This is a genomic window from Nocardioides luteus (assembly GCF_015752315.1).
Classification (GTDB): Bacteria; Actinomycetota; Actinomycetes; order Propionibacteriales; family Nocardioidaceae; genus Nocardioides.
The window spans coordinates 5,332,035-5,559,166 of the sequence record NZ_JADOVJ010000001.1; the positions used below are offsets into that span (position 1 = coordinate 5,332,035).

Below are 227,132 nucleotides of genomic sequence, written 5' to 3' on the forward strand. Positions count from 1 at the left end.
GGCGCATCAGTCCCGCGCAGGCGGGACAGTTGCGCCGACTCGGCGGGTCTTTCCGGGACAGTAGCGCCGGGTCAGCGGAGGGCGGCGGTGGCGGCCGCGAGCGCGGTGACGCGGTCCCAGTCGCCGGAGGCGAGCGCGTCGGCGGGGGTGAGCCAGGAGCCGCCGACGCAGCCGACGTTGCGGAGGCCGAGGTAGCTGGGCGCCGTCGCGAGCGAGATGCCGCCGGTGGGGCAGAAGCGTGCGTCGGGGAGCACCGAGGGCAGCGAGCCCAGGAACTTGGCGCCGCCCGAGGCCTCGGCCGGGAAGAACTTCATCGCGGTGTGGCCGGTCTCGAGGACCGCGAGGGCCTCGGAGACGGTGGCGGTGCCGGGCAGGAACGGCAGACCGGTGTCGCGCATCGCGCCGAGCAGGGTCGGGGTCGCTCCCGGCGAGACGAGGAACTGGGCCCCGGCCGCGGCGGCCTCCTTGGCGAGCAGCGGCGTGGTCACGGTGCCGGCGCCGATCAGGACCTCCGGCACCTCGGCCGCGATGGCCCGGATGGCGTCCAGCGCCACCGGCGTACGCAGCGTCAGCTCGACCACGGGCACGCCACCCTCGGCGAGGGCGCGAGCCACCGGCACCGCCTGGTCGACGGCGTCGACGACGACGACCGGGATCACCGGGGAGAGGTCGAGCAGGTCGGTGGACTTCAGGTCAGACATGGACGGGGCTCTCCTGGGACGATGCGGCGCTCTGCTGGATGGGAGCGAAGGGGAAAACGGAGGCGCCGGTGTCGGCAGAGCCGACGGTGGCACGGAAGGCAGCGAAGAGCTCACGGCCGGTGCCGCGCCACTCCGCGTCGAGCGGCGCGCGGCCGGTGGTCGGCCGGTGCGCGAACTCGTCGGGGTCGACCCCGATGCTCAGGGTGCCGGCGACGGCGTCGACGGTGATCAGGTCGCCGTCCTGCACGCGGGCGAGCGGTCCGCCGAGCGCGGCCTCGGGCGTGAGGTGGATGGCGGCGGGCACCTTGCCGGAAGCGCCGGACATCCGGCCGTCGGTGACGATGGCGACGTGCTGACCGCGGTCCTGCATCACGCCGAGCGCCGGGGTGAGCTTGTGCAGCTCGGGCATGCCGTTGGCCGCGGGGCCCTGGTAGCGGATCACCGCGACGAAGTCGCGACCGTCGAGGCGCTTCTCGGAGAAGGCGGTGAGGAAGTCGGCCTGGTCGTCGAAGACCACCGCCGGGGCGGAGACCACCCGGTGCTCGGGCGCCACCGCGGAGGTCTTGATGACAGCGGTGCCGAGGTCGCCGGTCAGGACCCGCAGGCCGCCGTCGGGGGAGAACGGGTCGTCGGCCGGGCGCAGCACGTCGAGGTCGCCGGAAGTGGGCGCACCCTCGACCAGCTCGATCTCACCGTCGCGGGTGAGCCGGGACTCCTGGGTGTAGGCCGACAGCCCCGGGCCGAGGATCGTGGTGACGTCCTCGTGAAGCAGCCCGGCCTCGAGCAGGGTGCGGATCAGGAAGCTCACGCCACCCGCGGCGTGGAAGTGGTTCACGTCGGCGGAGCCGTTGGGGTACATCCGGGTGAGCAGCGGCACGACCGGCGACAGGTCGGAGAGGTCGCCCCAGGTCAGCTGGATCCCGGCGGCGCGGGCGATCGCGACCAGGTGCATGGTGTGGTTGGTCGAGCCACCCGAGGCGAGCAGCGCGACGCAGGCGTTGATGATCGACTTCTCGTCGATCATCTCGCCGATGCCGGGACCACCCGTGAGCGCCAGCTCGGTGGCGCGCTCGGCGGCGGCGCGGTTGAGCGCGGCGCGCAGGAGAGTGTCCGGCGAGGCGAACGAGGAGCCCGGCAGGTGCAGGCCGAGCACCTCCATCAGCAGCTGGTTGGAGTTGGCGGTGCCGTAGAAGGTGCAGGTGCCGCGGGAGTGATAGCTGGCGGCCTCGGCCTCGAGCAGCTCCTCGCGGGTGGCCTCGCCGGCTGCGTACCGCTGGCGGACGCGGGCCTTCTCCTTGTTGGGGAGGCCGGAGGACATCGGGCCGGCCGGGACGAAGACGGTCGGCAGGTGGCCGAACGAGAGGGCGCCGATCAGCAGCCCCGGCACGATCTTGTCGCACACGCCCAGCATCAGCGCCGCGTCGAACATGTCGTGCGAGAGGGCGATCCCGGCCGACATCGCGATCACGTCGCGGGAGAAGAGGGAGACCTGCATGCCGTCGCGGCCCTGGGTGATGCCGTCGCACATGGCGGGTACGCCGCCCGCGACCTGCGCCAGCCCGCCGGCCCGCATGACCGCGGCCTTGAGGAGCGGCGGGTAGGTCTCGTAGGGCGCGTGCGCCGAGAGCATGTCGTTGTAGGAGGTCACGATCGCGACGTTGGGCTTGGCCGCGGGGGTGATCACCTTGAGCTCGGCCTTCGTCGGCGCGGTGGAGGCCGCGAAACCGTGGGCCAGGTTGCTGCACGCGAGCCGGCCGCGGGCGGGCCCGGCAACACGGGCTGCCGCGATGCGGGCCAGGTAGTCGGCCCGGGTGGCGGCGGAGCGCTCGATGAGGCGCGCGGTCACGTCGGCGACGGTGGGGGAAACGGCAGTCACGGGTCCTCCAAAGACAGTGTGCTTTGGCACACAATGACATGATCTTTGGATCGATACAAGTAAATCTTTGGTACGACGAAGACATAAGTAGCGTACGCTCACCTCATGCCCGAGATGACAACCGCCGCCGACGTACTCGATCTGGTGCGCTCCGGACGCGCCGTGACCCGCAGCGATCTGCAGAAGACGACCGGCCTGTCGCGTACGGCCGTGGTCTCCCGGGTCTCGGCCCTCGTCGACGCCGGGCTGATCCTCACCGGCGAGGAGCTCGCCTCCACCGGTGGCCGGCCGCCGGGATCGCTCACCTTCAACGCCGACGCCGGCGTCGTCCTGGCCGTCGCGATCGGGCGCTCCCGCAGCCAGCTCGCCGTCTTCGACCTCGACGGCCGAGAGCTCGCCGGCGACACCCGTGACCACGAGGTCGGCATCGCGGCCGACGACCTGATGCCCGACGTGACCGACCGGCTGGAGCGGCTCCTCGAGGGCATCGCCCCGCCGGTCCTGGGCGTCGGGATGAGCCTGCCGGGTGTCGTCGACCCCGTCCGCCTGGTCTCGGTCGACTCACCGGTGATGCGGGGCTGGGACGGCGTCGCGCTCGCCCCCTACTTCGAGCGGCTCACCGACGGGCCGTTGGTGCTCGTCAACGACACCGACGCACTGGCCACGGCCGAGCTCTTCGGGAGCGGGCTGCACCCGCGTGACGCGCTCGTCGTGAAGGCGTCGACCGGCCTCGGTCTGGCCGTCATCGCCGACGGCAAGGTGCTGCGCGGCCACGCCGGCGCCGTCGGCGAGATCGGGCACACCCGGGTCGAGTCCGCCGGCGAGCGCCCCTGCCGCTGCGGCGCGACCGGCTGCCTCGAGACCGTCGCCGCGGGCTGGGCGCTGACCCAGGGGCTGGTCGACTCCGGCGTCTCCGCCGGCCACATCCGCGACCTCGTCGCCGCCGCACTGGCCGGCGACGCCATCGCCCGGGGTCTGCTGCGCGAGGCCGGCCGCCAGCTCGGCGAGGTGCTGGCGATCGCGATCAACCTGCTCAACCCCGAGGTCGTGGTCATCGGCGGCGACATGGCCGCCGCGTTCGACCTGTTCACCGCGGGGGTACGCGAGACCGTCTACTCGCGCTCCACCGCCCTGGCCACCCGCGACCTGACCTTCGTGCCCTCCACCCACGCCGACTCGACCGGCATGGTCGGTTGCGCAGCGGTGGCGATCAACCACCTGCTCTCCCCCGAGCGCCTCGACGCCCACCTGGGCGCCGGCACCAGGTAGCCCTGGCCGGGTCGACCAAAGGTCAGGGCGTCGCGACCGTGAAGGCGGCCTCGACCTCGGCGTAGACGGTGATGTCGTCGGGGTCGAAGGCCAGGTCGGGGGCCGCCGACCCAGCGTCCGCGAACTTGGCGGCGGCCGGCATGGCCATGGCCGCCGACTCGTACGCCACCTCGCGGCTGACCCCGACGTCGTTGATGCTCCGGACCGCGACCGGGCCGAGGTCGAGGGCATCGGCGTAGTCCTGCGCACGCACCTTGGCCTGGCGCACCGCCTCCTGACGTACGTCCCGCTCGACCTTCAGCCGACTGTCCTTGGTGAGCCGCCAGGAGACCTCGTGGACCTGGAGGCCTTCGTCACCGGCCGAACCGCCGACCCAGGTCGCCAGGGCCGTGAAGTCGACGAACTCGACCGCGAGACCCACGGACGCACGGTGCACGAGCGGCAGCCGCTTGCCGTCCTGGTTCCAGGGCCGCTCGGCCGAGGTGCGCACCCGCTGGACCAGGAACCGCTCGACCGCGCCCTCCTGCTCGAGCCGCTCGAGCTCCATACGCACGCCGTGCAGCCCGCGCTGCAGCCGCTCCATCACCGGCTCGGGCGAGGCGCCCTCGAACCGGATCTCGGCCGAGACCACCCCACGCTCCGGAGCCACCTCGACACTGTGTGACCCACGCACCTTGATCAGGATCTCGCTCATGCCAGGAAACGTACGCCGTCAGGACCTATCCTCACCAGCGTGAATGAAACGAGCCGCCTGCGCCAGATGACAGGACGCGACCCGTACGAGGAGCATCGGGCCGCGACACCCTTGGAGCTGCTCTTCGATCTCACCTTCGTCGTGGCCTTCGGGGTGAGCGGCAACGAGCTGGCCCATCAGCTCGCGGAAGGCCACGTGGCGGCCGGGATCGTCGCGTTCTGCTTCGCGTCGTTCGCGATCTGCTGGGCGTGGATCAACTACTCCTGGATGGCCTCGGCCTACGACACCGACGACTGGGCGTTCCGGCTGCTCACGATGGTGCAGATGGTCGGCGTGATCATCATGGCGCTCGGCCTGCCGGAGATGTTCGAGAGCGTCTACGAGGGCGAGCGGCTCCACAACGAGATCCTCATCGCCGGGTACGTCGTGATGCGGGTCGCCCTCTGCGGCCAGTGGATGCGCGCCTGGCGCCAGGATCCCGCCCGGCGCGGCGCGCACCGGGTCTACCTGATCACGATCCTCACGGCTCAGGTGCTCTGGTGCGTCATCGCCGTCCTGCCGCTCGACGTGGCGACCGCCTTCGCCGCGGCAGCGGTGCCACTGGTCATCGAGCTGGTCGGCCCGTTCATCGCCGAGCGCCACTTCGGCGGCACGCCCTGGCACGCCCACCACATCGCCGAGCGCTACGGCCTGCTGACGATCATCACGCTGGGCGAGGGCGTGATCGGCACCGTCGCGGTGCTGTCGGTGATCGTCCACGACCCGGAGATCGGCTGGACCCTCGAAGCGATCCTCCTGCTCGCGGCCGGGATCGGCCTGACCTTCGGCCAGTGGTGGACCTACTTCATGATCCCCTGGGCCGAGGTGCTCCACCGCCGCCGCGACCGCTCGTTCCTGTGGGGCTACGGACACATCCTGATCTTCGCCTCGATCGCGGCCACCGGCGCCGGCCTCCACGTCGCCGCCTACCTGATGCAGGGCGAGTCCACGCTGGGTGAGGTCGGCACGGTCGCGTCGGTGACCATCCCGGTCGCGGCGTACGCCCTGCTCCTCTACGTCCTCTACAACTCGTTCCTGCACGTGATCGACCCGTTCCACATCCTCCTTGTCGCGCTCACCGGTGTCGTGCTGGTCGCGAGCGTGGTGATGGCGGCCGCAGGAGTGCCGGTGTCGTGGTGCCTCATCGTCGTCGCGCTGGCGCCCGTGGTGACCATCGTCGGCTACGAAGCCGTCGGGCACCGCCACCTGGCCGCCCACCTCGAGGCACTCTGACCCGGCCTGCGGATACCTGATGTGTGGGGATGCCGGTGGGCCAGCTGCTGTCCACAGGTTCCCCACGCTCCGGAGCGTGGGGAACCTACCTGCGGGTGGGGACCTCTCCCCACGGGTGGGTCATCAGGCCTTCGGCTCGGGGCCGGGGTCGCCGTCCTCCGTCTCCTCGGCATCGTCGATCTGCTCGGCGGTGACTGCCCCTTCACCAGGAACGGTCTCGTCGTCGCCGGCCGCGAGGAGGCCGTAGAGCTTGCGGCGGGTGTCGGCGAGGATGTCGGCCGCGGCCTGGCGCTGGGCGTCGGTGCCGGAGGTGGCGAGCTGCCAGACGGCGGGGAGCACCTGGGCGAGCTCGCCGCCGAGGATGCCGAAGCCGGCGAGGTCGCCAACGCCCTGTCCGCGGCCACCACGGCCACCGGCCCGGGCGTTGTCGACGGCCTTGTCGAACGGCTTCCACACCGCGGCCAGCTCGTCCTTGTGCTCGGCGGCGTAGGTCTTGCCGGCCTCGGTCAGCCGGATCGCGCGGCGGCCGTGCTCGTCGTCGGACTCCACGAGGCCCTCGTCCTCGAGCTGCTGGATGGTCGGGTAGACCGAGCCGGGGCTCGGCCGCCACTCACCCGAGCTGCGCTCGGAGATCTGCTGGATCACCTGGTAGCCGTTGATGACCTGGCCCTGCTCGGCCGCTTCGGCCATCACGTAGATGATCGCGGACCGTACGTCACCACGACGGACCCGGGGACCGGGCCGCTGCGGGGGCTGGTTGTCGAAGCCGAGCAGTGCCGCGATCCACGGTGGCGGACCGGCCGGTCCGCGACCGCGACCGTGGTGGCCGCCCTGCCAACCTGGGCCGCCGGGGCCGCCCCATCCGGGACCGCCCCAACCGGGACCACCCTGCCAGCCATGGGAGCGGCGCGGGCCGCCCTTGCCGAACTCTCGACCCATCTGGTCGATCCACTCACCCCAAGGGTTGTTGCTGTAGCTCATCAGTTTCTCTCTCATTCGGAAGACCGGATCGCGTTCCTTCGCGATATATCGTGATCGTACGCCGCTCACGATGCCCGTTCAAGCCAAATGAAGGGAGCCCCCGAAGATCCGGGGGCTCCCTGAGTCAGACCCTGAGGGTCGTCGCTCCGATCAGACGCCAGGCGTCGGCGGCGGAGTCGGGGTCTGCGCGGTCGGCGCGGCCGCACGCGAGGCAGCACTCTCGGCCTGGAGCCGCTCCAGCTGCCGGGCGGCAGCGTCGCGACCACCGAGGCCGAAGGCGAGCGCCGCGGCAGCGGCACCACCGACGACCACGGCACCGAAGCCGAGGTTGATGATCGAGTCGGCCAGACCCATGAACTTCAGCCCGATCGCGACGAACAGCACGATCGTGGCGTACTTCAGGATCTGCGAGGCCGACCCGGGCACCAGCTTGGCGATGACACCGGCGATCACGACACCGGCGGCGATGATCGCGCCACCGAAGATGACCTTGCCACCCAGCTCGAGCACCTCGCTGATGAACGCGGTGATCTGCGGGAACTCCAGCATCTGCGCCGCCATCACGGCGAAGAAGAGCACGATGCCGATCTGGATCACCTTGGTGATCGCCGGAGTCGCGCTCTGGCCGGCGGGCAGCACGTCCATCGAACGGAGCGCGTTGTCGAAGCCGAGCCCGTCGATGATCTGGCCCAGGATGTCGGCGGCGAAGCGGGCGATGAGCACCCCGATGCCGAGCAGGATCGCAGCGGCGATGAGCTTCGGGATCGCCGCCAGGATCATGTTGAGCATGCCCTCGGCAGGCTCCGAGATCGAGCTGATCCCGAGGATCTGCAGAGCGGCGATGGCCACCACGATCATGATGATGGCGTAGAGCACGAGACCAATGACCTTGACGATCTGCGCAGCAGTGCCCGCGGGCACAGCCGGTGCGTCGTACGGGTCGGCGGTGTCGTCGACACCCACCGTCGAGTCAACGCGGCCGGAGAGCTTGCTGCCACTGCCGATCCACTTGTCGAACGGGACCGCACCGAGCGCGGTCTCGACGAGCTGGCGGACGACCTTGGCGACGAGCGCGCCGACAATGAAGACGAAGACCGCGCCGATGAGGTTGGGCAGGAAGCCCAGCACCCCGTCGAGCAGGCCCTGGATCGGCGTCAGCACGTTGCTGAGCTCGAACAGGTCCAGCAGCGCGATCAGGCCGAAGAGCCACACCAGCAAGCCGGCTACAGAGCCGAGGCTCTTGCCGATGGTGTCCCCGTCATTTCCAGCCTTCTGGAGCACCGGGATCTTCGAGGTCAGCTTCGCGAACGCCCAGGCGACGATCTTCGCGATGATCCACGTGACCAGGATGATGACGATCGCGGCGAGCACTTTGCTCCCGAGAGCCACCCAGTCGATGTCCTTCACGGCATCCATTTGTCTCCCCCCTCAATAGGGTTCTTGAGAAGGTGCCTGAGATCGACGAGCAGCCCGAGTGATGCGCGCAACAGGCACCTCTGCTTCCAGAGACGTTCGTCCAGATGGAGCCATGAAGCAAGTTTGGCGCTCCAGCGGACGCAAATAAGCCAATGATTTACATTTCCGGGCTTACTGTCGCGAACGCGGCGAAACGTGCCCTAGGAGACCAACCAGGCCGCGTACGCATCGAAGGAGTAGGGCCGGCCGAGGAAGTCCGCCACCAGGTCGGCGGCGTCCTTCTCGCCTCCGCGGGCCAGCACGAGGTCGCGGTAGCGGCCGGCCACCTCGGGAGCGAACAGGTCGTCCCGGTCGAAGGCGCTGAACAGGTCCTTCGCGATGACCAGCGACCACATGTAGGTGTAGTAGGCCGAGGAGTAGCCGCCCAGGTGGCCGAAGTTGGCGAAGAAGTGGGTGCCGTCGAGGTAGGGATAGGGCGAGTACGCCGCCTGCAGCTCCTGCAGCCGCTTGGTGAGGTCCTCGGGCTGCTCCTTGTGGAACCAGTAGGAGATGGCGGCGTAGAACATCTGCTGCCGCGCGTGGTAGCCCTTGCCGAAGTCGTCCGCGGCCCGCATCCGCGCCACCAGGTCGGCCGGGATCGGCTCGCCGGCCTCGTTGGTGGCGAAGGTCTGCAGCACGTCGGCGTCCCAGGCCCACTCCTCGAGCATCTGACTGGGCGCCTCGACGAAGTCCCACTCCGTCGCGACACCGGAGAACCGCGCCCACTCGCCCTGTCCACCGAGCACGTGGTGGATCAGGTGGCCGAACTCGTGGAAGAGGGTCACCACGTGGTCGTGCTCCATCAGGCCTCGGGAGAAGTTGCAGACCAGCACGCCCTCGGGAAGCTGCCGGCCGGCCACGCCCGGGGCCAGATCGAACTGTGCGGCGTGCTTGTACTTGCCCTCGCGGGGGTGCAGGTCGAGATAGATGCGGCCGAGACGCTCGGCACCGTCGCGCGGGTAGACGTCGAAGACGCTCACGTCCTCGTGCCAGGTGACCACGTCGGCGACCGGCTCGTAGCGCAGCCCGAAGAGCCGCCCGGTGACGTCCAGCAGGCCCTGGTGCACCTTCGCGAAGTCGAAGTAGGTGCGCACCACCTGGCTGTCGACGTCGTACTTCTCCTGCCGCACCAGCTCCTCGTAGTAGAGCGCGTCGGCCGCGGACACCGCGCTGGCCCCCGGGACGTCGCGCTCGTAGCGGTCGAGGAGCACCTCGAGGTCGCGCTTCATCCGTCCTTCGGCGGCACCGGCGATCTTGTCGATGAACTCCGGGATCGCCGGCCCGTCGCCGATCATCTTCACCGCGGCGTCAAAGGCCGGCCAGTCCTCGTAGCCGACCAGGTTGGCCAGCTCGTGGCGCAGCGCGAACATCTCCTTGAGGACCGCGTCGTTGTGCGGCCAGCCGCGCTCGAGCCCGGCGACCGTGACGGCGCGACGGATCGCCGGGTCCTTCACGAACATCCGCGCGGGCAGCGCGTCGGGGTAGTCGGTGGTGATCTCGACGAGCCCCTTGTCGTTGACCGGGTGGGCCTCCAGCCAGTCGGCCGGCATCCCGTCCAGCTGCTCGGGCGTGGCCGTGGTGATGCGTACGTCGTCCCTGGTCACGCGGGAGAACTCGAGGTTGAGCTCGGTGAGCCGTTCGTTGATCTCGGTGAGCCGGGCCCGGGTGGCCTCGTCACGGTCGACACCGGCGCGGGTGAAGTCCTGCAGCGTCTTCTCCAGCAGCCGGGCGGCGAGCGGGTCGAGCGCCGCGGTCTGATCCTCCGGGAGCTCGGCGAAGACGCGGTAGAGCGCCTGGTCCTGGGTGAGCTCGGTGCGCAGCCGGTCGACCTCCACCTCGGTGTCCTCGCACGCAGTGCGGACCGCCTCGACGGGGTGGACGTTGGCGAGCAGGCCGGCCATCCCGCCGAGCGAGCCGAGCTCGAGCGAGAGCTGGTCCCAGGCCTTCAGCACCTCGATCGCCCGGCTCGGCGGCGCGGTCCGCAGCTGTTCGGCCAGCTCGCGCACGTGGGTCAGCGTCGCTGACGTACGCTCCTTGACCCAGCCCTCCGCGGCCTCGGTGTCGGGCAGGACGAGCGGCTCTGGCGTACTCATGCGGCAAGCCTGCCACGACCCTGTCAGTAGAGGATGTAGTTCCTCGTCATCTGCACCGGAGCCGTGGTCAGAGGTACCAGCCACAGCCGTCCGCAGGCAGTGGTGGTGCGACGGACGGAGACCCACTTCCAGCCGGTCGTGCTCGACCAGGCGTTGACCGTGCCGACCTTCGTCGAGCCGAGCAGGACGGTCATCTTGCCCTGGTGCGGTCCCTTGTGGACACGGAGCCGGGCACCCTTCGCGCAGAAGGCACCGTTGGATCGCTGCTTCCCGTAGCGTGTCGAGACGTAGACGACGTCCGGACCGTAGGAGTCACCCTCCAGGTTGAGCTTGGAGACCAGGTTGGGCTGGCAGCACCACGAGAACGTCTCGCCAGCGCGCATCGGACCGTGGGAGCAGTGCCAGCCGGACCACGCCGAGGTCAGCCCGGCGGCGTCCTTGGCGCGGACCCGGAAGCAGGCCACGCCGCCCGACTCCACGGTGGTGGTGACCGAGGTCCTCGACGGGTAGAGCCAGGTGCTGGAGCCGTCGGTGCGCCAGACATAGCTGGCCGCGCTCATCTTCGCGGGCGAGGATGCCGTGCTGCTCCGGGGTGCGGCCTTGACCTGCACCTGATAGCCGGCGATGCCGGCGTCGTCGCTCGCGGCGTACGTGAAGGCGGGATGCCACCAGATGATCCCGGTGGTCTTGACCGGCAGCCAGGTGCGGACGGTCGCCTTGGTGATCCGTGGCGCGGTGTTGGCCGCCGCAGGCTGGGACGTCAACAGCCCGGCACCGAGCAGTCCGGCGACGAGAAGGGTGAGGAGATGCGTCCGAAGACGGCGGTGGGGGATCAACGAAGCTCCTGCGAGAGACCGGCACCGAGGAGTGCCCGATAGAGGCGCTGCCAAGCGCAGCGGACGTACCCTAGCGGGCATCCTCCACGGTCGCCCCACCTGTCCCCCGGCGGGTCAGTCCTCCCAGGAATACTCGTTCGGGAAGCGGTGGACCTCCTGCGGCCAGTCGAGGCAGACCGCCACCCGGCCGGCCCAGTAGCGCGCCGCCTCGTCGTCGGCCACGTCGATGACCGTGAAGCCACCGATGTGCTCCTTGGTCTCGACGAAGGGGCCGTCGGTGAAGACGGCCTCGCCGTCCTTGGTCTCGACGCTGAAGAGCGCGGTCGAGGCGTCGATCCCTCCGTTGGCGTAGACGAAGACCCCGGCGGCCTTCATCTCGTCGAGCACGGCCTTCGAGGCGAAGCTCTTCTCGCGCAGCTGCTCCGTCGTGTGCTCGGCCACCCACTCGTCGTTGAACGCGATCATGTACTCAGGCATCCGTGTGATCTCCTCGTCTCCGGGGCGGTCCGGTGACCGCCACTCACTCTTCCTACGAACGCCCCTGCCCCGATCCGACAGCCTCGGGCGAAATTCTTTCAACTACCTCCGAGCTGGTCCCGGCGCCTGGTCAGCAGCGCGACCTCGGCAGCGTTCTCGGCGAGCTCGATGGCCCGGTCGTACGCCGCGCGGGACTCGCCGCTGCGGCCGAGCCGGCGCAGCAGGTCGGCCCGGGTGGCGTGGAAGGCGTGGTAGTCCTCCAGGTCGAGCCGGTCGATCTCGGCGAGCGCGACCTCGGGGCCGTCCAGCTCGGCGATGGCGATCGCACGGTTGAGCCGGACGATCGGTGAGGCGTCGACCCGGATCATCTGGTCGTAGAGCGCGACGATCTGGGACCAGTCGGTGTCACGGGCGTCCCGCACCGAGGTGTGGACGGCGTTGATGGCGGCCAGGATCTGGTAGCGCCCGGGCCGCGGGCCCCCGTTGGCGACGACGGCGAGCCGCTCGCGCACGAGCGCGTGGCCCTCGGCGATCAGGGCGAGATCCCAGGAGCCGCGGTCCTGCTCGTCGAGGCGGACCAGCTCGCCGTTCGCCGACACCCGGGCCGTACGCCGCGCCTCGATCAGCAGCATCAGGGCCAGCAGGCCGGCGACCTCGCCGTCGTCGGGGAGCAGGACCCGGACCAGCCGGGTCAGCCGGATCGCCTCGGCGGTCAGGTCGCTGCGTACTGCGTTCTCGTGGTCGCCGGAGGAGAGATAGCCCTCGTTGAAGACCAGGAAGAGGACCGCCAGGACGCCCGAGACCCGCTCGGGGAGGTCGGCCGTCTCGGGGACGCGGTAGGGGATGTGGGCGGCCTTGATCTTGTTCTTCGCCCGGGTGATCCGTTGACCCATGGTGGTCTCCTGGACCAGGAAGGCCTTGGCGATCTCGGGAACGGTCAGGCCGCCGACCATACGCAGCGTCAGCGCCACCCGGGCCTCGGGTGCGAGCGCGGGGTGGCAGCAGGTGAACAGCAGCCGGAGCCGGTCGTCCTCGATCGCTCCGAGAGGCTCGTGCGGGGTGTCATCGTGCATCGCGACGGCCTCCTTCTGCTTGTCGTCACGCTTGGACTCGCGGCGGATCCGGTCGATCGCGCGGCGGTTGGCGGTGGTGGTGAGCCAGGCGCCGGGGTTGGGAGGTACGCCGTCGAGCGGCCAGCGCTCGACTGCGATCGTGAACGCCTCGGCCGCGGCGTCCTCGGCGATGTCGAGGTCACCGAAGCGGCGGGTGAGGCTGGCGACCACCCGGGCCCACTCCTCCTGGTGGGCCCGGGTGATCGCCTCGTCGACCTCGATCAACGGCGGGTCACGCCTCGGGGCCGGTCTGCATCGGTCGCACCTCGACCTTGCCGAGGCACGCGGCCGACGCCTCCGCCGCAAGCTTGAGCGCGACGTCGAGGTCGGGGACGTCGATGATCCAGAAGCCCGCCATGTACTCCTTGGCCTCTGCATAGGGGCCATCCGTGATGATCGGCTTCTCGCCCTGGCCATCGACGACGGTCGCCGTCTTCGCGGCGTCGAGGCCGTCGGCGAAGACGAAGTAGCCCTCCTGCTGAAGCTTGTCGTTGAACTTCCCGGTGGCCTCGAACGAGGCCATCATCTCCTCCTCCGAGGCGTAGCCGTAGTGCTCCTTCTCGTAGTCCGAGTCGGGACCCCAGACGGACATCAGGTACTTGGCCATGGTGCTCACTCCTTCGTGTCGGACGGCCCCGGTGGCCGCCTCTCACCCCTGCTACGAACCTCTACACCCCGATCCGACACCTCTCATCGGAATTTCTCCAGGTAAATTCAAGTCCTTACCATGGGTAACCATGTTGGAGACCCTTCAGAAGTGAGCATCACCGCAAAGCTCAAGGGGGCCGTGGCCGACACCCGCCCCCTCCAGGAGCCGCACTTCCGGCGCCTGTGGACCGCCGGGATCGTCACCATGATCGGCGCGCAGCTGACCGTGGTCGCGGTGCCGGCCCAGATCTACGCGGACACCGGCTCGTCGGCGTACGTCGGGCTGACGGGCGTCTTCGGACTGGTCCCGCTGATCGTCTTCGGCCTCTACGGCGGTGCGCTCGCGGACCACTTCGACCGGCGTACGATCCTGATGGTCTCGACCACCGGGCTGATCGTCACCAGTGCGCTCTTCTGGCTGCAGTCGGCGCTCGGCAACACCAACGTGTGGGCGCTGCTGTGCCTCTTCTCGGTGCAGCAGGCCTTCTTCGCGGTCAACCAGCCGACCCGGAACTCGCTGCTCCCCAAGATCCTGCCCGCGCACCTGCTGCCGGCCGCCAACTCGCTCAACATGACGGTCTTCCAGGCCGGCGCGATCGCCGGTCCGCTGGTCGCCGGGGTGATGCTCCCGTTCACCGGGTTCACCTGGCTGTACGCCATCGACACGGTCACCCTCTTCGCGACGCTCTACGCGGTCGTGCTGCTGCCGCGGATCCCCGTCGAGGGCGCCGGCTCGAAGGTGCCCGGACTGCGGTCGGTGTGGGACGGCTTCGCCTACCTGCGCCACCAGCCGGTGCTGCTGATGAGCTTCGTGGTCGACCTGATCGCGATGGTCTTCGCGATGCCGCGGGCGCTGTTCCCGCAGATCGCGCACGAGTCCTTCGGCGGACCCTCCGAGGGCGGCATCGCCTTCGCGCTGCTCTTCGCCGCCATCCCGGCCGGCGCCGTGATCGGCGGCATCTTCTCCGGCTGGGTCTCCCGCATCGAGGCCCAGGGGCGCGTGGTCATCTGGTGCATCGCCGTGTGGGCCCTCGGGATCACCCTGTTCGGGCTCACCGTGACATTCGCCGACCACTTCACCGCTCTGATGCTGGGGCTCGGCGTGCTCTTCATGATGGTAGCCGGCGCCGCCGACGTGGCCTCGGCGGCCATCCGGATGTCGATCCTGCAGTCGGCGGCCGACGACAACGTACGCGGCCGGCTGCAGGGGGTCTTCACGGTCGTCGTCGCGGGCGGCCCGCGCGTGGCCGACGTCCTGCACGGAGGCGCGGCGGCCGTGGTCGGCACCGCGATCGCGACCACCGGCGGTGGCCTGCTCAACCTCCTCGGGATCGCGCTGTGCGCGCTACTCGTCCCGAGCTTCCTCGCCTACCGGGTCAACCGGACCGCGCCCGCCCAGGACGAACTCGCGAAGTAGCCCGGCGAGCAGCTCGGGCTGGTCGATCGGCACCAGCGTCGAGGAGTCCTTGACGATCTCCAGGCGCGCGTCGGGATAGTGCGCGGCCAGGCGCGGACCGTGCTCGGCGGGCATCAGGGTGTCCTGGTCGGCCCAGACCACGAGCACCGGCTTGGTGAACTTCTGCTGCCCCTCGGCCAGCTCGAGCAGCTCGTCGCGCCCGGGCGCGCCGCCGGCGAACTTGATGAAGTCGCGGCGGATGGCCTTGTCGGTCAGCGCCGGGGCGAACCAGCCGTGCACGAGGTCGTCGTAGAGGTGATAGTCCTTGTCGACCGACATCCCGCCGTAGCCCGAGCGCGCCTGCCGGAAGCTCTGCATGCGGAACAGCTGCAGCCCGGCGGTGAACAGCGGCGGCACCTTGGAGAGCACCGCCAGCGGCCTGGCCGCCTTGGGCGGGTAGTTGTCGAAGGCCTCGCACGCCACCAGCGCCAGCCGCCCGATGCGGTCGGTGCGGCCCTCGTTGATGAGGAACTGGCCGCCGCCCCAGTCGTTGAGGACGAGGGTGACGTCGTGGAGGTCGAGCGCGTCGAGGAAGTCACCGAGGATGTTGGCCACGCCGAGCTGGCTGAGGTCGGCGTCGGGGTTCATCGGCTTGCGGTGGCCGCCGAGCGGCAGGGTCGGCCGGATCACCCGGAACCCACTCAGGTAGGGCATCGAACGACGCCACAGACGGCCGTCCATCGGCACTCCGTGGAGGAGTACGAGGACAGGGCCGTCACCGCCGGTATCGTCGAAATCGATCGGACCGGCCGACAGCTGGACGCTGGGCATTCAGTGGGCTCCTCGAAGCAATGACGTGGGGTGCCCACACCTTGCCCCCCGGGGAACCCCCGTGCAACGGGAATCGCCCATTTCCCCACGCATCTGGGTATATCGCGGGTCTTAAGTCCCTGAGCCTCTAGGGCCATGTGATACACCCATGGGTTTCGGACGGGCCCGGTCCGCTCAGAGCCCTTCGGGCAGGTCCTCGGCGGCGGCGAACGCCTCGATCGCCTTGGCCGGACCGCGCTCGTCGATCATCGCGATGAGGTCGGCGAGGTCGTCACGACGGTCCTGCGCGACCAGCCAGGCCATCAGGCGCTGGCCGCGCGGGACGGTGGTCTCCTCGAACGGGACACCGGCGTCGTACCAGAGCTCGAGGACGACCTCGCGCAGCAGCGACCAGTAGCGGTCGGGGTCCTCGGTGGCGGGGTTGACGGCCGCACGGAAGTGCTCCCACATGTCGATCGGGAGGATCTCGGTGCGCAGCGTCCGCATCAGCTTCTCCGAGCCCGAGGCCGCCACGAGCTCGACGGTCTGCCGCTTGGTGGTGATCCGCTCGGTCAGGTTGGCGATCTGGGCGCGCTTCTGGGTGGCGGAGGAGAGGTCGGAGCGGACGCGCCAGTCGTAGACGACGTCGGTGAGCACGTCGAAGTTCCGGGCGGCCAGGAACGCCTTCGTCAGGGCCACCTGGTCCTGGTAGCGGGTGCGCTCGGGGAAGGTGATGTCGTTGTCGGTCCAGAAGGAACGCCGGAAGATCTTGTTCCACACGAACACGTCCGCGAGCATCAGCGGCGCGTCCTCGATCCGGCACCTGAGGCGCGTGCGGGTGTGGTTGCGGCGCATCAGCGGGGTGACGTACCTCCGCTCCTCGCCGTTCACGACGGTGATGCGCTCGGCGGAGCCGACCGCGAAGTCGGAGCCCGTACGCCGCAGCGTCTTGATCATCGAGCTCCACGCGTCGCGGGGCAGGATGTCATCGGGGTCGACGAAGGTGAGCAGGTCGCCGGAGGTGGCCTCGACGCCGGTGTGGCGGGCGATGGAGACCCCGGAGTTGGGCTGGGTGATCAGAGTGACCCGAGGGTCCTTCGCGGCGATGTCCTTGACGATCTCGGCCGAGCCGTCGGTCGAACCGTCGTCGACGACGACGACCTCGATGGCGCAGACCTCACGCAGCGGCTGGCGCAGGATGCTGTCGAGGCTGTCGGCGACGTAGTCGGCCACGTTGTAGACCGGCACGACCACACTGAGCAGCCTCGGCTTCCTCCTCCTGAATCCCCCCACGCGCATAGACTCTAAATGGGTGCGCATCAACGCGACCTAGCGATACTGAGCGTGTCGACCTCAGACCCGTCCGTGGCGATGACTTCGAGGTCGAGCCGGGCCTTCCCGTGGGCGTCACGCGGGTGCGCGTCGAAGAACGCGACCGAGTGGGTGGCGTCGCCGACGGCACGGTAGGTCGTGGGCTCCGGGATCTTCAGGCCGTTCTTGTCCGTGTAGTAGGAGAGCACGGGCAGGACGTCGGGGTAGGTCGAGCCGCCACCGCCGCCGGCGGTGATGTAGATCGTGCCCTGGCCGGTGTCGACCGTGGACCCGCGCGGCGCCTCCTGGACCGGCTTGCCGCCGCGCATCAGGTGGGTGCGCTCGTAGCAGTGGTTGTGGCCGTTGATCACCACGTCGACCTGGTAGCGGTCGAAGAGCGCCTCCCAGCGGTCGCGGATGCCGCCGTCGGAGGCGTGCGCGATGTTGGTGCAGTAGGCGCACTGGTGGAAGCCGACGAGGATGAAGTCGATGTCGTCACGGGCCCGGAAGTCGGCCAGCCGCTGCTCGAGCCAGCTGTCCAGGGTCTCACCGAGGTAGCCCGCGTTCCGGGTGTACTCGTACGTCGCGTCGTTGCCGTCGAGGGCGATGAAGGCCACGTTGCCGCGGACGAAGGAGTAGGTCTCCTCACCGCCGCCGGCACCGTTTCCGGGGTGGCGGAAGCGGGCCCGGTAGCCGTCGTAGCCGAGCTCGCCGTTGCCGTTCTCCATCTCGTGGTTGCCGACGACCGTCATCCACGGGATGGCGTTGGCGCTGGGCTGGATCTGGGTCAGGAACTCGTCCCACACGCCGAAGTCCTGCTGCAGCTCCCCGCTCTTGCCCTGGCCGCCGGTGTCCGCGTAGGCGATGTCACCGACCACGAACGCGAACTCGGCGCCCTGCTGGCGGATCAGGTTCACGTTGCGGGCGGCGTCCTCGGCCACGCCCATGTCGCCGAAGGCGGCGAAGCGGAAGCTCTCCCTGCCCTTCGGGGCGGTGGTGAACGAGCCCCTGGTCGGCGTACCCCCGTCGTGGCTGAGGCGGTAGTAGTAGCGCGTGCCGGGCTTCAGGTCGCTGAGGTCGACGTGGTGGTAGATGCTGTCGACGCGGATCGAGGAGAGCGACTCGGGCCGGAGCGTGAGGCCGTAGTCGGGCGTGACACCGAGGTCGAGCCGCGGCGCCTTCACCGAACCGGCGGTCGACCAGGAGACGTTCATCTGCCGGACCGGGTTGGCACCGTAGGACAGATGTACGCCGGTGGCCGGTGCGGCCGACCTGGCAGCCTGGGTCCACAGCAGCGGGCCGGTGACGACACCGGCGCCGCCGATCAGACCGGTCTTGAGCAGGGTGCGCCTGGACGGGCCGACACGGGTGGGGCCGGAGTGGGGGCTGACGGTCACGGGAGGATCAACGCATAGGTAGACGAGACGTTAGGCCACGTCCGGTGTCTCCAGGGTGAACGAGTGGTGAGAAGTTAGACGCTCGCAGCATGCGATACGGCCATTTGCGCGCCGAAGGCTGCGTTGTCGCGTACGAGCGCGATGTTGGTCGCCAGCGAGTCGCCGCCGGTCAGCTCGACGATCCTGGCCAGCAGGAACGGGGTGATGTCCTTGCCGTGGATGTCGCGAGCCTCGGCGTCGGCGAGGGCCTGGTCGATGTGTTTCCCGATCACCTCGCCCGGGATCTCGTCGGCGACGGGGACCGGGTTGGCGATGACCAGGCCACTGGGGAGACCGAGGTCCCAGGTCGCCTTCATCACCGCGGCCGCCTCGTCGGGACCGTCGATGCGCAGCGGCGCCGCGAACCCGGAGCTGCGAGAGTAGAAGGCCGGGAACTCGTCGCTGCCGTTGACCAGGACGGGCACCCCGTAGGTCTCCAGCGTCTCGAGGGTCAGGCCGATGTCGAGGATCGACTTCACGCCGGCGCTCACCACCGCGACCTGGGTGCGGGCGAGCTCGGTCAGGTCCGCGGAGATGTCGAAGGACGTCGCCGCACCCCGGTGTACGCCACCGAGCCCACCGGTCACGAACGTCCTGATCCCGACCATGGCCGCCAGGCGCATGGTCGCCGCGACCGTGGTCGCACCGTGGAGGCCGCGGGCGACGACGTAGGGGAGGTCGCGGACGCTGACCTTCGTCACGTCGGGGTCGGAGGCGAGGAGCTCGAGGTCGTCGTGGGACAGCCCGGCGCGAGGGATGCCGCCGAGCAGCGCGATCGTGGCCGGGACGGCGCCGTTGTCGCGCACGATCTGCTCGACCTCGGTGGCCATCTTGACGTTGTCGGGGTAGGGCATGCCGTGGCTGATGATCGTCGACTCCAGCGCGACGACCGGGCGCCCCTCGGCGAGCGCGACCCCGACCTCCTCGGTGAGCCGGACCTTCATGCCAGCTCCCGCACGAGACTCTCGCTGAGGTCCATCCGGACGGTGTCGTGGGTGCCGCAGGTCAGCGCGGCCGCGGCGTGGCCGAACCGCGCCGCCTCGACCAGGTCGACGTCGCGGAGCAGCTCGTGGGTGAACGCCGCGAGCATCGCGTCGCCCGCACCGGTCACGTCGACGACCTCTGTCGGCACCGCGGGAAGCTCCTGGTAGATGTCGTTGTAGCTGATCACCGAACCGCGGGCGCCGAGACGCACCCAGACGACGCCGACACCACGGTCGTGCAGCGAGTGGACAGCCTTCTCGATCTCCGCGTCGGTGCCGGCGGGCAGGTCGGTCAGCGCGGCCAGCTCGGCTTGGTTGGGCGTGACCAGGTAGAGCTCGCGGTCGGCGCGGATCAGGTCCCGCGCGCGCCTCGCCTTCGGCACCGAGACCGGGTCGAACACGACCGGCACGTCGAACTCGTGGGCGAGGTCGATCGCCACCTCGGCCGTGCGGACCGGGATGTTGCCCTCGACGAGCACCCCGCGAGCGGTCCTGATCATGTCGCGCGCGGCCTCCACGACCAGCGGCGAGAACTCGTCGGTCGCGGCCATGTCGGCCACGGCGACCACCAGCTCACCGGAGGAGTCGAGCACGGCGTTGTAGGTGCCGGTGCGTACGTCTGCCCGGCGGCGGACATAGGTGCAGTCGACGCCGACGTCCTCGGTGTAGCTGATCACCTCGTCACCGATCGGGTCGTCCCCGACGACCGAGACCAGCGCCACCGAGTCACCCAGCCGGGCCAGGTTCTCGGCCACGTTCCGGCCGACGCCCCCGGGCGAGAGGCCGGCGGATCCGGACATGCTCGAACCCATCACCACCTGCTCGTGTGCCCGAGCGTGGAGATCCATGTTGGAGCCGCCGATCACGACGATATCTGGCGGTATGTGCGGGTTCATCACCTGCATCGTAAGTGGGGTTCACAGATAGCGCCCCCTCATAAAGTATGAACTTGGCGCCGCCCCGACGTGTCCCTGCTCTCAGCCGCGGTTCGTCACCTACCGCCGGACGGCGTCGCGCCGCGGATGCTAGATTCCGCCGGTCCGGCGCGAATACGCCTCAGGGGGTATGTGCTCAGGGTCGCCCGGCACCGTCCCCACCTCGGCAGCGCCGTCGCCGGCGCTGACTCGTCTCGAAGGCAGCACACATGTCTCTACATCGGCGCAGGATCGCGCTGATCTCCGCCTCGACGGCAGCCGCCGTCCTGAGCGCGGCTCTCACGTTCACCCCGGCACCGGCAACGGCCGAGACCTCCGCCGACGAACCCCGCCCCATCGTCCCGACGCTCGAGTACGCCACCAGCGGCACCGTCCACAACTCCGTCTCGGGTTCGACCACCTTCGACCCGTGGGACGACCGGACCTGGGTCGGCTTCTGCGACTCCGCCGAGGTCGACCCCGAGGAGGACTACGGCACGGTGATCATCGACGCCTGCGGTGAGACTCCCTCGAGCCAGCGCATGGTCTGGGACTTCGACCAGAGCGTGCTGGCGGAGCTGTCCCCGGAGGACATCGAGTCGGCGACGTTCCAGGTCAGGGCCGACCTCGCCTGGGTGGACAAGGAGACCTGCCGGCAGGGTGCGCTCGAGCTCTACCAGGACGCCGACTGGTCCCAGAGCCCCGTGGGCGTCAAGACGTACGCCGCCAGCGGCTGCGAAGGCGCGCAGGCATGGAACGGCTACTTCGGGTTCGACGCCACCGACCTCGCCAAGCAGGCCGCGGCCGGCGACGGTTCTCTGACGGTCGGCCTCAAGGCGGCCGACGAGACCTGCATGTCCTGCGGCTGGAACCAGGTCAAGAGCGGGACCCTGCAGATCGTCTTCAACCGCGCCCCCGAGGCCCCGGCGGACCTCCGGGTCGGCACGTTCTACCCGGGCACCCAGCCGTGCACCTCGACACCGCAGTGGCTGAACAGCGACATCTACGCCAGTGCGTACGTCGCCGACCCGGACACCTCGCACCACAACGGCTCCGAGAAGGTGACCGCGACGTTCCAGGTCTTCCCGGCCGGCCAGTCGCCGGAGGGCACGCCGCTCTTCGAGCTCACCGCCACCGAGCAGTACGCCGACGCCCGGATCGCCGTCAAGATCCCGCCCGAGCTGCTGGCGGACGGTGCCCTGTACGACCTCTGGGTCACCCCTCAGGACGGTTACGGCGCGGTGGGCGACGCCGCGCACTGCACCTTCGGCGTGGACCGCACCGACCCGGAGCCTCCGACGATCACCCCGGTCGTCGGTGGCGAGGCCGTCTACGTCGCGGACGAACCCCGCGGGGGCGCCGGGATCCCCGGCTACTTCTGGATCAGCGGTGGCGGCTCCGACGTCGACACCTACCGGATCTCCGGAGGCTCGAGCGCATCGTGCGGCACCGGGACCTCGTCACCCGCGACCGCGACGACCGGCTTCTCCTACACCCCCGACTCGCGCGCGGTGTACCTGGAGGGACGCGTCGTCGCCTGCGCGGTCGACAAGGCCGGGAACTGGAGTCAGACCTCGACCTACGTCTTCGACCTGGCGAGCAGCGACAGCGTCGTGGCGACACCGCCGGCGATCACGGTGAGCGGTGGCTCCTCCTACAGCTACGGCAGCAGCTACACCTCCGCCGTCACGCTCAGCACGGACGCGGCGACCCCGTACGGCGGGGTCATCGTGAGCGAGGGTTCCACCGTCCTCGGCGGCGCGACGTTCGACGCTCGCACGAAGTCGGTGACGATCCCGGCGAAGAAGCTCGCCGTCGGCTCGCACACGCTCACCTACGCCTACCAGGCCTTCCCGGGCGCGCCGAAGTGGTCGACGACGAAGGTCGTCAAGGTGGTCGGCACGTTCGTCGCGCCGACGCCGACGATCAGCGGCACCGCCAAGGTCGGCAAGACCCTGACCGCGTCGCGGGGCACGTGGACGCCGACGCCGAGCACGGTGACGTACGTCTGGAAGGCGGGCACCACGACGATCAAGTCGAGCACGTCCAACCAGCTGGTCGTCCCGGCCTCGGCCAAGGGGAAGCAGATCACGGTGAGCGTGGTCGGGGCCCGGTCGGGCTACACGACGAAGACGGTGACCAGCGCGAAGACCGCCACGGTCGCGGCGGGCACGTTCACCGCTCCACGTCCCTACCTCAAGGGCACCGTCGAGTACGGCCACACCGTGACCGCGGTGCGCGGCACCTGGTCGCCGTCTCCGTCGTCGGTCACGTACGTCTGGAAGATCAACGGGACGGTCGTGAAGCGCGGGACGTCGTCCTCGCTGTTCCTCAGCAAGGCCTGGAACGGCAAGCAGGTCACCGTGACCGTGATCGGCTCACGGGCGGGGTACACGTCCAAGACGGTCACGTCGTACGCGAAGACGATCTGACCCGCCGGCGGGGCCGGGAGCGCGAGTCGCGCTCCCGGCCCGGCTGGGCGTCAGCCGAGGAGCTCTCGGCCGACCTCGTCGACCGAGCGGCAGCCGACCAGGCCGAGGGAGAGGTCGAGCTCGGCGATCATGTGCTCCACGACGGCCTGGACACCAGCGGCGCCGGCCAGGGCGAGGCCGTAGACGTAGGGGCGGCCGAGGAGGACCGCGTCGGCTCCCAGGGCGAGCGCCTTGAGGACGTCGGCGCCGGAGCGGATGCCGGAGTCGAAGAGCACCGGGATGCGGCCGTCGACCTCGTCGACGATGCTCGGCAGGGCGTCGATGGAGGCGATGGCACCGTCGACCTGGCGGCCGCCGTGGTTGGACACGATGATCCCGTCGACTCCGTGCTCGAGCGCGCGGCGGGCGTCCTCGGGCGCCTGGAGCCCCTTCAGCACGATCGGCAGGTCGGTCATCTCGCGCAGCCTGTCCAGGTCGTCCCAGATCAGATCGGAGCGGGAGAAGACATCGAGGAAGGTCTCGACCGCGGCGCGGGCCTGGCCGGAGCGGAGGTTGTCCACGAGCTTGCCGGGGTGGTGCTGAGCCATCGAGGCGACCGCGCCGAGGGCCGCGGGGATCTCCCGGATCCCGGGCCGCACGCTCGTGCCGCCGCCACTCGTGATCCGCTCCTCGACGAGGGCGCGGAAGGCCGGGTCGGAGGTGTACTGCGCGATCCCGAGCCCCCTGGCGAAGGGCAGGTAGCCCAGATCCAGATCACGCGTACGCCACCCCAGCATGTGCGTGTCGAGCGTGACGACCAGCGCGTCGGAGCCGATGGCCTCGGCGCGGCGTACGAAGGACTCGACGATCGACTCGTCCTTCGACCAGTAGAGCTGGTAGAGCCGCGGGGTGTCGCCGAGGTCCTCGGCGACCTCCTCCATCGGGACGGACGCCTGGGTGGAGATCACCATCGGGATGCCCGTCGCGCGAGCCGCCGCGGCGACCTCGTGCTCCGCACGCGGGTGGGCGAGCTCGAGCACGCCGACCGGGGCGAGCATCAGCGGCGCCGGCATGTCGACCCCGAACAGCGTGATGCGCAGGTCGCGGTTCTCCACGTCGGCGAGCATGCGGGGCACGAGCCGGAAGTGGTCGAAGGCCGAGGTGTTGGCGGCGACGGTGCGCTGCTGGCCGGCTCCGCCGGCGACGTAGGCCCAGGCCTCCTTGCTCATCGCCCGACGGGCAGCCTCGGCCAGCGCCGACGGCTCGGTCGGCACCACGGGAAGCCGGCCGAACAGGCCCTTCCGGAAGATCGCGGACTGGAGGTCTCTGCCGATGCTCACGCGCCCACCTCCGTAGCGCAAGCGCCAGGATACGGACGCGGGCGCGTGATGATTCGATGGTTCACTCGCTGGTGCTCGCTCACGCGCGAAGGCTACTCGCGCCCGAAGCGATCTGGGCGGGAAGCGCGGCTCCGGAGAGCGCGGTGATCAGCCGATGGCACCGCTCGGTCATCTCGGCCGGGGTGACCCCGGGGTGGTCGAGCCACCAGGTGATCAGCGCATCGACCGCACTCATCCAGACCGCGGTCAGCGCAGAGGCGTCGAGGGGGTCGTCATCGCCCACGAGCCGCATCAGCTCACCGACGCCCTCGACGGCCAGACGGGTGATCCGGTCGGTGTAGACGGCGCGAGCGGCCGCCACCTCACCGTCGTCGGGCGCCGACGGGTCGAAGAGGAGCCGCCACACCCACGGCTGCGGCTCGAGCGTCCGGAAGAGGCCGTCGAGCGTGCGGAGACCACGCTCGAGACCGACGGAGTCGTCGGCGGCGACCCGCTCCATCTCGGCAGCGAGCGTCTCGGCGCCGTAGTTGAAGCTGGCCAGGAAGAGGCCCTCCTTGGAGCCGAAGTACTGGTAGACCAGCGGTTTCGAGATGCCGGCGTCGGCGGCGATCGCCGCGACCGACGCCTTGGCGAACCCGACGGTGCCGAAGGCCTGGCAGGCGGCCAGCACGATCTGCAGCTCGCGGTCGGCGCGCGGGACGCCCTTGGTTCCAGCGTTGGCCCGTGACATGCCCAAGAGTCTAGCGGTGGCATATGACCTTGAGGTAACTTACTCCAAGGTCATATCCCTGGGAGGTCCCCCATGAACGACATGCTCGACCCGCTCAAGAACCCGCTGACGTACGCGATCCCGTTCTTCGCGCTCTCGATCCTCATCGAGCTGGCAGCACTGAAATGGCTCGACCACGACGACAACCTGGCCGGCTACGTCTTCAAGGACGCGCGCACCTCGGTCCTGATGGGCCTCGGGTCGATCGTGTCGATGACCGTGTTCAAGGTGCTGACCTTCGCGGTCTACGCGGCGATCTTCGCCTACGCGTCGCTGTGGCAGATCCCGGAGACGTGGTGGGGCCTGGCGATCTCGGTCGTGGTCGTCGACCTCGCCTACTACTGGAACCACCGCTTCGTGCACCGGACGCGCGTCGGCTGGGCGGCCCACCAGGCGCACCACTCGAGCGAGTACATGACCTTCGCGACCGCGCTGCGGCAGAAGTGGAACCCGTGGTTCGAGTTCTTCTTCTTCCTGCCGCTGCCGTTCCTGGGCATCTCACCGGCGGCGATCTACATCGCCTTCTCGATCAACCTGATCTACCAGTTCTTCGTGCACACCGAGACGATCGGCCGACTCTGGCGGCCGCTGGAGCTCGTGCTCAACACCCCGTCGCACCACCGCGTCCACCACGGCTCCGACCCGGAGTACCTGGACAAGAACTACGCCGGCATCCTGATCGTCTGGGACCGCCTCTTCGGCACGTTCCAGCCCGAGGTCCAGCGCCCGACGTACGGCCTGACCTACAAGGTCGACACCTACAACCTGCTCCGCCTGGAGTACGGCGCGTTCCGCGAGCTCTGGAACGACGTACGCAGCGCCGACGGCTGGCGGCTCAAGCTGAGCTACCTCTTCCGGCCGCCGGGCTGGACGCCGGAGAAGGCTACGCCGCCCGCCGCCGTCCGAGAATCATCACGATGACCAGGCCGAGCAGACCCACGACGACGAGCACGACGCCGGGGGCGGCGACCTCGACGAGCTTCGCGCCCTCGGGGGACGTGGGCTCGCTGAAGCTCACCTGCTGAGGCTCGGGGGCGATCGCCTCGGGGAACTCCTTGGCGATCTCCGCCTGGAGCTTGTCGGTGTACTCCTCGACGCGCGGCGCGCTGCCGGCGGCGAGGATCGTGTCGCCCTTCTGCTGCACGAAGAAGTAGTAGTCCTCGTTGGCGGTCAGCGACTTGCGCTGGCACGGCCCGGTGTTAAGGGTGACCTGGAGGTTGCTGCCGCTGATGACGCCCTTGAGCGCCTTGACGACGGTCACGGGGTAGACGACCGGGCCGCCCTTCCGGGTGGCCTTGGCGGGGCCGGTCACCCGCGCGTGGAAGACCAGCGGCTCCTCGACGGCGTCGCTGAGCTTGAACGCGGGGCACTTCGCGGGAGCCGTCAGCGGCGAGGTGGCAGGGGCTGCCGAAGCAGGTGCGGGGCTCGTCATGATCATCGCGGTCGCGACAAGAGCAACGGCAGCGAGGAGCTGGGGGACGCGGCGCATGGCGAAGATCAAACCAGTCAGAGCCCGAAGACTCCAGCCAGCACCCGCGCGACACCGTCATCTTCGTGTCCGGGCGCGAGGTGGGACGCGCACGCGACCACGCTCGGGTGGGCGTCGGCCATGGCGTAGGACGTCCCGGCCCAGGTCAGCATCGGCAGGTCGTTGGGCATGTCGCCGAAGGCGATCACGTCCGTCGCGGAGATGCCGAGCTCGGTGCAGACGAGCTCCAGCGTGGAGGCCTTGGTGACCCCGGGAGCGCTGATCTCGAGCAGCGGGAACGAGGAGTGGGTGACGTTGACCCGGTCGCCGACGGCGGCCGTCGCGGCCGCGAGCAGATCGTCGGCGTCATCGTCGTCGTGGCGCCGGGCGAGCAGCTTGATCAGCGGCTCGTCGGCGAGCTCCTCGATCGCGGCGACCCGCCTGGCGGGCCGGCGGGCGTCGGAGGTGTGGGTCACGAAGTCCGGCTCGCACGACCAGCCTTCGAGCGACTCCGTCGCGAAGACCAGGCCGGGCAGGCTGGCCGTCAGCGTCGCCGCCACCTCGGCGGTCAGGGCGGGCTCGATCAGCCGGGTGAGCCGCGGCTGATCGGTCGCGACGTCCCAGACCAGCGCACCGTTGGAGACGATCGCCAGGCCGACGCTGCCGATGTGCTCGAAGAGCTCGCGGGTCCAGCGCAGCGGCCGACCGGTCACGAAGATGACCGGCACGCCGATCTCCTCGAGCTTCACGAGCACGTCACGGGTGAAGTCCGAGACCGAGCCGTCCGCTCTCACCAGAGTGCCGTCCAGGTCGGTGGCGACGAGCTTCGGCGTACTCATTCTTCCATTCTGCCACCGGGGACAGGCCTGGCCATCACCAGATGCCCGTCCTCGTCGGCGCCCCGGAGCTCGGTGAACCCGCACTTGGCGAGCACACGGAGGCTGGCCGCGTTGGTGGGTTCGACGGAGGCCCGGATGCGTACGCCCTCCGCGTCGGCGCACGCGAGCAGACCCTTGAGCGCCTCGGTGGCGAAGCCCCAGCCGCGTGCCTCTTCGACGAGGCCGTAGCCGACCTCGGTCTCCGGGGTGCCGTCAGAGGCGGCGTCGGGCGGCCCGAAGAAGCCGATCGAGCCGAGCACGGTCCCGTTGCGGATGATGTAGCGGGAGCTCCACGAGTCACCCTCGACCCACATCGTCGCCGCGTCGCGGTCGTCCTCACGCGGGAACTGCGGGTGCCAGCCCTGCTGCCGCCCGTTCCGGCCCTGCTGGTCGACGATGGCCTCGATGTCGGCCTGGGTCCACAGCGGCAGCGTCAGCCGCTCGGTGAGGATGGTGGTGGGAAGAGTCACGAGCGCCAAGACTCTCAGAACAGCACTCTCAGAACCAGCGGGAGAGTTCCAGCGCCGCGCCGTCGTCGGCGACGTGGGCGGTGACGGCGTCGGCGATCTCCTGCACGACCTCGGGAGCGTTGCCCATGGCGACACCGCGCCCGGCCCACTCGAGCATCTCGACGTCGTTGCGGCCGTCGCCGATGGCGAGTACGTCGGCGGGTTCGAGGTCGAGCTGGTCGCAGACGTAGGCGAGGCCCGATGCCTTGGAGACCCCGACCGGGGTGAGGTCGAGCCAGGCGGTGTAGCCGACGACGTAGTCGATGCCGTGCAGGCCGAGCTCGCGCCCGAGGGCGAGGAAGTCCTCCGGGGTCGCGTCGGGGTCGCGGATGATCACGCGCGAGACCGGCTCGGCGACCATCTCCTCGATCGGCGCGATCAGGTGGGCGCCGTCGAGCTCGCCCTCCGGGAACGGCCGGTTGAACCGGTAGCCCAGGCCGCGGTTCTCCACCGCGACCAGCACGTTCGGACGTCGTTCCAGGATCTTCTCGACGGCCGCGCGAGCGTCGAAGGTCTCCTCGTGCACCACGTCGACCGGCGGGTAGCGGAGCACCACCGCACCGTTGGACGCGACGATCCACAACCGCTCCGCACCCTCGTCCGGAAGCCCGAGCAGGTCGGCGATCCCGGTCATCGAGTGGGCTGAGCGGCCCGAGGAGAGCACCACGTGCGCCCCCGCGTCGTACGCCCGGCGGACCGCGTCACGCACCTTGTCCGAGAGCGCCTCGGAGGTCGTGCCGGTGCCCTCGATCCAGCGCAGCAGGGTGCCGTCGATGTCGAGCGCGACGAGCTTCGGGTGCCAGGCGGCCTCGCCCGGCCGCGCGGTGCTGCTCTCGGTCGTGCTCACTTCTGGACCGGCTCCAGGACCTCGCGCCCGAGCCACTTCTGCAGCGCCTTCGGCACCCGCACCGACCCGTCGGCCTGCTGGTGGGTCTCCAGGACGGCCACGATGGCGCGGGTGATCGCGGTCAGGGTGCCGTTGAGCGTGGCGACCGGGGTGGTGCCGCTCTCGGTGCGCTGCCGGATGTCGAGGCGGCGCGCCTGGAAGGTGGTGCAGTTGGACGCCGAGGTGAGCTCGCGGTACTTCCCCTGCGTGGGGATCCACGCCTCGCAGTCGAACTTCCGCAGCGCGCTCGGACCGAGGTCGCCCGCGGCGACGTCGATGACCTGGTAGGCCAGCTCGAGCTTGTCCAGGAACGCCTTCTCCCACTCGAGGAGACGCTGGTGCTCCGCGTACGACTCCTCGACGGTGGTGTAGACGAACATCTCCACCTTCTCGAACTGGTGGACCCGGATGATGCCCTTGGTGTCCTTGCCCGCCGAGCCGGCCTCCTTGCGGAAGCAGGACGAGAAGGCGGCGTAGCGGCGCGGCAGCGTCTCGGGGTCGAGGATCTCGTCGGCGTGGTAGGCCGCCATCGGCACCTCCGAGGTGCCGACGAGATAGAGGTCGTCGTCCTCGATCTTGTAGACGCCGTCGTCGACCTGGTCGAGGAAGCCGGTGCCCTCCATCGCCTCCGGGCGCACCAGCGCCGGCGCGATGACCTGGGTGAACCCGGCCTCGCGGGCCTGCTCCATCGCCAGGTTGATCAGCGCGAACTCCAGCTCGGCACCGACGCCGGTCAGGAAGTAGAAGCGGCTGCCCGAGACCTTGGCGCCGCGCTCGAGGTCGATCGCGCCGAGCATCTTGCCCAGCTCGACGTGGTCGCGCGGCTCGAAGCCCTCGGCCTCGAAGTCGCGCGGCTCGCCGACCTTCTCGATCAGGACGAAGTCGTCCTCACCGCCGGCCGGAGCGTCGTCGGCGAGGTTGGGGATGGCCTTGAGGGCCTTCTTCCACTCATCCTCGGCAGCGTTCTGCGCCGCCTCGGCCTCCTTGACGGCAGCCGCGAGCTCCTTCACCTCGGCCAGGAGCTGCTGCTTCTCCTCGCCCTTGGCCTGGGCGACCTTCTTGCCCATCTGCTTCTGCTCGGCCCGCTTGGCCTCGAAGTCCGCGATCGCCGCCCGCCGGGCACTGTCCGCGGACAGCGCCCGGTCCACCACGTCGGAGGACGCGCCGCGGCGCTCCTGCGAGGCACGTACGCGGTCGGGGTCTTCGCGGAGGATGCGCGGGTCGATCATGCGGCAAGGCTAGTCGACCGGGCCATCAGATCTCACTTCAGTAAGTGAGCGTCGCCCGCTCATCCCCTGCGAATGACTCCGGCCGCGAACTCGACGAGGTACGAAGCAGATCGGAGGGCCGCTTTGAGCGAGGTCCCCAAAAAGGCTGATGACCCCATACTGGGCGGCGTCCTTGATGACATGCATTGGAATCACTTGACGCAAATTTGTGTCAAGTGATTCCAATGATGATCGCGTACTAGGGAATGCGAACGCGCCGCTCGACCGACGAGCTCGTGTCGCTGCCCGTGCCACCGTCGCCGTAGTCGCGGCCGTAGCCACCGATGAGCCGGTCGCTGCCGGAGTCCCCGTAGAGGGAGTCATTGCCCGACCCGCCCTCGATCCTGTCCGATCCACCGAGGCCGACCAGCTTGTTCACTCCGCTGTTGCCCTTAAGGACGTCGGCGTAGTTCGTGCCGGTCAGTCGCTCGAAGGTCAGCAGGCGTTCCGCTCCTGCACCCGTCGACTGCACGGAGGTCGTGTTGAGCGCGACCTTCACCCCGTTGCGAACGTTTGAGTACGCGACGGTGTCGGTGCCCGAACCACCCTCCGCCCGGTCGTTGCCGAGGCCGGGAAAGATCGTGTCGCTGCCGCCTCCGCCGAGAAGTACGTTGGCGCCACCGTCACCGACGAGACGGTCGGGGTACGGGCTGCCTGTCAGGTTCTGCATCCCTGCGAGCGTGTCGGTGCCACCACCCCCGGTCGCACGAGACATGGTCGCCGAGACCGCGCCTGTCGCGGTGGCGTACGAAGCGGTGTCGGATCCAACGCCACCACTCAGGGAGTCGTTGCCGGCATTGCCGGCCAGGAGGTCGTTGCCGTCCGCCCCGTACAGCGTGTCGGCGCCGTCTCCACCCTCCAACGTGTCGTTGCCCGAGCCGGCCTCGAGGCGGTCGTTGCCGACCTCGCCCTTGAGCCGATCGCTCCCACCGCCACCAAGCAAGCGGTCTGACCCGGTGCCGCCGAGGACGTAGTCGTTCCCATCGCCGGCACTGACAGTGTCGTTGTCCGCATCGCCGTAGACCTTGTCGTCTCCGGAGCCGGCGTCGAGCGAGTCGTTCTCCGAGCCGCCGCGGATCTCGTCGCCACCACCGTTCCCGGTGATGGTGTCAGCCCCGGCGTCCCCGAAGAGCTTGTCGTAGCCCACGTCGCCGATCAGTTCGTCGTCCCCGTTCCCGCCATGCAGGATGCCAGCTTCCTCGACCGCACGCAGCGAGTCGTCGCCGTCGCCGCCGGAGGCGACGGCGGGATATCCCCGGACTTCGATCGTGTCGTTGCCGGCACCGCCGTTGACCGCGGCGCCGGCGTACCGCCCACCCACTAGGACGTCGTGACCGTCTCCGCCGTCGGCAATCCCCTCGTCCCCGTAGGACGAGGCGCGGATCGTGTCGTCGCCGGCGTCGCCGTACAGGCTGTTGCTCTCGATAGCGCTGCCGTGGCCTGTCGCGTCGATGACATCGTTGCCCGCGTCGCCGTGGACGACGTCGTATCCGGACCCGTCGTCGATCGTGTCGTTGCCGTCTCCGGCGTTGACCGCATCGGCCCCGTTTCCAGCGTTGATCCGGTCGTCGCCGCCACCACCGGCGATCCGGTCGTCCCCGGCCTCGCCCCAGATGGTGTCGTTGCCGTCACCCGCGGCGATGGTGTCGTTGCCGTCGCCCGCGTCGACCAGATCGGCGCCGCCACCGGCCTCGACGATGTCGTCGCCCTTGCCGACCTCGATCGTGTCAGCACCGCTCGTGCCGGTGATCGTGTCGTCGTGGTCCGTCGCCGACACTGACTCGAAACCGGCGAGGGTGGCTCCCCATCCGGTGTCACCCACAGCCATGTCGAACGTGATGCCGGCCGAACTCACGATGGAGATGCGGTCCGTCGCGGTGTCGTCCGAGCCACCGTTGACGACATCGTGGTCAGGGGCGACCGAGACCGACACCGCGTCGCTCCCGAGCCCACCGCGGACGACGTCGCTGCCCGCACCAGGCGCGATCAGGTCGTCGCCGCCTTCTCCGAAGATCTGGTCGTCGCCGTCGCCGCCGTACGCGGCATCGTCGCCTGCCCCGCCGTGGAAAGTATCGTTCCCGGCCTCGCCACGGAAGCCGCCGCCATTGCCGTCCGCGTAGTAGACATCGTCACCGTCGCCTCCATAGGCGCTCTCGATCTGCTTTCCACCGCGGATGAGGTCGTTGCCTGGCCCCGCACGGATGACCGAGCTGTCACCGATGATGGTGTCGTTCCCTTCACCGGCGTCCACACTGCTCCCATACACGGGATAGATGACGTCGTTGCCAAGACCGGCAGTGATCGTCGCCCTGCCTTCGCCTACGACACAGATGGTGTCGTCTCCGCCCAGCGCATCAACGGAGACGCCTGCGGGGACGGCGACGACGTCGTCACCCTCGGTCGGGGCCTGGCCCTCGACACTTAGATCCACGGTGATCGCCTTGCCGTCGCACTCGGTGATCGCCTCCTCGGCGGCAGCGGAGCCGGCGAGGAGGCCACCGACGCCGAGGGCGACGGCGGGGACGGACAAGAGCCCGAGAAGGGCGTACGAGGACACGCGAGAGCGCATGAGAGAGACCTCACAACGACGAGGGACCGAGGAATGCCGACGCCGACCCGAATCATGCGCGGAGAAGGAACAGTAACGCTCACAACCGTGCGCCGCCTCGGCTTTTGTCCAGGTCGTTCATTCACTGTGTGGAAGCCGTTTCGCGCATACTGACTCACCGTGCTTGACCTTTCGCGCCGTGCCCTGCTGCTCTGGGCGGCTTCGCTGTTCGCCCTGTGCGCCCTGATCGGGATCGCGGCGATCAACGCATGGCCGCCGGTCTCGACGTTCGACGAGCTCGGCCGCGAGGCAGCAGCGGTGACGGCGGAGCACGGCTGGATGCTCGACTTCTGGCACGTCGTCGAGGTGGTCACGGAGTGGTACCTCCCGGTCGGGGTCGCCTTCCTGGTCGCCGCCGGGCTGTTCCGCAAGTATCTGCGCGCCGCGGTCTACGTGTTCGGCGTCGTGGCGGTCACCCTGGTCGTACGCCGTGGCCTGGTGCTGCTGATCGACCGGGACCGCCCGGAGTGGCAGCTGTCGTCGTGGCTGCACGACTCGCCGGCGTACCCCTCCGGTCACGCGACCGGGATGGCGGTCCTGGCGGGTGTGATCGCGGTCGTCGTGACGATGTTCGTACGCCGCCGCGGCATCCGCCGCCTCGCCTACACGGGCCTCACGCTTCTGGTCGTGCTCGTCGCCGCGGACCGGGTCTTCCTCGGCCGCCACTACCCCTCCGACGTGCTCGGCGGGATCGCCTTCGCCGCCGGCGCGGTCTTCCTCGGCATGGCGCTCTACACGCCGCTGCCCACCTCGCACGCGCTGGGGCGGCGGCCGCTGGTGGACTCGGTGCGCGGCAACCGGAAGATCGCGGTCGTCCTCAACCCGATCAAGGTCGAGTCGGTCGACCAGTTCAAGACCATGGTCACCACGATGGCCAAGGAGTCCGGCTGGAAGACGCCGACCTGGCACCTGACCACGGTCGACGACCCCGGCCGAGGCATGGCGCGTGCCGCCCAGGAGGAGGGCGCCGACCTGGTGCTCGTCTGCGGCGGCGACGGCACCGTACGCGAGGTCTGCTCCGCCCTGGCCGGCACCGGCATCGCGGTGGGGATCGTCCCCGGCGGCACCGGCAACCTGCTCGCCCGCAACCTGTCGATCCCGCTCTACATCCGCGCCGCGATCGACGTCGCGCTCACCGGGCAGGACCAGGCGATCGACCTGGTCGAGGTCTCCGGCGACAACCTCGAGGACACCAACTTCCTGGTCATGGCCGGGATGGGCTTCGACGCCGCGATCATGAGCGGCGTCAACGAGGACATCAAGAAGAAGATCGGCTGGATGGCGTACGTCCTCTCCGCCTTCAAGAGCCTGATGTTCCCGGCGATGCGGCTGGAGATCTCCGTCGACGGCGGCGAGTTCACCAGGCACCGGGCGCGCACGGTCGTCGTCGGCAACGTCGGCTACCTCCAGGCCAACATGCCGCTGCTGCCGGCGGCCGCCCTCGACGACGGGCTCGTCGACGTGGTGCTGCTCTATCCGCAGCGGTTCTGGTCCTGGCTGCCGCTCGCGTTCCGGGTGCTGAGCAAGCGGCCGCGCACCGACAACCTGGTCAACCGGATGACCGGCGCCAGCGTCGTGATCCGGACCAACCACGACCAGCCCCGCCAGCTCGACGGCGACACCATCTCCGAGGGTCGGGAGCTGCGCATGACGTGCCTTCCGGGACGCCTGCTCGTCCGCGTGCCACGCTGAAACGCGGTCCCGATTCGGTCCCGAATCCAACGACACGCAGCCAAGCAGAAAGTCCCGGCAATCAGGGTCCAAGGTCCCGGATCAAGCGTATTTTCAGCGTGTTTGGGATCAATTTTCGTGCGACTCGATGGCGACTCGCGGGCACAGATGTCTTGTTGATCAGTAAATGTTCATAAGGTGTCTGACACGACTCGGCGTGAGCCGAGTCGGCGTCCCCGATCGGGCTCAGCCTGACTCCGGCCGGTGACGTGCAAGACCCACACACTGGTCGGAAATCCCCCGCGACCAGTGTTCGACTCCCGGGCCGTCCCACCCGCAGCCCGGGTTTGAAAACCGGCACGCTCGGAACGGTTCCCCCGCCACGCCCGAGCGTGCCGGCGTCGTTTTCGGCCCGATCCGGTCGCCTCGGATCAGCTCCTCGGCTTCGCCTGCTGGACCGCCTCGGTCTCCTCGGGCGACATCAGCTGGGACGACTCCCAGCCGCTGATGCTCTTCGCGTACGACCTCGCCTCGGTGCGGCCGTGGATCGAGGTGAGCACGACCCCGTCACCGTTGTCGTCGAGCAGGGCAAGGCACCAGCTCAGGTGGCCACCGGCGTCCCCGAACGCGTCGAAGCGCACCACCGCGAGGTGGCGCAGGTTCATGGCCGACTCCGCCCGCAGGGCCGCGACCTCAGCACGCAGACCGGCGACGTCGGTCGGCAGCGACTCGACGGCGGCGGGGTCGGGGCGGCGTACGTCCTTCGTCCTCTGCCAGGCCGCCCCGGCGAACACCAGGGAGGCGATTGCTGTCAGCAGACTGAGAATGGCAAGAGCGAGCACAACGGGCGAATCTAGACTGTCGCTGTGTCCGAGCCACATCGCATCGCCTATCAGGGCGAACCAGGGTCCAACTCACACATGGTCTGCCAACGGCACTACCCCGAGCTGGAGTCGGTGCCGTGCGCCTCGTTCGAGGACGTCTTTGCGACCGTCGAGGCAGGTGAGGCGTCGCTGGCGATGATCCCGATCGACAACTCCCTCGCCGGGCGGGTGGCCGACATCCACCACTTCCTCCCCGAGTCGAACCTGCACATCATCGCCGAGCACTACCTGCGGATCCGGTTCCACCTGCTCGGTCTTCCGGGCGCCCATCTCGACGACATCCGTACGGTCCACTCCCACGTCCACGCGCTGGGCCAGTGCCGCAACATCATCCGGGAGCACGGGTTCACGCCGGTCGTCTCCGGCGACACCGCCGGTGCCGCGCGCGAGGTCGTCGAGGCCGGTGACCCGACGATGGCGGCGATCTCCCCGCCGCTGGCCGCCTCGATCTACGGGCTCGACGTGCTCGCCACCGACATCGAGGACGCCGACCACAACACCACCCGCTTCGTGGTGCTCTCGCCCGACTTCATCCAGGCGCCCTCCGACCAGGGTCCGGTGGTGACCTCGTTCATCTTCAACGTACGCAACCTTCCGGCCGCTCTCTACAAGGCGCTCGGCGGCTTCGCGACCAACGGCGTCAACATGACCAAGCTGGAGTCCTACATGGTCGACGGGAAGTTCACCGCGACCCAGTTCCTCGCCGAGGTCGACGGCCACCCCGATCAGCCGGGGCTGAAGCGGGCCCTGGAGGAGCTGGCCTTCTTCACGACCGACGTGAAGCTGCTCGGGGTCTATCCCGCCGACCCGGCCCGGTTCTGAGGATGCCCGACCAGGAGACGACCGCGGACCTCGGGTTCGCCCGCGTCGACCTCGACCGTGAGCGGCGCACGGGTGACCCGGAGGTCGTGTACGCCGACGGCAAGACCCCCGAGCAGGTCGTCGCGATCTTGGCCCGGCTGCACCGTGCGCACCCCACGCGCGCCGTCCTGGCCACCCGGGTCTCCGCCGAGGCAGCCGCCCTCGTCGCCGCCGAGCTGCCCTCGGCGACCCACGACGCCGAGGCCCGGGCGATCACGCTCGGGCCGCTGCCGACCCAGCAGGGCCGGGTCTGCGTCGTGGCCGCCGGCACCTCCGACGGGCCGGTCGCGGCCGAGGCGGCACTGACCGCCCGGGTCCACGGCGCCGGCGTCGAGCGGATCACCGATGTGGGTGTCGCCGGGATCCACCGCCTGATGGCCGTACGCGACCGGCTCGACGACGCCGACTGCCTGATCGTCGTCGCCGGGATGGAGGGTGCGTTGCCCTCCGTGGTCGGCGGGCTGGTCGGGGTGCCGATGATCGGGGTGCCGACGTCCGTCGGCTACGGCGCCTCCTTCGGCGGGCTGGCCGCGCTGCTGGCGATGCTCAACTCGTGTGCTCCCGGCGTGACCGTGGTCAACATCGACAACGGCTACGGTGCCGGGGTCGCGGCGGCAAGGATCGCCAGGCGGGCTCGGGCTCGATGAGCATCGTCTGGGTCGACGCCTCCTCCGGGGCGTCGGGCGACATGCTGCTCGGCGCGCTCGTCGACGCCGGGGTGCCGCTGTCCGCGATCGCCTCCGCGGTGGATGCAGTGGCTCCCGAGCCGGTGGATCTCGCCGCTGAACAGGTGAGACGTGGCGCCCTGGCCGCGACCCGGTGCCATGTCTCGATCGCGGACTCGACCCACCACCGCACCTGGACCGACGTCCGGGAGCTGCTCGTCGGCGCCCCGCTGGACGGCGCGGTGCGCGACCCGGCGCTGCGGGTCTTCGAGCGCCTCGCCGTCGCCGAAGGGGCCGTCCACGGGATCTCCCCCGAGGAGGTCCACTTCCACGAGGTCGGGGCGCTGGACGCGATCGCCGACGTGGTCGGGGTCTGTGCCGGTTTCGTGCACCTGGGTGCCACCGACGTCGTGGTCTCCCCGGTCGCGGTCGGGTCGGGCTCGGTCCGGGCCGCTCACGGGACCCTGTCGGTGCCGCCGCCGGCCGTGGCACGGCTGCTCACCGGCGTACCTTCCTTCGCGGGGCCTCCCGGGCACCCGCCGATGGAGATGTGCACGCCGACCGGGGCCGCCCTGCTCACCACCCTCGCCACCTCGTGGGGCGATCAGCCGCCGATGGTGACCGGCGCCGTCGGGGTCGGGGCCGGGGGCAGGGATCCCGACGGCTGGTCGAACGCGATCCGGCTGCTGGTCGGGGAGGCGGCTGAGACGCCGGCGGCAGATCGTGCGGCCGCCGAGCTCGTCATCGAGGCGAACATCGACGATCTGGAGGGCCGACTGATCCCGGGCGCGCTCGACGCACTCCTCGCCGCCGGGGCTCACGACGCCTGGGTCACGCCGATCCTGATGAAGAAGGGCCGCCCCGCCTACACGCTCCACGCTCTCACCCGTCCCGACGCCGCCGAGGCGGTCCGGAGGGTGTTCTTCCAGGAGACCTCGACGATCGGCGTACGCGAGCACGAGGTGGTCAAGCACGCCCTGCCCCGCGAGATCCTGACCGTGACCGTCGACGGACACCCGATCGCCGTCAAGGCCGCCCGCCTCGACGGCGAGATCGTCAACCTGCAGCCCGAGTGGGACGACGTCGCCCGTGTCGCCGCCGCGCTCAACCGCCCCGCGATCGATGTCCTGGCGGCGGCCAAGGCGCTGGCGGTTCGTCTAGGTATGTAGCCGAGCATCCGCATCCCTCGTGGAGTTCCACCAGGGGAGCGACTGTTCGCCTGCATACCTAGCTGAACATCCCGCCCCGCCGAATGCGAGCATGACCCCGTGGACATCACCGTCATCGCGCTGGCCTTCGCCGCGATCTTCGTCGTCGAGCTGCCGGACAAGACGTTCCTGGCGACGCTGGTGCTGTCGACGAAGTACCGGCCGATCTTCGTCTGGCTCGGCGTGGGCGCCGCGTTCGCGATCCAGACGCTCATCGCCGTGGCCATCGGCGGCGTGGCGACACTCCTGCCGACCAGCCTGATCCACATCGTCGCCGCCCTGCTCTTCCTCGGCGGCGCGGTGCTCCTGCTCGTCGAGGGACGCCGCCACCACGGCACCGCGAGCGAGGAGGACGGCAGCGAGTTCGCCGAGAAGGCGAAGGACGTACGCGGCTTCCGCCAGGTCCTGGCCAGCTTCATGGTCCTCTTCGCGGCCGAGTGGGGCGACCTCTCCCAGCTGCTGAGCGTCTCGCTGGTGGCCCGCTACCACGAGCCGGTCTCGGTCTTCATCGGCTCCTGGGCGGCACTGCTGACGGTGTCGGGGCTCGCGGTGCTGCTGGGACGTACGCTGCTCCGGTTCATCAAGCTGCACGTCCTGCACTACGTCGGAGCTCTCGTATGCCTCGTCCTGGGCATCCTGACGCTGGTCGAGGTGTTCGCCTGAGCGACCGTCGCCTAGGCTGCCGACATGGTTGAACTTGGCGCCGACAGCGAGGTCGGACGGCTGCGTACGGTAATGCTCCACCGACCCGGTAGGGAGCTGACCCGGCTGACGCCGCGCAACAACGACAAGCTGCTCTTCGACGGCATTCCGTGGGTGAAGCGGGCACAGGACGAGCACGACGCCTTCGCGGCCGCGCTGCGGGATCGCGACGTCGAGGTGCTCTACCTGACCGACCTGCTCACCGAGACCCTCGAGGTGCCCGAGGCCCGCAAGCTGGCACTCGACAACGTCCTGGGCTCGCTCACCCTGGGCGACACCCTCCGCGACTACCTGAGCGGCGCCCTCGCCGACGCGGGTCCGGCCGAGCTGACCGACCACCTGACCGCGGGCATCCGCAACGACGAGGTGCGCGGCGGCCACGGCCTGGTCACCAGCCTCCTCGTCCACGACGACTTCCTGATCGACCCGCTCCCCAACCTGCTCTTCACCCGCGACTCGTCGGTGTGGATCCGCGACCGCGCGACCGTCACGAGCCTGGCGATGCCGGCCCGCAAGCGCGAGACCGCACTGACCGAGCTGATCTACCAGTTCCACCCGCGGTTCCGGTCCAGCCCCCGGCTGCACGGCTCCCACCTCGAGCACGTCGAGGGTGGCGACGTGCTCCTGCTCGCGCCCGGCGTCGTCGCCGTCGGTGTCGGCGAGCGTACGACCCCTGCCGGCGCCGAGCGGCTGGCGCGCCAGGTCTTCGCCGAGGACCTCGCTCACACCGTGCTCGCCGTGCCGATCGCGCAGGAGCGCGCGACGATGCACCTCGACACGATCGCCACGCTGGTGAACACCGACAAGATGGTCATCTACCCCAACGCGGTCGACTCGCTGGTGGCGTACGCCGTGACGCCGTCGGGCGAGTCCGACCAGGTGGACATCGCCGCTCCGCGTCCGTTCCTCGAGGTCGCGGCCGAGGCGATGGGCATCGACAAGCTCCACCACGTCGACACCGGGCTCGACCCGGTCGCCGCCGAGCGCGAGCAGTGGGACGACGGCAACAACACCCTGGCCCTGGCGCCGGGCGTGGTCGTCGGCTACGAGCGCAACACCCAGACCAACGAGGCGCTGGAGGCCGCCGGTATCGAGGTCATTGCGATCGCCGGCTCCGAGCTGGGCTCCGGCCGGGGTGGTCCGCGATGCATGAGCTGCCCGATCGCCCGGGACCCGCTGGGATAACTCGCCAGTAGGAAAGTCGTTGTCCTTGTGACCGTCCCCACAGCCGACCGAAGGAAAACCTCGTGACCGAGTCGTTCTTCTCCATGTTCACGCCCAAGGAGATCGCGCACATCAGCGCCACCGGCACCCGCGTGCATCTGCCGGAGGGCTGGTCGCCGATCTGGGAGGACACCCCGCCGGACAAGGCCTACATCATCCTCGACGGCACCGTCTCGGTCCGCCGGGACAAGGAGGAGATCGCCCAGTGCGGTCCCGGTGACATCATCGGTGAGGCGGCGATCATGCGGGGGTCGCTGCGGACGGCCTCCATCGTCGCCCTCACGCCGCTCGACCTGATCCACCTCAGCGCCGACAAGCTGCAGCAGCTCTCCGTGGAGATGCCGTCGTTCGCGAGGGCGCTGGACAAGGTCGCCAAGGACAGGTTCGGCTCCTGACGCTCGACGACCAGACCGACGAGGGCCTCGACCACGGCCGCAGCCGTGAGGCCGACATCGAGCTGGCCGAGGCGCTGGCCGTGGTCGAGTCCTTCGTCCTCGGACAGACGCCCACACTGACCCGCGCCGACGTCGCGGGCGCGGTCGGCGTGCCCATGGAGGTCGCCGAGGACCTCTGGCACCACCTCGGCTTCCCGCACGCGGGCGACGACGAGATAGCGTTCACCGAGGCCGATGTCGAGGCGCTGCGGATGACGCAGGAGCTCGTACGTCTCGGGGTGCTCAGCGAGGACCGGCAGGCCGCTCTCGTGCGGACCTGGGGGCGCTCCTACGCGCGCCTGGCCGAGTGGCAGACGTCGCTGCTCGCCGAGGTCGCCCGCGAGCGGGGTGGCGACGAGGTCGAGGACCTGGTCGCGCTGAGCGCGCAGGTGCTCCCGCTGGTCGAGTCGCTGCAGGACTACGTCTGGCGCCGCCACCTGGTCAGCGCGGCCCGCCGGATGCTCACCGTCGCGGACGCGTCCGCGGTGCCGCTGGCGGTCGGGTTCCTCGACATCGTCGGCTACACCGCCCGCTCCAAGCGGCTCAGCGACAAGGAGCTCGTCGACTGGGTCGAGGAGTTCGAGGACACCTGCTCCGACGTCGTCGTCGAGCACGGCGGCCGGGTGATCAAGTATCTCGGCGACGGGGTGTTCTTCACCTTCGAGGACGTCCCCTCCGCCGCCCGGACGGCGCTCGAGCTGGCCGCGCTGGGCGAAGACCGCGACAGCGCGTTTCCCCACGTCAGAGCCGGGATCTCCTACGGCGACGTGGTGCTCAGGCTCGGCGACGTCTTCGGCCCCACGGTCAACATCGCCGCCCGCCTCACGACCGTCGCACGGCCCTCGTCGGTGGTCATCGACGAGCACGCGGCGGCCGCGCTCGAGGGCGTCGACGGCTTCCAGGTCGAGAAGATGCGGCGGGCGAGCGTGAAGGGCTACTCCCGCCTGCAGGCGTTCCGGCTGCGATCCACATCGGATTGAACCCGCCCGACTGAACCGGGCCAGAAAAGTCGGGCCCGGAGGGGTGCTCCCGAGCCAGGCTTGACGGCGAAAGGAGGACCACATGATCGGCACGCTCAACACCCTGGTCGACCTGGTCGAGGCCGAGCTCGACGACGGGCTCACCGGCGAGGTGGACGTGGCTCGGGTCGCTCGCGACCACGGCACCACCGAGTACCACCTACGCCGGATGTTCTCGGCGCTCGCCGGGATGCCGCTGTCCGAGTACGTCCGCCGCCGGCGGATGACCCTGGCCGCGGCCGACCTCGTCGCCGGTGCCCCCGACCTCCTCGAGGTCGCGGTGCACTACGGCTACGGCTCGACCGAGGCGTTCGGGCGCGCGTTCCGTGCGGTGCACGGCTCGGCTCCCGCCGACGTACGCCGGTCCGGTGGTCCGCTACGCACACAACCCACGCTCAGGTTCCGCCTGAGCGTCGAAGGGAGCACCCCGATGGACGTCACCATCAACGACATGCCCGAGCTGCGCCTGGTCGGCCACGCCGCCAAGGTCCCGCTGATCTACGAGGGCGTGAATCCGCACATCCAGGCACACATCGCCTCGCTCGAGCCCTCGGAGCACGTCCGGCTCAAGGAGCTCAACGACACCGACCCGCGCGGCATCCTCGCGGTCACCGACTCCCCGTCGCCCGATGCACCGGAGGGGACGATGATCACGTACCTGCACGGGGTCGCGGTCACGCCGTCGGCCTCGGTGCCGGAGGAGCTGGATGCCATCACCGTGCCGGCCGGCTCCTGGGCGGTCTTCGCCGCCAGCGGCCCGCACCCGGAGACGCTGCAGCGTCTCTGGGCCGCGACCGCGACCGACTGGTTCCCGTCGAACCCGTGGCGGCTCCGCCCCGGACCGTCGGTCCTCCGCTACCTCGAGCTCACCGAGACGTACGCCTCGTGCGAGCTGTGGTTGCCGGTCGAGCGGTGACCACGCTGGTCGAGCCGGATTCGTGAGGAACGAACGAATCCGTGTCGAGACCAACACGGTCCCGTCGAGCGCGTCAGGACTGTGTTGGTCTCGACACGCCTCCGCCTAGCGGCTCCGAGGTCTGAACGAAGTGGCCTTCGACCAGCGAGGGTCAGCGAATGGTGACCTGCCGGTTCGCGAGCCCGGCGCGGGCCGAGCGGACCTCGGGGGTGATCTCGGAGTCGTCGGCGAGAGCCTCGTCGAGCAGCTTCTTGAACGCCACCGCCGGCTCCTCGAGCGCCTCGGCACCGGTGCCGACCGGCAGGTCCCAGACGGGGGCGAGCAGGCCGTGGGCGCGGAACATGCCGACGAAACGGGCGTCGGGGACGATCACGTCGTCGCCGGCCACGTGCAGCCGCGCGAGCGCGGTGAGCAGGGCGTCCTCGGGCTCGGGCATGACCCAGCGCAGGTGCTCCTTGGAGCCCACCGAGGTCCAGTACGCAGCCTCGACCGAGGTCAGCCGCTCGGTCGGCAGCACCGACTCGTTGGCGTGCTCGAGGGCGTGCTCGAAGTCGCCCTTGTGCTCGACGTCGGCGAGCCACCAGTCGAAGCCCTCGTGGACGGTGACGTCCAGGGACGAGTTGGTGACGATGTCCTGGAGCCGCGGGCCCTCGCCCGGCGCGGAGGTGAGGCCGAAGATGCCGGACTCGCCGGCGGCGCGGCTCTCCAGAGCCTGGAGCAGCGCCGCGGCGACGTCACGCGACACGTCGCCGTAGTTGTGCTGCACCTGCAGCCCGGCCCAGACCTCGCCCGAGTCGCGCGACATCGCCGGCGCGGCGCCCGGCAGCAGGGTGCCGAGCGTGACCGGGGTCGACTCGTAGCCCTTCACCTGCAGCGACACCGTCGCCGAGGGCACCAGCTCGCGCAGCGCGACCAGGTCGCACTCGCCGGGCAGGCCCTCGAAGGGGCGCCCCACGAACGCGCCGCCGGCGGCACCGTGGCACGCCTTGTAACGCTTGCCGGACCCGCACGGGCACGCCGCGCGCGGGTTGGGACCGTCCGTCGGGGCCGCAGCCGCCTGACGGTTCTTGACTCGGGACTTCTTGGCCACGTCCGAACCCTAACGGCCGAGCAGCTCCAACATGAACCCCGGACGATCCGTGATGACCGCGTTGACCCCGAGGTCGAGGCAGAGCTTGAGCTGCTCCTCGGTGTTGACGGTGTAGACGTGGAGGTTGCGGCCCTTCGACGCGAGCCGCCGGGCGAGCTTGGGGTGGGCGGTGAGCATCTCGATCCCGGCGCCGAGCCACCAGTCCTCGCCGATCGCGTGTCGCAGGAGCGACCAGTTGGCGGCACGGTCGATGAGCTGGACCAGAGGTACGCCGGGGGCCAGCCGCTCCACCCGCTGCAGCGCCGTGAAGGAGAAGCTCATCACCCGCACCGGGCTGCCCGGACCCGCCCAGCCGAAGTCGTTGAGCACGTCGACCAGCCGCCCCTCGGTCAGCCCGCCGTAGCGCGTCGGGTGCTTGGTCTCGATCGCCATCTCGACGTGCCGGGGATAGTCCCGCACGACCCGCAGCAGCCGGTGCAGCGTGAGCACGCCCCGCATGTCCCGGTCCGGCGGCTCGTCCTCACCCTCCCAGAACCCGTTCTTCCAGGCCGCGAAGTCGATCGCCTGCAGCTCGGCGAGGGTCATCTCCGAGACGAGCCCACGCGCGCCGATCCGGCGCAGGTGCCGGTCGTGGACGCAGACGAGGTGACCGTCCATCGTCAGGCGCACGTCGCACTCCAAGGCGTCAGCACCCGCATCCAGGGCTGCGACGTACGCAGCCAGGGTGTGCTCCGCGATCTCATGACTGGCGCCGCGATGCGCGACCACCTGGGGCCTCATGAGGAGATTGTGGGCCATCCGGCAAGCCCCGTCGCGCGACACGAGCGAGATGTAACCAAGGTCGCGATCAGTGGTCACATCCGCTCGTGCCCGCAGCGGAACTGCCTAGAACGGCACGACCTCGAGCCGACCGAACGCGACGAAGGCCGCCAGCCCCCAGAAGACGAGATCGCCGTAGAAGGCGCCCCACTCCCGGCGGATGATGCGGGTGGTCGCCGCGCCGGTCATCAGCAGCACCAGCCCGAGAGCGGCCAGCGGCACCAGCCAGGTGGCGGTGCCGGTCACCGCGGGCAGGATCAGCCCGGCGGCGGCCAGCACCTTCATCACGCCGATGACCTTGAGAAAGCCGTCCGGGAAGTCATCGGCGTAGCGCCAGCCGTCGAAGGCGTTGCGGAAGCGCTCCTTCGAGAGCACCAGCATCGCCACCCCACCGGCCAGGAACCCGGCTGCCAGAAAGATGGTCACGATCCACAAGATGATGTTCATGCCAACCAGGACGACGTACGCCGCCGTCCTGTGACATCACCGCCCGCCGGCCACCCGCAGCGTGGTCGCGGTGACGTAGGAGGCCTTGTCGCTCATCAGCCAGGCGACCGACTCGGCGACCTCGTCGGGCGAGGACGCGCGGCCGAGCGGGATCTGGGGAGCCATCCGCTCGATCCGGCCGGGGTCGCCGGTCGCGGCGTGCAGGTCGGTCTCGGTGAGTCCGGGAGCGACCGCGACGACCCGGATGCCGAGCGCGGCGACCTCGAGCCCGAGGCCCTTGGTGAGCGCGTCGATCCCGGCCTTCGCGGCGGCGTAGTGGACGTACTCTCCCGGCGATCCCAGCGTCGCCGCACCCGAGGAGATGTTGACGATCACGCCACCCTCGGCGAGCGAGGACACCGCCGCGCGGGCGACCAGCGTGGGGCCGACCAGGTTGACGTCGTACGTCCTCCGGATCTCGTCCGCAGGAGTGTCGACGAGAGGGGCGTAGCGGTAGGTCGCGCCAGCGTTGTTGACCACGCCCGTGATCGGCCCGGCGGCCTCGAAGAGCGAGGCGATCCCGGCGTCGGTGGTGATGTCCGCGGCCGCGATCTCGCAGGAGACCCCGAGGGCCCGGATCTCGTCGCGTGTCCCCGTGGCAGAAGCCTCGTCGGACAGATAGCCGAGCACGAGCGAGTGGCCGTCAGCGGCCAGTCGATGAGCGATGGCGGCGCCGATGCCGCGGGTGCCTCCGGTGATGAGCGTCCGTTTCACACCCGAAGGGTGTCACGCAGCCTCCACGCCACCAACGCCAGTGCCAGGACACCGGCGAGGGCCCATCCGGCGGGGTAGTGCACGGCGGGCTCGTTCCACCGCTCGTGGAAGTAGACCAGGTGCGAGGAGAGCAGCCCGGCGTCGACGGAGCGCCCCTCCTGGATGAGTACGCCGATGGCCACCAGCACCGTCAGCAGCGTCTGCATCGCCCAGCCCAGGATCCAGGCCGGCACCCAGGCGACGACGTCGACGGCGCGGCGTACGGAGGTCACCAGGACGGTCACCAGCGCGGCCGCCAGCAGTGCATCGATCACCGACGACGGCAGGTCACCGGGGAGCATGCCGTCCAGCCAGAGCGGTACGCAGACGGCCGGCGCGGCCAGCATCGGAGCCCGCAGCACGCACGGCCCGAGGCTCGCGGCGATCCCGGCGGTGAGGCCCGCGACCGTCGTGATCGCGGCGATGACGATCAGGTGGCTCAGCATCCTCGGGTTGGTCGCCGCCGGTCCCGCGGCGAGCGTCAGCCCCAGCAGCGCCGCACCCACGACGCCGGCGCCGGCCAGTGTCGCGCTGAGCAGCCGGCGGTCCGGGCGCAGGCCGGCGGCGAGCCCGCCGAGCGCGGCGGCGAGCAGCGTGAAGGAGACCAGCTCGGCGACCATCGGGGCGAGCAGGAGCGGCTGCGGCTGGACGAGCTGCGGGAGAAACCCGACGCCCCAGCCCGCGGCCGCGGCCGGCGGAACCATCCACAGACGCGTCCGTTCAGTCATGCCGTCCACGGTGACAGCCGCAAGGTGAGACCAGGCGGCGAGCCGGGGAACACCAGCCCAACGTCAGGTGGCCCGACCGTTGCGGTTCTTCACCGCGGAGGCCGGATTCCTTATTGCCGGGCGCCGAAGTGGGATACCTGGGTAGGCTCAGGAGACGTACACGTCCCCCACGCGTGGATGAGGTGAGACCGGCATGACCAAAGCACCCCGAAAGTTCTGGGCCAGAAGCATCAGCACAGCGGCGCTGACCAGCCTCGGGCCTCGGGCCGTGGCTGCCGTCGCGCTGACCGCTGCCTTCGCTTTCCTGGCCCCCGACGAGGGGAGCCTGGACACCGGTCACCAGCAGCCCGAACTGCCCGACCCGGGTGCTCTCCAGGACCCGCTGGGCATCGCCAACGGCCTGGGCGGCGTGAAGAACCTGACCCCGACCGACGCGGTGCGGCTCGCCTCCAACGCCGAGGAGCTGTCGATCCCGCCGGTCGCCCTGGCCGCCTACCAGCGCGCGGCCACCGTGCTCAACGACGCCGACGCCTCCTGCCGCATCGACTGGGCGCTGATCGCCGGGATCGGCATGGTCGAGAGCAACCACGGCCGCTTCGGCGGCAGCGAGCTCGACTCCAACGGCCTCGCCCTCCCCGCGATCATCGGCCCGCAGCTCAACGGCGCCGGCAACTACGCTGCGGTACGCGACACCGACAACGGTCTCTACGACCACGACACCGTCTACGACCACGCCGTCGGCCCGATGCAGTTCATCCCCTCCACGTGGACCTTCGCCGGCACCGACGGCGACGGCGACAACCGCCGCGACCCCCAGGACATCGACGATGCCGCCGTCGCCACGGCGGCATTCCTGTGCGCGGGCACCGAGGACGTCAGCACCGACTCCGGCGCCAACGCCGCGGTCTACCGCTACAACCAGAGCGACACGTACGTCGAGGCGGTGCTCAAGATCGCCGACCAGTACCGCAACGGGGAGTTCCCGGGATCACCGAGCGTGGACGGCGGAACCCCCTCCGCGGTGAGGCCCAACGCTTCCGCTCTCCCGCGCACCTCGAACACCGTCACGAAGCCCGACGCCGACACCAACGGCGCCGCCAAGACTCCGGTGCCGGCCGAGCCGGTGGAGTCCGACAGCGGCTCCGGCGACAACGAGCCCGACCCTTCGACGGAGCCCAGCACCGACCCCAGCACGGACCCCACCACCGAGCCCACCGACGGCACCGACCCCGGCGACGGCGAGACCAGCGAGCCGGTCGACCCCACGCCGACTCCGACTCCCACCCCGACGCCCACGCCGACCCCGACGCCCACCGACGCCGCGACGGCAGCGACCCTCGCCGAGCCCTGCGACGCGGCCGCGATCGCGGTCTACGGCGAGACCTTCGAGGTGGACGACAAGGCCACCTACGACGCGGTGATCGCCAACTGCATCGCGAAGTTCGAGCCCGAGACCACCCTGCCCACGGACCTCGCGATCAGGGAGCACCTCCGCACCCTCTACGGCAACCCGGACTTCCCCAACCTCAAGGAGCCTGCGCCGGAAGCGGCCGCCCCCGGCGAGACGGTCACGGAGGAGTCCCCGACCGCCTCGCCGACGGCCTGAGCTCGGTCAGACCTTGATCACCGTCTTGCCGAAGTTCTGACCGCGAAGCATCCGGTTGAACGCGGCGGGCGCGTTCTCGAGCCCTTCAGTGACGTCCTCGCGGTAGCGGAGCCTGCCCTCGGCCAGCCAGCCGGCGGCCTCGGTGAGGAACCGCTCCTCGTGGTCACGGACGAACTCGGTCTGGATGAAACCCCTGATCAGCAGCGACTTGTTGAGCACGTGCCGCATCAGCCCGGGCGCCCGGTCGGGCCCCTCGGGCGCGGAGGTGTCGTTGTAGTGGGCGATCAGACCGCAGACCGGTACCCGGGCGAACTTGTTGAGCCGCGGCAGCACCGCGTTCCACACGTGCCCGCCGACGTTCTCGAAGTAGACGTCGATCCCGTCTGGGACGGCGGCCTTCAGCTGGTCCTTGAAGTCGGGCGCACGGTGGTCCAGCGCGGCGTCGAAGCCGAGCTCGGTCAGGTGGGCGACCTTCTCCGGCCCGCCGGCGATCCCCACCGCGCGGCAGCCGAGGATCTTGGCGATCTGGCCGACCGTGGCGCCCACCGGACCGGTCGCGGCCGCGACCACGACGGTCTCGCCGGGTTTCGGCTGCCCGATCTGGGTCAGCCCCGCGTACGCCGTGAACCCCGGCATCCCCAGGACCCCCAGCGCGGTGGAGACCGGCGCGACGGACGGGTCGAGGCGGCGGGTGTGCCTGGCCGGCGCGATCGAGAACGACTGCCAGCCTCCGTACGCCAGCACCACGTCGCCCACCTGCCGCGACGGGTCCCGCGACTCGACCACCTCGGCGACCGTGGCGCCAGGCAGCACGTCGCCCAGCGCGGTCGGCTCGGCGTACGAGGGCGCATCGCTCATCCGTCCGCGCATGTAGGGGTCGAGCGAGAGGAATCTCGTACGCAGCAGCACCTCTCCCTCGGCCGGCGACGGCACCTCGGAGCTGACGATCGAGAAGTCCTCGGCGGTGGGCTCGCCGACCGGGCGGGCGCGGAGCAGGATCTGGGTGTTCGTGTCGGTCATCCCGCCATGGTGCCGTACGGGCGAGTGGGCTTGCTTAATCACAACTAATCTTATTGACTTAGCGCATGAAGCGCCCGGTCGACGTCCACCAGCACCTGTGGCCGCCGGCACTGGTCGAGGAGCTGCGCCGGCGGCGACAGCCTCCCTACCTCGACGGCTGGGTGCTCCATCTCGACGGGGAGCCGCCCTACCCCGTCGACCCCGCGGATCATGATCTCGCCGGTCGTGCGGCACGCGAGGACGGGCTGGTGCTGCTGTCGCTCTCCAGCCCGCTGGGGATCGAGTCGCTCGTCCCGGAACAGTCCCGCCCGCTGCTCGACGCCTGGCACAGCCTCTCCGACGAGCTCCCCGCCGACTACGGGCTCTGGGCGGCACCCGGCCTCGTCGAGCCCGACCTCGACGATCTCGCGACGCTCCTGAAGAACGACCGCATCCACGGCCTCCAGGTGCCGGCCACGGCGCTCGCGACGCCTTCCGCGCTCGAGGCCCTCGCTCCGGTGCTCGTGACGGCCGAGCAGGCCGACCTGTCCGTCCTGGTCCATCCCGGCCCCGCCGGTCCCACGACGGACCACGACGACCTGCCCGGCTGGTGGCCCGCCCTGACCTCGTACGTCGCCCAGCAGAGCGCCGCCTGGCACGCCTGGCACGTCGCCGGCAGGTCGCTGCTCCCGACGCTGCGGATCGCGTTCGTCGGGCTGGCCGGACTCGCGCCGCTCCACCACGAACGCCTCGCCCAGCGCGGCGGGAGCCTCGGCGCGATCGACCGGCACGTCTACTACGAGACCTCGTCCTACGGCACCCAGGCGATCGACGCGATGTCCCGCGTGGTCGGTGTCGACCCGCTGGTCAACGGCTCGGACCGGCCGTACGCCGAACCGACCGACCCCGGCCTCGGGGAGGCCCTGAGCCGGGCGATCTTCGTCGCCAACCCGCACCATCTGCTCACCGGAGGAGACCGATGACCATCACCGAACCGACCGTCACCGTGCCCACCGTCGACAGCGTCCTGAGCACCGCGGACCTGCCCGCTCTGCCCGGCCGCACCCTCACCCCCGGCGAGCTCCGCGCCTGGGTCGACGAGCTCGCCGCGCGCCCCGAGCTGTGGGCGCACCTGGCGCGCCACGACACCGGCGGGCGCCACTACGTCTCGCTCTACCGTGACAAGGACATCGACGTCTGGCTGCTGTGCTGGAACACCGTCGACGACACCGGCTGGCACGACCACGACATCTCCTCGGGTGCGGTCGCGGTGACCCACGGGGCGGTCGTCGAGCAGCAACCGCGGTTCGGCGGTGAGCCGGTGCAGCGGGAGGTCGGCGCGGGCCGCAGCTTCGGCTTCGGCCCCGACCACATCCACCGGATGAGCGGCGCCGTCGACGGCTCGGTCTCGATCCACGCCTACTCGCCTCCGCTGTGGCGGATGGGGCAGTACGCGATCAGCGACGACGGGGTCATGCGCCGCGTCTCGGTCTCCTACGCCGACGAGCTCCGCCCGCTGGAGGACTGACACGGCTCACCCGGTCGTTCGAGATCGTCCGGAATGAGGCGTACGTCGACGTCGTTGCCACCTGAAACGGCGACATCTCGGGCGCCGAGCCCCGGTTGACCGACAGAGCGGGGCAGATGTGGCAGATTTCAAGTATCGAGAACCGAAGTCCGGCAAACCCTAGTTTGACCATCCGTTTAATACCTTCTGTTCCTCACCCTGATCTGGCAGGCTGAGGATCTCGTGCAACGGCGTCCGCAGGTGGAGAACGAAAGACAGGAGCGGTGGCTGTGATCGAGTTCGACGGCGTCACCAAACGCTATCCGGACGGCACAGTGGCCGTGGACGACCTCTCCCTGAAGGTGGAGACCGGCCAGATCACCGTGTTCGTCGGTCCGTCGGGATGCGGCAAGACGACCGCGCTGCGGATGATCAACCGGATGATCGAGCCGACCTCCGGCCGGATCCTGATCAACGGTGACGACATCACCACCCGCCCGGAGGCACAGCTGCGGCGCGAGATCGGCTACGTGATCCAGGGCGCCGGGCTGTTCCCGCACCGCACCGTCCTCGACAACGTCGCCACCGTCCCGGTCCTCCAGGGCGTCTCGCGCCGGGAGGCACGCACCAGCGCCCTCGGACTGCTCGAGCGGGTCGGGCTCTCGCCCGACCTCGGCGAGCGCTACCCCGCCCAGCTCTCCGGCGGCCAGCAGCAGCGCGTCGGCGTAGCCCGGGCGCTCGCGGCCGACCCACCGGTGCTGCTCATGGACGAGCCGTTCTCGGCGGTCGACCCGGTCGTGCGCGACGACCTCCAGCAGGAGCTGCTCAGGCTTCAGGGCGACCTCGGCAAGACGATCGTGCTCGTCACCCACGACATCGACGAGGCGATCCGCCTCGGGGACGAGGTCGCGGTGTTCTCGAACGGCGCCCACCTCGCCCAGTTCGCTCCGCCGGCCGACCTCCTCGCCGCCCCCGCCAACGACTTCGTCGCCTCGCTCGTGGGTCGCGACCGCGGCTTCCGCGGCCTCTCCTTCGCCGACGGCAGCGAGATCGCGCTCAAGCCCGTCGACCACGACGTCGACGGGCTCACCCTCGAGGTCGACCGCGACGGCCGGCCCCTGGGCTGGCGCGGTCCCGACGGGCTGCTCCCGACCGAGGGCACCTTCCGCGACGGCGCGAACCTGCGTACGGTCACGGACCTGGTCATCCTCTCGCCCGCGGGCGCCGCGGTGCGGGTCGACGCCGAGGGTCGTGCCGACGGACTGGTCCTGCTCGAGGACCTGGCCGGCAGCGTACGTTCGCAGCAGCGGGAGCGGCTGGCTGCCCTGGCTTCCTCGGAGGAGGCAGGGTGAGTGACCTCTGGGGCTACCTCGAGACCAACATCGGCGACGTCCTCACCGCGCTCGTCCAGCACATCTGGCTCGCCCTGCTGCCGGTGGCGATCGCCTTCGTCCTCTCGCTGCCGCTGGGCGCGCTCGTCCACCGCTACGCCCCCGTACGCCACATCGCACTCACGACCGGCAGCGTGGTCTACACGATCCCGTCGCTGGCCCTGCTCCTCCTGCTCCCGGGAGTCCTCGGCACCAGCGTCCTCGACCCGCTCAACGTGGTCGTCGCGCTCACGCTCTACTCGCTCGCCCTGCTCGTCCGCACGACCGCCGACGGTCTCGACGCGGTCGACAGCACGGTCCTGCAGGCGGCCACCGCGATGGGCTATCGCCCCCTGCGCCGCTGGTTCGCCGTCCAGCTGCCGCTGGCGATGCCGGTGATCCTGACCGGTCTGCGGGTGGCCACCGTGGCCAACGTGAGCATGGTCAGCATCGCCGCCCTGGTCGGCATCGGTGGTCTGGGGCAGCTCTTCACCCGAGGGTTCCAGCTCGGCTTCTACCTCCCGCCGATCATCATCGGGCTGGTCCTCTCGGTCATGCTCGCGGTCGTCGCCGACGTCCTCATCGTCGCCGTCCAGCGCGGGCTCACCCCGTGGTCGAGAGCGGGTGCGCGATGAGCCTCGACTACCTGCTCGACGCGGCCAACTGGTCGCTGACCAGCCCCGACGGCTTCCCGCAGCGCATCCTGGAGCACCTCGGCTACACCTTCCTCTCGCTGGTGATCGCGGCCGTGATCGCCTTCCCGATCGGCCTCCTGATCGGCCACACCGGACGCGGCGCGCTGATCGCCATCAACCTCGGCAACGCCGGCCGCGCGCTGCCGACCCTCGGCGTACTCATGCTCGCGCTCGGCCTGGTGGGGATCGGTCTGGTGCCGGTCACGATCGCCCTGGTCGTGCTCGCCATCCCGCCCATCCTCGCCACCACGTACGCCGGGATCCGGGCCGTCGCCGACGAGACCGTCGACGCGGCGCGAGGCGTCGGCATGACCGAGTCCCAGATCGCCTGGCGGGTCGAGGTCCCGATCGCGCTGCCGATCATCATCGGCGGCCTGCGCAACGCGTCGCTCCAGGTCGTCTCGACCGCGACCATCGCCGCGTACGCAGGTCTCGGCGGCCTCGGCCGCTATCTCTTCGACGGCCTGGCGACGCTCCAATACGGCCAGGTGGTCGCCGGCGCCATCGTGCTCGCCGTGCTCGCGGTCCTGATCGACCTCGTGCTCGCGGGAGCACAGCGGCTCCTCGTCTCGCCCGGCGTCGACGGCCGTGGCGCCGGCAACCGCCCGACCACCGCCCGTCCCGAACCCAAGCTCGCCGGCTGACCCATCCAGCAACCCGAGAGGTATTTCAATGTCCCGCCGAATCCGCACCACCGCGTACCTGTTCGCGACGCTCGCCGTGGCAGGCACCCTGACCGCCTGCGGCGGTGACCCGCTCGACTCCGGGTCGGACTCCGACTCGGGCAGCGGCACGATCGTCGTCGGCTCGGCCAACTTCCCCGAGAGCGAGCTGCTCATGGAGATGTACGCCCAGGCTCTCGAGGCCGAGGGCGTCAAGGTCGAGACCAAGCCCAACATCGGTTCCCGCGAGGTCTACATGGAGGCCTTCAAGAGCGGCGACATCGACCTGCTGCCGGAGTACAACGGCGCCCTGCTGGCCTACCTGAAGCCGGACGGTGTCCCGGAGAACGTCTCCGCTCCCGAGGACGTCTACGAGGCGCTCCAGGACGTCCTGCCGGAGGGCAGCGAGACCCTGCCTCAGTCCGAGGCCGAGGACAAGGACACGCTCACCGTCTCCAAGGAGACGGCCGAGAAGTACTCCCTGACGAGCATCGAGGACCTCGCGCCGGTCGCGAAGGACCTCACGCTCGGCGGTGCCCCGGAGTTCAAGACGCGCCACCAGGGCCTGATCGGTCTCGACGAGGTCTACGGGGTCACGTTCAAGGAGTTCAAGCCGCTCGACGCCGGCGGCCCGCTGACGTCCAGCGCGCTGAAGAAGGGCGACATCGACGTCGCGAACGTCTTCTCCACCGATTCCCAGATCCCCACCAACGGCTGGGTCGTCCTGGAGGACCCGAAGAACCTCTTCCTCTCCCAGAACGTCGTCCCGCTGATCCGCTCCGAGGCGCTCAGCGACGACGCCGAGACCGCGCTCAACGCCGTCTCGGAGGCGCTGACCACCGACAACCTGACCGAGGCTCTCGCGAAGGTCCAGGTCGACAAGGCCGCCCCGGCCACGGTCGCCAAGGAGTTCCTCGCCGACAACGGCATCGAGTGACGCCGCTGGCTCGTCTACCGCAGTCCGCTGCGGTAGGCGAGCAGCCCCTCGAGGCCGCGTAAGAAGGTCTCGCAGACGGGCTCCGGATCGGTCAGGCATCCGGCGGCCATCGCGCCGTCGCGCAGCATCACGAAGTGGCGCCCGGCGAACTCCGAGTCGGGCTTCCCCGTCTGGGAGAAGAGCTCGGTGATCGTGGCCAGGAACCACTGCCGGTGCTCGAGCACCGCCTGATGGACCATGTGCGCCGGGTCCGGGTACTCGGCCGCGGCGTTGAGGAATGCGCAGCCCCTGAACCCCTCGCTCCGGATGTCGTCCGCGATCGACCGGCCGACGGTCCGGATGAGGTCGTCGGGGTCCGTCACCTCCGCACGGGCCGCGTCCACGCGCGCCCGGATCGCCTCGTCGGCCTGCGTCAGGTACGCCACGACGAGCTCGTCCTTGCTCCGGAAGTGGCGATAGAGCGTCGCCCGCGTGACGCTCGCCTCGGCGATCACGCGATCGACTCCGACCGAGTGCAGACCCTCGGTGTAGAAGAGCCGACTCGCCGTGCTCAGCAGTCGATCCCGGGCCTCAGACATCTGTCATCCCTCTCGTTCTCGTTGCCTCGACGGTAGCAGACAGAACGATCGGTCTTGCATTTTCCGATCGGGCCGTGTCAGACTCTCGAAACAGGTAGAACGACCGTTCTATCTCATGCTCTGGTCCGAGAAAGGGATCCGATGTCCACCTCCGTAGAGGCCGGCCGTTCCGGCACACTGAACACCCCGTCCGGCGGACTGCCGAAGCTCTACTTCGTCCGCTTCGGGTTCGCGATCGTGTGGGCGGTGCTGGTCGCCCTCACCGCGTCGACCCTCGGCCCGGTGAGCATCGCGCTCCTGGTGATCTATCCGCTCTTCGACGTGGTGGCCGCCGTGGTCGACTTCCGCACCTCGGGCGCCAGCGGTCCGCGCGTCCTGCTCTACGTCAACATGGCGCTCAGCCTGCTCACCGCCGTCGGTGTCGCCGTCGCCGCCAGCTCCGGCATCCCTGGCGTCCTGCGCGTCTGGGGCGCCTGGGCCATCACGGCCGGCCTGGTCCAGCTGTTCGTCGCGGTGCGGCGCTACCGGCTCGGCGGCCAGTGGGCGATGATCCTCAGCGGCGGCATCTCGACCTTCGCCGGGACCGGATTCATCCTGATGGCCGCCGGCCCGAAAGCGTCCCTCACCGGCCTCGCCGGATACGCGACGCTGGGCGGCATCTTCTTCCTCATCTCTGCCGTCCGCCTGCGCCAGCGCGCCGGTAAGGTCAACTGACATGACGAGCGCCAGCAGAGATCTCACCGTCGACGTCATCGTCGTCGGCGCCGGACCCACGGGCGAGAACGTCGCCGACCGCGTGGTGCAGGGCGGCCTGACCGCCGCCATCGTCGAGAGCGAGCTCGTCGGCGGCGAGTGCTCCTACTGGGCCTGCATGCCGACGAAGGCGCTGCTCCGGGACGCGGCGGCGCTGCGTGCCGCGCAGGCGCTTCCGGCCGCCGGCCGAGCGGTCACCGGCACGCTCGACCCCGCCGCCGTGTTCTCGCGGCGCGACGAGTTCGCAGCCCACTGGAACGACTCGGGCCAGGTCGAGTGGCTGACCGGCGCCGGGATCACCCTGGTCCGCGGGCACGGACGGATCACCGGCACCCGTGCCGTCACGGTCACCGCCGCCGACGGCACGACCACCGACATCCAGGCGCGGCACGCCGTGGTCATCGCCACCGGCACCTCCGCCCTGATCCCGCCGATCCCGGGCCTGGCCGACGCCTCACCCTGGACCAACCGCGAGGCCGCCGGCGCCACGTCCGTCCCCGGTCGCCTGGCGATCGTCGGCGGCGGCGTGGTCGGTGCCGAGATGGCGACCGCCTTCAGCGCGCTCGGGTCGCAGGTCACCCTCATCTCGCGCACCCGGCTGCTGCCGGGGGTCGAGCAGTTCGCGGGTGAGCAGGTGGCCGATGCGCTCCGGACGTACGGGGTCACGCTGCATCTCGACGTCGGCGCGGACGAGGTCCGTCGCGACGACGCCGGGGAGGTGCACCTGACGCTCTCCGACGGGACCGAGGTGACCGCCGACGAGGTCCTCGTCGCGACCGGTCGGGTCCCGAACACCAAGGACCTCGGTCTGGAGCACGTCGGCCTCGAGCCCGGCAGCTGGCTGCGCGTCGACGACGCCCTGGCCGTGGTCGACGACGGCGGCCGGCTCGAGGACGGCTGGCTCTACGCCGCCGGCGACGTCAACCACCGGGCGCTGCTGACCCACCACGGGAAGTACCAGGCCCGTGCCGTGGGCGACCTGATCGCGGCACGCGCCCGCGGCGAGGAGCCCGACCTGAGCACGTGGGGCCGTCACGCCGCCACGGCCGACGAGCGGGCCACCACGCAGGTGATCTTCACCGACCCCGAGGTCATCGCCGTCGGACACTCCGCCGAGTCGGCCGAGGCGGCCGGCATCGAGGTCGGCGTCGTCGACTACGACCTCGGCTCGGTCGCCGGCGCCTCGCTGCACGCCGACGGCTATCACGGCAAGGCGCGGATGGTCATCGACGAGCAGCGCAAGATCCTGGTCGGCTTCACCGCCGTCGGGCCCGACACCGCCGAGCTCCTGCACGCGGCCACGATCGCGGTCGTCGGCGAGGTCCCCCTCGACCGCCTCTGGCACGCCGTCCCCGCCTACCCGACGGTCAGCGAGATCTGGCTCCGCCTGCTCGAGACCGCGGGTCGCGATCGGTGACGACGAGACCTCGTCCGGGGCCATCCCCGGGACGTGCATGCCGGCCGGGACCGCGGGTACCGCCGTTGGCAGACCACGGACGATGGAGGAGCCATGCCCAGCAAGTCCGCCAACGTGAAGAACGAAGATCAGTACGAGGCGCTCAAGGACAAGGGGATGTCCAAGCAGCGCGCCGCCAAGATCGCCAACACTCCTGACGCCTCCAAGAAGGGCGGCAAGAAGAGCGGCAGCGGAAAGAAGAACAAGGACAGCAGCCAGGGCGGCACCACCGCCCAGAAGAAGAAGGCGGGCAGCAAGGGCGGCAAGGCGACCGCCAAGAAGAAGAGCTGACGTACGGGCCGCGGCCGTCGTCCTCGACGGCCGCGGCCCGCTCATCGGTCGGCTGCTCAGCCGCCCGGCTGGGTGACGCCGTCGACCGTCAGGGTGTAGCGCGCCGGATCGGACACGCTCTCCGTCGGGTCGTCGAACATCACGATCGCCGCCACGGTCTCGGCGGTGTCACCGATCACGGCGTCGAGCGCGGCCCCGCTGAGGCTGCCGTCGAACGATCCGTCCAGCGCGAGCGTGTGCACCCACGCGGGCGAGCCCGCCGGGCCGTACGCCACCAGCTGGACCGTCCAGCCCTCGACCGGAATCGGGTTGACCTGCGTCATCGACTGCCAGCCGTCCAGCGTGTTGCTGGGCAGCGCGGTGCCGCCCACGGCGATGTTGCGCACCCAGAAGCCGGACTCGTCGACCCCCGGGTCGGTGATGTAGCGGAACGCCACCAGCACGCTCTGCCCGCTGTACGCCGACAGGTCGGCGCTCTGCGGGCGCCAGCCTCCGGAGTCGCCGGAGAAACCGGGCAGGTTGTCGACCACGGTCGGGATGGCACCCGGGTCGTGCTCGCTGGTCGTGTCGGCCGTGGCCAGGCTCTGCCAGGTCTCACCGCCGTCGGTCGAGACCTGGACGTAGCCGAAGTCCCAGCCTGCCTCGGCGTCCCACAGGGCGTCGAAGGTCAGCGACCCACCACCGGCGGGCACGTCGACCGCTCGTACGACCGACCGGTCCAGGTTCGGCCCGCAACCGGAGTAGAGCGCGGCCGCTCCGGTGCCGTCGGCAGGCGGCGAGCCGCAGCTGCTGTCGGCCGCCGTGGCGTCCGGCGGGGTGGCGTCGACCACCCACTCGACCGGCTTCGGCTCCAGCTCCGTCGCGCCATCGAAGCTGATCGACTCGATCTCGCCCGCGGAGAGGTAGACCCCGGAACCGTCGCGCAGGCGTACGTAGTCCGAGCCGTTCGGCGGTGCGCCGTTCTCGTTCCACGCCTCGGCGTTGTCCCAGTTGATCTTCGCGGACAGCGAGTCGGCCTGGAACCTCGCCGCGTCACCGCCGTTCAGGTCGCCGCCGTTGGCGTCCAGGGCGGCGTCGAGAGCCATCGCGGCGGCCCAGTCGTGAATCGTCTGCTGGGCCGAGACCCCGGCACCGAACTGGTCGAGCACGATCTGGAGCCCCTCGAGACCACCGGCATCCTCACGATGCAGCACGCTGAGGAAGTCGGAGCCGTAGTGGCTGGCCAGATACTCCATGAACGAGTACGCCGCGCCGTAGTCGCACAACGTCTCCGGCCCGCCCTGGTCGCCCCAGAGGGTCAGCGAGTTCTCCGAGCCACCGAACGCCGGATCGAGATAGCCCATGAAGCACGCCAGATGGGAGTCCGCACCGGGGTCGTCGGGTGGGGTGCTCGGGTCGACGTAGCCGACCAGGGTCTGGGCGTAGTCGGACAGGCCCTCGTTGACCCAGGAGACCTCGTCGGCGTCCTCGTAGTACTCCAGCAGGTGCTGGTACTCGTGCGCGAACGTGCCCTCGTACAGCAGCGGCCGAGGCGCTCCGACCTGCCGGCCGGGAGCACTGTTCAGCTCCTGGTTGCAGGCGACGTACGCCGGATCGGTGCTGTCGTCGGGCGGGTTGGTCCCGGTGCGGTGGAGCCAGTCGAAGACGTCGATGCTCATCACGTTGCGGTCGAAGTACTCGTTGAAGACCGAGTAGAAGAAGCCCGCGATGTAGGTCTGCCCGTCAGGAGTGGCGGGCTCGTAGAAGTTGGCGTCCCGGACGTTGTCGACCAGCACCACGATGTTGTCGCCGTCGCCCTTGTACTCCGAGGAGGGCAGGTTGGGGATCAGCTCCGGCAGGACCGCCTGCTTGCCGTCCCGGTCCGGCGGCACCGAGAACTCCTCCGACTCGATCGGGTAGATCGTGTTGTCGAACTCCGCGATGAAGTTCGAGATCTGGGCGTCCGTCACCTCGGTCAGACCGAGCTCGTTGCGGCAGTCACCCTCTGGGAACGCCCGGTCGTCGGCGACCCACACCTCGATGTTGTCGCCGACACCGCGCAGCGTGTAGTCCTTGAGATAGAGGCTTCCCTGGGCGTCGTCGAGCCCGAGCCAGGTGCGGCTCTGGCCGACCTTCGCGGGACCCTTCGGCGGCTGACCGTGCACGTCGCCCCGGTGCCGCTCGATGCCGAGACGCTTGCCGTCGTTGTAGTCGGACCCGGTCTGCTTGAGCTCCTTGGCGGCCCGGCCGCGATCATCGTCCGAAGGTGGCGCGCTGCCGGCGGGTGCGCCGGGCAACGTCAGACCGAGGACGAGCGCTCCTGCGGCTCCGATGGTGAGGAGCCGTGTTCTTCTCCAACCCCGCATGCGTGGTTCTCCCTCCACTCGTTCTAGCTGCGCCCGAGATCGCTGCGGGAGTATGGCCTGATGTGATGTGCGTCACTGGCCATGCAGCAGTCAAGCACCGGCAGTACGCGAAGGGAAGACCGGATTTCGGCATGTTTGCGTGGAGTCGGCGCGGACGAGCCGGCCGACACAGATGTCGACAAATCGGTTAGACCGCATGTCGCCGACCGGCGAGCACGCGCGGAGGATGCCGCGCGCAGGTCACTCGCGGAACAGGCCGATCATGTTGCCGCTGGGGTCGCGGAACATGGCGAAGGAGCCGACGCCGGGGATCTCCATGGGCGGTACGACCGTCTCGCCGCCCAGCTCCCCGACGCGACGGAGGCCGGCCTCGAGGTCGTCGGTCGAGACGTACACGGTGACGTAGGAGGGCATGTCGTCACGGGTCTGCATCAGGCCGCCACCGATTCCGTCCTCTCCGGCCGTCGCGAGCCAGTAGTCGGGGCCGGCGCCCTGGATCTCCCAGCCGAACAGGTCTCGATAGAACGCGACGAGCGCCTCCCCGTCGGGGCCGGCGATCTCGAAGTGCACCACAGGATGTGCCATGACTGTCTCCTTCCGTCTCGGTCGAGCATCCGACGAGACGGCGGTGCGTACCCAGGGACGAAGTACCGCTAGGGCTGGTCCTTGGTCCCCGACCGTCGGGCGCTCGACCACCCCAGGCCGACCAAGGAGACCGCGACCGTCCCCATGACCGCCTGCAGGGGATCGAGGCCGACGAAGGGCACCTGGACCGCCAGCTCCACCAGGAGCAGCACGCCGGCACCGACCGCCGCCGGCCCCATCCATCGCGATCGGCGCCACGCCAGGACGGCCGTGCCCGCGCAGGGGATCGCGACGCTTCCGGCCAGCCACAGGCCGGGCAGCACCCACGACTCCAGCCCGAGCGGTCGCAGGTCGCTGACCGGCGGGGCGAAGGTGCCGGTGATCAGCTGGACCGACCCGACCGCCGCGGCCGCACCGGTCAACGCGGAGACGACCCCCACCGTACGCCGCCACGCGGGCACCGAGAGACTCACGTCGACGCCCGCGGCGCTCACCGTTCTCGCCTCGACGACACGGTTCCCGCGTGCGACCCGCCGAGATCCAGGGCGATCGCGAGGATCAGGGTGCCGGTCCAGACGTTGACCGGGTCCAGCTGGAGAGGCTCATGCGCTCCCACGATGTTCGCGATGAACCAGACGATGAACCAGATGATCGTCATGGCGATCCCACCTTTCCGGTACGTCCATCACTGCCCTTGCCGTCGACGCTAGGTGCACCCGCATCCCACCGTGGAGGGACGAACTTCCCGCACCCGGGGACGGTGGTCCCCGATCCGGAGGCGGATCGGGCGCGTCACAGGCCACCGGGTCCGAGGACTCACCGACGGGGGCCTTTGGACCGCTGCTCCCGGCATGGCCGGCTCCTAGCGTCGAGGACGAACGTGGGACAACCGACCGAAGGGGGACGTCACCATGGATGACCGGAACACCTCAGCCGAGGAGCGGACCGATCCGCCGGCGATCGCGTCCGAGGACGAACTGCGCCTCGCCGCCGTCAAGCGCCTGAAGAAGCGCCGGGACCTGGCTGGTCACTTTCTCGTGTACGTCCTCGTGAATGGGGCGCTCGCGGGAATCTGGGCGATCCTCACGCCGGACTCGTTCTTCTGGCCGCTGATCGTCCTGCTCCTGTGGGGGATCGGCCTCGTGATGAACGTCTGGGACGTGTACCTGGCAGGCGATCCGAGCGAGGCCAGCATCGCGCGCCAGATGAACCGGCTGCGCAAGCGCACCTGAAGAAGGATGGAGAGACCCACGATGATGTACGCAGCAGTCGGTGACCGGCTGGTGGTCCGTGGCCACAACGTCGGCGAGCCCGTGCGCGACGCCGAGATCCTCGAAGTCCGCCACGACGACGGCAGCCCGCCCTACGTCGTACGTTGGTCCGACAACGGCCATGAGGCGTTGGTGTTCCCGGGCTCGGACGCCTTCGTGGAGCATTTCGAGCACGAAGCCGGGCCGCAAGAGCACCGGTGAGACCGACCGGGCCTCACGAGCCCAGGAGCACTCGCTCACCCAGCCGGGGAACCACGGCCACGATCCCGAGCTCGTCCTGGATCCGGTCCGCGAGGGCGCGGGAGGCGGTGGGCTCGCCGTGCACGACGTAGACGGTCTGCGGGAGCTCGGGCGCGGAGGCGACCCACGCGACGAGCTCGTCGGCGTCGGCGTGAACGCTGAAGTCCGAGATCGCGACCACTTCTGCCCGGACCGGGACGTACCGGCCATGCATCTTCACCGCCCGGGCGCCCTCGACCAGCTGTCGTCCGCGGGTGCCCTGCGCCTGGTAGCCCGTGAGCACGACGCTGTTGCGGGCATCGGGGAGCTGGCGGAGCAGGTGGTGGACGACGCGGCCGCCGGTCGCCATGCCGGAGGCAGAGATGATGATGCACGGACTCTTGGGGCGATTGAGCTGCTCGGAGGCGGCGGCGTCCCGGATGCGGTGGACGTCGAGGCGGTCGAGGTCCTGCAGCGGCGCCGCGCGCTTGCTGTTGAGCTCGTCGCTGTGCGCACTCAGCGCCGCCCGGTAGACATCCAACGCGGCCAGGGCCATCGGGCTGTCCACGAAGATCGGGACCTGCGGGATCTGGCCGGCACGGCGAAGCCGGAGCAGCTCGAGCAGCACCAGTTCGGTCCGGTCCACCGCGAACGCCGGGATCAGCACGACACCACCTCGGTCCACCGTGCGGCGTACGGTGTCGGCGAGAGCATCGGGGTCGGCCGGTGGATGCCGTCGATCGCCGTAGGTCGACTCGAGCACCATCGCCGAGGCGGCGGGAGGTTTGGCGGGCGACCGCAGGATCGGGTGACCCGGGCGGCCAAGGTCACCGCTGAACACCACCCGCTCGCCACCGACGTCGACCACCGCCACCGACGAGCCCAGGATGTGGCCGGCGCGCTGCAGCGTCACGCTCATCCCGTCGACCGCCCGGGGCTCTCCGAACGCCACCGGGTGCAGGCGCTCCAGCATCCGCTCCACGTCTGCCGAGGTGTAGAGCGGCAGGGCCGGGTCGTGCTTCGTCCAGCCACCCTCGTTGGCATAGCGCGCATCCTCCTCCTGGAGGTGGGCACTGTCACGGAGCACGATGGTGGTGAGCGAGGCGGTGCCCGGCGTGCACAGCACCTCACCGCAGAAGCCGTCGCTCACCAGCCGTGGCAGGTAGCCGGTGTGGTCGAGGTGGGCGTGGGTGAGCACGACGGCGTCGATGTCCGCGGGCGGCACCGGGAACGGAGCCCAGTTGAGCCGCCGCAGCTCGCGCAGCCCCTGGTAGAGGCCGGCATCGACCAGCAGCCGATCGGATCCGTCTGTGACCAGGAACCGGCTTCCGGTCACCGTGCCGGATGCCCCGAGGAACACCAGCGCGGGATGCGTCGAACGGGATGCGCCGGGGTCGATGTCGCCGACGGCAAGGGTCTCGGAGTGCGCCATCGGACTTCCCTTCGCAGGTGATGGTGTCACCACGCTGCGGCATTTCGTCAGGGTGCGGGGAGGGTCCTACGGCCTTCGCGACCGTGACCGATGACCCCGATCGAGCTCAGCCCTGCTGACGGAGGTAACGGCCGAAGTGAGGGACCGTGAACGCGATCCGGCCGCGTTCACCCGAGTAGATCAGGCCCTTCTTCATCAGTGCGTCACGGGCAGGAGAGAGCGACTGCGGCTTCTTGTTGAGGAAGGCGGCGACATCCGCCGTCGCGACGGTGCCGATGTCGTCAGCGCCGAGCTCGACGGCGGCGTCGGCCATCGCGCGGAGGTAGTCCCGCTCGGCGGGCGTGGCGCGCTCGTAGCGCGAACCGAAGAAGCCGACCGCGAGCTCGCGCTCGGCCTCAGGGGCCGCGACCCTGACGTCCTCCGCCGTGATCGGCGAGCGGGGCGCCTGGTCCCACACGGTCTTGCCATAGGCCTGGATGAAGTAGGGATAACCGCCGGTGGCGGCGTACATCTCCGCGAGGGCGTCGGGCTCGAACTCGGCCTCCTCCTCGCCAGCAGGGGCGGCGAGGGCGCGGTCGGCCGCCTCGCGCTCGAGACGGTCGATGCGCTGGTAGGAGAAGAGCCGCTCGGAGTAGGACTTGCTCGCCGAGAGCACGGCCGGCAGATGCGGCAGGCCGGCGCCCACGACGATCACCGGGAGCCCCGACTGGCTGATCTCGTGGCAGGCCGCGCACATCGCGGAAACGTCGTCGGGACCGAGGTCCTGCATCTCGTCGATGAAGACACCGACGCCCTTGCCGACGTCGGCAGCGAGCCCACCGACGTCGGTGAGCAGCTCGACCAGGTCGATCTCTATGTCACCGGAGTCGGCCCGACCCCGCACCGCAGGCGCCTCGATGCCCGGCGACCACTGCTCACGCAGCTTGGCGTTGGGACCCGCCTCCCGCTGGGCGAAGCTCCGGATCACGCCGAGCACGTGGTCGACGTCGTCGGAGTTCGGATGGCCCAGCTCGCGCACCGCCTGGTGCAGCGCGCTCGACAACGGCCGCCGCAGCGACTGGTCGGGCCGGGCCTCCATCTTCCCGGTGCCCCAGCCCTTGCGGACCGCCGCGGAGCGCAGGGTGTTGAGCAGGACCGTCTTGCCGACGCCGCGGAGCCCGGTGAGCACGAGCGACCGCTCCGGGCGACCGCGTGCCACCCGCTCCAGCACCACGTCGAACTGCCCGAGCTGCTGGTTACGACCAGCGAGCTCCGGGGGCCGCTGACCGGCGCCGGGAGCGTACGGATTGCGGATGGGGTCCATGATCAGACGGTATCCACATATCTAGGGCGCGTCTTAGATTTCGCTAGCGAGGCACATCATTTGCGAGCGTAGGTCTCTATTCGCCTTTCTAGGATCAATCCTAGAAAGGCGCAGACTCCTGCATCGACCGCTGGCGTCGAACGTGTGTTCGATGATAGTCGGATTTCCTCCCCCTGCGCAAGCGTCACGATCTAGACTCGCGAACATGCCGGAACTCCCCGAGGTCGAAGCACTCGCCGAGGACCTGCGCGGGCGCTTGAAGGACCGTGCGATCACCACGGTGCACGTCGCGCAGTTCAGCGCGCTGAAGACCTACGACCCACCCCTGACCGCGGTCGAGGGCACGCTCGTCGACAACGTGACCCGTCACGGGAAGTTCATCGACATCGAGGCCAGCGGCATCCACCTGGTGCTCCATCTGGCCCGCGGGGGCTGGATCCGGTGGCGCGACGAGGTCCCGGCGACACCGCCGCGCCCGGGGTCGAAGTCGGGACTGGCGATCCGGGTCGTGCTCGACGACGACACCGGGCTGGACATCACCGAGGGCGGCACCAAGAAGCGGCTGGCGCTCTACGTCGTCCACCACCCGCAGGACGTCCCGGGAGTCGCCTCCCTCGGTCCCGACCCGCTCGCCGACGACTTCACCCTGGCCCGCTTCCGCGAGATCCTCGCAGGTCAGGGCCGCAAGCAGATCAAGGGCGTGCTGCGGATGCAGTCGATCATCGCGGGCATCGGCAACGCCTACTCCGACGAGATCCTGTGGGCCGCGAAGATGTCGCCCTTCAAGCCCGCCAAGATGACCGAGGAGGAGTCGGAGAGCCTCTACGACGCGCTGCGGACCACCCTGAAGGAGGCCGTCGAGCGCGACTCCGGTCTGGCGATGAGCGAGCTCAAGGGCGAGAAGAAGTCGAATCTCGCCGTTCACGGCAAGGCGGGCAAGAAGTGCCCAGTCTGCGGTTCCACGATCCTCGAGGTGAGCTTCGCCGACTCGAGCCTGCAGTACTGTCCCACCTGCCAGACCGGCGGCAAGCCGCTCGCCGATCGCCGGATGTCCCGCCTTCTCAAGTAGGATTTGAGCGTGACCATCCCCACCGTCGAGATCGCCGGAGTGCCCGATCCCCTGCCCGTGGCAGTCCTTGACGTCCGCGAGGACGACGAGTGGGCCGCGGGACACATCGAGGGCGCGACGCACATCCCGCTCCAGCAGCTCCCGGCGCGCCTCGGTGATCTTCCCGAGGGCCAGACCCTGGTGGTCTGCAAGGTCGGCGGGCGCAGCGCCCAGGCGGTCAACTACCTCGCCCAGCAGGGCTACGAGGTCGTCAACCTCGCCGGCGGGATGCTCGACTGGGCCGCCGCGGGGCGGCCGATGGTCAGCGAGACCGGCGCCGAGGCGTACGTCCTCTAACCCTCTGCCGAGGGACCGCCGAACGCCTCCGGGAGCGGCAGCCTGAGCGCCTTCTCCAGGCGGTCGAGGTAGTCGTTGCGATCGATCTCGACCACGCCGAGCGAGGCGAGATGGTCGGTGCGCCACTGCACGTCCAGGATCCGCTGGTCGATCGACCCCGCCTCGCGCAGCGCGGAGACCAGCCCGACCAGGGCGACCTTGGACGCGTCGCGCACCCGGTGGAACATCGACTCCCCGGCGAAGAGCCCGCCGATCGCGACCCCGTAGAGGCCGCCGACCAGACGACCGTCCTGCCAGGCCTCCACCGAGTGCGCCCAGCCGAGCCGGTGCAGGTTGCCGTAGGCCCGGCGGATCCGCTTGTCGATCCAGCCGTGCGGCCGGCGCGGGTCGGCGCACGAGGCCACCACCTCGTCGAAGCTGGTGTCGATCCTGATCTCGAAGTCGCGCACCGACCGGCGCAAGGACCGGGAGACCACCAGCCCGTCCAGCGGAAGCACGCCCCGCTTGACCGGCGAGAACCACATCATCGGATCGCGCGAGGACTCCCCTGGCATCGGGAAGATCCCGTGCCGGTACGCAGCCAGGAGTGTCCCGGGCGCGACGTCCGCGCCCATACCCACCAGATCGTCCAGATCAGCCCCACCGTGGCCGGCACCTGGGTCCCGAAGGTCGGCGAAGGCCCACGGCGACGGCTCCGGTTCGATCGGACCCCCAAGATTCGCCACGACGAAACGTTATCGCCCCGCACGGCCGCAACCACCACACACTTAAGATTTGCCACATGATCGGTCCCAAGTCAGTGCTCACCAGTGCGGCTGGCCGGCTCGCACCCAAGGTCATCCAGTCCGCGCCGGGCGTCACCACCAACGTGGTCCGACAGGCGCTGCACCACGCGATCGTGGGCATCGGCCCGCTCCCGGGGGCGGCCGCCACCGCCGAGAAGCACCTCGCCGACCACGACAACGACGTCGAGCTCGCGGTGAAGCACATCATCGACAACCACGTACGGCTGGCCGGCGTGGGCGGCTTCGCGACCAACATCGGCGGTCTGGTCACCCAGGCGCTCACCCTCCCGGCCAACATCACCGGGATGGCGATCATCCAGTGCCGCATGGTGGCCTCGATCGCGCACCTGCGGGGCTACGACTTGACCGACCCCCGCGTACGCAACGCCATCCTGCTCACCCTCCTCAGCGAGGAGAAGGTGAGCAAGCAGATCAAGGAGAAGAAGATCCCGGCTCCGCCGATGGCCGTCGCGACGGCTCCGGCCTACGACCGCGCGGTCGACGACCTCGTCGCCGCCGAGGTCGCCCAGGAGCTGATCGGCCGCGTCGCCGGCAAGCGGATGGTCTCGATGGTGGCCAAGCGGGTTCCTCTGGTCGGTGGTGTCGTCGGTGCCGGCACCGACGGCTGGATGACCTACCAGATCGGTCGCTACGCCTCGCGCGAGCTGCTGCCGCGTCGCAAGGACCAGCAGAACTAGCGTCGGACGAGGCGGTAGACCTTCAGCACCGCCCGGCCCCACCAGCGCCGCTGGAGACCCTCGCGGGCACGCTGCTTCGGCACCAGTGACCGGGTGTGGTCCAGCTCGGCGCGGAGCTCGGCGACCTCGTCCTCGAGCCGAGCCTCCGACTTGCGCAGCCGGATGGCCTCCTGGAGCAGCGCGTCGATCGTGGCGACGCCGGCGTCGAGGACCTCGCGCGGGGCGACGGTGTCGGGGTCGATGAACGGCTTGCCCGCGAGGTCGTCGGGGACGAGGAGCTCCTCGAGCCCACCGACCACGTCGTAGCCGCGTCCCGACAGCGCCTTGACCCAGCTCTCGGAGAGCGACTCGACCCACGGCAGGATCGAGGGGGAGAGCGCCAGACGGGCGGAGTCGCGGCGCTTGGCCAGCGTGCGGTGGGCCAGGAACTCGCGTACGAACGGCCTGTAGTCGGCCGGCTCGAGCACCGGCACGACCGCGAGGTTGATCTCGCGGAGCAGCGCCGCCTCGGGCACGCCGAGGGACGGGTTGCCGCGGTCGATGCCCTCGAAGTCGATGGTCAGGTCGTCGAGGCCGAAGGCGGTGGAGAACCGCTCCCACAGCAGCGTCGACGGCGACCCCGGCGGCGGGACGGTGATCAGGTGGACACGCTCGGGCGGGATGCCCTGCGTCCAGCGGTCGAGGATGTCGGGCAGCTCCTGGACACCCCAGAACCACGACCCGATGCGGCCCTCGCGGGCCGGGTCGCGGATCTCCTCGAGGAAGTCCGCGTAGCTCACGACCGAGCGGTGCTTGACGTTCTCCTGCCACTCGGCCGGGATCTGCCGGGCCAGGTCGCGCGCGGAGAGCATGATGTGGATCTCGGAGTCGCCCAGCGAGTCCAGCGCGTGCTTGGCCTGCTGCCAGGACGCGCTCGCCAGGATCTCGTGGGAGATGATCACGGTGCCGTTCTCGACCTCGCGCACCTTCGCGGCAAGTGCGTCCCAGGCGCCGGTGGCCTCCTCCTCGATGCCGCCCCAGGGCAGGTCCATCAGGTCGAGGGCCGCCAGGAAGTGGGCGTCGAAGCGGTCGGCGAAGTAGTGAACCCCCTGCTTGGCCAGGGACTCCCGATTGTGGAAGAGGACGTCTTGAAGATAGGAAGTGCCCGTCTTCGGGGTGCCGACATGAAGCAGCACGCGCCGCCCAGTCTCCAACGTTCTACTCCTCTAGGAACGCCCCGCCAGCAATGACAACGCGAGCGCCAGCGCCCGGCGCTCATCGGGACCCTGGGTCGCCCTCCCCGAGGGGAGGAGCCGGTCAGGGTCTCCGTGGAGAGCGTATCCGGCTTCCACCAATGCATCACGTTGGGCCCGCGCCTGTGTTTCGACCCAATCCAAACTTTCCGCGGGTACGCCGACCTTTCGGGCCCCCGGAAAGAGCGGTTCGAGCTTCTCCAACCGCGGTCGCAGCTGGTCGACCAGCAGCTTCCGCTGGGTCTCCAGATCGGTGCGTACGCTGAGAACCTGCCCGATCACGCGGGCGACCTCGTGGCCCTCGGCCGAGATCGACCAGGGACCGGGCAGTCTGTCGACGCCGAGCAGGCCGGGCAGCAGAGCAGGGTCGGTGACGATCTCGACGCGGTCCTTCCCGACCCGTCCGGCCCACCAGCGGGCGATCCGGGGCAGGTCGGCACGCGGGCCGAACCAGCCGCGCCACTGCGCGTCGCGCATCCAGATGTGCCAGGGGTTGACCCGGTTGGTGAAGGTGCGGAACCTCCACGCGGCGGCGGCGATCTCGTCCAGCGGCCCACCGAGGACGTAGACCGTGAAGCCGTCGCCGCCGGGCAGCCTCCCCTGTCGCTCCAGCTCCTCGCGGATCGGCAGCGTGAGCCACGGGGAGCCGACCAGACGGTAGGGGAATTTCTGCTGGTCGGGCTCCACCGTCGTGCGCCGGCGTCGCCACCTCCGCGGGCGCGGCACGGGCACGGTCTCCACCGTGTCCAGCAGGTCCTCGGCGAGCCGAACGCTCGCCGCTCGCAGCAGCTCCCTCGGCGACAGCGTCTCCGGATCCACCGGCAGCGGACCGTACGTCCTGGTCTCGGTGTCCCCGAGCAGCGGCAGGTCACGACGGCCGCGGCCCGGCGGGCTCGTACGCAGCAGGGCGTCGACCCGGGACAGCTCCGACGGTGCGGTCTCGTTGAGCTGCCGCAGCAGCTCGAGCATCTCGGCACCCGGCAGGTGGTCGGTCGTGAAGGGCACGGCGGGCTCGGACCAGGATGACCACGGAGTCGTCCCACCCTCGCGAAGGTGCGCGGCCCAACCCCAACCCCGCGTGGGTGTCGGCATCAGGAGCGTCGCCCCCGGACCCGGCGCATGGCCCGGGCGGCGCGCGACGCGACCGGGCGCTGGGGCGGGTCGGTGCGGGCGGCCTCGACGACGACCGCCACCAGGGCGTCGATCGCGGCGTCGGCGACGTCCTTGGTGCGCGGCGTGTCCGGGTCGACCCACTCGACGTCGGCCTCGGGTCGCTGCGGGCGCAGCTCGTCGAGGTCGCCAGCGATGTCGACCTTGGCCAGCTCGGCCCACTCGATCCACAGCTCGGCGACCTGGTCGGCCCAGTCGAACGCGGAAGGCGGCAGGGTGACCCGCTCGCGGCCGTCGCGGTGGGCGAGGGTGCGCTTGGCGATCACCTCGGTGACCAGGTGGCGGTAGTCCTCGCGGGGCAGCTCCTGCGACTCGAGCCGCGCGTTGAGCCGGCGCAGCAGCGTCGCCTCGGCGCGGCCGAGCGACTGGTTGTGGCGGTCGCTGTCGACCGGGGTCCAGGCCTCCTCGATGCCGACGACCTCGCAGAACCGGCGCCAGAGCACCTCGCTCGGCGCCCCGTCGTGCGGCACGGTGACCAGGTGCACCCGCTCCGGCGGCAGGTTGCGACCCCACCGGCTGAGCACGTCGGGCAGGCCGTGCGTACGCCAGAACCAGGCGGCCGAGCGCGACTGCTTCGCGGTCTGCATCCGCTCGAGGTAGCGCGCGAAGGTGACCTTCCGCTCGCGCTGCACCTGGTCCTGCCACTCCGCTGCCAGCACGCGCGCGACGTCACGGGCGGTGTAGACGATGTGCACCTCGGTGCGGCCGCCCTCACCGAGGTCGTTCATCGCCTTCTCGACCCGGTCCGGCCTGGCGCCGGCGAAGAGGTGGTGGCTGATCAGGATCGTCTCGGACTCGTGGCGGCGCACGCGCTTGACCAGCGCGTCCCACTCGCCGTGGACGGTCTTCCGCATCCCGCCCCACGGACGGTCGATCAGGTCGAGCGCCGGCCGGAAGAAGTCGGGCTGGCTGCCGACCGGGTAGAAGACGCCATGCTTCTCCAGGGACACCCGGTTGTGGAACAACCTGTCCTGGAGGTACGTCGTGCCCGTCTTCGGAGCGCCGACGTGGAGAAAGACTTTGCGCGCCATGGTCCCGCTATTCTGCACCAAGTTAGTAGAGATTGTCGCGGCGGACCGTCTTTTGTCACCCGGCCGTCACTCCTGGGTGCAGTCTAGGGCGTATGGCCAGCTACGAACGCAGGGCACGTACGACGGCCGAGGGACTCGGCCTGCCGAGGTGGCCGGCGAGCCAGCTGCTCGTGTCGGCGACCTTGTCGAGATCGACGCCGTGCTCGATCCCGAGCCCGTTGAGCATCCAGAGCAGATCCTCGGTGGCCAGGTTGCCGGTCGCGCTCTTGGCATAGGGGCAACCGCCCAGACCGCCGGCGCTGGCGTCGTAGGTGGTCACGCCGCACTGGAGCCCGGCGAGGGTGTTGGCCAGGGCCTGGCCGTACGTGTCGTGGAAGTGCAGCGCGAGGCGCTCGGTCGGGACGCCTTCGTGTTCGAACGCCTTGACCAGCGCCTTCACGTGGCCCGCGGTGGCGACGCCGATCGTGTCACCGAGGCTGAGCTCGTCGGCGCCCAGATCGAGGAGCCGCTTGCCCGCTTCGACCACCTTCGCGATCTCGACCTGACCCTCCCAGGGGTCGCCGAAGCACATGCTGAGGTAGCCGCGGACGGTCATGTTCGCGTCCTTGGCCCGGTTCATCGTCGGCTCGAACATCGCCCACTGGCCGTCGAAGGTCTGGTTGAGGTTCTTGTTGGCGAACGTCTCCGTCGCGCTGCCGAAGATCGCGACGTGCCGCAGCCCCAGCTCGAGCGCCCGGTCGAGACCCTTCTCGTTGGGGACAAGCACGGGGAGCTCTCGCGCCCTGTCGCCGATGCGGTCGACCAGCTCTTCCATGAGCTGTTTCGCGTCGGCCAGCTGCGGCACCCACTTCGGGTGCACGAAGCTCGTCGCCTCCACCGGGCTCAACCCTGCGTCGAGCAGCCGGGTGATCAGGTCCGCCTTGACGCCGGTGTCGATCGCCGTCTTTTCGTTCTGGAGGCCGTCACGCGCACCGACCTCGTAGATCGTGATCCTGCTGGGCAGGTCGTCGTGGCGTACGACGGCCGGGAGGTGTCCTGAGCCTGTCGACGGGTCACTCATGCTTGCCAACCTAGTCCTCGTGGGGAACCTGACAGATACGAGACAGAGATCTGAGAGCGCCCTCTGACACGGTCGATCCCGACGCTCGGACAACCGGGTCCGGGCCTGGTCGACAGGCAGGTCCTCACATGACGAACCCGACTCTCACCATGCTGCGGACGCACCGTCCGCATCGTTCCGCAGCCGTTCTTCTGGCCGCTGCGGTCACGACGATCATCACCGCCTTCGGGCTGATCGCAGGCTTCGCAACGCCTGCATCGGCCGCCACCGAGACCTACCGGAACCAGGCCACCGGCCTGTGCCTGGAAGACACCACGACCGAGCCGCGCACCGCGGCCTGCGCCGGAGTGTCCACGCAGCAGTGGATCGTGACGGCCTGGAACGACGGCACCCGTCGCTTCCAGAACGGCCGGACCGGGGAGTGCCTGCACGCCCAGCTCGGCACAGGCACGGGCGTCATCTTCCTGCGCAGCCTCCCCTGCAACGACAGCGAGGAGCAGAGCTGGTGGATCAAGCGCTGGGCCGACGGCACGATCCGGTTCCAGAACGAGGCCTACGGCTGGTGCATCCAGGATCCGTACGTCGGCGGCCTGGCCGAGTGCGACAGCAGCACGAACCAGAGCTGGTACTGACGGATCACTCCGCATCGGGCGACACCACGAACAGCTCCGCCCCGAGCGGAACCTGGGAGCCGGCACCCGCACCGACGACGGTGACGGTGCCGGCGACCGGCGCCTTGAGGGAGACCTCCATCTTCATCGCCTCCATGACGCCGAGGACCTGGCCCTCCTCGACGGTGTCGCCGACCGCGACGCGTACGTCGATGACGGTACCGGGCATCTTGGCCTCGACGGCTCCGTCGCTGTGGTGGGCGGCGGCGCCGGCGACGCGGTCGGGCGGGGAGAAGTCGAAGCGGTGTCCTTGGTGGACGATCTCGGCGAGACCGGGCTGTACGTTGATCGCCGCCCAGTGGCGTACGCCGTCGACGATGGCCACGAGGACGTGGTCGGCCGCGCTGATCTGCCGGACCAGGTGACCGGCGCCATCGCTGGCCACACGGCCGGAGGGACGGTCGACGGTGACGCTCCGGTCGAGGTCGACGATGGTCGGCGCCGGGGAGCCGGCGAGCCGCCAGCCGTCGGCACGGAACGGCGTCGTGGTGTCCGAGACCGCGGCGAGCATCGCGCTCACCCAGGCCACGAGCGTCCGCGGAACATCGGGATCCGGAACGGGCACCTCGTTGCGGTCGAGCCAGGCGGTGTCGATCTCGGCGTCGCGGAAGGCGTCGGAGGCGGCCAGCACGCGTAGGAAGCCGGTGTTGGTGGTCAGCCCGAGAACGGCGGTGGCGTCGAGTGCCTTCACCATCGCCGCCCGGGCCTCGTCGCGGCCGGAGCCGTGGACGATGATCTTGGCGAGCATCGGGTCGTAGGCGGTGCTGACCACCTGCTCGCTCTCCAGCGCGTGCTCGACGCGCGCGCCTTCGGGCCAGCGCACGATCGAGGTCCGGCCGGCCTGGGGAAGGAAGCCCTCGAAGGCGTCCTCCGCGTAGACCCGGACCTCGATGGCGTGGCCGTCGATGCGTACGTCGTCCTGGGCGATGCCCAGCGGCTCCCCGGCAGCGACGCGGAGCTGCAGGGCGACGAGATCGGCGGAGGCACCGTCGATGCGGACGGCCTCCTCGGTGACCGGGTGCTCGACCTGGAGACGGGTGTTCATCTCCAGGAAGTACGCCTCGCCGGAGGCCTCGTCGAGGAGAAACTCGACGGTCCCGGCACCGGTGTAGTCGACCTGGCGAGCGAGCGCGACGGCGCTGGTCAGGACCAGGTTCCGCTGCTCGTCGGTCAGTGTCGGGGCAGGGGCCTCCTCGATCACCTTCTGGTGGCGACGCTGCACGGAGCAGTCGCGCTCGAAGAGGTGGATGACGTTGCCGTGGGTGTCACCGAAGACCTGGACCTCGATGTGACGGCCACGCTCGACGTACTTCTCGATCAGGAGGGTCTCGTCGCCGAACGCGCTCAGCGCCTCGCGGGCGGCTGCCGCTCGGGCCTCGTCCAGCTCCTCCGGCGAGCGGACGATGCGCATGCCCTTGCCGCCACCGCCGGCCGCGGCCTTGACCAGCAGCGGGTAGGGGCTGTCCTCGCCCCGCGGAACCACGGGTACGCCGGCCGCGACCGCGATCTCCCGGGCCGCGTCCTTGCGACCCATCTGCTCGATGACCTCGGGTGTCGGGCCGACCCAGGTCAGCCCGGCCTTCGTCACCGCCCGCGCGAACTCGGCCCGCTCGGAGAGGAAGCCGTAGCCCGGGTGGACGGCCTCCGCCCCGGCCTCGGCGGCGGCGTTGACCACCGCGTCGGCATCGAGATAGGAGGCGACCTCGACGGCCTCGTCGGCGTCACGTACGTGGGGCGCGTCCGCGTCGAGCGCGGTGTAGATGGCGACCGTCCGGATGCCGAGCTCGCGGCAGGTCCGGAAGACGCGGCGCGCGATCTCGCCCCGGTTGGCGACCAGAACACTCTCGAACACGGCCATCACATCCTGAAGATTCCGTAGTTGGGCTCGGGCGTGGGCGCGTTGGCCGCGATCGCGAGCCCCATCGCCAGCACCCGGCGGGTGTCGGCGGGGTCGATGATGCCGTCGTCCCACAGCCGCGCGGTGGCGTAGTAGGGCGAGCCCTGGGTCTCGTACTGGTCGCGGATCGGCGCCTTGAGCTCCTCGTCGTCCGGCTTGCCGGCGACGGTCGCGAGGACCGAGGCGGCCTGCTCACCGCCCATGACCGAGATGCGCGCGTTGGGCCACATCCACAGGAACCGCGGGTCGTAGGCGCGGCCGCACATGCCGTAGTTGCCGGCACCGTAGGAACCACCGATGACGACGGTGAACTTCGGGACCACGGAGCAGGCCACGGCGGTGACGAGCTTGGCGCCGTCGCGGGCGATGCCCTTGTTCTCGTACTCCTTGCCGACCATGAACCCGGTGATGTTCTGCAGGAACACCAGCGGGATGCCGCGCTGGTTGCACAGCTCGACGAAGTGGGCGCCCTTGAGCGCCGACTCGGAAAAGAGGATGCCGTTGTTGGCGACGATGCCGACCGGCTGACCCTCGATGTGGGCGAAGCCGCAGACCAGCGTCTCGCCGTAGAGCTGCTTGAACTCCTGCAGCTTCGACCCGTCGACGATGCGGCGGATCACCTCGCGTACGTCATAGGGGGTCCTGGTGTCGGCGGGCACCACGTCGACGAGCGTCTCGGGGGACTCGACGGGCTCGTCGTAGCCGGTCCCGGTGGTCGAGCTTGTCGAGACCTCCTGCTCGGGGAGCGTCGAGACGATGCCACGGACGATCTCGAGGGCGTGCTTGTCGTCGTCCGCCAGGTGGTCGACCACGCCGGACTTCGTCGCGTGGACGAGCCCGCCACCGAGCTCCTCGGCGGTGACCTCCTCGCCCGTGGCCGCCTTCACCAGCGGCGGTCCGCCGAGGAAGATCGTGCCCTGGTCGCGCACGATCACGGTCTCGTCGCTCATCGCCGGCACGTAGGCACCGCCCGCGGTGCACGAGCCCATGACCGAGGCGATCTGCGGGATGCCCTTCGCGGACATGTTGGCCTGGTTGAAGAAGATCCGGCCGAAGTGCTCGCGGTCGGGGAAGACCTCGTCCTGCTTCGGCAGGAACGCGCCGCCGGAGTCGACCAGGTAGATGCACGGAAGGTTGTTCTCCGCCGCGATCGTCTGCGCCCGCAGGTGCTTCTTGACGGTCAGCGGGTAGTAGGTGCCGCCCTTCACCGTCGCGTCGTTGGCGACGATCATGCACTTGCGGCCGGCGACCAGCCCGATGCCGGCGATCACCCCCGCCGACGGCACCGCCCACTCGTCGCCGTCGTCGTACATCCCGTACGCCGCCAGCGGAGCCACCTCCAGGAACGGTGACCCGGGGTCGAGGAGACCATCCACCCGGTCCCGCGGGAGCAGCTTCCCGCGGTCGGTGTGCCGTTGCCGGGAGCGTTCGCTCCCTCCTTGCCGGACCCGCTCGAGCCGCTCACGCAGCTCGAGGGTCAGCTCGCGCAGATTCGACGCCATGGCACGAGGTTAACGTTCATTAACCTCGTGTGACAAGCCCCACTCCGAAGTCGGCCGCTACTCGGCGAGGGCGGCGCGGGCCATCTTGGTGAGCACGGCGCGCGTGGACTCCTCCGGGAGGACCCGGTTGTGCGGCGTGGAGTTGATCAGACCGAAGACGGCGTGGGCCATCGCGCGGGCGCTGTCGAGGGCCAGAGACGGGTTGCGGTCGCGGAGCTGGTCGGCCCAGAGGTCGACGTACTTCCGCTGCAGGGTGCGCACCTGATCCCGCGCCTCGTGCGGGAGCGACTGCCAGTCGCGTTCCTGGACGACGATCAGGGCCCGGTCGCGCAGCGCGAAGTCGACGTGCCAGTCGATCAGCGCCTCGATGGCCTCGGTGGTGCTCGAGGCACCCTTCACCCGGGCGCGGCCCTCGCGGAGCAGCTCCTGGGAGATCGAGACAAGCATCTCGGCAAGCATCGCGTCCTTGCTCGGGAAGTGCTTGTAGAGCGCCGGGCCGGAGATGCCGCAGGCTGCACCGAGCTCGGAGACGGACACTCCGTGGAAACCGCGGGCCGCGAAGAGCTCGGCCGCGGTGTCCAGGATCTGCTCGCGCCTGGTCTTCGTCGGAGCCGAAGTCATTCCGTCAGGTTAGCCGCTATTCACCCTTTCGAGTCACTCCTCCAGCATGTGACGCGCCCGAAGCACCGCGTCGAGCGCGATCTCGACGTCATCGACCTGGTCGCGCGTCGCCTCGCCGACCGGAGCCGCTCGGACGATCTCCGGTCCCGGACGCACACGCCCGATCAGCTCCTCGCGCTCCGCCCCACGTAGGTGAAGCAGCACGGTGGCGTCGCGGTCGACGGTCCAGCAGAGCTGGTGGAGCACCGCGAGCGAATGACCGCACACCGCATGCCAGTGGCCGCACGTGCAGGTCACCGCGAGCTCGTCGCCATAGGGCACCAGCTCGACCCCGGCCTCCTCGGCGTGCTCGGCCACATCCAGCGGAAGCTCGCCGACGAGGAGCGCCTCGGCCCGCTCGGCCGAGGCACCGAGGACCTCCGAGAGCGCGGCGACGTCGTCCGCGCTCAGCACCGGAACCGTGCCGGTCACCGTCCACAGGCCACGCTCGTCGTCGACCGCGGCGGCGAACCGGCCGGCCTCGACGACCAGCCCTCCGATCCGCCCCGAGCGGGCCAGCGACCGGGCACCGGAGAGCTGGTTGTCGTCGTAGGCCAGCTCCTCGATCGCCCGCAGGAACGCCCGCCCCCACCAGGAATCGACCCGCACCATCCCGCGCCGGTGCGGCTCGCGGGCGAAGGTCAGCGCCGGACTCATGACGCGATCCGGCGGCGTTTCCGGCGCTTCTGGGGACCGAGCTTGACGAGCTCACGGAGCTCGGCGTTGGACAGCTCGGTGAAGGCAGCCTCGCCGGCCCCGAGGACGGCGTCGGCGAGGACCCGCTTGCGCTGCAGCAGCTCGGCGACGCGCTCCTCGACGGTGCCCTGGGTGATGAGCCGGTGCACCTGGACCGTACGCGTCTGGCCGATGCGGTGGGCCCGGTCGGTCGCCTGGTCCTCGACCGCCGGGTTCCACCACCGGTCGACATGGATCACGTGGTCGGCACGGGTCAGGTTGAGCCCGACCCCGCCGGCCTTGAGCGAGAGCAGGAAGACCGGCACCTCGCCCTCCTGGAAGCGCTCGACCATCCGCGACCGCTCCGCCACCGGGGTGCCGCCGTGAAGGAACTGGTGCGCCACACCGGAGGCGGCCCAGTGGGCCTCGAGGAGGCGGGCCATCGCGACGTACTGCGTGAAGACGAGCACCGCCCCCGACTCCGCCAGCACGGTCGAGACCAGCTCGTCGAGGAGCTCGATCTTCTGCGACCTCCCCGTGATCCGGCCGGCCTCCTGCTTCAGGAACTGCGCCGGGTGGTTGCAGATCTGCTTGAGGCCGGTGAGCAGGCTCAGGACCAGGCCGCGCCGCTGCGGGTCGTCGGCGTCGAGCCGCTCGATCCTCTCCATGGCGTTTCGGACGAATGCCTCATACAACACGGCCTGCTCCCGGGTCAGCGAGAGCAGGTGGTCGGTCTCGGTCTTCGGTGGCAGCTCGGGCGCCACCCCGGGGTCCGACTTGCGGCGACGGAGCAGGAACGGGCCGACCAGCGCCGCGAACTCCTTCGCCTTCCCGACGTCCGCACCGGCCTCGATCTGGCTGGCCCAGGCCCTCCGGAAGGCGAGGCGACTGCCGAGCAGGCCCGGCACGCACCAGTCGAGCAGGGCCCACAGCTCGGTCAGGTTGTTCTCCACCGGGGTGCCGGTCAGTGCCACCCGGGCGTGCGACGGGATCTCGCGGAGCGCCTTCGCGGTCGCGGAGGCGGCGTTCTTCACGTGCTGCGCCTCGTCGGCGACGACGAGCCCCCACTGCACCGCGGAGAGCAGCTCGACGTCGCGCCGCATGGTCCCGTACGTCGTCAGCACGACACCCGTCGCACCGTCGAGGTCACGCTCGGACCCGTGATGGCGGCGCACCTCCACCTCGGGCGCGAACCGGGCGAGCTCGGCCTCCCAGTTGCCCAGCAGGCTCGCCGGGCACACCACCAACGTCGGCCCGGCGTGCTCCTTCTGGCGATGCAGGTGGAGCGCGATCGTCATCAGCGTCTTGCCGAGACCCATGTCGTCGGCGAGGCACCCGCCCAGGCCGAGCGAGGTGATCCCGGCCAGCCAGGTCAGCCCCTCGACCTGATAGCCCCGCAGCGTCGCCTGCAGCTCGGGTGGCACGTCGACAGCAGGACCCGAGGTCGCCGCGATCACCTCGTCACGCAGCCGTGCGATCGAGGCCCCGATGATCACCTTCTCGCCCGGCGCGGCCTCGGCAACCTCCGCCGGCACCTGACCGGTCAGGGCGACGGCCAGCGCCTCGCCGCCGGTGATCCGCTTGAGCAGCCGCTTGCGCGCACGGCGGAGCACCGAGGGATGGACGACCGCCCATGCCCCTCGCAATCGCAGGATCGGCCTTGCGGCCGCCGCCAGGGCGTCCATCTCGGCGGCATCGAGCGGCTCACCACCGAGCGCCACCTGCCACTGGAAGGCGAAGAGACCCTTCTCCCCGAGCGGCGACTCGCGCATCAGGTCCTCCCGCGCGCGGGAGGAGGTCGAAGGCGCCCGGTCCACGGCCACCGACGTGGTCAGGTCTCGCGACAGCGAGCGCGGCCAGAGCACGTCCACGCCGCGCTCCTTGAGCCACCCGGCCCCGTCCTCGAGCAGCCCCACGACCTCGTCGCTCGACAGAGTCAGCGACGTGGGCAACGGCAGGTCGAGCAGCCGGTCGAGCACCGGCCACGCCTCCGCGGCTCCGCGGAGAGCGACCTGCGCATGCGTACGCGCCCGCGGGCCGAAGCCGTGATCGTCGGCCTCGTCCCACAGCCTCTCGGCATCGGCCACGTGCAGCGGGTCGGCCTCGTCGTGCACCTGCGGCACCAGGGTCAGCGCCCCCGCGAGCAGGTCCTCCTCCGGAGCCTCGACCCGGAAGGACAGTCGCACCAACGACGGCAGCGCGGATGTCACCGGCCCCTCGTCGGTCCGATAGCGCGCCAGCCGGGTCTGCAGCGACTCCCGGAACACCCCCGAACCGGATGCCTTCGGCGCCGAGGTCGGCACCGCGTCCGCCACCGCGGCCACGATCTCCCGCACCAGCAGCTCGGCCGCCTCGCCGTCGAGATCCTCGTAGGCCCGCGACTCGGCCAGCAGCCGCACCCGCTCCTCGTCCTCCGGCGTGTAGCGGACCGCCCACGAACCGTCGACGGGCTCCAGCTGTCCCGCGGCCACGAACCGGAGCCCGAGATGTGCTGCCGACGCGACCAGAGCGACCGAGGGATGCAGGTCGGAGGCTGCGTACGCCTTCTTCAGGACCGGCAGCGCGGCCCGCATCGGCAACGACACCGACCGTCGGGCGTCCGTGAACTCCACGGCCGAGTCCCGCGGCGGCTGCGCGGGCCGGAAGACGGCGCGGCCGGTGACGGGTACGAAGGACATGGACACGACCGTAGCCGCCACCACCGACTGTTTCTCATCCTCGAGGATGAGGGGGTCGCCCCCAGAGGTTGAGGCGCCCGATGTCCGGGCTCTGCCACGGTGACTGACATGACCGAGACCACCCGCCCACGCGCCGCCCTCCCGCCCGGGCAGCGGGAGATCGACTTCTTCCCGCGCTTCGGCCGACGTGTCGACCAGCCCCCACCGACCGTGCCCGCCCACCCGACGGTGACCTTCGGTGGAGCGCTCACGGCGCCGCTCGAGATCCCCCTGGGCGAGCTGGTCGGCGCTGATCGTCGCGAGCTCGCTGCCGACTTCCACTGCGTCGCCGGCTGGTCGGTGACCGGCCTCCTCTGGGAGGGCGTCGCCTTCGCCGACGTCTACCAGCGGTACGTCGCACCGGCCGTCAGCCCGGGCACGACCGTCACCCACGTGATGGTCCGCGGCCTCGACGGCGAGCGCTTCGTGGCCCAGCTCGACGATCTCCTGGCCGACGGCGTACTGCTCGCCGATCGCCTCGGCGGCCGGCCGCTCGACGGCACTCACGGCGCACCGTTGCGCCTGGTCAACCCCGCGCAGTACGGCTACGCCAACATCAAGCACGTGTGCCGCATCGACGTGCTCGCCGGCGCCCCGGAAGCGGGCTCACCGGCGCTGCTCGACCGGCTGCTCCAGTCCCATCCGCGGGCGCGGGTCTGGGAGGAGGAGCGCCACGGCACGGTGCCAGGCTGGCTGATCCGGCCGATCTACCGAATGATCAAGGCCGTCATGCTCTCCGCGGCCGCTCGCCGCAGTGAGTCAGGTCACCATTCAAAAGTAAATATTGGCTAGGGGACCTATCAACCCACACGTAGGCTGTCAACCCGTGACAGACATTTCTGCCAAGCCTGAGAAGGCGCCGGACGACCACCTCGACAAGAGTGTGCTCATCGTCGCTGGCGTCGTCGTGCTCGGATCGATCATGTCGATCCTCGACATCACCGTTGTCTCCGTCGCACTGGAGACCTTCCAGCGCGAGTTCGACGCCACCTCTGCCGAGGTCGCCTGGACGATGACCGGCTACACCCTCGCCCTGGCGACGGTGATCCCGCTGACCGGTTGGGCCGCCGACCGGTTCGGCACCAAACGTCTCTACATGACCGCGATCGTGCTGTTCGCGCTCGGCTCGGCGCTGTGCGCCCTGGCCACCTCGCTGCCGATGCTGGTCGCGTTCCGCGTCATCCAGGGGCTCGGCGGCGGCATGCTGATGCCGCTCGGTATGACCATCCTGACCCGCGCAGCCGGGCCGGAGCGAGTCGGTCGCGTGATGGCGATCCTCGGCGTACCCATGCTCCTCGGCCCGATCCTCGGCCCCATCATCGGTGGCGCGCTGATCGACTCCGCCTCCTGGCACTGGATCTTCCTGATCAACATCCCGATCGGCGTCATCGCCATCATCTACGCCTGGCGCGCGCTGCCCAGGGACCACGTCGAGCCGTCGCAGTCCTTCGACTTCCTCGGCATGGTGCTGCTGTCCCCGGGTCTGGCGCTGTTCCTCTACGGCGTCTCCTCGATCCCCGAGGCCGGCACGATCCTGGACACCAAGGTGCTCTCCTTCATGGTCGCGGGCCTGGTGCTGATCGCCGCGTTCATCCCGTGGGCGCTGTCGGCTCGCAACGACCACCCGCTGATCGACGTACGCCTCTTCGGCAACAAGGAGCTCACCGTCGCGGTGATCACCCTGTCGATCTTCGCGATGGCGTTCTTCGGTGCCTCGCTGCTCTTCCCGCTCTACTACCAGCAGGTACGCGGCGAGGACGCCCTCCACGCCGGTCTGCTGCTGGCTCCGCAGGGTCTGGGCGCGATGGTCACGATGCCGCTCGCCGGCATGCTCGCCGACCGCACCGGCCCCGGCAAGATCGTCCTCAGCGGCCTCACCACGATCGCGGTGGGCATGTTCATGTTCTCGCGGCTCGACGACGCCACGCCCTACTGGTACCTCCTCGTGTCCCTGTTCATCATGGGCCTCGGCATGGGCGCGACGATGATGCCGACCTTCGCGGCCGCCCAGGCGACGCTGCGCGAGCACACCATCGCCCGCGGTACGACCCTGGTGAACATCGTCCAGCAGGTCGCCGCCTCCGCCGGCACCGCGCTCTTCTCGGTGCTGCTGACGAACGCCCTGTCCGGCAAGGAGTCGATCTCCGCCGCGGACGACCTCGCCGACAAGCTCGGTGTCCCGGCCGGCGGTCTGGAGAAGTTCCTGGCCGACCCGGCCAACCAGCAGAAGGTCGGTGAGGCCGCTGCTTCGCTGGGTCTCGACCCGGCCAAGCTGCCCGAGGTCTTCAAGGCCATCCCGGTCGAGATGGCCGAGGCCTTCTCGACCACCTTCGTGATCGCCGCGATCCTGGTCCTGGCCACGCTCATCCCCGCGTGGTTCCTGCCCAAGAGCAAGGCCGAGCACGGAGCCGCCGCTCCGACGGTCCTCCACTGATCCGCTCACGCGCACGTACGCAGGGCCGGGCTGCCATCGGCAGCCCGGCCCTCGTCGCACTTGTCGGATCGTTCGCCTTGGTGGCCTGCGGGTCCGCCGCGGCGCCGTCTGCCGACACGGCGCCCGCTCTCCCGCCCACCGACGGCGTCTTCGACTACCAGCTCGGCGGCACCGCCGACGAGCTGTCCGACGGCACCCCGATCGACGTCGTCGCCCGCGACGCCACCGCCGAGCCCCTCGAGGGCGCCTACAACGTCTGCTACGTCAACGGCTTCCAGACCCAGCCCGGCGCCGACTGGTCCGAGCACCCCTCAGCGCTGCTCCGCGACGCCTCCGGCGATCCCGTACGCGACCCCGACTGGCCCGACGAGATCATCCTCGACCCCTCCACCGCCTCCACGCGTTCGGCGATCGTCGAGGTTGTCGGCCCGGTCATCGAAGGCTGCGCAGACAAAGGCTTCGACGCCGTCGAGATCGACAACCTCGACACCTGGACCCGCTTCGACTCGATCTCCCGGGAAGGCGCCTTCGCCCTGGCCTCGGCATATGTGACCACCGCTCACGACCTCGGCCTGGCGATCGCCCAGAAGAACGCCGTCGAAGCCGCCCGCAGCGCCCACGACGACCTCGGCTTCGACTTCGTCGTCGTCGAAGAATGCGGCGCCTACGACGAGTGCGCCGCCTACACCGACGTCTACGGAGACCACGTGCTCCAGATCGAATACCCCGACTCCCTCGCCGAAGCCGACCTCTCCTTCGCCGCCATCTGCGTCGACCCTGCCCGCGCCGCGCTCACCATCCTCCGCGACCGCGACCTCGTCGGGCAGGACGATCCGGCGTACGTCTACGAGGCGTGCTAGGGCTCGACCGCCAACGGTCTACTACGCTGCATAATCAGCGGGCAAAGAGCTTCCCAAGCACGCTTCCGTGCTGCCATCCGTGAGACTCGAGCCACCTAAAGAGCGGCTCCTTGATCCGACTCGTCTCGAATGAGTACGCGACAGGTTGGAAACCAACCGTGTCATCACCGTCATTAGTCGTGGAGCGGTTGACGCCGCCGAACTCAAAATGCCACTTCTTCTTGACCATCTTCCCTGATGACCAACTCTGTTCCGCCCCGAAGCTGAACCCGTCGTCTGTGAAGCCTGCGTGAGCCTCGGTCTCCGAACTGTGATCCTGGTAGTCGAACGTGCCGTTTCGCTCATTCAGGGTGACTATCAGGCGATATGACTCGTCAATGTGAGTGACCTCAGTGGGATACAGACTGGTGGCTTTGGCAACGTCCCACCAGCCAAGGATCTGAGTGCCTTGGGCGAAGAAGCTGAAAGGTTGACTCTCGACATTCAGCGTCACGATCTCCGGCAACATTTGAGCGAGTGGCGTCGGCATGTCTACTTTCTACCTCGGAATGGACCGGTTGGCCAGCGACACGGGTGCTTGGGCGGCCCGTCGATCCCACGCAGCCACACACTGGTCTCCCAAACTTGGGTAGCTTCTGATCTAATGGGTCGCAGGTCCAGACTCGGACCAAAGTAGCGCCATCGTCGCCTAACTAACCTAAGGACCACCTATGCTCGGAAGAAGAGTGGCATCCTTCCCGCTGGCCATCATCGTGCTGTTTGGATCGTCCGCGTGCGGCGGCAGCATCCAGGAACGCAGCTTGGAGAAGAACGTAGCTGATCAACTTGAAGAAATGGCGGGGCAACGGCCGGATGAAGTTGATTGTCCCGGCGACCTGAAGGCTGAAGTGGGCGCCGACATCCGGTGCACACTCACTGCCGGCGGAGAAGAGATCGGCCTCACCGTAACCGTCACATCCGTAGACGGAACCGACGCGAAGTACGAGATCCAGGTTGACGAGAAGTAGCCCTGGTCAGTCTCGCGCCGCAGCGAGCATCTCCTCGGCGCCCGGGACAATCCTTGCCTCCGCCAAAAAGTCGCGGAACTCGGATCCGACGACCGGCCATTGCGCAAACTTGCAGGTGACAGCGAATACCAAAATGATCCGCTTCCATGGGAACTCGCTGTCCACGATCGCCTGAAAAACCTGCGCCTGATACAGGTCAAACCGAGATCCATCTATCGTTGCGTCCATTTCGATCAACTGCACAATCGCAGGCGCGCCATCCGATTCAATTTCAGTACGCTTCACCAAGTCAACGGCCAACAAAGTCTGGCGCATCGACTGCAAAGTCTCGTCCGCGACCATGCCGAGCGTAGAGGCATCGACTCGAAAGGATCCTCTGACGCTCAGAACGGGTGTGTAACCCAGGTCGTTCGGATCCACACGGACAGCCGTGAAAGCCGCGTCACCTGCACCAACCTCTTTCGAATCCACCGAGTGCCATCGCTTATTCGGCAGCGCAACGTCTATAGGTATCGGCAATCCCACCCCCATCAGAGAAGCCCTCCGATCGCCTTTACAACCGACTTTCCAGTATCGACCATTTCTATCGGGTCATATTGCAACTTATCCACGACGCGCAAGAGGCCTTCTGGGTCGCGCGCAATATCGAGATACTCTCCCGAGTCCAGAGTGACCTTGTCGTAGATGTCGCTGGGGTTTTGAATCATATCCTTTCCTGTCGCGGCGATCTCCGGAAAGTCGACGACGATGTTCGGCTTCACGGTTCCCCCGAGCCCGAGCGCGAAGCCCGCCTCCGGCTCCAACGAGAATCGACCTCCATCCCAAGACATGTTCAGGTCGGCCACGTATCCCGCACCAGCCCATGCCTCGGCGTCTAGACCGAGTCCAAAACCACCAAAGGTGACGTCACCCCCTCCACCCGCTTTGCCGCCAGCAAAAGCCTCGACCCCCGCATCGACGCCGCCGTTATCGACCGACAGGGAGTTGTTGAACTCCGTTCCGATCGACCCCTGGGCGTTGCCACTCCCATTCCAGTATCCATGTTCAACGTTGAACTCACGCTCACCCTGCGCAATTTGAATATGCGCGTTGGCTTCTAGCTTGATTCCATCCTTGCTAAAGGTTCCTACGACTTCGCCGCCAACACCGTAGAGCGTATATTTTCCCTCTCCGGCGACCTTGACTTCCCCGACGCCTTCTTCCCACTTTTCTTCAAGTTGGAAGGCGTAGATCTCCCCGTTGGCGTTGATCAACTGGAGAGTATCGCCGTCGACCTTATACCCTTGTATCTCGCCATTGCCGCCGAGAAGGTCGCCAGGAATGCCTGCCTCCTTGAACTTTTTGCGGAGGTCGTCCCTCAGGCTTCGGAAGCCTCGACGTTTTAGATCCGCCTTGGCTTGTGCGGTCTCCGTCGCAGACGCGCCTGCCCGATCGAGAGCTTCTCGTGCATCCTCAAGAATCTCTTTAGCATCCTTTCGAAGAGGCTCTCCTGGGTCAACGAACGGTCCCGGGTGAGCGAACCCGATCAAGGGAATCGACTGGCCGCTCCTGATCGCGGCGTTGTGCTCAGCGACCTGGCGGTTATAGCCGTCGACGGCCGCATTGTGCTCAGCCAAAGCCTTCTTGGTTGCCGCTTCGCCCTCGTTCCACTTGTCGATCGCGCTTTGCGCGCGGTCCTGTGCACGGCCAAGAGCATCCGCGTAGGTGTTCAGGCGCGTGCCCACGCTCTTGAGGCTTTCGCGGTAAGTCTCGAACTTCTGGGTTTCGCTCGTCTTCTCGTAGATGTACCCGGCCTTGCCGAGACCGCCTTCCCAAGTCGGAACCGCGATGCCCTCTATCCTGTCGAGTAGATTCCCGATACGCCTCTGCTCGTCGAGGATCGCCGTGGCTTGTTCAGCCACGGCCGCCACGTCACCAACGATCAACGCCTTCGGATCATCGGTTGCGCCAAGTTCGGCGCCCTTCGGGAGCGCCATCAGTCGGCCCTCGGCGCAGTCGATGGCGGAGGGGTCAACGGTGAGAACTGCGCACCGTCTTGACCGTAGATGTTTGGCAGCGGCTGCACATTCCCAGGTGATCGGCCATGAAGGTACGGCAGCGGCGTCAACTTGCTGCTTCCGCCGCCCTCCGCCCAAGACCCCGGTCGCATCAGATCTGCACTGTCGAGGTCGGCTTGCTCATAGTGGCGAGCCTTGTCGAGGAGGTACTCGGACAGCGACCCCAGACCCTTACCCAGTTCTCGCCGAGCGTCCCTGGCTTGCGACGACACTTCCTTCACCCAGGAAGCGACCTCGATGTGGCCAACCCGGTCCGGCCCCAGAGGCGAGTCCGGCATTTTGGATGAGCCAAGGTCCTGGCGCAGTTCGTCGTACTTGCCCGCTGTGCGTCGTAAGTCGTCGACCGTGACTTCGTACCCGTTCATCGCAAATCCCCCGTGCGGTGTGGTTCCTACTCGTCTTCTTCCCCAGAAGTCAGCAGTTCAAACACATCCAACACAAGAAAAACCTGTCTACCCGAGGAAACAGGAGCCTTCGAGGCCCAAGTTAAAGTTGGCACGATCACAGCGTCGCAGTCAACGCCAATCTCATGCCACTGACGCTGTCCGTGGCGCCAGCTCGACGAACGGGCGTCGGGCGATCGCCGTGGGCAGCGCGGAACTTTGCGTTTTAGCTGCGGCGGTTCTTGCCGTCGCTTATGTCGTCGCCTTGCGTTGCATTCGGAACCCACCCGCGGGATGCGTTGGGGTCGAGGACGTCGCTTGCGGTTTCGGTCCAGTCGTCGGTGTAGTCGGCTTCCCACTCTTGGTTCTGGCTGCCGTTCTGGTCCCTCTTCTTGCTGCCGCGGCCACCGGCGGCACCGGCTCCACCGCGACCGGCCGTACCGCCGCGTCCGGCCCCACGTCCGCCGGCACCGGTGCCTCGCGCACCGGCTCCCGCGCCACGCGCGCCCGCACCGCGGGCCCCGGCACCAGCGCCGGCTCCAGCACGGGCACCTGCGGCGGCTGCCCTGGCAGCTGTGGACCTGGCCGCGGCCGACCGGGAGGCGCCTCCTGCGGTCGCTGCCTTCGCGGACGCTCCGGCGGCGAACCTGCTGGCGATGGCCTTGGCCACGCCTGCGCCCAGGAGGGCGCCGCCACCGGCGATCGCCAGGGCGGACATGCCGCCGGTGCCGCCGGCGAGGGGTGCGAGGCCGTCAGCGGTCTCGACCATCGCGTACGACGTCGAGGGGGCGGGAGTGCCGTCCGCGTTGATCCACTCGCTGCCGTTCCACTCGGGCTTGTTCTCCGCCTTGTGCGCTTCGATGTTGGCTTTCTCCTGAGCGATCAGCTCATGGCCCCAACCGTCGGAGTAGAGGGTGCCGGAGTTGTACTTCGACATCCGCGCCTGGGACGCGGCGACCTGGCTCGCCGAACCCGGTTGTGCCGATGTGCCAGGAGGCAGCGCGTTGGAGTCGCTGCCGTCGTCGTACAAGGCACGTACCTTTGGTTCGGCATCCTCGACCGAGACGTCGACAGCTTGGACCCTCTGTGCAGCCTCCCGCTCGGCATCGGCGATCGCCGCCTCATCTTTGGCGTACTGCTGCTTCGCATCCGCATACTTCTGCTGGTTCGCCGCCGCTTCGGCGGTCGACGTACCGCCACCAGCTTTCGTGTTGAAGGACGACTCTGGCGGCACCGGGTTGTGAGACGCGGGCAACGTAGCCTCGAGCCGTTTGTGCGCCTCCATCGCCTCGTACAACTTGGCGTGGACGATCCACAGCGCGTCGATCGCGTCCTTGAGCACATCGCGCTTCTTGTTGGTCTCTTTGCCCGAGGTTTCCATGTCGCGCCGAGCGGCCTGGCCGGACAACGACGTCTCCGAGAAGCCGTCTTCGACCCGTCCAGCGTTGTCAAGCATCGTCTTGCCGGCACCGTCGAAGTTGTCTCGGGCGCCCTCCCAGCTTCTGAGCATCGCTTCGATAGCAGCGATGTCTCCACCCCGCACGTAGTCGCCGAGCCGAAGCATCCACTGACCCTTGACTGCCATAGTCCCTCCCGAGGGCTTGGTTGAGGGACCGCTCGATCCCAAATGCATGTTGTACGACTGACTGGGCATCGCGCCCGGCACATGCGGTGGTTTGTTCTAGAGTCTGCCTCATGACGATGTCCCGGGCGAGCGCCATGGCCGCATTGATCCTGTCCGTTGCCCTCGCTGGTGCCGGCTGCACATCATCAGGCGGCGGCACCTCTCCCGGAACTGACGAGCCGAAGCCCACCCCGTCCGCTTCACCCAGCGAATCGTCTGTTCCTGCGGATTGGAAGGTCGCAGCGATCGAGGAGGCTCAGGTCCAGATCCCGCCGGATTGGACGACCGAGCAGGCGGGGAAGTGGACCGTGTCCCTGGTCGCTCCGAAGGATGACCTCGGGTCGTCCGCTGGGTTCGGGACCTTCCTGTCGGGCGCCCTCGGACCAGGAGACCTCGAGAAGGCCGCCGGGTACGAGAAAGACATTCTCGTCGAGGACGGGGCCGAGAACCTCAAGCGCCTCCCCGACGTCACAGTCAACGGGTCGGTGTTCTATCACTTCCAATACGAAACCGGTCGCACCTGGAACGACAGCTACGGCACCAAGGACGGCGAAAAGCTCATCGAGATCAACTGGGACTTGTCCAAGACCAGCCTCGACCGGAGTGAAGCGGACGCCCTTATCGCCAAGGTTCTGCCGACGTTCAAACTGCTCTGACTCCGTCGGCAGAGTCAGATCGCGAGGTACTTACCGGGGCCTTGGTTCTTGTTGAAGATGACCAATGGGTTGCTCATCAGCGCGAGGGCATTGGCGAACTTCTGCGCAGTGACCGCAGCGTCGACGTCAGCCCCTTCGATCGCAACCATGGCGTCGTGGATCGCTTCGCTGGTCTCATGGAGACCCTTAGCGGTGTCCCCGAGGGAACTGTCGATGTTCTGGTGCCCCTTCCGGACGACAGCCCCTAGCCACTCACCTCGCGAGGAACCTCCGAACATGCCACCAACGGGATCAGCGAGCTGCTTCCGCGCCTCCAACACGCGTTCGCGTTGGTCGTTCAGGTTCTGCCGCGCTGCGTCAAGCCGCATGGTGTCGACGCTGACCTGACCGTTCTCACCCATGGTCCGCCCTCCCGAGGCTTCCGATCGCACCCCCGGCGGGTGCCTCAGTAGGAGTAGTACACCACGGGTCACAGGGCGACGGGCAGGGATGCGTAGCCGCGGAGGATGCGGGTGGGGCGGCGTACACCAGCGCCTTCGACGTGCAGGGTGGGGAAGCGTTCGAAGAGCAGGCGGAGGCCGACGCGGGCTTCGAGGCGGGCGAGGCTGGCGCCGAGGCAGAAGTGGGCGCCGGCGGAGAAGGAGAGGTGCTGGTCGGCGTCGGCCCGGGTGATGTCGTACGTGTCGGGGTCCTCGAACACGGACGGGTCGCGGTTGGCTCCGCCTATCACCACGGCGACGGCGGTGCCTCTGGCGACCTCCCTGCCCGCGACGCACGTATCCGCGTAGGCCTGGCGGACGGTGGCCATGACGGGCGGGTCCCAGCGCAGGGTCTCCTCGACGACACCGTCGACGAGCGACGCATCGGCGAGAAACAGCGCCTGCTGCTCCGGGTGCGCATCGAGGGCGGCGACGGCGTTGCCGATCAGGTTGACGGTGGTCTCGAAACCCGCCGCCAGGACCAGGAGCCCGAGGGCGTGGAGCTCGATGTCGTCGAGGTCGCCGGCGATCACCAGGGCGCTGAGGAGGTCGTCGCCGGGGTCGGAGCGGAGGCGGCGTACGTGGTCCTCGAACCAGTGGTGGAGCGAGCGCATCGCGGCCTCGACCCGCGCGTAGTCCCCCCACGACAGCCCGGGGTCGAGGATCGCGGCGGCCTGGTCGCCCCAGCGCAGGATGTCCGCCCGGTCGGAGTCGGGCACGCCCAGCAGCTCGGCGATGACGGCGATCGGGAGCTTCGCGGCGTACTCCTCGATGATGTCGACCCGCCCCTCGCGCGGGTCGATCTCGTCGAGCAGGTCGCCGGCGACCGCGGTGACCATCTCGGCCATGGAGCTGATCCGGCGGGCGGTGAAAGCCTTCGAGACGTGCTTGCGGTAGCGGGTGTGCAGCGGCGGGTCGACCGCAAGCATCGACGGCGGGTCGACCGGGCCCAGTGCATCGGGCGCGCTCACCTTGCCGAGCAGCCACCGCAGCGGCACCGGGAGCTCGCCCTGGCCGTCACCGACGCCGAAGTCGCTGCTGCGCAGGATCTCGTTGGCGGCGGCGTACGAGACGGTGCCGGCCATGAACGGGTTCACGTGGATCGGGCCTCGGGCTCGCAGCCGGCCGTAGTCCGGCACCTCACGCGACCACATCAGCTCGGCGAGCGGGTCACCGCGCCTCGACGCGAGGCTCAGCACCGCTCGGTTGATGCCCTGGGAGAGCGCCCAGCGGGCGTACGACCTCCCTCGCTCGATCGGTCGCAGATCAAGCCGAGGCATCGGCCAGCTCCTCGCTGAACTCGTGGGTGCCGATCCGTCCCATCAGCGGTGCCAGGTCGGCCAGCAGGTCGGCGAAGGCGGCCTCGTAGTCCTCCTGCGACAGCGCCGGGTCGAGCTGCGCCTGGAACCGGATCCGCCACCGGTGGCGTAGGGCCTGGGCCAGGCGCTCCGGGGTGCCGAAGGCCTCTGCATAGGCCGGCGACCACGGCAGCCTGCGGGCGAAGCCGGTACGCAGCTCCTCCTCCGCCTCGTTCAGCAGGCGGTAACGCTCGTGGGTCTGGCTCCAGGTCATGGTCCTCACCGTCCGTCGTCGTTGGGATGGGTTCGACGCTACGGATCGGCGACGGCCGGGCGCATCGGACGAGGGCAGGCACCTGCGTTCCTACCGTGGTAGGAGAGTCGCCACCTGCCGTGGTCGGATGCGACGCGACTCACGCGTTTCTAGACTGAACGGCATGAGTGTCCAGGACTCCGCTCGCGATGTGCGTGACTTCCTGGAACGGCGCTGCCGCAGCAAGAATCTCGACATCCCCTGGTGGGCCCCGCTGCTGTCGGCGTTCGGCCTCGTCGCGATGGTCACGGTGGCCGTGCTCCAGCGCGAGGCCGCCGCCGACATGGTCGCCGCCGGCCTGGTCGTCGTCGTCCCGTCGCTGAGCATCTTCTTCATCCCGAACACCGGCGAGTGGCTCAAGAACCACATGTGGGTCGTCGACCTCCTGCCGACCCTGGCCGGGTCGGCCTGGCTGATGTCGCAGCCCGCCTCCGCGTTCTGGCCGCAGCACGACTTCGCGCCGGCGGTGCTGGTCCCGCTCACTCTCGAGATGGTCGTCCGTGAGGGCTTCCGGACCGGGACCCTCTATGCGATCGCCTCGGCCGTGGTGATGAGGATCTTCGCCTCCGACACACCCAGCGGTGTCGGGGTCCATTTTCTGCTGCTCTTCGTCGGCTGGATCCTCGGACTGCTGATCCTCGCCCAGATGCGGGCGCTGCGCGCCGAACGGCAGGCGCGGTCGCAGGAGCACGCCCGCGCGACCGAGGCCGAGCGCACCCGCATCGCCCGCGAGATCCACGATCTCGTCGGGCACTCGCTCTCGATCACCCTGCTCCACCTGACCGCCGCGCGACGCTCGGTCGCCGAGGGCGACGACCCGGACGAGGCGGTGTCCGCGCTCACCGAGGCGGAGGCCGTCGGACGCCGGGCGATGGCCGAGATCCGGCGTACGATCGGGGTGCTGTCGACCTCCGGCCCCGGGACGGCGCCGCTCCCCGGGGCCGCGGACGTGGTCCGGCTCGTGGAGGAGGGCCGGAGCGCGGGGCAGACGATCACGTTCGCCTCCTCCGGCGACCTCACCCGCATCGACGCCGGCGTCGGGCTGGGCATCTACCGGATCCTGCAGGAGTCGCTCGCCAACGCCATCCGGCACGCGCCCGGGGCGCCGGTCTCGGTCTCGCTGGCGGTCGCGGACGGCGTACGTCTCTCCGTGGAGAACCCGATCGTCGGCACCCGGCGCGGGGTCGGCGAGGGGTCCGGGCTGGCCGGGATGGCCGCCCGCGCCGAGCAGCTCCGCGGCCGGTTGTCGGCCGGGGCCGAGGAGTCGATGTGGAAGGTTGACCTCGTGATCCCGCCGCACTGTCTCGTACGCAAGGCTCTCGCATGACGCCGGTCAGCCCCGCCGCCAGCAACACAGCGTCGGCGATCCGGGTGATCGTGGTCGACGACCAGGAGCTCGTACGCAGCGGCCTGCGCCGCATCCTGCGACGGCGCGACGGGTTGGAGATCGTCGCCGAGTGCGGGGACGGCTCCGAGGTGGTCGCGGCGCTCGAGGCCAACCCGGCCGACGTCGTCGTCATGGACCTCCGGATGCGGCAGGTCGACGGGATCACGGCCACCGGCCTGGTGCGGGCGCTGCCGGAGGCTCCGCCGGTGCTGGTGCTGACCACGTTCGACGAGGACGAGCTCGTCTCCGGCGCCCTCCGCGCGGGCGCCGCCGGCTTCATCCTCAAGGACTCACCCGCCGAGGAGCTGGTCATGGCCGTACGCTCCGTCGCCCTCGGCGACGCCTGGCTCGATCCCGCCATCACCGGCCGGGTCCTGGCCACCTACCGTTCCGCGGTCGCTCTGCCGGCGTCGAGGGCTGTCGAGGTCTCCGAGCTCACCGACCGTGAGCTCGAGGTGCTCCGCGGCCTCGCCTCCGGCTGGACCAACTCCGAGATCGCCGAGCGGCTCGTCATCTCCGAGCTCACGGTGAAGTCCCACATCGGCCGCATCTTCGCCAAGCTCGACCTCCGCGACCGCGCCGCCGCCATCGTCTTCGCGTACGACCACGGCATCGTCCGGCCGGCGATCTGAAGGAGCGCCCCGCCGGTCGAGCCGCGAGCGCCAGCGAGCGTGTCGAGACCAACACAGTCATCTGCGCTCGATGGGACTGTGTTGGTCTCGACACGGATTCGTTCGTTCCTCACGAATCCGGCTCGACCAGCGAAGGTGAATCAGGTGGTCGTCGCCAGCACCAACGGGCTCACCGAGCCGGCGTCGGCGTCGAGGAGAGCGCGGGCCGCGAGGGTGATGGTCCAGCCGGTCGCGACGCGGTCGTCGACGAGCAGTACGTCAGCACCCGGCGGGACCTCGGCGTGGAGCGAGAACCGGCGGCCGACGGCGGCGACGCGCTGGGCGGAGTTGGAGGCGCCGTGACCGGGACCGATGTCGGGGTCGACGATGGACCACGAGCCGAGGACGGGGACGCGGAGGTAGCGCGAGAGACCGTCGGCGAAGTCGCGGGTCAGGGTGGGGCGGGTCGCCGACTCGACGTAGACGATGCCGCCCACGCGTGGCTTCCAGTCGCCCAGCACCTCGACGACCGCCTTCACCAGCGGCACCGGCACCGGACCGTCCTGGGCGGGCTCACGGAAGAGGTCACGCAGCGCCTGGCCGTAACCGAGGTCGGTCAGCCGCGCGACCGCACGCCCTTCGAGCGGCCCCTCCTTGATCTTGCCCTTGAGCGAGATGCCGAGCCGGTCGAGGCCGGTCGGCCACATCTTCTTCGGCTCCACGACGACCCCGGGCCGCGACAGCCGGGCCGACGCCTCCTGGACCGCCCCCTCGGAGACCGCCGAGGTCACCGCGAAGCCGCCGCAGTTGTCGCACCGACCGCAGTCGACGGCGCCGGGGTCGTCGAGCTGCTCGCGCAGGAACCGCATCCGGCACTGGTCCGTCGAGATGTAGGCGAGCATCGCGTCCTGCTCGCGGCGCCGAGCCTCCGCGACCCGCGCATAGCGCTCCGCGTCGTAGTCCCACGGGACACCGGTCGCCTCCCAGCCACCGCCGACCCGGCGGGCGGCGCCGTCGACGTCGAGCACCTTGAGCATCTGCTCGAGGCGTGAGCGGGACAGGTCGACGTACGTCTCCAGCGCCTGGGTCGACAGCGCCCGCCCTGCCTCGGAGAGGACACCCAGGGTCTGCCGCACCTGCTCCTCGCGCGGGAAGGCGAGCGAGGCGAAGTAGGCCCAGATGTCGCGGTCCTCGACACCGGGGAGCAGCACGACGGAGGCGTCCGAGGTGCCGCGGCCGGCACGGCCCACCTGCTGGTAGTAGGAGACCGGGGAGGAGGGCGCACCCATGTTGACCACGAACCCGAGCGTGGCGTCGAAGCCCATCCCGAGCGCCGAGGTCGCCACCAGCGCCTTGACCTTCCCGGCGGCCAGCGACTCCTCCAGCTCCGCCCGCTCGGCGGCCTCCGTGCGTCCGGAGTAGGCGGCGACGTCGTGACCGCGCGAGCGCAGGTAGTCGGCGATCTCCTCCGTCGCGGCCACGGTCAGGCAGTAGACGATGCCCGATCCGGGCTGCTCGGAAAGGTGGTCGGAGAGCCAGGCCAGCCGCTGCTCCGGGGTCTTCAGCGAGACCACCGCGAGCCGCAGGGACTCGCGGTCCAACGATCCTCGAAGCACCAGGACTCCCGAACCCATCTGCTCGGCGACGTCCGCGGTCACCCGGGAGTTGGCGGTCGCGGTCGTCGCGAGCACCGGAATCCCGGTGGGAAGGTCGGCCAGCAGCGTACGGATCCGACGGTAGTCGGGCCGGAAGTCGTGCCCCCAGTCGGAGATGCAGTGGGCCTCGTCGACCACCAGCAGGCCGCACTCGGCGGCCAACCGAGGCAGCACCGCATCGCGGAACTTCGGGTTGTTGAGCCGCTCGGGGGAGACCAGCAGGACGTCCACCTCGCCCGCATGGATGGCCTCCTCGATCGAGACCCAGTCCTCGGGGTTGGTCGAGTTGATCGTCACCGCCCGGATCCCGGCCCGCTGCGCGGCCGCGATCTGGTTGCGCATCAGCGCGAGCAGCGGCGAGACGATCACGGTCGGCCCCAGGCCGGCCTCACGCAGCAGCAGCGTCGCCACGAAGTAGACCGCCGACTTCCCCCAGCCGGTCTTCTGCACGACCAGCGCGCGACGGCGGTCGACCGCGAGCGCCGAGATCGCCGACCACTGGTCCTCGCGCAGAGTCGCATCCGGGCGCCCCACGAGGGCGCGCAGATGCGCCTCGGCACGAGCACGTACGTCAGTGGCGGGATCAGTCATGCACCCAGGTCTACCAGGGACCACCGACTACTTTCCCAGCGCCGACGTCGGCCAGTCAGCGAGATCGGCGAGCATCTGCCGGTCGTGCGTAGCCACGACGACCGCTGCCGACGTGGCCCGCAGCGCAGCCGTGAGCTCGTCCACCAGCCCGGCAGAGAGATGGTTCGTCGGCTCGTCCAGGATCAGCAGATGCGGTCGCGAGGCCAGCCGCAGCGCCAGCTCGAGCCGACGCTGCTGCCCCTGGGACAGCCGCGACGCAGGCGTACGCCGCGCCTCCGCGTCCATCAGCCCCGTCGACCGGAGCGAGACGAGCGCCCGCTCGGGCACCACCCCGGCGGCGACCAGACGTCCGCAGTGCTGTGCATAGACCTCGGCCGCGGTCAGCCCCGGCGCCCAGGCCGGCTCCTCCTGTCCGACCAGCGCCACTCGCGCCCCCGGCGAGACCCACACCGAGCCCGCCGAAGGAGCGAGCCCGCCGCCCAGCACCTGCAGCAACGTCGACTTACCCGCCCCGTTCGGACCGGTCACGAGCAGCCGCTCGCCGGCGTCGAGAGCGAGCGAGACGGGCGCGGACAGCCGACCGAAGACCTTGATGTCATCAGCCCGCAGCAGCGTGCCCCCGACATCCGACGGGAGCGACGGAAACTGCAGCGACGCCGGCGGCTCCGGCACGGAGATGCGGTGCGCCTCGAGCGCCGCGAGGTCTCGGTTGAAGGAGCGCACCAACCCGGGAGCGCGGGTCTGTCGCTGATGCTTCCCGGTCCCCTTGGGTGGGCGCCAGCCCGTGCTCAGCCGGTCCCGGGCCGCCGAGACCGAGTCCTGCAGCCGCCGGTGCTCCTCCTGCTGAGCCGCGAAGTCCTGCTCCCAGCACTCACGTTCGCGCCGCCGGCCCTCCTGCCAGCCCTGATAGCCACCGGCGTACGTCCGCGCCCGGCCGTCCTCGCTCGGGTCCAGGTCGAGGAACTCGACGGCGGTGTCCCGCAGCAGGAGACGGTCGTGGGAGACCAGGACGACCCCGCCGGCATGGCTCCGGATCCGCTCGGTCAGGAACGCCAGCCCCGAGGCGTCCAGATGGTTGGTCGGCTCGTCGAGCACGAGCAGGTCGTGGTGCGCTCCGAGCAGGCAGGCCAGCCGCACCCGGTAGCGCTGCCCGACCGACAGGGTCGCCAGCTCCCGAGTGTGGTCGGTGCACGCACCGAGTGCCTCCAGCGCGATCTGCACCCGGCGCTCGGCGTCCCAGGCGTCCAGCGCCGTCGCGCGCTCCAGCGCGACGGCGTACGTCCCTGCGGAGTCCGACGGATCCTCGGTGAGCGCCGCAGCAGCGTCGTCGAGCGCCCGGAGCGCGTCGTGGGACTCCGCCAGCGCGGCGGAGGTGAGGGTGCCGACGGTGTCCCCAGGACGTACGTCCAGGGCTTGGTGGGCGATCCCGAGACTGCCGTGCCGCTGAACACGCCCGGAGTCGGGGACGAGCAGTCCGGCCAGGACGTGGAGCAGTGTGGTCTTGCCGCGGCCGTTCTCGCCGACGACGGCCAGCCGGGACCGGTTGGCGGCGGAGACGGTCAGGGAGACGCCGCGCAGGACGGAGCGACCGCCACGGGTGACCGAGATGTCCTCGGCGCGCAGGTGGGCAGAGGTGTGATGGGTCTGTACAGACACGAAAGTGAACTTCCAGCTCGCGTACGGGAGCCGGGAAGCGAGAGGCAGCTACCCGGCAGATGGCCGGACAGCGGCGTGAGTATGCCTCGAAGCGCCGCCGTCAGGCGGCGGGGCGCAGGCGCATGTAGGCGATACCGAGGTTCATGCCTCGAGCGTAGCCAGAGACGAACCGTCCGCGCGAACCGTTATTCACCGAGCGGGAAGAAGTAACGCCGAGCCGGCGCTGTTGGTCCTCCCCCACGGGGACCCGCAGAACCGGCCCGGCGTCTCCAGTATGCGTCCAATCGCCGCACCGGCATAACCACACGCCCGAATTCGTACTTTAGTTACCAAAAGCGGTCGACGACGCCGTCTTTTGAAGGGACGGCGCCGTCGAGACCGGCTCTATGAGGGTGCTGAGGGTCAGCTCACCGAGACCGCGGTCCAAGCCGCCTCGACGGCCGCGACCTCGGCGCTGGAGGCGCCGTAGAGGTCCGAGGCCGCCTTCACCGTCGCGTCGCGCGCGCCGGCGTAGTCGGTCGTCGAGGTGAAGTAGGTCGAGTTGGCGCGGAACCAGATCTTCTCGGCCTTGTCGCGACCGATGCCGGTGATCGTCGAGCCGTCGCACGTCGTGCTCGAGTGGGCGACACCACCGATCGTCTTCGCACCCGAGCCCTCGGCGAGCAGGTAGAAGAAGTGGTTGCCGACGCCGCTGGAGTAGTGGACGTCGAGGTTGCCGGTCGAGGAGGACCAGCAGTTGACCGAGTTGCCGTCGGCGGACGGGTTGTCCATGCGGCGCAGCGGGTCGCCGCCGTCGAGGATGAAGGACTCACCGATCAGGTAGTCGCCCTTGTCCTCGGCGTTGTTCGCGTAGAACTCGACCATCGTGCCGAAGATGTCGGAGGTCGACTCGTTGAGGCCACCGGACTCGCCGGAGTACTCCAGACCCGAGGTGTTCTCGGTGACACCGTGCGTCATCTCGTGGCCCGCGACGTCCAGCGACACCAGCGGTCCGTAGCCGACACCGTCGCCGTCGCCGTACGTCATCTTCTCGCCGTCCCAGAAGGCGTTGACGTAGTTCTTGCCGTAGTGGACCCGGTTGTAGGAGCCCGAGCCGTCGCCGAAGATGCCGTCGCGGGCGTGGACGTTCTTGAAGTAGTCCCAGGTGACGTTGGTGCCGTACTGCGCGTCGGCCGCCGCGGTCGCCCGGTCGGCGTTGGAGCCGTTGCCGAAGGTCGTGGTCGGGCTCGTGACCACGGTGCCCGCCGCGCACCCGAACCCGAGAAGCTGGCACAGCAGGCTGTCCTCGGCGTTCTTCATGTCGGTCGTGTAGGTGCCGCCACGGGTCTCGTCACGCAGCTCGTACGTCGAGCCGTTCTGCTTCACCTGCAGCGGGACGGTCCCGGAGTAGAGGGTGTTGCCCTCGCCGTCGATGGTGTGGATGCCCTCGACCCGGCGCAGCACCGTGCCGGTGCCCGCGTCGACATAGGTGGCCAGGCGGGAGGGGGTGCCGTCGGCCTGCTTGCCCTTGGTGGTCACCCGCCAGGCCAGCGTCGGCGAGCCGTCGACCGCGTCGACGACGAGCTCGGGGGCGTACTTCTTGTCGACCGCAAGATCGGTGATCGTCTTGGTGACCGCGTCCAGGGTCAGCGCGGCCCGCGTCGCCGCGGCCGAGGTGACGGTCGGCTTCACCGAGAGGTCGAGCACCGTGGCCAGCCCCTGGGAGACCGAGGTCACCGCACCGGACCTGTTCTGGTGGGCGACCAGGTCGCCGCCGACGACCTCGAGGCCCTCGTAGGTGCGGTTCATCCGTACGTGGGTGGCGCCGGTGGTGTCCTTCAGGGTCACCACCGGCTCGAGCTCCTGGCCCGCGCCGACCTTCCAGGTCGACGGCTTGCTGGTCAGCGCCCTGATGGCCTTGTCAGCGATCGACTCGTCGTCGATCACCTGCTGGGCGGCCAGGCCGGTCGTCGTCACGCTCGCCGGCGTGATGGTGGAGGCGGAGCCGGCAGGGGTGGCGCCGGCCGGGCTTCCGAAGGAGGCGATGAAGGCAGTTCCTGCAACAGCGACAGCGGTCGCTGCTCCCGCTACTCGGACGATACGCATCGTGGGGGTTCTCCTCGATTGTGGGGACCAGGATTGGGGGAATCCTTGCACCGGAATCGATAGCGCGGAGAAACAATTTCCTGCAATGCGGATTTATGAAGCCGCCTTCCCGCGTAACTCCTTTACGTTGTTATCGAATATTGACCAATACCCCTACCCCCAGGGGTCACCAGATCCGGACGCGCTCCTCCGGATCGAGCCAGAGACCGTCGCCCGGAGCGGTGCCGAAGACCTCGTGGAACTCGTCGAGGTTGCGCGCGATGTTGGCGCGGAACTCGGGCGGGCTGTGCGGGTCGATCGTCAGGTACTGCTGCGCCTGCTCCTTGCGGCGCACCGTACGCCACACGTAGGCCCAGTTGAGGAAGAGCCGCTGCCGGTCGCCGATCTCCGCCGTGCCACCGGTCGCCAGCATGTAGGCGGTGTGGGCGATCGTCAGGCCGCCCAGGTCGCCGATGTTCTCGCCGACGGTCAGGGCACCGTTGACGAACTCGCCGGGCAGGTCCCGCGGGGAGAGCTTGGAGTACTGCTCGATCAGCGCCTTGGTCTTCACCTCGAAGGCCGCCTTGTCCTCCGGCGACCACCAGTCCTGCATGTTGCCGTCGCCGTCGAACTGCGCACCCTGGTCGTCGAAGCCGTGGCCGACCTCGTGGCCGATCACCGCGCCGATGCCGCCGTAGTTCTCCGCCGGGTGGGCGTCCTTGTCGAAGAACGGGCGCTGCAGGATGCCGGCCGGGAAGCAGATCTCGTTGGTGCCGGGGTTGTAGTAGGCGTTGACCGTCTGCGGCAGCATGAACCACTCGTCACGGTCGACCGTGCCGCCGAGCTTGCCGAGCTGCCGGTCGGTCTCGAAGACGCTCGCCGCGGAGACGTTGCCGATCAGGTCGTCCTTGCTGATCTGCAGCGCCGAGTAGTCGCGCCACTTGTTCGGGTAGCCGATCTTCGGCGTGAACTTGTCGAGCTTCTCGTAGGCCTTCTCCTTGGTCTCCTCGCCCATCCAGTCGAGCTCGGAGATCGACTTGCGGTAGGCCTCCAGGAGGTTGTGGACGAGCTCGTCCATCTGGGCCTTCGCCTCGGGCGGGAAGTGGCGCGCGGCGTACTCCTTGCCGACCGCCTCCCCGATCGCGCCCTCGACCAGCGCGACGCCGCGCTTCCAGCGTTCGCGCAGCTCGGGGGTGCCGTTGAGGGTGCGCCCGTAGAAGTCGAAGTTGGTCTCGACGAAGTCGTCGGTCAGGTACGGCGCCGCCCAGCGCAGCACGTGGAAGTAGAGCCACAGCTTCCAGTCGTCGATGTCGACCTCGCCGAGCACCGTGGAGAGGTGGGCGAAGAAGGACGGCTGCCGCACGACCACCTCACCGAGCACCGCGTCGGTGGTCAGCTTCGAGCCGGAGAGGTTGCGGACGTAGGCGTCCCAGTTGAAGTTGGGGGCCAGCTCACGCAGCTCGGCGAGGGTCAGCAGGTTGTAGGTCTTCTGCTTGTCGCGGGTCTCCTCGCGCGCCCAGTGGCCCTCGGCCAGGCGGGTGTCGATCCGGATGATCGTCTCGGCGGCCGCACGCGGGTCGGGGTGCTCGGCGAGCGCATAGAGCCGCTCGAGGTAGCCGGCGTACTTCCCCAGCACCTCGGCGAACTTCTCGTCGAAGTAGTAGTCCTTGTCGGGCAGGCCGAGGCCGCCCTGGAGAAGGTTGAAGATGTAACGGTCGGACTGCTTGTCGTCGTTGTCGACGTAGGACCCGAACAGCCCGTGGCCACCGATCCGCTCGACCTCACCCAGGAACGCCGCCAGGTCGTCGGCGTCGCGGAGCCCGTCCACGGCGGCCCTCAGACCGTCCAGCGGCCGTACGCCGCGCTCGGCCACCGCCGCCTCGTCCATGAAGCTCGCGAAGAGGTCACCGATCTTCTGGGCGTCGCTGCCCGGCTCGCCGCCGGACGCCGCGAGCTCCTCGATGATCGCGCGCACGTCCTTCTCGGCCTGGTCGGCCAGCATCACGAACGGCCCCCAGCTGGACCGGTCGGCCGGGATCTCGACCTCTCGGAGCCAGGTGCCGTTGACGAACCCGAACAGGTCGTCCTGCGGCCGGATGCTGTCGTCCATGCCCGGGCGGGCGTCATCAAGAATCGTCACAGGCCCCAGCGTAGATGCGGCGTCCCAAGCGGGTGGGCAACTACCCCGGGGTTAGCCAGGTTTGACGATCCGGTTCATCTCGAAGTGCATCGGGTCGGTCCACTTCCAGTTGCCGCCCCAGGTGAAGCCCCAGCGCTCGAAGATGGAGACGACGGTGCGGTCCATCTCGCCGACCGTGCCGCGCTGGTTGCCGGCGGTGTTGAGGTCGACGGCGGTCCCGAAGGCGTGGTTGGAGAGCTGGGTGGTGTTGGCGATGAAGCGGGGGTAGTAGCAGCCGGCGTACTGCGACGGGATGATCTTCTTGGCCAGGCCGCGGTCGACGACCTCCTGCAGCGCCGCACGCAGCTGCGGGATCATCACCTTGTTGCAGGTCACCGAGCCGAGGATCGGCACCTGGGCCGTCACGATGTGGGAGCTCACCCAGCTCGAGGCGGGGGTGATGGTGCCGTCGCCGTTGGCGCGGTAGGTGTAGTTGCCGACGGCCTCGGCGACGGTGCCGACGACGTAGGCCTTCTGGGGAGCGTTGGGGTCGAGGCCGGCGCGGGCGACGACGTCGAGGCGCTGGACCGAGGCGTCCGAGCCGACGACCTTCTGGATCGGCGCGACGACCCGGTTGGGGGCGATGGCGGCGGTGGAGACGATGAGCGCGTTGCCCTTCTCCATGCCCATCTCCTCGCCCCACTTGTGGTTGACGACCGCGGCGGCGAGGCCCGGCGGCTGGGGAGCGTACGCACCGACGTGGACGGTGGTCGCGTCCTTCTTGGAGCCCAGCGTGACGAAGCCGTCCTTGTCGGCCGGGAGCTCGTCCTGGCGCTCGGGGTCGATCGCCACCTCGCCTCCGGCGACGCGCTGCCAGACCTCGTCGGAGTCGGCGCTCTGGAAGGGGGCGAAGTTGCGGTAGGTCGACGGGTCGACCGCGACCACCTTCACCAGCCGCCCCTCGACGCTGACCTGGGCCATCGAGATCTGCTCGACCCCGGACACACCGTCGAGAGACCGGATCTTCTTGACGTCGGCGGAGGAGAGGGTGTCCTCGGAGAGGATCAGCAGGTCGGTCGAGTGCAGCGTGCCCTCGCGCTTGCCGGGCATCTCCACGGCGTGCGAGGGGTCGGCGACAGGACTCTCGTCCTTCGCGGCCCCGCTCGCGCTCGCGCTCGGGCTGCCGCTCGGGGAGGCCGGCTTGGACGGCTCGCCTGCACAGGCCGCCAGGGTCACCACGAGGACCGCCCCGATCGCCGCGGCCGCTCTCAACGAGACCTGTCGCATCCAGTCACCTCCCCGCAGGAAGGTTAGGCGAGGGTTGGTGACGACCCAACTCGTGGGTAACTCAGCCGAGGACCCGCGACGCCAGCCAGGCGATGTCGTCGGCCGTCTCGTCGGGCGACTTGGTGGGCTGCATGACGTGGCTCAGCACGACCCGCACGACCATCTCGATGGCGACATCGGCCTGATGGTCGCTGAGCCCATGGTCGAACTTGTCGATGTGCTGGTGGATGATCTCGATCGCGTAGCCGAGCAGCCCCTCGCTGTGACTGGTCAGGTAGGGCAGCAGCTCGGTGTCGGCGCCGTGGGTGGCCGAGACCACCGCGTGCAGCAGCTTGTTGTCCTGGGCACGGTCGAGCACGCCGTACGTCGCCTGTCGGATCGCCCCGAGGAAGTCGTCCTCCTCGTCGAAGGCCGCGCTCACGACGGCGAGGAACTGCTCCAGCTCGCGCAGGATCAGCGACTTGGCCAGCGCCGGCTTGGCGCCGATGTCGTTGTAGACGGTCTGCCGGCTGACCCCGCACCGCTCCGCGATGCGCGACATCGTCACGCTCGCCCACCCGGTCTCGGTCGTCATCTCGACGGCAGCGTCGAGGATCCGCTGACGGGTGGTTTCAGGTACTCCGGCCGCCATGGGGCCAGAGTCTAGTGCGCCCGGCCCCTAGGACTCGACCGAGTCCGACGCCAGCGGCACGAAGTCGACCTTCTCCCGGACACCGCAGTCCGGACAGCACCAGTCGTCGGGTACGTCCGCCCAGGCCGTGCCGGCGGCGAAGCCCTCGGCCTCGTTGCCCTCCTCGACCCGGTAGGTGTAGCCGCAGCCGGGGCAGCGCGCGGCCAGGACCTCGGCCGCGATGACCTGGGCGACGGTGTCGTCGCCGGCCTCGGCCCGGTCGGCGGCGGGCGGCGGATACTTCGCCAGGATCTTCTCCCGCTTGCGCGGCAGGATGTTGGCCCGCGACATGTCGCCGTCGAAGTGCGCCAGCACCCTCGGATCCATCACCCGGCGCCAGACCGGCGGCAGGATCGCCAGCAGGATCATCCCGGCGTAGCCGGTCGGCAGCACCGGAGACTCCTTGTAGTCGCGCAGAGTCTGGTAGCGGCGTACGGGGTTGGCGTGGTGGTCGCTGTGGCGCTGCAGGTGGTAGAGCAGCACGTTGGTCGCGATGTTGTTGGAGTTCCATGAGTGGCTGGGGTCGACGCGCTCGTAGCGCCGGCCGACCCTCTGCCGCAGCATCCCGTAGTGCTCCATGTAGTTGATGACCTCGAGCAGCGAGAACCCGACCACGGCCTGGATCAGCAGGAACGGGATCACCACCGGCCCGAGCCACACGATCAGCCCGCCCCAGAGCACGGCGGACATCAGCCAGGCGTTGAGTACGTCGTTGCCGATCCGGAACGGGTGCTGGTCGCGGCGGGCGTACCTCTTCCTCTCCAGCCGCCACGCGCTCTTCAGCGACCCCCAGACCGTGCGCGGCCAGAAGGCGTAGAAGGACTCGCCGACCCTGGACGAGGCGGGGTCCTCCGGCGTCGCGACCCGGACGTGGTGACCGCGGTTGTGCTCGATGTAGAAGTGGCCGTAGAAGCTCTGCGCGAGGGCGATCTTGGACAGCCAGCGCTCGACGTCCTCGCGCTTGTGGCCGAGCTCGTGGGCGGTGTTGATGCCGATGCCGCCGATGCACCCGACCGAGATCGCCAGCCCGACCCGGTCGACCGTGCTCAGGGTGTGGCCGTCGAAGGCGCCGTGGGCGGCGATGGCCATGCCGCCGATGAAGACGGCGTACTGCAGCGGGAGGTAGGAGTAGACGATCCACCGGTAGTAGCGGTCGTTCTCCAGCGCCTCGATCATGTCGTCGGGCGGGTTGGACTGGTCGAGCCCCGCGAACAGGTCGATCGCCGGCACCACGATCAGGATGATGATCGGTCCGGTCCACAGGAACGCGCCGATGTCGGTGAGATGCCAGCCGCCGATCGCGATGAAGCCCAGGATGGGAACCACCAGGCCCAGCAGCCACAGATAGCGCTTCTTGTCGCGCCACTGCTCGGTCGAGCCGTCGGGCACGGTGCTGTTGGCGATCTCCATCGTCGGCCCCCTTGACAATTCAGGATGATCTGTCAAGTGTCGTACGTCACGTCGGTGCTTGTAAATAGGATGGACGCATGACGACGAGCCTGCCCTTCGGCATCGACTTCGGCGGCACCGGCATCAAGGGTGCCCCGATCGACCTCGCGACCGGCGAGTTCGCCGAGGAACGCGTACGCATCCCGACTCCCGAACGCTCCACCCCCGAGGCCATCGCCGAGATCTTCGTCGACCTGCTCGCCCAGTTCCCGGACTACGACGGGAAGGTCGGCGTGACCGTCCCGGGGGTCGTACGCCACGGGGTGGTCCACTCCGCGGCCAACATCGACAAGTCCTGGATCGGCGCCGACGCGGACGCCATCTTCACCGCGGCCACCGGGCGCGACGTGCACGTGGTCAACGACGCCGACGCGGCCGGCCTGGCCGAGGTCCGCTACGGCGCCGCGAAGGGCCGGCGCGGGCTGGTCATCATGACCACGCTCGGCACCGGCATCGGCTCGGCGCTCCTCTACGACGGCGTGCTCGTGCCCAACTCCGAGCTCGGCCACCTCGAGCTCGACGGCCACGACGCCGAGACGCGTGCCTCCAACGTCGCCCGCAAGCGCGAGGACCTCTCCTGGAAGCACTGGGCCAAGCGGCTGCAGAAGTACTACCGCCACCTGGAGATGCTCTTCTCGCCCGACCTATTCCTGGTCGGCGGAGGGGTGTCGAAGGAAGCGGCGGAGTTCCTGCCGCTGCTCGAACTGGACACCGAGATCATCCCGGCGAAGCTGCTCAACACCGCGGGGGCCGTAGGGGCCGCCTTGTACGCCGAAGAGCTCGCCACCGACTGATCCCGTGGGTCCCGGCGGACTGCCTGGCCGGCTGCCCGGCGGACCGGCCATCGGCGGGCCGGGCATCGGCGGACCGGGCATCGGCGGGCCGCCCATCGGCGGCATCGGCGGTGCCGGGCGATCCCACGGAGCCCCGGCCTTCTTCGTCTCCTTGACCTGGGCGAGGAAGGCCTTGCGGGCCGCGCGCCGCTGCCGGCGAGCCTGGCGCCGGCCCCGTGCCCACGGGCTGCGAAGCACCCGGAACGCCGCGTACGCCGCACCGACGAGCACCAGCAGCGCGACCAGGCCGACGGCCAGGGCCCAGTCGGCCCGGGCGCTCACCCCGGCCGCGGCGGAGGAGGCGTCCTCGAGATAGCCGTTGTCGAGATCCGCTCGCGCGCCGGCCGCGCCCGCGTCGAGGAGCAGCACCAGCTCACCGAGCTCGGTCAGTGGGTCCTGCATCCCCTCGACGTCGGCCGTGGCCTCGCCGACCTCGGTGATCACCTCGGCAGTGCGAGGCAGCGTGGTGGCGAGGTCGCGATAGAGGGCGTCTTCGTTCGCGCCCTCGTAGGCCTCCCGGGCCGCCGTCGGCACCGGCAGGTCGGCCTTCTTCGCAGCCTCCTGGACCGCGGCGGCGTCGGCGCTCGCCGCGCCGAGCTGACCGATGACCGGGTCGACGTCCTCGAACGTCCACGCGGCCATGACGTCGCGCAGCCCCAGGGGCGGCATCCACTTGCCGTCGGCGGTGTCGATCGCGGCGTACGCCTGGCGGGCCTTGGCCCTGGGCTTGAGCTGCTTGGCCTCGGCACGGGTCAGCACCCACGTCTTCAGCGGCTTCTCCGGAGAGGCGTCGGTGTCGTACCGCTGCACGATGTCGAGGAAGAAGCGCCAGTCGACCGGACCGCTGCTGATCTCGTCGTCGGCGGGGTCATAGCCGCTGCGGCCGTCGTAGACGTCGTCGACCACGTGGGTGAGCTGCTCGTCGGAGAGGTCGGAGAGCATCGCCGAGACGGCGGTGTAGGCCGCCGGATAGCCGTACGCGTCGTTCTCCTGGCTCCACCCCTCGGCGTCCCAGCTCAGCAGGGGGAACGCGGCCTTGCCGCCACGCTTCACCTTGCCGTACTTCTGCCCCTTGGCGCCGACCTCCTTCGTCGCGCGCTGGGCGATGACCTCGGTCAGGCCCTCGCTCAGCCAGCGGCCCTCGACGAGGTCGGGGTTGATCCAGGCGTGGGTCATCTCGTGGTAGAGGATCGCCGTGTCCAGATCCTCGGAGACGACGATCTCGTCGGCGTCGGAGTCGAACCAGGCGTAGCCGACCGCCTCCGCGGAGCCGTCCTCACGGATGGTCTCCAGACCACCGGGCCACTCGTTGCCCGTCAGGCGCTCGAGCACCGGCATGCCCTCGGTCACCCGCTTCTCGGCGAAGTCGAGCCAGTCCTCGTCCTCGGGGAAGCTCTGCAGCGACAGCTTCGTGTCGCCGATCTCGATCTTCTTCTCGTCGAAGGCCTTCGGGTCGCGGGCGGAGACGCCGGCGTCGACGAAGTCGCCCTCGGAGTGCCAGGTCGTCGTCCTGCCCTTCGTCTTCTTGGTGAAGTCGCCCGAGGAGGCGGTGAACGTCATCGACTTCGGCAGCACCACGTCGACGGTCACCTGCCCGTCGTCACCGAGGCCGATCACGGGGAAGACGGCGTAGCCCTCACCGATCCGGATGTGGTTCCTCTTCGCCCGGATCGGGGCGCCCGTCAGCTCGTAGGTCCAGGTGATCGTGCGCGACTTGCCGTAGTAGAGGTTCGGGAAGGACACGGTCACCACCTCGAGACCGGTGCCATTGACCTTCTCGGTGCTCACCGGCAGGTTCGCCCCGTTGCTGGTCGCCCTGACCTTCTTCGCGCCGGCCGGGATCGGGATCGCGTGACCGGTCAGGAAGTAGTAGGTCGTGGCCGTGCTCGGCTGCTGGTTGGTGACCGTGATCTCGGACTTCACCTTCACCGTCCGGGCCTTCTCGTCGAGCACGTAGCGGGTGCGCGAGGACTCGCCGACCCCGTCATCGGGTGCCGCGACGGCTGTCGGCGCCGTCATCACCAGCCCAGCACCGAGCAGCCCCAGCACGAACAGACCCGCTGCCACGCGCCGGAGCAGACGTGCTCCCTGACCGCTCTCCACCCGGGCACCTTAGACCGATGCCCCGCCGGGTACGACCTTTTTGGACCGCTCCCCGGACGGCCACGCGGGACGTCACGCCCAGGGCGTGCCCCACTTGTCGGCGTACGCGATCTCCTCGAGCGGACGCCGGACGCGCTCGCGCTCCTCGCGCTCGGCATCCCTCGGGTCGACCTCGGCGGGGTCGCCGTGGAGGCCCACCGCGATGCCGGTCATGACCTTCCACCAGTCCGGTACGCCGAAGGCTGCCGCCACCGCACCGTGGTCGAACCCGGCGAACTGATGGGAGGACAGCCCGAGGGAGGCGGCCTGGACGGACAGGTGCGCCGCCGCCTGACCGAGGTCGTAGTAGGAGTAGTCGGCCCACTTCGGGCCGTTGCCGTCCGGGTCGGCGGCGACCTGGGCGACCGCCACGAAGACGGCCGAGGCCCGCGGGACCCAGCCAGAGTTGCCGCGGGAGAGGTGGGCGACGAAGGTCTGGTGGCCTGCCGATCCACGAGGCAGGACCAGGAAGGACCACGGCTGGCTGTTGCCCGCGCTCGGTGCCCATCGGGCCGCCTCGAGCAGCAGCCTGATCTCGGCGTCGGCGAGCTCGTGGGCCGGGTCGAAGACGCTCACCGACCAGCGGTCACGCAGGTGCTCGGTCAGGTCCTCGGCGCCGGGCTGGGGCGCGCGCTTCGCGGCAGTCATGCATCCATTCTGCAATGTCTACTGACTTGAGCGACAAACTGTCTCAGAGGGCGTCAGGCGAGGTAGCGGCCGGGGCGGTGGTTGAAGGCCAGGATGATGTTGAGGACGACCGCACCGAGGGCGGAGAGCAGGACGGTCACGGGCGAGACGACGGCGAGCGCGAGCAGGATGACGCTGAGGTCGAGGCCCATCTGGACGTATCCGGCGCGCAGGTTGAGCCGCTCCTGCAGGACCAGGGCGAGCACGTTGAACCCGCCCAGCGAGGCGCCGTGGCGGAAGATCACCAGGAGCCCGAGGCCGACGAGCAGGTTGCCGGCCACGACGCCGTAGATCGTGTCGAGCCCATCGAGCGGGAGCAGGTCGGCGTGGACCCGGGTCATCGCCGAGACCGTGATGACGCAGCCCAGCGACCGGACCGTGAACCAGGTGCCCTTCTTGGAGAGCGCGAGCCCGAAGAAGGGCAGGTTGACCAGCACGAACAGCACCTCGAACGGCAGCCCGGTCCAGTAGCTCACCAGCAGGCTCAGGCCGGCGGTGCCGCCGGTCACCGAGCCGACCGACTGGATCAGGTAGAGACCCAGCGAGGTCACCACGATGCTGGTCACGTAGCCGAGCGCGTCCTCCAGCAGGGTGTGGGGGACGCGGATCGACTCGAGGGAGTCTGTCAACGGCTCGGACACGACACTCATTCTGGGTGCCGTGCCCGAGCCGCGGGGAATTCAGAAGGACGAGATCTGCACCACTCCCGGTCGCCTCACCGCTGGCCTGTCGGACGCACGACGATCTCGTTGACATCGACGTCCGGGGGCTGCGCGAGGGCGAATCCGACCGCCCTGGCGATCGCGTCTGCGGGGATCTGATGAGCACGGTAGGTCGCCATCAGTTCGGCTGCCACGGGGTCGGTGAGATGGGTGGCGAGCTCGGAGGTGACCACGCCCGGCGAGATCGTGGTGACCCTGATCGACGGGTCGGATTCCTGCCGCAGGCCCTCGGTGAGCGCCCACGCCGCGTGCTTGGTGGCGGCGTACAGCGCAGCAGTCGGGCTGACCTGGTGGGCGGCGATCGAGGCGATGGTGACGAAGTGCCCGCCACCAAGCCGTTGGAAGTGCGGCAGGGCGGCGGCGATCCCGTGGTGGAGGCCGCGTACGTTGACATCGATCATCCGGTCCCACTCCTCGATCAAGAACGCGTCGAGACGGGACAGCAGCATGACCCCGGCATTGCCCACGACAGCGTCGATGCGCCCCTGACCTGCGACGACGTCGTCGACAAGAGCCTTGTACGCGGCGAGGTCCGTGACATCGAGCGCATGTCCCTCGGCAGACTTCCCGGCACCGGTCAGTTCGGTGACGATCTCGTCGAGGCGGTCCTTGCGGCGGGCCGCGAGCACGACGTGGTGGCCCTCGGTGGCGAGCCGTCGGGCGGTGGCCTCACCGATGCCGCTGGACGCGCCGGTGACGAGGACGATCTTCTGGTCGGCGGTCATCGCGCGCTCACCTCGGCCGGCTCAGCCCCGCCGTGCGATCGGACGGCGAGGTGTCCCCACGCGTCCCACTCGGCGAGCCGCCGCTCGTAGATGCCCCGGATGAGATCGGGAGCCTGGTCGCCGAAGAGCACCCGCAGCGGCGGCTCGGGTGCGTCGACGATCTCCAGGACCGCGTCCGCAGCGGCGGCCGGGTCGCCGACGCTGAAGCCAGCGCGACGCGCGGCGGCCTCCTCGCGCATGGGGTCGTAGGCGTCCAGCGGTGTGCTGTGGCGGGCGGACGGGCCGCTCCAGTCGGTGCCGAAGGCGCCGGGCTCGACGATGGTGACCCGGATGCCGAACCGGGCGACCTCGGCGGCAAGTGCCTCGCTGAGGCCCTCCAGCGCCCACTTGGAGGCGTGGTAGGCCCCGACGTTGGGGAAGGCGCCGATGCCGCCGATCGAGGAGATCTGCACGAGATGGCCGGCCCCGCGGGACCGCATTCGGGGGAGCACCGCCTGGGTGACGTGGAGGACACCGAAGAGGTTGGTCTCGATCTGGTCCCGCAGATCGCTCGGAGTCAGCTCCTCGACCGCGCCGAAGTGGCCGTAGCCGGCGTTGTTGACGACGACGTCGAGCGGGCCGAGCCGCTCCTCGGTCTGGGCGACACCCGCCCGGACGGCGTCCCGGTCGGTGACATCGAGGGTGAGCGGGAGCAGCGTGTCCGGGTATCGCTCCCGGAGCCCGTCGAGGGCATCCGGAGCACGGACGGAGGCGGCGACCCGGTCGCCTCGGGCGAGGGCTGCCGCGGCGTACGCCCGGCCGAAGCCGCGGGAGGCTCCCGTGATCAGCCAGGTCCTGGATGTGGTGGTTCCGTTGTGGTTCATACCCTCGACGATCGGCCGGTCGCGCCCGCGACAACAGGACGCGTTCTGCCTGGGAGCAGCACACCCAGGCATCGCGCGGATCCGCCCTCTAGCCTGGAGGTATGGCCGACAACCTCCTGGGCGACTTCCTGCGGGCCCGGCGTGCTCAGGTCACGCCCGCGGCGGCCGGGATCCCGGACTTCGGCCGTCGCCGGGTGCCGGGGCTGCGGCGCGAGGAGGTCGCGACCCAGGCCGGGATGAGTGTCGACTACTACGTACGTCTCGAGCAGGGCCGCGAGCGCAGCCCGTCGGCGCAGGTGCTGGAGGCGCTGGCACAGGTGCTGATCCTGGACGAGGATGCTCGGCTGCACCTGTTCCAGCTCGCCGGTGTGGCGCCGGGAGCGCGGCGTACGACTCCGACGGAGCGGGTCGACCCGGAGCTGCGGCGCCTCCTCGACATGTGGCCCGACAACCCGGCGATCGTTCTCGGACGCGGCTACGACCTGCTGGCCGGGAACGCCCTGGCGTACGCCCTCTTCGGAGGCTTCGAGCACGGCGCCAACCTGGTGGTGAAGATCTTTCTCGACCCGGGTGGGCGCAGCCTCTACCCCGACTGGGAGCACGTCGCCGCCTACACGGTGGCCGGGCTGCGGATGGCGTACGGCGAGGATCCCACCGAGCCGCGGATCAACGAGGTCGTCGACATGATGCTCGCCCGGAGCCCCGACTTCGCCCGGCTGTGGGAGCGTCACGAGGCTCGCCGCAAGCGCATGGAGTCCAAGCGGTTCCGCCACCCCGAGGTCGGCGAGATGACTCTGTGGATGAACGCCTTCGACGTGAAGTCGTCGCCCGGCCAGGAGCTCATCGTCTACCACGCCGAACCGGCCACGCAGAGCGCCGACGCCCTCAGGCTGCTCGGCACGCTCGCCGCCACACGCAGAACGGCCGAGGAGTCACGATCGTGACCGCTCGGCCGTCCTGAGCGACGTCTCGCCGCGGGTCCCTCAGGCAGGCACCCGGGCGAGGGCGCCGACGATCTCGTCGACCTTGGTCTTGGCGTCACCGAAGAGCATCTGCGAGTTCTCACGGAAGAAGAGCGGGTTCTGCACACCGGCGTAGCCCGCGGCCATCGACCGCTTGAAGACGACGACGTTCTTGGCCTCCCAGACCCGCAGGACGGGCATGCCCGCGATCGGGCTGCTCGGGTCCTCGGCGGCGGCCGGGTTCACGGTGTCGTTGGCACCGATGACCAGGACGACGTCGGTCTCGGCCAGGTCGTCGTTGATCTCGTCCATCTCCAGGACGATGTCGTAGGGCACCTTGGCCTCGGCCAGCAGGACGTTCATGTGGCCCGGCAGGCGGCCGGCGACCGGGTGGATGCCGAAACGTACGTCCACGCCCTTGTCCCGCAGGATGCGGGTGAGCTCGGCGACCGGGTACTGCGCCTGGGCGACGGCCATGCCGTAGCCCGGGGTGATGACCACGGAGGAGGCGCCGGCGAGGAGCTCGGCGGTGTCCTCGGCGTTGATCTCGCGGTGCTCGCCGTAGTCGACGTCACCGGACGGCCCGGCCTCGATGCCGAACCCGCCGGCGATGACCGAGATGAACGAGCGGTTCATCGCCTTGCACATGATGTAGGAGAGGTACGCACCCGAGGAGCCGACCAGGGCACCGGTGACGATCAGCAGGTCGTTGCTCAGGAGGAAGCCCGAGGCGGCCGCGGCCCACCCGGAGTAGCTGTTGAGCATGGAGACCACGACCGGCATGTCGCCGCCACCGATGGAGGCGACCAGGTGCCAGCCGAGCGCCAGCGCCACGACCGTGACGGCGATCAGCAGCGGGAGCGTCGGGTTGATGACGTAGACGACGGTCAGGATCACGAAGACGACCAGCGCGCCGATGTTGATGACGTTCTTGCCAGGCAGCATCAGCGGCGCCGACTTCATCCGCGCCGAGAGCTTGAGGAACGCGACGATCGAGCCGGTGAACGTGACCGCACCGATGAAGACGCCGATGAAGACCTCGGCGGAGTGGATCGCGCCCCCGTGGATGTGACCGGCGGCCGCCTCGAGGTGGCCGTTCCAGCCGATCAGGACGGCGGCCAGACCCACGAAGGAGTGGAGCAGCGCGATCAGCTCGGGCATGCCGGTCATCTCGACGACCTTGGCGCGCCACAGGCCGATGACCGCGCCGACGGCGACCGCACCGGCCAGGACGAGGATCGCGGTCGTGGTGCCGGCGTCGGCGACCTGGATGACGGTCGCGATGAGCGCCAGCGCCATGCCGGCGACGCCGTAGAGCCAGCCCTGCGAGGCGGTCTCGTGCTTGGACAGACCTGCCAGCGACAGGATGAAGAGGAGGGCGGCGACGAGGTAGGCGGCGCCGGCGATCGAGAAGATATCCATGACGTGTTACCTCAGGCCTTCCGGAACATCGAGAGCATGCGGCGGGTCACGGCGAAGCCACCGAAGATGTTGATGCTCGCCAGCAGCGTGGCGATGCCCGCGAGCACGAGCACCACGTTGTCGGCGACGGTGAGCTGCAGCAGGGCACCGACCACGACGATGCCGGAGATCGCGTTGGTCACCGACATCAGCGGGGTGTGCAGCGCGTGGTGCACGTGGCCGATCACGTAGAACCCGATCACCACCGAGAGCGTGAGCACGGTGAAGTGCCGGGTGATTTCGGCGGGAGCGACCGCGTTGAGCAGGAAGAGCGCGAGCGCACCGGTGCCGACGAGCGCGAGCTTGGCACCGGCGGAGAGCGGCTTCTTCTCCTCCTTGACCGCCACCTCGGCGGGCTCGGCCACGGCGGGAGCCGCCGACACCTGCACGGGCGGGGGCGGCCAGAGCACGCCACCGTCGTGCACGACGGTCAGGCCGCGCTGGACCTGGTCCTCGAGGTCGAGGGCGAGGACGCCGTCCTTCTCGGGCGTCACCAGCTTCATCAGGTTCACCAGGTTGGTGCCGTAGAGCTGGCTGGACTGCGCGGGGAGGCGCGCGGGCAGGTCGGTGTAGCCGATGATCGTGACGCCGTTGGGCGTGGTGACGACCTCGTCCTTGACGGTGCCCTCGACGTTGCCGCCCATCGCGGCGGCCATGTCGACGATGACCGAGCCGGGCTTCATGGACGCCACGTCCGCGGCGGTGATCAGTCGGGGCGCGGGGCGTCCCGGGATCAGCGCGGTGGTCACGATGATGTCGACGTCCTCGGCCTGCTCGGAGTAGATCTCCGCGGCGCGCTGGTCGTAGGCCTCCGAGGTCGCCTTGGCGTAGCCGTCGGTCGACTTCTCGACCTCGACCTCGACCTTCAGGTATTCACCACCGAGCGACTTGACCTGGTCGGCGACCTCCGGGCGGGGGTCGGTCGCGCGCACGATCGCGCCCAGCGAGCTCGCGGCGCCGATGGCGGCCAGGCCGGCAACACCGGCACCGGCCACGAGGACCTTCGCCGGCGGCACCTTGCCCGCCGCGGTCACCTGGCCGGTGAAGAAGCGGCCGAAGTGGTGGGCCGCCTCGACGACGGCGCGGTAGCCGGCGATGTTGGCCTGGCTGGAGAGGATGTCCATGGACTGCGCCCGCGAGATACGCGGCACCGCGTCCATCGCGAACGCGTCGACCTTGCGGGCGGCCAGGGCGTCGAGCAGCTCACCGCTCTGCGCCGGCGCCAGCGGGGCGACCAGCGTCGCGCCGCTCTTCAGCAGCTCGACCTCGCCGACGGAGGGGGCGTTGACCCGGAAGACCAGGTCGGCACCCCACGCGTCGGCGGCCGTGCCGATGCGGGCGCCGGCCTCGGCGTACGCCTCGTCCGTGAAGCTGGACGCCTCCCCGGCGCCACTCTCGATGACGACGTCATAGCCCAGGCCGGTCAGCTGTTTGACGGTCGCGGGGGTGGCCGCGACCCGGGTCTCCCCGGGCTTCGTCTCTCGGGTCACTCCGATGAGCATCCTCGACTCCTTGGGTCTAGCTGCGCAGTGTCTTCAGTCTCCAGCATGGTGGGATCCCGGTCAGCCGATCAGCGCGTGACCGATTCATGACCGGCGCGGGTCCGGAACCCCACCGTGCTGGTTACCGGCCGGTAACGGTAGGGCAGATCAGCACGTGGACACCAGGGTTGCCCGGTTGTATCGGTCCAAGACCTGTGGTCTTCCTCACGGTCTCACGGCCACGTCCCAGCGGAGAGCCGCGCCGTGGCCCTGGAACCAGCCGACCGCCCGTCCGTCGACCGCGAGACAGAAGTGATGGTCCGGGTCGGGCGGGTTCGGCGCACCGGCGGCGAGGGACGGAATCACCCGCGGGCCCTCGAGGCTGATCCAGTGGCAGCGGCCGGCCGCCACGAGCGTACGCATGCGGTGCTCGAGGCGGGCGCGATCCTGCTCGTCCAGGTAGGCCGCGGCCGCGCTGTGATGGACCACCGGGGTGCCGCCGGAGGCGGCGGCGATCTCCAGCGCGTCGTCCAGCCGGTCGAGCATGTCGCCGGCAAGGAGCCGGGGTGGCTCGGCCCGGGTCGTCTCGATCGCCGCGGCGAGGCGGTCGCGGCGCTCGTCGTGGCCCGGCCAGATCAGGGTGAGCAGCCACCTGATGTCCTCCTCGTCGGTGACGTCGAGCGGGTTGAGGTCGATCCCGACGCGAGCGGTGATGCGCGGGTGCGCGGCGGGCACGGGGACCGGCCCGTCCGACGGGATCCGGAGGACCGGCCCGCCGGAGCCGCGGAGCTCGCCCGCGCCGTCCCAGAGGTAGTCGTAGCGGTCGGGGTAGAGGCAGAGCCCGGCGCTGGCGCCGAGCTCGACGAGGGCGAGCGGCCGGTCCCCGAGCATCCCCAGTGCCGGGGTCAGCGCGGTCAGCCGGGCGACCTCGTTGGTCTGCGTACGCCGCGCCAGGATCGTCTCGCGCATCAGCGGCCACTCCGGCCCGAGGAGCATGGCCCGGAGGTCGGCGTAGGGCCCGGGCTCGAGGCCGTGCCACCGAGCCGCCGCGAAGACGAGGTTGGCCTGCTGCTTCAGCGTCGGCAGGTCGCTCAGCACCCGGAGCACCTCCGGGTCGTCGGCGACGGCGCTCGCCCAGGCGAGGTAGCAGGGAGAGGTGGACATCTCGGCGGCATGGAGCAGGTAGCTCCCCCGGATGTCGGTCAGGTCGTTCAGCGGCAGCATGGCGGCTCCTCCTCGGACGGGTCGGAAGCTCACCGTGCCGCCGCGGGGCCGGGTGGCGCGATGTCGATCGAGTCGACATGGCGCCGGAGCCGCTCCGTGGGCGAGAGTGTGGTCGTGACGGAGTGGATCACGACGCGGGAGGCGGCTCAGCGCCTCGGGGTGAAGCGCACGACGCTCTACACCTACGTCAGCCGGCGCCTGCTCACCCGGCGCCGCAGCGGCGGCGAGAGCCTGTTCGACCGCGCCGAGATCGACGCGCTGGCCAGCACCCGCCACCATCCCGGCTCCCCGCTCGGCGTGCTGCCGATGCGCTCGGTCCGCTCGAGCGTGAGCGAGGTACGCGAGGGTGAGCTGTTCCTGCGCGGCGTGCCCCTGGCCGACCTCGCCGACGAGCCGTTGGACGAGGTGGTCGATCTCGTCCTGGGTCCGGCCCCGTCGGTGGCCGTCGAGGTGCCGGACCACCTGGCCGCGCTCCCGCTCCACCGACGGCTCCCCGCACTGGCCCAGTGGGCCGGTTCCCACGGCGAGTGGGTCAGGCCCGCCGCGGCCGCCGGCGTCGCCAAGGACCTCCTGCGGGCGGCGCCTCTCGCACTCGACGGCCGCGCCGACCAGGACCGCCCGGTTCCCGAGGCGATCTTCGCCGCCGTCGCCGGGCGCCCGGGAAGCCCGCGGGAGGTGGCCACGCTCAACACCACGCTGGTCGCGCTCCTCGACCACGGCCTGGCCGCATCGGTGGTGGCGGCCCGGGTCGCGGCTTCGGCTCGGGCCTCGGCGTACGACTGCCTGGTCGCCGGCTATGCAGCCCTCTCCGGGCAGCTGCACGGCGGGATCGGCCGGTCGGCTCTCGCCGTGCTGCGGGACGGCCCGCCGGCCGACCCGAGCAGCCCGGTCCCCGGCTTCGGGCACTGGCGCCATCCCGAGGGCGACCCACGAGCCGATGCGATCCTGGCTCGGCTCGCCCTCGTCGACGGCTCCGCGCCGACTCTGTCTCGCCTGGCCGAGATAGCCGCCCGCACCGATCGCCGGCCGAACATCGACGGGGCGCTCGCGGCCCTCGTCCTCACCTGCGAGCTGCCCGACGCCGCCGCGGAGGTGTTCTTCCAGGTGGGCCGTACGGTCGGCCTCGCCGCGCACGTCGCCGAGGAGTCCGAGGAGAACCCGCTGCGCTGGCGCGCGACCGACCCCACCGCCTGACCCCCGCATCAGCCCGCGGCCGGCCGCTCGCTGTCGAGCTGGTCCATGAACTGAGCGGGGTAGCGGTCGCCACGAGCGGCACCGACGGGCACCGCGGCGTCGATGCGGGCGAGGTCGGCCTCGTCGAGCATGACCGCGTTCGCTCCAGCCATCGAGTCGATCTGGCTCACCCGACGCGAGCCGATGACCGGGACGATGTGCTTGCCCCGGGCCGCGACCCAGGCGATGGCCAGCTGCGCCAGGGTGACGCCCTTGGCCGCGGCGATCTCCTCGAGGGTGACCAGCAGGGCGCGGTTGTGGTCGAGGTTGTCTCCCTGGAACCGCGGCATGTGCGCGAGCGCGCCGCCGAGCGCGCCACTGCCGCCGATGAGGCCGCGGCCGAGGACGCTGTAGGCGGTGATGCCGATGCCCAGCTCGTTGCAGGTGTCCAGGATGCCGTTGGTCTCGATATCCCGGCTGAGCAAGGAGTACTCGATCTGCAGGTCGCTGATCGGGGCCACCGTGGCGGCCCGCCGGATGGTGTCCGCGCTGACCTCGCTCAGCCCGATGTGGCGTACGTAGCCCGCCTCCACCAGCTCCTGGACCGCACCCACGGTCTCCTCGATCGGCACCTGCGGGTCCAGGCGGGCGGGGCGGTAGATGTCGATGTGGTCGGTGCCGAGCCGCTGCAGCGAGTAGGTCAGGAACGACTTGACCGCCTCGGGACGGCCGTCGAACCCGACCGGCAGCCCGACCGGGGTGAGCAGGGCGCCGAACTTCACCGAGAGCACCACATCGTCGCGGCTGCGCTCACGCAGCGCCCGGCCGATGAGCATCTCGTTGTGCCCGGCGCCGTAGAAGTCGCCGGTGTCGATGAGGGTGCCGCCGGCGTCGAGATAGGCGTGGATGACGCGTACGCCCTCCTCGTCGTCGACCGCGCCGTAGGCGCCGGAGAGGCTCATCCCGCCGAGCGCGGGAGAGGAGACCTCCGGTCCGGTGCTGCCGAGGCGGCGCTTCTGGAACTGTGTCTGGGCTGTCTGTGAGTTCGTCATGCCTCCACCGTGCGGGCTTTCCGAGACGTACGGCAGGGCCGGTTCATCCAGGGACGGCTTCTCCCTGGCTGAGGCTCGGCTCCGGATCGATACTGGTCGGTGTGACCGACCGCAACGCACTCGCCGACTTCCTGCGCCGACGGCGGGCGCTGATCCGCCCGGCCGACGTCGGCCTGCCCGAGGGCATCCGCCGGCGTACGCCCGGCCTCCGCCGCGAGGAGGTCGCGATGCTCGCCGGTGTGTCTACCGACCACTACACCCGGCTGGAGCAGGCCCGCGGGTCGGCGCCCTCGGAGTCCGTGGTCAACGCGGTCGCCCGGGCGCTGCAGTGCGACCTCGACGAGCGCGACCACCTCTACTACCTGGCCGGGATGACCCCACCGCCCCGCCGAGGCCACGTACGCCCCGGGCTCATCGCCCTGGCCAACCGGCTCACCGACCTGCCCGTGATGATCTGCAACGACCTCGGCGAGGTGCTCTTCACCAACCCGATGGCCGACCTGCTGGTGGGACACCTGCGCGGCAGCGGAGGGAAGACCGAGAACATGGTGTGGCGCTGGTTCACCGACCCGGCCTTCCGGCAGATGCCCGAGGAGGACTGGGACCGGATCTCGGCCGTCCACGTCAGCGACCTGCGCGCGACCCACGCCCGTCGCGCCGGCGACCCCGACGTCACCGGCCTCGTCGACGACCTGCTTGCCGCGAGCGCGGAGTTCCGCGAGCTCTGGGAGCGCCACGAGGTGGGCGTACGCCGCGCCGACCGGAAGACCTTCCTCCATCCCGAGGTCGGTGCCGTCGAGGTGCGCTGCGAGGTGCTCTTCAGCGAGGGGCAGGAGATCCAGCTGGTCGCCTACTTCCCCGCCGAAGGCACCGATGCGGCCGAGAAGCTCGACCTGCTCCGGGTGATCGGAACCCAGGCCTTCTCCTAGGCCACCATCGCAGAGCGCGGCGCGGCCATCACCATCCTCAGGATGACGAATCGCACCAGGGTGGCGGCGGCGTTGGCGACGACGAGCACCACCAGCTCGGTGGGTCTGGCCGGCATCGGGGCGGCCAGGTGGAGGAGCGCGAGCGAGCCCGACGTCAGCGCCAGCCCCAGCCCGAAGGCCAGCAGCCCGGCGACGTGATGCCTGACGGCACCCTGCCGCACGGTGATCCCGAAGGTCAGCCGGCGGTTGGCCGCCGTGTTGGCGACCGCGGTCACCAGCAGGCTCACCAGGTTCGCGATCTGGGCGTCCACCGTGACCCGGAGGAGGGAGTAGAGGACGACGTACGCCAGGGTGCTCATCGCTCCGACGGCGGCGAACCGCATCAGCTGCTCGGGCAGGCCTCGCTTCGGGCCGGGAACGATGGCCTCGTTCAGCGCGGCCACTCCGCGCAGGTCGATCCGTCCTGACACCAGTCCTCTCAGGAGACGGGCGACACCGCGGAGGTCCTCCTTGACCGTCGCGGCGATGTCGACCCTCGAGTCCGGATCGTCGACCCAGTCCACCGGCACCTCGTGGATGCGCAGGCCGGCCTCGGAGGCGAGCACGAGCAGCTCGGTGTCGAAGAACCAGCTGTCGTCCTCGACCAGCGGGAGCAGCTTCTCCGCGACGTCCCGGCGGACCGCCTTGAAGCCGCACTGCGCATCGGTGAACTCCGCGGAGAGCACCCCGCGCAGCAGCAGGTTGTAGCCCTTGGACAGGAGGTCCCGCTTCGGGCCGCGCTCGATCCGGCTGCCCCGGGCCAGCCGGGACCCGATGGCGACGTCCGAGTGTCCCGAGAGCAGCGGGGCGAGCAGCGGCGGCAGGGCCCGCAGGTCGGTGGAGAGGTCGACGTCCATGTAGCCGACCACCTCCGCCCGCGAGGTGGACCAGGCCGCCTTGAGCGCCCTTCCCCGGCCCTTCTCGTTGAGGTGGATCGCCCGGACCCGGGTGATCTCGGTCGCGAGCCGCTCCGCGATCTCCCAGGTGGCGTCGGTGCTGGCGTTGTCGGCGATGGTGATGGTCGCGGGGATGGGCAGGGTACGCAGGTAGCCGTCGAGGCGGCGTACGGATGCCTCCAGGTCCTTCTCCTCGTTGTGGACCGGGATCACCAGGTCGACCGCCGTCAGCAGCCGCTTCCCGTCGAGGACCCACCCTTCGTTCGAGAGCTCCGTTCCCGCGGTCACGAGGCGTCCTCCGTCAGGTCGTAGACGGTGCTGCTGCCGATGGTGGTCCGGGTGAAGTTCTCCTCCACCCAGGCGCTGATCTCGGAGGCGCTGGAGGTCTCGTCGCCACCGCCTCTCATCCCACCCATCCCGCCGCCGGCGATGAAGTAGTGGATCTTGCCGTCGGCGACGTACTCCTGGAACTGCTCGAGCGTGATGCTGTTCGAGGTGCCGTTGAAACCGCCGATCGCCATGACCGCCTCGCCGGTCTCCAGCTGGAGGCCGGCCGCGGTCTGGGAGCCGATCGTCGCGGCCACCCAGGTGTATTTGCCGGCGTTGGTGCTGACCGCCTCGGCCAGCTCCTCGTCGACCTCGCCGCCGCCCATCATCCCGCCGCCCCGCATGCCGCTGGGCATGCCACCGCCGTCCCCGCCTCCCGGCAGCTGCTGCGGCTGGCCCTGGGCTCCGCCGGGGGCACCGTTCGGCGGCGCACCGATGACCTGGCCGCCCGGACCACCACCGGGCATGGCCCGGCCGCCGCCCATGCCGCCCATCCCGCCCTCGTACGGCCCCGCAGTCACGATCGAGCCGGTGTGAGCGGTGCCGATCGTCTGGAGGGCGTACGCCGCCGGCCCGATGCCCAAGGTCACGGCTGCCGCCGCGAGCGTTGCGCCCGCGGCCCGGCGGGTGAACCTGTCCGCGAGGACGAACGCGGCGGCGAGCCCGAGACCGATGATCAGGACGGGCCAGCGCAGCGCGTCGTACGGCTGCTCGCCCGACTGCCCGAGGAGCACCCAGCCCCACACGGAGCTGCCGGCCATGGCGACCGCCAGGGTGGCCCGGGCGAGGAGGCTGTCGCGGTCGCGCCACATGACGACCGTGCCGACGACCGCGGTGACCGCGATCCACGGAGCCAGCGCGACCACGTAGTAGTCGTGGTAGATGCCCTCCATGAAGGAGAAGACCAGGCCGGTGACGAGCATCGTGGCGCCGCTGAGCATGAGCGTGGCGCGGGTCAGATCGGTGCGGGGCGCCTTGCGCAGCGCGACGAGCCCGGTCACGAAGAGGAGCAGCGCCGCGGGCAGCAGCCAGGCGACCATGCCGCCGGAGACGCCCTGGAACAGCCGCAGGATCCCGGCCCCGCTGGAGAAGCCGGCGTTGCCGAGGCCGCCGTAGTCACCGCCGTTGAGGCGGCCGACGCCGTTGTAGCCGAGCGTCAGCTCGAGGAGCGAGTTGCCGGTCGAGCCGTCGATGTAGGGCCGCCAGGACTCCGGGATGAGCTCGACGACCGCGATGTACCAGCCGGCACTGACGACCATCGCGGCGAAGCAGGCGATGCCGTGCGCCATCCTCCTCGCGAAGGTGCCTCGGCCAGCGATCAGGTAGACCACCGCGATCGCCGGGACGATCAGGAACGCCTGCAGCATCTTGGCCAGGAAGCCGAAGCCGAGCAGCACCCCGGCCAGCACCATCCACCTGCCCCTGCCGGTCTCGATCGCCTTCAACGTCGAGAACCCGGCACCGACCAGCATCAGGAGCAGCAGCGCGTCCGGGTTGTTGAACCGGAACATCAGCGCCGCCGCCGGCGTCAGCGCGGTGAAGGCCCCCGCCGCGATCCCCGCCTGCCACGGCGCGACCTTCCTGACGAGGCCGTGGACCAGGCCGACCGTGGCCACGCCCATCAGCGCCTGCGGGACCAGGATGCTCCACGAGGACAGCCCGAAGATGCGTACGGACAGGCCCATCACCCACAACGACGCCGGCGGCTTGTCGACCGTGATCGAGCTGCTCGCGTCGAGCGCCCCGAAGAACCACGCCTTCCAGCTCTCGCCGCCGGCCTGGGCGGCCGCGGAGTAGTACTGGTTGGCGTATCCCGACTCCGACAGCGTCCACAGGTACGCGACCGCGGTCAGGGCGAGCAGGATGATCAGGGACGCCCGCTCGGGGGTCGGGCGCCATCGGCTTGTCGGGGGTGTCGGCTCAGGCGCCTGACTGGTCGGTGGGTCCAGGAGTTGGGTCATGCCGACGAGGCTCCGACGTGGGTCTGTGGCGGCCTTACGACGAGACTGTGAGCGTCCTGTGTGCTGCGGTTCACAGCGGTTCGGCCCGGCAGCCGAAGGCCTCGCCTTGACTCCGGGCGATACCCGGAACACCATCGAGTCAGGCTCGACGACGCGCCGTACGTGTTGGAGATCACTCCCCGACATCCTCCCAAAACGAGAACACGTTCTAGGATTGAGCGTGAAACTCGCGTACGGCCACGTAACCACCTGGCGGAACGGATTCGGAGGGTTACACGACCCCCTTTAGGCTTGCCTTAGTACTCCACGGAAGGTTGAACTCCCTTATGCGTGACATCCGCGTTGCGATCGTCGGTGCCGGCCCGGCCGGCATCTACGCTGCCGACATCCTCACGAAGGAGCACCCTGGTGCGCGCGTCGACGTCATCGAGCGTCTGCCTGCCCCTTACGGCCTGGTTCGCTACGGCGTGGCTCCTGACCACCCGCGAATCAAGGAGATCATCAAGGCTCTGAAGCGCGTCCTGAACCAGGACAGCATCCGGTTCATCGGCAACGTCGACTTCGGCACCGACCTCAAGCTCGACGACCTGCACCGGTTCTACGACGCCGTCATCTTCGCCACCGGCGCGATGGCCGACCGCGAGCTCGACATCCCGGGGATCGACCTGCCCCAGTCCTACGGCGCGGCCGACTTCGTCAGCTGGTACGCCGGACACCCCGACGTCTCCCGCGAGTGGCCCCTCGAGGCCGAGGAGGTCGCCGTCCTCGGCGCCGGTAACGTCGCGCTCGACGTCGCCCGCATGCTGGCCAAGCCCGCCGACGAGCAGCTGGTCACCGAGGTCTCCGACAACGTCTACCAGGGCCTGAAGAAGAACCCGGCCAAGACGATCCACGTCTTCGCCCGCCGCGGCCCGGCCCACATCAAGTTCAGCCCGATGGAGCTGCGCGAGCTCTCCCACTCCCCGTCGGTCGAGGTAGTGGTCGAGGAGGAGGGCTTCGAGATCGACGAGGCCGGCGAGAAGGCGATCCAGAGCCACAAGGCGACCAAGCTCGTGGCCGACATCCTCCTGAAGTACATGGAGGCCCCCAGCGCCGGCAAGCCCCACAAGATCGTCATCCACATGATGCAGAACCCCGTCGAGATCCTCGGCGAGGACGGTCGCGTGGTCGCGCTGCGCAGCGAGAAGACCGAATACAACGGCGACGGCACCGTCTCCGGCACCGGCGAGTTCACCGACACCCCGGTCCAGGCCGTCTACCGCGCCGTCGGCTACCTCTCCGAGGCGCTCCCCGACGTGCCCTTCGACGGCGAGAACGGCGTCATCCCCAACGATGGCGGCCGGGTCCTCGGCCTCAACGGCGAGCACATCAACGGGACGTACGTCACCGGGTGGATCAAGCGCGGACCGGTCGGCCTCATCGGCCACACCAAGTCCGACGCCAAGGAGACCATCGACAACCTCCTCCACGACCTCGACAAGCTCGAGCCGGCCGAGCACGCCTCGCCCGCGGCGGTCCTCGAGCACCTGTCCGGCAAGGGCGTCGAGTTCACCACCATCGAGGGCTGGGAGAAGCTCGACAACCACGAGCGCTCCCTCGGCGAGGCCCAGGGTCGCGAGCGGATCAAGGTCGTCCCGCGCGACGAGATGATCCAGATCTCCAACGCCTGACCAAGCGAGTACGCAGCGGGGCCGGCCATCCACAGAGATGGTCGGCCCCGCTTCTGTTCCGCGGCTAAGCCTCGGCAGAAAACGGGTTGTGAACGTCGACCCCCGTCGATGCGAAGTCCTTGGTGTTGCGGGTCGAGACCGTGAGCCCGTGCTCAAGAGCAGTCGCGGCCAGAAGCGAGTCCACAGCCGGCAGCGGTCGCACCGAGTTCAGCTCGCCCCAGCGATCTGCGACCCGGGCAGTGATCGGCAGCACCTGGTCGTCGTACTGCTCCACGAGCCCTTCGATCCAGACCGTCAGCGCCTGTGCCGCGACCTCGTCACCTCGTGCCGCTAGGCGAGCGGCTCCCGCCCGCAGCTCTCCTACCGTCAAGACGGACAGGTGAACCTCGTCGGCTCCGAGCCCGTTCACCCACGCGACGACGGCCGGGTCAGGGCGCTTCTTCCGAAGCTCGGAGACCACATTCGTATCGATCAGATACCTCACGCCATCCCCTCGAGGTCAAGCTCTCGGAAGTCTGAACGGTCGCGATCGAGATCGAGGTCGTCACCCTTGGGCACATCCAGCAAGTACTCGGACAGTGGCCGTCGTGGCTGAGCGATCCGTCGGTAGTCATCGATGCTCAGCACGACGGCAATCTCCTCGCCGTGCTTGGTGATCAGCTGCGGGCCGCCAGCAGTCGCCTCGCGAAGCACCTCACTGAACCGTTGCTTGGCCTCTTGTACTTGCCATGACATCGACCCACCTCCTTCATCTAGACAGACTAGACAGAGGGGCCACCAGATGCAACCGAGGAACCGCACTCGAGCGCGTCAACCAAAGGTTGACGCATCACGATCGTCAACCTAGAGTTGACGTGTGGTCACTTCTGAATCCGGCCCCGCACACCGGCATCGCCAGATGGCCGAATCGTTCGGTGCCGACGTCGATCGCTACGACCGAGCCCGGATGGCCTATCCCGACGAGCTGATCGCCCGGATCATGGAGCACTCCCCAGGTGTCGACCTGCTGGATGTCGGGTGCGGGACCGGGATCGAAGCCAGACAGCTTCAGGCGGTCGGCGCAACCGTGCTCGGCGTCGAGCCGGACGCGCGGATGGCGGCGTACGCACGTTCGCGCGGGCTCGCCGTGGAGGAGTCGCGGTTCGAGGACTGGGACACCGCGGGGCGCACGTTCGACACCGTCATCGCGGCGCAGGCCTGGCACTGGATCGACCCCGTTGCCGGCGCAGCGAAGGTGAGGGACGTGCTGCGTCCCGGCGGGCTGTTCGCAGCCTTCTGGAACGTCTACGAGCCGCCCGCGCCGGTGGGCGATGCGCTTCTCGAGGGCCTGAGGCAGGTCGTTCCCGACCTCCCTCTCGGCCTGGGCGCCATGAAGCAGGCGGACAAGACGTACGAAGCGGGTGCCCGGCAGGTCGGCGAGCGCTTCGTCGAGCTCGGCGGGTTCGCCGAGCCGGAGCCTTGGCGCTTCTCGTGGTCGCGTGACGTCACGCGCGAGGAGTGGCTCGACTTCGTGCCGACCCAGGGCTTCCTCACCCGGCTCTCCGCCGAACAGTGTGCGCCGGTGCTGGAGGCGGTCGGTGCGGCTATCGACGACCTCGGCGGCGCGTTCACGCTGAACACCGTCACGGTGGGAATCGCGGTCCCACTCCGGCGCGTGCCATGACCCGACAGTTCCGATCACCTAGGAGAAACGTATGACCAGCACCCCAGACCCCGCCCTCAAGGCCGTACGCCTCGACACCCTGATCGACTCGATCAAGAAGGGTCGGTCCGAGCCTCTGGACCAGCTGGCCGACGCGATGGTGGTCGGCGAGCACCTGGGCGAGGTGGCCGACCACCTGATCGGGCACTTCGTCGACCAGGCTCGCCGCTCCGGCGCCTCCTGGACCGAGATCGGGACCCGGATGGGGGTGACGAAGCAGGCGGCGCAGAAGAAGTACGTGCCGAAGGCCGGCGATCACCCGCTCGACCCGAACGCCGGGTTCGCGAAGTTCACCCCGCGCGCCCGCACGGTGGTCGTCGCCGCCCAGGCGGAGGCGCGGAAGGCCGCGAACGCGGAGACCGGCGTACCTCACCTCGTGCTCGGTCTCCTCTCCGAGCCGGAGGGGGTGGCGGGCCACGCGATCCGGGCGCAGGGTGTGACCCTGGAGGCCGTTCGCGAGGTGGCGACCGCCGCGACCCCGGAGCCCTACGGCGAGGTCGGCGAGATGATCCCGTTCACCGCCGACGCCCGCAAGGTGCTCGAGCTGACCTTCCGCGAGGCCCTCCGGCTCGAGCACTCCTACGTCGGCACCGAGCACATCCTGCTCGCCCTCCTCGAGCACGAGGACGGCGCCGGGATCCTCCACGACGCCGGTGTCGACAAGGAGGCGGCCGAGCAGAGCATCACCTCGATCCTCGACTCGCTGAAGGTCGACTTCGCCTCGGCCGAAGCCGACGCCAGCGCAGCGGAGTAGTCCGCTACCTGATCTGAGGGACCGCCGGCACGAGCAAAGAGCACGTGCCGGCGGTTTCGCTACGTTCCGAGGATGCCTCGCAGTCTCGCCCGACTCGTCCTCGGCATGGTCCTGGCCACCGCGGTCGTCACCGTCCCTGCCTCGATGACGACGCCGTCGGCCGAGGCGGCCTGCCGGCCGGCGCTCCAGTCGCTGACGCTCGCGAGAGGCACCGTGGTCGGAGGCACGTCGACCACCGCCACGGTCCGGCTCACCTGCCGGACCCCGAGGCGCACCAAGGTGGTGCTGTGGGCGAGCACCGGCATCCGCGTGCCGGCGTACGTCTACGTCGCAAGGGGCCGGAGCACGACCACGGTCACCGTCCGGACCTCACCGACGACGGTCCGCAGCAGCGGCAGGGTCAAGGCGGTCCACCGCCAGGTCGTACGCCGCGCCACGCTGATCCGCACGGTCACCCCGTGCTACCCCACGCCGGTGCCGACGGCCGTGGCGCTGCCCACCTACGTCCACGCCGGCCAGACCGCCACCGGGACGGTCACGCTGGACTGCGTCGCCCGGACCTCGCTGACGGTGAGCCTGACCTCGAGCTCGTCCTGGGTCACCGTGCCGGGGACGATCACGGTCGCGGCGGGGCGGCGTACGGCCTCGTTCCGGGCCGTGACCACGGCGCCGTCGGTGGGGTCACTTCCTGCGTTCGACGTGACGATCCGGGCCACCCGCAACCGGAAGAGCGCCGCCCGGGTGATGCAGGTGCGGCCGGAGATCCGGCCGTTCCGGGCCGGGGACCGGTTCATGGTGAACGAGCCGGTGCTGACTCCCGAGGGGACCGACGGCTGGGTGCGCGGCACGCTGCGGATCACCCTGGACCATCCGGCGCCGCCGGGCGGGCTCGACGTGAACGGCTCGATCATCCCCGAGGGCGGGACCTGGACCGAGGTGACGATCTATCACCACCCGTATCCACCCGACTCCCGGGTGACGGACCACCTCACCATCAGCGACTCCGCCGGCAACGTCCTGCTCCACGAGGACTTCACCTACGTCGTCCATCCGGCCCCCTGAGGGTCCCGAGAGTCCCTGACGTGTCGGAGCAACACCCCTGTGCCCGAATCACGCCAGGGACGTTTCAGGCGCCCGCGGGCGCGAGCACGATGTCGAAGCGCACCTTCGACCAGGTGCCGTCGACGGCACGGCCGTCCGGCGTCGGCGTCCCGGCGGCCTGCCGCTCGAACTTCTTGATCAGCGACTCCTTGACCCCGAAGACGGTGTCCTTCCAGCCGATCGGGTCGCCCTCCGGGAAGATGTGGGTGACCAGCGTGCGGCACCCCTCGTGGGTGACCATGAAGTGCAGGTGCGAGGCCCGCAGCGGCGAGCGCCCGACCGCGGCCAGCATCTTGCCGACGGGGCCGTCGTCGGGGATCGGGTACGGCGTGGGCGTCAGCCCCCAGAACCGGTAGCCGCCCTCGGCGTCGGTGAACAGGTGCGCCCGCGCGGCCCGCGCGCCCGCGTCGCGCTGGACGTCGTAGAGCCCGTCCTCGTCGGCCTCCCAGACCTCGATCTTCGCTCCGACCAGCGGCTTTCCGTCCGTGTCGGTGACGGTCCCGACGACCCAGCACGGTTCGCCCGGGGCCCCGAAGGCCATGTCCCCGCCCAGCTCGATCGCCGGGGAGTCCTCCACGAAGAACGGCCCGAAGACGGTGGCCTCGGTCGCGTCGGCGTACGCCTCGTTGTTGATGTTGATCGTCTGCATCGAGGCACCGAGGGTGTCGGAGAGGAGGATGAACTCCTGGCGTACGTCGTCGGTGATGTGGCCGGCCGCGGTCAGGAACGCGATGGCCGCGCCCCACTCCTCCTCGGTGAGGCGTACGTCGCGGATGAACGCGTGCAGGTGACGCGTCAGCGAGACCATGACCTCCTTCAGGCGCGGGTCCTCGCAGGCGTCGAAGGACGCGACCACGGTGTCGACCAGGGTCTGCTCGACGGCCTCCTGCTCCGGCGATACGTCGCTCATCAGCTCTCCTCTCCCGACCACGCCGCGGTCAGCAGCGCGGTCAGGTTCTCCTCGGTGACCGGGGTCGGGTTGTTGTCGGGGATGGCGGCCATGATCGGCGCCACCGCCTTGGCGATGCCGTCCTCGGGCATGCCGTAGTCCTCGAGCGCCTTCGGCGCCGACAGCGTCCTGCGCAGCCCCGCCAGCCCTTCGACGGCGCTCGGCGCCCCGAACGCCGCCGCCATCCGCGCCTCCGCCTCGGGGGCGTTCGGGGCGTTGAAGGCGAGCACGTGCGGGAGGACGACCGCGTGGGTCTGGGCGTGCGGCAGGTTGAACATGCCGCCGAGCACGTGGCAGATCTTGTGGTGCATCCCTGACCCGGCGGACGTGAACGAGACCGCTGCCAGGTAGGCGCCGTAGAGGGTCTCCTCGATCCCCTCGACGCTGGCGGAATCGCGCGCGACCTTCGGCAGCCCACCGGCGAGCCCGCGGATCCCCTCGGCGGCGTTGACCTGGTCGATGGGATCCACCCGCGGGCCCCACATCGCGTCGACGCAGTGCGCGAGCGCGTTGAGCCCGCTGGCGACGGTCATCTCGCCGGGCAGCGTGGTCAGCAGGGAGGCGTCGTAGACGACAGACCGCGGCAGGACCCGGGCATCGACGCCCGTCGTCTTCGTCTCGCCCGAGGTCAGACCCCAGACGTTGGTCGCCTCAGACCCGGCGTACGTCGTCGGGACGGCCACGATCGGCAGCCCCGTGGTGAGCGCGACGGCCTTGGCCAGGCCGGTGGTCGAGCCACCGCCGACGCACACCAGCGCGTCGACGGCGGCCTCGGCCGCCCGTTCGCGCGCCCGCTCGGCGACCTCGACCGGGACGTGCATCACGACCTCGTCGTGCCGCAGCGCGACCGGTACGTCGGCCGTCACCCGGGCGGCGAGCTCGGCCTCGCGCTCGCCGGCGACGACCATCACCCGCCGTGCGCCGAGCTCGTCGATCTCTGCCGCCACCGCGGCGGGCGCCTCGCCGGTGGCGAAGCGGACCCGCTGCGGCAGCGACTCGTGCGTGAACTTCATGCGATTCCCCCGCCCGGCCCGAACGATCAGGCCTTGCCCAGCAGCGTCGCGACCGCCTCGCCCAGCGCGGTGCCGGGGTCCTCGGGCAGCGACATGGCACGCCAGGCGATGTGCTTGTCGGGGCGGACCAGGATGGCGCCCGACTCCTCGACCTCGCGGAGCTTGGCCCAGTCGAAATAGAGGTCGGTGACCGGACGGCCGGGCCCGATGACGACGGTCTGGAGCGGGATCCCGAACTTCGTCCGGGCGGCCTCTGCCGCGTCCTCCCATGCCTCGCCGGCGATGCCGGTGATCAGCGTCCACTGGGTGTAGGGCGCGAGGTCGAGCATCGCGTGCTTCTCCACGTTGTCACCGACCCAGGCGTGCGGCAGGTGCGCACCCGGGGAGGTCGACATCCGGTGGTAGAGGTCCTCGTCCTCGGTCGGCGCGGGCCGGCTGCCGTCGGCGAGGATCGCGTTGGACTCGTAGAACTGGCCGAGCTCGACGCCGTGAGCGTTGAACTCGTAGTTCTTGCGCTCCATCGCGGTGACCAGGGCGGCCCGCTTGGCAGCACCCTCGGGGGTGTTGGCCTTGCGCTCCTCGATGGCCCTGGCCATCTCCTCGCCCTCGAGACCGACGACGCCGAGCGCCTCGAAGAGCTCGCCGAACTCGCGTGCGGACTGGTTGGCGCGGGTGACGATGCGCTTGGCGACCGGGGCACGCTCGGCGGAGTAGGACTCCAGGAGCGACGGCTCGGCATAGCCCTGGAGCACCGCGGCGAGCTTCCAGGCCAGGTTGTAGGAGTCCTGGATCGAGGTGTTGGAGCCGAGGCCGTTCGACGGCGGGTGCCGGTGGATGGCGTCGCCGGCGCAGAAGACGCGGCCCTTCTGGGCGTGGGTCGCGTACATCTCGTTCACGCCCCACAGCGAGTAGCCGGTCACCTCCGGCTCCAGGTCGGGCATGCCGAGCAGGTCGCGGATCACGCCGACGGCGTACTCCTCGGTGAGGTCGGGCGGCGGCTGGTTGATGTCGTAGCCCCACACGATCAGCCACTCGTCCCACGGACGGACCATCCGGACCAGGCCGGTGCCGATGCCGCCGACGTTCGAGCCCGGCTGGATGACCCAGTAGAGGACCGAGGGGCGGTGGTCGACGAGCTCGGAGAGGTCGGCCTTGAACGTGATGTTCATCGACCCGGCGATGTCCATCGCGCCCTCGAGCGGGAGGTCGATGTCGGCGCCGACCTGGGTGCGGGCGCCGTCGGCGCCGATGAGGAACTTCGACCGGATCTTGTACTCGTGGCCGGTCAGGCGGTCACGGGCGGTCGTGGTGACGCCGTCCTCGTCCTGGACGTGCGAGACGTACTCGGTGGAGAACCGGGTCTGGGTGCCGCGCTCGGTGGCGTTGCGGACCAGGATCGGCTCCAGGTAGGTCTGCGGGATGTCGACGGTCAGGCACGGGCTCGCCAGCTGGTAGTCGGCCTCGCGGTCGGGGCGGGTGCCCCAGGTGCGGATGCGGCCGATCTCCTCCCCGGCGATGCTCGTGCAGAAGACGGTGTCACCGACCAGCTCGTGCGGCGTCGCGTCGGCGAGCACCTGCTCCTCGATACCCAGGTCGCGGAAGATCTCCATCGCGCGCTGGTTGGTGATGTGCGCCCGCGGGGTGTTGGCGGTCCAGCGGTACTTCGTGATCATGATGTTGTCGACGCCGAGCTCGCTCAGGAAGAGCGCGGCGGACGCGCCGGCCGGACCGGAACCCACGACGAGCACGTCGGTGGTCACGACATCCTCGGTCTCGGGGATCTCGGTCTCTTTCTGGCCGTCGTCGAAGACTGGCATTTCCTCACCTTTCCGAGACCGCGGTGGGGTGTGTGATCGCAGTCTCAGGGCGAGTCTTACCGGCCCGCGCGGGCGGCATCAAAGGTGGACCCGCCGGTTGGCGGAAATGCGTACGCGACTAGGCCGCGAGCCACTGAGTAACGGCGGCGATCGTCGAGTCCGGCTTCCGGGCCCACTTGAAGTGGTCGATGCCGGGCTCGTCCAGGTGGACCCGCTCGACCTCGAGCCCGGGCATCCGCCGGTGGATCTCGTCGACCGTCGCGCTGGGTGCCAGCCAGTCGCCCTCGATCGAGACGACGAGCGCGGGCTTCGCCAGCGCTCGCATCTCCGCCGTGAGGTCGCGGGCAGGGCTGCCGAAGCGGAGACGGCCGGTGCGGGCGTACCGGGCCCATTCCTTCATCAGCGTGCGCGCCTCGCGCCCGGCGAACTTGAGCTGCGTGCCGGGGAAGTGGCCGACGACCCGGCCGATCAGGCCCATCGCCTGGCTGGCGACCAGGAAGCCGGGGCCGTAGTTGCGCCAGTAGGGCGTCTGCGACGCGACGTAGATCAGCCCGGCGACGCGGTCGGGGTGGAGCGCCGCGTAGGCGCTGGCAGCCTGGCCGCCGAGGCTGTGCCCGAGGACGTACGTCGCCCCGGCCGCGGCCGGGACCAGCTCGCCGAGGCGGTCGACCGCGGCGGCGATGTCGTCGACCAGGTCGGCGTAGCCGAAGTCGTAGCCCCAGCCGGCGACCCGGCCACCGCTCTCCTCGTGGCCGCGCTGCTCCATCCGCCCGACGTTGATGCCCGCCTCGGCGAAGGCCACGATCAGCTTGTCGTAGTAACCCGCCGGCATGCCCATCGCCGGCACCACGAGCACCGTCGCCGCGTCAGGGTCCGCCGCACGGACCACCGTCAGCGTGAAGCTGGTGCCTTCCGAACGCTCGATGACGTACGCCTCGGGTGTGGTCGTGGGGGACGAAGTCTCGGTCACACGGGCGATGTTACCCGCGAGTAGAACCGTCGGGTAGTCGGGGAGCAAGCGGTCGGTTACGCGCGAGTAGACCGACCGTTTGGTCCCCGACTACCGGCTCAGGCCGCCCATCGATGGCTCAGCAGATGGCGGCGCTCGTCTTTGGAGAGTGCTCGTCGCTCGGCCACCGTCACGGTCGAGGTCCACCATGCCGGCGGATCCAGTGTCCAACGTCTCGGCCCCGCCGCCGCTCGTGCCCGCTTCCGTGCAGCCAGGGTGCGGGCCTTGAAGCCTGACGGATCACCCAGGTCGGCGGAGACCATGGTGACGTACTCCAGACCAGCACCGCGCAGATCTTCCTCACGCCTGATGTCTTGGGCACGCTGCTTGCCCTCGAGGTGCAAGGAACCGTCGTACTCGCCCACGACACCGGCCTCCAGGTCGAGTAGGTCGGGCGTGGCGAGATGCCGGCCGGCGTGGTCGAACACCGGGTGGTTGCACACGACATCGCGGATGCCGAGCTCCTCCCACGCGAGTCGGAGGTCGACCTCGGGCGGCGACCACGCGTTCTCGTCGACGAAGGGGAGCGCGTCCCGGATCTTCGCGATTCCGGTCCAGCCGCGGTGCGCATCTGCCCACGCGGCGATCTCCGCGATGGAGACCAGGTCGTGGAATGCCACCATGTCGTGGGCCCGCACCGCCGCCCGCCGATCGCGGGCGTAGCGCATCTCGAAGGTCACCGACCGCACCGGGATCGTCACTCGCACGCCGTCGACCACCTGGACGTCGGAGGGGAGGAGTCGCTCACCGCACACGGTGATGCCGGGACGTGACACCAACGAGTGGGCCGTGGCGGCCACGGTCACCGGCCTGGGTCGACCGGAGGCGTCGCGGCCGTCGAACCACGTGCATCGCATCCACGCCAACGCCGCCCACCCTGTCAGCGCCGCATGCGCGGGAAGCCGCACCGATGCCTCGAGCGCTCGCTGCATCGGCGCATCGGCATCCACATCGGCCGGCACGTAGAACCCGTGGCTGCTGCGTCGCCACCCACGCCCCCGAGCCTGGCGCGGAGTCGGGCCGGCCTCTCCAGTCGGGTCGAGGCGCACCGGCTGCACCACAGCAGGCCGCGCGGAGGAGTATTCCGGCGGTCGGAAGTGAGGAGCTCGGGCAACCACGCCAACAGCATCGACCAGCCGCCGTCCACCGATCCACATCAATCCCCCACCTGTGCACAACCCTGTGGATAACTCCCGAGAGCGGTGGATAGTCGGGGATCAGACGGTCGGTTACTCGCCAGTAGAACGACCGGTTGATCCCCGACTACCGGGTCAGGACCGTGTGACCGACAGGGAAGACCTGGTAGCGGCCACGCGTCGCCAGGCCCCACAGCCCTCGCGGGGCGAGCAGCACCACGGCGATCGCGACGGCACCGAGCGCGATGAGGTACCAGGTGCCGTACGAGTCCAGCAGCTGCTGCAGCGCGAAGAAGATCACCGCTCCCAGGATCGGGCCCTCGATCGTCCCCAGCCCGCCGATCACGACGATGAAGATCATGAACGCGGTGTACTGCACCGAGAACATCGAGTCCGGCGAGACCCGCAGGCCGTTGACCGCGATCAGCGCGCCGGCCAGGCCGGCACCGCCGGAGGCGGCGACGTAGACGAGGCGCTGCGAGCGCCGCACCGCGACGCCGAGGTTCGCGGCCGCCACCGAGTCGTCGCGGATCGCGGTCAGGCCGAGCCCGACGCGCGAGCGCATCAGCGCGTACGTCGCGAGCACGACGACCACGGCCAGCACCAGCGCCAGGTAGTAGACCGTCGCGATCCGGGTCACCCGGTCGACACCCTGGAAGGCGGTGAGCGAGAGGCCGGAGCCGCCGCCGAAGCCGGGAAGCTCCTGGGTGACCAGCTTGAAGACCTCGGCCACCACCCAGGTGCCGATCGCGAAGTAGCCCCCGACCAGCCGGAACAGCAGGAACGAGGTCGGGACGGCCAGGGCGGCGCAGACGACGCCGGCCGCGACGACGGCCACCGGGATCGGCAGGCCGACGACGTCGGCGAGCTTGATCACGCCGTAGCCGCCCGCGCCGATGAACGCCTGCTGCCCGATCGAGACGAGGCCGCCGTAGCCGGCCATGAGGTTCCAGGTCGTGCCGAGGATGATCAGCGCGAAGAGCGTGACCAGGTTGGTCACGTCACCGGGGCTGAAGACGAACCAGGGCGCCGCGGCCAGGAACACCACGACCGCGGCGAGGACACCGCCGCCGGCCAGCGACGGCCAGCCGCCGCGTACGACCTTCAGGGTGGTGGAGGGGGCCAGGGTTGTCGTGGGGCTCATGCGACGACCGCCTTCGGGAGCAGGCCCTGGGGCCGGAACAGGAGCACGACCAGGAAGACCAGGTGGCCCGCGAGGACGCCGTAGGCTGGGTCGATCTGGGCGCCGACGGTCTGCGCGACGCCGAGCACGAGGCCGCCGAGGAGGGTCCCCCACAGCGAGCCGAGGCCCCCGATGATGACGGCCTCGAAGGCGAAGATGAGGACCAGGTCCCCGTACGTCGGGCTGAACTGCGTCGACATGCCGAGGAAGACGCCGGCGAGTGCGACGGTGCCGATCGCGATCGCGGTGGCCAGGGCGTACATGTGCCTCTCGTCGATCCCCATGAGCGTGGCTGCCTCGGGGTCGTCCTTGGTCGCGCGCATGGCACGGCCGATGCGGGTGTGGGAGAGGTAGAGCTGCAGGCCGACGATGACGCCGACCGCGACGACGAGGGTGAGCAGGGAGAAGACGCCGAGGCGCAGCCCGCCGAGCTCGACCGACGAGGTCGACAGCGTGCCGATCGGGATCTTGCGGGAGTCGGCGGTGAAGATCTCCTGGAGCAGGTTGGCACCGATGACGGCCAGGCCGAACGAGACCAGCAGCGGCGACAGCTCGCCGTGACGCAGTGCCGCGTTGAAGAGGCCGCGCTGGATCGCGTAGCCGACCGCGGCGAGCACCGGGATCACGATGACGATGGTGAGGAACGAGGGCATCCCGGTCTGCTGGACGAGCCAGAGCGCGAGGTAGGCCGCGGCGACCGCGAGGACGCCGTGGGCGAGGTTGACGATCCGCATCACCCCGAAGATGAGGCTCAGACCGCAGGCGAGGAGCGCGTACTGCCCACCGAGCAGGAGTCCCTGGAGGACCGCGTTGATCCAGTCCATCAGCCGGCCTCCTGACCCTCCGGGACATCGACCCCGAAGTACGCCGCCTGGACCTGCTCCCTGGTGACGTCGGCCGCCGCGCCCTCGAGGACCGTGCGGCCCTCGAGGAGGCACTGCACCCGGTCGGCGACGGTGAGCGCCTGGGTGAGGTCCTGCTCGACGACGAGCACGGTGGTCCCCTTCGCGGTGATCGCGGGGAGCGCCTTGTAGATGTCGGCGATCACGACCGGGGCGAGCCCGAGCGAGACCTCGTCGAGCAGGAGCAGTTTCGGGTTCGACATCAGCGCGCGGCCGATGGCGGTGGCCTGCTGCTCGCCGCCGGACAGGTGCGCTCCGCGGCGCGCCCGCTTCTCGGCGAGCAACGGGAACGCGTCGTAGACGGTGGCGAGGTTCCAGGGGCCGGGGCGGCGGCCGTGCGCACCGACCTTGAGGTTCTCCTCGACGGTGAGCGAGCCGAAGATCCGGCGGCCCTCCGGGGTGAGCGCGATGCCCTCGCGGACCCGCCGGTGGGCGGGGGTGTGGGAGACGTTGTGGCCGTCGAACCGGATCTGGCCGGCGCTCGGGCGGAGCAGGCCGGCGATGGTCTTCAGCAGCGTCGACTTGCCGGCACCGTTCGCCCCGATCACGGCCAGGGTCTCGCCCTCGGCGACGGTCAGGGTGATGCCGTGCAGTGCGCGGAAGTCGCCGTAGGCGACGTCGATCGCGTCGACCTCGAGCAAAGCGCTCATGGGGTCTCGCCTTCCAGGTCGGGGGAGCCGAGATAGACGGCGGCGACCGCGTCCGAGGCCATCACCTCGTGCGGGTCGCCGGTGGCGACGACGTCGCCCTGGGCCAGGCACATCAACCGGTCGACGACCTGCAGCAACGCGTGCACGATGTGCTCGATCCAGACGACGCCGGTGCCGCCGTCGCGGATCGCCGAGATGGTCTCGATCAGGGCGGGGAGCTCGTGCTCGGTGAGGCCGCCGGCGATCTCGTCGAGCAGCAGCAGCCGGGGGCGGGTGGCCAGCGCGCGAGCGAGCTCGAGCCGCTTGCGATCGAGCAGCCGGAGCGAGCCGGCAGGGGTGTTGGCCAGACGGGTCAGGTCGGCGGTCTCCAGCGCCTGCCAGGCCTGGTCGTTGGCCTCGCGGCGGCGCGTGCCGGCGCCGAAGGTGGACCCGACCAGCACGTTCTCGAAGACGGTGAGCCCCTCGAAGGGGCGGGGGACCTGGAACGTACGTCCGATCCCGAGGGCCGTACGCCGCGCGGCCGGCATCCGGGTGACGTCGGTGCCGTCGAAGCGGATCGTGCCGGCGTCGACCGGGAGGGTGCCGGTGACCAGGTTGAGCAGCGTGGACTTGCCGGCGCCGTTGGGCCCGACGATGCCGAGCGCCTCGCCCGCGGCGACGTGGAAGGAGACCGAGCGGGCGGTGACGACCTGGCCGAACGCCTTGGCCAGGCCTTCGGCCTCCAGCAGCGTGCCGCCGGGCACGCTGCTGGAGGCCTCGACCGATGATGGGGCAGAGGTCACTTGAGGGCCTCGGGCTCGCCCCCGAGAGGTACGTCGGGAGCCAGCGAGTTCTGCACGACGACCAGCTCGAACGGGTGCTCCCCGCCCTCGACCTGGCGCCACTGGCCACCCGCGAGCGAGGTCTTGGCGACGTACGGCGGGACGTTCTCGTCCTTGCCCCAGGCGACGTCACCGACGACCGTGGAGACCTCGAGGCCGGAGAGCGCCTTGGTGATCGCGTCGGCGTCGGTCGAGCCGGCCTCGGTCACCGCCGCGGTCGCGACCTCGAAGAGCGCGTGCGCGAAGCCCAGCGGCTGGGTCCACTGCTTGCCGGTCTTCTCCTCGTACGCGTCCGCCAGCTCCTGCGCCGACTGGCCGGTCAGCGAGGACTTGTAGGGCGCGGTCGGGGTCCACCACACCTCGGTGGAGAGGTTGTGGGCGATCGGACCCAGCGCCTCGACGCTGCTCGGGAAGAGGAGCGCCTTGCCGATCGTGGCGACCTTCGGGTTGTAGCCCTGCTGCTTGGCCTGCTGCCAGAACGTGGTGAAGTCCGGCGGGATCGGGACGCCGACGAGCACGTCGTGACCCTTGTAGGCGCTGATCTGGGCGGAGAAGTCCTTGGTGCCGTTGGGGTAGTTGCCCGGGTTGTCGATCTTCACACCGGACGCCTCGGTGAGCGCCGGGAAGTTGGCGCCCCAGGCCTCGCCGTCGGGGTCCTTCGGGAACAGGCCGCCGGCCTTCTTGTTGTTGGGGACCTTGCCCCAGATGTCGGCGTAGACCGTCGCGACGTCCTCGAGGCCCCAGAAGAAGTGGTAGCTGTACTTCAGCTCGGCCGGCTTGTCCCCGCTGCGGATCGCGAACGGCTGCCACGGGGCGACCGTCGTGATGCACGGGATCGAGTTGGCCTCGCACTGCTCCGAGACCGGGTTGACGATGTCGGGCGTCGAGGAGGCGACGATGATGTCGGCGCCGTCCTTGTTGATCAGGTCGCCGGCCACCGCCCCGGCCTTGGTCGTGTCGCTCTGCGCGTCGCGCACCACGATCTCGACGTCGAGCTCCTTGTCGCCGACCTTGACCGGGTGGTCCTTGAAGTAGGTCTCCATCTCGTCGACGACGAAGCTGTTCGCCTCACCGAACGGCGCCGAGGAGCCCGTCTCGGTCGAGACGAACCCGATGGTCAGCGTGTCCTCGCCGCCACCGCCTTCGTCGTCGATGCCGCCCGACCCGCAGGCCGTCAGGGTCAGCGCCATCGCTGCGACACCGGCGGCGGCCATGCTCAGGCCGCGTCCGGTGGTGAGTCCGTTGCGCACGTACGTCTCCTTAGAGAGTGTGGGGTGTTCGAGAGTGTCGTCCGTCACGGTCCCTACGGGTGGGAAGCAGGGTCCGGTTGGCGGAAAATCGCATGGAAGACCTATCGGATCTTTGGTGGACTTGTCACCCTTTCGCGCCGAGAAGTGACTTCTGGGCGCCGAGAAGTGACTTGTGGCGTACGAAACTCGACTTTCGTACGCCACAACTGACGACTCGGCCGCCACAAGTGCGGACTCGGCTGGAAGGTCAGGCGCGGGCGGCGCGGCGTACGTCTCCGGCGGCGACGCCGAAGCGCTTGCGGAAGGCCTGGGAGAAGTGCGAGGCGGAGGTGAAGCCGCACTTCTCGGCGACGTCGACGGTGCGGATGGCCGGGTCCGAGCCGGTGGCGAGCATCGCGTAGGCGAGCTCGAGGCGGCGGCCGAGGATGTGGCGGGGGACGCTGGTGCCGGCGTCGGCGAAGAGCCGGGAGAGGTGGCGCTCCGAGATGCCGGCGCCCGCGGCGACAGCGGTGGCGGAGAGGCCGGGGTCGGCGAGGTGGTCCTCGATGAACGCCTTCGCCGCGGCCCGGTGGGCGGTGGCCAGGGAGACCTTCCCGTCGGTGGCGATCACCGAGATCAGGTCGAGCACGGCACCCTCGTCGGCGGGTACGGGGTCGTTGGGCCGGAGCGCGCGGCCGACCATCTGCACCAGGGCTCGCCCGTGCGGGTCCTGGCCGCGACCGGCATCGAGAACCAGCGGCGACGGCATCGACGCGATCCCGGTGCGGGCCGCGAAGGCCTCCACCGGAACCTTGACCGCGAGCTCCTCGAGCCCGTGCCCGAAGCCGCGCAGGAACGGCGCGTCGACGTCGCACACGATCAGCTGGCCGGGCCGGATGACCTGGCGGCGGCCGGCGTACTCGAGGATCGCCTCACCACGGAGGCTGGCATAGACGGCGATCGACCTGGCGGGGATCTCCTTGACGAGGCTGGCCGGTCGCTCGACGACGTGGCGGGTGGCCCGGACCCGCGCCAGATGGATCTCGTCGAGCTGCAGGTTGACCTCCTGCGCCTCGAACCCGTGGCCCTCGATGGGTCGGCAGGAGAGCGCGACCAGCGCGCAGGCGTTGTGGCGTTCCCAGGCCTCGACCTGCGCATCCGCGCTCAGCCGGCTGGTCTCGAAGACCTCCGGGCGGCGAACCCGTGCGACGAGGGGAGATTGCGGCACGAAACGACTCTACGGCGTGCCCGTATGCCAAGGCGATGACTTAGGGAAGACTTACCTTTCTGGAATCGTTCAAGAAAAGGTGGCACAGTGGGTGTCACCACGAAAGTCCGACACTTCAATCTGGGGGACCCACCGAACATGGCCACGAAGACCGACACGAGCAGCGCCACGCACACCTCGCACCCCGCGTTCATCCCGAGCCCGGCGTTCGCGACCCAGATGCAGCGCCTGCTCGTCGATCTGACCGAGCTCAGCCTGCAGGGCAAGCAGCTGCACTGGAACGTCGTGGGCAAGAACTTCCGCGACATGCACCTCGTCCTCGACGAGGTCGTCGACGCCGCCCGTGACTTCACCGACGAGGTCGCCGAGCGCATGCGCGCGCTCTACATCCTCCCCGACGGCCGCACCGGCACCGTCGCCGAGGACACCACCCTCGCGCCGCTCCCGGCGACCGAGGTCGACACCGCGACCGCCGCCGACCTCGCCGCCGCCGCGCTCTACGCGACCTCGAAGACCGCCCGCGAGATCCACGACGACATCGACGCCGAGGACCCGACGACCGCCGACCTGCTCCACGCGATCATCACCCGGGTCGAGCAGCTCGCCTGGTTCATCGACTCCGAGAACCGCGTCGCCAACCAGTCCAAGCCCGCTCAGCTGACGGTCTGATCTTTCCCTGAGGACGGCGTCCCGCGACTTCCGCGGGGCGCCGTCCTTCGCTGTCCACTACCTCCGCAGCAGACTCCGAAGGTTCTGCGTGGGATCGGCGAGATCAGAGGCCCGTACGTCGACACCCCGGTCGATCATCCGGCGCGCCGCGCGCACGGCGTTGGGGTCGTCGACCGCGACCGCGCCGATGACGCGCTCACCGCGGAGCGTGAACACCGCGAAGGGCGGCTCGCCGACCACGCCGCGTACGACGGTCTGGTGCTGGGCGTCCGGCGAGCGCATCTCGCCGACCCCTTCGACGTGGAGCCCGTAGCGGTCCGACCACCACCAGGGCGCCGTGGCGGGCGCGACCTCGGCGCCGAGGATCGTCGCCGCCGCCCTCCCCCCGTCGACCTGGGCGGCCTCCCAGTGCTCGGGCCGGTGGTGGTCGCGGAGCCGGGCGCAGTCGCCGACCGCGAGCACCGCCGGGTGGCTGGTCACCTGGCCGGCGTCGACGAGAATGCCGCGCGAGGTCTCCAGGCCCGCTTCCTCGGCGAGTGCCGTCTCGGGGACCAGGCCGACGGCCAGGAGCACGGCGTCGAACTCGCGCGAGTCCGGCTCGCCCTTCAGCTGCGCCCCGACGCCGGTCGGGGTCTCGAGCAGCGTCTCCACCGTGGTCGTCAGCGTCTCCACCCCGTGGTCGGCGTGCAGGGCGTGCAGCCAGGTCGCCACCTCGATCCCGACGGCAGCGGCGAGAGGCGGCGAGAGCGGGTCGACCAGCACGACCTCGGCCTCCAGCCCGCGCGCGGTCGAGGCGACCTCGGCCCCGATCAGGCCACCACCGACGATCAGCAACCGTGCCCCGGGCACCAGCTGCGTACGCAGCCGGTCGGCGTCCGCGACGTCCCGCAGCACGTGGCTCGGGGATCCGAGCGCGGGCCGTACCGCGCGACCACCGGTGGCGAGCACGATCCGGTCGGCGGTCAGCACGCGTCCGTCGGCGAGCTCGACCTCGCCTGCGTCCGGGCGTAGGGCGACGGCGACGGCTCCCCCGATCAACGAGATCCGCTGCTCGGCGTACCACTCCGGAGCCTGGAGCGCGATCGAGTCGAGATCGCGGCTGCCGGCGAGATACTCCTTGGACAGCGGCGGACGGTCGTAGGGCAGGACATCGGCCGAGAGGAGCGTCAGGTCACCGACGTACCCGTTCTTCCGCAGCTCCGCGACCGTCGACACCCCGGCGATGCCGCCACCGACGACGACGACCGAGGAGACCGTCACGGCCTCTCGCCGGGGAAGAGGTAGATCTCCCCGTCACGCACCTCGACCCGATGCGGCACGGTGTCCCGGGTGGCCGGGAGGCCGTCGACCTTGCCGGTCTTGAGGTTGAACCGCGAGGAGTGGAGCGGGCACTCGACGTCGCCGTCCTCGACCCAGCCCTCGGCCAGCGAGGCGGTCTCGTGGGTGCAGGTGTCGTTGAGGGCCCAGCAGGTGCCGTCGTCGTCGCGCAGGATGGCGATGTCGTCCTCGGTGCCGGTGATGTCCGAGGAGATGGCGATGCCCTCACCCTCCGGGATGTCGTCGACGGACGCGACGCGGATGCCTGTGCTGTTTCCGCCGTTTCCACTATTTCCGGTCATGCCCCCATCTTCCAACGTGGACCACGAAGAACCGGCCACCTCCCCCGGGGTGGCCGGTTCTGGGGTCGCGACCGAGGGGTCAGTCGGGGCAGGTGTTGCGGTAGTCGGACAGGTAGATCGAGGACGGCGCCGGGCAGAGGAACTGCGAGTAGCGGGTGTCGTCGTCGACGTACCTCTTCAGCCAGGTGACGAACAGGCGCCCTTGCCAGTCGTCGTCGGTGTTGGCGATGAAGTGGTCGCCGTTGTTGATCTCGCCGTACGCCTTCTCCCGCGCCCCGGTCATCGAGGTGTAGAACGGGATCGAGTGCGAGGCGACGGGCGCGACCGAGTCGTTCTCCGCGCCGATGATCATGGTCGGGATCTGGATGCCGGGCCAGGTCTTGTCGGTGTGCCAGGGCTGGAGCGCGACCGCGGCCTTGATCGAGGAGTCCTGGTTGGCCGCTGCGAGCGTGCCGCCGCCGCCCATGGAGTGGCCGGAGACCGCGATCCGGGTCTCGTCCAGGCGCGAGGCGACGGTTGAGGAGGCGCTGTTCTTCAGGTAGGAGACCGCCGCCAGGATCTGCGAGCCGCGACTGTCGGGCTGGTCGTAGCGGGAGTTCGTGTCGATCGCGAAGACCACGAACCCGTGCGAGGCCACCCGGCGCGCGACCGAGGAGTAGGACGACGAGGAGGCCGTGTAGCCGGGAGCGAGGACGACACCGCCGAACGTCCCCTGGGTCGTCGACGTCGGGTAGTAGATCGTCCCGCCGCCGAAGCCGGTGACCAGCGAGGACACCGACGTCGAGGAGAGGGAGAACGTGCCGTTGTCCAGGACGCTGGCGGACGTCGGGTCCGGCCCGCGCTCGTAGGGGCTCTCCGCTTCGGCCGGCGCGACCAGACCGAAGAGGGGGAGAGTGACGGCCGCGGCGACCGCGGCGATTCGGAGAGAGAGTGATCTGAGCACCGAGCATGCTCCTTCGTCCGTCCGGCCCCGGGCTGTCCGGGGTTCCGGTTGCTCATCGAAGGTAGGGGCGCGGCCGGTCGCCCGGCACCGGCACAGAGGCAGAACCTGTTTGGGCGGCTGTCACAAAACAGAAACAAGCGGCGTACGCAGGTGGAGCTGCGTACGCCGCCGGTTTCTGTGCAGAGTGTGGCGTCAGCAGTACAGATTTCCGCCCGGGTCCACCCCGAGCAGCGAGGTGACCTCGCGGTAGTTGTCGACGCGGCTCTGCACCTGGGCCGGGTTGCCGCCGTTGCACTCGATGGACCCGTTGATGGATCGGATGGTCTCGCCGAAGCCGGCGCCGTTGACCATCGCCGCGTGCGGGGTCATGGTGCCCGGGCCGTTCTGGGTGTTCCAGTACCAGAGCCCGGTCTTCCAGGCGACCGCCGGATCGGTGGCGACCAGGTTGGGGTTGTTCAGCAGGTCGATCCCGAGCGCGTCCCCGGCGGCCTTGTAGTTGAAGTTCCAGCTCAGTTGGACCGGGCCGCGACCGTAGTACTGGTCGTTGCCGGCCGGGCAACCGTAGGGCTGGGACGTGTCGCAGTAGTGCGGGTAGTTGGCCTGGTTCTGCTCCACGACGTAGAGCAGGTCACCGGTCTCGTGGGCGACGTTGGCGACGAACGCGGCGGCCTCGCGCTTCTGGGTCGCCTCGTCCCCAGCATTGGTGAACTCCGGATAGGCGCTGAGCGCCTCGACGAGCCCTGCGTACGTGTAGAAGGGGTTGCGGTTGGGGAAGAGCTGGTTGAACTGCGCCTCGCTGACCGGGAACTCTCCGGCCACCGGCGCCGGCGACTCCGGGTCGGTGGCGGTGCCGCCGATGTTCACGTCGATGCAGGCGTAGAAGGCGTTCGCGGTGTCGGCGACGTTCCAGACCGCGAGCACCTTCTGGCGGCCGGTGAAGGACCCGAAGTCGACCTGGTGCTCGACGGTGGCCGGCGGCTGCGCGCCGCCGTCGTCGAACTCGGCGATCTTGGTGCCACCGATGAAGTACTGCCAGGTGCTGGTGCTGTGCCGGGCGCTCAGCGACCAGCTGAAGGTCTGGCTCCGGCCGACGGGCGTGACCTGCCAGTTCTTCGAGTCGTCGTCGAGCTCGGCGAACCGGGCGTTGCCGCCGGAGCAGCTGGTCAGGCCCTTGGGGCCCTCGACGCTCTGCGGTTCGTACTTGATGTCACCGCACTCCACGGTGCCGGCAGCACACTGTGCCTGCCGGCTCGGGGGGTTCGAGATGTAGCCGTGCGCACTTGCGGGGCTCGTCGGCACCATGGCCAGGACGGGCGCCAGCAAGATCCCGCCGAGAACGGCGATCTTCGTTGTAGTACGCATTCCAAACTCCTTGAGGGGGTTGAGATGGATGGCGATCGAAGCCCCTACTGTAAGGTTCCTTTACAGTTACCGTCTAGACCCGGCGTGGACAGACACCGGCGGGAGCGCTGCAATTGTTAGGTTGGTTTTCCGTACGCCACCCTCCCCCTCGAAAGGAGCGCCGCCGATGTCAAGAGCACCCAAGACACACCTGATCCGCGACACGAACGACCGCGCGGCGCTCGACCTGATGCTCTCGAACGGGCCGGTGACGAAGACCCGGCTCGGCGAGCTCGTCGGCCTCTCGAAGGTGACCGCCGGACAGCTGCTGACCCGGCTCGGCGAGCGCGGCCTCGTCGAGGTGGTCGGGGCCCAGCAGGGCGGCCGCGGCCCCAACGCGGCGCTCTACGGGGTGGTCCCCTCGGCCGGCTACGTCGCGGCCCTCCACATCGGACCCGACCAGATCACCGCGTCGGTCGCCGACATCACCGGCACCGAGCTGGCCACCGGCGAGCTCGACCCCCACGAGGCCTCCGACCCGGTCGAGGCGGTGCGGGCCACCGTCGCCAACGCCACCCGGAGCGCTGGCATCACCATGGCGCAGCTCCGCTGCCTCTCGATCGGCACGCCCGGCATGATCGACCCGCGCACGGGCGACATCCGGTTCGCCAACGACCTGCCCGACTGGCGCGCGGGCGTCCTGGAGGACCTCCGCCGCAGCTTCCAGCGGCCGATACTGATCGAGAACGACGTCAACCTGGCCGGGCTCGCGGAGCAGTCCGCCGGCGCGTCCCACGGCGTCAAGGACTCGGTGCTCGCCTGGATCGACCGCGGCCTGGGTCTCGCGGTGATCGTCGACGGCCGCCTCCATCGCGGCGCCGGCGGTGGCGCCGGCGAGATCGGCTATCTCGCGGTCCCCGGCGCCTCCACGCCGCACGGCACCGACAGCCCGCAGCACGCCGCCTTCCAGTCACTGGTCAGCGTCGAGGCGATGGACACCCTCGCCCGCGCGTTCGGACTGAGCGGCGACGGTGTGGACTGCGTACGCTCCGCGGTCGGGGGCGACCCCGATGCCGAGCCGTTCCTCGACGAGCTGGCCCGACGGCTCGCCCTCGGCCTGGCCGGCATCTGCGTGGTGCTCGACCCCGAGCTGTGCGTGCTCGCCGGCGAGGTCGGGCGTGCCGGCGGGCCGGTCCTGGCCGACCGCGTGCAGAAGGCGATCGCCTCCCTCGGCCCCAACGTCCCCACGGTCGTCCCCACCGAGATCTCCGGCGACCCGGTGCTCCGCGGCGCCCTGCAGATGGGCCTCGACACGGCCCGCGACGAGGTCTTCTCCAACCAGGGCTGACCCCGACGAGGACGCTCCGGCGATCAGGGGAACGCCCGATGCCATACGTACCTCGTCTACATATCGTCGAGGTGTGACCACAGAGATACGCCAGCGTCGACCACGCATCAGCCTCTTCTGCTTCCGAGCCGTCGCGGTACTGATCGCGCTCTTCGCGATCGGCCAACCGATCTTCATCGGCTCCTACTTCTCGGGCACCTTCGAGGCCTTGGGGTTCCACTCGGCCGGCGCGGCGGCACTGCAGGCGCTCGGCCTGCTCCTGCCGATCGTCGCGGGCGCCGTCGTGGCGATGCGCGGCCGCTGGTGGTTCCTCGTCTGGTCGGTCGTGCTCTTCCTCCTCATCCACGTCCAGGCGATCCTCGGCTACATCCGGGTCCTCCAGCTGCACGTCCCGGTCGGCGTCCTCACCGTCGGGATCGCGGTGGCCCTCGCCATCGCCTCGCTGCGTCGCGGCGCCGGCAGCCCGCGGGAGGTCCGGCGATGAGGCTCAGTCGACGGATGCTCCTCGGCGCCGGCCTGGCCGCTCCGGTCGCCGGATCACTGGTCTCCTGCGGCGACGCCCCCGGACAGACCGGAAGGGTCCTGCGCAGCGCGGCACGGCTACCGAAGGCGTACGCGACACCGTTGCCGTTGCCGCCGGTCAAGCGCCCCTCGGGTGGCCTGATCGAGATCGCCCAGCGCTCCGCCTCGGTCGAGATCCTGCCCGGGCTGCGGACCGAGATGATGACGTACGACGGGGTCTTTCCCGGGCCGACGCTGGAGACCCGGCGCGGCCAGGCCGTGACCGTACGCCACACCAACTCGCTCGCGCTGCCGACCGCGACGCATCTCCATGGCGGGCACACCCCGGCGGAGAGCGACGGGTGGCCGACGGATCTGCTGATGCCGCCCGGCTTCGAGGCTCCGGCGCATCATGCCGGGCACGGGAGCGAGCACGGCGGCGGACACGGCGGGCACGAGGCCATGGCCGACCCGAAGGCGCAGGTCAGCACCGGGAAGCGGGACTACCGCTATCCGCTCGAGCAGCCCGCGACGACGCTCTGGTACCACGACCACCGGATGGACTTCACCGCCCCGCAGGTGTGGCGTGGCCTGGCCGGCTTCCACATCGTCCGCGACGACGAGGAGGACGCGCTCTCGCTGCCGCGAGGCGAGCGGGAGCTGCCGCTGATGATCGCCGACCGGGCCTTCGACGAGGACGGCGCGCTGCGCTATCCCGCGCTCGACCCGGAGCTCCTCGGCGAGCCCGGCGTCGAGGACCGCTACATGGCCGGCGTGCTCGGCGACGTCATCCTCGTCAACGGGGCCCCGTGGCCGGAGGCGGAGGTCGAGGCGGCGCAGTATCGGCTGCGGCTGCTCAACGCCTCCAACGCGCGCCGCTACGCGCTCAGCCTGCGTACCGCCGACGGCAAGCGGGTCGGGTTCACCCAGATCGGCTCCGACGGCGGGCTGCTCGCCGCCCCCGTCGAGCACGACCAGATCACGATGGCCTCGGGCGAGCGGTTCGACGTCGTCGTCGACTTCCGTTCACTTGCGCCGGGCACGACGGTCGAGCTCCGCAACGGCCTCGGCACCGGCCGGACCGCTCAGGTGATGCGGTTCCGGATCACCCGCCGCGCGACCGACGACGTCCGGCTCCCCGAGAGGCTCGCCGACGTACCCGAGCCCGAGAGGCCCCAGGGCGCGGTCGTCCGCAGGTGGCACTTCCGACAGGCGAGCGTGCACGGTCGCCGAGGCTGGGGGATCAACGGCAAGCCGTTCGACCCCGCCGTCCCCCAGGCCCAGGTGCCGCTGGGCTCCACCGAGATCTGGGAGTTCTTCACCGACGCGCACCACCCGGTCCACGTCCACCTCTCGCCCTTCCAGGTTCTGCGCCGCGGCAACCGCGGCCCCGGCCCGATGGACCTCGGCTGGAAGGACACCGTCGACGTACGTCCCTACGAGGCCGTCCGGGTCCGAGTGAGGTTCGAGAGGTACGCCGGCCGGTTCCTCATCCACTGCCACAACCTCGAGCACGAGGACATGGCGATGATGGCCGGCTTCGAGACGGTCTGACCGTGGAGCTACCAGCGAGTGGCGAGGAACAGCGTGACCAGCGCCCACAGCACCAGCACACCGTTGAGCCACAGGTCCCCGCGCTCTCCACGCGAGAGGTGGAAAACCGTGGCGAGCACCTGCACCAGCGCCAGTCCTGCCGCGGCCCAGACCGCCAGGCTCGGGGCGATGCCCGTCAGCGGCGGGAGGATCAGCCCCAGTGCGCCGGCGACCTCGACCACGCCGATGGCCCTGACGCCGGCCATCGGGATCGCCGTACCGGCCCACCCCATCATCGGCGCCAGCTGCTCGCGGCTCCGAACGACCTTGATTCCGCCCGAGTAGAGGTAGAACGCCGCGAGCAGCCCAGCGACGATCCAGTACGCGACCACCATGTCGAACTCCTTGGTTACGATGAGTAACTAACCGATCGAGAACCCAGCATGGACGGGTTTCGGGAGGCGTACAAAAGGCACATCGGTGTGCCTGAGGAGCGGCGGGAGCGGGCGCGTGTCGGACTACGAGAAGGTCTGCCTGATCAGGGGCGATGGCGGGAGCGCGATCCGTGGCATCCTCGACCGCATCGGCGACAAGTGGAGCCTGCTGGTGATCGCCACGCTGGACGGCGGTCGGCTGCGGTTCGGCGATCTGAAGCAGCGCGTCCCGGGCATCTCGCAGCGCATGCTCACGCTCACGTTGCGCCATCTGGAGCGCGACGGGCTGGTGAGCCGCACGAGCTATCCCGAGGTGCCGCCGCGGGTGGAGTACGAGCTGACCGGCATGGGCAGGACGCTCGTCGGCCCCGCCGTCACCTTGGCCGAGTGGGCGATCCGGCACAACCCGCTCATCGACGAGAACCGACGCTCCTACGACGCTCGTCAGGACTGACTAGACCTCGAGCCGCTTCTCCATGTCGTCGAGGATGGACTCGACCCTCGCGTACGTGTGGGAGCTGTAGGCGCCGATGCTGCGCTCGGCGGCGAGCGCCTCGCGCATCGCATCGAGGTAGCGCATCTGCAGGATCATCGTCTGCTCCATCACGGCGGGCCGCACTCGCGGCGCCTCCTGCACACCGGCGAGCACCCGCGGGAGGATGCGGTCCTTGAGCTTCGTCACCAGCTTCGGGTCGATCGGCTCGCCGTCGATGGTCTGCGACTCGAGCGGTCCGAGTGTGTCGACGGCCGACGCACCGACCTGCTGCAGCAGCGAACGGAACGCGTTGTGCCTGTCCTTGGCGCTCTCCGGGGAGAACCGCAGCCGGCGGATGAGGGCCGGAAGGGTGAGGCCGAACAGCACCAGGGTGATGAGCGCGACCAGGAAGGCGGCGAGCACGACGGTCGCCCGGTGGGAGGTGCCGGCCGGGATGGTCTGGGCCGCGGCGACCGTGACGACGCCGCGCATGCCGGCCCAGCCGATCGTCAGGAAGCCGCGCTTGGTGATCGGCTCGCGCTCCTCGAAGTCGATGTCCGCCCGGCCACGCGCCAGCCGGCGCCGGGCCGCAGTGATCCGGGCGTCCTCCCGGTCGTCGGCAGGGGTCAGCGAGTCGAGCTTCTCCTCGAACTGGTCCAGGCGGGTGCGTACCTCTTCCTGGTTCTCCTTACGGTCGCGGAGCACGAACACGGGGCCGGCGAGGCCGGCGAACCGGAGCGCGACCAGCAGGCCGACGACGACCAGGACGAGCCCGGCCATCTCGCCGGGCGTGGTCTCGCCCTGCGCCGCGTCGACGAAGTCGGGCAGCTGGTAGCCCATCGCCAGGAAGACGCCGCTCTCCAGGATGAAGTTGAACGTGGTCCAGGTCGTCGCCTGGGTCTGCCGGTCGCGGGCGCTGAACCGGCGGCTGCCGAGTCCACCGGTCACCAACCCGGCGACGACGACCGCGAGCACGCCGGACGCGTCCAGCTCCTCGGCCGGGAAGTAGGCGATGAACGGCACCGCGAACGAGATCGTCGTGTTGAGCACCGGGTCGTCCAGCCGCCGGCGGAGCTCGACGGTGAGCCAGCCGACGAGGCCACCGATCACGAGCGCGCCGAGCACCGCCCACCCGAACTCCAGGACCGTACGTCCCAGGGAGAACGAGCCGGCGGCCGCGATCCCCGCGACGGCCGTCCGCAGGACCACGAGGGCGGACGCGTCGTTGACCAGGCTCTCGCCCTCCAGCACCGTCATCACCCGCGGCGGCAGCCCGACCCGGCGCCCGATCGCCGTCGCCGCCACCGCGTCGGTCGGGCTGACGACCGCCCCGAGCGCGACCGCGAGCGGGAACGAGATCTCGGGGAACAGCCAGTGCACCACCGCCCCGATCACCAGGGCCGAGACGATCACCATCACGACCGAGAGCCAGCTGATCAGCCGGAAGTTCCGCCGGAAGTCGATCACCGGCAGGTTGACCGCGGAGGAGTAGAGCAACGGCGGCAGTACGCCGGCCAGGATCAGCTCCGGATCGAGCTCGATCTCCGGTGCCCCCGGCAGATAGCTCGCCCCGATCCCGAGCCCCACGAGCAGCAGCGGCGCCGCCACCCCCGTACGCCGCGCGAACACCGACGCCGCGATCATGATCACCAGCGCCGCCCCGACGATCAGCAACACGTGTTCGTCCACGTTCGGGAGTCTATGTTCGCGGGCGACGACTCAATCGGAGGGCGCGGCGGCGTGGGCGGAGTGTTCGCGGCGCCGACAGACGGCGGTGGGTTCAGCGCAGCGGGGCGTCATCTGCAGCAGTGATGACGCTCGCGATCGCATCGCGCGATTCTGTGAGGGCGCTGATCGAAGTCTCGATGCGCTCCTGCTCGTCCTTGAGCTGGGCGACGAGTTCTGAACAGATCGGGGTGAGTCGTCCAGCCCTCTCCACCAGGCATGGCAGCACCTGCCGGATCGTCGCGGTGCTCAAGCCGGCGTCCAGCAACTGGCGCACTCGTCGAGCTGCTTCCAGGTCCGCGGCGTTGTACCGGCGATACCCCGAGGAATCACGTGAGGGCGCAAGCAGCCCCTGCTCTTCGTAGTAGCGCAACAGCCGCGCACTCACGCCCGCTTCCGCGCTCGCCTCGGATATCCGCATCGCTGTTCCGCCCTCCTGGTTCTTGCCTTCTCACTCATGTCAACGTCGAGCCTGAGAACGTGAACACCAATCGACCTTCCTCTCTTCCACCCCATGGTTCCGGTCGTCCGCGACTGGTCCTGGCCACCTTCGTCGTACTCGTCTTCTGCACGGGCACAGCCGAGTATCTGGTCGCCGGCGTGCTCCCGCAGCTGGCACGCGACTTCGCCGTTCCCGTGGCGACGGCGGGCCAAGCCGTCACCGCCTACGCCCTCGGCGTGGCCATCGGAGGCCCGGTGGTGACCGTGCTGACTGCGCGTCTGCCGCGCAAGGGCCTCGCTCTCTGGCTCACGGTGCTGTTCGTCGCAGGCATTGCGCTCACCGCACTCGCCCCGACCTTCGCGTGGCTCATCGTCGGTCGGGTGCTGTCGGCATGCAGCCAGGCGACCCTTTTCGCGATCGCACTCACGACAGCGGTCGGGGCGCTGGGCCACGACAAGGCCGGACGCGCGGTAGCCATCGTCAGCTCTGGACTCACCGTCGCAACGGTGCTCGGTGTCCCGCTCGGGGCGCTGCTGGGCGGCGACACGAGCTGGCGGCGACCTTTCGTGGTGATCGCGGCACTCGCGGTGGTCGGTCTCGTCTCGCTGGCTTTCACGATGCCCCGTACCGCCCGCCCCACCACCGGGGTCGGGGACGAAGTTCGAGCACTCACCCGCCGCGCCGTCCTCATCGCGGTGGCGACCACGGTGGTCGGATTCGCCGGGGTCGGCATCGTGTTCACGTATCTGGTCCCGCTCCTCAGGAGCGTCTCCGGCCTCTCGGCAAGCTATGTCCCCCTGCTCCTGCTCGCCTACGGTTTCGGGGGCTTCATCGGAAACCTCGCGGCCGGCCGACTGGCAGACCTCTCGCTCGGGCGGACCCTGACGGGCGTGTTCCTCCTCCTCGCGATCACGCTGGCCCTGTTCCCCGTCATGGCCGAGTATCACGCCCCCGTCACGGTCCTCGTGATGACCCTGGGACTCGTCTCGACGGCCACCATCGCACCGCTGGGGTCTCTCGTTCTACGCCACGCCAGCAATGCCCCGACCTTGGCCCTGGCGGTCAACGTGGGTGCCTTCAACCTCGCCAACGCGATCGGGTCGGCACTGGGAGGCATCGGCGTCGCAGCGGGCTTGATGCGTGCCAATGGATACGGCGGAGCTGTACTCGCGCTGGCCGGCCTGGGGCTTTCGGTTCTCGCCCTACGGCAGCCACCTCCTGGTCCATCGAGTCAACGCGTCCAGGAGCATCGGGAGGATGCCGGCAGCCATGCCTGAGCCCGTGCTCCTCGGGCGTGGTCACGCCCGAGGAGCACGGCCCGCGATCAGCGGAAGCGGCGCAGCCGGAGGCTGTTGCTCACCACGAAGACCGACGAGAAGGCCATCGCGGCACCGGCGAGCATCGGGTTGAGGAGCCCGGCGACGGCCAGCGGGATGGCCGCGACGTTGTAGGCGAAGGCCCAGAACAGGTTGCCCTTGATCGTGGCCAGCGTCTTCCGGGAGAGCCGGATGGCGTCGGCCGCGACCCGCAGGTCACCGCGGACCAGGGTCAGGTCGCTGGCCTGGATGGCGACGTCGGTGCCGGTGCCCATCGAGAGGCCGAGGTCCGCCTGGGCCAGGGCCGGTGCGTCGTTGACGCCGTCGCCGACCATCGCGACCACGCGACCCTCCTCCTGCAGCCGGCGGACCACCGCGACCTTGTCCTCGGGGAGCACCTCGGCGATCACGGTGTCAGCGGAGACCGGGATCCCGACCTCGGCGGCAACGCTCCGGGCCACGGTCTCGTTGTCGCCCGTGAGCAGGACCGGGGTCAGGCCCAACCGCTGGAACTCCGCGATCGCCTCGGCCGAGGTCGGCTTGATCACGTCGTTGACGACCAGGACGCCGCGCGCCTGCCCGTCCCAGCCGACGGCGACGGCGGTCCGGCCCTCGCTCTCGGCCCCAGCCATCGCGAGGGCGAGGTCGCCGGGAAGGTACTGGCTCCAGTCCTCGAGCAGGCGGACCCGGCCGACGAGGACGGCGTGGCCGTCGACGATGCCCTGCACACCCAGGCCCGGGACGTTGGCGAAGTCCTCGGCCGCGGGCAGGGTGCCGACGCGGGCCTCGGCCCCGGACGCGATCGCGCGGGCGATCGGGTGCTCGGAGGCGTACTCCAGGGCTCCGGCCAGGCGGGCGATCTCGTCGGCGTCCTCGCCGGGAGCGGCGATCACGTCGGTCAGGGTCATGGTGCCGCTGGTGACGGTGCCGGTCTTGTCGAGCACGATGGTGTCGATCTTCCGAGTGCTCTCGAGCACCTCCGGTCCCTTGATCAGGATGCCGAGCTGGGCGCCGCGGCCGGTCCCGACCATCAGGGCCGTGGGCGTGGCCAGGCCGAGGGCGCACGGGCAGGCGATGATCAGCACGGCGACGGCGGCGGTGAAGGCGGTGGCGGCGCCCGCGCCCGCACCGAGCCAGAACCCGAGGGTGATGGCCGAGAGGGCGAGCACGATGGGTACGAAGATGCCCGAGATCCGGTCGGCGAGCCGCTGCGCCGCGGCCTTGCCGGTCTGCGCCTCCTCGACCAGGCGCGCCATCTGGGCGAGCTGGGTGTCGGCGCCGACCCGGGTCGCCCGGACGACGATGCGCCCGCCGGCGTTCACCGTGGCCCCGGTGACGGCGTCGCCGGGCGCGACCTCGACCGGCACGGACTCACCGGTCAGCATCGCCGCGTCGATGGCGGAGGACCCGTCCTCGACGATGCCGTCGGTGGCGACCTTCTCCCCGGGACGTACGACGAACAGGTCGCCGACAGCGAGCTCGTCGATCGGGATCCGGGTCTCGGACCCGTCGCGGAGGACGGCGACCTCCTTGGCGCCGAGCTCGAGGAGCGCGGTGAGGGCGGCGCCGGCACGGCGCTTCGAGCGGGCCTCGAAGTAGCGGCCGGCGAGGATGAAGGTGGTGACGCCGGCGGCCGCCTCGAGGTAGATGTTGCCGAGCCCGTCGGTGCGCTCGATCGTGAAGCTGAACGGGTGGGTCATGCCGGGCTCACCGGCGGTGCCGAGGAACAGGGCGTACAGGGACCAGCCGAAGGCGGCCAGGGTGCCGATCGAGACCAGCGTGTCCATCGTCGCCGCGCCGTGGCGCGCGTTGGTCCACGCCGCCCGGTGGAACGGCGCCGCGCCCCAGACCACGACCGGCGCGGCGAGCGTGAGCGAGAGCCACTGCCAGCTCTCGAACTGCAGGGCCGGCACCATCGCCAGGAGCACCACGGGGACGGTGAGCAGCGCCGAGATGAGCAACCGCTGCCGGAGCCGGTCGACGGGGTCGGTGGCCTCGCCGTCGCCGGGCGCGCCCGGCGACGGGTCCTCGCGGCGCGGCTCCTTCGCTCCGTACCCGGCGCTCTCGACGGTCGCGATCAGCACGCCCGCGTCGATGTCGGTCTTGTCCGCGGCGACGGAGATCTTCGCCTTCTCGGTCGCGTAGTTGACGGTGGCGGCCACACCGTCGAGCTTGTTGAGCTTGCGCTCGATGCGATTCGCGCACGACGCGCAGGTCATGCCGTTGATCTCGAGCTCGAAGTCGGTCGTGGGGGCAGAGGTTCCGGAGACGGTCATCAGGTGTCCTTCGGGTGGGTGGATCGGCGTACGCGTCGGCTCCCCGCTCACAGGGAGCCGACGCGGATGGCTCAGCCGGCCAGCTGGTAGCCGGCCTCCTCGACCGCGCGCTGAACCTGCGCGGGGTCGAGCTCGTTCTCGGAGGTGACGGTCACCTGGCCGGTGGCCAGGTCGACGTCGACGGAGGAGACGCCCGCGATCTGGGTGACCTCTTCCTTGACGGAGCTGACGCAGTGGCCGCAGGTCATCCCGGAAACGGTGTAGGTGGTGCTGCACATGGTGCTTTCCTCTCTCTGTGGTGGACCCTGCTCAGGCAGGGGGTCAGTGGGCTGTTCCGTGGGCTTCGGCTGTGGCGGTGAAGGCCGCGGTGCGCACGTCGCCGGCGTGCTGGAAGTCGAGGAACAGGCGGTACGTCCCGGCCGAGGGCACCTCGGCGGAGAAGGTGATCTCCGGGCCGGGCTCGGTGCGCCCGTCGCCGGGCGCTCCTTCGGGGTGGACGTGGAGGTAGGCCAGGTCGCCGTCGCGCAGCGCGACCAGGTGGCCGTACGCCTCGAGGTAGGGCTCCAGGTCGGTGACCGGCTCGCCGTCGCGGGTCACGGTCAGGGTCAGGCGCGAGGTCTTTCCGGCGACCAGATGGCCGTCGATGTCCACCTGGTAAGGGCTGACCGTGCTGGTCGTGGCGGCTGCGGGGAGCGGCTGCGGCTCGTAGGGCCCGCCGACGAAGAGGTCCTGACCGAGCGTCAGGCCCTCGTCCTCGGCCGCCGGCCGGAAGTCGGCGAAGACGCGGTAGGTCCCGGCCTCGGCCAGGTCGGCGTCGACCGACCAGGTGCCGTCGGCGGCCATCACCGGGTGCACGTGCTGGAAGGTGGCCAGGTCGCGGCGTACGACGATCAGGTGGAGCTTCTTCCCGTGGGCCGTCTCGAACCGGGTCACCGGCTCGTCGTCGGCGCCGAGGATCCGGAACTGCAGCGTGGCGTCGGCCGTGCGCTGGTAGCGGTCCTCGACGAGGTCGAGCGTGTAGCCGGCCTCGCTGACGTTGAGCCCGGTGGCCGTGGGCGCCGTCGTGGCGCCGTGTCCGGCGTGGCCGCCGTGGCTGCTCTTCTCGGCCGCGTGCTCCTGGTGACGCTCGGGCTCGCCCACCGGGCCGACGGAGGCGCCCACGGCGGAACCCAGGCCGCCGAGGGCAACGACGGCTCCGGCGAACGCACCGACCTTGGCAATGGCGTTCATGTGATCACTCCTGGCTCGGATCTCGATGACTCTTGTTGACGTGCCAGAGGCTGCTCGGGCGATCTGTCTGCGTACTGTCCCGGCGTTGTCGGGGCTCGGACAGCTCGGACAGGAGTCCGGACAGATATCCGTTCGGCGCCCGAGCGGGTGCTGACTACGATCTCGACGTGCTGCCGACCTCGCGTGACATCCGCTTCGGGCTGCTCGGTCCGTTCGAGGCGACGGTCGACGGTGAGCCCGTCAAGGTGCCCGGTTCGGCGGAACGGGCCCTCCTCGCGGTGCTGCTCCTGGCGCGCGGGCGGATCGTGCCGGCGTCGGCACTGATCGACCGGCTGTGGGCCGACTCGGCGCTGCCGGCCGACCCGCTCAACGCGCTCCAGCTCCGCGTCTCCAAGCTGCGCCGCGTGTTCAAGAACATGGGGCTCGACCTGGTGCAGCGCGACGGCGGCGGCTATCGGGCGGCGGTCGACCCCGGCAGCATCGATGCCGAGGCCTTCGAGCGACACATCCGGGAGGTCCGCGCAGCGGTCGCCGGGTCCGGGAGCCCGACCGAGGCGGATCTGGCCACCTACGACGCGGCGCTCGGGCTCTGGCGTGGCGAGGCGCTCGCCGACTTCGCCACCGAGCCGTGGGCGGTGCCCGAGTCGGTGCGGCTGGAGGACCTCCGCCGGACGGCGTACGCCGAGCGGGCCCAGATCGCGCTGTCGCTGGGCCGGCACGCGGAGGTCGTCACCGACCTCGAGCCGCTGCTGCGTACCGACCCGACCCATGAGGCGATGGCCGGTCTGCTGATGGTCGCGCTCTACCGCGCCGGCCGGCAGGCCGACGCCCTCGAGGTCTTCACCCGCACGCGGAAGACGCTCGACGCCGACCTCGGTCTCGAGCCGTCGGCCTCGCTGCGGTCGCTCCACGAGCGCGTGCTTCGGCAGGATCCGTCGCTCGGCTCCTCCGGCGAGGTGACCCTCTCCACCCCGGCGACCGCACCCCACCGAGCCCGGTCCGGGGCGCAGCTCTCCAACCTTCCGGCCGACCTGACCCCGCTCGTCGGGCGGGACGAGCTGCTCGACTCGCTGAGCGACCGGGTCGGCAGCTCCAGGCTCACCACCCTCGTCGGCCCCGGCGGATCCGGAAAGACCGCCCTCGGTCTGCACGCCGCCCGACGTCTCGCCGACCGGTTCCCGGACGGCACCTTCCTCGTCCGTCTCGCCGCGATCCGGAGCCGCGAGCACATCGTGCCGGCCGTCGCCGCGGCGGTGGCGATGCCGCAGGACGGCTCGGCGACCGACCTCCAGGCACGGCTGATCGAGTTCCTCGCCGACAAGCACCTGCTCCTGGTCGTCGACAACTGCGAGCACCTCGTCGACCCGGTCGCGACGCTGGTCGAGCAGCTGCTGACCCGCTGTCCGCAGCTCACCGTCATCGCCACCAGCCGCGAGCCCCTCGCCCTGCCGAGCGAGGTGCAGACCCTCGTCGGGCCGCTCCCGACACCGCTCGAGGACGACGACGCCGAGACGATCGCGGCGACGGCCTCCGTGCAGCTCCTCGTCCGCCGGATCGCGACCGTCGGGCCCGGGATCGAGACCGACCCGGAGGCGTACGCAGCGCTCGGCCGTATCGCCCGTGCGCTCGACGGCATGCCGCTGGCGCTCGAGCTGGCCGCGGCCCGGGCGACCTCCCTGTCCCCGAGCGACCTCGCCGACCGGCTCGACCAGCGCTTCACCCTGCTCACCTCCGGGCCGCGGACGGCGGAGGAACGTCAGCGCACGCTCCGCGCGACCGTCGACTGGAGCTACGACCTGCTCGACGACCTGGAGAAGCGCGTCTTCGAGGGACTCGCGGTGTTCCACGGCGGCTGGACCCTGACCGCCGCCGAGCAGGTCCTCGCCGACGACGAGACCGACCCGAGCCAGGTCATCCATGCCGTCGGCCGGCTGGTCGAGCAGTCCCTGATCGTCGCCGAACGCGGCCCGGTCACCCGCTACCGCATGCTCGAGACCCTGCGTGAGTACGCCGCCGACCGGCTGGCGACGACCGGCCGGAGCGACGCCCTGGCCACCCGGCACGCCCACCACTTCGCCCAGGTCGCGGAGCGGTCGGCGCGGGCGCTGCGCGGTCAGGGCGACCCCCGAGCGCGGAACCTCCTGGTCGACGAGCAGGCCAACGTACGCTCGGCCATCGCCTGGCTGGAGGGCCCCGCCGGCGACCCTTCGACAAGCTCAGGACATCGCATCGACGCCGCCCTGCGGCTGGCCGGCCACCTCGGTCTCTTCTGGCACCAGGGCCGCCACCTCGAGGGCCGCCGGATCCTGCGCCGCCTCCTCGAGCAGGACCGCGGGACGCCCGCGGCGCGGGCAGCCGCCCTGCAGGCGGTGTCGCTGGTCGAGCGCCCCCGGGCGTGCGTCGTCCACCCCCACCCGCGCTGTGCCGAGGCGGCCCGCGAGAGTCTGGCGATCTTCAGCGAGGCAGGCGACGCCGACGGGGCCGCGGTCTCGCAGGTGCTGCTCGCCGTCGAAGGCGTCAACGGGCAGGATCCCGAGGCGCCGGCACTCCTCGATGCCGCCGAGGCGTCCTTCCGCGACCGCGGCGACCGCTGGGGCCTCGCCGTCGCCGGGTTCGTCAGGCTCGAGACCGCCCTCAAGGCCAGGGACGAAGCGACGGCGACGCGGCTCGGCAGGGCCACCGCGGCCGAGTTCCGCCACCTCGACGACCCCTGGGGTCACAGCGCCGTCCTGTACCACCTCGGCTACGGCCTGCGGCACTTCGGACGCCTACGCGAGTCGGCCCGCACCCTCGAGCAGGCGATCGACGTCGCCACCTCGGCCGGCATCCACAACACCGTGCAGTGGGCGCTCGCCGACCTCGGGATCACCCACCTGGGCCTGGGCGACCACGAGTCGGCCGAGGACGCGTTCCGGCGCGCGGAGCTGGCGTCGCGTCACGTCGGTGACCGTGCCGGGTCGGTCCTGGCGGCGTACGGACGTGGCCGGCTCGCCGAGCGTCAGCAGGACTGGACGACGGCCATCGACCTGCTGACGACGGCGATCCAGGGCTTCGAGACGCTGCAGACGCCCGCGATGACGGCGAAGGCGACGCTCGCGCTGGCCCGGTGCCACGAGCAGCTGACCGAGGTGGAGGCGGCCGCGGAGCGCTACGAGGAGGCCCGGACCCTCGGCCTCGCCACCGGCGAGGTCGCCCTCGCGGCCCAGGCGACCGAGGCGCTCGACCGGCTCAACGGCTCCGGGACGGACGGCGCCCGGACAGACCAGGGACAGTGACGCGGGACAGGTTCTCCTCACGCGGTCGAACGGCCGCCCTGACGAAGAGAGAGAACCATGTCTTCCACAGCATCCCCGGCGGCGGGTGCCAACAGCCGCCGCTGGCTCGCCCTCGGCCTCATCGCCGCCGCCCAGTTCATGGTCATCATGGACACCTCCATCATCGGCGTCGCCCTCCCCGAGATCCAGCGTGATCTCGGCTTCGCCCCGCAGGACCTCAGCTGGGTGTTCAACGCCTACGTGGTCGCCTTCGGCGGCCTGCTCCTGCTCGGCGGCCGGCTCTCCGACCTGCTCGGCGCGCGCCGGATCTTCGCCCTCGGCTGGCTGGTCCTCGGCGTCGGCTCGCTGGTCGCGGGACTGGCTGACAGCGTCGCCGTCGAGATCGCCGGCCGCGCCGTCCAGGGCGCCGGATCGGCGCTCATCGCACCCTCGGCGCTGACGCTCCTGTTCATGACCTTCGGGGCCAACCCGAAGGAGCTGACCAAGGCGCTCGCGCTCTACGGTGCGGCCGCCCCGGCCGGCGGCACGGCCGGCGTGTTCCTCGGCGGCGTGCTCACCGAATACCTCTCCTGGCCGTGGGTCTTCTTCATCAACCTGCCGATCGCCCTCGCGGTGCTCGCGCTGACGCCCGGCACGATGCCGGCAGGGACCGCGCAGCGCGGTCGCATCGACCTGCTCGGCGCGCTGACCGTCACCCTGGGTCTCGCCGCCGTGGTCTTCGCGGTCGTACGCGTCCCCGAGGAGGGCTGGGGATCGCCCAGCACGCTCATCGCCGGCGCCGTCGGCATCGCCCTGCTCGTCACTTTCGTCGCCCTGCAGGCAGGCTCCTCGGCGCCGCTCATGCGCCTGGGCATCTTCAAGGCCCCGAACCTGGCCGCCGCCAACATCGCCCAGCTGCTGCTCGGCGCCGCCTGGATCCCGATGTTCTTCTTCATCAACCTCTACCTGCAGCAGGTCCTGGGGCTCGGCGCGTTCGAGTCCGGCGCGGCCCTGCTGCCGATGACGGTGACGATCATGCTCGGCATGGTCGCCGTCGCCCCGCGGCTGACGGCGGCGTTCGGACCGAAGGCGATGACCGTCGGCGGCCTGGTCGTCCTCGCGCTCGGACTGGTCTGGCTCTCCCGGATCGACGCCGACGGCAGCTTCGCCGTCGACGTGCTCCCGGCGACCCTGGTCACCGCGGCGGGCATGGCGCTGGCGTTCATCCCCTCGCTGAGCACGGCGCTCGGCGCGGCCGCTCCCGAAGAGGGCGGTCTGGCCGCCGGGATCGTCAACACCAGCTACCAGGTCGGCTCCGCGCTCGGCCTGGCGGCGATGACCGTCGTCGCGGCCGCGTACGGCTCCGACCAGCTCGGTGACCTGGCCGCCATGACCGACGGCTTCTCGGCCGGGTTCCTCGGCGCGGCCGGGATCGCCCTCGCCGGTGCCGTCGTCACCGGGCTCGGCTGGAAGCCGGTCCGCACCGAGACCGCGGCCGAGTCGGTCCCCGCCGGCCGCTAGCCCGTCCGACACCCGTCGTGGCCCCGGATCCGTCCGGGGCCACGACGGCACTGCGAGACCACCAAGGAGACCGCCATGCAGACCATCCAGCTGTACGTCGAGGGCATGCGCTGCCCTCGATGCGTCCGTGAGGCCACCGCCCGGCTCCGGGACCTCCCCGGCGTCGCCACCCTCACCGCCGACCGCGAGACCGGCCAGATCACCGTCACCGGTAAGGTCTCGGCCGCCGACCTGCTCGAGGCGCTGGCCGGCAGCAGCTTCACGGCGCAGGTGCGTCCGCGGCCGTGAACTTCTCGCGGTGGATCAGGCGCGGCGCCATCCGGCGGCGCTTGAACGCCTTGACGCCGGCCTCGACCATCGGCGGCGGGCCGCAGAGCCAGCCGGACCAGCCACGGGCGCTGGCCACGTCCTCGACGAAGGCGTCGGGGGCGTAGCCGTTGCGGTGGCCCGGCACGGACTCCCGGGAGAGCACGGTGACGAAGCTGAACCCGGGATAGCGGATCACCAGCTCCTCGAGGCGGTCGGTGTCGTAGAGGTCCGCCTCGTTGCGTACACCGTGATAGAGGACCATCAGCCGCTTGGGATGGCGATCCAGGGCCGTGCGGGCGATGCCGAGCAGCGGCGCCAGGCCGGTGCCGCCGCCGATGAGCACCATCGGCTCGCCCTCGTCGTGGTCCGCGTCGGGGACGTGGAAGTCGCCGAGCGGGCCGCGCACCTCGACCCGATCGCCGACTGCGACCGGCCCGAAGAGCCACTCGCTCGCCACGCCACCGGGGACGCGGCGTACGTGGAGCTCGAGGACCTTGTCCTCCTCGGCCGTGTTGGCGAGGGAGTAGGGGCGGCGCTCGGAGGTGTCGGGGACGAGCAGCTCGACGTACTGCCCCGCCGAGAACGCGAGCGGCTCCTCGAGGCCAAGCAGGACCCGCCGGGTGTCCCGGGCGATCTCCTCGACCGCGACGACGGTGGCCGTGAGGTCGCGCAGCACGTGGGTCGTACGTCCCGTCTCGGAGCCCCGCAGCGCGACCTCGGTCTCGGCGAGCGGCCGGGCCTGGCACGCGAGCGCCAGCCCGGCGGCGCGCTCTTCCGCGGTCAACGTGTCGAGCGGGGACTCGCGGTGGTCAACCTCGCCGCAGACGACCTGCAGCTTGCAGGTGCCGCAGGTGCCCTGGTTGCAGGAGTTCGGCATCCAGATGCCGGCCCGGAGGAACGCCTCGAGGATCGACTGGTCCTCGGCGCACTCGACGCGGCGGCCGGCGACGCTGATCGCGGCGGACACGGCTCAGACCTCCCAGGTGCAGTGCAGGCTGGTCGGGCCGCGGAATCCCCAGCCCCAGAACTCCACGCCCTCGCCGGTGTCGCGCTCCAGGTTGGGGATCGCCTCGAAGAGCTCCTCGAGCCCGATCCGCATGACCTGGTTGGCGTAGTAGATGCCCGCGCAGGCGTGGTTGCCGGCGCCGAAGGCGAGGTGCGGCAGCGGCGGCCGGTGCAGGTCGTACTCGGTGGGGGCGTCGTACTTCCCGGTGTCGTGGTTGGCGGAGCCATAGGAGAGGATCACCGGGGTGCCGGCGGGCAGGTCGACGCCGGCGATGGTGACCGGCTTGGTGCTGATCCGCGCGGTCGCCGACCAGATCGGCGAGGTCCAGCGCATGCCCTCGGAGATGGCCCGCGGCAGCAGCGACGGGTCGTCGACGACCTCCTCGAGCTGCTCGGGACGGCTGAAGAGCCCCACCAGGGTGGAGGCCATGCCGTGGCCGGGCTCCTGCATCGCGCCGAGCAGGTAGACGTAGATGGTGGGGTAGATGTACTCGCGGGCACGGGTCTTGCCCGGCGGCATGCCGTCGTGGAGCCAGTGGGAGATCGCCGTGTTCTCCGGGTGCTCGATCCAGCGGTCGATCAGCGGGTCGACGACCTCCTGGATCTCCGCCCGGGCCTCGTCACCCGGAGTGAACCCCTCCGGGTTGGTGAACTCCCCGTTCTCGTCGACCGCGGCGTTGGTGAACGAGACGCTCAGCTTGTGGAACCACTCGCGGAGCTTGTCGGAGGAGACCGACTGCAGCCCGAGCAGGTCGCCGAGCGAACGCACCGAGACCGGCTCGCAGAACTCGGCGACGAGCTCGGCGCTGCCGCGGTCCTCGAACTGCTCGACGTAGCTCCGGGCGATCGGGCGCACCAGGTCGTCGACCCAGCTGTCGACCTCGGCCGGCTGCAGCTGCGGCTCGACCATGCCGCGCAGGTCCGCGTGGATGTCACCGTTGACACCGATGATCGCGGGATGGCCGAACGTGCGCCCGCCGGCCGGGGTGATCACGGCCTCGAAGTCGGGGCTGGTCGCGACCTCGCGGCACACCTCGGCGGTCGAGGCGACGTACGACCCGAGGACCGGGACGAAGGCGAGCGGTGCCTCGCGGCGGAGACGTTCGTAGGTCGGGTAGGGATTCCGCTCGAGGTCGCTCATCGTCACGTCGTCGAGCCAGGACAGGTCCTGCTGGGTGGTGGTCATCGGGTGCTCCTCGAAGGCTGAACGGGTCGGCACTGAGATCCCGAAGTTAGGTGCGTCACAGCAGACCGGCGACACGGATCGCGCGGTCTCGGCACCGGATGCGCGACCTTTTTGTGACGGACGTCTCAGGTAGACTCCGCGCCATGTCCGGTCGCCGGCGCACCGCCCCTCGGGACTGGGGCCAGGCCTCGAACGTGGTCGCCCAGGCGTACTTCCCGCATGAGCTGAGGCCGCTCGGCGGGAGCCACGAGCCTCGGCTGACGCTGCGTACGCTCGACCTCGGGCCGGTGCTGATCGGCCACGTCGGCTGGGGCGCCGACGTGGCGATCGACTGCGACTACCCCGGGGCGTTCGAGGTGAACATGCCGATCACCGGGCATCTCGCGAGCCGGGGACGGTTCGGGGAGATCACCTCGGTGACCGGCCAGGGCACGGTCTTCCGCCCCGACACCCCCTCGCTCATCAGCCACTGGGACGCGACCTGCACGGTGCTCGGCGTGAAGTTCGACAGCTCCTGGCTGGAGGTGGAGGCCGAACGCGTCCTCGGCACCGACCGGGTCAACGTACGCACGCTGCTGCCGGAGCAGCTGTCCGTGCAGCACGGCCGCGCGCGGGCCTGGCACCATCTGATCACCAGCCTGGCCACCAACCTGCACGACCCGGACCTCTACGCCGACAGCGAGCACGTACGCAGCCAGCTGGCCGGCGCGGTCGCGGTCGGTCTGCTCGAGGCCTGCTGTCCCGACGGCGGGGTCCGTCCGGCGGCGCAGCCGCGGATGATCCGGGCCGTGGTCGAGGCGCTCCACGACGACCCGGCCCGGGCCTGGACCGCCGCCGACATGGCCGTCCTCGCCGGCACCAGCGTCCGGCGCCTCCAGGAGGGCTTCCAGCGCTGGGTCGGCCAGTCGCCGACGCAGTATCTGCTCGACATCAGGCTGCAGCGGGCCCATGCCGACCTGGCCGGCGACCCCGCGCTCGCCATCGGCGACGTCGCCGCGCGCTGGGGCTTCTCGTCCGCGAGCAGGTTCGCGGCGGCCCACCGCCGGCGCTACGGCACCGCGCCGTCCCAGGTCAGGGACTGACCCCGCGGGCGCCCGCCACGGTGCGGGTGGGACGCGCTGCGGCGGAGCAGTCGGCGCACCACCGGCGGATGTCCTCGGAGCGCAGCTGCCAGAACGCGTGCCAGCCCTGAGCCGGTGCACCGCAGAGGGTCACCTGCGTGCCGATCCGCTTGAGGTGCGCCTCGCCCCACGGCGCAGGATCCTTCGTGCCCGCGGGCTGGCGGTGCCTGGCCACGATGATCCAGCTGCGCCCTATCGTCCGGGGATCGACGCCTGTCGTGGGCACGGCCATCTCATCCCGCCGCCGCTTCGGTGTCGTCGGCCTCGCGGTTCGCGATCAGCGCCATGACGCTCGGGTCGCTCAGCGTGGTGGTGTCACCGACGTCTCGCCCCTCGGCGACGTCGCGCAGGAGGCGGCGCATGATCTTCCCGGACCGCGTCTTGGGCAGCTCCGGGACGATCGTGATCTGCCGCGGCTTGGCGATGGCCCCGATCTCCTTGGCCACGTGGCTGCGCAGCTCCTGGACCAGCGCCTCACCGGTGTTGCCGTCCCCCGAGCGCAGGATCACGTACGCGACGACCGCCTGACCGGTGGTCTCGTCGGCGGCGCCGACGACGGCTGCTTCGGCGACCCGCGGGTGGGAGACCAGGGCGGACTCGATCTCGCTCGTGGAGAGGCGGTGGCCGGACACGTTCATCACGTCGTCGACGCGGCCGAGGATCCAGATGTCGCCGTCCTCGTCCTTCTTGGCGCCGTCGCCGGCGAAGTAGTAGCCGAGATCTGCGAAGCGGGTCCAGTACGTCTCGACGAAGCGGTCCTCGTCCTGCCACAGCGTGCGCAGCATGGCGGGCCAGGGCTTGGTGAGGACGAGGTAGCCGCTGGACCCGTTCGGCACCGAGCGACCCTCCTCGTCGACCACGTCGGCGCCGATACCGGGCAGCGGCCGCATCGCCGAGCCGGGCTTGCCGGCGGTGACCCCGGGCAGGGGGCTGATCATCATCTGCCCGGTCTCGGTCTGCCACCAGGTGTCGACGACGGGGCAGCGGTCACCGCCGATGACGCTGCGGTACCAGAGGTACGCCTCGGGGTTGATCGGCTCGCCGACCGACCCGAGGAGCCGCAGCGAGCTGAGGTCGTAGGTGTCCGGGATCTCGCGTCCCCACTTCATGAACGTCCGGATCGCCGTCGGGGCGGTGTAGAAGAGGGTCACGCCGTACCGCTCGATGATCTCCCACCAGCGACCCCGGTGCGGACTGTCCGGCGTGCCCTCGTAGAGCACCTGGGTGACCCCGTTGGCGAGCGGGCCGTAGACGATGTAGCTGTGTCCGGTGACCCAGCCGATGTCGGCGGTGCACCAGTAGACGTCGGTGTCCGGCTTGAGGTCGAAGACGGCATGGTGGGTGTAGGCCGCGCCGGTCAGATAGCCGCCGGTGGTGTGCAGGATGCCCTTGGGCTTGCCGGTCGTGCCCGAGGAGTACATGACGTACAGCGGGTGCTCGGCGTCGAACGCCTCCGGCGTGTGCTCGGGGGAGGCGCTGTCGACGACGTCGTGCCACCACAGGTCGGTGGCGTCGTCGAAGGGGACGTACTCCCCGGTGCGGCGCACGACGAGGACGTGGTCGACCGGGCTCTGGCTGCCCAGCCGCGACAGGGCGGCGTCGACGGCCGGCTTCAGCGCCGACGGCGCCCCGCGGCGGTAGCCGCCGTCGGAGGTGATGACCAGCTTGGCCCGGCAGTCCTCGATCCGCGAGGCGAGGGCCTCGGCCGAGAACCCGCCGAACACCACGGTGTGGGTGGCGCCGATACGGGCACAGGCCAGCATCGCGACGATGGCCTCGGGGATCATCGGCAGGTAGATCGCGACCAGGTCGCCGCTGCCCACGCCGAGGGAGGTCAGCGCGTTGGCGGCCCGGGACACCTCGTCCTTGAGCTCGGCGTAGGTGATGTCCCGGGTGTCACCGGGCTCGCCGACGAAGTGGAAGGCCACCTTGCCGCCGCGACCGGCCTCGACGTGACGGTCGACGCAGTTGTACGCCGCGTTGAGCTTCCCGTCCGCGAACCACCGCGCGCTGGGGGCCCGGGACCAGTCCAGCACCTCGGTGAACGGCTCGGCCCAGGTCAGCCGCTCGGCCTGCTCGGCCCAGAAGCCCTCGAGGTCGGACTCGGCACGGGCGTACGCCTCGGCGGTGACGTTGGCGGCAGCGGCGAGCTCGGCCGGCGGCTCGAAGCGGGTCGGTTTGCTGGGGATCGTCAGGTCGGTCATGGCGTCGTGCTTCCTTCGGGGCGGGAGGGGATGGCGGGTGAGGCCGGCTAGCCGAGCAGGGCGGCCTCGTCGTCGGTGAACAGTCGCGACCGGATCAGGAACCGCACGCCCTCGGGCGCTTCCAGCGAGAACCCGGCGCCGCGTCCGGGGACGACGTCGATGGTGAGGTGGGTGTGCGACCAGTACTCGAACTGCGAGCGCGACATCCAGACGGGCACCTGCGGGTCCAGCCCGATGTCCAGGTCGCCCAGGTGGATGTCGGCGTCGCCGAGCATGAAGTCGCCGCTCGGGTAGCACATCGGGGCGGAGCCGTCGCAGCATCCACCGGACTGGTGGAACATGACCGGTCCGTGGATACCGACGAGACGGCGGAGCAGGTCCGCCGCCTCGTCGGTCACGGCGACCCGCGCCGGAAGGGAGGAGGCGTGGGTCGCGCTCATCAGAAGAACCCGAGGGCGTCGGGGCTGTAGCTGACGAGCAGGTTCTTGGTCTGCTGGTAGTGGTCCAGCATCATCTTGTGGGTCTCGCGACCGATGCCGGACTGCTTGTAGCCACCGAAGGCCGCGTGGGCCGGGTAGGCGTGGTAGCAGTTCGTCCAGACGCGACCGGCCTTGATCTCCTTGCCTGCCCGGAAGGCCTGCGACCCGTCGCGCGACCAGACGCCGGCACCGAGGCCGTACAGGGTGTCGTTGGCGACCTTGAGGGCGTCGGCCTCGTCGTCGAAGCCGGTCAGCGAGACGACCGGGCCGAAGATCTCCTCCTGGAAGATCCGCATCGAGTTGTCGCCCTCGAAGACGGTCGGCTGCACGTAGTAGCCCTCGGCGAGGTCGCCCTCGAGGATGTTCCGCTCGCCACCGGTGAGGACCTTGGCGCCCTCGTCCTTGCCGATCTCGATGTAGGACAGGATCTTCTCGAGCTGGTCGTTGCTGGCCTGGGCACCGATCATCGTGGTGTCGTCGAGCGGGTTGCCCTGCTTGATCTTCTCGACCCGGGCGATCGCGTCGCCGACGAAGTCGGAGTAGATCGAGCGCTGGACGAGCGCACGCGACGGGCAGGTGCAGACCTCGCCCTGGTTGAGGGCGAACATCGTGAAGCCCTCGAGCGCCTTGTCGTAGAAGGCGTCCTTCTCCGCGGCGACGGAGTCGAAGAAGATGTTCGGGCTCTTGCCGCCGAGCTCCAGGGTCACCGGGATGATGTTCTGGCTGGCGTACTGCATGATCAGGCGGCCGGTCGTGGTCTCACCGGTGAAGGCGACCTTCGCGACCCGGGGCGAGGAGGCGAGCGGCTTGCCGGCCTCGACACCGAACCCGTTGACGACGTTGAGCACGCCGGCGGGCAGCAGGTCGCCGACGAGCTCGACGAGCTTGAGGATCGACCACGGGGTCTGCTCGGCCGGCTTGAGCACGACCGCGTTGCCGGCGGCCAGGGCCGGGGCGAGCTTCCAGACCGCCATCAGGATCGGGAAGTTCCACGGGATGATCTGGCCGACGACGCCCAGCGGCTCGTGGAAGTGGTACGCCACGGTGTTCTCGTCGATCTCGCCGATGGTGCCCTCCTGGGCACGGAGCACGCCGGCGAAGTAGCGGAAGTGGTCGATCGCGAGCGGGATGTCGGCGGCCAGGGTCTCGCGGACCGGCTTGCCGTTCTCCCAGGTCTCGGCCACGGCGATGGCGGTGAGGTTCTCCTCCATCACGTCGGCGATCTTGAGCAGGATGTTGGCCCGCTCCGTCGTCGAGGTCTTCCCCCACGACGGAGCGGCGGCATGTGCGGCGTCCAGGGCGGCCTCGATGTCCTCGGCCGTGCCCCGGGCGATCTCGGTGAACGGCTTGCCGTTCACCGGCGAGATGTTCTCGAAGTAGGCGCCCTTGACCGGGTCGACCCACTGGCCGCCGATGTAGTGGCCGTAGCGGCCTTGGACGGTGACCAGCGAGTCGGGCTGGCCGGGAGCTGCGTATACGGTCATCGGGAATTCTCCTCAGGCAAAGTCAGGCATTGGGGCGTGATCGTGGTCACAGACGCTAGGAACGCCGAGGTTGCAGCCACGTTGCGGAACCGATGCAACGTGAATGCAACCTTCAAATGTGACCCTCGTCACCAGAGGAGGTCCGGATGAGCGATACGAAGCAGAGCGCCTCGATGCGCGCAGCCGTGGCGGACTCGTGGCACCGGTCCGCCGCCGCCGGGGTGACCGCGGACGACACGTGCGCGCCGATCACCCTCCCCGAGGACCAGCTGCGAGACGTACGTGCCGCCCATCCGCTGGCGCGCGTGTTCCCGCTGCTCGACGACGTGCTCGGGCAGGCGGCGCGCGACTGCGACGCGATCATGGCCGTCTCCGACGAGGCCGGCCAGCTGCTCTGGGTGTGCGGGGCTCCGGCAGCCCTACGGCGCGCGGAGCGGATCGGCTTCGTCGAGGGGAGCAACTGGGACGAACGGCTCGCCGGCACGAACGCACCCGGCCTCGCGCTCCGGCTCGACCGGCCGACCAGTGTCGTCGCCGCCGAGCACTTCCGGCGCTCGGTCCAGCAGTGGAGCTGCGCCGCCACCCCGATCCACGACCCGGGCGACTCCCGCCTGCTCGGCGTCCTCGACATCACCGGCGGTGACTCCATCGTGGTGCCCCAGACGATGGCGATGGTGCGCGCCGCGGCCAGGCTCGCGGAGTCCGAGCTCGCGCGCGAGCAGCTGCTCCCGAGGCAGCCCGAGACCCGGCCCGGCTGGGCGCGCATCGCCGTGGAGACGCTGGGTCGCCAGGACCTGCTGCTCTCGATCGACGACGGCCGTGGCCATCGCGCCCAGCTGCGGCTCTCGCCGCGCCACAGCGAGATCTTCCTGCTCCTCGCCAGCGCCCCGCGCGGGCTCTCCGGCGACGAGCTCGCCGTCCTGCTCTACGAGGACGACGGTGGCTCCTCGACGCTCCGCGCCGAGCTCAACCGGCTGCGCAACCTGCTGGGCGAGGAGTTCCTCGCCTCCCGGCCCTACCGGCTCACCACCGAGGTCACCGGCGACTGGCTCGGCGTGGAGGCCCGGCTCGCGGTGGGCGACGTCGCCGGCGCACTCCGCTGCTATCGGGGCCCGATCCTGCCGCGCTCGGTGGCGCCCGGCGTCGTACGACTGCGGGAGACCCTGGCGCAGCAACTGCGTGCCGCGGTGCTCCAGTCGGGCCAGCCCGACCTCGTCTCGACCTGGACCCGGTCGGCGTGGGGCGCCGACGACTACGAGATGTGGCTCCGCCTCCAGGACCTGCTGCCGCCCGGTTCCCCGCTGATGGCGCTCGCCGACGGTCAGATCGCCCGGCTGGACCGCGAGGTGGGTCTCTGAGATGAGCGCCGGAGCCGGAGCCACGACAGCAGTGATCGCCCGCACCCGGGAGGCCCCTCCCCGGCACGAGCCCGTCCCACCGACCGCCCCGCTCGACCAGGTGGTGAAGTTTCAGGCACCCGAGGTGGTCTTCGGACCCGACTCCCTCGGGGAGGCGGGCTACGCCGCCGCCCGGCTCGGTGCCCGGCGGCCGTTCGTCGTCACCGATCCCGGGATCGTCGAGGCGGGCTGGGTCGACGAGCTGCTCCGGCTGCTGCGGGCCGAGGGGCTCGCCCCGGTGCTGTGGACCGAGGTCACGCCGAATCCCAAGGACCACGAGGTACGCCGCGCCTACGAGAGGTACGTCGAGACCGAGGCCGACGTCATCGTGGCGATCGGCGGCGGCTCCTGCATGGACGCCGCGAAGGGCGTCGCGGTGCTCTCGGGCAACGGCGGCGACATCCTCGACTACGCCGGCATCGACCAGATCGCCCGGCCGATCCCGCCGATGCTGATGATCCCGAGCACCTCCGGGACCGGGGCCGACGTCTCCCAGTTCTGCATCGTCACCGACACCGACCGCCGGGTGAAGATCACGATCATGGGCCGGGCGCTGGTGCCGGACGTCTCGATCACCGACCCACGGCTGCTGACCACGATGCCGGAGGCGCTCAACGCCGCGACCGGCCTGGACGCGCTGACCCACGGCATCGAGTCGTACGTGTCGCTGGCGCACAACCCGCTGGCCGACGGGCACGCGATGGCCTCGGTCGCCCTCGTCTGCCGCCACCTGCGCTCGACCATCACCGACCCCGGCGCGATGGAGCACCGCGCGATGATGGCGCAGGCGAGCCTGCAGGCCGGACTGGCCTTCACCAACGCGATCCTCGGGGCGACCCATGCGATGAGCCACCAGGTCGGCGGGCTGCTCGACGCCCCGCACGGGGTGGTCAACGGCGTGCTGCTCCCGCACGTGATCCGCTACAACGCACGCTCGGTCCCCGAGCGGTTCGTCGGCCTGGCCCGGGCGGCCGGGCTGCCGGTCGACGGCGTCCCCGGGTACGTCGCGGCCGAGATGCTGGCCGACCACGTGCGACGCCTGGCCGACGACGTCGGCGTGCCCCGAGGTCTGCGTGATCTCGGGGTGACCGACACCGATCTCGACACCCTGTCGGTGACCACCCTCGACGACGCCTGCCTGACGACGAACCCACGACCGGCGAGCCGCACCGAGATCCACGCGCTCTTCCGGGAAGCCCTGTGAAGGCAGTCCCGTGAGCGCCCCCGACCTGGCAGCACTGACCGGCGTACGTTCCGGCAAACGCTCCTACTACCGCGCGTTCCTGCGCTCCGACGAGCGGATGCAGCAGGCCGTACGCGCCATGGACTCGATCTCCCGGGCGCTGGTGCGCACGGTGGAGGGTCCGCGGGCGCTCCTGGAGGAGGTGGCCCGCGCGGCCGCGGTACACCTCGCCGCGGAGTGGACGATCCTGGCGCTGGCCGACGGCCACCTGACGGGAGCGCGGCCGCGGTTCATCGTCGTGGACCAGGACGGCCGGGTGGTGGGCGACGAGGAGGACCTCCCCGCCGTCGTACGCCGCGAGCTCGGCGCGATCCGGGCCGGCCATGCCACCGGGGCGCCGGGGCCGGCCCGCTGGGTGCGGGTGCCGATGACGCTGGAGAGCGTCATGATCGGCAGCCTGGTCGGCCTCCACGGGCTCGCGGACGACCCCGAGCCCGGAGACCTGTCGGTGCTGCGGATCCTGGCCAACGAGGCCGCGGTGGCCCTGCACACCTCCGAGCAGTACCAGGCCGGGCTCGCCCAGCACCGGCGTGCCCAGCGGCTCTACGACGAGGTCGGCGCCCGGGAGCGGGACCTCGAGCAGCGGACCCGAGAGCTGCGCGAGGCCGAGGAGCGGCTGCTGGTGGCCCGGCAGCGCGAGCTGGTCGACCACGAGCGCCACCGGATCGCGCGGGAGCTCCACGACAGCGTGACCCAGTTCGTGCTCTCGGCCGGGATGTCGGTCGAGGTCGCGCGGGGCGAGACGGAGGACCTGGGGCCTGCCGGCGAGCGGATCACCGAGCTCCTCAACACCGCCAAGCAGCTCACCCAGGACGCCGTGGAGCAGCTGCGCCGGGCGATCTACGCGCTGCACCAGCCGCATCGCGACACGGTCTCCTCGCTGCCGGAGCTGCTGCACGAGGTGGCCGAGCACCATCGCCCGCACCTGGACGTGTCGGTGCGGGTCGAGGGCGAGGTGTGCCCGATGCCCGCGGAGGCCAAGCACGACATCGCCCGTGCGGTCGGCGAGGCGCTCTTCAACGTGGCCATCCATGCCGAGGCCACCCAGGCCGTGCTCCGGCTCCGCTACCGCAAGCACGAGCTCTACGTCGGCGTCGCCGACGACGGCCGCGGCGACCCCGGCCTGCTCGCCCGGAAGCTGCGTCTCGAGCGCGGCGCCTCCATCGACGGCCGCCACCGGGGCTTGGCGAACATCGAGACCCGGATCAGCGAGCTCGGCGGCACGGTCGCGTTCCGCCGCTCGCACCTCGGCGGGGTCCGAGTCGAGCTCCGGGTGCCGCTGCCGGTCGTGGACCGCGGCCGAGGAACGATCTGCGGGCTCATCGAGGACCCGCAGTAGCCGCTTCGAGGAGGAACCCATGACCATGCTCAGCCCACCCCAGGCGGTCCCCGCCCCAGCGGTCCCGGACCGGACCACGGCCGGCATCGACGTACTGCTGGTCGATGATCACGCGATCGTGCGGCAGGGTCTGCGCTCGATCCTGGAGCGCGAGCCCGGGCTGCGGGTCGTCGCGGAGGCGGCGACGGCGGCCGAGGCGCTCGCCCGGGTCAACAGCGCCCGCCCGGACATCGTGCTGCTCGACCTGAAGCTCTCCTCGTCCTCGGACGCCGAGGGGCTCGAGCTCTGCGCGGCGCTCACCCAGCGCCATCCGGAAGCCCTGATCCTGGTGCTGACCACGTTCCTCGACGAGCAGCTGGTGATGCAGGCGATCCGCGCCGGCGCCCGCGGCTACGTCGTCAAGGACGTCGACACCACCGGGCTGGTCCGGGCGATCCGGGACGTCGCGAGCGGCGGCAGCGCCTTCGACGCGCGCTCCGCGGCGGCGATGATCCGTGGCGTGAACATGCCGGTGACCAGCGACGACTCCGAGCTCACCAGCCGCGAGCTCGAGGTGCTGGAGCTGCTCGCCCACGGGTTGTCGAACCGCGCCATCGGCCACCGGCTCTACATCTCCGACACCACCGCGAAGTTCCACGTGGGCAACATCCTGCGGAAGCTGGGCGTCAGCCGCCGGGCCGAGGCGGTGTACGAGGCGTCCAAGATGGGACTCCTCTGACCGACGGCCCGACGGCCGAGCGAGATCACGGCACCGGCAGGACCGTGCGGTCCCAGGTCGTGTTCACGATGATCGCGGCCGAGGCGTAGAGCGCCACCACGGCGTCCAGGATCAGCACGTAGCCGGCGGTCTTGCCGAGACCGGCGCTGCCGAGGAACGACCCGAAGGCCGCGAGGTAGAAGACCCCGGCCAGGAGCACGAAGATCACGATCGTGGTGGTGTTGGTGCGCAGCGCCGCCAGCAGCATGTAGGACGTGAACAGCGCCCAGGCGAGCAGGAACATCCCGGTGATCGCGGCGCCGTCCGCGGTCACCATCGGTCCGTAGAACTGCACCAGCAGCGCATAGGAGAGCCAGAAGCCGGCGTACGCGGTGAACACCAGGGCCGGGAAGGTCTCGCCACGCCGGTAGTGGACCAGACCGGCCAGGAGCTCGGTCGCGAAGCCCAGCGCCAGCGCGAGGGGCAGCACCGCCGGCAGGGCGGCCGCGTCCACGAGTCCCGACATCACGCTGGACAGCACGAGCGCCGAGATCCCGAAGCTGGCCAGGCCGAGCGGGAACGGGTCGCCCCAGGCCGTCGGGGTGGTGCCTTGCACCGTGGGCACCTCTGCATCGATGGATGTGTTCGTCATCAGTTCCTCCAGGGAGTGAGCCGTGGTCCGGGCTGGGCTACGGTCCTCTCAAGGTAGTGACGTACGACACACCGACAGACCCACCGAGTGGGCGGTCGCACACCTGCCCTCGGGTAGGCCTCCCACCCGGTTGCGTGCGGCCGACGGACAGGTCGAACCCGCCTGTGACCAGGCCTGACGCGGGGTCGGCCGGCGTGGCGAGCGTCCGCGTCGTCGATGGACAGGTCGACCGGCGAGGAGCGATCAGCGGTCGGTGTCGACGACGAGCCAGCCACCGTGGTGCTCGACGACCCGGTACGGGTGTCCCGAGGCCTCGCCCCACGCGGCGAGGTCGTCCAGCGACACCGTCCGGACGTGTCCCCAGGTCTCGTCGGGCTCGTCCTCGAGGGGTACGGCGATGACGACTCTGCGACGCGCGACCCGGATCGCCTCGGCGACCGCCCGGTCGCCGAGGCTCGGCTCGATGTGCTCGAGCAGGTGGATCAGCAGCACGTTGTCGGCGGCGTCGGCGGCCCACGGCAGCCGGGTGGCGTCGGCGGCGCGCGTGGCGAGCGGGACCTTCAGCCGGGAGGCGGCGGCGCGCAGCAGCGTGACGGTGCCCGCGGAGAGGTCGGAGGCGGTCACGTCCCGGCCCGCGGCGGCCAGCCGCAGCGAGAGGAACCCGAAGCAGCAGCCGACCTCGAGGACGGAGCCACGCGCCAGCTGCTGCTCGACGAAGCGGTAGACGGGGGCGTACTCGGCGACGGTCCCGTGACCCGCGGGAGCGGGGCCGGGGCGCTCCAGCGCCTCTTCCACGTGGCGCAGGGTGTTGCGGTAGAACGCGGCCCAGGCCTGCCCCGGGTCGGGGGCGCTGCTGATCACGACGCCGGTGAAGAGCCGCTCGAACAGGTCCGGACCACGCAGCCAACCGGGCTGGAACAGCTCCTCGGCCAGCAGCCCGGAGAGGTCGTCGTCGATCTGCTCCGCCCGCAGGCAGTGGACCAGGTGGACCTGGTGGCCCTCGCGGTGGACGTCGAAGTGGCGGGTGCGGATCGTCCCGAGATGGCGACGCGGCCGAGGGCCCTGCCAGGCCCGGACGCTGACCACCTCGTCGCGGTAGACCCCTGCCTCGGGGCCGGGGCGCAGAGCGTCGATCACCCCGAGCTCGCCGGGCGGGGTGGTCATCGCCCGGCCGACATCGTCTGGGTCACGTTGTCCAGCCCACGCAGGTTGCGGACGACCTGGACCTTGTCGCACCACTCCGCGTACTCCGGCAGGTCGCAGCCGCCGAGCGCCCACGAGTAGCGCGGCTCGGGGGTCAGCCAGATCGTCGACCGGGCGCGCCGGGTGAGCTCCTCGAACGCGGCGAAGCCCGGATCCCTGCCGTTGCCGCGCCCGTCGCCGAGGATCACCAGCGTGGTCCTGCGGTTTACCGCCGAGCCGAACTGCTCGAGGAACTGCTCGAACGAGGAGCCGTAGTCCGAGTCGGCGTCCACGTCGAGCACGCCTCCGGCCGGGAGTCCGGAGAGCACCAGGGACAGCGCGTCCTCGATCCGGTGCTCGGCGAACAGGTCGGTGATCTCGACCAGGTCCTTCACGAACGCGAACGACCGCACGGAGGTGGCCACCGACTGCAGGCTGTGCAGCAGGTGCAGGGTGAAGCGGGCGGTGGAGCGTACGGACAGGGAGACGTCGCAGAGCACGAGCAGCCGTGGCCGGTCGTGCGCCTTGGCGACGGTGACCGGCCGGAACGGCACCCCGTCGTACTTCATGTTGGTGCGCATCGTCCGGCGGCCGTCGACGATGCCGCGGGCGGCGACCGTACGCCGCGGGCGCGGGGCTCCGTGGAGCTTCCTGAGCAGCCGCCGCAGCGACTCCTCCAGCGCGGCCCGGTCGTGCTCGGCGACGGTCTCGGCCTGGGCGGCCTGGATCTCGCGCGACTCGATCTCGCGCTCCATGCTCATCAGCCGCTCGAGGTGGTCGCGGATCCGCTCCGGCAGCGTGGCCAGCCACGGCGAGAGGGCCTTGCGGAGCTCCGCGAGGGCGTCGTCGTCGTCGATGCCGCTGTCTGGCTCGCGCTCCTCGAGCCAGCTCAGCAGCGCGATCTCCTCCTGCACCGAGAGCTCGGTGTCGAGCTGCATCCCGGCGTCGCGGATCAGGTCGCCCGGGTTGCCGGGGTTGTGCATCCGGCTCGTGGAGAGCTGGACCCGCGCGGCCTCACCGGGGCTGGACTTCGGGTCGTTGGAGAGGACGATCTCGTCGGTGAGGGCGGCGATGTCGATCTTGTTCGCCTCCTGGTGGAGGTTGTAGCGCTGCGCCATGTCCTCGGGCTTGAAGTACTCCTTGATGTCGTCCGGCTTGCCGTGGCTGTGCCCGTCCTCCGGCACCTCGCCCGGCTCCTCGGAGAGCGTGAAGTCGGTCAGCTGTCCGTCGTCGGAGAGGTCGTCGTGGGTGTGCCCGTGCTCGTCGGGCTCCTCGACGACCGGCCGCAGCCCGAAGAACCGGTCGAAGACCAGGTCGAAGGTGTCCAGGTCGCGGCGGTCCTTGACCAGGCTGGCGGTCAGCGCGGCGTGGAGCAGGTGGCGCTGCTCGAGCACCCCGGGCTGGGCGACCGCATGCATCGCGTCGATCACCTCGGCGGTGCTCACGCGTACGCCGTAGAGCCGGAGCAGCCGGATGAAGCGGTGCAGTGCGGTCTCCATGTCGGGCCTCGATCCCGCCTCAGACCGGACGCTTGCGGGTCGACGGGAACGCCCGGGTCCCCTGGCTGGTGGACACCGCCGGGGCCGTACGCGGCCCGGTGCCGCCGGCGCCGCCGTAGTAGCCCGCGTTGTGCCGGCCGGGCTGGTCCTTCGCCTTCCGCTCGGCGCGGCCGTCGACGTCGTCCTCGACACGGTCCTCCGCAGCCGGGGCGTGGGAGTGGCCATGACCGTGGCCGTGCCCGTGACCATGGCCGTGCAGGTGGTCGGGCACCTCGGCGTTCGGGTCGACCAGCCGCGGCAGCGCGTCCATGACCCGCTTCAGGTCGCGCTCGTACTTCACGACCACGTTGAGCGTCGTGGAGAGCACGTCGGCGGTGAGCTCCTCGACGCCGAGCACCGCCAGCGTACGAGCCCAGTCGACGGTCTCGGAGATGCTGGGCGCCTTGCGCAGCTCGAGCTCACGGATGCCGCGGACGATGTCGACGAGGCGGGCCGCGAGCGAGTCGGCGAGACCGGTCTCCTTGGACCGGATGATCTCCAGCTCACGGACCGCGTCGGGGTAGTCGAGGAAGAGGTGCAGGCAGCGGCGCTTGAGCGCGGCGGAGAGGTCGCGGGTGTTGTTCGAGGTCAGCACGACGTACGGCATCGTCTTGGCAGTCACCGTGCCGACCTCGGGGATGGAGATCTGAAACTCGGCGAGCAGCTCGAGCAGCACCGCCTCCAGGGCCTCGTCGGCCCGGTCGACCTCGTCGATGAGGAGCACGACCGGGGTGTCGGAGTCGATCGCCTCGAGCAGCGGCCGGGCGGCCAGGAAGCGCTGCGAGAAGAACACCGAGTCCTGCTTGGCGATCCGCTCGACGGCCTCGTTCAGGTCGGCGGCGTCCTCGACGACCTGGCCGATCTTCTCGCGCAGGATCTGGGTGTAGAGCAGCTGCTTGCCGTAGTCCCACTCGTAGAGCGCCTTGGTCTCGTCCTGACCCTCGTAGCACTGCAGCCGGATCAGGCGCCGCCCGGTCGCGGTCGCCAGGCTCTCCGCCAGCTGGGTCTTGCCGACCCCCGCCGGGCCCTCGAGCAGGACCGGCTTCTCCAGCCTGGTCTGCAGGAACACCGTGGTGGCGAGCCGGTCGTCGGCGAGGTAGCCGCACGCCGCCAGCTGGGCGCGGGTGTCCTCGACGTCGGTGAAGCCCTGGGTCGGTTCGGTGGTGGTCGACACGTGCACTCCTCGAGGTGATGGATGGGGCCGAGGCGGCGGGCCCGGCTGGTGGTCTCAGCCGGCCGGGCCCGCCACGCTCGTGTGATCAGCTGGGCCGATCAGCCGAGCAGGTCGTCCAGGTCGCCGTTCAGGCAGTGGTCGACCACCGGACGTACGGTCTCGAACGTGCACTCCTTGGCGTTGCCCGGCGTGCAGGCGTCACCGAGGACGTGGTTGGTGATCCGGTCGACGTCCGAGTCGTCGCCGACGATCTCCTTGGCGTTGGCGTAGTAGGCCGTCGGACCCTGGCCGAGCCGGTTCTTCGAGTACGTGTCCTGCTTGACGTCCACGAAGCGCTCGGTGATGCCGACGTCACGCAGCAGCCGGATGGCCGCGGCGAGGGCCGCGTCGGCGGCCTGCACGTCGGTCATGCCGTGGGTGTCGACGCCCATCGCGCGAGCGATGTCGGCGAACCGCTTGTAGTGCGTGGGCATGTTGAACGCCCAGACCCGCGGCAGCGCGATCGCGTTGTTGAGGCCGTGGTGGGTGTCGTAGAAGGCGCTCACCGCGTGGCTGATCGAGTGGATGATGCCGAGGCCGCCGGAGTTGAACGCCTGGGCGGCGATGTACTGGGCGTACATCATCCCCTCACGGCCACCGAGGTCCTGGCCGTTCCAGACCGCCTGGCGCAGGTTCTCCGAGGTCAGCTTGATCGCGTGCAGCGCGTTGCCGAGCGACGGCTGGAAGTTGATCCGGGAGACGTACGGCTCGCTGGCGTGCGCCAGGACGTCGAAGCCGCACTGCGCGGTGTAGTCGACCGGGCAGTCGTAGTAGAGCACCGGGTCGTCGATCGCCAGGCTGGCGACCGAGGCGTCGTCGAAGGCGACGTACTTGTGCGGGTTGTCGGGGTCCGTGGTCGTGTCGGTGATGACGTACGCCCAGGACGTCTCCGAACCGGTGCCGGCCGTGGTCGAGACCGCGATGTGCGGCGGGTTCTTCGGGTTCTCGGACATGTTGAAGCCCTCGAACTCGTTGACGTTGCGGCCGTCGTGGGCGACCGAGATGCGCGCGCCCTTACAGGCGTCGTGCGACGAGCCACCGCCGATGGAGACGAACGAGTCGCACTCGTTCTCCTGGTAGAGCTTGACCGAGTCCATGACGTTGTAGTCCTTGGGGTTGGACTCGACCTTGTCGTACACGACGACCTCGAGGCCGTGGTACTTCATCGACTCGACGATCTTGGTGACGATGTCCGTGCCGCGCAGGCCGGACGTCATCACCAGGGTCTTGCGGAAGCCCATCTTCAGGGCCTCGGGACCGATCATCTCGTGAGCGCCGGGGCCCATGAGGGCGCGCGGGAAGGGGTGGAACTCCTTGATGGGGAATGGCTTGAGTAGTTCGTCGACCTGCATGGCAAACCTCCGTTGATGTGTGACGCTCAGCACATTAGGTACGGCGAAAGGGCCGCGAACAGGCGAGGAACGGGAAACAGCCCGGCCCGGGAGGGGCCTACCTACCCGTTGGGAGAGGTGCCTCCCTGGCCGGTCTTCTGGCCAGGTCGGCGCGGCAGCAGACAGGTCACCGAACGGGCTCTGATCGCGCCGGCCCAGAGGCCTGCGCCGTACGCCATGTCGTCCAGCCGGCGGGCCAGCGGACGGTATCTCGTGCCGGGGTTGTCGACCCGGGCGACGACCACGTCGACGACCAGGGAGGCCACCAGGGCACGCCGGACGAGGGCGCTGCGCGGTGCGAGGAGCACGGTCAGCGGCCACCAGTGCCGCAGCAGCAGCGCGGCCTCCTGGCGCACCGTCCAGCCGAGGCCCTGAGCGCACAGCTGGACGGCGAGCCGGTCGCGTCCGGGGGTCTCGGGCAGCCGTCGGCGCAGCGAGAGGAGGCCGTAGGCGATCCCGGCGGCGGCGACCGGGAGCGACCACCGGCGATGCACGAGGAGCGCGGCGGCCGTGGCCGCCATGCTCGCTGTCATCACCGCCGGGGCGCCCTTGCGGCCGTGGCGGACGGCCAGGTCGGCGCCGCCGGTGCCGTAGAGGTACTTGCGGCCCAGCCAGCCGCGGACGGTCGTGCGGGTGTCGTGCCAGGCGACCTGGTCGGGGTCGTAGCGGACCACCTCGCCGGCCTCGACCAGCCGCCAGACCAGATCGACGTCCTCGCCCACCCGCATCGTCTCCTCGAACCCCTTTCCGAGCCGTTCGGTACGTCCCACCAGGCACGCGCTGGGCAGCCAGCCAACCGCGGCACCCGGGCGTACGACGCAGGCGCGGGTGCCGAGGGCGAGGGAGGAGTCGTCCTCGTCGAAGCGCTCGAACCACCGCGGTTGCCGGCTGCGCGCGCGGCTGCGGACCAGCGGCGCGACCAGGGCGACGCGGCTGTCGGCGAAGTGGCGGGAGAGGTCCAGGAGCGTGCTCGCCTCGACCGTGACGTCGGAGTCGACGAAGGCGACGTAGGCGGTGCGCACCGCGCGCAGGCCGGCGTTGCGGGCACCCGCCGGGCCGAGGTTCACCGGCAGCCGCAGGAGGTGGGCGCCGTGGCGGCGGGCCACCCGCTCGACGGCGTCGGGGTCGAGCGAGGCGTCGTCGACGACGATGCGGTGGAGGCCCTTCAGCGGCCCGAGCGCGCGGTCGAGCTGCTCGGGCCGGTCGCGCACCGGGATCACGACGGTCAGCTCCGCCGGCTCCACGCCGGCCCCGTCGAGCACGGGATCGGCCAGGTTGCCGTCGACGAGCCTGGCGGCGAGCGCGTCGGTCGCCGCGTCGACCACGGTGACCTCGCCGTCGGCCAGCAGCGTCAGCGCCGCCTTGGTGAGCCGGACGGCACGCAGCGGCGAGCCGCCGACGAGCAGGCGACCGTCGATGCGGCGTACGTCGTCGCGGATGCGGGCGCGGAAGCCGATCGGGTATCTCACGGGCGGGAGCGGTTCATCCCACGGCCACGCCGCCGGGCGCCAGCACGTCCATGGTGGTCTGCTCGATCATCGTCGTGAGCGCCTCCGCTCCCTCCGCCGCCGTGGCGCCCGTCGGGTCGCCGAGGACGCCGTTGGCGGAGACCGCCGCGACGCCGCCCGCCCGCATCGCCGGCAGGATCTCGGCGAGCGGACGGGTGTCGCCCGGCTCGGCCAGGTCCAGGCGTACCGACTCCGGACGCAGATGCAGCATCAGCGACGTCTCGGTGCGGCCGGCGTGCAGGTCGTAGTCCTCCGTGCGGCACGGCAGCCAGCAGGCCGACTGCCGCTCGAACGCGAGCTGGTTGACCGCGCTGGTCAGCGCGGCGGCGTTGCCACCGTGGCCGTTGACGAGCACGACCCGCTCGGCCCAGGTGCGGGCCGAGCGGACCAGCTCGACCACGACCAGGTGGAGCGCGTCGCTCCCGATCGACACGGTGCCGGCGAAGGACTGGTGCTCGCCGCTGGAGCCGATCGCTATCGGTGGCGCGACCCAGCTCTCGACACCCTGCTCCGCGAGCCGGTCGGCCACCCCCTGCGTGACCGCCGACGCGATGGTGGTGTCGGTGTCGAACGGCAGGTGCGGTCCGTGCTGCTCCAACGAGCCGACGGGCACCAGCAGGACCGTGCCCCGGCGCACCTGCGGCCAGGTGGCGTCACCCAGTGCGTACATGGAAGCCGTCCGGGACGATCAGATGCTCCGGCCGCAGCTCGGCGACCGACCCGACCGCGAGCCCCCGCAGCGCCGAGTCGATGCCACCGCTGAGCACGTCGAGGACGTTCTCGACCCCGGCCTGGCCGTTGGCCGCCAGGCCCCACAGGTAGGCCCGTCCGATCAGCACCGCCTTCGCACCGAGCGCGAGCGCCTTGACGACGTCGGAGCCGCGGCGTACGCCTCCGTCCATCACCACGTCGACCTGCTCGCCGACGCGGTCGGCGATCGGCTTGACCATCCGGATCGCGGCCGGGGTGCCGTCGAGGTTGTTCCCGCCGTGGTTGGAGACCGAGATGCCCGCGACCCCGGCGTCCACGGCACGGAGCGCGTCGTCGACCCGGCACACGCCCTTGAGGACGAACGGCGTGCCGCTGATCTGGTGCCACTGCTCGCGCATCCAGGCGACGTCGTCCCAGGTCGGCGGCGGGGTGGTCATCCACTCGTAGTAGGCGCCGAAGAACGTCGGCGCGCTCCCGCCCGGCGGGGCGAGGTTGGGCGCGGTGAGATCGGGGAAGGAGCCCGTACGCCCGAACTGCCACGCCCACCGAGGCCGGGCCGCGACCTGCGGGGCCAGTCTCATCATCGTCCGCAGGTCGACCTTCTCCGGGATCTCCGGGCTGCCCCAGTCACGGCCGATCGAGAACGACCAGTCGAGGGTGGCGATCAGGCCCTGGGCACCGGCGGCGTGCGCCCGCTGCATGCGCTGGACCATGGTGTCGCGATCGCCGGTCCAGTACATCTGGAAGAACGTCGTCGCGCCGGTCGCCGCGACCTCCTCCACGGACCTGGAGGCGAAGTTGGACAGCCCCATGATGGTGCCGCGGGCCGCGGCGGCGCGGGCGACCGCGACCTCGCCGTCGGGGTGCACGGCCTGGACCCCGGTGGGGCTGATCAGGACCGGCAACGGGATCGCATGGCCGAACACGGTCGTGCCGAGGTCGCGCTTGGCGTGCTGTCCCACGACGTGAGGTGCCCAGCCGAGGTCGGCGAAGGCGTCCTGGTTGGCGGTCATGCTCTGGCCGCGCTCGGACCCGGCGACCAGCGCGCCGTAGACCGGCTTGGGCAGCCGGCGGCGGGCTCGCTCCTGGGCGACCGCGACCGACTCGAACCACGGGTTCTTCTTCCACGGGTTCTCGAGCTTCACGACAGGTCACCTCCGGCGAGCGGGTCCTCGTTGCAGGCGGAGACGGGGCGCCGCCTGGTGGCACCGAGATTGAGCAGCACCGGCGCGTTGCGGCTGGCCTGGCTGCGGGAGTGGTCCTTGCTCGCCGGCGGAACGAGCCGGTCGCCGGCCAGCGCGGTCTCGCCGTAGCCCTGGACGCACTCGGGGTCCGGCCCGTCCAGCGGCAGTCCGGTGAAGAACTTGGCGGCCATGCAGCCACCGCGGCAGGCGTCGAAGTGCTGGCACTTGGTGCAGGCGCCACCGGTCTGCGGCGAGCGCAGCTCGGTGAACAGCTCGGAGGACTGCCACACCTCCTGGAAACCGCCCTCACCGAGCAGGTTGCCGGCCAGGAACTGGTCGTGGATCGCGAACGGGCAGGCGTAGACGTCGCCGACCGGGTCGATCAGGCACACCACCCGCCCGGCGCCGCACAGGTTGAGGCCCGGAAGGGACTCGCCGTAGGCGGCCAGGTGGAAGAAGGAGTCGCCGGTGAGGACGTTGTCGCCGTGCGCCATCAGCCAGTCGTAGAGCTCACGCTGCTGCTCCGGCAGCGGGTGCAGCTCGTCCCAGACATCCGCGCCGCGCCCCGAGGGACGCAGCCGGGTGAGGCGCAGGGTGGCGCCGTACTCGTCGGCGATGGCCTTGAAGTCGTCGAGCTGGCCGATGTTCTCCCGGGTGCAGACCACGGAGATCTTGGCGTCGGTGAAGCCGGCGTCGCGAAGGTTCGCGAGCGCCTTGAGCGCGGTGTCGTACGACCCCGCGCCCCGGACCCGGTCGTTGACCTCCGCCGTCGCGCCGTCCAGGGAGATCTGTACGTCGACGTAGTCGGTCGAGGCCAGGAACGCGGCGCGCTCGAGGGTGATCCGGAAGCCGTTGGTGGAGAACTTCACGCCGACCTGGTGGTCGACGGCGTACTCCACCAGCTCCCAGAAGTCGGGGCGGATCGTCGGCTCCCCGCCGCCGATGTTCACGTAGAAGATCTGCATGCGCTGCAGCTCGTCGATGACGGCCTTGCACTGCTCGGTGCTGAGCTCGCGCGGGTCGCGCCGGCCCGAGCTCGACAGGCAATGGGCGCACTCGAGGTTGCAGGCGTACGTCAGCTCCCAGGTCAGGCAGATCGGGGCGTCGAGCCCGAACTCGAACTGCTCGACGAGGGTGCCGCCTTCGGGACGGCCTGTGGGAGTGCCCGTGGGAGTGCTGGGGCGTTCAGGTGCGATGGTCACACTGCCTCCTGGTGACGGGGGCGGATCATGTCGGTCTCGGCGAGGGCGCGGAGCGCCGCTGCGTACGCGTCGTGCTGCTCCGGCGGGATGCCGGCGGCATCGAGCGCGCTGCCGAGACGGGGGTGATGCTCGAGGAGCCGCACCACCTCGACCAGCTCCGGCCGCTTGAGGAAGGTCAGCTTCCGGTTGCCGAAGTGGTAGGCGAGAGCCCCGAACGGTTCAGGACGCAGCGCCACCGAGGGCGAGAGTGTCCACGGCTCCTCGAGCATGCGATCGGGCATCAGTAGACGCCGCACATTCCGTCGATCGAGACCTCCTCGATGAGGTCCTCGGTGGCGACGTCGCTGGCGATGTCGACCGGGTTCGACTCGTTCTGGGGTTCCATCTGCTGCTCCTCTCACGTTGTGACCGTTCGCACATTAGTTACGGCGTGAGCGCAGCAACCTCCCCGATCGGAGAGTCTTGCGGGCAGGATCAGGGAGGTGTGGCCACACCCTCCCGGGGCACCACGTTGAGCAGCGGGAGGCCCTCGGCGAAGCGCCGCAGCTGCTCGGCCACCAGGCGCTCGGCGCGCGGGTAGAAGGTCGCCGCACCGCCACCGACGTGCGGGGTCACGATCGCGCCGGGCGTCGACCACAGCGGGTGGCCGGCGGGGAGCGGCTCGGGGTCGACGACGTCGAGCGCGGCGCGGAGTCGACCCGTGGAGAGCTCAGCGAGGAGAGCGCCGGTGTCGAGCGTGCGGCCGCGGCCGATGTTCACCACGAGCGCGCCGTCGGGCAGCTGCGCCAGCTGCTCGGCGCCGATCAGACCGATCGTGCCGGGGTTCTCCGGGAGCGTCAGCACCACGATGTCGGCCGTGGGCAACAGGACAGACAGATCGTCGACGCCGTGCACCTCACGGTCGGCGTCCGCCCTGGAAGCGACCCTGACGACCTCGGCCTCGCACGCGAGCAGGCGCTGCTCGAGCGCGGCGCCGATCGAGCCGTACCCGACGATCACCACCCGCGAGTCGGCCAGCGACCGGGTGTGCTCGGGCCGCCACCGGCCGGCGTCCTGGTCGCGCACCCAGCGGGGCAGCTCCCGTTGGGCGGCGAGGATCAGGCCGAGGCCGTGCTCGGCGGCGCTGGCGTCGTGCAGGCCCCGCCCGTTGCAGAGCGTGACCTCCGGCCCGATGAGCGGGAGCACCTTCTCCACCCCCGCGCTCAGGCTCTGTACGGCACGGAGCGCGGGCATCCTCGGCAGCAGGTCACGCCCGGCGCCCACGCCGTACGGCAGCACGTAGAACGCCACGTCGGAGACGTCGGCCGGCGCGGCGGCAGTGCCGTCGAACACCTCCACCTGCAGGCCGTCGGGCCAGCCACCCATCTGGTCCTCCAGGTGGGCCCACGGCACGAGTACGCGCATCGAGTTGTTTCCTTTCGCTGGTGTCATCGGTCAGGCGGCCACCGAGGTGGTCGCCAGGAAGCGGTCGAGCCGCTCCCGGTCGGGAAGGCCGTCCTTGTCGCCGGCCGAGGTGGTGGCCAGCGCACCGACCGCGGCGGCCCGCTCGAGCGCGGGCCCGAGCTCCAGACCGTCCAGGTGGGCGCTGATCAGCCCGGCGGCGAAGCCGTCGCCGGCGCCGACGGTGTCCACGGCCTCGACCTGGAACGCGGGCTGCCGGACGGTGCCCTCCGGGCCGAAGGCGACGGCTCCGTGACAGCCGTTCTTGACGACCACGCGCGCGACGCCCGCGGTCAGATAGTGCTCGGCGATGGACTCGGGGTCGCTGTGACCGGTCAGCACCCGGCCCTCCTCGACCCCCGGGAGCACCCAGTCGGCCAGGGCGGCGACCTCGTTCACGACGGCGACCATCTCCTGCTCGCTCGCCCACAGCGACGGACGCAGGTTCGGGTCGAAGGACACGCTCGCGCCGCCCGCCCGGGCCGCGGCCACCGCCCGGAACGCGAAGTCCCGCGCCGTCTCGGAGATCGCCAGCGGGATGCCGGTCAGATGGAGGTGACGGGCCGAGGAGACGTACGTCCCCATCGGCTCGCTCCACGCCAGCCGGCTCCCCGCGGAGCCGCGCCGGAAGTAGACCACCTCCGGGTCGCCGCCGTCGGCCCGCGACTTCAGCTGAAAGCCGGTGGGCGCGGTGTCGTCGGTCTCGACCCGGGTCAGGTCGATCCCGCAGCTGCGGAGCTCCTCCTCGACGAACAGGCCGAGCGGGTCGTCTCCCAGCCGTCCGATCCAGCCGGACCGGTGACCCAGCCGGGCCAGGCCGGTCGCCACGTTGGTCTCGGCCCCGGCGGTCGCCCGGACGAAGGTCGCGGCCCGGTGCAGCGGTCCGCTCTCCTGGGCGACGAACATCGCCATCGCCTCACCGAAGGTGACCACGTCCAGGCCGGTGTCGGTGCCGGTCATGCCGCACCCCTCTCCGTACGCCGCCGATGCACGCCCTCGACCACCGGATTGACCAGCTCCCCGATGCCCGCGACGCTCGCCGTGACCTGCTGTCCGGGCCGGATCGGGAGGCTGGTCCCGGGAGCACCGGTCAGGATGACGTCGCCCGGCCCGAGCGGGAGGAAGCCGCTGACCCACGTCACCACCTCGGTGACGGTCCGGGCCAGCTGGCCCGTGTCGGCCTCCGGCGCGACCTCGCCGTCGACCCGGAGACCCACAACGGCACCCGCCGGGTCGAGATCCGTCTCGATCCACGGGCCCAGCGGGGTGAACCCCCGCTGGCCCTTGGCCTGCGTCCACAGCGAGTCCTGGGCCTGCAGGTCCCGCGCGGTGACGTCGTTGGCGACGGTGTAGCCCAGAACGGTCCCCGAGCTCCCGATCACGACCGCGAGCTCGGCCTCCGCGTGGACCAGCCCGAGGCCGGCCGGCACCGGCACCGGGTCGCCGGGGCCGATCACCGACCGAGCCGGTTTGAGGAACGCCTGCGGCGGCAGCAGCCTGTCGCTCGGCCCGGTGTTGTGCGCCATCCCGACCACGGTCCGCGGCTCGACCGGAGCCAGCAGGCGGGCGTCGGCGAGGGCGACCCACCGGTCCCGGCACCGGATCTCGTCGGCGAACACGTCCTCGACCAACCGGTAGCCGTCGGCCTCGACCACGGCGTGGTCGATCCCGTCGGGATGCTCGATCCGGGCGATCCTCATCGAGCAGTCTCCGAAGCACTCTCCATCGCCGGCGCCTTGACCAGCAGCATCACCACGGCGGCCAGCGCCAGACAGCCGGCCATCAGCAGGAACGAGGCGTCGGTGCTCCCGGTCGTGCCGTTCAGCCAGCCGACCAGGTAGCTGCCCGCGAACCCGCCGAGCGCACCGAAGGAGTTGATCAGCGCGATCGCCGCTCCGGCCACGTTGCGCGGCAGGAACTCGGGGATCTGCGCGAAGTAGGGACCGTAGGGCGCGTACATCGCACCACCGGCGAGCGTGAGCAGGATGAACGAGAGCCAGAACTGGTCGGGCCCGAGCAGGTAGGAGCCGTAGAAGGCCACCGCACCGACCAACAGCCACGGCCACACGAACCGCCCGCGCGTCCCGGCACGGTCGGAGGCACGACTGTTGACGATCATCAGCACGACGGCGAGGACGTACGGGATCCCGGAGATGAGCCCGGACATCCCGATGCCCTCACCCGAGGCGGCCTTCACGATCGAGGGCAGCCAGAAGACGAAGCCGTAGACGCCGACGCTCCACAGGAAGTACTGCAGCGAGAGCAGGATGACGTTGCGCGACCGGAAGGCCTCGCCGTAGCCCTTGACCGGGGTCAGCGCACGCTGCTCCTGGTTGAGCTGCTCGACGACCGCGTCGCGCTCGGACGCGTTGAGCCACGTCGCCTGCTCGGGGTGGTCGCTGACCATCGCCCGGAAGACGAACGCCCAGATGACCGCGGGCAGGCCCTCGATGATGAACATCCACCGCCAGTCGGTCGCCTCGATGAGGAAGCCGGACACGACCGTCAGCCACAGCACGGTGACCGGGTTGCCGAGGATCAGGAAGGTGTTGGCGCGACCGCGCTCACGGCTGGTGAACCAGTGGCTGAGGAAGATCACCATCGCCGGCAGCACGGCGGCCTCGACGACACCGATCAGGAAGCGTACGACGATCAGCGCGGTCGCCGAGCTGAGCAGCCCCTGCACCGAGGCGAGCAGGCCCCAGGCGATCAGGCTCCAGAAGATCAGCGACCGTACGCTGCGCCGCTCGGCGTAGATCGCTCCCGGGATCTGGAAGGCGAAGTAGCCCAGGAAGAAGGCAGCGCCGATGAGCGCGGAGACGGCGGGCGTGATCGCGAGGTCCTCCGCCATGCCGCCGGCGATGCCGATGGAGAAGTTGGAGCGGTCGAGGTAGGCCAGGCTGTAGGTGATGAAGACGATCGGCAGCAGGCGCGCCCAGCGCTGCGTGCCGATCGTCGTCGCGCCGGAGTCGGCGCGCGTGTCGGAGGTGGTCATAGGGGGATTCCTTTCGCTCTACTCCCGCGTGGCGGAAGTCACTTTCACCATGCGAGTGTGGCGGCGACCACATCGGCCCGTCAACGCATTCCTTCCATGTTTCAGATATCGCTTCCACGATATGGAAGAATCTCGGTCATGGACGACACGACCGAGGCCGAGGCCAAGCGCGACATGGTCGGCAAGGCGCTGCTGCTGCTGGACCGGCTCAGCGCCTACCCCTCCGGCGTACCGCTCTCCACGCTCAGCCGGGAGACCGGCTTCCCGCTCAGCACCTGCCACCGGCTCGCGGCGGCGCTGATCCGCGACGGCTACGCGAGCTTCGACGAGGACAGCAAGCGCTACTCCCTCGGGCTCAAGGTCTTCTCGCTGGCCCAGTCCGTCGCCCATCGCCGCGGCTTCGCGGGCTCAGCCCTGCCCGCGCTGGAGGAGCTCACCGAGCAGACCCGCGAGACCTCGCTGATGTCGGTCCGCTCGGACCACAACCAGCTCTACGTCCACCACGTCCAGGGGCCGCAGCAGGTCAGCGTGATCGGCACCCCCGGCGGCCTCGGCCCGCTGCACTGCACGTCGATGGGCAAGGTGCTGGTGGCGTTCGCCCCTGAGCCCGAGCGGAAACGGCTGGTCGACGACCTCGATCTGGTCGTGAAGACGCCGCGCACGATCTCCGATCGCGCCGGCTTCGCGGCGATGATCGAGCAGGTGCGCGAGCAGGGGTACGCGGTCGCGGACGAGGAGCACGAGATCGGCATCCGCGCCCTCGGTGTGCCCGTGCTCGACCCGGACAACCATGCCGTCGCCGCCGTCTCGATCGCGGCGCCGTCCTACCGGATGGAGATGGACCGGATGCTCGAGCTGCTCCCGCACCTGCGGGCCGCCGCCCAGCACCTCGCGGTCGTGCTCCCGATCACCTCGCGGCGTACGTGAGGACCTGCTGACCGATCGTCGAGAGCCTGCCCTCCTCGACCACCAGCTCCCAGCCGTGTCCGGCGTCCGCGGCCACGAACTCCGACGACGTGGCCTCCGCCAGCTCTCGGGCGGCATCGGCCTCCTCGGCACCGTCGGCGTCCTCGGAGATGGCGATCAGGCCCGGGGTCCGGATCGTGTCGGCGACCGAGGCCAGGTCGACACCGGCCCAGGTCGACGGCCCCGACAGGTCGACCCAGCCGTCGACGTCGACCCCGGCGGCGACGGCCCGCACGGTCTGGCTGCCGCCCATCGACGCTCCGACCAGCACGACCGGCGCGTCCGGCCACTGCTTCTCGACCTCGCTCAGCACGGCCCGCACCTGCGGCACCGGGTCGTCCGGGTCCTCGATCCTGCAGTCGGCGGTGCCGTAGCCGCACTGGTCGTACGAGATGCCGGCGACTCCCTGGAGAGCGGCCAGGATCGCGAAGTCACCCCATCCGCAGCGGTTGCCGTCGGTCTGGTGGAGCATCACCAGCACCGCCGACGGGGCCGTGCCCTCCGGCGGGGCGAACCGGATGCCCGGCAGCGTGAGGTCCTTGCCGACGACCTGGAGCGGCTCGACCCCGGCGTCGGTCTCCGGCAGGAAGCAACCACCGAGCTCGCCCTTGAGGTACGGCCCGTCCGTCGGCAGCACCGGACCGGACTCCTTCGCCGCCGCTGAGCCGTCGTCCCCGCCGCTCTCCCCACCGCACCCGGCCAGCAGCACAGCCGCGATCGCCACGCCTGCCGCCACTCCCTTCACGCTCGTCATATGTCAATATTGACATATGCCAGATCCCGGTGCAGCCACTTCCAACCTCGGCTTCGCGATCCTCGGCCTGCTGGCGCGACGTGCGTGCACCGGCTACGAGGTCGCCCAGCGGATGCGCCAGCCGATCGGCTACTTCTGGACCGCCCGCCACTCGCAGATCTACCCGGAGCTGAATCGCCTCGACGCCGCCGGGCTGGTCGAGCACGAGGTCATCGAGGGAGCCGGTCCCCGACCGACGAAGCGCTACCGGATCACCGGTGCCGGCCAGGACGCGCTGGCCGCCTGGGTCGTCGGCGACCTCGAGCCCCAGCCCGTCCGCGACCTGGAGGTTCTCCGGCTGTGGTCGATCTGGACCGTCGAGCCCGCCGCGGCCGACGAGCTGGTCGCCCGGCTCGAGGCAACCCACCAGGACGTCCTCGACCGCTACCTCGCCGAGCTGGCCGAGATCTCCGACGACCCCGGCGCTCGCGACCCCGCGAACCCGCTGTTCGCCAGCCGGATCACGCTCGAAGGAGGCATCCGGTCGCGGCGTACGACGTTGGAGTGGTGTGCCTGGATGCGCGCGGAGCTCGCCGCCGCCGAGCGACGGCGGTAGCCCGCGCGCATCCCGGCGCCGCTCAGGCCGAGACCGTACGCAGCGCGATGATCGCGACCGAGACGACCGCGAAGACCGCGGCCGGGGCGATCGCCGTGTCCCGCACCCGGACGTGCGCGATGACCGCGCCGATGAAGTACAGCAGCGTGCCGATCGCGGCCGCGACCCCGAGCGGCCACCAGAACAGGCCGATGATCAGACCGGCCGCGCCGGCGATCTCGAGCAGCGCCAGGATCGGCACGATCCGGGTGACGCCGACCTTCTCCAGGGTCTCGGCCTGGGCCGGGTTGTGGGTCAGCTTCCCGTACGCCGAGAACAGCAGCAGCAGGGCGAACAGGATGCTCAGGACGAGCGTGGCGATGAACATGCGATGGTCTCCTAGATGATCCGGACTGATGTCTCCGGTATAGAAGCGGAGAGTGGTCCCCGGTATTCCCGGAGCCGTCGTAGGCTGGTGCCATGGGGTGCCCGAAGGATCGCGACGAACGCCCGGAACGCCCCCCGGAACGCCCCCCGGAACGACCCCCGGAACGGGCCCAGGCACGGCCCCGGCGGCCGGCACGTGCGGAGCGGCGCGACAGCATCCGCAACCGCGAGCGGATCGTCGCGGCGGCGCAGGCCGTCTTCCAGCGCGACGGGATCCACGCGCCTCTCGACCACATCGCGGCGGAGGCCGGCGTCGGCTCCGGCACCCTCTACCGGCACTTCCCCGACCGCGTCGAGCTCTGGAAGTCGGTCCTCGCCGAGCCGCTGCAGGCTCACCTCGCCACCGCGCAGGCGGCGCTGTCGGCCGACGACCCGTGGGACGGACTCGTCGCCTACCTCACCGCGAGCTGCGAGCTCGAGGCCGCCGCCTCCGGCTACGTGAATCTGATGTCCACGCACTTCGAAGGCGGCTCCGAGCTCGCCGTCCTCCGTGCGGAGATCCAGCAGACGATCGAGGCCGTGGTGCACCGCGCGGTCGACACGGGCGCGGTCCGCCCGGACCTGGCCCCCGAGGACCTGCTCTTCGTGGTCCTCTCCCACAGCAAGGTCATCGAGGTGACCGGAACCATCGCGCCGGAGGCTTGGCGGCGCAACCTGGCCTTCTACCTCGACGCGTTCCGCCCCGGGGCCGCGCATCCCATCGACGTCCCGCCGCTCACGCCACGCCAGATCCTGCTGAGCCTGCTGGTGCCGAGCGCCCGGTCACGGCGACGCGGCCGGACGACCTGAGACGACACCCGCGGGGCGGGGCGCAGATCAACCAGCGGCCGGGTGGTGCCTCTGCACGAAGGCGAGCGCGGTCTCGGCGACCTCGCGCCAGCCGCTGTCGATGGTCAGGGAGTGGCCGCGGCCCGGGATCTCGACGAACTCGGTGACGGCGTGCGTGTTGTGGGCGTGCTTCTTGTACGCAGCGTGCGTGATGGCGTGCGGGACGGTGTGGTCCTTCTCGCCGGAGATGAGCAGGATCGGCCCGCGGTTCTCGGCCTTGTAGTCGACCCTGGTCTCGCTGAACGGGTTCAGGTTGGCGACCGCGGCCTGGAAGATCGGGACTCCCGAGGCGGCGACGTGGTACTCGTCGTAGAGCTTCTTCGACTCCTCCTCGGTGAGGTTGTTCGTCCAGCCGTACCGGAACTCGTCATAGGTCAGGGTGACCGACCGGCGGGCGTTGGCCGGGTTCCCGAGGACCGGAGATCCGGCCTTGAGCGCCGACGGCGGCAGCGGGAGCACGCCGCGACCCGGCGCCGGGTCGATCGACACCGTGGCTGCCGACGCGCCCTCGCCGGCGATCTTCTGGGCGATGAGCCCGCCGAAGGAGTGACCGACGACGGCCGGGGTGGCGCTCAGCCCGCCGATCGCCTCCAGGTAGTGGTCGGTGACGGCCTGGACCATCTTGCGGGCGAACACCTCGGGGTGCTGGCGTGCTTCCTCGATGGTCTCGGGGTCGTCGGGCCACCCGGGGGCGATGGTCGCGTAGCCGTTCTCCTCGAAGAGGGAGCGCCAGCGGTCCCAGCTGCTGGAGAGCAGCCAGAGGCCGTGCACGAACGCGACGACGGGCCGACCGTCCGCGTTGGCTCGTTCGATCTCGTCGAGTTCCCGTGAGGTGAGGGCGGACATGGTGGAGCTCCCTTCGCGAATGGCCAGGTGGTTGGCCGTGTCCTCACGCTAGTCAGCGTCCCGCGCACGGATCTCGTCTTTCCGTGACCGATTTCCGGCCTGGAGTGACAACCTCGCGGGGACGAGGACGCGGGCGCGTCGGCGTACTAGCGTCGGGCGGGACGACTCACCGATCCCGGCAGCCAGAGGAGGAGCCTTGACGTCGACGGTGACCTCCGCGGAGCTGCAACAGGTCGAGTCCGCCAACCGCTCAGGACGTCCGGTCGTGGTGTTGGTGCACGGCATGTTCGTCCACGCGAGCAGCTGGCGGCAGTGGCGGACCCTCTTCGAGGGCGCCGGCTACGCGACCGTGGCGCCCGGGTGGCCCGGTGAGGCCGATGCGGTGGACGGGGCTCGCGCCGACGGTGGCCCCACCGACCGGCAGGACCTGCGCTCGGTGCTCGCGCACCACCGGCACCTCCTCGACCGGTTGGACCGGCAGCCGGCGCTGATCGGTCACTGCGCGGGCGGCTGGGTCGTCCAGCGGCTCGCCTCGGAGGGACTCGCCTCGGTCACGGTGGCGATGGAGCCCACCCCGTTCCGCGGGGTGCTGCCGGTCCCGCTCAGCACCGTGCGCTCGACCCTGCCCGTGCTGGCCAGGCCTCGGCGCTACCGGCACGCCACCACCCTGACGTTCGACCAGTTCCGCTACTCGTGGGGCAACGCGCTCGGCGTGGACGAGGCGCGTGAGCTCTACGAGCAGCACCACGTGCCTGCTCCCGGCGCAGCGCTGTTCCAGTCGGCGGCGGCGAACCTGAGCCCGTGGTCACCGACCCGGATCGACACCCGCGCGGCCGACCGCGGGCCGCTCCTTCTCGTCGCGGGCGCCGAGGACCGGCAGGCGACCTGGTCGATGACGCATGCCGCCTATCGGCGCCACCGCCGCAACCCGCACCCCACCGAGATCGTCGAGATGCCTCACCGGGGACACACGATGCCCTTCGACCACGGCTGGTCGGAGGTGGCTCTGCTCGCGCTGTCGTTCATCGAACGGCACATCCCGTCGCCGCCCCTCCCGGCCGCTCGTCCACAAAAAGCATGAACCCGACACCGACTCGGAGCCTCGAGACGCCTCCGCGCCCTAGGCTCGGCGGCGTACGACCAGCGGGGCCGAAGGGAGACCCGGATGGACACTGTTCGGCTCGACGCTGAACTCTTCGCGCCCCGGGACCGCGAAGAGGCCATCCGGGCGATCATCTGGGACAGCGTCGTCAGGGTCGAGATCCAGCAGCAGCCCGATCCCGAGCAGATCCGCGTCCATGCACGCATCGCCGACCTGGGGGCGCTCAACATCTGCTCGGTCCGGGCCAACGCGACGACCATCGAGCGTACGTCCGCACTCGCCGCGGATCCCACCGATGCGTACCTCTTCGTCGGCCTGCAGCTCTCCGGCACCAGCATCGTGGTGCAGGGCGACCACGAAGCCGTCCTCCGGCCGGGAGACCTCGCGGTCTACGACACCCGCCGGCCCTACACGCTCCTGAACGACCACGGCATCCACCAGCACTACTTCCGGGTGCCGATCGGCGCGCTCGCACTTCCCGGCCGGGCGCTGGAGGCGGTGACCGCCGTACGTCTGGACGGCCGCCGCCCGCTGGCGCGGGCGACCGCGGGATATCTGGGGCATCTGGCCGACAGCGTCGGCGATCTCTCGGCCGCCGAGGCGGCGCAGGCCACCGCCCCGACCATCGGTCTCATCAGAACCCTTCTCACCGCTCAGCTCCTGGAGTCGCCGCTCCGCCGTGAGCACCTCGAGGACAGCCTCGAGACACGGATCCTCGAATACATCCGCGTGCACCTGGGCGACCGCGACCTGTCCCCACGTCGGATCGCCGCCGCTCACCACATCTCGGTGCGCCATCTCTACCGGCTGATGGGCAGGTCCGGCATCGTCCTCGGCGACTGGATCCGCGAGCGGCGTCTCGAGCGGTGCCGGGACGAGCTGGCAGACCCGATGGGCCGTACGACGATCGCCGAGGTTGCCCACACGTGGGGTTTCTCGGACCCGTCGCAGTTCGGCCGGGCCTTCAAGCGTGTCTACGCCATGACCCCGCGCGAGTGGATGCACATCAGCCGGGCGCAGTCACCGGACTGACCTCATCGAGGGACGGGCAGGAACCGCTCCAGCAGACGCCGCTCGGTGGCTGCGTCCTCGCCGGGCTCGGTGAGGAACGACAGGATGATGCGCAGCACCCAGTCGGCGAGGTCGGGGTCCTCGTCGCCGGAGGCGAGGTAGCTCTGCGCGACACCGCGGATGATCGGGGAGTCGCGGAGCACCTCGCGCAGGAGGGTGCTGTCGCCGGAGTACCAGGCGGCGAGGTGGGGGCGCTCGCGTACGGCGGCGAGGCAGGCGAGGACGGCATCGACCACGCGACGCCGCGGGTCGGAGATGTCGGCCACGGCCTGCCCGACCTGCGTGGTGATCAGCCGCGCCTCGCGGTGCGCGAAGGCGTGGATCAGGGCCTGCCGGTTCTCGAAGTAGCGATACAGGGTCGCCCGCGAGCAGCCGGCCGCGCGGGCCACCTCGTCCATGCCCGGCCTGTCGACGCCGCGCTCCACGAACAGCGCGCCCGCGGCGTCGAGGATCCGCTCGGCGGCGAGCTCGCTCCGCTCCGCCTCCAGCCAGCTCATGCGGTCACCTCGACGCGGAGGCTGACCGGCCTGCGTACGTAGCTCCCCGGCGCCCACGCCACGGAGTCGTGGTCGACGGTGAAGGACGGGATCCGGGTGAGGATCTCGGTGAGAGTCACGCGACCCATCATCCGGGCCGCGGCGGCGCCCAGGCAGTGGTGCGCGCCGTGGGCGAAGGTCAGGATCTGTCGGGGGTTGCGCGTGACGTCGAGCTCCTCGGCGTCGGCGCCGAAGGCGCGCGGGTCCCGGTTGGCGGCCGCGTAGCAGAGCAGGACCTTCTTCCCCGCGGGGATCGTGACGCCGTGGAGCCTGACGTCGCGGGTCGTGGTCCGGGCGAGCCCCTGGACCGGCGAGGTGAGCCGCAGCAGCTCCTCGACCGCAGCAGGGACGTCCTGCAGCGCGAGCTCGCGCTGGTCGGGTCGCACCGCCAGCAGCGGCAGCCCGCCGCCGAGCAGCCCGGTCGTCGTGTCGTTGCCACCGGCCACCATCGTGAACGCGAACGCGAGCACCCGCAGCAGACCGGCGTCGTCGTCGGCCTCGCCGGCGGCGACGAGATGGGAGACGGTGTCGTCGCCGGGATCACGGCGGCGTCGCTCGATGAGCTCGGCGAAGTAGCCCATCAGCTCGGCGGCGGCCCCGGCCCCGATGGCCTCGTCCTGTGCCGCGTTGGCCGTGACGATCGCGTCGGTCCAGACGTCGAACCGGCCCCAGTCCTCCTCGGGAACGCCGAGGTAGTGGGCCACGACCATGCTCGGCAGCGGCTTGAACAGCTCCGCGACGATGTCGCCGCCACCGGCCGCCCTGATCGCGTCGATGCGCTCGCTGACGAACCGGGTGACCCGAGGCGTCACGTCCTCGACCTGCTTGGGCGTGAAGCCGCGGTTCACCAGCTTGCGGAACGCCGTGTGGGCCGGCGGATCGGTCATCACCATCGGCGGGTTCTCGGCCAGACCGATCCGCTCGAGCTCGTCGTGCGCCGTCGTCAGGCCCCCGGTCGAGCTGAACGTCTCGTGGTCGCGCACCGCCGAGAAGACGTCGTCGTGCCTGGTCAGGACCCAGTAGTCACTCCGAACGACATGGTGGACCGGGTCGTGCTCGCGCAGCGCGGCGTACATCGGCCAGGGGTCGGCCCACGAGGGCCTGGTCGGCGGGACGTACGCGGCGATCCCGTGAGACACATCGCTAGTCATGTCTCACAGAATCAACATCCTTCGTCAGTTTGTCAACGGCTGGGTTCCGGCGAGCGCGACGCCGTGGCGCTCGGTGACCGACAGGATCGCCGCCATCGAGTCCGTCGGCGGAAGGTCGGCGCGGACGGAGCTGGAGAAGTCGTCGAAGAAGCGGCCGGCGCGGTCGCCGGTGACGATCGCGAGGAAGCGGGCCGACTCGCCGACGACCTCGAAGGTGAGCGGAGTGCCGGTGGGACAGACGATCAGCCCGCCCGGCTCCACGTCGTAGGGCTTGCCGTCGACGTACACCGTGAGCCGGCCCTCGAGCAGGTACAGCACCCCGCTCCACGGGGAGACGTGCGGGGGCGCCATCGGCGCGGCCGGGGCGGTCACCTCGAAGACCTCGAAAGCCCCGAGGTCGTCCTTGACGGCAGCCTTCGCCACGTGGTCGCCATCGATCATCGGGTAGCGCCGACCCTCCTCGGGCCGTACGTAGGTGGTGCTCATGACTCCTCCTTCGGTTGGGTGCGTTCAGCATCCGCCGCAGGAGCGGGCGTGGACCGAGTAGTGCGCTACTCGACTCCGAGGAGACCGGAGAGCGCCGCCCGCTCGGAGACGCCGAGCTTGTGACCGGCCCGGTAGAGGTGCCCCTCGACGGTCCGCACCGACAGCGTCAGCCGGGCCGCGATGTCCTTGTTGGACAGCCCCCTGGCGGCCAGTGCGGCGATCTCGCGCTCGCGCGCGGTCAGTGGCAGCGGCCGGGCCGCGACCACGAGCGCCGGCGTGCAGGCACCCGACCTCTCGGCCAGCTTCTCGGCGGTGGCCGCCGCGGTCAGGGCCGACCCCTGCCTGCCCGCACGGCGCTGCACGTCGGCGGCCTGCGCCGCCGCGTCGCCCGCGGCGACGAGATCACCGAGCCGGGCCCACGCGTGCGCCACCTCGAGCAGCGCGTCGCCGTCCTCGTCGGACCACGCTTTGGCATGGGTCAGCGCGGTCTCGGCCCGTGGGCCGAGCCCGGCCAGCGACGTCAGACGTCGCGTCGCGGCCGCGGTCGCGCCCCCGAGCTGGACCGCGGTCTGCCAGGCCAGGACCTCGTACGCAGGAGACCCCGCATCGCGGGCGAGGTCCGCCGCCTCGGCCGCACGCGCGATCGCCTCCGTCGTCGCCCCCTCCGCCGCCGCGCCCCACGCCAGCGCGAGGAGGTCGTCCGGCAGGTAGAGCCGGTACGCCGGATGGTGCCCGGCAGCCACGCCGGTCAGGAGCGGGGCGGCCTCCGCGGGCCGGCCGGCCTGCGCCAGGGCGGTGGCGAGCAACGTACGACAGCGGAAGCCGAACTCATGCCCTGATCCGTCGAACCCCGCCCATGCCTCCCGTAGGGAGACCAGCGCATCGTCGACCCGGCCGCAGGCGAGGGCGGCGTGACCTGCGACGACGAGTCCCATGAGCCGGGCCGGTCCCGGGAGGTCGGCCGAGGCTGCCCGCATCCGCCGGGCCAGGTCGGCGCCCCGGTCCGGGGTGCCGGCGAGCCGGTGCCCGAGCACCTGGAAGTCAGCGAGCCCGAAGCCGGGGATGACGGTGGGCGCCCGGTCGGCGGTGAGCCCGCCGACGACCGCGGCCTCGTCGAGGAGCTCTTCCTCGCCGGTGACGGCGGCCGCCGCGGAGGCGGCGCTGGCGACCAGGATGCCGGCCAGATCGTCGGGAAGGCTGCCCCGCAGCAGCTGCGGGGCGCGATCGAGGACGCCCGCGAAGTCGCCTTCGGCCACGTCGAGGACGAGCGACATCGCGGCGGCGTGGGCCGGAGCCGCACCGGTGGCCTCGGCGGCGGCCAGCGCCAGACGCGCCCTGTCCGGCCGCGCCATCGTGAAGAGCAGGTTGCCGGCCCGATGAAGCTGCACCATCGCGAGCGTCCCGGGATCGGGTGCACCCTCGACGAGGTCGAGGTGGATCGCCTCTGCCTCCTCACCGCGGCTGAGCCAGGAGAGCGCCGCGGCATGCACCACCCGGGCGGCGAAGTCCCCGGTGTCGGCTGCGGCGTGGGCCAGCCGCTCGGCCAGCGGCAGGTCGTACATCCGGGTCGCCGCCTCCGCTGCCCGCACGAAGAGCGCCGGCTCGGGCGGCAGGTCGGAGTCGAGGGTGAGCACGGCCCGGGGGATCGGGTCCGGCTCGGGGTCGAGGGTCTGCGCCACCCGGCCGCGGAGCCGGCGGGCGCGCAGCGTGCCCATCGCGGCGCGGCGTACCTCTCCGTACAGGGGATGTGCCAGTCGCGCGACCACCCCGTCGGTACGCACCAGCCCGCGGCTCTCCGCCTCCTCGACGTCCTCCGCGGAGGCCAGCGCGGACAGCGTCGGGACCGCCACCGGCTCGGCCAGCGCGACCATGTCGACGACGTCACGCACCCCCGCCGCGAGGTCTCCGATCTCCCGCTCCAGGAGACCCGCGAGCTCGGGGGAGATCGTCGGCTCACTTGTCCAGCGCCAGATCCCGGACGCCGGGGTGAACCGCCCCGCCGACACCTCCCCGGCCAGCAGGTGGCGCAGGAACAGCGGACTGCCCTCGGTCATCGTCCACAGCCGGTGCGCGGAGGCCGTGTCGACCGGACCGCCGAGCACCCGGGCGATCAGCTGCGTGCTCCCCTCGGCATCCAGCGGCGCCAGCTCCAGACGCGGCAGATGGTCGTCCTTCCACAGCGACGTCACGATGTCGGGCGCGGTCTCCCCGGTACGCAGCGTGATCAGGACCGGGGCCAGCCGACGTGCCACCACCCGGTGCACCACGATCGCCGAGTGCTCGTCGAGCAGGTGGGCGTCGTCGACCGCCAGCACCAGCGGCAGCTGCCGACCGAGCTGGTCCAGCGCCCGCCCGATCGTCTCGGCCGCCTCCCCGGGCGGCACGTCGAGCAGCCCGGCGAACGCACCCAACGGGAACGGCCGGGCGGCCGTGCTGCCCTGGGCGAAGACGACGGTCTCCCCGCGGCGTACGCAGCCCGCCAGGGCCTCACGGGCGAGCCGGGTCTTCCCCACCCCCGCCGGACCCGCAACGATGACGCCCGCCGCACCGGGCCGGATCGCCGCCGCCACCCTGCGCAGCTCTTCGTCCCGGCCGGTCAGCGGCCACGGCCGCTCCATGCCGTCAGGCTAGCGAGCCGGTTCCGCGGGCGCATCACTCAAAATGCGGCATCGGCGGCACCGGGCGCTCCGCCACCCCCTGCGCAGCGGAGCGCCCGTGCCGGCCCTTCCACAACGCGCCTCAGGCGCGGGCCGCGCGGTGCACGTCCATCGTGCCGATGTGCTGCTCGGACTCGACCAGGCCCTCGTCGCTGGGGCTCTCGCCCTTGTCGAAGACCCGCTCGCGCTGCTTGGCCCGCAGGTCGGGGTGCGCGGCGCTCGGGACGTCGAAGCCGAAGTGGGCCTGCGCCTCGCGCACCTCCCACACCTTGTCGCTCAGCGGCGGGACACGGAGGATGGCCGGCGCCGCGACCGGGGTGGCCTGCGGCGCGAGAAGGCCGAAGAGGGCGAGCCGGGCGTTGAGGGAGCGGAAGAGAACGGCGTGGAGGAGGCGGTTCGGGATCCGTACGAGGGCATCGAGCAGGGGCCCCTGGCGGAGGTTGGCCATCTCGCGCATGTAGCGGGGGTAGGTCGAGATGACCCCCTTGCTCATCAGCCACATCGTCGGCGCCAGGAGTGCCTTCTGCCAGGCCGGCATCGCCGGCGGCAGCGCGACCTTCAGCGGGATGATGAAGTGGATCATGTCCTGGGCCGCTTCCGACGCGGCGAGGTGGGGGCGCCAGTCCTCGAAGTACTGGTGCACCTCGTCGCGGCTGGTCGGCACCGTGGCGGGATCGATCGTCTGCAGCTTGGCGATCTCGCGGCACTCCGCCCAGAACTGCTTCTCCTCGTCCTCGGAGAGACGGCCCGGGCCGAACATCTCGTAGCACTTGAGGATGGAGTGCCACGCCGTCATGTGGATCCAGAGCTGCGAGGACGGCTTGTTGGCGTCGTACTCACCACCCGTCACCGGGTCGTGGCCGATCGCCTTCGAGTGCACCTTGACCAGCACGTCGGCCGCCCGGCAGGTCTGCTCGGCACCGGCGAAGAGCTGCATCGCGAAGTAGCGCAGGGTGCGGCCGTAGCGGGTCGAGGGCCGGTACTTCACACCGCCGGACTGGACGACGGCGGCGGCGAGGTTCGGGTCGAAGTGCTCGATCGTCACCGAGCGCGCGAAGCCGAGGACGTACGACGTCGGGTGGCCCCACACCTTCCAGGCGACCGAGTCGGGCCCGAGGAACCCGTAGTCGGCCATGGGCTCGTACTGCTTCATCAGCTGCTTCCGAGTCTTGACGCCGAACACCATCGTTCTCTCCTTTGCTACACCACTGTAGGTTCAGCGTAATCTACACCTCTGTAATATTGTGTGCACGTGACGCCCGACACACCTCCACGGCCGAAGCGCCGCTACGCACGCCGGCTTCCGGTCGAGCAGCGGCGCGAGCATCTCCTCGACGCGGCTCTGCGGGTGATCGCGCGCGACGGCTACGAGTCGGTCTCCATCGAGGCGATCGCGCAGGAGGCCGAGGTCACCCGCCCCGTCGTCTACAGCGCGTACGACGGCCTCGAGCCGCTCCTCCACGCGCTCCTCGACCGCACGCAGCGCCGTGCCCTCGCCTCTGCCCTCCGCCTGATGCCGCAGCCCGGGGGCGACCAGGACGTCGCCGAGTGGGCACTCGATGCGTTCGCCGCCCTGCTGGACATCGTGCGCAAGGAGCCCGACGTGTGGCGCCCGGTGCTCGGCCTGACCCGCAACGCGCCCGCCGTCGTACGCGACCGCATCGACGCCACCCGGGACCTGATCCGCGGCTACCTCGTCGACGCCTTCCAGGAGGGCCTCGAACGACACGGTGACACCAAGAATGAGAGCAAGGAGGTCGATGTCGACCTCCTTGCCCACCTGACGCTGGTCACCGCCGAGGAGTTCGCCCGGCTGACCCTCGAGGACCCGGATCGCTACGACAAGGACCGCCTGATGGCGACCATCGAGACCCTGCTGTCCTCGTTCACCGATCGCTAGAACGGCTAGAACGGCTCGACCGCGAAGCGCCCCCACGCGATGAAGACCATCGCCGCCAGGAACACCAGGTCGCCGACGAGCTCCTTGTACTCCCCGCGCCGGATCCGCTCGGTCACCGCCCCCGCCATGTAGAGCGCCATGCACGAAGCCGCGACCGGCACCAGGATCGGCGCCACACTCACCAGCCCGGGGAGGACGAGCCCGACCCCACCGAGGACCTCCACCACGCCCATGAATCTCACGGTGCCGGGGGTGAAGTCCTCGGCCCAGCCCGTCTTCGCGGCGTACTTCTCATAGGGCATCGTCTGCTTGACGATGCCGCCGACGATGTAGCCGAAGGCGAAGACGCCGGCGACGATCCAGAGCGCGATGTTCATGATGTCTCCCTGTGTTCAAATGATCTCGATTTCAACCCCTCCGACGGGGGACCGGATCGATCTGTGACATCGACAGACCGGCGCATCACCCTGCGGCGGCGAGACGGGCGGCGGCGCCCGGGTCGTGGGCCGGAAGGATGACCAGGCCGGGTAGGTGCTCGCGAAGCCGGTTCACCATGTCGGCCGCGGTCCTCATCTCGCGCTTGTTCCCTACGCCTGGCAGGTGTCCCTCCTTCAGGAGATCGTCGTCGTACGTCAGGTCGCCGACCATGAGCAACGGCGCCCGCTGCGGTCGGCGAACCAGAAGGGACAACGACCCTTCGGTGTGACCGGGGGTCGGAAGCAGCACCAGGGAACCGTCGCCGTACAGATCGTGCCCGTGATCGAACGGGCCGACGGTGTCCGAGCCGAGTCCCTCGAACGACACCTGATTCCAGCTGAGCCCGGGCAGGTCGATGTGCCTGGGCATCAACCCGCGAGCCTCCGGCAACGGCCGGCGCAGCGAGTCCCACTCGCTTCGGCTGACGACGATCTCGGACCGACCGAGGTGCGGGAGTCCGCCGATGTGGTCCTGGTGGAGATGGGAGATGACGGCGGTTCGTACGTCGTCAGTACCGTGGCCGAGGCGTTGCAGGCCTGCCGTGAGGGTGTCCTCGGCTGCGATCTCGAACTTCGCCAGACGTGAGTAGACCTTGCCGTTGAGACCGCCCGGGAAGTAGTCGGGGTCGGTGACCGAGGCGCGATCCTGACCGGTGTCGAAGAGCACCAGGCCGCGACGGTGCTCGATGACATAGACGTTGATCGGAAGGGGCGGGGTCCACTGCCGCGAGGTGAACAGCCAGACGTAGGTGTTCTTGCGCGTCGGGCCGACGTGCTCCGGGCGGATCGCCACGGACCCGGTGCTGATGACCGATACGGAGGAGATCGGATCAGAGGATGCCATCGTGAGTCTCCTGCTTCTGGTGCGCTGCCGGGCTGACCGGTGATGTTCGCTCGAGGATCGAGGTGAGCTTCTGGAGGTTCTCCTGCATCCCGCGCTTGAAGAGCTGCTCGACGAGCGGGCCCAGGAGACGTGCGGGAACGGGCAGGCCGGCGCCGCTGATCGAGCCGATGAGCCCGAGCTCGGCGCCCGTCGATCTCGGCGTCACCAGGTAGCGGTAGGAGAACGGCGTCGGGCCCGAGATCGAGGTGAAGGCGACCTCGGTGCCTGGAACGTACGCCGAGGTTCGAACCTCGTTCTCCACGTCCCCGGTCGGCAGGTGGCGGCGGACCCGGTAGCGGGCGGCGGGTGGCGTCGCTCCGTCGAGGAGGTCCACCGACTCCACCGCCGAGTACCACTGGGGCATCGTGCGCAGGTCGGCGACGTAGTCGAAGACGGTGTCTGGTGGGGCGGCGATCAGAGAGGTGAGCTGAAAGGTCATGGCTCCTGCAACTAATGTCGTGTCATGTAATGACTCGCTATTAGATGTTGTATAATCTGTTTCGTCAACCACCGATCGAAACGGATGATGCTGTGGACCCGATAGAGGAGTTCAGATACTTGGTGCTGGCGATCCAGCGCGAGGGCAACAAGCTCTTCGCGGATCACCTGCGCCCGCTGGGACTCACGCCATCGCAAGCGGAGGTCCTTCGGGTCATGTCGGCACACGACTCGCTGACGCTGTCGGAGCTGGGCGGCCTGCTGGTGTGCGAGACCACGGCGAGCCCCAGCCGGCTGGTCGACCGACTTGTCGCCGCCGGATTCGTGAATCGCGAGATCGGCCCCAGCCGCCGATCGGTCAGCCTGTCCTTGACCGACTCCGGCAAGGAGCTCGAGCTGAAAGTCAGGGACGCCGAGGAGCAGCTCTACGCCTCGCTCACCCCACTGCTCGACGAGGGCGGGCTCGACTCGACCCTACGTTCTCTGCGCCGGGTCGCCGAAGCCTTCCCGGCCGGGCGCGCGCTGGCCCGCAGGAAGGCCATCTGACGCCCGACGAAGATCGGAAATGAGTAAGCCCCGGGCGACTCCGAGAGATCCCTGAACCGCCCGCCCCCCGCCGTTGGAGGGGCCGGGCGGTCGCCCGAGCGTCGGCAGCCGGCTCAGGAGAGGGAGAACGTGGCGATCCGGACACCCGGGCTGAGCACTAGGTAGACGTCGCGCACACCCGAGACATCGGCGAGCAGCGTGTCGACGCCCACCTCGGTGTAGTCGTACTCTCCACCGGTTGCGGCTACCGGCGCACTCGCCAGCAGCTGCCCGGTCGGCGAGCCGAGTCGCACCTCGACCGTGCCGGCACCCTGGGTCGCTTTCGCCACTGAGGCCGTGAACTTCGTCGGCCGGCCGAGCCCGGAGGCTGCGAACTTCACCCACGCCTGCTGGTCTCCAGCCGAGACTGAGGTGCCCCGCTCTTTGGTGGTAGGGACGAGCAGCGCGTCGTCGTAGTCGTCGAAGTTCTCGGCCTTCGTTGCGACCGTCAGGTCCCGGGGCGGGATCACCTCACCGGCCACCCGCACGGCGGTGGTCTGCCGGATGTCCTCCGCGGAGGATCCCACCATCAGATCGTAGGTCGACCGCTCGACCGCCCACCGTTCGCGAGTGACGTCCCAGTGCGCCAGCTGGTCGGCGTCGATCCGGAAGCGGACTGTGCGTGTCTGGCCCGGAGCCAGCGTCACGCGGCTGAAGTCCTCGAGCTCCTGCAGCGGGCGAGCCGTCCGGGAGGTCCGCTGGTGGCTGTAGAGCTGGACGACCTCCGCACCTACTCGGGACCCGGTGTTCTTGACGTCCACGGTCACCGTGATCTTTCCGTTCTTGCCGACCCGCCTCGAGTCGACCCGGAGGTCGGAGTAGCGGAAGTCGGTGTAGGACAGGCCGTGCCCGAACGGATATCCCGGCTCGCCGTCGAAGTAGAGGTAGGTCTGGCCGGTCTTGACGATGTCGTAGTCGAAGATGTCCTGTGGGAGGTCGGCGTCGGAGCCATACCACGTCTGGGTCAGGCGGCCCGAAGGGTTGCTGTCACCGAAGAGGGTGGCAGCGACCGCGTTGCCCGTTTCCGAGCCGGCGTGCGTGGTCCACAGGAATGCGCCCGGGTCTTCGTCCATCGTCACGGGATAGCTGGACTCCAGGACCACGGCGGTCCGGGGGTTTGCCTCCTGCACCGCGTCGATGAGGTCCTGCTGGCTACCACCCAGCGCCATACTGGCCCGGTCGTGGACCTCCCGTCCGTAGACGAACGGGTTGCTGCCCACCACGGCCACGACGGCGTCCGCCTCGGCGGCTGCCTCGGCGGCCTGCGCGGCGCCGTCGCGAAGGACCTCCCGCTCGAACCGGGCAGCCTGATCCTTCGTGCCGGTGCCGACGGTGCCGTCCGCGGCGACGGTGACGTAGTTGCCGAGTGACCACCAGCTCTCGTTGGTCTCGTAGCCGGCGTACCGGAGCAGGACGGTTCCGTCAGGCTGCTCCTCGAACTCGAACTGCTGCTGGACGTACCAGCCGGTCGGGGTGGTGGCGCTCGTGTTGAACGGCCCGAAGTTGCCGGTGAGGTAGTGGCCGTTGCCAGCGTTGCGCAGGGTGGCCACGTCAGCCATCCACTCGTTCACGTCCCACTGGGCGGTTTCACCGGGCTCACCCCGGGTCCCGACCACCTGGTCCGTGCTGCCGGTCCCGGTGGCGCTGAGGTAGCGCCCGCTGGTCGCGTCACGCAGGGCGATCCGGTCGAGGCCCTCCACGCCGGTGACGACAGCGCGATCGCCGAGACGCTCCCGGATCCCGTCGAGCGGGGTCACTTCGTAGGGCATCGTGCCGCCGTACCAGTCGGCGTACAGCGTGTCTGCGAGCGGGCCGACGACCGCCACCTTCTTCGCCCTCTTCGCGTTGAGCGGGAGCAGGTCGTCGTCGTTGCGGAGGAGCACGACCGCCTCCTCGGCAGCCTGCCTGTTGAGTCGTCGGTGAGCCGGGCTGTTGAGGACGTCCGGCGAGGTTCCGGCGTACGGGCCACCGTCGGGGTCGAAGTGGCCGAGCCGGCAGCGGATCGTCAGCACGCGAGTGACCGCCTGGTCGACATCGGCCTCGGTGATCAGGTCCCGGGCGAGAGCGTCCTTGAGCGTCGCGATCATCGGCTTGTTGTCGCTGTTGTCGACGACGAAGGAGTCGAGGCCCGCTTTGAGCACGTGGGCGTAGGCCACCGTCTCATCGTCGTAGAAGTGCTGGGCCTGGGTCACTGCGTGAGGTCCCCACGCGTCACTCACGTTGTAGAGCGTCTCGTCGGTCCAGGAGCGCACGTCCTCGTTGAGGGCGCGGTCCACGTGTGTGGGACGGCCGTTGACCTCGTTGTACGACGCCATCACGCCGGTAGCCGCGTCTGCTTCGATGGCTGGCTTGAAGGCGGCGTACTCGTACTCGTGACGAAGCTGCGCACGGACGTTGGACGAGCTGGCGCTGCGGTTGGTCTCGTTGTTGTAGGCGTAGAAGTGCTTGAGCACCGGCGCGGACTTGAGGTAGGTCGGGTCATCTCCGGAGAGACCCTTGCCGTAGGCCGTCGCCATCTCGCTGGTGAGGGTCGGGTCCTCGGAGTAGCCCTCCTCGTTACGGCCCCAGCGAGGATCGCGGAGCAGGTTGACCACCGGCGCCCAGAGCTGGAGTCCCCACACCTCGGGGTTCATCGTGTTGTAGGCGCGGGCCTCGTCGCCGACGGCCGAGCCGACGCGGCGCATGAGGCCGGGGTTCCACGTGCTGGCCAAGCCAACGGCCTGGGGGAAGACGGTCGCGCGATCCGCGAGCACCTGGTTCCAGCCGTTGTCGATGTCGTTGGACCAGGCGACCCCGTGCAGCGCCTCGGTGCCGGCCTTGAAGTAGGGGATGTCCAGACGTGGGACGGCGACCTGGGACTGGTGGAGCAGTGACAGCTTCTCGTCCAGGGTCAGTCTGCCCAGCAGGTCGTCGACCCGCTGCTCGACCGGCAGCTCCGGGTTGCGGAAGGGCATGTCGTCGAGGTCCTGGCTCGCCACCGCGGGGGCAGCGGCGGTGGGCGCAGGCGTGGCCATCACAGGAAGCAGGACCAGGGAGGCCGCGAGGACGGCTACCAGACACCGGCGACGGGGCGTCAGTCGACTCATTTTCTCTCCTTGTGAGGAATGCGCCGACGCCTGGTGCGACGACACTTCGGTCGGTCATCGAAGCGCTTCGACGATTCAAAGGTAGAGATCGGCGTCATATGTGTCAACGGTCACACTTTCCTTTCACCCCCGCCTCCCCAGGCGGTCGAACGCATCTGGCACGATGACAGAGCATTTCGACGAAGCGCTTCGACAATCGATTCGACGGCCCGGCGGAATGAGGCAATCCAGGAGGAGGCGCCATGACCACGATCGTCGACGTCGCGAAGGCGGCCGGCGTCTCGGTCAGCACCGTGTCGTACGCGCTGAGCGGTAGGCGGCCCATCTCCGCCGCGACCCGTGAGCGGATCCAGGCCGCGATCGACGAGCTCGGATACCGCCCGCACGCGGGGGCGCGCTCGCTCGCCAGCAGGCAGACACGGGTCATGGCGCTGGCTGCGCCGTTGCGCACTGATCTCTACGTGCCCGTGATCATGCAGTTCGTTGCGGCCGTGGCCACAGCCGCGCGCGCCCATGACCACGACGTACTGCTGCTGATGAACGACGAGGGCCCGGCTGGGCTCGAGCGGGTCGCGGGCGGGTCGATGGTCGACGCCTTCGTCGTGATGGACGTCGCCACGAACGACCCCCGGTTGTCCGTCCTGCGTCGGCTCCGCGAGCCCACCGTGCTCATCGGGTTGCCGGCCCGGGCCGACAGCCTCAGCTGTGTCGACCTCGACTGGGAGGCCGCCGGCCGACTGGCGGTGCAGCACCTGGTGGACCACGGCCACACCGCCGTCGCGCTCGTCGGACCGCCGCCGGCCGCCTACCAGCGGGGAACGACCTACGCGCACCGGTTCCGCACTGGCTTCGAGGTTGCGGTATCCGAGGCGGGGATCCGTGGTCTTGCCGTTCCCTGCGAGTCAAGCCATGACGGGCTCGCGGCCAGCCTGGCCCGGGTCGACACAGAACAGCCGGACACCACGGGCTTCGTGGTACACAACGAACCTGTCGTGGGGACCCTTCTCCACGCTCTCAGGGCCTCAGGACGCGAGGTGCCGCACGACGTGTCGGTCCTCGCGGTCGGCCCGCCCGAGTTGGCCGAGGGTCCGGCGCTCAGGCTCACCTCGATCGACATCCCGGCCGACGAGATCGGCACACTGGCAGTGGAGATGGCGGCCGACCTCCTCGCCGGCCGGAGCCCACAGACCAGGCTCGTGGCGCCGATCCTGGTCGAGCGCGACAGCTGCGGACCCCCACGGGCGTGACACGTAGACCTTCCCCGGAATGAACGAAGTCCCGGATCCGAGGATCCGGGACTTCGACTGTGGTGGTGCGCGAGGGGGGAGTTGAACCCCCACGTCCTTTCGGACACACGGACCTGAACCGTGCGCGTCTGCCTATTCCGCCACTCGCGCGTGCAACAGAGGAAACGTTAGCCCACACGCGTCCGCCCGCCCAAAACGACGGCACCCCGCCCGCCTTGACGCTGGCGGTCACCCGATCGTGGGAGGATCGAAACCACGCAGAATGCGGGAAGTGGCAGATCCCCTGGGGTGCACCGATACGATCGGGCCGAATCCGGGGACGACTATGCCCGTACGCGACTGACACCCAACCCGACCGGCCTACCCGGCACCTGAGAGGAGCGCAACAACGTGAGCGGCCTGCAGAAGTTCGAGCAGAAGCTGGAGCAGCTCATCTCAGGCGCTTTCGCCAAGGCGTTCCGGTCCGAGGTGAAGTCGGTGGAGATCGTCGCCGCGCTCCAGCGCGAGATCGACAACAACGCCCAGGTGCTCAGCCGCCAGCGTCGCCTGGTCCCCAACGACTTCTTCGTGGAGCTGTCCTCCAGCGACCTCGGCAAGCTGGAGTCCTACGGACCCCACCTCAAGGAAGAGCTGAAGCGCCAGCTGATGGACCACGCCGAGGCGCAGGGATTCGTCTTCCCGGGCCGCGTGAACATCGAGTTCGGCGAGGCGAAGGACCTGACCATCGGCCGGTTCCGGGTGCGCAGCCGCGCCCAGGCCGCGGTCTCCGGCGCCGACATGAGCGACACCCAGGTCAGCCGCGCGCAGGCCTACCTGGAGATCAACGGCACCCGGCACCCGCTCCACGGCAACCTCGTCGTGGGCCGAGGCACCGACGCCGATCTGCGCATCAACGACCCGGGCATCAGCCGCCGCCACATCGAGTTCCGCTCGAAGCAGGCCGGCGACCGTGTGCGGGTCGAGGTCTACGACCTCGGCTCGACCAACGGAATGCTGGTCAACGGGCAGAAGATGGCGAGTGCAACCTTGGACGACGGCTCTCAGGTGCGCATCGGCACCACCGTCATCACCGCGCACATCGTGGAGGAGCGCCGTTGAGCGAGCTGACCCTTTTCCTCATCCGGGTCGCCTACCTGGCGATCCTGTGGATCTTCGTGCTGGCGGCGTTGTCGGTGATCCGCTCCGACATGTTCGGTGCACGGGTCACCAACGCCTCCGCCGGCCAGCCCGCCGCCGCACCGGGCCGCGGCAAGTCCCCCGCGGCGAGGGCACCGCGGCGCGGCGTACCCACGCATGTGGCCGTCACCACCGGCTCCAACGCCGGTGTGACGGTGCCCCTCTCGCAGGCCCCCATCGTCATCGGCCGCGGCAGCGATGCCGCGATCATCCTCGATGACGACTACGCCTCCACCCGCCACGCCCGGATCGCCGTCTCCGGCGACCAGTGGTTCGTGGAGGACCTCGGATCGACCAATGGCACCTACATCGGGTCCGTCCGGATCAATCAGCCGACCGCCATCTCTCTCGGAACCCAGGTGCGGATCGGTAAAACAATCCTGGAGCTGCGCAAGTGACCGCTGCGACCGACCCCACCCCCGACCCCGCTCCTGTCCGTGGCTCTGCCGACGGACGCCCGTTTCGCCTCGAGTTCGCGGCGATCTCGGACGTCGGCCGGGTCCGCAAGGACAACCAGGACAGCGGGTACGCCGGCCCGTGGCTGCTGACCGTCTGCGACGGTGTCGGTGGCGCTGCCCGCGGTGACATCGCCTCCAGCACGGCCGTCCAGCAGCTGCGCAAGCTCGACGAGGAGCCTGCTCCCGGCCTGGTCGACGACGACCTGATCGGCCTGGTCTCCCACGCGCTCCACATGGCCCACGACGAGATCGGCCACCTGGTCGACCACGACCCCACGCTCAACGGCACGAGCACGACCTCGACCGTCGGCCTCTTCGACGGCTCCAAGCTGACCGTCGGCCACGTCGGTGACAGCCGCGCCTACCTCCTCCGCAACGGCGCGATCCACCAGGTCACCCACGACCACACCTTCGTGCAGACGCTGCTCGACGAGGGGAGGATCACGGAGGAGGAGGCCAAGACCCACCCCCACCGCAACCTGATCCTCAAGGCCCTCGACGGCACCCGCGAGCTCGAGCCCGACCTGTTCATCGTCGACCTCGCCGCCGGCGACCGGCTGATGTTCTGCAGCGACGGCGTCTGCGGCTACGTCGACGACCCCCGGATCGCTGACATCCTGGCCACCGGCACGCCCGAGTACGCAGCCGTCGAGCTGGTCCGGGTCTCCCTCGACTCCGGCAGCACCGACAACGTGACCTGCGTGGTCGCCGACGTGGTGCCCAGCGACACCGTCCCGTCCGCGGGCCTCGAGGCCCAGATGGTCGGTGCGGCGGCCGAGCTCAAGCGGAGGACCACCAAGACCGGCCAGATGACCGCTCTGTTCCGCGGTCACCGGATGGGCGACACCGGCGAGCTCGACCCGATCGACGAGGAGATCCCCGACGGCGCGATCGCCGCCGACCCGGAGGAGATGCGCTACGCCCTCCAGGCGCCGGCGAAGTATCTGAAGCTGCGCTGGGCGTTCGGGCTGCTGACCCTCCTCGGTGTCGTCTGGGTCGCCGTCGCGACCGCCTTCGTCTGGTCGCAGAACCAGTGGTACATCGGCGAGCAGGAGGGCAACGTCACGATCTTCCGCGGCGTACCCACCACGATGGTCGGCTTCGACCTCTCCGAGCCCTACCAGACCTCTGACCTGAAGGTCTCCGACCTGGCCGAGACCTACCAGAACCAGCTCGAGGACGGCATCCACAGCAAGGACCTGGCCGGCGCCCAGGAGAAGGTGCAGTCGCTGGCCGACCAGAGCGCCGCGGACGCGGGAAGCGGGTCATGAGCGGTTTCACCCCGGCGAGCTCGATGCCCGTCTTCGTCCACCGGTCACGCCGAGGGGCGGAGCTGGTCCTGCTGATCCTGGCCCTCGCGGTCGGGATCGGGGCCTACGCCGCGGTCGGCCTCGGGGTGCAGGAGAAGATCCCGGTCGACATCGTCGGCTACGGCACGTGGCTGGTCGCGCTCCTGGTGGCGGCCCACATCGGCGTACGTCTGCTGGCTCCGTACGCCGACCCGGTGCTGCTTCCGCTGGTGGCGATGCTCAACGGGTTCGGTCTGGCGGTCATCCACCGGCTCGACCTGGCCGCCGGGGCGAGCGAGTCCGACGCGTTCGCCCGTCAGCAGCTGATCTGGATGACGATCGGCGTGGTGCTGTTCCTGATCACGCTCTTCGTGGTCCCCGACCACCGGATGCTGCAGCGGTTCACCTACACCGCCGGCCTCGGCGCGGTCGTCATGCTGATCCTCCCGATGCTCCCGCTCATCGGCAAGCAGATCAACGGTGCGCGGATCTGGATCAACCTCGGTCCGGTCAGCTTCCAGCCCGGTGAGGTCGCCAAGGTCCTCCTGGTGATCTGCTTCGCCGGCTACCTGGCGGTCCACCGCGACGCTCTCGCCCTGGCCGGCCGCCGCTTCATCGGCATCGACCTGCCCCGCGGCCGCGACCTCGGCCCGCTGCTGATGATGTGGGTGATCAGCCTCGCGATCCTGGTCCTGCAGCGTGACCTCGGCTCCAGCCTGCTCTTCTACGGCCTCTTCGTGGTGACGTTGTACGTCGCGACCGAACGCAAGGGCTGGATCGTCGTCGGCGGTCTGCTGTTCGCAGGCGGGGTCTTCGCCGCGATCAGTCTCTTCAGCCATGTCCGCGTCCGCGTGCTGACCTGGCTGAACCCGTTCGACTACTACCCGGAGCCCCTCAACGGCACCTCCTCGGAGCAGCTGGTCCAAGGGCTCTTCGGGATGGCCTGGGGCGGCATGATCGGCCGTGGCTTCGGCTCCGGCCAGCCCTGGCGGATCCCCTACGCCAACTCCGACTTCATCGTCCCGGCGATCGGCGAGGAGCTGGGTCTGACCGCGCTCCTCGCGCTGCTGCTCTGCTACGGCCTGATCGTCGAGCGCGGCCTGCGTACGGCGATCGTGGCCCGCGACGACTTCGGCAAGCTGCTCTCCGTCGGTCTGGCCACCTCGGTCGCGCTGCAGACCTTCGTGGTCGTCGGTGGCGTCACGGGGCTCATCCCGCTGACCGGTCTGACCACACCGTTCCTCTCGTATGGTGGGTCATCGCTGGTCGCCAACTGGGTGATCGTGGCCCTGCTGTTGCGCGTCTCGGACCAGTCGCGCCGTCCGCTGCCGACTGCGCCGTCCGATGAAGACCTCGCCGCTGAGGAGACCCAGATCGTCAAGCTCGACAAAGGGGCGATGAGCAAGTGAACCGCCCCATCCGCACGCTCAGCGTCGGCTGCCTGATCCTGTTCGTGGCGCTGATGCTGAACCTGACGTACGTGCAGTTCTTCAAGGCCAGCTGGTACAACAACCGCGCCGACAACCGCCGGGTCACCGAAGAGGCCTACTCGCAGCAGCGCGGCGACATCCTGGTCGGCAAGAAGGCGATCGCCACCAGCAAGCCGAGCGACGACACCTTCAAGTGGCAGCGCACCTACCCGGGCGGCAAGAAGTACGCCCCGATCACCGGCTTCATGTCCTACTCCTACGGCCAGACCGGGATCGAGAGGTCCCAGGACTCGGTGCTGTCGGGCAAGGACAACAAGCTGTTCACCAACCGCCTGGTCGACCTGGTCACCAACTCCGAGCCGGCCGGCGGCAACGTCGAGCTGACCATCGACCCCAAGGTCCAGGACGCTGCGTACGAGGGCCTGACCGCACTGGGCGAGGACGTCCAGGCGGCTGCGGTGGCGCTCGACCCGAAGACCGGCCGGATCCTGGCCATGGCCTCGACACCGACCTACAACCCCGACCGGCTGGCGACCCACGACTTCTCCGCCGCGGGGAAGTCCTACAACCAGCTCTCGAAGGACGACGACGAGCCGCTGCTCAACCGCTCCATCCAGACCGCGCTGCCGCCGGGCTCGACCTTCAAGCTGGTCACCGCTGCGGCCGCGATCGAGAACCTCGACATGGACGGCGACAGCAAGGTCTACGGCGGTGCGTCCCTCGACCTGCCCGGCACCACCACCGACCTGCCCAACCTCAACGGCACCAGCTGCGGCGGCGAGCAGATCACCCTCACCCGCGCGCTCGAGGTCTCCTGCAACACCGCCTTCGGGCAGCTCGGCATGGAGCTCTCCGACGAGGAGATGCAGGAGCAGGCCGAGGCCTTCGGGTTCGGCCAGGACTATCTCGACGACCTGCGCCCGCTGGCCAAGAGCCAGTACCCCGCCAACGACGGCAAGGCCGAGCAGGCCCGGGCCGCGATCGGCCAGCAGAGCGTGATCGCGACGCCGCTGCAGATGGCGATGGTCTCCGCCGGCATCGCCAACGGTGGCGAGGTCATGAAGCCCTACCTCGTCGACCGCGTCACCTCCTCCTCGCTCGACGTCATCGACCAGGGCAACCCGACGCCCATCGACAACCAGCCCGCCGTCTCGCAGGACACCGCCGAGATCCTGACCCAGATGATGGTCAGCACCGTCGAGAACGGCACCGCCGAGGCGGCCGCGATCGACGGCGTGAGCGTCGCCGGCAAGACCGGCACCGCCCAGACCACGCCGGACAAGCCGCCGTACGCCTGGTTCACCTCCTTCGCCCCGGCGGAGAACCCGTCCATCGCAGTCGCCGTGATGGTCCAGAAGAGCGGCACCGAACGCAGCGAAATCGCCGGCGGACGGCTGGGCGGCCCAATCGCGAAGGCCATGATGGAGGCAGCGATCTCATGAGTCGTTACGTATTCCACGAGCTCATCGGCACCGGCGGGATGGGCGAGGTGTGGCGGGCGACCGACACGACGCTCAACCGCGAGGTCGCGATCAAGCTCCTCAAGCCGGAGCATGCCGAGGACCCGATCGGCCGCTCCCGCTTCGAGTCCGAGGCGAAGCATGCCGCCGCGCTCCACCATCCCAACGTGGTGGCCGTCTACGACGTCGGCGAGATGCCGACCGCCTCCGGCCTGATGCGCCCGTTCCTGGTGATGGAGCTGGTCGACCACAAGCCGCTCTCCGAGCTGCTCCGTGACGGCCGTCCGCTGGCCCCCGAGGTCGTACGCGACCTGCTCGGTCAGGCCGGCGACGCGCTGGCCGCCGCCCACCGGGCCGGCATCGTGCACCGCGACGTGAAGCCCGCCAACCTGCTGATCACCCCGCAGCGCAAGGTGAAGGTCACCGACTTCGGCATCGCCCGCGCCCAGGCGTCGACCGGCATCACCGGCACCGGCCAGGTGATGGGCACGCCTCAGTACCTCAGCCCCGAGCAGGCCCGTGGCGAGAAGGCCACACCGGCCTCCGACGTCTACTCCCTGGGCGTGGTCGCCTTCGAGTGCCTGGCCGGCTACCGGCCGTTCCAGAAGGAGACCCCGGTCGCCACCGCGATCGCCCACCTGCACGACCCGGTGCCGCCACTGCCCGACCACGTCCCCGCCGACCTGGCCGCGATCGTGATGCGCAGCCTGCAGAAGGACCCGACGCTCCGCTACGCCGACGCGGCCGCGTTCACAGCCGCGATGGTCGGTCACGGTGCCGCCGCTGACCCCGACGCCGACGCCACCACCGTCGTCGCGGCTGCGCCCGCCGACGCGACCGCGGTCATGGACCCGGTCCCCTCGCCAGCAGGCGCCCAGAACTTCGTCGGCATGCAGGGCGGTGCGGGTGGCCCCGAGGGTCCGCCGCCGCCTCGCTACCAGGACCCCTACGACCGTTACGACGAGGACGACGACCAGCGGCCCTGGTACAAGAAGCCGTTCAACATCGTCGTGCTCGTGATGCTCGTGGCCGTGATCGTCGCGATCATCTGGATCATCTCGACCCTCGCCGCCGACCCGGAGACGCCTCCGGCCAACGACACCTCCTCCACGCCCTCGGCCTCCGCGACGCCCACCCCGTCGGAGGAGCCCGAGGAGGAGCCGAAGGCCGTCGAGATCGACGAGGACGACTACATCGGCCGCAACGTCGACGAGGTGCGTCGCGAGCTCCAGGACAAGGGCCTCGAGGTCGACCCGACGGTTCAGGACAACGACGGCAGCAACGAGCCCGACACGGTCGCCGGCCTCGACCCGACGCGCAACCTCTACGAGGGCGACACGATCACCATCCGCTACTACGGCGAGCGCCCGCAGGTCGAGCCCACTCCCACCGAGGAAGAGCCCGACGAGGAGGAGACCGACGAGGAGGAGCCGACCGACGGCGAGTCCTCCGACGGCTGGGTCTTCCCCGACATCCCCGGCGAAGAGAACACCGACGGTGGCAACGGCAACGGCAACGGGGGCGGCAATGGCTGAGGGAGCGATCCTCGCCGGTCGCTACGAGGTCGGCGAGCTGCTCGGCCGGGGCGGGATGGCGGAGGTCCGCAAGGGCACCGACCACCGGCTCGGTCGCGTGGTCGCGATCAAGCGGCTGCGGATGGACCTCGCCAGCGATGCGACCTTCCAGGCGCGTTTCCGGCGCGAGGCGCAGTCCTCGGCCAAGCTCAACCACCCCTCGATCGTGTCGGTCTACGACACCGGCGAGGAGAAGACCGACGACGGCGTCGCCCAGCCCTACATCGTGATGGAGTACGTCGCCGGCCGCACGCTGCGCGACGTACTCCGTGAGGGTCGCAAGATCCTGCCCGAGCGGGCGCTGGAGATCAGCTCCGACGTACTCAACGCGCTCGACTACAGCCACCGCAACGGGATCATCCACCGCGACATCAAGCCGGGCAACGTCATGCTGACGCCGGCCGGTGACGTGAAGGTGATGGACTTCGGCATCGCCCGGGCGCTCAACGACGTCCAGTCCACGATGACGCAGACCGCGGCCGTCGTGGGCACCGCGCAGTACCTGAGCCCCGAGCAGGCCCGTGGCGAGCAGGTCGACGCCCGCTCCGACGTCTACTCCGCCGGCTGCCTGCTCTACGAGCTGCTCACCGGCCGTCCGCCGTTCGTGGGCGACTCGCCGGTCTCGGTGGCCTACCAGCACGTCCGCGAGCACGCCCAGCCTCCGTCGGCCCACGACCCGTCGCTGCCCCGTGAGCTCGACGCGATCGTGATGAAGTCGCTGGCCAAGCGGGTCGAGGACCGCTACCAGTCGGCGCAGGCGATGCGCACCGACATCGAGCGCTACCTCGCCGGACGTCCGGTCCAGGCGACCGTGCCGCCGAGCATCGACCAGACCCAGGTCGCGCAGAACCGCGTTCCCGGCCCCTACGGCGACCCCACCAACGGTGGCTACTACCCGCCTCAGGACGAGAGACCCGACGGACCTCGGCCCTGGGTGCTCGTGCTGCTCGGGCTCGTCATCATCGGCCTGATCGCGGTCGGCGCCTACTTCCTTCCGACGGCTCTCGGTCCGCAGACCACGCCCGCCCCCGACGTCACCGGTCTGACCCAGGAGAAGGCGATGGCCGAGCTGAGCACGGCCAAGCTGAAGGGCGCGGTCAAGCAGGAGTCGAGCGACACCGTCGCGGTCGGCGTCGTGATCTCTCAGGATCCGCCCGCCGGCCAGGACGTCGAAGAGGGCAGCACCGTCACGATCACGGTCTCCACCGGGCCACCCAACCGGGAGATGCCCAACGTGATCGGGATGCCGCAGAAGACGGCCAAGGAGCTGCTCGAGGGCGATCCCTACAACTTCACGGTGAAGATCGAGACGGCCGAGTCCGACAAGGACAAGGGCACGGTGATCGAGTCCGACCCGGTCGCGGACCAGAGCGTGACCACCGGCAAGACCACCGAGGTCCTCCTCACCGTCTCCAAGGGCCCGGAGAAGGTTCCGAACGTCGTCGGAAAGACGGAGGAACAGGCGAAGGAGATCCTCCGCAGCGCCGGCTTCACGCCGGTGGTCAAGGCCGAGCCGAACACCGACAAACCCAAGGGCACCGTCGTCGAGCAGACACCGGCCAAGGGCACACCGCTCGCCCAGGACGGCGAGGTGATCATCTTCGTCTCGACGAAGGAGGAGGCCCTGCCGAGCTGTCAGACCCTCGTGCCTGGCACCGACCCGGCCAACCCGTCGGCGTCGGCCACCCAGACCGCCGAGCCGGGCGATCCGCCCACGTGTGACCCGGCGCTGCCGCCGAGCACCCCGGCGTCGCCGTAGGCACCCGGACCTCGCCGAAGCCCCTGCCTCACTTGTCCTGAGGCAGGGGCTTCGCGTATTTCACGTCGAGCAGGCCGTCGTAGGCCGGCGCGGTGAGGTAGGTCAGCGGCTTGAGGAACCAGCCGATCTGGACGTTGGGGTCGCGAGCGTCGGCACGGTAGTTCTGCACGTGGTCGTCACGGTCGATCGCCGCCTGGAGCCGGTCGGGGTCGCCGACCGCCTCGATGACGTACGGCTGGGGGTAGGGCACGCCGTCGAGCTGCACGGTGCTGCCGGAGCACTTGATGCCGGTGGTGGTGATGATCCGCTTGCCGGCGATCGTGATCGCCTCGGCCCCACCGGCCCAGAGCGCGTTGACGACGGCCTGGATGTCCTGCTGGTGCACGACCAGCGAGTTGGGGTCGTCGCCGGTGTAGCTCTCCTGGACCTCCGAGGGGGCGTCGCCCAGCACGATCTGCATGCCGGGGCCACTGTGGTCGGAGGTGCCCGCCGGGTCGGCGAGCCTTGCGGACTGGTGCTGGAGCTTCTTGACGTCCTTGTCGGTGACCCCGCTGGTGAGATGGTCGACCTCGCTCTGCAGGTCGGCCAGCTGGGCCTCGAGGCGGTTGTAGCGGATCCGCTCGCCGTCGACCAGCGTCGCCAGGTCCTCGTAGCGCCCCGGACGCAGATCGGTGCCGTCCGCGTTCACGAAGCTCACCGCCAGCAGGCCGCCGCAGAGCAGCACCACGACGGGCGTACCGACCCGCCAGGAGGTCGCGCGGGACCAGCGCTTTGGCTTAGAGGTGGGGTTAGCCTGGGTTCCGGAGCTCACGACCATTAGGGTATGCGCAGCAATCACATTTGTCTGAGGAGCATCACCCGTGGCCAAGCTCAAGCTCTCGAAGAAGAGTGATCTCGACCTGCCCAAGGACCCGATCTTCACTCCGCGCTTCGGGATCGCACTGTTGCTGATCGCCCTCGGCATCGGCTGGATCGTCTACTACTACGTCGGGGTCCGCCCCAACGAGGTCGGTGGTGACTTCACCGGGCCGAAGCCGGTGCAGAAGCTCGAGGGGTGGAACTACCTGATCGGGTTCGTCCTGCTCTTCCTGGGCCTGGCCGTCTCCGCCCACCCGAAGACCCCGCTGGGCCGCGGCCGCGGCGTCGTGGTCGGCATGCTCGGCTGCTTCGTGATCGGCCTGATCTGGATTTGCGTCTTCTACATCTTCGCCAACGACCACCTGGACAAGATCTGGGTCTTCAACGACCTCGGTCAGAAGAACCTCCTGGTCGGCATCGGCTTCATGGCGGTGGGCTTCACCTTCGCCACGAAGTGGGAGTGATCACCCAGTTAGACCCCGAAAGAGGCGCAACCCTTGCGGTTGCGCCTCTTTGCGTTACACGGGTGTAGTTCTCCACAGGGTCTTCCACACCTGTGGATTTGTCCACGCCGGGAAAACGCCCCGAAAACACCTAGTCCGAAGGCGTCAGAACATCAACATCCGTACGCCGACGAGCGCAAGCAGCAGCACCGTGAACCCACCCAGAGCAGCCCATTGCAGCGGCGCCTTCCGGTCGGCCCGGAACTGGGTGAAGATCCACGCGACGACGAGACCGCCGAGGAACCCACCGACGTGGCCCTGCCAGGAGATGCCGTTGCCGAAGAAGGTGATGCCTGCGTTGATCAGCAGCACCGGCAGCAGCGGGGAGAGCGACTGCCCGGCCCGGACGAAGAGCACCACGAGAACGCCCAGGAGCCCGAAGATCGCGCCGGAGGCGCCGACCGTCGAGCCGGCCGGTGTCGCGGCCCAGACCACCAGGGCAGAGCCCGCCAGCCCGGAGATCAGATAGAAGACCAGGAACCGCAGCCTGCCCACGATCGGCTCGAGGAACGAGCCGAGCATGTAGAGGGACAGCATGTTCACGGCCAGGTGGATGATCGAGACGTGCGTGAACGTCGAGGTCAGCAGCTGCCAGACCGCGCCGTCGTCGACGCCTGGCATCCAGGTGTAGCCGCTCGACCGGCAGACGCCTTCCGGCACCGCGAAGCCACCGTCCGGCGTGCGGCAGTAGCCCTGCAGACGGATCGCGATGAAGTCGGCGATCCTCGAGCCGGCGCCGCCGGTGAGGGTGATGCTCAGCCAGACCAGGACGTTGACGCCGATGAGCGACAAGGTCACCGGGAGTGCCCGGAAGCCGATCCGCGCGCTGGTGAAGCGCTTGGGCTGACGTACGGACCTGTGGCCTTCCTTCACGCACTCGGGGCACTGGAAGCCGACGGAGGCGCTGGCCATGCAGTCAGGGCAGATGGGACGCCCACAGCGCTGACAGCTGATGTGAGTCTCACGGCCGGGGTGGCGGTAGCAGACCGGCACCCCGACCGGGGTCGTCTCGGACAATCAGCCCTCGACGATCTCGACCGTCTCGATGACGACCGGCTCGACCGGGCGATCCATCGCGCCGGTCTTGGTGCCGGAGATCGAGTCGACGGCCTTCTTCGACGCCTCGTCGGCGACCTCACCGAAGATGGTGTGCTTGAAGTTCAGCCACGGCGCCTGGCCGGTGGTGATGAAGAACTGCGAGCCGTTGGTGCCGGGGCCGGCGTTGGCCATCGCGAGCAGGTAGGGCTTGTCGAAGGTGAGCTCGGGGTGCGGCTCGTCCTTGAAGGTGTAGCCCGGGCCGCCCGTACCGGTGCCCAGGGGGCAACCGCCCTGGATCATGAACCCGTCGATGACGCGGTGGAAGCCGAGACCGTCGTAATAGGGGACACCGGAGCGGCCGGCGTCGTCCGTGTACTCCTTGGTCCCCGTCGCGAGGCCGACGAAGTTGGCGACCGTCTCCGGAGCATGGTTGGGGAACAAGGTGATCGTGATGTCACCGTGATTGGTGTGGAGGATGGCCTTCTGGTCAGCCATGACCTGCCCTTCCGACATTGGGATTGGTACGGGATGTAACTCCTCGATCCTCCCACAGTGTCGGTCGTGGGCCCGAGGTCAGGAGGCCGCGTCAGCGAGCTTCGGAGCGATCCGGTCGGCGACGCGGCGCTCGACCCAGAAGATCAGCCCCGGGATCAGACCGGCGATCATCATCAGCAGGAACTCGGGGATCGTCCAGCGGGCCTTCTGGGTGAGCAGGAACGCGACGATCACGTAGATGATGAAGATCCAGCCGTGCGCGACCCACAGCGGCGTCATCGTCTCGCCGAAGGACTGCAGGGCGGTGCCCTCGGGGAGCAGATACTTGAACAGCGAGGAGATGGTGCCGACGAGCAGCAGCACCCCGACGACGTACGCGAGCACCTTGTAGGTGCCGAACAGCTTGTTCACGCGTCCGAGGGTACGCCCCCGGTGGTCGAGCTTGTCGAGACCATCTGTCCCGACGCATCGACCCCGTGATCTGCATCATCGTCATCAGTCCGCGGACGGAGCGTGTCGCGCACGTAGCGCCACCACACATAGATCCCGAAGATGCCGAACAGCCACCACTCGATCGCGTAGAGGAGGTTGCGCAACCCCGTCGTGGCCTCCGGCTCGGGCAGCTGCGGAGCGGGTACGTCGGCCACGTCCGTGGCGCCGTCGTTCACCGGCATCGAGCTGGCCGGCCAGTTGTCCTCGACCGGCGAGCGCACCATGTAGGCGCTGTAGAGGTCGTAGCTGGTGCGCGAGATCAGGTCGGAGATGTCGAGCTGCGGGAAGACGTTGTCGGACTTGCGGTCGTCGGCGACGTCGGTCCAGTCGCTGGGCTGCAGCCAGCCGGTGACGGTGACGTGGCCGCGCGGCGCCGGCGGCGCGGTGCCGACCTCCGGGGTCCAGCCGCGCACGACGTAGACGGCCGATTCAGTGTCCTCGACGAGCACCGGCGTGACGGCCCAGAAGCCGACCTGGGAGCCCCGCTCCATCCCGTCGATGAAGATGGTCTCCTCGGGCATCCAGATCCCGGAGACGGTCACCGGACGGCCGATCTGCTCCCACGGGAAGGCGTCGTTGGGCCCGATCAGATCCGTGAACGCCTTCGGCTTCGCGTGCACGAGCTCGGCGACCTGGTCCTGCTTGTCCTGCTGGCTCGACTGGTACTGCCACACCCCGAGCAGCACCGCGCCGGTCACGAAGATCACCACCAGCGCGTGCGCACCCCACATCCTGGGGGAGAAGATGCTTCGCGGGGGACTGGTCTGGGCGGCCATAGCACTCTCAGAGTACGGGGGCCTAGTCGCAGACCGCGAATGGGACGGGTTCGCTGGTGACCAGGGTGGCCGCCGTCACCGGGCTCGTCACCCGGAAACCGATCCGCCCCGTGGACGGGTCCGCGACACCGTGGGTGAAGACCTTCTTGTACGCAGCGTCCTGATCACCCAGCTTCAGCCGGTAGAACAGGTCGTCGCGGTCCTCGCCGAGTCGCAGCGTGGCCAGCCCGCCGCCGAACTCGACCGAGAAGGCCTCGACCGGCGCCAGCCGGGTCTTCTCCTTCGGTCCGCCCTCGGCGCAGCCGTTGACGACGTACGTCGAGGTGGCCGGGCCTCCGGCAACCGCGACCAATGGCTCCTGGGCTGCCCAGTTCTCGGCGCCCGGGGCCGCGGTGTGCTTGGTGATCAGGTGGGTCTTCGGGTCGAACGTCGCGCCCTTCAGCGGTCCGACGCCGGCCTTGATCGCCCGGCCCGGCTTCACCCGGTCGGCGACCCTGATGACGAATCCCTCCGTGCCGCCGCCGGTGAACCTGGCCTCCCAGACGACGTCGGCCGCGCCCCACTTGTAGGTGTCACGCAGCCGCTGGTCGACGCCGCGCAGCAGCCCGCCGCTGACCTGGGCCGCGCCTTTGTCGGCCCGGCTCCACAGGTTGCTCTGCTCCGCCGGGCTCGTCCTGCTGGTGACGTCGTCGAGGCCGAAGAGCGACTTCACCTCGTCGTAGTCGGTCACCGCCAGCGTCTTCGCACTCACGGGCACGAACGTCATGGCGGCCTCGACGGGGCTCATGGTCGCGGCGTACGCGGGGTAGGTCTCCTCCGTGGGCGCCGCTTCCGGCTTCTTCGGCTCGCTGTCGTCCCCACAGCCCACCAGCGCAACTGCCAGCCCCACGGCCAGCACGCCGACACCCCATCGCCTCACGTCCACCCCAACGAGTATTCCCGATCCCCGTCACGGTATGTGGCACATCGGTCCCAGCGAGATGGGGCACGACATAGATGGAGGCCGCAGGCAGATCGCCTGCGGCCTCCTTGATCCCGAGCGTCAGCGACCAGCGGCTGTGAGCTCAAGGGATGCGGGGAGAGGCTCGAGCACCGGGTCGATGATCCGCGACGATGCCTCCGACCGAGCGACCCGACTGCGGCGCAGGTCCTTGACGGTCGTGAGGCGGCGGAGCCAACGGTCGGTGCCGTCGTAGCGAGCCTTGAACGGCTTACGGCCGTGCAGTGCACGGTGGTTGTCGACGATGAGGATCTCACCCGGGGCGAGAGCGACGTCCTCGACGTTCGCGGAGAGCTCCATGATGAGCAGCTGGAGCGCCTGGTCGGCCTCGACGTCACCCGGCAGCGCCTCCATGTAGGGCGGGTCGAGCCGGACGTCGGGAGCCTGCGGAGACCCGGAGAGCACGGCGGTCGGCGTGGCGAGCAGCTCGCCCTCGTTGACGCCGGCCTCGCGCAGGTTGCGGAGGTGCTCGTCGTCGGGGCGGATCACGTAGCGCGGCTCGAACAGCGGCGCGTACTCCGGGCCGGTCACGTCGATCGAGCTGATCCCCACCGCGGTGGTCGGGATCATGTCGTCGTTGCGCAGCGAGATCAGGCCGAGGTGGTCGCAGCGCAGGTCGCTGAACGCGTCCTCGATGTGCAGGTCGAGCACGACGTCGCTGCTGTGGCCGGTCTGCAGGCTCTCCTGCTTCTGGATGGGCAGGATGTTGTTGACCAGCTGGCCACCCTGCAGCGAGGACCAGGAGACGGCGTCGCCGAGCTGGGCCATGATCAGGGCGAGCCAGAAGTCGGCGGCGTGCGGCGCCTGGGCGTCGGGGTGGTTCCAGTGCGGCGGGGTCGGGCCGGCGGTCACCGGAAGGCCGCTGATCACCAGAGCATCGGTCGCATCGCCGTAGCGGAACGCACGGATCGCCCGGGCGACGCTCTCGGGGAGCTCACCACCGAGGAACGGCGCGGTCTCGAGGAACTCCGAGGAGACCGGATCCCCGAATCGAGCGAGCAACGACTCCGCCAGCGTGGCTGCGGCCTGGGACTCGGCTGGGGTCATCTCGACCCGGGTGACTACGGACTCTGCGCCCACAACATTGACCTTTCGGACTTTGTGGTGGAGGGGTTTCGTCAGAAACGTTTTCTGGCACCCGCACCAAAGGGTTTCCTAAGTTCGGGACCACTTTGTTCCGCCGTACGGAATTCAAACGAGTGATAGGTCCAAATGACGAGACGATAGGTATTAGGCCCCTTGCGCAAACGGCGTGAACCTGTTTAGGGAATGTATCTCCCTTGCGGTATCCCAGTTACCAGAGATTTGCCCGTTCAGCCTGGCTTTTCGGAAATCGTCGGCAGGAACCTTCACCGGTACGGATCGACGAGCTCGCGCAGCGAGGTGAGCGCCTCCCGCAGCGCCGTCGCCAGCCGGGGCCCGAGGTAGTCGTTCCACTCCTGCTCGACGCTCATCGCCACCTCCCGCGCACGGTCGGCTGCGGCCTGCCCCTCCACCGTGAACCTGATCAGGCGCGCGCGACCGTCGGTCGGGTCCGGGACCCGCTCGACGAGCCCCTCCCGCTCCAGCGCCGCGACCAGCACGCTCGCGGTCTGCTTGGTCACCTGTGCCTGCTCGGCCAGGTCCACCAGGCGCGAGCCGTCCTCGGCGATCCGCTGGGCGAGCCGAGCCTGCGCGACGGTGATGTTGTAGCCGGCGTCCCGCATCGCCGAGATGACGCGCTCGTCCATCGCCCGGTAGGCGATGAGCATGAGCGTTGCGATGTCCATCGAACCCCCTTGACACCCTGCGGCACCCTGGTCAATATGGTCAGCAAGACTGACTATCATACCGCTCTCCGGTGTCCAGACAGCCGTCTGTTCACGGGGCTCCGCCGGACGCGTGTTGCCTTCACGATCTCCACCGCCGCCTCGCTCGTCGAGGCCCGTCCCGAGCAGGTCACCATGAACGCAGTCGCACAGCTCAGCGCCGGCATCTCCGCCGTGATCCTCATCGCCGTCTTCCCCCTCGAGGCCTTCTTCATCGAGCGTCCGGCGGTCCAGCGCTTCCTCGGCATCGAGGCGCACGGCATCCGCAACGTCCACCTGTGGTCGTTCTGCATCGGCGCTCGTAACGCCCTCGCCGGGGTCGGCACGCTCATCGGGCTCTGGATGGTCAACTTCGGCGACGAGACCGCCGGGGTCACCGTCGTGGTCGTCACCTGCATCTACATGCTGCTCGCCTCGCTGTTCATGGGTGTCGCCGACGCCCTCGGCTTCTGGCTCCCGCGCGGCGGCAGCATCAAGGGCACGGTCGCCTCGTCCGTACTCCCGGCGATCGCACTGATCGCGATCGCAGTCTGATAGCGGGAACCACCCCGGAGCACTACGCTCCGAAGCATGGGCACCGCGATCATCTCGGGACTCTTCGCCGTGGTGCTCGCCTGCGTCGCCTGGGGCCTGCAGAACGGCAGCCGACGGGCCCGTGTCCTCTCCCGGATCGAGCGCTACACCCAGATCCTCAAGGACATTCCGTACGGCCATCCGGCGCGGGCCCATCTCGACGCCGCCCTGGCCGCCGAGGCCAAGAAGTTGAGCGCCCTGACCGGCGCGACGCCGTCGTTCGCCCCCGCGCCGCTCCCCGACGGTCCACTCGAGCCCGCCGACGGCGGACCCGCGACCATGGACGACATCTTCGGGACGGGCGACCATCGACCGATCACGCCCGGCGCACGGCCCCCGGTTCAGCCGCCGATCCTCTCACCACCATGGACTGCGCCACCACGGGTTCGCTCGTCCACGCCGCTTCGGGCGTACGCATCCGTGGGGCTGGGGGTCCTGGCCGGCGGGTTCGCGATCTTCGCGCTCTGGCTCGCCATCGACCAGCTCGTGCACTGAGATCACATGCCTTGACAGGCATATTCCGTTTGAGGCATGTTTAAGGGGTGCCCACCCGAGACGTCTTCAGCGTGATCGCCGACCCGACCCGCCGGCAGATCCTCGACCTGCTCTGCCAGCGCGAGATGGCGGTGGGGGAGCTGGTGGAGACCCTCGGGCTCGCCCAGCCGAACGTGTCCAAGCACCTGCGGACCCTGGGCGAGGCAGATCTGGTCCACGTACGCATCGACGGACCGCGCCGCCACTACCGGCTGCGTCCCGAGCGGCTCCGCGAGCTGGAGGAGTGGCTGGCGCCCTACCGCCGGATGTGGGCCGACCGGCTGGATGCGCTCGAGCGTCACCTGGACCAGCTCGACGACCCCGACCACGAGGAGGACTGAGATGACCACGACGACCGGACCCATGGGCGAGGTGATCCGCGACGGCGAGAGGACGGGCCTTCGCTACGTACGCCAGCTGCGCCACTCCCCCGAGAAGGTGTGGCGGGCGCTGACCGAGCCGGACGGCCTGCGGCACTGGTTCCCGACCGACATCGTCGGCGAGCGTGTCGCCGGCGCGCGCCTGAGCCTCCCGTTCTGGCCCGAGGGCCTGGAGCTGGCGAGCACCACCGAGGCGATCGAGGAGATGGGTGTCGACCCGGACAGCTACGTCTCGGAAGGGGAGCTGCGGGTGTGGGACCCGCCCCGGACCTTCGAGTTCACCTGGGGGATGGACGGTCGTACGGACCTGACCGACCTGCTCCGCTTCGACCTCGAACCCACCGACGACGGCACCCGCCTCACCTTCACGACCTGGCTGGGCGGACCCACCGGCAACACGGACACCGCCGTCGGCTGGCACGTCTGCCTCGACCAGCTCGCCGGTCTCCTCGACGCCCCGGGCTCACCGACCGACGATGCCGCCGTCGTCGTCCAGCGCGTCATGGCCCAAGCCGACGAGCTGCGCCCTGCGTACGCCGCCCTGATCTCGTCGTAAAGCGAACGAAACCGCAGGTCACCCTGCGGTTTCTGTGGTGGAGCGTAGGGGACTCGAACCCCTAACCCCCTGCTTGCAAAGCAGGTGCGCTACCAATTGCGCCAACGCCCCGGACGGGTGTCCGTCGGTCAGTTCACCTTGTCGGTCGCCGCGGCCCAGTGACCCTTCTCGGGGTTGGACTGGTCGAGCTTCTTCTTGGCGAGGACGATGCCAGCCGCGGCCAGCAGTACGAGGACGATCTTCTTCATGTCTTCTCCTGCAGGTCGTGGGGGAGCATCACTGCCCGTTAGACCAGGAAAGCGTACCGGCCCGCCATGAGGCGTACGAAATCAACCGGCCTCGGGATCGGGCGCCAGGCCGAGGGAGGCGATGGGGGTGAGGGTCATGTGGGTGCTCGCCCACATCCGGCCGGTCAGGAGCCCGAACCCGTACGCCGAGGGCCGGCTGTAGGGGGAGGCGCCGGACTCGTAGGTGGTGATGAGCTCGCCCGAGACCTCGACGATGGCTTCGGCCATGTTCGGGAACTTGAACTTGCGCCGGACCGCGCCGACGCGGCCGTCGGGCTTCCGTTCGCAGATGAAGATGGTGCTCGGCCGGTGGCGGCCGAACGACGAGGAGAAGACGTACTCGTCACGGCGTACGACGACGCCCTGGACCTTCGGCGGGGTGGTGGTCGAGATGACCGGCTCGGAGAAGTCCCACTCGCCGTTCTCGCCCTTCTCGTAGGCGTACAGCGTCTGGTTGCCGAAGCCACCCACGTAGAGCTGGTTGCCACGGATCCGGCAGTAGGAGCCGGCCGCCACCTTCACCGGCGCCTCGATCGGCTCGACCTCGGCGGCCTTCTCCGAGTTGCGGATCTTCGACAGCGAGTAGCGGTAGAGCTTGCCGGTGCCGCCGCCGGCGCCCTTGGACAACCAGACGTCGTCGCCGTCGACCGCGACGCCGCCGGCATGGCCGGGGCCGGCCTTGCCGTTGAAGCCCACCAACAGCACCTCGGCGACGGTCTTGCCGCTCTTCAGGTCGACCAGGACGAGCGCCGAGCCCTTGTCGTGGGAGTAGTAGCTCTGGGCCAGCAGGTTGGTGTCGGGGCCGTAGCCCAGCCCCTGCGGAGTCCAGTCGTCGGTGCCGCCGGTGGCCAGCGTGTTGGGGATGAGCGGGCCGACGCGCCCACCCAGCCGCTGCCCCCACCTCTCGGTGCGCCGCATGCCTCCCCTGACCCATCGCCGCGTACGTCCCGGGATGGAGTCGAGGTCGAACGGAAGGTCGATCTTCGTCATGATGGTGATGTTCGCATGCGGTTCCTACCGTGGTCGGATGGCGTACCGGCTCACGGCCGATACGTTCCCTCTGTGACGAGCGATCCCACTGCCTCTCCAGCCACGCCGACCCCGCGAGAGCTGGTCGGCGCCCTGACCGGGTTCGGCCGCGGTCTGCTGCGCCCGCGCCGCCCCGACCAGCGCCTTCTCGCCTCGATCACCGACGCCGGCCTGCCTCGGGGCGACCGGACGGTGACCGTACTCACGATGCCCCAGGTCCCGCGTACGCTGCCCGCCGGCGGCCTCATCGAGGGCGCCGGGCTCCGCCGGTCCGTGCGCAACGCGATGACCTGCTTCATCGTCAGCCATCCGGAGGCGACGTTCGTCGTCGACCCCTCCTACTGCCGCGATGCGCCCGAGCGCGCCCTGAGCGAGCTCCCCGGGATGCTGCGCCGGCTCGTGACACCGCCGGCCGACACCGTTCCGACGGTCGACTCGCTGCGAACCGCGCACGTCGAGCCCGACTTCGCCCTCCCGACCCATGCCCACTGGGACCACATCTGCGGCCTCCTCGACCTGCCCGGCCTCCCGGTCCACATGCGGACCACCGAGCGCGACTGGGTCCTCGGCCCCGGCCGGCCGCCCGTCGGGGGAGTGCGCCCGGCTCTGACCGATGGCCGGCCGGTGGAGACGTACGACCTCGACGGCCCGCCCGTCGCCACCTTCACCGCCTCCCACGACCTGTTCGGGGACGGCTCCGTCCTGCTGGTCGAGCTCGCCGGCCATACGCCCGGCAGCATCGGCGTCCTCGCCCGCACCGCCTCCGGCTGGGTCCTGATCGCCGGCGACGCCGCCTGGCACTACGACCAGGTCGACCTGATCAGGCAGAAGCCTGCCTTCCCCGGCGACCTCGTCGACGAGGACCGCGACGCCGCCTTCGCCACCCTCCACCGCCTGCACCTG

Annotated in this window: 217 protein-coding genes, 2 tRNA genes and 1 pseudogene (1 of these 220 only partly in view); 80 read left to right on the forward strand and 140 right to left on the reverse strand. The window is 70.0% G+C overall.

All coding sequences use genetic code 11. From position 1 onward, the window contains the following. Positions 1-71: 71 nt before the first annotated feature. Together eda and edd are read right to left on the reverse strand one after the other, a co-directional pair. On the reverse strand, positions 72-701 hold the full coding sequence (gene eda, locus HD557_RS25530; protein WP_196875924.1) for a bifunctional 4-hydroxy-2-oxoglutarate aldolase/2-dehydro-3-deoxy-phosphogluconate aldolase: 630 nt from the start codon (positions 699-701) through the stop codon (positions 72-74). Beyond that, on the reverse strand, positions 694-2,577 hold the full coding sequence (edd, locus tag HD557_RS25535; RefSeq protein WP_196875925.1) for a phosphogluconate dehydratase: 1,884 nt from the start codon (positions 2,575-2,577) through the stop codon (positions 694-696). Before edd ends, eda begins: the two co-directional genes overlap by 8 nt. Before the next feature lie 105 nt (positions 2,578-2,682). On the opposite strand from edd, the gene HD557_RS25540 reads away from it, so the two are divergent. Then, complete coding sequence (locus HD557_RS25540; RefSeq protein ID WP_196875926.1) at positions 2,683-3,846, forward strand: ROK family transcriptional regulator; 1,164 nt, start codon at positions 2,683-2,685, stop codon at positions 3,844-3,846. Positions 3,847-3,868: 22 nt separating this feature from the next. On the opposite strand, the gene HD557_RS25545 is transcribed toward HD557_RS25540, so the two are convergent. Then, positions 3,869-4,540 carry an SIMPL domain-containing protein gene (locus tag HD557_RS25545; RefSeq protein ID WP_196875927.1) on the reverse strand — a complete coding sequence of 224 codons (672 nt, stop codon included), beginning with the start codon at positions 4,538-4,540 and terminating at the stop codon, positions 3,869-3,871. A gap of 39 nt (positions 4,541-4,579) precedes the next feature. On the opposite strand from HD557_RS25545, the gene HD557_RS25550 reads away from it, so the two are divergent. Then, positions 4,580-5,812, forward strand: coding sequence for a low temperature requirement protein A (locus HD557_RS25550; RefSeq protein ID WP_196875928.1), 1,233 nt, complete (start codon positions 4,580-4,582; stop codon positions 5,810-5,812). A 123-nt stretch (positions 5,813-5,935) separates the two neighbouring features. On the opposite strand, the gene HD557_RS25555 is transcribed toward HD557_RS25550, so the two are convergent. The 7 genes from HD557_RS25555 to HD557_RS25585 form a co-directional block, all read right to left on the reverse strand. Then, positions 5,936-6,793, reverse strand: coding sequence for a PadR family transcriptional regulator (locus HD557_RS25555; protein WP_196875929.1), 858 nt, complete (start codon positions 6,791-6,793; stop codon positions 5,936-5,938). A 150-nt stretch (positions 6,794-6,943) separates the two neighbouring features. Beyond that, positions 6,944-8,209 (reverse strand): mechanosensitive ion channel, encoded by a 1,266-nt coding sequence (locus HD557_RS25560; RefSeq protein WP_196875930.1) that lies wholly within the window; start codon positions 8,207-8,209, stop codon positions 6,944-6,946. A gap of 200 nt (positions 8,210-8,409) precedes the next feature. Then, positions 8,410-10,341: a M3 family metallopeptidase gene (locus tag HD557_RS25565; RefSeq protein WP_196875931.1), complete on the reverse strand. Its 1,932-nt coding sequence runs from the start codon at positions 10,339-10,341 to the stop codon at positions 8,410-8,412. 23 nt (positions 10,342-10,364) lie between these two features. Beyond that, positions 10,365-11,177, reverse strand: coding sequence for a hypothetical protein (locus tag HD557_RS25570; protein ID WP_196875932.1), 813 nt, complete (start codon positions 11,175-11,177; stop codon positions 10,365-10,367). Between the two features lie 114 nt (positions 11,178-11,291). After that, the gene (locus HD557_RS25575) at positions 11,292-11,654 is read right to left on the reverse strand and encodes a YciI family protein (protein WP_196875933.1); all 363 of its coding nucleotides are present in this window, start codon (positions 11,652-11,654) and stop codon (positions 11,292-11,294) included. A 98-nt stretch (positions 11,655-11,752) separates the two neighbouring features. Further along, complete coding sequence (locus HD557_RS25580) at positions 11,753-12,991, reverse strand: RNA polymerase sigma factor (RefSeq protein ID WP_196875934.1); 1,239 nt, start codon at positions 12,989-12,991, stop codon at positions 11,753-11,755. A gap of 7 nt (positions 12,992-12,998) precedes the next feature. Then, positions 12,999-13,373 carry a YciI family protein gene (locus tag HD557_RS25585; protein ID WP_196875935.1) on the reverse strand — a complete coding sequence of 125 codons (375 nt, stop codon included), beginning with the start codon at positions 13,371-13,373 and terminating at the stop codon, positions 12,999-13,001. A gap of 150 nt (positions 13,374-13,523) precedes the next feature. Here HD557_RS25585 and HD557_RS25590 point away from each other — a divergent pair, with 150 nt between their 5' ends. Then, on the forward strand, positions 13,524-14,831 hold the full coding sequence (locus tag HD557_RS25590; protein ID WP_196875936.1) for an MFS transporter: 1,308 nt from the start codon (positions 13,524-13,526) through the stop codon (positions 14,829-14,831). On the opposite strand, the gene HD557_RS25595 is transcribed toward HD557_RS25590, so the two are convergent. From HD557_RS25595 to HD557_RS25615, 5 genes are all read right to left on the reverse strand, one after another. After that, positions 14,760-15,641, reverse strand: coding sequence for an alpha/beta fold hydrolase (locus HD557_RS25595; protein ID WP_008355964.1), 882 nt, complete (start codon positions 15,639-15,641; stop codon positions 14,760-14,762). The genes HD557_RS25590 and HD557_RS25595 overlap by 72 nt on opposite strands. Before the next feature lie 174 nt (positions 15,642-15,815). Then, a complete protein-coding gene (locus HD557_RS25600) occupies positions 15,816-16,919 on the reverse strand; it encodes a glycosyltransferase family 2 protein (RefSeq protein ID WP_374221692.1) in 1,104 nt (367 codons plus the stop codon). Positions 16,920-16,939: 20 nt separating this feature from the next. Then, positions 16,940-18,328 (reverse strand): purple acid phosphatase family protein, encoded by a 1,389-nt coding sequence (locus HD557_RS25605; RefSeq protein ID WP_196875937.1) that lies wholly within the window; start codon positions 18,326-18,328, stop codon positions 16,940-16,942. Positions 18,329-18,402: 74 nt separating this feature from the next. After that, positions 18,403-19,311 (reverse strand): pseudouridine-5'-phosphate glycosidase, encoded by a 909-nt coding sequence (locus HD557_RS25610; protein WP_196875938.1) that lies wholly within the window; start codon positions 19,309-19,311, stop codon positions 18,403-18,405. After that, positions 19,308-20,246 (reverse strand): carbohydrate kinase family protein, encoded by a 939-nt coding sequence (locus tag HD557_RS25615; RefSeq protein ID WP_231380457.1) that lies wholly within the window; start codon positions 20,244-20,246, stop codon positions 19,308-19,310. The genes HD557_RS25610 and HD557_RS25615 overlap by 4 nt, the downstream gene beginning before the upstream one ends. 248 nt (positions 20,247-20,494) lie before the next feature. Here HD557_RS25615 and HD557_RS25620 point away from each other — a divergent pair, with 248 nt between their 5' ends. Then, a complete protein-coding gene (locus HD557_RS25620) occupies positions 20,495-22,696 on the forward strand; it encodes a hypothetical protein (protein ID WP_196875940.1) in 2,202 nt (733 codons plus the stop codon). Between the two features lie 50 nt (positions 22,697-22,746). Here HD557_RS25620 and HD557_RS25625 read toward each other — a convergent pair whose 3' ends face one another. Next, positions 22,747-24,015 carry an alpha-hydroxy-acid oxidizing protein gene (locus tag HD557_RS25625; RefSeq protein WP_196875941.1) on the reverse strand — a complete coding sequence of 423 codons (1,269 nt, stop codon included), beginning with the start codon at positions 24,013-24,015 and terminating at the stop codon, positions 22,747-22,749. A gap of 79 nt (positions 24,016-24,094) precedes the next feature. Continuing rightward, entirely contained in the window at positions 24,095-24,745 is a 651-nt protein-coding gene (locus tag HD557_RS25630) for a TetR/AcrR family transcriptional regulator (protein WP_196875942.1), read from the reverse strand. Between the two features lie 72 nt (positions 24,746-24,817). On the opposite strand from HD557_RS25630, the gene HD557_RS25635 reads away from it, so the two are divergent. Beyond that, complete coding sequence (locus HD557_RS25635) at positions 24,818-25,705, forward strand: sterol desaturase family protein (protein ID WP_196875943.1); 888 nt, start codon at positions 24,818-24,820, stop codon at positions 25,703-25,705. On the opposite strand, the gene HD557_RS25640 is transcribed toward HD557_RS25635, so the two are convergent. From HD557_RS25640 to HD557_RS25665, 6 genes are all read right to left on the reverse strand, one after another. Beyond that, complete coding sequence (locus HD557_RS25640; protein ID WP_196875944.1) at positions 25,668-26,273, reverse strand: hypothetical protein; 606 nt, start codon at positions 26,271-26,273, stop codon at positions 25,668-25,670. The two genes, HD557_RS25635 and HD557_RS25640, sit on opposite strands and share 38 nt — an antisense overlap. Before the next feature lie 17 nt (positions 26,274-26,290). Beyond that, positions 26,291-27,091 carry a Cof-type HAD-IIB family hydrolase gene (locus HD557_RS25645; protein WP_008355944.1) on the reverse strand — a complete coding sequence of 267 codons (801 nt, stop codon included), beginning with the start codon at positions 27,089-27,091 and terminating at the stop codon, positions 26,291-26,293. Beyond that, positions 27,088-27,600 carry a GNAT family N-acetyltransferase gene (locus HD557_RS25650; protein WP_008355943.1) on the reverse strand — a complete coding sequence of 171 codons (513 nt, stop codon included), beginning with the start codon at positions 27,598-27,600 and terminating at the stop codon, positions 27,088-27,090. Before HD557_RS25650 ends, HD557_RS25645 begins: the two co-directional genes overlap by 4 nt. 28 nt (positions 27,601-27,628) lie before the next feature. Further along, complete coding sequence (locus HD557_RS25655; protein ID WP_196875945.1) at positions 27,629-28,486, reverse strand: HAD family hydrolase; 858 nt, start codon at positions 28,484-28,486, stop codon at positions 27,629-27,631. Beyond that, the gene (serS, locus tag HD557_RS25660; RefSeq protein WP_196875946.1) at positions 28,483-29,754 is read right to left on the reverse strand and encodes a serine--tRNA ligase; all 1,272 of its coding nucleotides are present in this window, start codon (positions 29,752-29,754) and stop codon (positions 28,483-28,485) included. Before serS ends, HD557_RS25655 begins: the two co-directional genes overlap by 4 nt. 238 nt (positions 29,755-29,992) lie before the next feature. Next, positions 29,993-32,362, reverse strand: a complete 2,370-nt coding sequence (locus HD557_RS25665) for a calcium-binding protein (RefSeq protein WP_196875947.1) — start codon at positions 32,360-32,362, stop codon at positions 29,993-29,995. 159 nt (positions 32,363-32,521) lie between these two features. Between HD557_RS25665 and HD557_RS25670 the strand changes: the two genes are divergently transcribed. Continuing rightward, positions 32,522-34,093 (forward strand): diacylglycerol kinase family protein, encoded by a 1,572-nt coding sequence (locus tag HD557_RS25670; protein ID WP_196875948.1) that lies wholly within the window; start codon positions 32,522-32,524, stop codon positions 34,091-34,093. Between the two features lie 410 nt (positions 34,094-34,503). On the opposite strand, the gene HD557_RS25675 is transcribed toward HD557_RS25670, so the two are convergent. Then, positions 34,504-34,914 (reverse strand): DUF4446 family protein, encoded by a 411-nt coding sequence (locus HD557_RS25675; RefSeq protein ID WP_307785708.1) that lies wholly within the window; start codon positions 34,912-34,914, stop codon positions 34,504-34,506. Positions 34,915-34,938: 24 nt separating this feature from the next. On the opposite strand from HD557_RS25675, the gene HD557_RS25680 reads away from it, so the two are divergent. The 8 genes from HD557_RS25680 (at position 34,939) to HD557_RS25715 (ending at position 41,985) form a co-directional block, all read left to right on the forward strand. Continuing rightward, complete coding sequence (locus HD557_RS25680; RefSeq protein ID WP_008355931.1) at positions 34,939-35,778, forward strand: prephenate dehydratase; 840 nt, start codon at positions 34,939-34,941, stop codon at positions 35,776-35,778. Positions 35,779-35,780: 2 nt separating this feature from the next. After that, a complete protein-coding gene (gene larB / locus HD557_RS25685; protein ID WP_196875949.1) occupies positions 35,781-36,464 on the forward strand; it encodes a nickel pincer cofactor biosynthesis protein LarB in 684 nt (227 codons plus the stop codon). After that, positions 36,461-37,651, forward strand: coding sequence for a nickel pincer cofactor biosynthesis protein LarC (gene larC / locus HD557_RS25690; RefSeq protein WP_196875950.1), 1,191 nt, complete (start codon positions 36,461-36,463; stop codon positions 37,649-37,651). Before larB ends, larC begins: the two co-directional genes overlap by 4 nt. 99 nt (positions 37,652-37,750) lie before the next feature. Continuing rightward, a complete protein-coding gene (locus HD557_RS25695) occupies positions 37,751-38,353 on the forward strand; it encodes a TMEM165/GDT1 family protein (protein WP_008355925.1) in 603 nt (200 codons plus the stop codon). A 24-nt stretch (positions 38,354-38,377) separates the two neighbouring features. Then, entirely contained in the window at positions 38,378-39,577 is a 1,200-nt protein-coding gene (locus HD557_RS25700) for an arginine deiminase (protein ID WP_008355923.1), read from the forward strand. Positions 39,578-39,639: 62 nt separating this feature from the next. After that, a complete protein-coding gene (locus HD557_RS25705) occupies positions 39,640-40,011 on the forward strand; it encodes a cyclic nucleotide-binding domain-containing protein (RefSeq protein WP_008355922.1) in 372 nt (123 codons plus the stop codon). An 80-nt stretch (positions 40,012-40,091) separates the two neighbouring features. Next, positions 40,092-41,030, forward strand: a complete 939-nt coding sequence (locus HD557_RS25710; protein ID WP_196875951.1) for an adenylate/guanylate cyclase domain-containing protein — start codon at positions 40,092-40,094, stop codon at positions 41,028-41,030. Between the two features lie 82 nt (positions 41,031-41,112). Further along, positions 41,113-41,985, forward strand: coding sequence for an AraC family transcriptional regulator (locus HD557_RS25715; protein WP_196875952.1), 873 nt, complete (start codon positions 41,113-41,115; stop codon positions 41,983-41,985). A gap of 151 nt (positions 41,986-42,136) precedes the next feature. Here the strand turns inward: HD557_RS25715 and HD557_RS25720 are convergent, their stop codons facing one another. The 5 genes from HD557_RS25720 to HD557_RS25740 all read right to left on the reverse strand — a co-directional run bounded on the left by HD557_RS25720 (position 42,137) and on the right by HD557_RS25740 (position 45,861). After that, positions 42,137-43,075 carry a DUF5926 family protein gene (locus HD557_RS25720; RefSeq protein WP_196875953.1) on the reverse strand — a complete coding sequence of 313 codons (939 nt, stop codon included), beginning with the start codon at positions 43,073-43,075 and terminating at the stop codon, positions 42,137-42,139. Positions 43,076-43,084: 9 nt separating this feature from the next. Beyond that, positions 43,085-43,855: a glycerophosphodiester phosphodiesterase family protein gene (locus HD557_RS25725; protein WP_196875954.1), complete on the reverse strand. Its 771-nt coding sequence runs from the start codon at positions 43,853-43,855 to the stop codon at positions 43,085-43,087. A 105-nt stretch (positions 43,856-43,960) separates the two neighbouring features. Beyond that, the gene (locus tag HD557_RS25730; RefSeq protein WP_196875955.1) at positions 43,961-44,320 is read right to left on the reverse strand and encodes a DoxX family protein; all 360 of its coding nucleotides are present in this window, start codon (positions 44,318-44,320) and stop codon (positions 43,961-43,963) included. A gap of 57 nt (positions 44,321-44,377) precedes the next feature. Then, positions 44,378-45,094, reverse strand: coding sequence for an SDR family NAD(P)-dependent oxidoreductase (locus tag HD557_RS25735; protein WP_196875956.1), 717 nt, complete (start codon positions 45,092-45,094; stop codon positions 44,378-44,380). After that, positions 45,091-45,861, reverse strand: a complete 771-nt coding sequence (locus HD557_RS25740; RefSeq protein ID WP_196875957.1) for a hypothetical protein — start codon at positions 45,859-45,861, stop codon at positions 45,091-45,093. The genes HD557_RS25735 and HD557_RS25740 overlap by 4 nt, the downstream gene beginning before the upstream one ends. A gap of 193 nt (positions 45,862-46,054) precedes the next feature. Here HD557_RS25740 and HD557_RS28835 point away from each other — a divergent pair, with 193 nt between their 5' ends. Beyond that, positions 46,055-47,467, forward strand: a complete 1,413-nt coding sequence (locus HD557_RS28835; protein WP_196875958.1) for a lytic transglycosylase domain-containing protein — start codon at positions 46,055-46,057, stop codon at positions 47,465-47,467. A gap of 6 nt (positions 47,468-47,473) precedes the next feature. Here the strand turns inward: HD557_RS28835 and HD557_RS25750 are convergent, their stop codons facing one another. Beyond that, positions 47,474-48,487: an NADP-dependent oxidoreductase gene (locus HD557_RS25750; RefSeq protein WP_196875959.1), complete on the reverse strand. Its 1,014-nt coding sequence runs from the start codon at positions 48,485-48,487 to the stop codon at positions 47,474-47,476. 65 nt (positions 48,488-48,552) lie between these two features. Between HD557_RS25750 and HD557_RS25755 the strand changes: the two genes are divergently transcribed. The 6 genes and pseudogenes from HD557_RS25755 to HD557_RS25780 all read left to right on the forward strand — a co-directional run bounded on the left by HD557_RS25755 (position 48,553) and on the right by HD557_RS25780 (position 53,637). Continuing rightward, on the forward strand, positions 48,553-49,449 hold the full coding sequence (locus HD557_RS25755) for an amidohydrolase (RefSeq protein WP_196875960.1): 897 nt from the start codon (positions 48,553-48,555) through the stop codon (positions 49,447-49,449). Next, the gene (locus HD557_RS25760) at positions 49,446-49,994 is read left to right on the forward strand and encodes a cysteine dioxygenase (RefSeq protein ID WP_196875961.1); all 549 of its coding nucleotides are present in this window, start codon (positions 49,446-49,448) and stop codon (positions 49,992-49,994) included. The genes HD557_RS25755 and HD557_RS25760 overlap by 4 nt, the downstream gene beginning before the upstream one ends. Before the next feature lie 269 nt (positions 49,995-50,263). Continuing rightward, positions 50,264-50,986, forward strand: a pseudogene (locus tag HD557_RS25765) (ABC transporter ATP-binding protein); the annotation flags it as partial. A gap of 335 nt (positions 50,987-51,321) precedes the next feature. Continuing rightward, positions 51,322-51,978 (forward strand): ABC transporter permease, encoded by a 657-nt coding sequence (locus tag HD557_RS25770; RefSeq protein WP_196875962.1) that lies wholly within the window; start codon positions 51,322-51,324, stop codon positions 51,976-51,978. After that, positions 51,975-52,682 (forward strand): ABC transporter permease, encoded by a 708-nt coding sequence (locus tag HD557_RS25775; protein ID WP_196875963.1) that lies wholly within the window; start codon positions 51,975-51,977, stop codon positions 52,680-52,682. Before HD557_RS25770 ends, HD557_RS25775 begins: the two co-directional genes overlap by 4 nt. A gap of 28 nt (positions 52,683-52,710) precedes the next feature. Further along, positions 52,711-53,637: an ABC transporter substrate-binding protein gene (locus HD557_RS25780; RefSeq protein ID WP_196875964.1), complete on the forward strand. Its 927-nt coding sequence runs from the start codon at positions 52,711-52,713 to the stop codon at positions 53,635-53,637. A gap of 14 nt (positions 53,638-53,651) precedes the next feature. On the opposite strand, the gene HD557_RS25785 is transcribed toward HD557_RS25780, so the two are convergent. Beyond that, positions 53,652-54,215: a TetR/AcrR family transcriptional regulator gene (locus HD557_RS25785; RefSeq protein ID WP_196875965.1), complete on the reverse strand. Its 564-nt coding sequence runs from the start codon at positions 54,213-54,215 to the stop codon at positions 53,652-53,654. A gap of 141 nt (positions 54,216-54,356) precedes the next feature. Here HD557_RS25785 and HD557_RS25790 point away from each other — a divergent pair, with 141 nt between their 5' ends. The 3 genes from HD557_RS25790 (at position 54,357) to HD557_RS25800 (ending at position 56,715) form a co-directional block, all read left to right on the forward strand. Beyond that, positions 54,357-54,929, forward strand: coding sequence for a hypothetical protein (locus tag HD557_RS25790; RefSeq protein WP_196875966.1), 573 nt, complete (start codon positions 54,357-54,359; stop codon positions 54,927-54,929). A gap of 1 nt (position 54,930) precedes the next feature. Next, positions 54,931-56,385 carry a dihydrolipoyl dehydrogenase family protein gene (locus HD557_RS25795; protein ID WP_196875967.1) on the forward strand — a complete coding sequence of 485 codons (1,455 nt, stop codon included), beginning with the start codon at positions 54,931-54,933 and terminating at the stop codon, positions 56,383-56,385. 93 nt (positions 56,386-56,478) lie between these two features. After that, positions 56,479-56,715, forward strand: a complete 237-nt coding sequence (locus HD557_RS25800; protein ID WP_008355897.1) for a DUF7218 family protein — start codon at positions 56,479-56,481, stop codon at positions 56,713-56,715. Positions 56,716-56,771: 56 nt separating this feature from the next. Here the strand turns inward: HD557_RS25800 and HD557_RS25805 are convergent, their stop codons facing one another. The 4 genes from HD557_RS25805 to HD557_RS25820 form a co-directional block, all read right to left on the reverse strand. Then, positions 56,772-59,060 carry an immune inhibitor A domain-containing protein gene (locus HD557_RS25805; protein ID WP_231380458.1) on the reverse strand — a complete coding sequence of 763 codons (2,289 nt, stop codon included), beginning with the start codon at positions 59,058-59,060 and terminating at the stop codon, positions 56,772-56,774. A 240-nt stretch (positions 59,061-59,300) separates the two neighbouring features. Next, complete coding sequence (locus HD557_RS25810) at positions 59,301-59,645, reverse strand: VOC family protein (protein WP_008355893.1); 345 nt, start codon at positions 59,643-59,645, stop codon at positions 59,301-59,303. A gap of 68 nt (positions 59,646-59,713) precedes the next feature. Beyond that, complete coding sequence (locus HD557_RS25815) at positions 59,714-60,139, reverse strand: hypothetical protein (RefSeq protein WP_196875968.1); 426 nt, start codon at positions 60,137-60,139, stop codon at positions 59,714-59,716. After that, on the reverse strand, positions 60,136-60,303 hold the full coding sequence (locus HD557_RS25820) for a hypothetical protein (protein WP_008355889.1): 168 nt from the start codon (positions 60,301-60,303) through the stop codon (positions 60,136-60,138). Before HD557_RS25820 ends, HD557_RS25815 begins: the two co-directional genes overlap by 4 nt. A 253-nt stretch (positions 60,304-60,556) precedes the next feature. On the opposite strand from HD557_RS25820, the gene HD557_RS25825 reads away from it, so the two are divergent. Together HD557_RS25825 and HD557_RS25830 are read left to right on the forward strand one after the other, a co-directional pair. Beyond that, positions 60,557-60,877 carry a 2TM domain-containing protein gene (locus HD557_RS25825; RefSeq protein WP_196875969.1) on the forward strand — a complete coding sequence of 107 codons (321 nt, stop codon included), beginning with the start codon at positions 60,557-60,559 and terminating at the stop codon, positions 60,875-60,877. A gap of 21 nt (positions 60,878-60,898) precedes the next feature. Beyond that, positions 60,899-61,117, forward strand: coding sequence for a DUF1918 domain-containing protein (locus HD557_RS25830; RefSeq protein WP_231380459.1), 219 nt, complete (start codon positions 60,899-60,901; stop codon positions 61,115-61,117). A gap of 13 nt (positions 61,118-61,130) precedes the next feature. Here the strand turns inward: HD557_RS25830 and HD557_RS25835 are convergent, their stop codons facing one another. Beyond that, entirely contained in the window at positions 61,131-62,567 is a 1,437-nt protein-coding gene (locus HD557_RS25835) for an MBL fold metallo-hydrolase RNA specificity domain-containing protein (RefSeq protein ID WP_196875970.1), read from the reverse strand. 106 nt (positions 62,568-62,673) lie between these two features. Then, on the reverse strand, positions 62,674-63,870 hold the full coding sequence (locus HD557_RS25840; protein WP_196875971.1) for an ATP-binding protein: 1,197 nt from the start codon (positions 63,868-63,870) through the stop codon (positions 62,674-62,676). Between the two features lie 205 nt (positions 63,871-64,075). Here HD557_RS25840 and HD557_RS25845 point away from each other — a divergent pair, with 205 nt between their 5' ends. Further along, positions 64,076-64,939: an Fpg/Nei family DNA glycosylase gene (locus HD557_RS25845; RefSeq protein WP_196875972.1), complete on the forward strand. Its 864-nt coding sequence runs from the start codon at positions 64,076-64,078 to the stop codon at positions 64,937-64,939. Between the two features lie 9 nt (positions 64,940-64,948). Next, positions 64,949-65,275, forward strand: coding sequence for a rhodanese-like domain-containing protein (locus HD557_RS25850; RefSeq protein WP_196875973.1), 327 nt, complete (start codon positions 64,949-64,951; stop codon positions 65,273-65,275). Here HD557_RS25850 and aat read toward each other — a convergent pair. After that, positions 65,272-66,000: a leucyl/phenylalanyl-tRNA--protein transferase gene (aat, locus tag HD557_RS25855; RefSeq protein ID WP_008355874.1), complete on the reverse strand. Its 729-nt coding sequence runs from the start codon at positions 65,998-66,000 to the stop codon at positions 65,272-65,274. The genes HD557_RS25850 and aat overlap by 4 nt on opposite strands. A gap of 56 nt (positions 66,001-66,056) precedes the next feature. Between aat and HD557_RS25860 the strand changes: the two genes are divergently transcribed. Further along, positions 66,057-66,758 (forward strand): EcsC family protein, encoded by a 702-nt coding sequence (locus HD557_RS25860; protein ID WP_050800505.1) that lies wholly within the window; start codon positions 66,057-66,059, stop codon positions 66,756-66,758. Here HD557_RS25860 and HD557_RS25865 read toward each other — a convergent pair. From HD557_RS25865 to HD557_RS25880, 4 genes are all read right to left on the reverse strand, one after another. Then, the gene (locus tag HD557_RS25865; RefSeq protein WP_231380460.1) at positions 66,755-67,951 is read right to left on the reverse strand and encodes a hypothetical protein; all 1,197 of its coding nucleotides are present in this window, start codon (positions 67,949-67,951) and stop codon (positions 66,755-66,757) included. The two genes, HD557_RS25860 and HD557_RS25865, sit on opposite strands and share 4 nt — an antisense overlap. A 12-nt stretch (positions 67,952-67,963) precedes the next feature. After that, entirely contained in the window at positions 67,964-68,995 is a 1,032-nt protein-coding gene (locus HD557_RS25870) for a hypothetical protein (RefSeq protein ID WP_196875974.1), read from the reverse strand. Positions 68,996-69,081: 86 nt separating this feature from the next. Next, a complete protein-coding gene (locus tag HD557_RS25875) occupies positions 69,082-70,191 on the reverse strand; it encodes a hypothetical protein (RefSeq protein WP_196875975.1) in 1,110 nt (369 codons plus the stop codon). Positions 70,192-70,291: 100 nt separating this feature from the next. Next, entirely contained in the window at positions 70,292-71,251 is a 960-nt protein-coding gene (locus HD557_RS25880) for a hydroxymethylglutaryl-CoA lyase (protein WP_196875976.1), read from the reverse strand. A 128-nt stretch (positions 71,252-71,379) separates the two neighbouring features. Between HD557_RS25880 and HD557_RS25885 the strand changes: the two genes are divergently transcribed. Beyond that, a complete protein-coding gene (locus tag HD557_RS25885; RefSeq protein ID WP_008355863.1) occupies positions 71,380-71,883 on the forward strand; it encodes an RICIN domain-containing protein in 504 nt (167 codons plus the stop codon). A 4-nt stretch (positions 71,884-71,887) separates the two neighbouring features. On the opposite strand, the gene HD557_RS25890 is transcribed toward HD557_RS25885, so the two are convergent. From HD557_RS25890 to HD557_RS25910, 5 genes are read right to left on the reverse strand one after another with little or no spacing between them, the layout of a single operon-like run. Further along, positions 71,888-73,780, reverse strand: a complete 1,893-nt coding sequence (locus HD557_RS25890) for an acetyl/propionyl/methylcrotonyl-CoA carboxylase subunit alpha (protein WP_231380461.1) — start codon at positions 73,778-73,780, stop codon at positions 71,888-71,890. Further along, a complete protein-coding gene (locus HD557_RS25895; protein WP_196875978.1) occupies positions 73,780-75,321 on the reverse strand; it encodes a carboxyl transferase domain-containing protein in 1,542 nt (513 codons plus the stop codon). The genes HD557_RS25890 and HD557_RS25895 overlap by 1 nt, the downstream gene beginning before the upstream one ends. 57 nt (positions 75,322-75,378) lie before the next feature. Beyond that, complete coding sequence (locus tag HD557_RS25900) at positions 75,379-75,942, reverse strand: SACE_7040 family transcriptional regulator (protein ID WP_008355856.1); 564 nt, start codon at positions 75,940-75,942, stop codon at positions 75,379-75,381. Positions 75,943-75,975: 33 nt separating this feature from the next. After that, positions 75,976-76,638 carry an SWIM zinc finger family protein gene (locus tag HD557_RS25905; protein ID WP_196875979.1) on the reverse strand — a complete coding sequence of 221 codons (663 nt, stop codon included), beginning with the start codon at positions 76,636-76,638 and terminating at the stop codon, positions 75,976-75,978. Then, positions 76,635-79,334 carry a DEAD/DEAH box helicase gene (locus HD557_RS25910; RefSeq protein WP_196875980.1) on the reverse strand — a complete coding sequence of 900 codons (2,700 nt, stop codon included), beginning with the start codon at positions 79,332-79,334 and terminating at the stop codon, positions 76,635-76,637. The genes HD557_RS25905 and HD557_RS25910 overlap by 4 nt, the downstream gene beginning before the upstream one ends. A 108-nt stretch (positions 79,335-79,442) precedes the next feature. Between HD557_RS25910 and HD557_RS25915 the strand changes: the two genes are divergently transcribed. The 3 genes from HD557_RS25915 to HD557_RS25925 all read left to right on the forward strand — a co-directional run bounded on the left by HD557_RS25915 (position 79,443) and on the right by HD557_RS25925 (position 82,667). Next, the gene (locus HD557_RS25915) at positions 79,443-80,165 is read left to right on the forward strand and encodes a molybdopterin-dependent oxidoreductase (RefSeq protein WP_231380462.1); all 723 of its coding nucleotides are present in this window, start codon (positions 79,443-79,445) and stop codon (positions 80,163-80,165) included. 34 nt (positions 80,166-80,199) lie between these two features. Continuing rightward, a complete protein-coding gene (locus HD557_RS25920) occupies positions 80,200-81,807 on the forward strand; it encodes a DHA2 family efflux MFS transporter permease subunit (RefSeq protein WP_196875982.1) in 1,608 nt (535 codons plus the stop codon). 80 nt (positions 81,808-81,887) lie between these two features. Next, positions 81,888-82,667 (forward strand): endo alpha-1,4 polygalactosaminidase, encoded by a 780-nt coding sequence (locus tag HD557_RS25925; RefSeq protein ID WP_196875983.1) that lies wholly within the window; start codon positions 81,888-81,890, stop codon positions 82,665-82,667. Positions 82,668-82,701: 34 nt separating this feature from the next. Here the strand turns inward: HD557_RS25925 and HD557_RS25930 are convergent, their stop codons facing one another. Further along, positions 82,702-83,196, reverse strand: coding sequence for a hypothetical protein (locus tag HD557_RS25930; RefSeq protein WP_196875984.1), 495 nt, complete (start codon positions 83,194-83,196; stop codon positions 82,702-82,704). A gap of 196 nt (positions 83,197-83,392) precedes the next feature. Between HD557_RS25930 and HD557_RS25935 the strand changes: the two genes are divergently transcribed. Further along, a complete protein-coding gene (locus HD557_RS25935) occupies positions 83,393-83,674 on the forward strand; it encodes a DUF4333 domain-containing protein (protein ID WP_196875985.1) in 282 nt (93 codons plus the stop codon). A gap of 6 nt (positions 83,675-83,680) precedes the next feature. On the opposite strand, the gene HD557_RS25940 is transcribed toward HD557_RS25935, so the two are convergent. From HD557_RS25940 to HD557_RS25955, 4 genes are all read right to left on the reverse strand, one after another. Then, entirely contained in the window at positions 83,681-84,094 is a 414-nt protein-coding gene (locus tag HD557_RS25940; protein WP_196875986.1) for a hypothetical protein, read from the reverse strand. A 110-nt stretch (positions 84,095-84,204) separates the two neighbouring features. Further along, complete coding sequence (locus HD557_RS25945) at positions 84,205-85,650, reverse strand: putative T7SS-secreted protein (protein WP_196875987.1); 1,446 nt, start codon at positions 85,648-85,650, stop codon at positions 84,205-84,207. Continuing rightward, on the reverse strand, positions 85,650-86,096 hold the full coding sequence (locus tag HD557_RS25950) for a hypothetical protein (RefSeq protein WP_196875988.1): 447 nt from the start codon (positions 86,094-86,096) through the stop codon (positions 85,650-85,652). Before HD557_RS25950 ends, HD557_RS25945 begins: the two co-directional genes overlap by 1 nt. A gap of 244 nt (positions 86,097-86,340) precedes the next feature. Beyond that, positions 86,341-87,699, reverse strand: coding sequence for a hypothetical protein (locus HD557_RS25955; RefSeq protein ID WP_231380466.1), 1,359 nt, complete (start codon positions 87,697-87,699; stop codon positions 86,341-86,343). A gap of 110 nt (positions 87,700-87,809) precedes the next feature. Between HD557_RS25955 and HD557_RS25960 the strand changes: the two genes are divergently transcribed. After that, positions 87,810-88,394: a hypothetical protein gene (locus HD557_RS25960; RefSeq protein ID WP_196875990.1), complete on the forward strand. Its 585-nt coding sequence runs from the start codon at positions 87,810-87,812 to the stop codon at positions 88,392-88,394. Between the two features lie 14 nt (positions 88,395-88,408). Here the strand turns inward: HD557_RS25960 and HD557_RS25965 are convergent, their stop codons facing one another. From HD557_RS25965 to HD557_RS25975, 3 genes are all read right to left on the reverse strand, one after another. Next, positions 88,409-88,795 carry a hypothetical protein gene (locus HD557_RS25965; RefSeq protein WP_196875991.1) on the reverse strand — a complete coding sequence of 129 codons (387 nt, stop codon included), beginning with the start codon at positions 88,793-88,795 and terminating at the stop codon, positions 88,409-88,411. A 68-nt stretch (positions 88,796-88,863) separates the two neighbouring features. Further along, a complete protein-coding gene (locus HD557_RS25970) occupies positions 88,864-90,153 on the reverse strand; it encodes a cytochrome P450 (RefSeq protein ID WP_196875992.1) in 1,290 nt (429 codons plus the stop codon). Beyond that, positions 90,140-90,445 (reverse strand): hypothetical protein, encoded by a 306-nt coding sequence (locus tag HD557_RS25975; protein ID WP_196875993.1) that lies wholly within the window; start codon positions 90,443-90,445, stop codon positions 90,140-90,142. The genes HD557_RS25970 and HD557_RS25975 overlap by 14 nt, the downstream gene beginning before the upstream one ends. Positions 90,446-90,608: 163 nt before the next feature. Here HD557_RS25975 and HD557_RS25980 point away from each other — a divergent pair, with 163 nt between their 5' ends. Continuing rightward, a complete protein-coding gene (locus HD557_RS25980; protein ID WP_196875994.1) occupies positions 90,609-91,811 on the forward strand; it encodes a sensor histidine kinase in 1,203 nt (400 codons plus the stop codon). Continuing rightward, positions 91,808-92,503, forward strand: a complete 696-nt coding sequence (locus tag HD557_RS25985) for a response regulator transcription factor (RefSeq protein ID WP_196875995.1) — start codon at positions 91,808-91,810, stop codon at positions 92,501-92,503. Before HD557_RS25980 ends, HD557_RS25985 begins: the two co-directional genes overlap by 4 nt. Positions 92,504-92,643: 140 nt before the next feature. On the opposite strand, the gene HD557_RS25990 is transcribed toward HD557_RS25985, so the two are convergent. The 7 genes from HD557_RS25990 to HD557_RS28840 form a co-directional block, all read right to left on the reverse strand. Beyond that, on the reverse strand, positions 92,644-94,728 hold the full coding sequence (locus HD557_RS25990; RefSeq protein ID WP_196875996.1) for a RecQ family ATP-dependent DNA helicase: 2,085 nt from the start codon (positions 94,726-94,728) through the stop codon (positions 92,644-92,646). Between the two features lie 27 nt (positions 94,729-94,755). Beyond that, complete coding sequence (locus HD557_RS25995) at positions 94,756-96,384, reverse strand: ABC-F family ATP-binding cassette domain-containing protein (RefSeq protein WP_196875997.1); 1,629 nt, start codon at positions 96,382-96,384, stop codon at positions 94,756-94,758. Positions 96,385-96,786: 402 nt separating this feature from the next. Next, positions 96,787-98,469: a M4 family metallopeptidase gene (locus HD557_RS26000; protein WP_196875998.1), complete on the reverse strand. Its 1,683-nt coding sequence runs from the start codon at positions 98,467-98,469 to the stop codon at positions 96,787-96,789. Between the two features lie 166 nt (positions 98,470-98,635). Beyond that, on the reverse strand, positions 98,636-100,588 hold the full coding sequence (locus HD557_RS26005) for a M13 family metallopeptidase (protein WP_307785710.1): 1,953 nt from the start codon (positions 100,586-100,588) through the stop codon (positions 98,636-98,638). Between the two features lie 51 nt (positions 100,589-100,639). Continuing rightward, positions 100,640-101,854, reverse strand: a complete 1,215-nt coding sequence (locus HD557_RS26010) for a M15 family metallopeptidase (protein WP_196875999.1) — start codon at positions 101,852-101,854, stop codon at positions 100,640-100,642. Between the two features lie 61 nt (positions 101,855-101,915). Then, positions 101,916-102,485 (reverse strand): TetR family transcriptional regulator, encoded by a 570-nt coding sequence (locus tag HD557_RS26015; RefSeq protein WP_008355812.1) that lies wholly within the window; start codon positions 102,483-102,485, stop codon positions 101,916-101,918. A gap of 27 nt (positions 102,486-102,512) precedes the next feature. Then, complete coding sequence (locus HD557_RS28840) at positions 102,513-103,934, reverse strand: fatty acid desaturase (protein ID WP_196876000.1); 1,422 nt, start codon at positions 103,932-103,934, stop codon at positions 102,513-102,515. A 77-nt stretch (positions 103,935-104,011) separates the two neighbouring features. Here HD557_RS28840 and ppgK point away from each other — a divergent pair, with 77 nt between their 5' ends. Continuing rightward, positions 104,012-104,767, forward strand: coding sequence for a polyphosphate--glucose phosphotransferase (gene ppgK / locus HD557_RS26025; protein ID WP_196876001.1), 756 nt, complete (start codon positions 104,012-104,014; stop codon positions 104,765-104,767). A 2,214-nt stretch (positions 104,768-106,981) separates the two neighbouring features. Here ppgK and HD557_RS26030 read toward each other — a convergent pair. From HD557_RS26030 to HD557_RS26045, 4 genes are all read right to left on the reverse strand, one after another. Beyond that, complete coding sequence (locus HD557_RS26030) at positions 106,982-107,596, reverse strand: nitroreductase family protein (RefSeq protein WP_008355805.1); 615 nt, start codon at positions 107,594-107,596, stop codon at positions 106,982-106,984. A 53-nt stretch (positions 107,597-107,649) separates the two neighbouring features. Beyond that, a complete protein-coding gene (locus HD557_RS26035) occupies positions 107,650-108,285 on the reverse strand; it encodes a YitT family protein (protein ID WP_196876002.1) in 636 nt (211 codons plus the stop codon). A gap of 65 nt (positions 108,286-108,350) precedes the next feature. Next, positions 108,351-109,082 (reverse strand): SDR family oxidoreductase, encoded by a 732-nt coding sequence (locus HD557_RS26040; RefSeq protein ID WP_196876003.1) that lies wholly within the window; start codon positions 109,080-109,082, stop codon positions 108,351-108,353. Next, entirely contained in the window at positions 109,079-109,945 is an 867-nt protein-coding gene (locus tag HD557_RS26045; RefSeq protein WP_196876004.1) for an oxidoreductase, read from the reverse strand. The genes HD557_RS26040 and HD557_RS26045 overlap by 4 nt, the downstream gene beginning before the upstream one ends. Positions 109,946-110,046: 101 nt before the next feature. Here HD557_RS26045 and HD557_RS26050 point away from each other — a divergent pair, with 101 nt between their 5' ends. Continuing rightward, positions 110,047-110,889 carry a helix-turn-helix transcriptional regulator gene (locus HD557_RS26050; RefSeq protein ID WP_196876005.1) on the forward strand — a complete coding sequence of 281 codons (843 nt, stop codon included), beginning with the start codon at positions 110,047-110,049 and terminating at the stop codon, positions 110,887-110,889. Positions 110,890-110,928: 39 nt separating this feature from the next. On the opposite strand, the gene pntB is transcribed toward HD557_RS26050, so the two are convergent. The 3 genes from pntB to HD557_RS26065 form a co-directional block, all read right to left on the reverse strand. After that, entirely contained in the window at positions 110,929-112,329 is a 1,401-nt protein-coding gene (gene pntB, locus HD557_RS26055; protein WP_008355801.1) for a Re/Si-specific NAD(P)(+) transhydrogenase subunit beta, read from the reverse strand. Between the two features lie 11 nt (positions 112,330-112,340). After that, the gene (locus HD557_RS26060) at positions 112,341-113,870 is read right to left on the reverse strand and encodes a Re/Si-specific NAD(P)(+) transhydrogenase subunit alpha (protein ID WP_196876006.1); all 1,530 of its coding nucleotides are present in this window, start codon (positions 113,868-113,870) and stop codon (positions 112,341-112,343) included. A gap of 204 nt (positions 113,871-114,074) precedes the next feature. Further along, positions 114,075-115,073, reverse strand: a complete 999-nt coding sequence (locus tag HD557_RS26065; protein WP_196876007.1) for a DUF2332 domain-containing protein — start codon at positions 115,071-115,073, stop codon at positions 114,075-114,077. A gap of 114 nt (positions 115,074-115,187) precedes the next feature. Between HD557_RS26065 and HD557_RS26070 the strand changes: the two genes are divergently transcribed. Beyond that, on the forward strand, positions 115,188-116,267 hold the full coding sequence (locus tag HD557_RS26070) for a citrate synthase (RefSeq protein WP_196876008.1): 1,080 nt from the start codon (positions 115,188-115,190) through the stop codon (positions 116,265-116,267). A gap of 8 nt (positions 116,268-116,275) precedes the next feature. Here the strand turns inward: HD557_RS26070 and HD557_RS26075 are convergent, their stop codons facing one another. Continuing rightward, positions 116,276-117,298 carry an aldo/keto reductase gene (locus tag HD557_RS26075; protein ID WP_196876009.1) on the reverse strand — a complete coding sequence of 341 codons (1,023 nt, stop codon included), beginning with the start codon at positions 117,296-117,298 and terminating at the stop codon, positions 116,276-116,278. Positions 117,299-117,399: 101 nt separating this feature from the next. On the opposite strand from HD557_RS26075, the gene HD557_RS26080 reads away from it, so the two are divergent. Further along, positions 117,400-118,227, forward strand: coding sequence for a helix-turn-helix transcriptional regulator (locus tag HD557_RS26080; protein ID WP_196876010.1), 828 nt, complete (start codon positions 117,400-117,402; stop codon positions 118,225-118,227). Here the strand turns inward: HD557_RS26080 and HD557_RS26085 are convergent. Together HD557_RS26085 and HD557_RS28845 are read right to left on the reverse strand one after the other, a co-directional pair. Continuing rightward, entirely contained in the window at positions 118,224-119,450 is a 1,227-nt protein-coding gene (locus HD557_RS26085) for a glycosyltransferase (protein ID WP_196876011.1), read from the reverse strand. The two genes, HD557_RS26080 and HD557_RS26085, sit on opposite strands and share 4 nt — an antisense overlap. Then, positions 119,447-121,450 (reverse strand): ArnT family glycosyltransferase, encoded by a 2,004-nt coding sequence (locus tag HD557_RS28845; protein WP_196876012.1) that lies wholly within the window; start codon positions 121,448-121,450, stop codon positions 119,447-119,449. Before HD557_RS28845 ends, HD557_RS26085 begins: the two co-directional genes overlap by 4 nt. 326 nt (positions 121,451-121,776) lie before the next feature. Between HD557_RS28845 and HD557_RS26095 the strand changes: the two genes are divergently transcribed. Continuing rightward, entirely contained in the window at positions 121,777-123,120 is a 1,344-nt protein-coding gene (locus HD557_RS26095; protein ID WP_008355789.1) for an FAD-dependent oxidoreductase, read from the forward strand. 64 nt (positions 123,121-123,184) lie between these two features. Here HD557_RS26095 and HD557_RS26100 read toward each other — a convergent pair whose 3' ends face one another. Beyond that, positions 123,185-123,604: a type II toxin-antitoxin system VapC family toxin gene (locus HD557_RS26100; protein WP_008355787.1), complete on the reverse strand. Its 420-nt coding sequence runs from the start codon at positions 123,602-123,604 to the stop codon at positions 123,185-123,187. Continuing rightward, positions 123,601-123,855, reverse strand: coding sequence for a type II toxin-antitoxin system Phd/YefM family antitoxin (locus HD557_RS26105; RefSeq protein ID WP_008355785.1), 255 nt, complete (start codon positions 123,853-123,855; stop codon positions 123,601-123,603). The genes HD557_RS26100 and HD557_RS26105 overlap by 4 nt, the downstream gene beginning before the upstream one ends. Positions 123,856-124,018: 163 nt before the next feature. On the opposite strand from HD557_RS26105, the gene HD557_RS26110 reads away from it, so the two are divergent. From HD557_RS26110 to HD557_RS26120, 3 genes are all read left to right on the forward strand, one after another. Further along, positions 124,019-124,783, forward strand: a complete 765-nt coding sequence (locus tag HD557_RS26110; protein WP_231380468.1) for a class I SAM-dependent methyltransferase — start codon at positions 124,019-124,021, stop codon at positions 124,781-124,783. 31 nt (positions 124,784-124,814) lie between these two features. Then, on the forward strand, positions 124,815-125,576 hold the full coding sequence (locus tag HD557_RS26115; RefSeq protein ID WP_196876014.1) for a Clp protease N-terminal domain-containing protein: 762 nt from the start codon (positions 124,815-124,817) through the stop codon (positions 125,574-125,576). Positions 125,577-125,648: 72 nt separating this feature from the next. Continuing rightward, complete coding sequence (locus tag HD557_RS26120; protein ID WP_196876015.1) at positions 125,649-126,638, forward strand: hypothetical protein; 990 nt, start codon at positions 125,649-125,651, stop codon at positions 126,636-126,638. A gap of 64 nt (positions 126,639-126,702) precedes the next feature. On the opposite strand, the gene HD557_RS26125 is transcribed toward HD557_RS26120, so the two are convergent. The 11 genes from HD557_RS26125 to HD557_RS26175 form a co-directional block, all read right to left on the reverse strand. After that, the gene (locus HD557_RS26125) at positions 126,703-127,587 is read right to left on the reverse strand and encodes a dioxygenase family protein (protein ID WP_008355777.1); all 885 of its coding nucleotides are present in this window, start codon (positions 127,585-127,587) and stop codon (positions 126,703-126,705) included. Continuing rightward, entirely contained in the window at positions 127,587-128,639 is a 1,053-nt protein-coding gene (locus tag HD557_RS26130; RefSeq protein ID WP_196876016.1) for a maleylacetate reductase, read from the reverse strand. Before HD557_RS26130 ends, HD557_RS26125 begins: the two co-directional genes overlap by 1 nt. 26 nt (positions 128,640-128,665) lie before the next feature. After that, positions 128,666-130,456: an FAD-dependent oxidoreductase gene (locus HD557_RS26135; RefSeq protein WP_196876017.1), complete on the reverse strand. Its 1,791-nt coding sequence runs from the start codon at positions 130,454-130,456 to the stop codon at positions 128,666-128,668. Positions 130,457-130,574: 118 nt separating this feature from the next. Continuing rightward, entirely contained in the window at positions 130,575-131,426 is an 852-nt protein-coding gene (locus HD557_RS26140; protein ID WP_196876018.1) for an alpha/beta hydrolase family protein, read from the reverse strand. A 98-nt stretch (positions 131,427-131,524) separates the two neighbouring features. Beyond that, on the reverse strand, positions 131,525-132,427 hold the full coding sequence (locus tag HD557_RS26145; protein WP_307785711.1) for a hypothetical protein: 903 nt from the start codon (positions 132,425-132,427) through the stop codon (positions 131,525-131,527). A gap of 301 nt (positions 132,428-132,728) precedes the next feature. Continuing rightward, positions 132,729-133,745 (reverse strand): branched-chain amino acid ABC transporter permease, encoded by a 1,017-nt coding sequence (locus tag HD557_RS26150; RefSeq protein WP_196876019.1) that lies wholly within the window; start codon positions 133,743-133,745, stop codon positions 132,729-132,731. Beyond that, positions 133,742-134,608 carry a branched-chain amino acid ABC transporter permease gene (locus tag HD557_RS26155; protein ID WP_196876020.1) on the reverse strand — a complete coding sequence of 289 codons (867 nt, stop codon included), beginning with the start codon at positions 134,606-134,608 and terminating at the stop codon, positions 133,742-133,744. The genes HD557_RS26150 and HD557_RS26155 overlap by 4 nt, the downstream gene beginning before the upstream one ends. Further along, positions 134,608-135,336, reverse strand: coding sequence for an ABC transporter ATP-binding protein (locus HD557_RS26160; protein WP_231380469.1), 729 nt, complete (start codon positions 135,334-135,336; stop codon positions 134,608-134,610). Before HD557_RS26160 ends, HD557_RS26155 begins: the two co-directional genes overlap by 1 nt. Beyond that, positions 135,333-136,118 carry an ABC transporter ATP-binding protein gene (locus tag HD557_RS26165; protein WP_196876021.1) on the reverse strand — a complete coding sequence of 262 codons (786 nt, stop codon included), beginning with the start codon at positions 136,116-136,118 and terminating at the stop codon, positions 135,333-135,335. Before HD557_RS26165 ends, HD557_RS26160 begins: the two co-directional genes overlap by 4 nt. Then, the gene (locus HD557_RS26170) at positions 136,115-137,407 is read right to left on the reverse strand and encodes an ABC transporter substrate-binding protein (protein ID WP_008355761.1); all 1,293 of its coding nucleotides are present in this window, start codon (positions 137,405-137,407) and stop codon (positions 136,115-136,117) included. Before HD557_RS26170 ends, HD557_RS26165 begins: the two co-directional genes overlap by 4 nt. A 247-nt stretch (positions 137,408-137,654) precedes the next feature. After that, positions 137,655-138,614 (reverse strand): helix-turn-helix domain-containing protein, encoded by a 960-nt coding sequence (locus HD557_RS26175; RefSeq protein WP_008355759.1) that lies wholly within the window; start codon positions 138,612-138,614, stop codon positions 137,655-137,657. A gap of 138 nt (positions 138,615-138,752) precedes the next feature. On the opposite strand from HD557_RS26175, the gene HD557_RS26180 reads away from it, so the two are divergent. After that, the gene (locus HD557_RS26180; RefSeq protein ID WP_008355758.1) at positions 138,753-139,283 is read left to right on the forward strand and encodes a Dps family protein; all 531 of its coding nucleotides are present in this window, start codon (positions 138,753-138,755) and stop codon (positions 139,281-139,283) included. Positions 139,284-139,340: 57 nt separating this feature from the next. Here HD557_RS26180 and HD557_RS26185 read toward each other — a convergent pair whose 3' ends face one another. The 4 genes from HD557_RS26185 to HD557_RS28475 all read right to left on the reverse strand — a co-directional run bounded on the left by HD557_RS26185 (position 139,341) and on the right by HD557_RS28475 (position 143,207). After that, positions 139,341-140,543, reverse strand: a complete 1,203-nt coding sequence (locus HD557_RS26185) for an NAD(P)/FAD-dependent oxidoreductase (protein WP_196876022.1) — start codon at positions 140,541-140,543, stop codon at positions 139,341-139,343. Further along, positions 140,540-140,902, reverse strand: coding sequence for a non-heme iron oxygenase ferredoxin subunit (locus HD557_RS26190; RefSeq protein ID WP_008355755.1), 363 nt, complete (start codon positions 140,900-140,902; stop codon positions 140,540-140,542). Before HD557_RS26190 ends, HD557_RS26185 begins: the two co-directional genes overlap by 4 nt. A gap of 79 nt (positions 140,903-140,981) precedes the next feature. Next, positions 140,982-141,845, reverse strand: coding sequence for an alpha/beta hydrolase family protein (locus tag HD557_RS26195; RefSeq protein ID WP_307785712.1), 864 nt, complete (start codon positions 141,843-141,845; stop codon positions 140,982-140,984). 192 nt (positions 141,846-142,037) lie between these two features. After that, the gene (locus tag HD557_RS28475) at positions 142,038-143,207 is read right to left on the reverse strand and encodes a glycoside hydrolase family 19 protein (RefSeq protein WP_231380470.1); all 1,170 of its coding nucleotides are present in this window, start codon (positions 143,205-143,207) and stop codon (positions 142,038-142,040) included. Between the two features lie 166 nt (positions 143,208-143,373). Here HD557_RS28475 and HD557_RS26205 point away from each other — a divergent pair, with 166 nt between their 5' ends. From HD557_RS26205 to HD557_RS26215, 3 genes are all read left to right on the forward strand, one after another. Continuing rightward, positions 143,374-144,534 carry an ROK family transcriptional regulator gene (locus HD557_RS26205; RefSeq protein WP_196876023.1) on the forward strand — a complete coding sequence of 387 codons (1,161 nt, stop codon included), beginning with the start codon at positions 143,374-143,376 and terminating at the stop codon, positions 144,532-144,534. 73 nt (positions 144,535-144,607) lie between these two features. Beyond that, positions 144,608-145,018: a hypothetical protein gene (locus HD557_RS26210; protein ID WP_196876024.1), complete on the forward strand. Its 411-nt coding sequence runs from the start codon at positions 144,608-144,610 to the stop codon at positions 145,016-145,018. Next, positions 145,015-146,589, forward strand: a complete 1,575-nt coding sequence (locus HD557_RS26215) for a multicopper oxidase family protein (RefSeq protein WP_231380471.1) — start codon at positions 145,015-145,017, stop codon at positions 146,587-146,589. Before HD557_RS26210 ends, HD557_RS26215 begins: the two co-directional genes overlap by 4 nt. Positions 146,590-146,597: 8 nt before the next feature. Here the strand turns inward: HD557_RS26215 and HD557_RS26220 are convergent, their stop codons facing one another. Beyond that, a complete protein-coding gene (locus HD557_RS26220; RefSeq protein WP_196876025.1) occupies positions 146,598-146,963 on the reverse strand; it encodes a DoxX family protein in 366 nt (121 codons plus the stop codon). Positions 146,964-147,078: 115 nt separating this feature from the next. Between HD557_RS26220 and HD557_RS26225 the strand changes: the two genes are divergently transcribed. Beyond that, positions 147,079-147,456: a winged helix-turn-helix transcriptional regulator gene (locus HD557_RS26225; RefSeq protein WP_008355743.1), complete on the forward strand. Its 378-nt coding sequence runs from the start codon at positions 147,079-147,081 to the stop codon at positions 147,454-147,456. On the opposite strand, the gene HD557_RS26230 is transcribed toward HD557_RS26225, so the two are convergent. Further along, the gene (locus HD557_RS26230) at positions 147,457-149,166 is read right to left on the reverse strand and encodes a cation:proton antiporter (protein ID WP_196876027.1); all 1,710 of its coding nucleotides are present in this window, start codon (positions 149,164-149,166) and stop codon (positions 147,457-147,459) included. 91 nt (positions 149,167-149,257) lie between these two features. Then, the gene (locus tag HD557_RS26235) at positions 149,258-149,623 is read right to left on the reverse strand and encodes a MerR family transcriptional regulator (protein ID WP_196876028.1); all 366 of its coding nucleotides are present in this window, start codon (positions 149,621-149,623) and stop codon (positions 149,258-149,260) included. A 59-nt stretch (positions 149,624-149,682) separates the two neighbouring features. Here HD557_RS26235 and HD557_RS26240 point away from each other — a divergent pair, with 59 nt between their 5' ends. Next, positions 149,683-150,921: an MFS transporter gene (locus HD557_RS26240; RefSeq protein ID WP_307785713.1), complete on the forward strand. Its 1,239-nt coding sequence runs from the start codon at positions 149,683-149,685 to the stop codon at positions 150,919-150,921. A gap of 47 nt (positions 150,922-150,968) precedes the next feature. On the opposite strand, the gene HD557_RS26245 is transcribed toward HD557_RS26240, so the two are convergent. From HD557_RS26245 to HD557_RS26255, 3 genes are read right to left on the reverse strand one after another with little or no spacing between them, the layout of a single operon-like run. Further along, on the reverse strand, positions 150,969-153,311 hold the full coding sequence (locus tag HD557_RS26245) for a heavy metal translocating P-type ATPase (protein WP_374221702.1): 2,343 nt from the start codon (positions 153,309-153,311) through the stop codon (positions 150,969-150,971). Continuing rightward, positions 153,308-153,514: a heavy-metal-associated domain-containing protein gene (locus tag HD557_RS26250; RefSeq protein ID WP_196876030.1), complete on the reverse strand. Its 207-nt coding sequence runs from the start codon at positions 153,512-153,514 to the stop codon at positions 153,308-153,310. The genes HD557_RS26245 and HD557_RS26250 overlap by 4 nt, the downstream gene beginning before the upstream one ends. Before the next feature lie 43 nt (positions 153,515-153,557). Further along, entirely contained in the window at positions 153,558-154,466 is a 909-nt protein-coding gene (locus HD557_RS26255) for a hypothetical protein (RefSeq protein WP_196876031.1), read from the reverse strand. Positions 154,467-154,633: 167 nt separating this feature from the next. On the opposite strand from HD557_RS26255, the gene HD557_RS26260 reads away from it, so the two are divergent. From HD557_RS26260 to HD557_RS26270, 3 genes are all read left to right on the forward strand, one after another. Further along, on the forward strand, positions 154,634-157,741 hold the full coding sequence (locus HD557_RS26260) for an AfsR/SARP family transcriptional regulator (protein WP_196876032.1): 3,108 nt from the start codon (positions 154,634-154,636) through the stop codon (positions 157,739-157,741). A 57-nt stretch (positions 157,742-157,798) separates the two neighbouring features. Then, positions 157,799-159,241: an MFS transporter gene (locus HD557_RS26265; protein ID WP_196876033.1), complete on the forward strand. Its 1,443-nt coding sequence runs from the start codon at positions 157,799-157,801 to the stop codon at positions 159,239-159,241. Positions 159,242-159,316: 75 nt separating this feature from the next. Next, positions 159,317-159,529 carry a heavy-metal-associated domain-containing protein gene (locus HD557_RS26270; RefSeq protein WP_196876034.1) on the forward strand — a complete coding sequence of 71 codons (213 nt, stop codon included), beginning with the start codon at positions 159,317-159,319 and terminating at the stop codon, positions 159,527-159,529. On the opposite strand, the gene HD557_RS29145 is transcribed toward HD557_RS26270, so the two are convergent. Next, positions 159,501-160,517 (reverse strand): FAD-binding oxidoreductase, encoded by a 1,017-nt coding sequence (locus HD557_RS29145; protein ID WP_196876035.1) that lies wholly within the window; start codon positions 160,515-160,517, stop codon positions 159,501-159,503. The two genes, HD557_RS26270 and HD557_RS29145, sit on opposite strands and share 29 nt — an antisense overlap. Before the next feature lie 3 nt (positions 160,518-160,520). Then, on the reverse strand, positions 160,521-161,741 hold the full coding sequence (locus tag HD557_RS26280) for a cytochrome P450 (RefSeq protein ID WP_196876036.1): 1,221 nt from the start codon (positions 161,739-161,741) through the stop codon (positions 160,521-160,523). A 143-nt stretch (positions 161,742-161,884) separates the two neighbouring features. Here HD557_RS26280 and HD557_RS26285 point away from each other — a divergent pair, with 143 nt between their 5' ends. Further along, a complete protein-coding gene (locus tag HD557_RS26285) occupies positions 161,885-162,823 on the forward strand; it encodes a helix-turn-helix transcriptional regulator (protein ID WP_196876037.1) in 939 nt (312 codons plus the stop codon). On the opposite strand, the gene HD557_RS26290 is transcribed toward HD557_RS26285, so the two are convergent. Genes HD557_RS26290 through exaC form a run of 4 tightly spaced genes read right to left on the reverse strand, consistent with a single transcriptional unit; the run spans position 162,813 to position 167,029 of the window. After that, complete coding sequence (locus HD557_RS26290) at positions 162,813-163,088, reverse strand: hypothetical protein (RefSeq protein WP_196876038.1); 276 nt, start codon at positions 163,086-163,088, stop codon at positions 162,813-162,815. The genes HD557_RS26285 and HD557_RS26290 overlap by 11 nt on opposite strands. Positions 163,089-163,095: 7 nt before the next feature. Continuing rightward, positions 163,096-165,066, reverse strand: coding sequence for an acetate--CoA ligase (acs, locus tag HD557_RS26295; RefSeq protein WP_196876039.1), 1,971 nt, complete (start codon positions 165,064-165,066; stop codon positions 163,096-163,098). Between the two features lie 47 nt (positions 165,067-165,113). Further along, positions 165,114-165,506, reverse strand: coding sequence for a DUF779 domain-containing protein (locus tag HD557_RS26300; protein WP_196876040.1), 393 nt, complete (start codon positions 165,504-165,506; stop codon positions 165,114-165,116). Further along, entirely contained in the window at positions 165,506-167,029 is a 1,524-nt protein-coding gene (exaC, locus tag HD557_RS26305) for an acetaldehyde dehydrogenase ExaC (protein ID WP_196876041.1), read from the reverse strand. The genes HD557_RS26300 and exaC overlap by 1 nt, the downstream gene beginning before the upstream one ends. A 146-nt stretch (positions 167,030-167,175) precedes the next feature. Here exaC and HD557_RS26310 point away from each other — a divergent pair, with 146 nt between their 5' ends. From HD557_RS26310 to HD557_RS26325, 4 genes are read left to right on the forward strand one after another with little or no spacing between them, the layout of a single operon-like run. Beyond that, the gene (locus tag HD557_RS26310; RefSeq protein ID WP_008355718.1) at positions 167,176-168,387 is read left to right on the forward strand and encodes a helix-turn-helix domain-containing protein; all 1,212 of its coding nucleotides are present in this window, start codon (positions 167,176-167,178) and stop codon (positions 168,385-168,387) included. A gap of 1 nt (position 168,388) precedes the next feature. Further along, the gene (locus HD557_RS26315) at positions 168,389-169,630 is read left to right on the forward strand and encodes an iron-containing alcohol dehydrogenase (protein WP_196876042.1); all 1,242 of its coding nucleotides are present in this window, start codon (positions 168,389-168,391) and stop codon (positions 169,628-169,630) included. Between the two features lie 10 nt (positions 169,631-169,640). Then, the gene (locus tag HD557_RS26320) at positions 169,641-171,008 is read left to right on the forward strand and encodes a MadS family sensor histidine kinase (protein ID WP_196876043.1); all 1,368 of its coding nucleotides are present in this window, start codon (positions 169,641-169,643) and stop codon (positions 171,006-171,008) included. A 19-nt stretch (positions 171,009-171,027) separates the two neighbouring features. After that, positions 171,028-171,726, forward strand: coding sequence for a MadR family response regulator transcription factor (locus HD557_RS26325; protein ID WP_008355712.1), 699 nt, complete (start codon positions 171,028-171,030; stop codon positions 171,724-171,726). Positions 171,727-171,751: 25 nt separating this feature from the next. Here the strand turns inward: HD557_RS26325 and HD557_RS26330 are convergent, their stop codons facing one another. From HD557_RS26330 to HD557_RS26400, 15 genes are all read right to left on the reverse strand, one after another. Further along, positions 171,752-172,357 (reverse strand): acetate uptake transporter, encoded by a 606-nt coding sequence (locus HD557_RS26330; protein ID WP_196876044.1) that lies wholly within the window; start codon positions 172,355-172,357, stop codon positions 171,752-171,754. A 243-nt stretch (positions 172,358-172,600) separates the two neighbouring features. Further along, complete coding sequence (gene mftM / locus HD557_RS26335; protein WP_196876045.1) at positions 172,601-173,521, reverse strand: mycofactocin oligosaccharide methyltransferase MftM; 921 nt, start codon at positions 173,519-173,521, stop codon at positions 172,601-172,603. Beyond that, the gene (locus HD557_RS26340; protein ID WP_196876046.1) at positions 173,518-175,038 is read right to left on the reverse strand and encodes a VWA domain-containing protein; all 1,521 of its coding nucleotides are present in this window, start codon (positions 175,036-175,038) and stop codon (positions 173,518-173,520) included. Before HD557_RS26340 ends, mftM begins: the two co-directional genes overlap by 4 nt. A gap of 19 nt (positions 175,039-175,057) precedes the next feature. Further along, positions 175,058-176,251 carry an AAA family ATPase gene (locus HD557_RS26345; RefSeq protein ID WP_196876047.1) on the reverse strand — a complete coding sequence of 398 codons (1,194 nt, stop codon included), beginning with the start codon at positions 176,249-176,251 and terminating at the stop codon, positions 175,058-175,060. 98 nt (positions 176,252-176,349) lie between these two features. Next, positions 176,350-177,642 carry an NDMA-dependent methanol dehydrogenase gene (gene mdo / locus HD557_RS26350; protein ID WP_008355702.1) on the reverse strand — a complete coding sequence of 431 codons (1,293 nt, stop codon included), beginning with the start codon at positions 177,640-177,642 and terminating at the stop codon, positions 176,350-176,352. Positions 177,643-177,743: 101 nt separating this feature from the next. Further along, positions 177,744-179,150, reverse strand: coding sequence for a mycofactocin biosynthesis glycosyltransferase MftF (gene mftF / locus HD557_RS26355; protein ID WP_196876048.1), 1,407 nt, complete (start codon positions 179,148-179,150; stop codon positions 177,744-177,746). 13 nt (positions 179,151-179,163) lie between these two features. Continuing rightward, a complete protein-coding gene (gene mftE, locus HD557_RS26360; protein ID WP_196876049.1) occupies positions 179,164-179,859 on the reverse strand; it encodes a mycofactocin biosynthesis peptidyl-dipeptidase MftE in 696 nt (231 codons plus the stop codon). Next, the gene (mftD, locus tag HD557_RS26365) at positions 179,843-181,045 is read right to left on the reverse strand and encodes a pre-mycofactocin synthase MftD (RefSeq protein ID WP_196876050.1); all 1,203 of its coding nucleotides are present in this window, start codon (positions 181,043-181,045) and stop codon (positions 179,843-179,845) included. The genes mftE and mftD overlap by 17 nt, the downstream gene beginning before the upstream one ends. Then, positions 181,042-182,286, reverse strand: a complete 1,245-nt coding sequence (gene mftC, locus HD557_RS26370; RefSeq protein ID WP_196876051.1) for a mycofactocin radical SAM maturase — start codon at positions 182,284-182,286, stop codon at positions 181,042-181,044. The genes mftD and mftC overlap by 4 nt, the downstream gene beginning before the upstream one ends. Continuing rightward, positions 182,283-182,567, reverse strand: coding sequence for a mycofactocin biosynthesis chaperone MftB (gene mftB / locus HD557_RS26375; RefSeq protein ID WP_008355688.1), 285 nt, complete (start codon positions 182,565-182,567; stop codon positions 182,283-182,285). The genes mftC and mftB overlap by 4 nt, the downstream gene beginning before the upstream one ends. Further along, entirely contained in the window at positions 182,567-182,671 is a 105-nt protein-coding gene (mftA, locus tag HD557_RS26380; protein WP_008355686.1) for a mycofactocin precursor MftA, read from the reverse strand. The genes mftB and mftA overlap by 1 nt, the downstream gene beginning before the upstream one ends. 89 nt (positions 182,672-182,760) lie before the next feature. After that, positions 182,761-183,690 carry a 2-hydroxyacid dehydrogenase gene (locus tag HD557_RS26385; RefSeq protein ID WP_196876052.1) on the reverse strand — a complete coding sequence of 310 codons (930 nt, stop codon included), beginning with the start codon at positions 183,688-183,690 and terminating at the stop codon, positions 182,761-182,763. Positions 183,691-183,720: 30 nt separating this feature from the next. After that, the gene (locus tag HD557_RS26390; RefSeq protein WP_196876053.1) at positions 183,721-184,686 is read right to left on the reverse strand and encodes a sugar kinase; all 966 of its coding nucleotides are present in this window, start codon (positions 184,684-184,686) and stop codon (positions 183,721-183,723) included. Further along, positions 184,683-185,426 carry a fumarylacetoacetate hydrolase family protein gene (locus HD557_RS26395; protein WP_196876054.1) on the reverse strand — a complete coding sequence of 248 codons (744 nt, stop codon included), beginning with the start codon at positions 185,424-185,426 and terminating at the stop codon, positions 184,683-184,685. The genes HD557_RS26390 and HD557_RS26395 overlap by 4 nt, the downstream gene beginning before the upstream one ends. Beyond that, positions 185,423-186,721 carry an MFS transporter gene (locus HD557_RS26400; protein WP_196876055.1) on the reverse strand — a complete coding sequence of 433 codons (1,299 nt, stop codon included), beginning with the start codon at positions 186,719-186,721 and terminating at the stop codon, positions 185,423-185,425. The genes HD557_RS26395 and HD557_RS26400 overlap by 4 nt, the downstream gene beginning before the upstream one ends. A 138-nt stretch (positions 186,722-186,859) precedes the next feature. Between HD557_RS26400 and HD557_RS26405 the strand changes: the two genes are divergently transcribed. Beyond that, complete coding sequence (locus HD557_RS26405; RefSeq protein WP_196876056.1) at positions 186,860-187,648, forward strand: IclR family transcriptional regulator; 789 nt, start codon at positions 186,860-186,862, stop codon at positions 187,646-187,648. Here HD557_RS26405 and HD557_RS26410 read toward each other — a convergent pair. After that, positions 187,629-188,441, reverse strand: coding sequence for an alpha/beta hydrolase (locus HD557_RS26410; RefSeq protein WP_196876057.1), 813 nt, complete (start codon positions 188,439-188,441; stop codon positions 187,629-187,631). The genes HD557_RS26405 and HD557_RS26410 overlap by 20 nt on opposite strands. Before the next feature lie 16 nt (positions 188,442-188,457). Here HD557_RS26410 and HD557_RS26415 point away from each other — a divergent pair, with 16 nt between their 5' ends. Further along, on the forward strand, positions 188,458-189,036 hold the full coding sequence (locus tag HD557_RS26415) for a PadR family transcriptional regulator (protein ID WP_196876058.1): 579 nt from the start codon (positions 188,458-188,460) through the stop codon (positions 189,034-189,036). 22 nt (positions 189,037-189,058) lie between these two features. Here HD557_RS26415 and HD557_RS26420 read toward each other — a convergent pair whose 3' ends face one another. Then, the gene (locus tag HD557_RS26420; RefSeq protein WP_196876059.1) at positions 189,059-189,403 is read right to left on the reverse strand and encodes a DoxX family protein; all 345 of its coding nucleotides are present in this window, start codon (positions 189,401-189,403) and stop codon (positions 189,059-189,061) included. 92 nt (positions 189,404-189,495) lie between these two features. On the opposite strand from HD557_RS26420, the gene HD557_RS26425 reads away from it, so the two are divergent. Beyond that, the gene (locus tag HD557_RS26425; protein WP_196876060.1) at positions 189,496-190,251 is read left to right on the forward strand and encodes a TetR/AcrR family transcriptional regulator; all 756 of its coding nucleotides are present in this window, start codon (positions 189,496-189,498) and stop codon (positions 190,249-190,251) included. A gap of 27 nt (positions 190,252-190,278) precedes the next feature. Here the strand turns inward: HD557_RS26425 and HD557_RS26430 are convergent, their stop codons facing one another. Next, complete coding sequence (locus HD557_RS26430; RefSeq protein WP_008355670.1) at positions 190,279-191,136, reverse strand: alpha/beta hydrolase; 858 nt, start codon at positions 191,134-191,136, stop codon at positions 190,279-190,281. A gap of 196 nt (positions 191,137-191,332) precedes the next feature. On the opposite strand from HD557_RS26430, the gene HD557_RS26435 reads away from it, so the two are divergent. Both HD557_RS26435 and HD557_RS26440 read left to right on the forward strand, forming a co-directional pair. Further along, positions 191,333-192,217: an alpha/beta hydrolase gene (locus HD557_RS26435; RefSeq protein WP_196876061.1), complete on the forward strand. Its 885-nt coding sequence runs from the start codon at positions 191,333-191,335 to the stop codon at positions 192,215-192,217. 84 nt (positions 192,218-192,301) lie between these two features. Next, positions 192,302-193,270, forward strand: a complete 969-nt coding sequence (locus tag HD557_RS26440; protein WP_196876062.1) for an AraC-like ligand-binding domain-containing protein — start codon at positions 192,302-192,304, stop codon at positions 193,268-193,270. 2 nt (positions 193,271-193,272) lie between these two features. Here HD557_RS26440 and HD557_RS26445 read toward each other — a convergent pair whose 3' ends face one another. The 5 genes from HD557_RS26445 to HD557_RS26465 form a co-directional block, all read right to left on the reverse strand. Next, a complete protein-coding gene (locus HD557_RS26445; RefSeq protein WP_196876063.1) occupies positions 193,273-193,806 on the reverse strand; it encodes a TetR/AcrR family transcriptional regulator in 534 nt (177 codons plus the stop codon). Continuing rightward, positions 193,803-194,996 carry a cytochrome P450 gene (locus HD557_RS26450; RefSeq protein WP_196876064.1) on the reverse strand — a complete coding sequence of 398 codons (1,194 nt, stop codon included), beginning with the start codon at positions 194,994-194,996 and terminating at the stop codon, positions 193,803-193,805. Before HD557_RS26450 ends, HD557_RS26445 begins: the two co-directional genes overlap by 4 nt. 24 nt (positions 194,997-195,020) lie before the next feature. Beyond that, complete coding sequence (locus HD557_RS26455; RefSeq protein WP_008355665.1) at positions 195,021-195,482, reverse strand: cupin domain-containing protein; 462 nt, start codon at positions 195,480-195,482, stop codon at positions 195,021-195,023. A 65-nt stretch (positions 195,483-195,547) separates the two neighbouring features. Next, on the reverse strand, positions 195,548-198,100 hold the full coding sequence (locus HD557_RS26460; protein ID WP_196876065.1) for a helix-turn-helix transcriptional regulator: 2,553 nt from the start codon (positions 198,098-198,100) through the stop codon (positions 195,548-195,550). A 121-nt stretch (positions 198,101-198,221) separates the two neighbouring features. Next, positions 198,222-199,325 (reverse strand): oxygenase MpaB family protein, encoded by a 1,104-nt coding sequence (locus HD557_RS26465; protein ID WP_196876066.1) that lies wholly within the window; start codon positions 199,323-199,325, stop codon positions 198,222-198,224. Between the two features lie 66 nt (positions 199,326-199,391). Between HD557_RS26465 and HD557_RS26470 the strand changes: the two genes are divergently transcribed. Then, positions 199,392-200,039, forward strand: coding sequence for a TetR/AcrR family transcriptional regulator (locus HD557_RS26470; RefSeq protein ID WP_307785715.1), 648 nt, complete (start codon positions 199,392-199,394; stop codon positions 200,037-200,039). A 5-nt stretch (positions 200,040-200,044) separates the two neighbouring features. On the opposite strand, the gene HD557_RS26475 is transcribed toward HD557_RS26470, so the two are convergent. The 3 genes from HD557_RS26475 to HD557_RS26485 form a co-directional block, all read right to left on the reverse strand. Next, positions 200,045-200,416 (reverse strand): DoxX family protein, encoded by a 372-nt coding sequence (locus tag HD557_RS26475; protein ID WP_008355659.1) that lies wholly within the window; start codon positions 200,414-200,416, stop codon positions 200,045-200,047. Between the two features lie 85 nt (positions 200,417-200,501). Continuing rightward, positions 200,502-201,359, reverse strand: coding sequence for an N-acyl homoserine lactonase family protein (locus HD557_RS26480; protein ID WP_008355657.1), 858 nt, complete (start codon positions 201,357-201,359; stop codon positions 200,502-200,504). After that, the gene (locus HD557_RS26485; protein WP_008355655.1) at positions 201,346-201,837 is read right to left on the reverse strand and encodes an SRPBCC family protein; all 492 of its coding nucleotides are present in this window, start codon (positions 201,835-201,837) and stop codon (positions 201,346-201,348) included. Before HD557_RS26485 ends, HD557_RS26480 begins: the two co-directional genes overlap by 14 nt. A 122-nt stretch (positions 201,838-201,959) precedes the next feature. Between HD557_RS26485 and HD557_RS26490 the strand changes: the two genes are divergently transcribed. After that, positions 201,960-202,382 (forward strand): MarR family winged helix-turn-helix transcriptional regulator, encoded by a 423-nt coding sequence (locus tag HD557_RS26490; RefSeq protein ID WP_307785748.1) that lies wholly within the window; start codon positions 201,960-201,962, stop codon positions 202,380-202,382. 113 nt (positions 202,383-202,495) lie between these two features. Here HD557_RS26490 and HD557_RS26495 read toward each other — a convergent pair whose 3' ends face one another. Further along, positions 202,496-205,507: a glycoside hydrolase family 3 protein gene (locus HD557_RS26495; RefSeq protein WP_231380472.1), complete on the reverse strand. Its 3,012-nt coding sequence runs from the start codon at positions 205,505-205,507 to the stop codon at positions 202,496-202,498. Between the two features lie 242 nt (positions 205,508-205,749). On the opposite strand from HD557_RS26495, the gene HD557_RS26500 reads away from it, so the two are divergent. Then, on the forward strand, positions 205,750-206,754 hold the full coding sequence (locus HD557_RS26500; RefSeq protein ID WP_008355648.1) for a LacI family DNA-binding transcriptional regulator: 1,005 nt from the start codon (positions 205,750-205,752) through the stop codon (positions 206,752-206,754). Between the two features lie 63 nt (positions 206,755-206,817). On the opposite strand, the gene HD557_RS26505 is transcribed toward HD557_RS26500, so the two are convergent. After that, a tRNA-Leu gene (locus HD557_RS26505) sits at positions 206,818-206,904 on the reverse strand. A gap of 240 nt (positions 206,905-207,144) precedes the next feature. On the opposite strand from HD557_RS26505, the gene HD557_RS26510 reads away from it, so the two are divergent. The 7 genes from HD557_RS26510 to pknB are packed head-to-tail and all read left to right on the forward strand — an operon-like array spanning position 207,145 to position 215,900. Continuing rightward, on the forward strand, positions 207,145-207,852 hold the full coding sequence (locus HD557_RS26510) for an FhaA domain-containing protein (RefSeq protein ID WP_008355647.1): 708 nt from the start codon (positions 207,145-207,147) through the stop codon (positions 207,850-207,852). Beyond that, positions 207,849-208,328 (forward strand): FHA domain-containing protein FhaB/FipA, encoded by a 480-nt coding sequence (locus HD557_RS26515; protein WP_008355644.1) that lies wholly within the window; start codon positions 207,849-207,851, stop codon positions 208,326-208,328. Before HD557_RS26510 ends, HD557_RS26515 begins: the two co-directional genes overlap by 4 nt. Beyond that, complete coding sequence (locus HD557_RS26520) at positions 208,325-209,659, forward strand: PP2C family protein-serine/threonine phosphatase (protein ID WP_196876068.1); 1,335 nt, start codon at positions 208,325-208,327, stop codon at positions 209,657-209,659. Before HD557_RS26515 ends, HD557_RS26520 begins: the two co-directional genes overlap by 4 nt. After that, on the forward strand, positions 209,656-211,086 hold the full coding sequence (locus HD557_RS26525; RefSeq protein WP_196876069.1) for an FtsW/RodA/SpoVE family cell cycle protein: 1,431 nt from the start codon (positions 209,656-209,658) through the stop codon (positions 211,084-211,086). Before HD557_RS26520 ends, HD557_RS26525 begins: the two co-directional genes overlap by 4 nt. Next, the gene (locus HD557_RS26530) at positions 211,083-212,549 is read left to right on the forward strand and encodes a peptidoglycan D,D-transpeptidase FtsI family protein (protein ID WP_196876070.1); all 1,467 of its coding nucleotides are present in this window, start codon (positions 211,083-211,085) and stop codon (positions 212,547-212,549) included. Before HD557_RS26525 ends, HD557_RS26530 begins: the two co-directional genes overlap by 4 nt. Then, positions 212,546-214,102, forward strand: a complete 1,557-nt coding sequence (locus HD557_RS26535) for a serine/threonine-protein kinase (RefSeq protein ID WP_008355634.1) — start codon at positions 212,546-212,548, stop codon at positions 214,100-214,102. The genes HD557_RS26530 and HD557_RS26535 overlap by 4 nt, the downstream gene beginning before the upstream one ends. Continuing rightward, positions 214,095-215,900, forward strand: a complete 1,806-nt coding sequence (pknB, locus tag HD557_RS26540; RefSeq protein WP_196876071.1) for a Stk1 family PASTA domain-containing Ser/Thr kinase — start codon at positions 214,095-214,097, stop codon at positions 215,898-215,900. Before HD557_RS26535 ends, pknB begins: the two co-directional genes overlap by 8 nt. Positions 215,901-215,928: 28 nt before the next feature. Here pknB and HD557_RS26545 read toward each other — a convergent pair whose 3' ends face one another. Then, positions 215,929-216,717 carry a DUF881 domain-containing protein gene (locus HD557_RS26545; RefSeq protein WP_196876072.1) on the reverse strand — a complete coding sequence of 263 codons (789 nt, stop codon included), beginning with the start codon at positions 216,715-216,717 and terminating at the stop codon, positions 215,929-215,931. A 43-nt stretch (positions 216,718-216,760) separates the two neighbouring features. On the opposite strand from HD557_RS26545, the gene HD557_RS26550 reads away from it, so the two are divergent. After that, complete coding sequence (locus HD557_RS26550) at positions 216,761-217,222, forward strand: cell division protein CrgA (RefSeq protein WP_008355628.1); 462 nt, start codon at positions 216,761-216,763, stop codon at positions 217,220-217,222. A 144-nt stretch (positions 217,223-217,366) separates the two neighbouring features. Here HD557_RS26550 and HD557_RS26555 read toward each other — a convergent pair whose 3' ends face one another. The 7 genes from HD557_RS26555 to HD557_RS26585 form a co-directional block, all read right to left on the reverse strand. After that, positions 217,367-218,173 (reverse strand): rhomboid family intramembrane serine protease, encoded by an 807-nt coding sequence (locus tag HD557_RS26555; RefSeq protein WP_008355627.1) that lies wholly within the window; start codon positions 218,171-218,173, stop codon positions 217,367-217,369. A gap of 105 nt (positions 218,174-218,278) precedes the next feature. After that, positions 218,279-218,794, reverse strand: coding sequence for a peptidylprolyl isomerase (locus tag HD557_RS26560; protein WP_008355625.1), 516 nt, complete (start codon positions 218,792-218,794; stop codon positions 218,279-218,281). A gap of 78 nt (positions 218,795-218,872) precedes the next feature. Beyond that, entirely contained in the window at positions 218,873-219,205 is a 333-nt protein-coding gene (locus HD557_RS26565) for a DUF3817 domain-containing protein (RefSeq protein ID WP_008355624.1), read from the reverse strand. Then, positions 219,202-220,062 (reverse strand): SURF1 family protein, encoded by an 861-nt coding sequence (locus HD557_RS26570; RefSeq protein ID WP_196876073.1) that lies wholly within the window; start codon positions 220,060-220,062, stop codon positions 219,202-219,204. The genes HD557_RS26565 and HD557_RS26570 overlap by 4 nt, the downstream gene beginning before the upstream one ends. Before the next feature lie 22 nt (positions 220,063-220,084). Further along, entirely contained in the window at positions 220,085-220,987 is a 903-nt protein-coding gene (locus tag HD557_RS26575; protein WP_196876074.1) for a hypothetical protein, read from the reverse strand. A gap of 117 nt (positions 220,988-221,104) precedes the next feature. Continuing rightward, a complete protein-coding gene (locus HD557_RS29150) occupies positions 221,105-222,142 on the reverse strand; it encodes a TauD/TfdA family dioxygenase (protein WP_050800489.1) in 1,038 nt (345 codons plus the stop codon). A 269-nt stretch (positions 222,143-222,411) separates the two neighbouring features. Further along, complete coding sequence (locus HD557_RS26585) at positions 222,412-222,831, reverse strand: MarR family winged helix-turn-helix transcriptional regulator (RefSeq protein WP_040754643.1); 420 nt, start codon at positions 222,829-222,831, stop codon at positions 222,412-222,414. Positions 222,832-223,005: 174 nt separating this feature from the next. Between HD557_RS26585 and HD557_RS26590 the strand changes: the two genes are divergently transcribed. The 4 genes from HD557_RS26590 to HD557_RS26605 are packed head-to-tail and all read left to right on the forward strand — an operon-like array spanning position 223,006 to position 224,913. Next, positions 223,006-223,404, forward strand: a complete 399-nt coding sequence (locus tag HD557_RS26590; RefSeq protein ID WP_196876075.1) for a DUF1304 family protein — start codon at positions 223,006-223,008, stop codon at positions 223,402-223,404. A gap of 36 nt (positions 223,405-223,440) precedes the next feature. Beyond that, a complete protein-coding gene (locus HD557_RS26595) occupies positions 223,441-223,938 on the forward strand; it encodes a hypothetical protein (RefSeq protein WP_196876076.1) in 498 nt (165 codons plus the stop codon). A gap of 47 nt (positions 223,939-223,985) precedes the next feature. Then, entirely contained in the window at positions 223,986-224,318 is a 333-nt protein-coding gene (locus HD557_RS26600; protein WP_008355612.1) for an ArsR/SmtB family transcription factor, read from the forward strand. Position 224,319: 1 nt separating this feature from the next. Beyond that, a complete protein-coding gene (locus HD557_RS26605) occupies positions 224,320-224,913 on the forward strand; it encodes an SRPBCC domain-containing protein (RefSeq protein WP_196876077.1) in 594 nt (197 codons plus the stop codon). 35 nt (positions 224,914-224,948) lie between these two features. Here HD557_RS26605 and HD557_RS26610 read toward each other — a convergent pair. The 3 genes from HD557_RS26610 to HD557_RS26615 form a co-directional block, all read right to left on the reverse strand. Further along, a tRNA-Ala gene (locus HD557_RS26610) sits at positions 224,949-225,024 on the reverse strand. Between the two features lie 17 nt (positions 225,025-225,041). After that, positions 225,042-225,161: a DLW-39 family protein gene (locus tag HD557_RS28495; RefSeq protein WP_008355567.1), complete on the reverse strand. Its 120-nt coding sequence runs from the start codon at positions 225,159-225,161 to the stop codon at positions 225,042-225,044. A gap of 81 nt (positions 225,162-225,242) precedes the next feature. Continuing rightward, entirely contained in the window at positions 225,243-226,190 is a 948-nt protein-coding gene (locus HD557_RS26615) for a hypothetical protein (protein WP_196876078.1), read from the reverse strand. Between the two features lie 72 nt (positions 226,191-226,262). Between HD557_RS26615 and HD557_RS26620 the strand changes: the two genes are divergently transcribed. Then, a protein-coding gene (locus HD557_RS26620) for an MBL fold metallo-hydrolase (protein ID WP_196876079.1) crosses the window boundary here: on the forward strand, positions 226,263-227,132 show its 5' portion. The gene runs 60 nt beyond the window's last position; 870 of the gene's 930 nt are visible here — the first part of the coding sequence; its start codon is at positions 226,263-226,265; its stop codon lies beyond the right edge, outside the window.

Bases quoted from the DNA above. Each gene is read 5' to 3' on its own strand.
- HD557_RS26385 (WP_196876052.1), bottom strand. From the start codon at position 183,690: ATGCGCGTACTCGTGCCGTGGGCCCACCTGGAGGACCAGATGGGTGGC.
- HD557_RS26525 (WP_196876069.1), top strand. From the start codon at position 209,656: ATGAGCGGTTTCACCCCGGCGAGCTCGATGCCCGTCTTCGTCCACCGG.
- ppgK (WP_196876001.1), top strand. From the start codon at position 104,012: ATGACGACGAGCCTGCCCTTCGGCATCGACTTCGGCGGCACCGGCATC.
- exaC (WP_196876041.1), bottom strand. From the start codon at position 167,029: ATGACCGTATACGCAGCTCCCGGCCAGCCCGACTCGCTGGTCACCGTC.
- HD557_RS25885 (WP_008355863.1), top strand. From the start codon at position 71,380: ATGACGAACCCGACTCTCACCATGCTGCGGACGCACCGTCCGCATCGT.
- HD557_RS26545 (WP_196876072.1), bottom strand. From the start codon at position 216,717: ATGGTCGTGAGCTCCGGAACCCAGGCTAACCCCACCTCTAAGCCAAAG.
- HD557_RS26595 (WP_196876076.1), top strand. From the start codon at position 223,441: ATGGGCACCGCGATCATCTCGGGACTCTTCGCCGTGGTGCTCGCCTGC.
- HD557_RS28840 (WP_196876000.1), bottom strand. From the start codon at position 103,934: ATGGAGATCGCCAACAGCACCGTGCCCGACGGCTCGACCGAGCAGTGG.
- HD557_RS25900 (WP_008355856.1), bottom strand. From the start codon at position 75,942: ATGACTTCGGCTCCGACGAAGACCAGGCGCGAGCAGATCCTGGACACC.
- HD557_RS26130 (WP_196876016.1), bottom strand. From the start codon at position 128,639: ATGAAGTTCACGCACGAGTCGCTGCCGCAGCGGGTCCGCTTCGCCACC.
- mftA (WP_008355686.1), bottom strand. From the start codon at position 182,671: ATGGAACCCCAGAACGAGTCGAACCCGGTCGACATCGCCAGCGACGTC.
- HD557_RS25790 (WP_196875966.1), top strand. From the start codon at position 54,357: ATGTCCACCTCCGTAGAGGCCGGCCGTTCCGGCACACTGAACACCCCG.
- HD557_RS25930 (WP_196875984.1), bottom strand. From the start codon at position 83,196: ATGCCGACGCCACTCGCTCAAATGTTGCCGGAGATCGTGACGCTGAAT.
- HD557_RS26120 (WP_196876015.1), top strand. From the start codon at position 125,649: ATGCCTCGCAGTCTCGCCCGACTCGTCCTCGGCATGGTCCTGGCCACC.
- mftM (WP_196876045.1), bottom strand. From the start codon at position 173,521: ATGACCACCCCGCCCGGCGAGCTCGGGGTGATCGACGCTCTGCGCCCC.
- HD557_RS26440 (WP_196876062.1), top strand. From the start codon at position 192,302: ATGGACACTGTTCGGCTCGACGCTGAACTCTTCGCGCCCCGGGACCGC.
- HD557_RS26405 (WP_196876056.1), top strand. From the start codon at position 186,860: ATGGACGACACGACCGAGGCCGAGGCCAAGCGCGACATGGTCGGCAAG.
- HD557_RS25750 (WP_196875959.1), bottom strand. From the start codon at position 48,487: ATGACCGACACGAACACCCAGATCCTGCTCCGCGCCCGCCCGGTCGGC.
- HD557_RS26495 (WP_231380472.1), bottom strand. From the start codon at position 205,507: ATGAGTCGACTGACGCCCCGTCGCCGGTGTCTGGTAGCCGTCCTCGCG.
- HD557_RS26280 (WP_196876036.1), bottom strand. From the start codon at position 161,741: ATGACCACCACCCAGCAGGACCTGTCCTGGCTCGACGACGTGACGATG.
- HD557_RS26075 (WP_196876009.1), bottom strand. From the start codon at position 117,298: ATGACGAACTCACAGACAGCCCAGACACAGTTCCAGAAGCGCCGCCTC.
- HD557_RS26060 (WP_196876006.1), bottom strand. From the start codon at position 113,870: ATGCTCATCGGAGTGACCCGAGAGACGAAGCCCGGGGAGACCCGGGTC.
- HD557_RS26560 (WP_008355625.1), bottom strand. From the start codon at position 218,794: ATGGCTGACCAGAAGGCCATCCTCCACACCAATCACGGTGACATCACG.
- HD557_RS25585 (WP_196875935.1), bottom strand. From the start codon at position 13,373: ATGGCCAAGTACCTGATGTCCGTCTGGGGTCCCGACTCGGACTACGAG.
- HD557_RS25635 (WP_196875943.1), top strand. From the start codon at position 24,818: ATGAACGACATGCTCGACCCGCTCAAGAACCCGCTGACGTACGCGATC.
- HD557_RS25950 (WP_196875988.1), bottom strand. From the start codon at position 86,096: ATGAACGGGTACGAAGTCACGGTCGACGACTTACGACGCACAGCGGGC.
- HD557_RS26315 (WP_196876042.1), top strand. From the start codon at position 168,389: ATGAGCGCCGGAGCCGGAGCCACGACAGCAGTGATCGCCCGCACCCGG.
- HD557_RS25830 (WP_231380459.1), top strand. From the start codon at position 60,899: ATGATGTACGCAGCAGTCGGTGACCGGCTGGTGGTCCGTGGCCACAAC.
- HD557_RS26390 (WP_196876053.1), bottom strand. From the start codon at position 184,686: ATGACCGGCACCGACACCGGCCTGGACGTGGTCACCTTCGGTGAGGCG.
- HD557_RS25780 (WP_196875964.1), top strand. From the start codon at position 52,711: ATGTCCCGCCGAATCCGCACCACCGCGTACCTGTTCGCGACGCTCGCC.
- HD557_RS26155 (WP_196876020.1), bottom strand. From the start codon at position 134,608: ATGGACTGGATCAACGCGGTCCTCCAGGGACTCCTGCTCGGTGGGCAG.
- HD557_RS26135 (WP_196876017.1), bottom strand. From the start codon at position 130,456: ATGCCAGTCTTCGACGACGGCCAGAAAGAGACCGAGATCCCCGAGACC.
- HD557_RS26035 (WP_196876002.1), bottom strand. From the start codon at position 108,285: ATGAGTGTCGTGTCCGAGCCGTTGACAGACTCCCTCGAGTCGATCCGC.
- HD557_RS25565 (WP_196875931.1), bottom strand. From the start codon at position 10,341: ATGAGTACGCCAGAGCCGCTCGTCCTGCCCGACACCGAGGCCGCGGAG.
- HD557_RS26450 (WP_196876064.1), bottom strand. From the start codon at position 194,996: ATGACTAGCGATGTGTCTCACGGGATCGCCGCGTACGTCCCGCCGACC.
- HD557_RS25620 (WP_196875940.1), top strand. From the start codon at position 20,495: ATGTCTCTACATCGGCGCAGGATCGCGCTGATCTCCGCCTCGACGGCA.
- HD557_RS26395 (WP_196876054.1), bottom strand. From the start codon at position 185,426: ATGAGGATCGCCCGGATCGAGCATCCCGACGGGATCGACCACGCCGTG.
- HD557_RS25975 (WP_196875993.1), bottom strand. From the start codon at position 90,445: ATGACCTGGAGCCAGACCCACGAGCGTTACCGCCTGCTGAACGAGGCG.
- HD557_RS26555 (WP_008355627.1), bottom strand. From the start codon at position 218,173: ATGGCCAGCGCCTCCGTCGGCTTCCAGTGCCCCGAGTGCGTGAAGGAA.
- HD557_RS25560 (WP_196875930.1), bottom strand. From the start codon at position 8,209: ATGGATGCCGTGAAGGACATCGACTGGGTGGCTCTCGGGAGCAAAGTG.
- HD557_RS25835 (WP_196875970.1), bottom strand. From the start codon at position 62,567: ATGGCGCACTCCGAGACCCTTGCCGTCGGCGACATCGACCCCGGCGCA.
- HD557_RS26215 (WP_231380471.1), top strand. From the start codon at position 145,015: ATGAGGCTCAGTCGACGGATGCTCCTCGGCGCCGGCCTGGCCGCTCCG.
- HD557_RS26050 (WP_196876005.1), top strand. From the start codon at position 110,047: ATGGCCGACAACCTCCTGGGCGACTTCCTGCGGGCCCGGCGTGCTCAG.
- HD557_RS28835 (WP_196875958.1), top strand. From the start codon at position 46,055: ATGACCAAAGCACCCCGAAAGTTCTGGGCCAGAAGCATCAGCACAGCG.
- mdo (WP_008355702.1), bottom strand. From the start codon at position 177,642: ATGCAGGTCGACGAACTACTCAAGCCATTCCCCATCAAGGAGTTCCAC.
- HD557_RS26190 (WP_008355755.1), bottom strand. From the start codon at position 140,902: ATGACCGGAAATAGTGGAAACGGCGGAAACAGCACAGGCATCCGCGTC.
- HD557_RS26605 (WP_196876077.1), top strand. From the start codon at position 224,320: ATGACCACGACGACCGGACCCATGGGCGAGGTGATCCGCGACGGCGAG.
- HD557_RS25960 (WP_196875990.1), top strand. From the start codon at position 87,810: ATGACGATGTCCCGGGCGAGCGCCATGGCCGCATTGATCCTGTCCGTT.
- HD557_RS26105 (WP_008355785.1), bottom strand. From the start codon at position 123,855: ATGTCATGGCAAGTACAAGAGGCCAAGCAACGGTTCAGTGAGGTGCTT.
- mftE (WP_196876049.1), bottom strand. From the start codon at position 179,859: ATGTACGCACTGGGTGACGCCACCTGGCCGCAGGTGCGCCGGGGCACG.
- HD557_RS25740 (WP_196875957.1), bottom strand. From the start codon at position 45,861: ATGACTGAACGGACGCGTCTGTGGATGGTTCCGCCGGCCGCGGCCGCG.
- HD557_RS25575 (WP_196875933.1), bottom strand. From the start codon at position 11,654: ATGCCTGAGTACATGATCGCGTTCAACGACGAGTGGGTGGCCGAGCAC.
- HD557_RS28475 (WP_231380470.1), bottom strand. From the start codon at position 143,207: ATGCGTACTACAACGAAGATCGCCGTTCTCGGCGGGATCTTGCTGGCG.
- HD557_RS25795 (WP_196875967.1), top strand. From the start codon at position 54,931: ATGACGAGCGCCAGCAGAGATCTCACCGTCGACGTCATCGTCGTCGGC.
- HD557_RS25880 (WP_196875976.1), bottom strand. From the start codon at position 71,251: ATGAGTGACCCGTCGACAGGCTCAGGACACCTCCCGGCCGTCGTACGC.
- HD557_RS28845 (WP_196876012.1), bottom strand. From the start codon at position 121,450: ATGACCCAACTCCTGGACCCACCGACCAGTCAGGCGCCTGAGCCGACA.
- HD557_RS26410 (WP_196876057.1), bottom strand. From the start codon at position 188,441: ATGACGAGCGTGAAGGGAGTGGCGGCAGGCGTGGCGATCGCGGCTGTG.
- HD557_RS26285 (WP_196876037.1), top strand. From the start codon at position 161,885: ATGTCCGGTCGCCGGCGCACCGCCCCTCGGGACTGGGGCCAGGCCTCG.
- HD557_RS26160 (WP_231380469.1), bottom strand. From the start codon at position 135,336: ATGAGCGCTTTGCTCGAGGTCGACGCGATCGACGTCGCCTACGGCGAC.
- larC (WP_196875950.1), top strand. From the start codon at position 36,461: ATGAGCATCGTCTGGGTCGACGCCTCCTCCGGGGCGTCGGGCGACATG.
- HD557_RS25755 (WP_196875960.1), top strand. From the start codon at position 48,553: ATGAAGCGCCCGGTCGACGTCCACCAGCACCTGTGGCCGCCGGCACTG.
- HD557_RS26115 (WP_196876014.1), top strand. From the start codon at position 124,815: ATGACCAGCACCCCAGACCCCGCCCTCAAGGCCGTACGCCTCGACACC.
- HD557_RS26265 (WP_196876033.1), top strand. From the start codon at position 157,799: ATGTCTTCCACAGCATCCCCGGCGGCGGGTGCCAACAGCCGCCGCTGG.
- HD557_RS25860 (WP_050800505.1), top strand. From the start codon at position 66,057: ATGATCGGTCCCAAGTCAGTGCTCACCAGTGCGGCTGGCCGGCTCGCA.
- HD557_RS26000 (WP_196875998.1), bottom strand. From the start codon at position 98,469: ATGCGTATCGTCCGAGTAGCGGGAGCAGCGACCGCTGTCGCTGTTGCA.
- HD557_RS26535 (WP_008355634.1), top strand. From the start codon at position 212,546: ATGAGTCGTTACGTATTCCACGAGCTCATCGGCACCGGCGGGATGGGC.
- acs (WP_196876039.1), bottom strand. From the start codon at position 165,066: ATGACCGACCTGACGATCCCCAGCAAACCGACCCGCTTCGAGCCGCCG.
- HD557_RS25785 (WP_196875965.1), bottom strand. From the start codon at position 54,215: ATGTCTGAGGCCCGGGATCGACTGCTGAGCACGGCGAGTCGGCTCTTC.
- HD557_RS25595 (WP_008355964.1), bottom strand. From the start codon at position 15,641: ATGCCCAGCGTCCAGCTGTCGGCCGGTCCGATCGATTTCGACGATACC.
- HD557_RS25905 (WP_196875979.1), bottom strand. From the start codon at position 76,638: ATGAGTCCGGCGCTGACCTTCGCCCGCGAGCCGCACCGGCGCGGGATG.
- HD557_RS26310 (WP_008355718.1), top strand. From the start codon at position 167,176: ATGAGCGATACGAAGCAGAGCGCCTCGATGCGCGCAGCCGTGGCGGAC.
- HD557_RS26110 (WP_231380468.1), top strand. From the start codon at position 124,019: ATGGCCGAATCGTTCGGTGCCGACGTCGATCGCTACGACCGAGCCCGG.
- larB (WP_196875949.1), top strand. From the start codon at position 35,781: ATGCCCGACCAGGAGACGACCGCGGACCTCGGGTTCGCCCGCGTCGAC.
- HD557_RS25890 (WP_231380461.1), bottom strand. From the start codon at position 73,780: ATGGCCGTGTTCGAGAGTGTTCTGGTCGCCAACCGGGGCGAGATCGCG.
- HD557_RS25725 (WP_196875954.1), bottom strand. From the start codon at position 43,855: ATGAGGCCCCAGGTGGTCGCGCATCGCGGCGCCAGTCATGAGATCGCG.
- HD557_RS28495 (WP_008355567.1), bottom strand. From the start codon at position 225,161: ATGAAGAAGATCGTCCTCGTACTGCTGGCCGCGGCTGGCATCGTCCTC.
- HD557_RS25800 (WP_008355897.1), top strand. From the start codon at position 56,479: ATGCCCAGCAAGTCCGCCAACGTGAAGAACGAAGATCAGTACGAGGCG.
- HD557_RS26500 (WP_008355648.1), top strand. From the start codon at position 205,750: ATGACCACGATCGTCGACGTCGCGAAGGCGGCCGGCGTCTCGGTCAGC.
- HD557_RS25945 (WP_196875987.1), bottom strand. From the start codon at position 85,650: ATGGCGCTCCCGAAGGGCGCCGAACTTGGCGCAACCGATGATCCGAAG.
- HD557_RS26250 (WP_196876030.1), bottom strand. From the start codon at position 153,514: ATGTGCAGCACCACCTACACCGTTTCCGGGATGACCTGCGGCCACTGC.
- HD557_RS25600 (WP_374221692.1), bottom strand. From the start codon at position 16,919: ATGCGCGTGGGGGGATTCAGGAGGAGGAAGCCGAGGCTGCTCAGTGTG.
- eda (WP_196875924.1), bottom strand. From the start codon at position 701: ATGTCTGACCTGAAGTCCACCGACCTGCTCGACCTCTCCCCGGTGATC.
- HD557_RS26590 (WP_196876075.1), top strand. From the start codon at position 223,006: ATGAACGCAGTCGCACAGCTCAGCGCCGGCATCTCCGCCGTGATCCTC.
- HD557_RS26125 (WP_008355777.1), bottom strand. From the start codon at position 127,587: ATGAGCGACGTATCGCCGGAGCAGGAGGCCGTCGAGCAGACCCTGGTC.
- HD557_RS25910 (WP_196875980.1), bottom strand. From the start codon at position 79,334: ATGTCCTTCGTACCCGTCACCGGCCGCGCCGTCTTCCGGCCCGCGCAG.
- HD557_RS26095 (WP_008355789.1), top strand. From the start codon at position 121,777: ATGCGTGACATCCGCGTTGCGATCGTCGGTGCCGGCCCGGCCGGCATC.
- HD557_RS26445 (WP_196876063.1), bottom strand. From the start codon at position 193,806: ATGAGCTGGCTGGAGGCGGAGCGGAGCGAGCTCGCCGCCGAGCGGATC.
- HD557_RS26415 (WP_196876058.1), top strand. From the start codon at position 188,458: ATGCCAGATCCCGGTGCAGCCACTTCCAACCTCGGCTTCGCGATCCTC.
- HD557_RS26010 (WP_196875999.1), bottom strand. From the start codon at position 101,854: ATGCGACAGGTCTCGTTGAGAGCGGCCGCGGCGATCGGGGCGGTCCTC.
- HD557_RS26040 (WP_196876003.1), bottom strand. From the start codon at position 109,082: ATGACCGCCGACCAGAAGATCGTCCTCGTCACCGGCGCGTCCAGCGGC.
- HD557_RS25700 (WP_008355923.1), top strand. From the start codon at position 38,378: ATGGTTGAACTTGGCGCCGACAGCGAGGTCGGACGGCTGCGTACGGTA.
- HD557_RS25820 (WP_008355889.1), bottom strand. From the start codon at position 60,303: ATGACGATCATCTGGTTCATCGTCTGGTTCATCGCGAACATCGTGGGA.
- HD557_RS26420 (WP_196876059.1), bottom strand. From the start codon at position 189,403: ATGTTCATCGCCACGCTCGTCCTGAGCATCCTGTTCGCCCTGCTGCTG.
- HD557_RS26430 (WP_008355670.1), bottom strand. From the start codon at position 191,136: ATGTCCGCCCTCACCTCACGGGAACTCGACGAGATCGAACGAGCCAAC.
- HD557_RS25955 (WP_231380466.1), bottom strand. From the start codon at position 87,699: ATGGCAGTCAAGGGTCAGTGGATGCTTCGGCTCGGCGACTACGTGCGG.
- HD557_RS25630 (WP_196875942.1), bottom strand. From the start codon at position 24,745: ATGTCACGGGCCAACGCTGGAACCAAGGGCGTCCCGCGCGCCGACCGC.
- HD557_RS25970 (WP_196875992.1), bottom strand. From the start codon at position 90,153: ATGCCTCGGCTTGATCTGCGACCGATCGAGCGAGGGAGGTCGTACGCC.
- HD557_RS25895 (WP_196875978.1), bottom strand. From the start codon at position 75,321: ATGGCGTCGAATCTGCGCGAGCTGACCCTCGAGCTGCGTGAGCGGCTC.
- HD557_RS25810 (WP_008355893.1), bottom strand. From the start codon at position 59,645: ATGGCACATCCTGTGGTGCACTTCGAGATCGCCGGCCCCGACGGGGAG.
- HD557_RS26400 (WP_196876055.1), bottom strand. From the start codon at position 186,721: ATGACCACCTCCGACACGCGCGCCGACTCCGGCGCGACGACGATCGGC.
- HD557_RS26270 (WP_196876034.1), top strand. From the start codon at position 159,317: ATGCAGACCATCCAGCTGTACGTCGAGGGCATGCGCTGCCCTCGATGC.
- mftB (WP_008355688.1), bottom strand. From the start codon at position 182,567: ATGCCCGATCGCATGCTCGAGGAGCCGTGGACACTCTCGCCCTCGGTG.
- HD557_RS25640 (WP_196875944.1), bottom strand. From the start codon at position 26,273: ATGCGCCGCGTCCCCCAGCTCCTCGCTGCCGTTGCTCTTGTCGCGACC.
- HD557_RS26180 (WP_008355758.1), top strand. From the start codon at position 138,753: ATGGCCACGAAGACCGACACGAGCAGCGCCACGCACACCTCGCACCCC.
- HD557_RS25615 (WP_231380457.1), bottom strand. From the start codon at position 20,246: ATGAACCCGCACATACCGCCAGATATCGTCGTGATCGGCGGCTCCAAC.
- HD557_RS26475 (WP_008355659.1), bottom strand. From the start codon at position 200,416: ATGAACATCGCGCTCTGGATCGTCGCCGGCGTCTTCGCCTTCGGCTAC.
- HD557_RS25990 (WP_196875996.1), bottom strand. From the start codon at position 94,728: ATGACTGATCCCGCCACTGACGTACGTGCTCGTGCCGAGGCGCATCTG.
- HD557_RS25845 (WP_196875972.1), top strand. From the start codon at position 64,076: ATGCCGGAACTCCCCGAGGTCGAAGCACTCGCCGAGGACCTGCGCGGG.
- pknB (WP_196876071.1), top strand. From the start codon at position 214,095: ATGGCTGAGGGAGCGATCCTCGCCGGTCGCTACGAGGTCGGCGAGCTG.
- HD557_RS26150 (WP_196876019.1), bottom strand. From the start codon at position 133,745: ATGAGCCCCACGACAACCCTGGCCCCCTCCACCACCCTGAAGGTCGTA.
- HD557_RS26015 (WP_008355812.1), bottom strand. From the start codon at position 102,485: ATGGCGGCCGGAGTACCTGAAACCACCCGTCAGCGGATCCTCGACGCT.
- HD557_RS25545 (WP_196875927.1), bottom strand. From the start codon at position 4,540: ATGAGCGAGATCCTGATCAAGGTGCGTGGGTCACACAGTGTCGAGGTG.
- HD557_RS25665 (WP_196875947.1), bottom strand. From the start codon at position 32,362: ATGCGCTCTCGCGTGTCCTCGTACGCCCTTCTCGGGCTCTTGTCCGTC.
- HD557_RS25980 (WP_196875994.1), top strand. From the start codon at position 90,609: ATGAGTGTCCAGGACTCCGCTCGCGATGTGCGTGACTTCCTGGAACGG.
- HD557_RS26340 (WP_196876046.1), bottom strand. From the start codon at position 175,038: ATGGAGACCGCACTGCACCGCTTCATCCGGCTGCTCCGGCTCTACGGC.
- HD557_RS25875 (WP_196875975.1), bottom strand. From the start codon at position 70,191: ATGGCGCGCAAAGTCTTTCTCCACGTCGGCGCTCCGAAGACGGGCACG.
- HD557_RS25915 (WP_231380462.1), top strand. From the start codon at position 79,443: ATGACCGAGACCACCCGCCCACGCGCCGCCCTCCCGCCCGGGCAGCGG.
- HD557_RS25965 (WP_196875991.1), bottom strand. From the start codon at position 88,795: ATGGGTGAGAACGGTCAGGTCAGCGTCGACACCATGCGGCTTGACGCA.
- HD557_RS26235 (WP_196876028.1), bottom strand. From the start codon at position 149,623: ATGCGGATATCCGAGGCGAGCGCGGAAGCGGGCGTGAGTGCGCGGCTG.
- HD557_RS26480 (WP_008355657.1), bottom strand. From the start codon at position 201,359: ATGGCATCCTCTGATCCGATCTCCTCCGTATCGGTCATCAGCACCGGG.
- HD557_RS25610 (WP_196875938.1), bottom strand. From the start codon at position 19,311: ATGAAGGTCCGGCTCACCGAGGAGGTCGGGGTCGCGCTCGCCGAGGGG.
- HD557_RS26065 (WP_196876007.1), bottom strand. From the start codon at position 115,073: ATGCTGCCGCTGAACGACCTGACCGACATCCGGGGGAGCTACCTGCTC.
- serS (WP_196875946.1), bottom strand. From the start codon at position 29,754: ATGATCGACCCGCGCATCCTCCGCGAAGACCCCGACCGCGTACGTGCC.
- pntB (WP_008355801.1), bottom strand. From the start codon at position 112,329: ATGGATATCTTCTCGATCGCCGGCGCCGCCTACCTCGTCGCCGCCCTC.
- HD557_RS26460 (WP_196876065.1), bottom strand. From the start codon at position 198,100: ATGGAGCGGCCGTGGCCGCTGACCGGCCGGGACGAAGAGCTGCGCAGG.
- HD557_RS25840 (WP_196875971.1), bottom strand. From the start codon at position 63,870: ATGGACCCCATCCGCAATCCGTACGCTCCCGGCGCCGGTCAGCGGCCC.
- HD557_RS25775 (WP_196875963.1), top strand. From the start codon at position 51,975: ATGAGCCTCGACTACCTGCTCGACGCGGCCAACTGGTCGCTGACCAGC.
- HD557_RS26465 (WP_196876066.1), bottom strand. From the start codon at position 199,325: ATGGTGTTCGGCGTCAAGACTCGGAAGCAGCTGATGAAGCAGTACGAG.
- HD557_RS26030 (WP_008355805.1), bottom strand. From the start codon at position 107,596: ATGACTGCCGCGAAGCGCGCGCCCCAGCCCGGCGCCGAGGACCTGACC.
- HD557_RS25645 (WP_008355944.1), bottom strand. From the start codon at position 27,091: ATGAGTACGCCGAAGCTCGTCGCCACCGACCTGGACGGCACTCTGGTG.
- HD557_RS25555 (WP_196875929.1), bottom strand. From the start codon at position 6,793: ATGAGCTACAGCAACAACCCTTGGGGTGAGTGGATCGACCAGATGGGT.
- HD557_RS25805 (WP_231380458.1), bottom strand. From the start codon at position 59,060: ATGCGGGGTTGGAGAAGAACACGGCTCCTCACCATCGGAGCCGCAGGA.
- HD557_RS26205 (WP_196876023.1), top strand. From the start codon at position 143,374: ATGTCAAGAGCACCCAAGACACACCTGATCCGCGACACGAACGACCGC.
- HD557_RS26220 (WP_196876025.1), bottom strand. From the start codon at position 146,963: ATGGTGGTCGCGTACTGGATCGTCGCTGGGCTGCTCGCGGCGTTCTAC.
- HD557_RS25985 (WP_196875995.1), top strand. From the start codon at position 91,808: ATGACGCCGGTCAGCCCCGCCGCCAGCAACACAGCGTCGGCGATCCGG.
- HD557_RS26045 (WP_196876004.1), bottom strand. From the start codon at position 109,945: ATGAACCACAACGGAACCACCACATCCAGGACCTGGCTGATCACGGGA.
- HD557_RS26570 (WP_196876073.1), bottom strand. From the start codon at position 220,062: ATGGCCGCCCAGACCAGTCCCCCGCGAAGCATCTTCTCCCCCAGGATG.
- HD557_RS26485 (WP_008355655.1), bottom strand. From the start codon at position 201,837: ATGACCTTTCAGCTCACCTCTCTGATCGCCGCCCCACCAGACACCGTC.
- HD557_RS26425 (WP_196876060.1), top strand. From the start codon at position 189,496: ATGGGGTGCCCGAAGGATCGCGACGAACGCCCGGAACGCCCCCCGGAA.
- HD557_RS26455 (WP_008355665.1), bottom strand. From the start codon at position 195,482: ATGAGCACCACCTACGTACGGCCCGAGGAGGGTCGGCGCTACCCGATG.
- HD557_RS26615 (WP_196876078.1), bottom strand. From the start codon at position 226,190: ATGACGAAGATCGACCTTCCGTTCGACCTCGACTCCATCCCGGGACGT.
- HD557_RS26325 (WP_008355712.1), top strand. From the start codon at position 171,028: ATGACCATGCTCAGCCCACCCCAGGCGGTCCCCGCCCCAGCGGTCCCG.
- HD557_RS26255 (WP_196876031.1), bottom strand. From the start codon at position 154,466: ATGAACGCCATTGCCAAGGTCGGTGCGTTCGCCGGAGCCGTCGTTGCC.
- HD557_RS26585 (WP_040754643.1), bottom strand. From the start codon at position 222,831: ATGGACATCGCAACGCTCATGCTCATCGCCTACCGGGCGATGGACGAG.
- HD557_RS26300 (WP_196876040.1), bottom strand. From the start codon at position 165,506: ATGAGCGCGACCCACGCCTCCTCCCTTCCGGCGCGGGTCGCCGTGACC.
- HD557_RS25825 (WP_196875969.1), top strand. From the start codon at position 60,557: ATGGATGACCGGAACACCTCAGCCGAGGAGCGGACCGATCCGCCGGCG.
- HD557_RS25540 (WP_196875926.1), top strand. From the start codon at position 2,683: ATGCCCGAGATGACAACCGCCGCCGACGTACTCGATCTGGTGCGCTCC.
- HD557_RS26330 (WP_196876044.1), bottom strand. From the start codon at position 172,357: ATGACGAACACATCCATCGATGCAGAGGTGCCCACGGTGCAAGGCACC.
- HD557_RS25760 (WP_196875961.1), top strand. From the start codon at position 49,446: ATGACCATCACCGAACCGACCGTCACCGTGCCCACCGTCGACAGCGTC.
- HD557_RS25715 (WP_196875952.1), top strand. From the start codon at position 41,113: ATGATCGGCACGCTCAACACCCTGGTCGACCTGGTCGAGGCCGAGCTC.